The 230,686-nt window shown below is 61.6% G+C and carries 195 protein-coding genes, 2 tRNA genes, 2 pseudogenes and 1 riboswitch (2 of these 200 running past the window's edge); of the genes and pseudogenes, 87 read left to right on the forward strand and 112 right to left on the reverse strand.

Translation table 11 applies throughout. The features are described 5' to 3' along the window. A protein-coding gene (gene ureC / locus PspCFBP13509_RS03935) for an urease subunit alpha (RefSeq protein WP_137211598.1) crosses the window boundary here: on the forward strand, nt 1–149 show its 3' end. The gene continues 1,552 nt to the left of window position 1, outside the view; only the last 149 of its 1,701 coding nucleotides appear in the window; the start codon falls outside the window, past its left edge; it ends in the stop codon at nt 147–149. A gap of 46 nt (nt 150–195) precedes the next feature. Here ureC and PspCFBP13509_RS03940 read toward each other — a convergent pair whose 3' ends face one another. Next, complete coding sequence (locus tag PspCFBP13509_RS03940; protein ID WP_065925591.1) at nt 196–1,134, reverse strand: DnaJ C-terminal domain-containing protein; 939 nt, start codon at nt 1,132–1,134, stop codon at nt 196–198. A gap of 238 nt (nt 1,135–1,372) precedes the next feature. Here PspCFBP13509_RS03940 and PspCFBP13509_RS03945 point away from each other — a divergent pair, with 238 nt between their 5' ends. Beyond that, nucleotides 1,373–2,641 (forward strand): Hsp70 family protein, encoded by a 1,269-nt coding sequence (locus PspCFBP13509_RS03945; RefSeq protein ID WP_074848616.1) that lies wholly within the window; start codon nt 1,373–1,375, stop codon nt 2,639–2,641. A gap of 243 nt (nt 2,642–2,884) precedes the next feature. Here the strand turns inward: PspCFBP13509_RS03945 and PspCFBP13509_RS03950 are convergent, their stop codons facing one another. The 3 genes from PspCFBP13509_RS03950 to PspCFBP13509_RS03960 all read right to left on the reverse strand — a co-directional run bounded on the left by PspCFBP13509_RS03950 (nt 2,885) and on the right by PspCFBP13509_RS03960 (nt 5,248). Beyond that, nucleotides 2,885–3,898, reverse strand: a complete 1,014-nt coding sequence (locus PspCFBP13509_RS03950; protein ID WP_065925593.1) for an AI-2E family transporter — start codon at nt 3,896–3,898, stop codon at nt 2,885–2,887. Between the two features lie 190 nt (nt 3,899–4,088). Further along, nucleotides 4,089–4,388, reverse strand: a complete 300-nt coding sequence (locus PspCFBP13509_RS03955) for a PsiF family protein (protein ID WP_065925594.1) — start codon at nt 4,386–4,388, stop codon at nt 4,089–4,091. Between the two features lie 71 nt (nt 4,389–4,459). Further along, nucleotides 4,460–5,248, reverse strand: coding sequence for an AraC family transcriptional regulator (locus PspCFBP13509_RS03960; protein ID WP_065925595.1), 789 nt, complete (start codon nt 5,246–5,248; stop codon nt 4,460–4,462). 97 nt (nt 5,249–5,345) lie between these two features. Between PspCFBP13509_RS03960 and PspCFBP13509_RS03965 the strand changes: the two genes are divergently transcribed. After that, complete coding sequence (locus PspCFBP13509_RS03965) at nt 5,346–6,224, forward strand: DMT family transporter (protein WP_065947143.1); 879 nt, start codon at nt 5,346–5,348, stop codon at nt 6,222–6,224. Here PspCFBP13509_RS03965 and PspCFBP13509_RS03970 read toward each other — a convergent pair. Next, nucleotides 6,221–7,111, reverse strand: a complete 891-nt coding sequence (locus tag PspCFBP13509_RS03970; protein WP_065925597.1) for an esterase/lipase family protein — start codon at nt 7,109–7,111, stop codon at nt 6,221–6,223. The genes PspCFBP13509_RS03965 and PspCFBP13509_RS03970 overlap by 4 nt on opposite strands. A gap of 176 nt (nt 7,112–7,287) precedes the next feature. On the opposite strand from PspCFBP13509_RS03970, the gene PspCFBP13509_RS03975 reads away from it, so the two are divergent. Next, nucleotides 7,288–7,818 (forward strand): ferritin-like domain-containing protein, encoded by a 531-nt coding sequence (locus tag PspCFBP13509_RS03975; RefSeq protein WP_027607715.1) that lies wholly within the window; start codon nt 7,288–7,290, stop codon nt 7,816–7,818. A 65-nt stretch (nt 7,819–7,883) separates the two neighbouring features. Here the strand turns inward: PspCFBP13509_RS03975 and PspCFBP13509_RS31580 are convergent, their stop codons facing one another. The 3 genes from PspCFBP13509_RS31580 to PspCFBP13509_RS03990 all read right to left on the reverse strand — a co-directional run bounded on the left by PspCFBP13509_RS31580 (nt 7,884) and on the right by PspCFBP13509_RS03990 (nt 11,629). Further along, a complete protein-coding gene (locus tag PspCFBP13509_RS31580) occupies nt 7,884–8,237 on the reverse strand; it encodes a hypothetical protein (RefSeq protein ID WP_242001051.1) in 354 nt (117 codons plus the stop codon). Continuing rightward, on the reverse strand, nt 8,237–9,214 hold the full coding sequence (locus PspCFBP13509_RS03985; RefSeq protein ID WP_137211599.1) for a hypothetical protein: 978 nt from the start codon (nt 9,212–9,214) through the stop codon (nt 8,237–8,239). The genes PspCFBP13509_RS31580 and PspCFBP13509_RS03985 overlap by 1 nt, the downstream gene beginning before the upstream one ends. Before the next feature lie 345 nt (nt 9,215–9,559). Then, the gene (locus PspCFBP13509_RS03990; RefSeq protein WP_137211600.1) at nt 9,560–11,629 is read right to left on the reverse strand and encodes an AsmA family protein; all 2,070 of its coding nucleotides are present in this window, start codon (nt 11,627–11,629) and stop codon (nt 9,560–9,562) included. 358 nt (nt 11,630–11,987) lie between these two features. On the opposite strand from PspCFBP13509_RS03990, the gene PspCFBP13509_RS03995 reads away from it, so the two are divergent. Both PspCFBP13509_RS03995 and PspCFBP13509_RS04000 read left to right on the forward strand, forming a co-directional pair. Further along, complete coding sequence (locus PspCFBP13509_RS03995) at nt 11,988–12,359, forward strand: hypothetical protein (protein ID WP_065925601.1); 372 nt, start codon at nt 11,988–11,990, stop codon at nt 12,357–12,359. A gap of 163 nt (nt 12,360–12,522) precedes the next feature. Then, the gene (locus tag PspCFBP13509_RS04000; protein ID WP_017526383.1) at nt 12,523–13,155 is read left to right on the forward strand and encodes a TetR family transcriptional regulator; all 633 of its coding nucleotides are present in this window, start codon (nt 12,523–12,525) and stop codon (nt 13,153–13,155) included. Between the two features lie 5 nt (nt 13,156–13,160). On the opposite strand, the gene PspCFBP13509_RS04005 is transcribed toward PspCFBP13509_RS04000, so the two are convergent. Beyond that, entirely contained in the window at nt 13,161–13,682 is a 522-nt protein-coding gene (locus tag PspCFBP13509_RS04005) for a C40 family peptidase (RefSeq protein ID WP_065925603.1), read from the reverse strand. A gap of 340 nt (nt 13,683–14,022) precedes the next feature. On the opposite strand from PspCFBP13509_RS04005, the gene ureE reads away from it, so the two are divergent. The 5 genes from ureE to PspCFBP13509_RS04030 all read left to right on the forward strand — a co-directional run bounded on the left by ureE (nt 14,023) and on the right by PspCFBP13509_RS04030 (nt 17,665). Continuing rightward, the gene (gene ureE / locus PspCFBP13509_RS04010; protein ID WP_065947138.1) at nt 14,023–14,523 is read left to right on the forward strand and encodes an urease accessory protein UreE; all 501 of its coding nucleotides are present in this window, start codon (nt 14,023–14,025) and stop codon (nt 14,521–14,523) included. Then, nucleotides 14,520–15,194, forward strand: a complete 675-nt coding sequence (locus PspCFBP13509_RS04015) for an urease accessory protein UreF (protein WP_074848607.1) — start codon at nt 14,520–14,522, stop codon at nt 15,192–15,194. The genes ureE and PspCFBP13509_RS04015 overlap by 4 nt, the downstream gene beginning before the upstream one ends. A gap of 21 nt (nt 15,195–15,215) precedes the next feature. Then, nucleotides 15,216–15,830: an urease accessory protein UreG gene (gene ureG / locus PspCFBP13509_RS04020; RefSeq protein WP_012721947.1), complete on the forward strand. Its 615-nt coding sequence runs from the start codon at nt 15,216–15,218 to the stop codon at nt 15,828–15,830. A 22-nt stretch (nt 15,831–15,852) separates the two neighbouring features. Next, a complete protein-coding gene (locus tag PspCFBP13509_RS04025) occupies nt 15,853–16,425 on the forward strand; it encodes a HupE/UreJ family protein (RefSeq protein WP_065947136.1) in 573 nt (190 codons plus the stop codon). 118 nt (nt 16,426–16,543) lie between these two features. Further along, nucleotides 16,544–17,665, forward strand: coding sequence for an AGE family epimerase/isomerase (locus PspCFBP13509_RS04030; RefSeq protein WP_065925607.1), 1,122 nt, complete (start codon nt 16,544–16,546; stop codon nt 17,663–17,665). A gap of 38 nt (nt 17,666–17,703) precedes the next feature. On the opposite strand, the gene PspCFBP13509_RS04035 is transcribed toward PspCFBP13509_RS04030, so the two are convergent. The 8 genes from PspCFBP13509_RS04035 to amaB all read right to left on the reverse strand — a co-directional run bounded on the left by PspCFBP13509_RS04035 (nt 17,704) and on the right by amaB (nt 27,657). Then, the gene (locus tag PspCFBP13509_RS04035; protein WP_053134501.1) at nt 17,704–18,468 is read right to left on the reverse strand and encodes an SDR family oxidoreductase; all 765 of its coding nucleotides are present in this window, start codon (nt 18,466–18,468) and stop codon (nt 17,704–17,706) included. 786 nt (nt 18,469–19,254) lie between these two features. Next, nucleotides 19,255–19,971: an ABC transporter ATP-binding protein gene (locus PspCFBP13509_RS04045; protein WP_024073112.1), complete on the reverse strand. Its 717-nt coding sequence runs from the start codon at nt 19,969–19,971 to the stop codon at nt 19,255–19,257. After that, a complete protein-coding gene (locus PspCFBP13509_RS04050) occupies nt 19,968–20,843 on the reverse strand; it encodes an ABC transporter ATP-binding protein (RefSeq protein ID WP_137211601.1) in 876 nt (291 codons plus the stop codon). Before PspCFBP13509_RS04050 ends, PspCFBP13509_RS04045 begins: the two co-directional genes overlap by 4 nt. Next, complete coding sequence (gene livM / locus PspCFBP13509_RS04055) at nt 20,840–22,117, reverse strand: high-affinity branched-chain amino acid ABC transporter permease LivM (RefSeq protein WP_027607702.1); 1,278 nt, start codon at nt 22,115–22,117, stop codon at nt 20,840–20,842. Before livM ends, PspCFBP13509_RS04050 begins: the two co-directional genes overlap by 4 nt. Before the next feature lie 2 nt (nt 22,118–22,119). Continuing rightward, nucleotides 22,120–23,034, reverse strand: coding sequence for an ABC transporter permease subunit (locus PspCFBP13509_RS04060; protein WP_003236186.1), 915 nt, complete (start codon nt 23,032–23,034; stop codon nt 22,120–22,122). A gap of 182 nt (nt 23,035–23,216) precedes the next feature. Then, a complete protein-coding gene (locus PspCFBP13509_RS04065) occupies nt 23,217–24,353 on the reverse strand; it encodes a branched-chain amino acid ABC transporter substrate-binding protein (protein WP_027607701.1) in 1,137 nt (378 codons plus the stop codon). Nucleotides 24,354–24,727: 374 nt separating this feature from the next. Next, complete coding sequence (gene amaA, locus PspCFBP13509_RS04070; RefSeq protein ID WP_065925609.1) at nt 24,728–26,011, reverse strand: L-pipecolate oxidase; 1,284 nt, start codon at nt 26,009–26,011, stop codon at nt 24,728–24,730. A gap of 155 nt (nt 26,012–26,166) precedes the next feature. After that, nucleotides 26,167–27,657 (reverse strand): L-piperidine-6-carboxylate dehydrogenase, encoded by a 1,491-nt coding sequence (gene amaB, locus PspCFBP13509_RS04075; RefSeq protein ID WP_137211602.1) that lies wholly within the window; start codon nt 27,655–27,657, stop codon nt 26,167–26,169. 153 nt (nt 27,658–27,810) lie between these two features. On the opposite strand from amaB, the gene PspCFBP13509_RS04080 reads away from it, so the two are divergent. From PspCFBP13509_RS04080 to nadE, 3 genes are all read left to right on the forward strand, one after another. Next, the gene (locus PspCFBP13509_RS04080) at nt 27,811–28,701 is read left to right on the forward strand and encodes a LysR family transcriptional regulator (protein WP_065925611.1); all 891 of its coding nucleotides are present in this window, start codon (nt 27,811–27,813) and stop codon (nt 28,699–28,701) included. Nucleotides 28,702–28,847: 146 nt separating this feature from the next. Continuing rightward, complete coding sequence (gene pncB / locus PspCFBP13509_RS04085) at nt 28,848–30,062, forward strand: nicotinate phosphoribosyltransferase (RefSeq protein ID WP_065947132.1); 1,215 nt, start codon at nt 28,848–28,850, stop codon at nt 30,060–30,062. Nucleotides 30,063–30,065: 3 nt separating this feature from the next. After that, complete coding sequence (gene nadE / locus PspCFBP13509_RS04090) at nt 30,066–30,893, forward strand: ammonia-dependent NAD(+) synthetase (protein WP_027607697.1); 828 nt, start codon at nt 30,066–30,068, stop codon at nt 30,891–30,893. A gap of 74 nt (nt 30,894–30,967) precedes the next feature. On the opposite strand, the gene azu is transcribed toward nadE, so the two are convergent. Next, the gene (gene azu / locus PspCFBP13509_RS04095) at nt 30,968–31,414 is read right to left on the reverse strand and encodes an azurin (RefSeq protein WP_027607696.1); all 447 of its coding nucleotides are present in this window, start codon (nt 31,412–31,414) and stop codon (nt 30,968–30,970) included. A gap of 332 nt (nt 31,415–31,746) precedes the next feature. On the opposite strand from azu, the gene PspCFBP13509_RS04100 reads away from it, so the two are divergent. Continuing rightward, nucleotides 31,747–31,929: a hypothetical protein gene (locus tag PspCFBP13509_RS04100; RefSeq protein ID WP_032890516.1), complete on the forward strand. Its 183-nt coding sequence runs from the start codon at nt 31,747–31,749 to the stop codon at nt 31,927–31,929. Between the two features lie 103 nt (nt 31,930–32,032). Here the strand turns inward: PspCFBP13509_RS04100 and PspCFBP13509_RS04110 are convergent, their stop codons facing one another. The 5 genes from PspCFBP13509_RS04110 to PspCFBP13509_RS04130 form a co-directional block, all read right to left on the reverse strand. Beyond that, nucleotides 32,033–32,923, reverse strand: coding sequence for a transglutaminase family protein (locus PspCFBP13509_RS04110; RefSeq protein ID WP_065925613.1), 891 nt, complete (start codon nt 32,921–32,923; stop codon nt 32,033–32,035). Beyond that, nucleotides 32,923–35,409, reverse strand: a complete 2,487-nt coding sequence (locus PspCFBP13509_RS04115; RefSeq protein ID WP_065925614.1) for a circularly permuted type 2 ATP-grasp protein — start codon at nt 35,407–35,409, stop codon at nt 32,923–32,925. The genes PspCFBP13509_RS04110 and PspCFBP13509_RS04115 overlap by 1 nt, the downstream gene beginning before the upstream one ends. 96 nt (nt 35,410–35,505) lie before the next feature. Next, a complete protein-coding gene (locus PspCFBP13509_RS04120) occupies nt 35,506–38,796 on the reverse strand; it encodes a transglutaminase family protein (RefSeq protein WP_065925615.1) in 3,291 nt (1,096 codons plus the stop codon). Nucleotides 38,797–38,998: 202 nt separating this feature from the next. Further along, the gene (locus PspCFBP13509_RS04125) at nt 38,999–39,388 is read right to left on the reverse strand and encodes a hypothetical protein (protein ID WP_242001052.1); all 390 of its coding nucleotides are present in this window, start codon (nt 39,386–39,388) and stop codon (nt 38,999–39,001) included. Between the two features lie 114 nt (nt 39,389–39,502). After that, the gene (locus PspCFBP13509_RS04130; RefSeq protein ID WP_074848593.1) at nt 39,503–40,417 is read right to left on the reverse strand and encodes an NAD synthetase; all 915 of its coding nucleotides are present in this window, start codon (nt 40,415–40,417) and stop codon (nt 39,503–39,505) included. 187 nt (nt 40,418–40,604) lie between these two features. Here PspCFBP13509_RS04130 and PspCFBP13509_RS04135 point away from each other — a divergent pair, with 187 nt between their 5' ends. Beyond that, on the forward strand, nt 40,605–41,093 hold the full coding sequence (locus PspCFBP13509_RS04135; protein ID WP_053134453.1) for an Hcp family type VI secretion system effector: 489 nt from the start codon (nt 40,605–40,607) through the stop codon (nt 41,091–41,093). Nucleotides 41,094–41,177: 84 nt separating this feature from the next. On the opposite strand, the gene PspCFBP13509_RS04140 is transcribed toward PspCFBP13509_RS04135, so the two are convergent. From PspCFBP13509_RS04140 to rnr, 11 genes are all read right to left on the reverse strand, one after another. Continuing rightward, nucleotides 41,178–41,573, reverse strand: a complete 396-nt coding sequence (locus PspCFBP13509_RS04140; RefSeq protein WP_074848781.1) for a hypothetical protein — start codon at nt 41,571–41,573, stop codon at nt 41,178–41,180. A gap of 50 nt (nt 41,574–41,623) precedes the next feature. Further along, the gene (locus tag PspCFBP13509_RS04145) at nt 41,624–42,082 is read right to left on the reverse strand and encodes a hypothetical protein (RefSeq protein ID WP_024073094.1); all 459 of its coding nucleotides are present in this window, start codon (nt 42,080–42,082) and stop codon (nt 41,624–41,626) included. Further along, nucleotides 42,079–42,999, reverse strand: coding sequence for an NAD synthetase (locus PspCFBP13509_RS04150; protein ID WP_065925617.1), 921 nt, complete (start codon nt 42,997–42,999; stop codon nt 42,079–42,081). Before PspCFBP13509_RS04150 ends, PspCFBP13509_RS04145 begins: the two co-directional genes overlap by 4 nt. Nucleotides 43,000–43,156: 157 nt before the next feature. After that, a complete protein-coding gene (locus PspCFBP13509_RS04155) occupies nt 43,157–45,460 on the reverse strand; it encodes a YgiQ family radical SAM protein (RefSeq protein ID WP_065925618.1) in 2,304 nt (767 codons plus the stop codon). Between the two features lie 96 nt (nt 45,461–45,556). Further along, nucleotides 45,557–46,954 carry a replicative DNA helicase gene (gene dnaB / locus PspCFBP13509_RS04160; protein WP_017526410.1) on the reverse strand — a complete coding sequence of 466 codons (1,398 nt, stop codon included), beginning with the start codon at nt 46,952–46,954 and terminating at the stop codon, nt 45,557–45,559. Between the two features lie 110 nt (nt 46,955–47,064). After that, nucleotides 47,065–47,511, reverse strand: a complete 447-nt coding sequence (rplI, locus tag PspCFBP13509_RS04165; RefSeq protein WP_003171376.1) for a 50S ribosomal protein L9 — start codon at nt 47,509–47,511, stop codon at nt 47,065–47,067. A gap of 18 nt (nt 47,512–47,529) precedes the next feature. Beyond that, a complete protein-coding gene (locus tag PspCFBP13509_RS04170) occupies nt 47,530–48,420 on the reverse strand; it encodes a hypothetical protein (protein WP_065925619.1) in 891 nt (296 codons plus the stop codon). Between the two features lie 36 nt (nt 48,421–48,456). Beyond that, entirely contained in the window at nt 48,457–48,687 is a 231-nt protein-coding gene (gene rpsR, locus PspCFBP13509_RS04175; protein ID WP_003171373.1) for a 30S ribosomal protein S18, read from the reverse strand. 29 nt (nt 48,688–48,716) lie between these two features. Next, the gene (gene rpsF / locus PspCFBP13509_RS04180) at nt 48,717–49,139 is read right to left on the reverse strand and encodes a 30S ribosomal protein S6 (RefSeq protein ID WP_003171371.1); all 423 of its coding nucleotides are present in this window, start codon (nt 49,137–49,139) and stop codon (nt 48,717–48,719) included. Between the two features lie 248 nt (nt 49,140–49,387). Continuing rightward, the gene (gene rlmB / locus PspCFBP13509_RS04185) at nt 49,388–50,149 is read right to left on the reverse strand and encodes a 23S rRNA (guanosine(2251)-2'-O)-methyltransferase RlmB (protein ID WP_137211603.1); all 762 of its coding nucleotides are present in this window, start codon (nt 50,147–50,149) and stop codon (nt 49,388–49,390) included. Beyond that, nucleotides 50,146–52,779, reverse strand: coding sequence for a ribonuclease R (rnr, locus tag PspCFBP13509_RS04190; RefSeq protein WP_137211604.1), 2,634 nt, complete (start codon nt 52,777–52,779; stop codon nt 50,146–50,148). The genes rlmB and rnr overlap by 4 nt, the downstream gene beginning before the upstream one ends. A 224-nt stretch (nt 52,780–53,003) precedes the next feature. Here rnr and PspCFBP13509_RS04195 point away from each other — a divergent pair. The 4 genes from PspCFBP13509_RS04195 (at nt 53,004) to PspCFBP13509_RS04210 (ending at nt 56,068) form a co-directional block, all read left to right on the forward strand. Then, a tRNA-Leu gene (locus PspCFBP13509_RS04195) sits at nt 53,004–53,090 on the forward strand. A gap of 154 nt (nt 53,091–53,244) precedes the next feature. Beyond that, nucleotides 53,245–53,331 (forward strand) — tRNA-Leu (locus PspCFBP13509_RS04200). A 146-nt stretch (nt 53,332–53,477) separates the two neighbouring features. Beyond that, nucleotides 53,478–54,503: an iron ABC transporter substrate-binding protein gene (locus PspCFBP13509_RS04205; RefSeq protein WP_065925621.1), complete on the forward strand. Its 1,026-nt coding sequence runs from the start codon at nt 53,478–53,480 to the stop codon at nt 54,501–54,503. Then, nucleotides 54,503–56,068 carry an ABC transporter permease gene (locus PspCFBP13509_RS04210; protein WP_137211605.1) on the forward strand — a complete coding sequence of 522 codons (1,566 nt, stop codon included), beginning with the start codon at nt 54,503–54,505 and terminating at the stop codon, nt 56,066–56,068. Before PspCFBP13509_RS04205 ends, PspCFBP13509_RS04210 begins: the two co-directional genes overlap by 1 nt. Before the next feature lie 46 nt (nt 56,069–56,114). Here PspCFBP13509_RS04210 and PspCFBP13509_RS04215 read toward each other — a convergent pair whose 3' ends face one another. The 12 genes from PspCFBP13509_RS04215 to PspCFBP13509_RS04270 form a co-directional block, all read right to left on the reverse strand. After that, nucleotides 56,115–58,049, reverse strand: coding sequence for a methyl-accepting chemotaxis protein (locus PspCFBP13509_RS04215; protein ID WP_065925623.1), 1,935 nt, complete (start codon nt 58,047–58,049; stop codon nt 56,115–56,117). Nucleotides 58,050–58,188: 139 nt separating this feature from the next. After that, a complete protein-coding gene (locus PspCFBP13509_RS04220) occupies nt 58,189–59,478 on the reverse strand; it encodes an adenylosuccinate synthase (RefSeq protein WP_027604896.1) in 1,290 nt (429 codons plus the stop codon). A 54-nt stretch (nt 59,479–59,532) separates the two neighbouring features. Next, nucleotides 59,533–60,720 carry an ATP phosphoribosyltransferase regulatory subunit gene (locus PspCFBP13509_RS04225; RefSeq protein WP_065940876.1) on the reverse strand — a complete coding sequence of 396 codons (1,188 nt, stop codon included), beginning with the start codon at nt 60,718–60,720 and terminating at the stop codon, nt 59,533–59,535. A gap of 293 nt (nt 60,721–61,013) precedes the next feature. Next, nucleotides 61,014–61,880, reverse strand: coding sequence for a protease modulator HflC (hflC, locus tag PspCFBP13509_RS04230; RefSeq protein WP_010213607.1), 867 nt, complete (start codon nt 61,878–61,880; stop codon nt 61,014–61,016). Continuing rightward, nucleotides 61,880–63,055, reverse strand: a complete 1,176-nt coding sequence (hflK, locus tag PspCFBP13509_RS04235; protein WP_065925625.1) for an FtsH protease activity modulator HflK — start codon at nt 63,053–63,055, stop codon at nt 61,880–61,882. The genes hflC and hflK overlap by 1 nt, the downstream gene beginning before the upstream one ends. A 96-nt stretch (nt 63,056–63,151) precedes the next feature. Beyond that, nucleotides 63,152–64,453 (reverse strand): ribosome rescue GTPase HflX, encoded by a 1,302-nt coding sequence (gene hflX, locus PspCFBP13509_RS04240; RefSeq protein ID WP_027604899.1) that lies wholly within the window; start codon nt 64,451–64,453, stop codon nt 63,152–63,154. A gap of 12 nt (nt 64,454–64,465) precedes the next feature. Then, the gene (gene hfq, locus PspCFBP13509_RS04245) at nt 64,466–64,726 is read right to left on the reverse strand and encodes an RNA chaperone Hfq (RefSeq protein ID WP_003171355.1); all 261 of its coding nucleotides are present in this window, start codon (nt 64,724–64,726) and stop codon (nt 64,466–64,468) included. Between the two features lie 94 nt (nt 64,727–64,820). Next, nucleotides 64,821–65,792: a tRNA (adenosine(37)-N6)-dimethylallyltransferase MiaA gene (gene miaA / locus PspCFBP13509_RS04250; RefSeq protein WP_074848585.1), complete on the reverse strand. Its 972-nt coding sequence runs from the start codon at nt 65,790–65,792 to the stop codon at nt 64,821–64,823. Then, nucleotides 65,792–67,705, reverse strand: a complete 1,914-nt coding sequence (mutL, locus tag PspCFBP13509_RS04255) for a DNA mismatch repair endonuclease MutL (protein ID WP_065925627.1) — start codon at nt 67,703–67,705, stop codon at nt 65,792–65,794. The genes miaA and mutL overlap by 1 nt, the downstream gene beginning before the upstream one ends. After that, complete coding sequence (locus PspCFBP13509_RS04260) at nt 67,705–69,126, reverse strand: N-acetylmuramoyl-L-alanine amidase (protein WP_027604902.1); 1,422 nt, start codon at nt 69,124–69,126, stop codon at nt 67,705–67,707. The genes mutL and PspCFBP13509_RS04260 overlap by 1 nt, the downstream gene beginning before the upstream one ends. Nucleotides 69,127–69,141: 15 nt before the next feature. After that, complete coding sequence (tsaE, locus tag PspCFBP13509_RS04265) at nt 69,142–69,612, reverse strand: tRNA (adenosine(37)-N6)-threonylcarbamoyltransferase complex ATPase subunit type 1 TsaE (RefSeq protein WP_065925628.1); 471 nt, start codon at nt 69,610–69,612, stop codon at nt 69,142–69,144. Continuing rightward, the gene (locus PspCFBP13509_RS04270; protein ID WP_065925629.1) at nt 69,600–70,460 is read right to left on the reverse strand and encodes an NAD(P)H-hydrate dehydratase; all 861 of its coding nucleotides are present in this window, start codon (nt 70,458–70,460) and stop codon (nt 69,600–69,602) included. The genes tsaE and PspCFBP13509_RS04270 overlap by 13 nt, the downstream gene beginning before the upstream one ends. A 63-nt stretch (nt 70,461–70,523) precedes the next feature. Here PspCFBP13509_RS04270 and queG point away from each other — a divergent pair, with 63 nt between their 5' ends. Continuing rightward, nucleotides 70,524–71,588, forward strand: a complete 1,065-nt coding sequence (gene queG, locus PspCFBP13509_RS04275; protein WP_137211606.1) for a tRNA epoxyqueuosine(34) reductase QueG — start codon at nt 70,524–70,526, stop codon at nt 71,586–71,588. Here the strand turns inward: queG and PspCFBP13509_RS04280 are convergent. Continuing rightward, entirely contained in the window at nt 71,585–72,202 is a 618-nt protein-coding gene (locus PspCFBP13509_RS04280) for a trimeric intracellular cation channel family protein (protein ID WP_175403002.1), read from the reverse strand. The two genes, queG and PspCFBP13509_RS04280, sit on opposite strands and share 4 nt — an antisense overlap. 172 nt (nt 72,203–72,374) lie before the next feature. Beyond that, nucleotides 72,375–72,917, reverse strand: coding sequence for an oligoribonuclease (orn, locus tag PspCFBP13509_RS04285; protein WP_010213620.1), 543 nt, complete (start codon nt 72,915–72,917; stop codon nt 72,375–72,377). Between the two features lie 108 nt (nt 72,918–73,025). Between orn and rsgA the strand changes: the two genes are divergently transcribed. Together rsgA and PspCFBP13509_RS04295 are read left to right on the forward strand one after the other, a co-directional pair. Beyond that, nucleotides 73,026–74,057 carry a small ribosomal subunit biogenesis GTPase RsgA gene (rsgA, locus tag PspCFBP13509_RS04290; RefSeq protein WP_065925631.1) on the forward strand — a complete coding sequence of 344 codons (1,032 nt, stop codon included), beginning with the start codon at nt 73,026–73,028 and terminating at the stop codon, nt 74,055–74,057. 286 nt (nt 74,058–74,343) lie between these two features. Then, a complete protein-coding gene (locus tag PspCFBP13509_RS04295; RefSeq protein WP_065925632.1) occupies nt 74,344–74,739 on the forward strand; it encodes a type II toxin-antitoxin system PemK/MazF family toxin in 396 nt (131 codons plus the stop codon). Between the two features lie 62 nt (nt 74,740–74,801). Here the strand turns inward: PspCFBP13509_RS04295 and motB are convergent, their stop codons facing one another. Both motB and motA read right to left on the reverse strand, forming a co-directional pair. Further along, complete coding sequence (motB, locus tag PspCFBP13509_RS04300) at nt 74,802–75,818, reverse strand: flagellar motor protein MotB (RefSeq protein WP_065925633.1); 1,017 nt, start codon at nt 75,816–75,818, stop codon at nt 74,802–74,804. A gap of 3 nt (nt 75,819–75,821) precedes the next feature. After that, nucleotides 75,822–76,673, reverse strand: coding sequence for a flagellar motor stator protein MotA (gene motA, locus PspCFBP13509_RS04305; protein WP_053139364.1), 852 nt, complete (start codon nt 76,671–76,673; stop codon nt 75,822–75,824). A 167-nt stretch (nt 76,674–76,840) separates the two neighbouring features. Here motA and PspCFBP13509_RS04310 point away from each other — a divergent pair, with 167 nt between their 5' ends. Genes PspCFBP13509_RS04310 through asd form a run of 3 tightly spaced genes read left to right on the forward strand, consistent with a single transcriptional unit; the run spans nt 76,841 to nt 80,127 of the window. Continuing rightward, on the forward strand, nt 76,841–78,376 hold the full coding sequence (locus tag PspCFBP13509_RS04310) for an HDOD domain-containing protein (RefSeq protein ID WP_137211607.1): 1,536 nt from the start codon (nt 76,841–76,843) through the stop codon (nt 78,374–78,376). A gap of 58 nt (nt 78,377–78,434) precedes the next feature. Further along, a complete protein-coding gene (locus PspCFBP13509_RS04315) occupies nt 78,435–79,250 on the forward strand; it encodes a rhodanese-like domain-containing protein (RefSeq protein ID WP_065946609.1) in 816 nt (271 codons plus the stop codon). Between the two features lie 16 nt (nt 79,251–79,266). Next, nucleotides 79,267–80,127 (forward strand): archaetidylserine decarboxylase, encoded by an 861-nt coding sequence (gene asd / locus PspCFBP13509_RS04320; protein ID WP_137211608.1) that lies wholly within the window; start codon nt 79,267–79,269, stop codon nt 80,125–80,127. 48 nt (nt 80,128–80,175) lie between these two features. On the opposite strand, the gene serB is transcribed toward asd, so the two are convergent. Beyond that, entirely contained in the window at nt 80,176–81,390 is a 1,215-nt protein-coding gene (gene serB / locus PspCFBP13509_RS04325; RefSeq protein WP_065925636.1) for a phosphoserine phosphatase SerB, read from the reverse strand. A 133-nt stretch (nt 81,391–81,523) separates the two neighbouring features. On the opposite strand from serB, the gene PspCFBP13509_RS04330 reads away from it, so the two are divergent. Further along, a complete protein-coding gene (locus tag PspCFBP13509_RS04330) occupies nt 81,524–83,056 on the forward strand; it encodes an AhpA/YtjB family protein (protein ID WP_027604913.1) in 1,533 nt (510 codons plus the stop codon). A 241-nt stretch (nt 83,057–83,297) separates the two neighbouring features. On the opposite strand, the gene PspCFBP13509_RS04335 is transcribed toward PspCFBP13509_RS04330, so the two are convergent. The 5 genes from PspCFBP13509_RS04335 to PspCFBP13509_RS04355 form a co-directional block, all read right to left on the reverse strand. Further along, nucleotides 83,298–84,008, reverse strand: coding sequence for a PqiC family protein (locus tag PspCFBP13509_RS04335; protein ID WP_027604914.1), 711 nt, complete (start codon nt 84,006–84,008; stop codon nt 83,298–83,300). A gap of 173 nt (nt 84,009–84,181) precedes the next feature. After that, nucleotides 84,182–86,446: a DNA topoisomerase IV subunit A gene (gene parC, locus PspCFBP13509_RS04340; RefSeq protein ID WP_065925637.1), complete on the reverse strand. Its 2,265-nt coding sequence runs from the start codon at nt 86,444–86,446 to the stop codon at nt 84,182–84,184. Nucleotides 86,447–86,519: 73 nt separating this feature from the next. Further along, nucleotides 86,520–87,515: an esterase-like activity of phytase family protein gene (locus PspCFBP13509_RS04345; protein WP_065925638.1), complete on the reverse strand. Its 996-nt coding sequence runs from the start codon at nt 87,513–87,515 to the stop codon at nt 86,520–86,522. Next, nucleotides 87,515–89,419, reverse strand: a complete 1,905-nt coding sequence (gene parE, locus PspCFBP13509_RS04350; protein ID WP_027604917.1) for a DNA topoisomerase IV subunit B — start codon at nt 89,417–89,419, stop codon at nt 87,515–87,517. Before parE ends, PspCFBP13509_RS04345 begins: the two co-directional genes overlap by 1 nt. 54 nt (nt 89,420–89,473) lie before the next feature. Next, nucleotides 89,474–90,082 carry a YqiA/YcfP family alpha/beta fold hydrolase gene (locus tag PspCFBP13509_RS04355; protein WP_137211609.1) on the reverse strand — a complete coding sequence of 203 codons (609 nt, stop codon included), beginning with the start codon at nt 90,080–90,082 and terminating at the stop codon, nt 89,474–89,476. Between the two features lie 154 nt (nt 90,083–90,236). Between PspCFBP13509_RS04355 and PspCFBP13509_RS04360 the strand changes: the two genes are divergently transcribed. From PspCFBP13509_RS04360 to PspCFBP13509_RS04370, 3 genes are all read left to right on the forward strand, one after another. After that, nucleotides 90,237–91,145, forward strand: coding sequence for a LysR family transcriptional regulator (locus tag PspCFBP13509_RS04360; protein WP_065925844.1), 909 nt, complete (start codon nt 90,237–90,239; stop codon nt 91,143–91,145). 218 nt (nt 91,146–91,363) lie between these two features. Further along, complete coding sequence (locus tag PspCFBP13509_RS04365; protein WP_065946613.1) at nt 91,364–92,680, forward strand: MFS transporter; 1,317 nt, start codon at nt 91,364–91,366, stop codon at nt 92,678–92,680. 75 nt (nt 92,681–92,755) lie between these two features. After that, the gene (locus PspCFBP13509_RS04370; protein ID WP_137211610.1) at nt 92,756–93,739 is read left to right on the forward strand and encodes a M14 family metallopeptidase; all 984 of its coding nucleotides are present in this window, start codon (nt 92,756–92,758) and stop codon (nt 93,737–93,739) included. Between the two features lie 11 nt (nt 93,740–93,750). Here PspCFBP13509_RS04370 and cpdA read toward each other — a convergent pair whose 3' ends face one another. The 3 genes from cpdA to PspCFBP13509_RS04385 form a co-directional block, all read right to left on the reverse strand. Beyond that, the gene (gene cpdA / locus PspCFBP13509_RS04375; RefSeq protein WP_065925642.1) at nt 93,751–94,563 is read right to left on the reverse strand and encodes a 3',5'-cyclic-AMP phosphodiesterase; all 813 of its coding nucleotides are present in this window, start codon (nt 94,561–94,563) and stop codon (nt 93,751–93,753) included. A 97-nt stretch (nt 94,564–94,660) separates the two neighbouring features. Next, on the reverse strand, nt 94,661–95,110 hold the full coding sequence (locus PspCFBP13509_RS04380) for a DUF1249 domain-containing protein (RefSeq protein WP_017526444.1): 450 nt from the start codon (nt 95,108–95,110) through the stop codon (nt 94,661–94,663). Next, nucleotides 95,101–95,718 carry an NUDIX domain-containing protein gene (locus PspCFBP13509_RS04385; RefSeq protein ID WP_027604920.1) on the reverse strand — a complete coding sequence of 206 codons (618 nt, stop codon included), beginning with the start codon at nt 95,716–95,718 and terminating at the stop codon, nt 95,101–95,103. The genes PspCFBP13509_RS04380 and PspCFBP13509_RS04385 overlap by 10 nt, the downstream gene beginning before the upstream one ends. 193 nt (nt 95,719–95,911) lie before the next feature. On the opposite strand from PspCFBP13509_RS04385, the gene PspCFBP13509_RS04390 reads away from it, so the two are divergent. Then, entirely contained in the window at nt 95,912–96,658 is a 747-nt protein-coding gene (locus tag PspCFBP13509_RS04390; RefSeq protein WP_027604921.1) for an RsiV family protein, read from the forward strand. Here the strand turns inward: PspCFBP13509_RS04390 and cytX are convergent. Both cytX and thiC read right to left on the reverse strand, forming a co-directional pair. After that, nucleotides 96,627–97,904, reverse strand: a complete 1,278-nt coding sequence (gene cytX / locus PspCFBP13509_RS04395) for a putative hydroxymethylpyrimidine transporter CytX (RefSeq protein WP_137211611.1) — start codon at nt 97,902–97,904, stop codon at nt 96,627–96,629. The genes PspCFBP13509_RS04390 and cytX overlap by 32 nt on opposite strands. 89 nt (nt 97,905–97,993) lie before the next feature. Further along, complete coding sequence (gene thiC / locus PspCFBP13509_RS04400) at nt 97,994–99,898, reverse strand: phosphomethylpyrimidine synthase ThiC (protein WP_065925644.1); 1,905 nt, start codon at nt 99,896–99,898, stop codon at nt 97,994–97,996. A gap of 149 nt (nt 99,899–100,047) precedes the next feature. Continuing rightward, nucleotides 100,048–100,153, reverse strand: a riboswitch (TPP riboswitch). Between the two features lie 196 nt (nt 100,154–100,349). Here thiC and PspCFBP13509_RS04405 point away from each other — a divergent pair. Beyond that, entirely contained in the window at nt 100,350–101,789 is a 1,440-nt protein-coding gene (locus PspCFBP13509_RS04405) for a TolC family outer membrane protein (protein WP_027604924.1), read from the forward strand. A gap of 61 nt (nt 101,790–101,850) precedes the next feature. Here the strand turns inward: PspCFBP13509_RS04405 and waaA are convergent, their stop codons facing one another. Both waaA and PspCFBP13509_RS04415 read right to left on the reverse strand, forming a co-directional pair. Then, the gene (waaA, locus tag PspCFBP13509_RS04410; protein ID WP_137211612.1) at nt 101,851–103,128 is read right to left on the reverse strand and encodes a lipid IV(A) 3-deoxy-D-manno-octulosonic acid transferase; all 1,278 of its coding nucleotides are present in this window, start codon (nt 103,126–103,128) and stop codon (nt 101,851–101,853) included. A 23-nt stretch (nt 103,129–103,151) separates the two neighbouring features. After that, nucleotides 103,152–104,042 (reverse strand): LysR family transcriptional regulator, encoded by an 891-nt coding sequence (locus tag PspCFBP13509_RS04415; protein ID WP_065925646.1) that lies wholly within the window; start codon nt 104,040–104,042, stop codon nt 103,152–103,154. Between the two features lie 102 nt (nt 104,043–104,144). On the opposite strand from PspCFBP13509_RS04415, the gene PspCFBP13509_RS04420 reads away from it, so the two are divergent. From PspCFBP13509_RS04420 to PspCFBP13509_RS04435, 4 genes are all read left to right on the forward strand, one after another. Continuing rightward, entirely contained in the window at nt 104,145–104,480 is a 336-nt protein-coding gene (locus PspCFBP13509_RS04420; RefSeq protein WP_027604927.1) for a DMT family transporter, read from the forward strand. Between the two features lie 135 nt (nt 104,481–104,615). Then, the gene (locus tag PspCFBP13509_RS04425; RefSeq protein ID WP_065925647.1) at nt 104,616–105,785 is read left to right on the forward strand and encodes an NAD(P)/FAD-dependent oxidoreductase; all 1,170 of its coding nucleotides are present in this window, start codon (nt 104,616–104,618) and stop codon (nt 105,783–105,785) included. Then, nucleotides 105,782–106,594 (forward strand): aldo/keto reductase, encoded by an 813-nt coding sequence (locus PspCFBP13509_RS04430; RefSeq protein ID WP_137211613.1) that lies wholly within the window; start codon nt 105,782–105,784, stop codon nt 106,592–106,594. The genes PspCFBP13509_RS04425 and PspCFBP13509_RS04430 overlap by 4 nt, the downstream gene beginning before the upstream one ends. Nucleotides 106,595–106,635: 41 nt before the next feature. Next, a complete protein-coding gene (locus tag PspCFBP13509_RS04435) occupies nt 106,636–107,604 on the forward strand; it encodes a metal ABC transporter ATPase (RefSeq protein ID WP_065925649.1) in 969 nt (322 codons plus the stop codon). Between the two features lie 126 nt (nt 107,605–107,730). Here the strand turns inward: PspCFBP13509_RS04435 and PspCFBP13509_RS04445 are convergent, their stop codons facing one another. The 6 genes from PspCFBP13509_RS04445 to PspCFBP13509_RS04470 all read right to left on the reverse strand — a co-directional run bounded on the left by PspCFBP13509_RS04445 (nt 107,731) and on the right by PspCFBP13509_RS04470 (nt 114,642). Beyond that, a complete protein-coding gene (locus tag PspCFBP13509_RS04445; protein WP_065946618.1) occupies nt 107,731–108,666 on the reverse strand; it encodes an NAD-dependent epimerase/dehydratase family protein in 936 nt (311 codons plus the stop codon). Further along, nucleotides 108,659–110,083 (reverse strand): bifunctional D-glycero-beta-D-manno-heptose-7-phosphate kinase/D-glycero-beta-D-manno-heptose 1-phosphate adenylyltransferase HldE, encoded by a 1,425-nt coding sequence (gene hldE, locus PspCFBP13509_RS04450; protein WP_065925651.1) that lies wholly within the window; start codon nt 110,081–110,083, stop codon nt 108,659–108,661. The genes PspCFBP13509_RS04445 and hldE overlap by 8 nt, the downstream gene beginning before the upstream one ends. Before the next feature lie 103 nt (nt 110,084–110,186). Next, nucleotides 110,187–110,795, reverse strand: coding sequence for an adenylyl-sulfate kinase (gene cysC / locus PspCFBP13509_RS04455; protein ID WP_137211614.1), 609 nt, complete (start codon nt 110,793–110,795; stop codon nt 110,187–110,189). Further along, nucleotides 110,788–111,492, reverse strand: a complete 705-nt coding sequence (locus tag PspCFBP13509_RS04460; protein ID WP_065925653.1) for a sulfotransferase family 2 domain-containing protein — start codon at nt 111,490–111,492, stop codon at nt 110,788–110,790. Before PspCFBP13509_RS04460 ends, cysC begins: the two co-directional genes overlap by 8 nt. 153 nt (nt 111,493–111,645) lie before the next feature. Further along, nucleotides 111,646–113,454, reverse strand: coding sequence for a lipid A export permease/ATP-binding protein MsbA (gene msbA, locus PspCFBP13509_RS04465; protein WP_065925654.1), 1,809 nt, complete (start codon nt 113,452–113,454; stop codon nt 111,646–111,648). 9 nt (nt 113,455–113,463) lie between these two features. Further along, nucleotides 113,464–114,642 carry an O-antigen ligase family protein gene (locus tag PspCFBP13509_RS04470; RefSeq protein WP_137211615.1) on the reverse strand — a complete coding sequence of 393 codons (1,179 nt, stop codon included), beginning with the start codon at nt 114,640–114,642 and terminating at the stop codon, nt 113,464–113,466. A 148-nt stretch (nt 114,643–114,790) separates the two neighbouring features. On the opposite strand from PspCFBP13509_RS04470, the gene PspCFBP13509_RS04475 reads away from it, so the two are divergent. Further along, on the forward strand, nt 114,791–115,357 hold the full coding sequence (locus tag PspCFBP13509_RS04475; RefSeq protein ID WP_178084537.1) for a toluene tolerance protein: 567 nt from the start codon (nt 114,791–114,793) through the stop codon (nt 115,355–115,357). Here PspCFBP13509_RS04475 and PspCFBP13509_RS04480 read toward each other — a convergent pair. Genes PspCFBP13509_RS04480 through PspCFBP13509_RS04510 form a run of 7 tightly spaced genes read right to left on the reverse strand, consistent with a single transcriptional unit; the run spans nt 115,346 to nt 123,440 of the window. Further along, nucleotides 115,346–116,443, reverse strand: a complete 1,098-nt coding sequence (locus PspCFBP13509_RS04480; RefSeq protein WP_065925655.1) for a glycosyltransferase — start codon at nt 116,441–116,443, stop codon at nt 115,346–115,348. The genes PspCFBP13509_RS04475 and PspCFBP13509_RS04480 overlap by 12 nt on opposite strands. A 39-nt stretch (nt 116,444–116,482) precedes the next feature. Further along, nucleotides 116,483–117,247 (reverse strand): hypothetical protein, encoded by a 765-nt coding sequence (locus PspCFBP13509_RS04485; RefSeq protein WP_027604939.1) that lies wholly within the window; start codon nt 117,245–117,247, stop codon nt 116,483–116,485. Between the two features lie 51 nt (nt 117,248–117,298). Beyond that, the gene (locus PspCFBP13509_RS04490) at nt 117,299–118,255 is read right to left on the reverse strand and encodes a glycosyltransferase family protein (protein WP_065925656.1); all 957 of its coding nucleotides are present in this window, start codon (nt 118,253–118,255) and stop codon (nt 117,299–117,301) included. A gap of 23 nt (nt 118,256–118,278) precedes the next feature. Next, nucleotides 118,279–119,676 carry a PIG-L deacetylase family protein gene (locus PspCFBP13509_RS04495; protein ID WP_137211617.1) on the reverse strand — a complete coding sequence of 466 codons (1,398 nt, stop codon included), beginning with the start codon at nt 119,674–119,676 and terminating at the stop codon, nt 118,279–118,281. Further along, on the reverse strand, nt 119,673–120,569 hold the full coding sequence (locus PspCFBP13509_RS04500; RefSeq protein WP_137211618.1) for an antimicrobial resistance protein Mig-14: 897 nt from the start codon (nt 120,567–120,569) through the stop codon (nt 119,673–119,675). Before PspCFBP13509_RS04500 ends, PspCFBP13509_RS04495 begins: the two co-directional genes overlap by 4 nt. Then, entirely contained in the window at nt 120,569–121,699 is a 1,131-nt protein-coding gene (locus tag PspCFBP13509_RS04505) for a glycosyltransferase (protein WP_137211619.1), read from the reverse strand. The genes PspCFBP13509_RS04500 and PspCFBP13509_RS04505 overlap by 1 nt, the downstream gene beginning before the upstream one ends. Continuing rightward, entirely contained in the window at nt 121,683–123,440 is a 1,758-nt protein-coding gene (locus tag PspCFBP13509_RS04510; protein WP_057702547.1) for a carbamoyltransferase family protein, read from the reverse strand. Before PspCFBP13509_RS04510 ends, PspCFBP13509_RS04505 begins: the two co-directional genes overlap by 17 nt. A gap of 277 nt (nt 123,441–123,717) precedes the next feature. On the opposite strand from PspCFBP13509_RS04510, the gene PspCFBP13509_RS04515 reads away from it, so the two are divergent. Then, nucleotides 123,718–125,817: a TonB-dependent receptor family protein gene (locus tag PspCFBP13509_RS04515; RefSeq protein WP_074848548.1), complete on the forward strand. Its 2,100-nt coding sequence runs from the start codon at nt 123,718–123,720 to the stop codon at nt 125,815–125,817. Between the two features lie 283 nt (nt 125,818–126,100). On the opposite strand, the gene PspCFBP13509_RS04520 is transcribed toward PspCFBP13509_RS04515, so the two are convergent. The 12 genes from PspCFBP13509_RS04520 to glnE all read right to left on the reverse strand — a co-directional run bounded on the left by PspCFBP13509_RS04520 (nt 126,101) and on the right by glnE (nt 140,646). Then, nucleotides 126,101–127,027 carry an ABC transporter permease gene (locus PspCFBP13509_RS04520; protein ID WP_137211620.1) on the reverse strand — a complete coding sequence of 309 codons (927 nt, stop codon included), beginning with the start codon at nt 127,025–127,027 and terminating at the stop codon, nt 126,101–126,103. Continuing rightward, nucleotides 127,024–128,010, reverse strand: a complete 987-nt coding sequence (locus PspCFBP13509_RS04525) for an ABC transporter permease (protein ID WP_137211621.1) — start codon at nt 128,008–128,010, stop codon at nt 127,024–127,026. Before PspCFBP13509_RS04525 ends, PspCFBP13509_RS04520 begins: the two co-directional genes overlap by 4 nt. Continuing rightward, nucleotides 128,003–129,526: a sugar ABC transporter ATP-binding protein gene (locus PspCFBP13509_RS04530; RefSeq protein WP_074848542.1), complete on the reverse strand. Its 1,524-nt coding sequence runs from the start codon at nt 129,524–129,526 to the stop codon at nt 128,003–128,005. Before PspCFBP13509_RS04530 ends, PspCFBP13509_RS04525 begins: the two co-directional genes overlap by 8 nt. Beyond that, on the reverse strand, nt 129,526–130,512 hold the full coding sequence (locus tag PspCFBP13509_RS04535) for a sugar ABC transporter substrate-binding protein (RefSeq protein ID WP_137211622.1): 987 nt from the start codon (nt 130,510–130,512) through the stop codon (nt 129,526–129,528). Before PspCFBP13509_RS04535 ends, PspCFBP13509_RS04530 begins: the two co-directional genes overlap by 1 nt. A 190-nt stretch (nt 130,513–130,702) precedes the next feature. Then, nucleotides 130,703–132,145, reverse strand: coding sequence for a lipopolysaccharide kinase InaA family protein (locus tag PspCFBP13509_RS04540; protein WP_137211623.1), 1,443 nt, complete (start codon nt 132,143–132,145; stop codon nt 130,703–130,705). Further along, nucleotides 132,145–132,897 carry a lipopolysaccharide kinase InaA family protein gene (locus PspCFBP13509_RS04545; RefSeq protein WP_065925666.1) on the reverse strand — a complete coding sequence of 251 codons (753 nt, stop codon included), beginning with the start codon at nt 132,895–132,897 and terminating at the stop codon, nt 132,145–132,147. The genes PspCFBP13509_RS04540 and PspCFBP13509_RS04545 overlap by 1 nt, the downstream gene beginning before the upstream one ends. Further along, on the reverse strand, nt 132,894–133,628 hold the full coding sequence (locus PspCFBP13509_RS04550) for a lipopolysaccharide kinase InaA family protein (RefSeq protein ID WP_065925667.1): 735 nt from the start codon (nt 133,626–133,628) through the stop codon (nt 132,894–132,896). Before PspCFBP13509_RS04550 ends, PspCFBP13509_RS04545 begins: the two co-directional genes overlap by 4 nt. Then, entirely contained in the window at nt 133,628–134,434 is an 807-nt protein-coding gene (gene rfaP / locus PspCFBP13509_RS04555; RefSeq protein WP_137211624.1) for a lipopolysaccharide core heptose(I) kinase RfaP, read from the reverse strand. The genes PspCFBP13509_RS04550 and rfaP overlap by 1 nt, the downstream gene beginning before the upstream one ends. Then, nucleotides 134,431–135,555, reverse strand: coding sequence for a glycosyltransferase family 4 protein (locus tag PspCFBP13509_RS04560; RefSeq protein ID WP_137211625.1), 1,125 nt, complete (start codon nt 135,553–135,555; stop codon nt 134,431–134,433). The genes rfaP and PspCFBP13509_RS04560 overlap by 4 nt, the downstream gene beginning before the upstream one ends. Further along, nucleotides 135,555–136,616 (reverse strand): lipopolysaccharide heptosyltransferase I, encoded by a 1,062-nt coding sequence (gene waaC, locus PspCFBP13509_RS04565; protein WP_027604955.1) that lies wholly within the window; start codon nt 136,614–136,616, stop codon nt 135,555–135,557. Before waaC ends, PspCFBP13509_RS04560 begins: the two co-directional genes overlap by 1 nt. Nucleotide 136,617: 1 nt before the next feature. Then, nucleotides 136,618–137,652, reverse strand: coding sequence for a lipopolysaccharide heptosyltransferase II (waaF, locus tag PspCFBP13509_RS04570; protein WP_137211626.1), 1,035 nt, complete (start codon nt 137,650–137,652; stop codon nt 136,618–136,620). 54 nt (nt 137,653–137,706) lie between these two features. Continuing rightward, nucleotides 137,707–140,646 (reverse strand): bifunctional [glutamate--ammonia ligase]-adenylyl-L-tyrosine phosphorylase/[glutamate--ammonia-ligase] adenylyltransferase, encoded by a 2,940-nt coding sequence (glnE, locus tag PspCFBP13509_RS04575; RefSeq protein WP_065925671.1) that lies wholly within the window; start codon nt 140,644–140,646, stop codon nt 137,707–137,709. A 383-nt stretch (nt 140,647–141,029) separates the two neighbouring features. Between glnE and aceE the strand changes: the two genes are divergently transcribed. From aceE to msrA, 4 genes are all read left to right on the forward strand, one after another. Next, on the forward strand, nt 141,030–143,675 hold the full coding sequence (gene aceE / locus PspCFBP13509_RS04580; protein WP_065925672.1) for a pyruvate dehydrogenase (acetyl-transferring), homodimeric type: 2,646 nt from the start codon (nt 141,030–141,032) through the stop codon (nt 143,673–143,675). Nucleotides 143,676–143,686: 11 nt separating this feature from the next. Then, a complete protein-coding gene (gene aceF, locus PspCFBP13509_RS04585) occupies nt 143,687–145,336 on the forward strand; it encodes a dihydrolipoyllysine-residue acetyltransferase (protein WP_074848532.1) in 1,650 nt (549 codons plus the stop codon). Nucleotides 145,337–145,639: 303 nt separating this feature from the next. Continuing rightward, nucleotides 145,640–148,333, forward strand: a complete 2,694-nt coding sequence (locus tag PspCFBP13509_RS04590) for a putative bifunctional diguanylate cyclase/phosphodiesterase (protein WP_065925674.1) — start codon at nt 145,640–145,642, stop codon at nt 148,331–148,333. 72 nt (nt 148,334–148,405) lie between these two features. Further along, nucleotides 148,406–149,053: a peptide-methionine (S)-S-oxide reductase MsrA gene (gene msrA, locus PspCFBP13509_RS04595; protein WP_065925675.1), complete on the forward strand. Its 648-nt coding sequence runs from the start codon at nt 148,406–148,408 to the stop codon at nt 149,051–149,053. Between the two features lie 104 nt (nt 149,054–149,157). Here the strand turns inward: msrA and PspCFBP13509_RS04600 are convergent, their stop codons facing one another. Continuing rightward, on the reverse strand, nt 149,158–149,994 hold the full coding sequence (locus PspCFBP13509_RS04600; RefSeq protein WP_065925676.1) for a 23S rRNA (adenine(2030)-N(6))-methyltransferase RlmJ: 837 nt from the start codon (nt 149,992–149,994) through the stop codon (nt 149,158–149,160). 175 nt (nt 149,995–150,169) lie between these two features. Here PspCFBP13509_RS04600 and PspCFBP13509_RS04605 point away from each other — a divergent pair, with 175 nt between their 5' ends. Continuing rightward, nucleotides 150,170–151,447: an O-acetylhomoserine aminocarboxypropyltransferase/cysteine synthase family protein gene (locus PspCFBP13509_RS04605; protein ID WP_137211627.1), complete on the forward strand. Its 1,278-nt coding sequence runs from the start codon at nt 150,170–150,172 to the stop codon at nt 151,445–151,447. On the opposite strand, the gene PspCFBP13509_RS04610 is transcribed toward PspCFBP13509_RS04605, so the two are convergent. Continuing rightward, nucleotides 151,433–152,158, reverse strand: a complete 726-nt coding sequence (locus PspCFBP13509_RS04610; RefSeq protein WP_137211628.1) for a DUF4123 domain-containing protein — start codon at nt 152,156–152,158, stop codon at nt 151,433–151,435. The two genes, PspCFBP13509_RS04605 and PspCFBP13509_RS04610, sit on opposite strands and share 15 nt — an antisense overlap. Continuing rightward, on the reverse strand, nt 152,158–154,188 hold the full coding sequence (locus PspCFBP13509_RS04615; RefSeq protein WP_137211629.1) for a type VI secretion system Vgr family protein: 2,031 nt from the start codon (nt 154,186–154,188) through the stop codon (nt 152,158–152,160). The genes PspCFBP13509_RS04610 and PspCFBP13509_RS04615 overlap by 1 nt, the downstream gene beginning before the upstream one ends. A gap of 368 nt (nt 154,189–154,556) precedes the next feature. On the opposite strand from PspCFBP13509_RS04615, the gene PspCFBP13509_RS04620 reads away from it, so the two are divergent. Together PspCFBP13509_RS04620 and PspCFBP13509_RS04625 are read left to right on the forward strand one after the other, a co-directional pair. After that, a complete protein-coding gene (locus tag PspCFBP13509_RS04620) occupies nt 154,557–155,504 on the forward strand; it encodes a hypothetical protein (RefSeq protein ID WP_074848525.1) in 948 nt (315 codons plus the stop codon). Next, entirely contained in the window at nt 155,494–155,883 is a 390-nt protein-coding gene (locus tag PspCFBP13509_RS04625) for a hypothetical protein (protein ID WP_074848523.1), read from the forward strand. The genes PspCFBP13509_RS04620 and PspCFBP13509_RS04625 overlap by 11 nt, the downstream gene beginning before the upstream one ends. 96 nt (nt 155,884–155,979) lie before the next feature. Here the strand turns inward: PspCFBP13509_RS04625 and putP are convergent, their stop codons facing one another. Beyond that, nucleotides 155,980–157,464 carry a sodium/proline symporter PutP gene (putP, locus tag PspCFBP13509_RS04630; protein WP_074848521.1) on the reverse strand — a complete coding sequence of 495 codons (1,485 nt, stop codon included), beginning with the start codon at nt 157,462–157,464 and terminating at the stop codon, nt 155,980–155,982. A gap of 460 nt (nt 157,465–157,924) precedes the next feature. Here putP and putA point away from each other — a divergent pair, with 460 nt between their 5' ends. Then, the gene (gene putA, locus PspCFBP13509_RS04640; RefSeq protein ID WP_065925681.1) at nt 157,925–161,878 is read left to right on the forward strand and encodes a trifunctional transcriptional regulator/proline dehydrogenase/L-glutamate gamma-semialdehyde dehydrogenase; all 3,954 of its coding nucleotides are present in this window, start codon (nt 157,925–157,927) and stop codon (nt 161,876–161,878) included. A gap of 152 nt (nt 161,879–162,030) precedes the next feature. Next, complete coding sequence (locus tag PspCFBP13509_RS04645; RefSeq protein WP_065925682.1) at nt 162,031–163,833, forward strand: acyl-CoA dehydrogenase; 1,803 nt, start codon at nt 162,031–162,033, stop codon at nt 163,831–163,833. On the opposite strand, the gene PspCFBP13509_RS04650 is transcribed toward PspCFBP13509_RS04645, so the two are convergent. Both PspCFBP13509_RS04650 and PspCFBP13509_RS04655 read right to left on the reverse strand, forming a co-directional pair. Further along, nucleotides 163,830–164,120, reverse strand: coding sequence for a cell division protein ZapA (locus PspCFBP13509_RS04650; protein ID WP_017526490.1), 291 nt, complete (start codon nt 164,118–164,120; stop codon nt 163,830–163,832). The two genes, PspCFBP13509_RS04645 and PspCFBP13509_RS04650, sit on opposite strands and share 4 nt — an antisense overlap. Next, nucleotides 164,117–164,347: a hypothetical protein gene (locus tag PspCFBP13509_RS04655; RefSeq protein ID WP_003187970.1), complete on the reverse strand. Its 231-nt coding sequence runs from the start codon at nt 164,345–164,347 to the stop codon at nt 164,117–164,119. Before PspCFBP13509_RS04655 ends, PspCFBP13509_RS04650 begins: the two co-directional genes overlap by 4 nt. A gap of 291 nt (nt 164,348–164,638) precedes the next feature. On the opposite strand from PspCFBP13509_RS04655, the pseudogene PspCFBP13509_RS32070 reads away from it, so the two are divergent. From PspCFBP13509_RS32070 to selO, 5 genes and pseudogenes are all read left to right on the forward strand, one after another. Further along, nucleotides 164,639–165,394 (forward strand): annotated as a pseudogene (locus PspCFBP13509_RS32070) (MCP four helix bundle domain-containing protein); the annotation flags it as partial. Then, nucleotides 165,386–166,249 carry a methyl-accepting chemotaxis protein gene (locus PspCFBP13509_RS32075; RefSeq protein ID WP_370671258.1) on the forward strand — a complete coding sequence of 288 codons (864 nt, stop codon included), beginning with the start codon at nt 165,386–165,388 and terminating at the stop codon, nt 166,247–166,249. The pseudogene PspCFBP13509_RS32070 and the gene PspCFBP13509_RS32075, both read left to right, overlap by 9 nt. 335 nt (nt 166,250–166,584) lie before the next feature. Next, nucleotides 166,585–168,327 (forward strand): potassium/proton antiporter, encoded by a 1,743-nt coding sequence (locus PspCFBP13509_RS04665; RefSeq protein WP_027604969.1) that lies wholly within the window; start codon nt 166,585–166,587, stop codon nt 168,325–168,327. Between the two features lie 52 nt (nt 168,328–168,379). Continuing rightward, a complete protein-coding gene (mscK, locus tag PspCFBP13509_RS04670) occupies nt 168,380–171,763 on the forward strand; it encodes a mechanosensitive channel MscK (RefSeq protein WP_065925684.1) in 3,384 nt (1,127 codons plus the stop codon). Between the two features lie 48 nt (nt 171,764–171,811). Beyond that, complete coding sequence (selO, locus tag PspCFBP13509_RS04675) at nt 171,812–173,275, forward strand: protein adenylyltransferase SelO (protein WP_074848513.1); 1,464 nt, start codon at nt 171,812–171,814, stop codon at nt 173,273–173,275. A gap of 18 nt (nt 173,276–173,293) precedes the next feature. Here selO and PspCFBP13509_RS04680 read toward each other — a convergent pair whose 3' ends face one another. Together PspCFBP13509_RS04680 and PspCFBP13509_RS04685 are read right to left on the reverse strand one after the other, a co-directional pair. Then, on the reverse strand, nt 173,294–173,695 hold the full coding sequence (locus tag PspCFBP13509_RS04680) for a helix-turn-helix domain-containing protein (RefSeq protein WP_074848511.1): 402 nt from the start codon (nt 173,693–173,695) through the stop codon (nt 173,294–173,296). Between the two features lie 6 nt (nt 173,696–173,701). Continuing rightward, on the reverse strand, nt 173,702–173,989 hold the full coding sequence (locus PspCFBP13509_RS04685; protein ID WP_065946640.1) for a type II toxin-antitoxin system HigB family toxin: 288 nt from the start codon (nt 173,987–173,989) through the stop codon (nt 173,702–173,704). A 235-nt stretch (nt 173,990–174,224) separates the two neighbouring features. Between PspCFBP13509_RS04685 and trxC the strand changes: the two genes are divergently transcribed. Then, complete coding sequence (gene trxC, locus PspCFBP13509_RS04690) at nt 174,225–174,659, forward strand: thioredoxin TrxC (RefSeq protein WP_065925687.1); 435 nt, start codon at nt 174,225–174,227, stop codon at nt 174,657–174,659. A 78-nt stretch (nt 174,660–174,737) separates the two neighbouring features. On the opposite strand, the gene PspCFBP13509_RS04695 is transcribed toward trxC, so the two are convergent. Further along, on the reverse strand, nt 174,738–175,508 hold the full coding sequence (locus tag PspCFBP13509_RS04695; RefSeq protein ID WP_053139210.1) for a ParA family protein: 771 nt from the start codon (nt 175,506–175,508) through the stop codon (nt 174,738–174,740). A gap of 337 nt (nt 175,509–175,845) precedes the next feature. On the opposite strand from PspCFBP13509_RS04695, the gene PspCFBP13509_RS04700 reads away from it, so the two are divergent. The 20 genes from PspCFBP13509_RS04700 (at nt 175,846) to PspCFBP13509_RS04795 (ending at nt 193,467) form a co-directional block, all read left to right on the forward strand. Beyond that, nucleotides 175,846–176,565 (forward strand): beta-ketoacyl synthase chain length factor, encoded by a 720-nt coding sequence (locus PspCFBP13509_RS04700; RefSeq protein WP_065925688.1) that lies wholly within the window; start codon nt 175,846–175,848, stop codon nt 176,563–176,565. Then, the gene (locus tag PspCFBP13509_RS04705; RefSeq protein ID WP_027604977.1) at nt 176,541–177,353 is read left to right on the forward strand and encodes a lysophospholipid acyltransferase family protein; all 813 of its coding nucleotides are present in this window, start codon (nt 176,541–176,543) and stop codon (nt 177,351–177,353) included. The genes PspCFBP13509_RS04700 and PspCFBP13509_RS04705 overlap by 25 nt, the downstream gene beginning before the upstream one ends. Beyond that, nucleotides 177,331–177,600, forward strand: a complete 270-nt coding sequence (locus PspCFBP13509_RS04710) for a phosphopantetheine-binding protein (protein WP_027604978.1) — start codon at nt 177,331–177,333, stop codon at nt 177,598–177,600. The genes PspCFBP13509_RS04705 and PspCFBP13509_RS04710 overlap by 23 nt, the downstream gene beginning before the upstream one ends. A gap of 9 nt (nt 177,601–177,609) precedes the next feature. Beyond that, nucleotides 177,610–177,864: an acyl carrier protein gene (locus PspCFBP13509_RS04715; protein ID WP_003187949.1), complete on the forward strand. Its 255-nt coding sequence runs from the start codon at nt 177,610–177,612 to the stop codon at nt 177,862–177,864. Beyond that, on the forward strand, nt 177,861–178,406 hold the full coding sequence (locus PspCFBP13509_RS04720; RefSeq protein WP_065925689.1) for a COG4648 family protein: 546 nt from the start codon (nt 177,861–177,863) through the stop codon (nt 178,404–178,406). The genes PspCFBP13509_RS04715 and PspCFBP13509_RS04720 overlap by 4 nt, the downstream gene beginning before the upstream one ends. Next, complete coding sequence (locus PspCFBP13509_RS04725; RefSeq protein WP_065925690.1) at nt 178,403–180,073, forward strand: acyl-CoA synthetase family protein; 1,671 nt, start codon at nt 178,403–178,405, stop codon at nt 180,071–180,073. Before PspCFBP13509_RS04720 ends, PspCFBP13509_RS04725 begins: the two co-directional genes overlap by 4 nt. Nucleotides 180,074–180,330: 257 nt before the next feature. Further along, nucleotides 180,331–181,065 carry a glycosyltransferase family 2 protein gene (locus PspCFBP13509_RS04730; RefSeq protein WP_137211630.1) on the forward strand — a complete coding sequence of 245 codons (735 nt, stop codon included), beginning with the start codon at nt 180,331–180,333 and terminating at the stop codon, nt 181,063–181,065. Next, the gene (locus tag PspCFBP13509_RS04735; RefSeq protein ID WP_137211631.1) at nt 181,062–181,997 is read left to right on the forward strand and encodes an LpxL/LpxP family acyltransferase; all 936 of its coding nucleotides are present in this window, start codon (nt 181,062–181,064) and stop codon (nt 181,995–181,997) included. The genes PspCFBP13509_RS04730 and PspCFBP13509_RS04735 overlap by 4 nt, the downstream gene beginning before the upstream one ends. Then, complete coding sequence (locus tag PspCFBP13509_RS04740) at nt 181,981–183,522, forward strand: HAL/PAL/TAL family ammonia-lyase (RefSeq protein WP_065946644.1); 1,542 nt, start codon at nt 181,981–181,983, stop codon at nt 183,520–183,522. Before PspCFBP13509_RS04735 ends, PspCFBP13509_RS04740 begins: the two co-directional genes overlap by 17 nt. Further along, nucleotides 183,515–183,943 carry an acyl-CoA thioesterase gene (locus tag PspCFBP13509_RS04745; protein WP_065925694.1) on the forward strand — a complete coding sequence of 143 codons (429 nt, stop codon included), beginning with the start codon at nt 183,515–183,517 and terminating at the stop codon, nt 183,941–183,943. Before PspCFBP13509_RS04740 ends, PspCFBP13509_RS04745 begins: the two co-directional genes overlap by 8 nt. Next, nucleotides 183,937–184,629 carry an outer membrane lipoprotein carrier protein LolA gene (locus PspCFBP13509_RS04750; protein WP_137211632.1) on the forward strand — a complete coding sequence of 231 codons (693 nt, stop codon included), beginning with the start codon at nt 183,937–183,939 and terminating at the stop codon, nt 184,627–184,629. Before PspCFBP13509_RS04745 ends, PspCFBP13509_RS04750 begins: the two co-directional genes overlap by 7 nt. Then, nucleotides 184,619–186,931: an MMPL family transporter gene (locus PspCFBP13509_RS04755; RefSeq protein ID WP_137211633.1), complete on the forward strand. Its 2,313-nt coding sequence runs from the start codon at nt 184,619–184,621 to the stop codon at nt 186,929–186,931. The genes PspCFBP13509_RS04750 and PspCFBP13509_RS04755 overlap by 11 nt, the downstream gene beginning before the upstream one ends. Before the next feature lie 33 nt (nt 186,932–186,964). Beyond that, on the forward strand, nt 186,965–188,212 hold the full coding sequence (locus tag PspCFBP13509_RS04760; protein ID WP_065925697.1) for an NAD(P)/FAD-dependent oxidoreductase: 1,248 nt from the start codon (nt 186,965–186,967) through the stop codon (nt 188,210–188,212). Further along, complete coding sequence (locus PspCFBP13509_RS04765; protein ID WP_065925698.1) at nt 188,209–188,943, forward strand: class I SAM-dependent methyltransferase; 735 nt, start codon at nt 188,209–188,211, stop codon at nt 188,941–188,943. Before PspCFBP13509_RS04760 ends, PspCFBP13509_RS04765 begins: the two co-directional genes overlap by 4 nt. After that, entirely contained in the window at nt 188,940–189,422 is a 483-nt protein-coding gene (locus PspCFBP13509_RS04770) for a hypothetical protein (protein ID WP_065946647.1), read from the forward strand. Before PspCFBP13509_RS04765 ends, PspCFBP13509_RS04770 begins: the two co-directional genes overlap by 4 nt. After that, nucleotides 189,419–190,585: a beta-ketoacyl-[acyl-carrier-protein] synthase family protein gene (locus PspCFBP13509_RS04775; RefSeq protein ID WP_137211634.1), complete on the forward strand. Its 1,167-nt coding sequence runs from the start codon at nt 189,419–189,421 to the stop codon at nt 190,583–190,585. Before PspCFBP13509_RS04770 ends, PspCFBP13509_RS04775 begins: the two co-directional genes overlap by 4 nt. After that, complete coding sequence (locus PspCFBP13509_RS04780; protein WP_065940800.1) at nt 190,582–191,043, forward strand: ApeP family dehydratase; 462 nt, start codon at nt 190,582–190,584, stop codon at nt 191,041–191,043. The genes PspCFBP13509_RS04775 and PspCFBP13509_RS04780 overlap by 4 nt, the downstream gene beginning before the upstream one ends. Beyond that, a complete protein-coding gene (gene fabG, locus PspCFBP13509_RS04785) occupies nt 191,040–191,768 on the forward strand; it encodes a 3-oxoacyl-ACP reductase FabG (RefSeq protein WP_065925701.1) in 729 nt (242 codons plus the stop codon). Before PspCFBP13509_RS04780 ends, fabG begins: the two co-directional genes overlap by 4 nt. Further along, a complete protein-coding gene (locus PspCFBP13509_RS04790; protein WP_027604993.1) occupies nt 191,768–192,994 on the forward strand; it encodes a beta-ketoacyl-ACP synthase in 1,227 nt (408 codons plus the stop codon). Before fabG ends, PspCFBP13509_RS04790 begins: the two co-directional genes overlap by 1 nt. A 26-nt stretch (nt 192,995–193,020) precedes the next feature. After that, nucleotides 193,021–193,467 (forward strand): hypothetical protein, encoded by a 447-nt coding sequence (locus tag PspCFBP13509_RS04795; RefSeq protein WP_065946649.1) that lies wholly within the window; start codon nt 193,021–193,023, stop codon nt 193,465–193,467. Between the two features lie 110 nt (nt 193,468–193,577). Here PspCFBP13509_RS04795 and PspCFBP13509_RS04800 read toward each other — a convergent pair whose 3' ends face one another. Then, nucleotides 193,578–194,486: a LysR family transcriptional regulator gene (locus PspCFBP13509_RS04800; protein ID WP_065925704.1), complete on the reverse strand. Its 909-nt coding sequence runs from the start codon at nt 194,484–194,486 to the stop codon at nt 193,578–193,580. Between the two features lie 172 nt (nt 194,487–194,658). Between PspCFBP13509_RS04800 and PspCFBP13509_RS04805 the strand changes: the two genes are divergently transcribed. The 3 genes from PspCFBP13509_RS04805 (at nt 194,659) to PspCFBP13509_RS04815 (ending at nt 197,871) form a co-directional block, all read left to right on the forward strand. Then, the gene (locus PspCFBP13509_RS04805; protein ID WP_409999752.1) at nt 194,659–195,888 is read left to right on the forward strand and encodes an MFS transporter; all 1,230 of its coding nucleotides are present in this window, start codon (nt 194,659–194,661) and stop codon (nt 195,886–195,888) included. Between the two features lie 76 nt (nt 195,889–195,964). Beyond that, complete coding sequence (locus PspCFBP13509_RS04810) at nt 195,965–197,230, forward strand: AAA family ATPase (RefSeq protein WP_065946651.1); 1,266 nt, start codon at nt 195,965–195,967, stop codon at nt 197,228–197,230. After that, nucleotides 197,227–197,871: a retron system putative HNH endonuclease gene (locus tag PspCFBP13509_RS04815; protein ID WP_083221129.1), complete on the forward strand. Its 645-nt coding sequence runs from the start codon at nt 197,227–197,229 to the stop codon at nt 197,869–197,871. The genes PspCFBP13509_RS04810 and PspCFBP13509_RS04815 overlap by 4 nt, the downstream gene beginning before the upstream one ends. On the opposite strand, the gene PspCFBP13509_RS04820 is transcribed toward PspCFBP13509_RS04815, so the two are convergent. From PspCFBP13509_RS04820 to pilM, 11 genes and pseudogenes are all read right to left on the reverse strand, one after another. Beyond that, on the reverse strand, nt 197,829–198,407 hold the full coding sequence (locus PspCFBP13509_RS04820; protein ID WP_065946652.1) for a cytochrome b/b6 domain-containing protein: 579 nt from the start codon (nt 198,405–198,407) through the stop codon (nt 197,829–197,831). The two genes, PspCFBP13509_RS04815 and PspCFBP13509_RS04820, sit on opposite strands and share 43 nt — an antisense overlap. A 195-nt stretch (nt 198,408–198,602) precedes the next feature. Further along, nucleotides 198,603–199,670 (reverse strand): uroporphyrinogen decarboxylase, encoded by a 1,068-nt coding sequence (gene hemE, locus PspCFBP13509_RS04825; protein WP_137211636.1) that lies wholly within the window; start codon nt 199,668–199,670, stop codon nt 198,603–198,605. A gap of 243 nt (nt 199,671–199,913) precedes the next feature. Continuing rightward, nucleotides 199,914–201,332, reverse strand: coding sequence for an FAD-dependent oxidoreductase (locus PspCFBP13509_RS04830; protein ID WP_053140574.1), 1,419 nt, complete (start codon nt 201,330–201,332; stop codon nt 199,914–199,916). A 32-nt stretch (nt 201,333–201,364) separates the two neighbouring features. Beyond that, complete coding sequence (gene gltB / locus PspCFBP13509_RS04835) at nt 201,365–205,810, reverse strand: glutamate synthase large subunit (RefSeq protein ID WP_065946654.1); 4,446 nt, start codon at nt 205,808–205,810, stop codon at nt 201,365–201,367. A 351-nt stretch (nt 205,811–206,161) separates the two neighbouring features. Then, nucleotides 206,162–207,706 carry an SPOR domain-containing protein gene (locus PspCFBP13509_RS04845; protein WP_137211637.1) on the reverse strand — a complete coding sequence of 515 codons (1,545 nt, stop codon included), beginning with the start codon at nt 207,704–207,706 and terminating at the stop codon, nt 206,162–206,164. 10 nt (nt 207,707–207,716) lie between these two features. Further along, complete coding sequence (aroB, locus tag PspCFBP13509_RS04850; RefSeq protein WP_027605004.1) at nt 207,717–208,817, reverse strand: 3-dehydroquinate synthase; 1,101 nt, start codon at nt 208,815–208,817, stop codon at nt 207,717–207,719. A gap of 125 nt (nt 208,818–208,942) precedes the next feature. Then, entirely contained in the window at nt 208,943–209,461 is a 519-nt protein-coding gene (gene aroK, locus PspCFBP13509_RS04855; RefSeq protein WP_003171222.1) for a shikimate kinase AroK, read from the reverse strand. Between the two features lie 4 nt (nt 209,462–209,465). Beyond that, nucleotides 209,466–210,722: pseudogene (locus PspCFBP13509_RS04860) on the reverse strand (type IV pilus secretin PilQ); the annotation flags it as partial. Between the two features lie 138 nt (nt 210,723–210,860). Beyond that, a complete protein-coding gene (locus tag PspCFBP13509_RS04865; protein ID WP_137211638.1) occupies nt 210,861–211,832 on the reverse strand; it encodes a pilus assembly protein PilP in 972 nt (323 codons plus the stop codon). Then, the gene (locus PspCFBP13509_RS04870; protein WP_137211639.1) at nt 211,829–212,380 is read right to left on the reverse strand and encodes a PilN domain-containing protein; all 552 of its coding nucleotides are present in this window, start codon (nt 212,378–212,380) and stop codon (nt 211,829–211,831) included. The genes PspCFBP13509_RS04865 and PspCFBP13509_RS04870 overlap by 4 nt, the downstream gene beginning before the upstream one ends. Next, nucleotides 212,377–213,033 (reverse strand): type IV pilus biogenesis protein PilM, encoded by a 657-nt coding sequence (pilM, locus tag PspCFBP13509_RS04875; RefSeq protein ID WP_137211640.1) that lies wholly within the window; start codon nt 213,031–213,033, stop codon nt 212,377–212,379. The genes PspCFBP13509_RS04870 and pilM overlap by 4 nt, the downstream gene beginning before the upstream one ends. A 221-nt stretch (nt 213,034–213,254) precedes the next feature. Between pilM and PspCFBP13509_RS04880 the strand changes: the two genes are divergently transcribed. Next, a complete protein-coding gene (locus tag PspCFBP13509_RS04880) occupies nt 213,255–215,714 on the forward strand; it encodes a penicillin-binding protein 1A (RefSeq protein ID WP_370737632.1) in 2,460 nt (819 codons plus the stop codon). Between the two features lie 136 nt (nt 215,715–215,850). Here PspCFBP13509_RS04880 and PspCFBP13509_RS04885 read toward each other — a convergent pair whose 3' ends face one another. The 3 genes from PspCFBP13509_RS04885 to rpmE form a co-directional block, all read right to left on the reverse strand. Further along, complete coding sequence (locus PspCFBP13509_RS04885) at nt 215,851–217,119, reverse strand: malic enzyme-like NAD(P)-binding protein (protein ID WP_027605010.1); 1,269 nt, start codon at nt 217,117–217,119, stop codon at nt 215,851–215,853. A 181-nt stretch (nt 217,120–217,300) separates the two neighbouring features. Beyond that, complete coding sequence (locus PspCFBP13509_RS04890) at nt 217,301–218,107, reverse strand: thermonuclease family protein (protein WP_137211641.1); 807 nt, start codon at nt 218,105–218,107, stop codon at nt 217,301–217,303. Between the two features lie 14 nt (nt 218,108–218,121). Continuing rightward, nucleotides 218,122–218,355, reverse strand: coding sequence for a 50S ribosomal protein L31 (rpmE, locus tag PspCFBP13509_RS04895; protein ID WP_005784030.1), 234 nt, complete (start codon nt 218,353–218,355; stop codon nt 218,122–218,124). A gap of 230 nt (nt 218,356–218,585) precedes the next feature. On the opposite strand from rpmE, the gene PspCFBP13509_RS04900 reads away from it, so the two are divergent. The 10 genes from PspCFBP13509_RS04900 to PspCFBP13509_RS04945 all read left to right on the forward strand — a co-directional run. Beyond that, nucleotides 218,586–220,805: a primosomal protein N' gene (locus tag PspCFBP13509_RS04900; RefSeq protein WP_074848484.1), complete on the forward strand. Its 2,220-nt coding sequence runs from the start codon at nt 218,586–218,588 to the stop codon at nt 220,803–220,805. A gap of 110 nt (nt 220,806–220,915) precedes the next feature. After that, complete coding sequence (gene argS / locus PspCFBP13509_RS04905; RefSeq protein WP_027605013.1) at nt 220,916–222,652, forward strand: arginine--tRNA ligase; 1,737 nt, start codon at nt 220,916–220,918, stop codon at nt 222,650–222,652. Nucleotide 222,653: 1 nt separating this feature from the next. After that, entirely contained in the window at nt 222,654–223,355 is a 702-nt protein-coding gene (locus tag PspCFBP13509_RS04910; RefSeq protein ID WP_027605014.1) for an SPOR domain-containing protein, read from the forward strand. A 258-nt stretch (nt 223,356–223,613) separates the two neighbouring features. Then, on the forward strand, nt 223,614–224,144 hold the full coding sequence (gene hslV, locus PspCFBP13509_RS04915; protein ID WP_010563201.1) for an ATP-dependent protease subunit HslV: 531 nt from the start codon (nt 223,614–223,616) through the stop codon (nt 224,142–224,144). A 37-nt stretch (nt 224,145–224,181) separates the two neighbouring features. Continuing rightward, nucleotides 224,182–225,519 carry an ATP-dependent protease ATPase subunit HslU gene (gene hslU / locus PspCFBP13509_RS04920; protein ID WP_027605015.1) on the forward strand — a complete coding sequence of 446 codons (1,338 nt, stop codon included), beginning with the start codon at nt 224,182–224,184 and terminating at the stop codon, nt 225,517–225,519. Nucleotides 225,520–225,598: 79 nt separating this feature from the next. Continuing rightward, nucleotides 225,599–225,976 carry a gamma-butyrobetaine hydroxylase-like domain-containing protein gene (locus PspCFBP13509_RS04925; RefSeq protein ID WP_065925716.1) on the forward strand — a complete coding sequence of 126 codons (378 nt, stop codon included), beginning with the start codon at nt 225,599–225,601 and terminating at the stop codon, nt 225,974–225,976. Between the two features lie 249 nt (nt 225,977–226,225). Continuing rightward, nucleotides 226,226–227,905, forward strand: a complete 1,680-nt coding sequence (phaC, locus tag PspCFBP13509_RS04930; RefSeq protein WP_065925717.1) for a class II poly(R)-hydroxyalkanoic acid synthase — start codon at nt 226,226–226,228, stop codon at nt 227,903–227,905. Nucleotides 227,906–228,040: 135 nt separating this feature from the next. Next, nucleotides 228,041–228,886, forward strand: coding sequence for a poly(3-hydroxyalkanoate) depolymerase (gene phaZ, locus PspCFBP13509_RS04935; protein ID WP_027605018.1), 846 nt, complete (start codon nt 228,041–228,043; stop codon nt 228,884–228,886). 88 nt (nt 228,887–228,974) lie between these two features. After that, nucleotides 228,975–230,657, forward strand: coding sequence for a class II poly(R)-hydroxyalkanoic acid synthase (phaC, locus tag PspCFBP13509_RS04940; RefSeq protein ID WP_065925718.1), 1,683 nt, complete (start codon nt 228,975–228,977; stop codon nt 230,655–230,657). A 27-nt stretch (nt 230,658–230,684) separates the two neighbouring features. Further along, nucleotides 230,685–230,686: a 2-nt sliver of a TetR/AcrR family transcriptional regulator gene (locus PspCFBP13509_RS04945; protein WP_065925719.1), read on the forward strand. Its footprint extends 619 nt past the window's final position; only 2 of the gene's 621 nt are visible here; the start codon is cut by the window's right edge — 2 of its three bases fall inside, at nt 230,685–230,686; the stop codon falls past the right edge of the window.

Raw genomic sequence — 230,686 nt, forward strand, 5'->3', positions numbered from 1 at the left:
ACGTGCAGAAAACCGACCTGATCCACAACGATTACCTGCCGGACATCGAGGTGGACCCACAGACCTATCAGGTCAAGGCCGACGGGGTGCTGCTGTGGTGTGAACCGGCGGATGTGTTGCCGATGGCGCAGCGGTATTTCCTGTTCTGACTTGAAACCTGTGGTGAGGGAGCTTGTGCCCTCACCACAAACCCCCTTAGAACTGCTCGCGCGGATTGAACGCGGCTTTTTTGGCCAGCTCCTGCCACAACGCTTTCACGCCGTCATCGCCTGCCGGTGGCATCACCGCCTTGAGCTGCACGTACAGGAAGCCGCGCTGCCCGGCCTTGTTCAGCAAACCATGGCCCTTGGCGCGCATGCGCTGGCCGTTCTGGCTGCCGGCCGGCACCTTGAGGTTGATCTTGCCGGTCAGGGTCGGCACGGCCACTTCCGCGCCCAACGCCAACTCCCACGGCGCCAGCGGCAGGTTGATGATCAGGTTTTCGCCATCCACTTCGAACTTGGGGTGCGGCGCAAACTTGACGATCAGGTACAGGTCACCGTTGGCCCCGCCGCCAACACCCGGTGCGCCCTGGCCTTTGAGGCGAATACGCTCACCGTCGGCGACACCGGCGGGGATCTTCACGTTCAGGCTCTTGGTGGTGTTGCTGACATGCCGGCCCGAGGCGTCGTATTGCGGCACCTGGAAGCTGATCTGCTTGGACTCGGTGGACAGTGTCTCTTCGAGGAACACCGACAGCTGCATCTCCACGTCCTGGCCTTTACGCCCGGTTGGACGACGCTGGCCGCCACCGAACGCGTCGCCACGCCCGCCAAAGATCGAGCTGAAGAAGTCGGAAAAATCCTCGGTGCCCTGGCCACCGCCAAACCCGCCACGGCTCTGCCAACCCGGCGGGCCCTGGAACGGTTGGCCGTGCTGGCCGTATTTGCGCAACTCGTCATATTCGGCGCGCTTGTCGGCGCTTTTAAGCGCTTCATAGGCTTCGGACGCGTCCTTGAACTTGGCTTCGGCGTCTTTTTCCTTGCTGACGTCCGGGTGGTATTTGCGCGCGAGCTTGCGATAGGCAGCCTTGATTTCCTTGTCATCGGCGCTCGGCTCGACACCCAGAATCTTGTAGTAGTCTTTGAAATCCATCGGCGGTTCACCATCCTTAATCGAGATCGCACAGCCCGGGGCACAACGTGCGCTGGTTTGCACCTGTTGAGTCTTATGGCCTGGGGGTGCGTCAAAGTGTTATCGGCGCTTGCCGTATGCACCAGATGTGGGGGCGAATGCCGAACTTTCAAGCACGATTTAACGGATGGTCGGCCTACGCATCCGCCCTCGACTGGCATACACTGCGCGGCCGTTTTTCAACCGGAACCCGATAGACATGAAAAACCCATCCCCAGCCCGTGCCTGCGGTATCGACTTCGGCACGTCCAACTCCACCGTCGGCTGGATCCGCCCCGGCATGGAAACGCTTATCGCGCTGGAGGACGACAAGATCACCCTGCCGTCGGTGGTGTTCTTCAACTTCGAGGAGCGCCGCCCGGTCTACGGTCGCCTGGCCCTGCACGAATACCTGGAGAACTACGAAGGCCGGCTGATGCGCTCGCTCAAGAGCCTGCTGGGTTCCAAGTTGATCAAGCACGACACCAGCGTATTGGGCACGGCGATGCCGTTCACCGACCTGCTGGCGCTGTTTATCGGCCAGCTCAAGAGCCGCGCCGAAGCCACCGCCGGCCGCGAGTTCGAAGAAGTGGTGCTGGGGCGCCCGGTGTTTTTCGTCGATGACGACCCGATGGCCGACCAGGAAGCCGAAAACACTCTGGTCGACGTGGCGCGCAAGATCGGTTTCAAGGACATTTCGTTCCAGTACGAACCGATTGCCGCCGCGTTCGACTACGAGTCCACCATCGAGAAGGAAGAGCTGGTACTGATCGTCGACATCGGCGGTGGTACGTCCGACTTTTCGCTGGTGCGCCTGTCCCCGGACCGCCGCCACAACGACAACCGCCAGGACGACATCCTCGCCACCGGCGGCGTGCACATCGGCGGGACCGACTTCGACAAGCAACTGTCCCTGGCCGGCATCATGCCGCTGTTCGGCTACGGCAGCCGCATGAAAAGCGGCGCCTACATGCCCACCAGCCACCACATGAACCTGGCGACCTGGCACACCATCAACTCGGTGTACTCGCAGAAATCCCAGCTGGCCCTGGGCAGCATGCGCTATGACATCGAAGACACCGGCGGCATCGACCGCCTGTTCAAGCTGATCGAACAGCGCGCCGGGCACTGGCTGGCCATGGAAGTGGAAGAGACCAAGATCCAGCTCACCCACGAAGACAACCGCCACGTGCTGCTGGACCGCGTTGAGCCGGGGTTGAGCGTGGACCTGAGCCGCGCACTGTTCGAGTCGGCCATCGATGGCTTGCTGGAGCGCGTGCGCAACAGCGTGACGCAGTTGCTCACCGATGCTTCGGTGGCGGTGGCCCAGGTGGACACGGTGTTCTTTACCGGCGGTTCCAGCGGCATCCCGGCGCTGCGCCACAGCATCTCGGCCATGCTGCCGAATGCGCGGCATGTGGAGGGGAATATCTTCGGCAGTATCGGCAGTGGTTTGGCAATTGAGGCGAGTAAGCGCTACGGCTGCTGAGTTTCACCTGAAATACCGTGGTGACTTCATCGGGGGCAAGCCCCCGATAGGCATAAGTATCTACACATCTTGAGCCGAGCCCCCCTGCGTAGCAGCTGTCGAGCCTAGGCGAAGCTGCGTCGGCGGTGTGTCAGACGCGCCGCAAACGCAGCCTCGCCTAGGCTCGACAGCTACTACGCGTTATCCTACTGAAGTTGTGTAGATACTTATGCCCCGATAGGGCCCGCCCAGGCAAAACACGCCTTAAACCATCCCGCCGAGCTTCAGCTCACTCTTCAGATACGCATAGTAAATCGGCCCCGCCACCACCCCCGGCAAACCAAACGCCGCTTCAAACACCAGCATCGCCAGGAGCAATTCCCACGATTTTGCACTGATCTGCCCGCCGACGATGCGCGCGTTGAGGAAGTACTCGACCTTGTGGATCACGATCAGATACCCCAGCGCCGCCACCGCCACCCAGATCGACAGCGACAGCGCGACGATGGTGATCAGGGTGTTGGACATCAGGTTGCCGATCACCGGCAACAGGCCGAGCAGGAAGGTCAGCACGATCAGGGTCTTGGTCAGCGGCAGGTGAATGCCGCACAACGGCAGCACCACAGCCAGGAAGATTGCGGTAAAGACGGTGTTGAGCGCGGCGATCTTGATTTGCGCGAAGACGATGTTGCGAAAGGCCTGGACCAGCAGGTGCAGGCGGTCGAACAGTGCGGCGGCCAGGGGCTTGCGTTTGGTCAGGTCAGGCACCCGCTGCAGGGCGATGATCGCGCCGAGCACCATGCCGATCAGCAGGGTGACGAACATGTGGGCGGCGTCTTTGCCGACCAGTTGCAGTTCGCTCAGGTGCTTGCTCAGCCAGTCGCCGATAGCCACGCGAAACTCGGCCGCGCTGGCGGGCAGGTAGGCATCAAGGAACGGCGGCAGTTGACCACGCGCGCGGTCGACCACGCCCATGAATTTATCCAGGGAGGCGCCGGGGTTTTCCGCTTCGTGAAGCAGGAAGCTGATGGCGCCAGCGAAGATCAGGGCGAGCACGCTGACGATCAGGGTGCCGAGCAAGGCCACCGCCAACCAGCGCGCGCGGCGCCCTTCGATCAACCGTTGCAGTTGGGGGGTGAGCATGTTGACCAGTTCATAGACCAACAGGCCGGCCAGCAGGCTGGGCAGCAACTTCAGCGGCAATACCAGCAGCAACCCGCCGAAAATGATGATGTAGCTGGCCAGCAATAACACGTGACGCTGAGAAAACGTTGGCATACAGCCTCAAAACGAACGGCGTTAAAGGATGTGTAGGAGCGAGGGGGACGCCTAGTTCTTGCTCGCGAAGGTCGCCAACGATAACGCGTTTATTCTGAATAAACGCGGGGTAATTGCGTTCTTCGCGAGCAAGCTCGCTCCTACAGGGGGGCTGTGTACGAGTGTCGCAGCCTTCTATGGCCCGGGGCTATTATTTCTTCAGACAAGTGCTCATAAAGGTCTTGCGCGCATCGCCGGTCAACGCCTTGGTTTTCGCCGACGCATTGCAATCCTTCATCTTCTGCTGTTGCGGGGTGAGCGTCTTCGCATCATTGGCCGCCGGGGCCGACAGGCAGGTTTTCATGAAAGCCTTGCGCTCGTCGCCTTTGAGCGTCTTGGTGGTGGCTTCGGCATTGCAGGTGGTCATCTTGTTTTGCTGGGCGGTGGCGGCGAAGCCCTGGGAACACAGCAGCAGGCCCATCATCAACAACGGAATACGCAGCATCTTCATGGAGTTTTCTCCCTGTTACCGTGCCGGGAGGCACGGCCTACCCAGCAGTGTAGCCAAACCTTGTTACATCTTCATCGGCTGCGAATATTCGTCCGCCGGTACTGCTCCGGGGTGCAGCCGGCCTGGCGCTGGAACATCGCGATAAACGCCGAGGCGCTGCTGTAGCCGAGGTCAAACGCCACATTTTGCACACTGCGCTCGCTGTCGAGGGCTTCGATGGCGGCAAGGTAGCGCAAGCGTTGGCGCCATTCGCCGAAGCTCATGCCCAGCTCGCGCACAAATTGTCGCGCCAGGGTGCGCTCGCTGACATGCACCTGCTCGGCCCAGTGCGCCAGGGGGCGGTTGTCAGCGGGGTCGGCCTGCATGCCTTCCAACACGCCGAGCAGCCCGGGGTGGCGGGCGTAGGGCAAAAAACCCTCGTGGATCGGCGCCTGCCTGAGCTGATCGACCAGCACCTGGGCCAGGCGAATATCGGCGTCGGAGTGCGGGATGTTGACGTCACGCTGGGCGAAGTCGCTGAGGATGGCCTTGAGGATGTCGCTGATCGCCAGGGTGCAGGGCTGCTGGGGCAATTGCTCGCAGAGCGGCGGCGAAAGGCCCACCGAACGGTAGACAATCGCCTCGGCGTTGTAGGAACTGTGTTCGGTATTGGGTGGGATCCACACCGCGTATTGCGGTGGCGACATAAAGCGGTTGCCGGCCACTTCCATGCGCATTACGCCACTGGCGGAGTAGTCCAGCGAACCCCAGACATGCTGGTGCGGGGTGCACTCAGTGTCGGGGGCAAAGTCGGAGTAACGGAAGTACACGGGGCTTGGCAGGCTGCCAAAATCCGCAAGGCGTACGGTGTGTCGGGCCATATTGTCTGGATACAGAGGTCGTTTGTCTGGATCGCAGTATAGGCTTCGATCCAGACAAGGGATAATCCTGGCTCATCAACACATCTGGTTTCTTTCGATGCAATACGCGTATCCCCTGCTGGCCATTTTTATCTGGGCCGGCAATACCGTGGTCAACAAACTGGCCGTGGGTTCGATCTTCCCCGCTGAAATCGGCTTTTACCGCTGGTTACTGGCTGCATTGCTGTTTACACCGTTCATGCTCAAGCCGGTCATCACCCACTGGCCGCTGATTCGCCCGAACCTGGGCAAGATCGGCATCCTCGGCGTGCTGGGCATGGCGGTGTATCAGAGCCTGGCGTACTACGCCGCCTCGCTGACCAGCGCCACCAATATGGGCATCATCCTGTCGTTGATGCCGTTGATGGCCTTGACGGCGGCCATCATCAGCCTGGGCCAGCGCCTGACCTTTGGCGCGCTGACGGGTGCGGTGCTGTCGTTCGCCGGGGTGGTGGTGGTGGTGTCGGCCGGCAGCCTTGGCGCGTTGCTGCAGCACGGCGTGAACCTGGGCGATGCGATGATGCTGGTCGCGACCCTGGCGTACGCGGTCTACAGCACCCTGTTGAAAAAATGGCAACTGCGCCTGCCGCCGCTGGTGCTCCTGTATTTGCAGGTGCTGGTGGCGGTGGTGGTGCTGTTTCCGCTGTTTCTGTTCTCGGCAAAAGCCGGCCTGGGCTGGACGAATATTCCGCTGGTGCTCTATGCGTGCTTGCTGGCTTCGATGCTCGCGCCACTGGCGTGGATGCATTCGGTGAAGACCCTGGGACCCAGCCGCACCACGTTGTTTTTCAACCTGCTGCCGTTGATTACCGCATTGATTGCGGCCGTGGTGCTCAGGGAAGAATTGGCGTTGTATCACCTGGTGGGCGGTTTGCTGACGCTGGGCGGGGTGATTTTGTCGGAGCGCTGGACCACACCGGTCCGCCGCCAGGCTTAAACCCCGGCCGCCTTCAGGCGCTGGGCATGCTCGACGAACAGGCGGATAGGCTCGGCGCCCTTGCCGACCAGGCCCATGGATTGGTTGACGATATCGAAGTGGTCCAGGGCGTAGTCATCGCCGATCACCCGCCCCAGGTGCGAGCTGCAGCGCCCGACCATACCGTCGCACTGGCCCTTCTCGCGCACGAAGCTGCGGGCAAACAATCGGCAACTGCGATTCGTCCCGTCCAGCAGGTTGCGTCCGCGATCGGTCTTGCCCGGTTGCAAGGTGCCGGACCATGAGTAGTAGCGCACGCCATTGACCACCTCCGCCCCGTGCCCGCCCCAGGTGTGCGGCAACCCTTGGGGATACTTGCGGTTGAACAGCGCCACACCTGCGCTGGTCAGGGAATGGTGGGACGCCTGCAAGTCCGCCTTGAAGCGCGGGCCGCGATAACCGGTTTCCAGCAGGCTCATCAGCGTTGCAACCAGATGAAACAGTGCGCTCATCAGCCGCCCCTTCACGCTGTCGGCCGGATAATGGGCGTGGATATGGTCCGCCAGTTCCGAACCGTGGTTGGGCCCGGCCACCGACGTCACCGACGCCACCCACTCCGGGCGCGTGGCCGCCGCATAACGGGCGGTCAGCGCGCCCTGGCTATGGCCGATCAGGTTGACCTTGTCGGCGCCGGTCTCAAGGCGAATCCGCTCGATCTGCGCCAGCAGCTGCTCGCCACGCACCTCGCTGGAGTCCAGCGGCGCCACCTGGATGGGAAACACCTGCGCCCCACCCGCCCGCAATGCCGGGACAATGCCGTACCAGTAAGGGAAAAACCCCAGGCGCACGAACCCGAGCATGCCGGGCACCAGCACCAAGGGATAACGCGTGGCTAACGACTGCGACATGAACCAAACGTCCTTGATCAAGAAAGGATGATGGCAGGCTAGCCCAATTCCGGCGACGCGCTGATGACACGCCAGGCAAATCCAATAAAACTTTTTGCCGCGCCCGTGACTCACAACTGGGAGCGATCACGCCGACAGAGCGTGGCGTAAAACCGGATTAGCCCCAGGAGATTGAGATGACTGAAGCAAACTTGACTGACGTTGCGACCCTGCGCAGCCGCGCCCGCCAGAACGTCGAAAACGGTGCCGTGACCGAGGGCTATGACGCCGACCGCGAAGAGATCATCCGCCTGCTCAACGGCTCCCTGGCCACTGAACTGGTGTGTGTGCTGCGCTACAAGCGCCACTACTTCATGGCCAGCGGCGTCAAAGCTGCCGTCGCAGCGCAGGAATTCCTCGAACACGCCACCCAGGAAGCCGAGCACGCCGACAAACTCGCCGAACGCATCGTACAACTGGGCGGCGAGCCGGAGTTCAATCCGGACCTGCTGTCGAAGAACTCCCATGCCCAATACGTGGCCGGTAACAGCTTGAAGGAAATGGTCTACGAAGACCTGGTGGCCGAGCGGATCGCGGTGGACAGCTACCGCGAAATCATCCAGTACATCGGTGATAAGGATCCAACCACGCGCCGTCTGTTTGAAGAGATCCTGGCTCAGGAAGAAGAGCATGCGGACGATATGGCCGACATCCTCGAAAGCCTGTAAATAGCGGCGCAAAAAGGTGGGGAGAGTTGGTTAACCGGCTCTCCCCACTTTTTCTGCCATGACCGTTATCCAGTCAGAAACCAAGACAGGGCCATTCCAGCGAAGGAAGACATAGTTAGCAGGTAGGGAACTACAATCCAAAGCTTGAGACTTCTTGGAATACGTTTCACATCCTCAACGAGTACGAGGTATCTCCATTGAAAAAGCCTCGGCATAAGGATGACAGGGGCAATAGCGAAGAGACGTTTCAACTTCCCACCAAACGGTCCGAATCCAAACTTGTATTTGAACGTCACTATGAATGAACTGAACTTGAGATAGTCTTCAGCCTCTTCAAGCCTTGTATAGATGACATATAAATTTAAGGGAACGCTCAGCAACATCAACACACCCGACCACATACCGATGGACTCTGGCATCATTCCCCCCCTGAAACTTCATAAAGGCGGGTTCCTATTTGCTCACCCGTGTGGCTTCCTAAAGCACCCACGGCGAGGCCACCAATGGCCCCGCCCACTATGGCGCAGCCTAGCGCACTCGCTCCGGCGGTAGGTATGGCAAAAACTGCTGCACATACGGCAACCCCAAGTCCCACTCCTGCGTACCCCCCGTAAGCGGCGCCACCAACTCCTAACACCAGCTTCCCTCCCTCCACAAACTTCGCCCGAGTACATTCCTGCTCGCGCCCGGTGGAACATGCCTCCGTTATTTCCAAGGCCGTCGCTCCAACATCCAGTGCGATACCGATATAAGTACCCTTTTTCAACATCTGTGATGCTTTGGCGATGCGCTTGACTGTCTCTTCGTACTTACGAATTTCACCGTGATGCCAATAGCTTTTAGTAGAAATACCCAACATCTTTTTTATCGACCCTTCATTTTTCAGGCCCGTACCAAAACGAGCCATACCCGAGAGCTGCTCCTCCAGCTTTGCAAACAACATCCTGCGTTTAGCCAGAAACTCATCCCTCGCGGCCGTTGTACCCTTGCTCAAGTACTGCTTATGCAAAGCGTCGATTTCGTGGAGTGTCCTCTCGACTGCCGCAAGATGCTTACTCCAGGCACTGCTGGCACTCCCGACACCGATCGAAGCATTGGTCATGATGATCTGTAGTAGATCGTAGTTTTTGATCAAAAACTGATCGGTTGCGGAATGCGCCAGCAACGCATGTTTTATGTTCTGCGCAGCGCGCATCAGTTGCGCTTCTTCAGCGGTGCAAGACGCCGTACGCGCATCAGGAATGATCACCAACTGCCCCGGCAAGGCCACCACATTGCGGATGTGTTGGTTGACGATGTCGAACTTTGTTTGCGTATAAGGGCTAAGAGAAAGACTGAGCTTGAGCAGTGGATACGGCTGTGGTCGCTCATTGATAAATGCGTAGGCTCCCTGCATGGATTACACCTCCAAGTGACTGTGGCGGTCGACTATAGGAAGGCAACCCAGGAGGTGTAAGGGGAAACAGGGGCGGTTTTAGCGCTTCAGAAATGAGCTACACAAGACAAGGATCATACTTACGGCGCCCCGATAAAAAAGGCGACCAAAGGGTCTAATGCCAGTCAGTTAAGGCTTTTTGTAGGAGCGAGCTTGCTCGCGAAAAACTCACAGGCGCCGCGTTCATTCAGGAAGCGCGCGTTATCGTTGACGTTTTTCGCGAGCAAGCTCGCTCCTACAGGAGGCGATGTACGCTTAACTGACTGGCATTAACCAAAGGGTCGCCCTTTCTGACAATTTCAACGATCAGCCTTTCACCGTCTTCGGCGCCTTTCCTTCCTTCATCTGCTGCAACAACGGCGCACACTGGTTCGGCGCATCGGCGCTCGGTGCCACCAGCGCCAACAGACCCGCTGCCGGGCCGGCGATCACACCCAGTGCCACCATGCCCGCGCCCCGCAGGGCCAGGGGAATGGCTTTTACACCCGCATTGGGCTTGATGAACGGGCCATTGACGTACAACGGCGAACGCAGGGAAAACAGGCGGAAGCCCTTCGATTCCGGTGTGACGGTCAAGTCCAACTGCTCGGTGGCCATGTTGGCGGTGCCATCGATATAGATGATCGCGTTCTCGGTATCGAACACAAACAAGCGCGTGGTTGCCAGGCCGGTCTTGATCCCGAAATCCGCCGCCGCGCAGTTGATCTTCACTTCCTTGTCGCCGAACAGGCGCCCCACCACATAGTTGCCGACGTTGAGCCCGGCAATTTCCATCAGGCCACGGCTGATGGCGCCGTCGTTGATCAGCATCTTCAGGTCACCGTTGGAGCTGCCCAGCAGCGCCGCAACGGAGTTACCGCGCCCGGAAAGATCGGCATCGCCGTTGAGTTCACCGAAGCTGGTTTTCATCGGTTCGAAGGTCGGGAACAACTGCTTGAGCTTGAAGTTGCGTGCAGTCAGTTTGGCGCGGCCTTCCATCGGTGTGGTGCGGCCATTCAAGCGGATCTGCGCATCCAGCTTGCCGCCGGCGACGCCGAATCGCAGCGGTTCCAGGCTCAGTTCGCCGTCGTTGAGCACCAGGTGGGTGTACAGGTCGTTGAAGGGCAATTCGGCACTGTGCACGATGCGTTTGCCGGTGAATTCCACATCGGCATCCATGTCGCGCCAGCGCTCGGTGCGGAACTCTTCCACCGGCAGCACTTTGGTCGCCGGCTGTTTGCTCTCACCGCCACGCGCTTTTTGCTTGGCGTTGGAGTCGGCACCGATCAGGGGGGCGAGGTCGCTCATCAGCAATTGGTTGGACACCAACGCACCGCTGAGCTTGGGACGTGGCTGGCTGGCGACATAGGCGAGGTTGCCGTGAATATCGCTGTTGCCGATCTTGCCGTTGAAGTTTTCGTAGCTGAATGACGCGCCGCTGGCCTCGTGCAACTTGGCGATCAAGTGGCCGTCAGTGGAGTAGGCCGGCGAATCCGGCAAGGTGACGCCGGTCAGCGGGTAGAGGTTACCCAGGCTGCTGCCGGACAGTTTCAGGCGAAGGTCCAGGGCGCCGAGGTTCAACGGGTCGGTCAAGGTGCCCGCCAATGCGATGCTGGTATCGGCAATCTTGACCTGGGCTTGCAGCGGAAACGGCTTGGCCGCGTCCTGCAAGGCCAGCAGGCCGCCGATCTTGCCGCTGCCGTCGAGCCTCTGGCCGTGGTACTGGCCCCTGACCTTGAGGGCGAACGCATAGTCCTGGGGCGCGGAGCCTTTTTCCAGGGCCTTCCTGGCATCGGCGTCGCCGACGATTTCGCCGAACGGGATCGGCTTGCCCAGGGGGTCGATGATCACGTCCAACTGAGTCTTGAGGGTCTGGTCGTCGAGGGTCACGTGGCCCTTGTCGAACCCAATGGCGCCGATGTCCACCACCCAGTTGGAAGGTTCGGCGTCGGGGTCCTTGGGGTCGAACGTGAACGTCCAGTTGGCGCGGCCATCGGCCAGGCGCTGCAACTCGGCACTCGGTTCGGTGAGGTCGATACGGGGGATCACCACGCGCTGCACCAGCAACGCCAGCGGCGAAATACGCAGCTCGATCTTTTTCAGCGTGACCATCTGCGGTTTTTTTGACCAGTCGGGATTGCCCAGGGTCAGGTCCTCGGCAATCACATGGGGCCACGGCACCCAGGCGCGCCAGCCGCCTTCGTCCGGCTCACGTGCCCACACCACCACCAGGTTGCCGTTGATGGCAAACGGGCGATGCAGTTCTTCGGAGACTTTGGCATTGAGGGGCGGTTTGATGCGGTTCCAGTCAAAGAACACCAGGACCAGTACCACCACAGCGATTAACACAACGAAGCTGGCGCAGCTCCACATGACGATTTTACGAGTGCGCGTCATTGCACAGGACTCCTGAATACGACCGGCTGAACCAACACCTGTAGGACAGCTTATAAAACTACGACTGGCAAACCGCTCGTGGGTTTAACCCAATCTCCGATTTACCCTTGAAAACCTGCTTTCCTGACCGTTTCGACAGATTCGATCATCCACGGCGCACCATTGTTACCCGCGTTCGTGTCGAAAATACCCACCTCGGTGCAAAACCGCGTGCTTGAGAGGCCCGATCTAGAGCCTCCCTGACGAACAATCAATTCTGTTGATTATTACCATTGTGTTTATGAACTTTTATATCGACTTATCGAGAGTAGCATTAGCCCTGTACCCACTTTATCGCCCTCCCAAGGAGCAACCCATCATGAAACGCCAAGTACTCGCTACCGTCCTGTTATCCATCCTGGCTTCCAGCGCCTTTGCCCTGCCAGCCGCCGAACAGGTTACCCCACAAGCCAAGGCTGACGCCGTTCACTTCAACCAGACCCTGGCCCGCAGCGGTTCGCAAGAAGACGAGAACCGTGACTACGCCAAAGGTGCTGTCGCTGAAAACGGTTCGGAACACGCCAACAAGCGTGCCTACACTGAAGGTGTTGCCGAAGGTGGCCGTGATCGCCTGGAACAGAAAGGCCTGGTTGAAGGTGGTGCGGAACAAGCCAACGAACGTGCCTACACCGAAGGTGTTGCCGAAGGTGGTGCTGATCGCCTGCAAGAACTGCATCAAGCTCAGAGCTGACCCTGTGGTGGCCCAGAAAAAAGCCCGATCTGCCGACCGGGCTTTTGACTTTTTGTAGCGCCTGTCACGCAACACTCCCCACCTATTCCCCGCCAAGTTCGACGTCAATGAAGCTGTTTTGCTAGAGTGCGTCGCTGTACTTGCCGACAAAGCCCGCCCGCCCATGCTGCCCCGTGCCGAACAGAAGCAACAGACCCGCCTCGCCCTGATGGACGCTGCCCGCCATCTGATGGAGTGTGGCCGTGGGTTTGGCAGCCTGAGCCTGCGTGAAGTGGCCAAGACCGCAGGCATTGTCCCCACCGGCTTCTATCGCCACTTTGCCGATATGGACCAGCTTGGACTTGTATTGGTGAGTGAGGTGGGCCAGACCTTTCGCGCCACCATTCGCCTGGTGCGCCACAACGAATTCGTGATGGGCGGCATTATCGATGCCTCAGTGCGGATTTTTCTCGATGTGGTCTCGGCCAACCGCTCGCAATTCCTGTTCCTGGCCCGCGAGCAATACGGCGGTTGCCTGGCGGTGCGCCAAGCCATCGGTGCCCTGCGTGAAGACATCACCCGCGACCTGGCGGCCGACCTGACCCTGATGCCCAAGTTGCAGCACCTGGACGCCGATGGCCTGCATGTAATGGCCGACCTGATCGTCAAGAGCGTGTTCGCCACCCTTCCCGACATCATTGACCCACCGGCCCAGGCCTTGCCTGCCCACCTCACGCCCCAGGCGAAAATCACCCAGCAACTGCGCTTTATCTTTATCGGCCTCAAGCATTGGCAAGGCCTGGGCAGTACGGAGTAAGCCGGCTAGCCCGCCGAGTGAAAGCGCTTGGCGGTACTGTAGTTCTTGTTCCAGTAGCGATTGTTCAGCGAGTCGATTCGCACCGTCTTGCCGGCGCGCGGCGAATGAATGAATTTGCCCTCGCCTATATAAAGGCCGACATGGCTGACCTGACTGCGCCCATTACCTTTGAAGAACACCGCATCCCCAGGTTTGAGCGCGTTACGCTTGATCGTCATGGCATTTGAACGGTGCATCGCCGCCGTGGTGCGGGGTATACGGATATTGGCTTCGGTCCTGAACAGGTAGACCAGCAAGCTGCTGCAGTCGAAGCCCTGCTCCACCGTGTTCCCGCCCCATTTATACGAGGTACCCAGCAATTGATGGGCGCGGTCGATCACATTGTCGATGGCTGGGCGTTTTTGCAGCGACTGCAGGGGCGTCGCGATCTCGAGAGGGGCTACCCCGCGCGGCTTGATATTGGCCGAGGACGAGGGAGTGACCAGGTAAAGACTGAAAATGAATAAACACACAATTGATTTGAACATACTGGAACTCGCCGTGGATGTTTAGCACGGCGCAAATCCTAACGGTCTGGCGCGTAAGCAGATGAACGCCGAATCCTTACATCCAGTAGGACAAATCCGAAAATTCCACATACGAAAAAAACGGAAGGAACTTGATGTGATAAACACCACTCGCCCACAAAAAACGCCCCATTTAAGTGCTCAATATCCGACAGAGCACCAACATTAAGCACTCGCAGTACTCAGCCCCGCCCTATTCAGTGGCATCTCCTCGCGCACCGACAGAGAATTCCTACATCAATACCTGATTGGCAAGCCCCTTGCTCTAGCACTTCCATCGCTCATAGCTGGAAGCTTCCTGATGCTGGTGATCCACCGCCGAATCGCCCCCCAAGCCCTCTGGGCCGCTGAGCTGCTGCTGAATTTCGAAGCACGCAGCAAGAGCCGCCTGCGCTGTTTCAGTGCCGACGGTGAAGACGTCGGCCTGTTTCTGGAGCGCGGCCAGCCGCCGTTGCACGATGGCGAATTCCTGCAAGCCGAAGACGGACGTGTCGTACGCGTGTGCGCCCGCCCTGAACACCTGTTGCATGTCACCTGCAGCAACGCCTTTGAACTGACCCGCGCCGCCTACCACCTCGGCAACCGCCATGTGGCCTTGCAAGTGGGGGATGGCTGGTTGCGCCTGCTCGACGACTACGTGCTCAAGGCCATGCTTGAGCAACTGGGCGCCCACACCGAAACCATCGAGGCGCCGTTCCAACCGGAACACGGCGCCTATGGCGGCGGCCACCACCACTCCCGGCATGGCGATGAAGATTTCAACTACCCGCCCAAGCTGCATCAGTTCGGCGTACGTCTATGAACCCAGCCTGGGCGCTGCTGCGTCTGGCCAGTCCGCAATTGCCGATTGGCGGCTACAGCTATTCCCAAGGCCTGGAAATGGCCGTGGAGAACGGCCACGTCAACGATGCCGCCAGCGCTCGGCGCTGGATCAGCGACCAATTGCTGCTCAACCTCGCGCGCTTCGAAGCCCCGCTGTTGCTCGCCCATTGCCGCGCCGCTGCAGAGCAGGACTGGCCAGCGTTGGCGCAGCTGTGCGAAGCGCATCAAGCCAGCCGCGAAACCCGGGAGCTGTATCAGGAAAGTCGGCAGATGGGTTATTCCCTGCAGCAGTTGCTCAATGGCCTGCCGGAACTGGACAGCGACGCCCGCAGCTTCCTGGAGCAACGCCGCGAACCGCACTTGGCCCTGGGCTGGGCACTGGCCGCGCGCGCCTGGGCGATCAGCGCCGACGACGCCCTCGCCGCCTGGCTCTGGAGCTGGCTGGAAAACCAATTGGCCGTGCTGATGAAAACCCTGCCCCTGGGCCAGCAAGCCGCGCAGCGCCTGACCAGCGAGCTGCTGCCCCTACTGCAACAGGCCCAGCACGACGCCGCCCGCATCGACCCCCACCATTTCGGCAGCGCCGCCTTCGGCCTGTCGCTGGCGAGCATGGCCCACGAGCGCCAGTACAGCCGCCTGTTCCGTTCCTAAGGTTTTTTTGGAGAATCAGACATGAACACACAACCCCTGCGTGTCGGTATCGGTGGCCCGGTCGGCTCCGGCAAGACCGCCCTGACCCTGGCCCTGTGCCTCGCGCTGCGCGATCGCTACAACCTGGCGGTGGTCACCAACGACATCTACACCCGCGAAGACGCCGACTTCCTGGTGCGCAACCAGGCCCTGGCGCCGGAGCGCATCATCGGCGTGGAAACCGGCGGCTGCCCGCACACGGCGATTCGCGAGGACGCCTCGATCAATCTGGAAGCGGTGGACCAACTCAACCGCCGCTTTCCCGGCCTGGACCTGATCCTGGTGGAGTCCGGCGGCGATAATCTGTCGGCCACCTTCAGCCCGGAGCTGTCGGACCTGACCATCTATGTGATCGATGTGTCCGCCGGCGACAAGCTGCCGCGCAAGGGCGGGCCTGGTATTTGCAAATCCGACCTGCTGGTGATCAACAAGATCGACCTGGCGCCGCTGGTGGGCGCGTCGCTGGAGCTGATGAACAGCGACACCCAGCGCATGCGCAACGGCAAACCCTTTGTGTTCAGCAACCAGAAAACCGGGGTAGGCCTGGAAGAAATCGTCGCCTTCATCGAACGCCAAGGCCTGCTGACCGCCGCCTGATCAACCCATAAGGAACCTGTTTATGAACCTCAATAAATTCCTCGCAGCCGCCGCCCTGCTGCTCGCGCCCGCCCTGGCCTTCGCTCACCCTGGCCACGGCGACAACGGCCTGGTGGCCGGTATCAGCCACCCGCTGGGCGGCCTCGACCACCTGCTGGCCATGGTCGCGGTCGGCCTGTGGGCCGCGCAACAAAAGGGTGCCGCGCGCTGGGCCCTGCCGTGCACCTTTGTCGGCACCATGCTGATGGGCGGCGTGCTGGGTTTCGAAGGGCTGCAATTGCCCGCACTGGAAAGCGGGATCGCCGCCTCGGTGCTGGCCCTGGGCCTGGCGGTGGCACTGGCGGTGCGTCCGCCGTTGTTCATGGCCATGGGTGCGACGGCGTTGTTTGCGTTGTTCCATGGTGTGGCCCATGGCTTGGAGCTGCCGGACATGTCGAGCCCTTGGGCGTATGCCGCCGGCTTTGTCGGCGCGACCGCTGCACTGCACGCGGCCGGGTATGCGCTGGTGCGCTGGTTGCCGGCCGCAGCGGCACCGTTGGTGCGGATTGCCGGAGCGGCTTCGGCGGCGACTGGGGTGTGGCTGCTCGCCAGCTAAACGTCGCAAGCTGCAAGTAAAAGCCGAACCGCTCTTACTTGCAGCTTGCAGCTCACAACTTAAAGCTGCCCCTCTGCTACCATGCGCGCCTACACCCCTGCCGTGACGACGCCAGCCGATGCCCATCGCTCCAAGCTCCGCCCCCCAGCCTTCTTTGAATGCCGTGCTCACGCACTTCCACACCCTGATCGTGCCGCTCTGGCAGGGCCCGGGCTGGAATGCCGAATTGGCGCTGCCCTATGAGGCGCTGGACGCCGATCACCGCCCACTGCCCCCGCAACGCTACCGCGCCATGGCCTGCGCGCGGCAGTTGTACCTGTTCGCCAGCCTGATCGGCGAGCCAGGGGCGGCCTTCGCTGAAGAGCGCGCGGCGGTGCTGTTCCGCTCCCTGCAACGGCATTTCCACGATGCCGAACACGGCGGCTGGTTCTACAGCGTCGACCCCGCCGGCCAGCCGCTGGACAAGCGAAAAGACCTCTACACCCACGCCTTCATCATCTTTGCCTGCGCCCATTACTGGGCCAAGGTGCGTGAACCGCTGGTGGAATCGGTGCTGAACGCCGCCCTCGAAGTCGTGGCCCAGCGCTTCGCCACCGAAGACGGCCTGTACGAGGCGGTGCTGGAACGCAACTGGTCGTCCCTCCAGTCCGGCCCGCTGCAAAACCCGTTGATGCACCTGGCCGAAGGTTTCCTCGCCACACTTGCGGTGCGCGAGGATGCCCCTGTGCAAGCGGCCCTGCTGGCCTTGGCGACGGCCATGCAGCAGCGTTTCATCGACCGCCGGCACGGCGTGATGATGGAAAAGCCGCTGGGCGCTGTGGATAACTGGTTTGAGCCGGGGCACCAGTTCGAGTGGTTCTTTTTGCTCGAATCGTCGCCCGTGCTGCGCGGCACCCCGCTGCATGCGTCACTGACGCGGGCGTTTGCCTACGCTGAGCACAAGGGTGTGGACGGCGCGACCGGAGCGGTTAGCGGCATGTTGGCGCTCGACGGCAGCGTGCGCGACGGCACCCAGCGTATCTGGGCCCAGGCCGAGTACCTGCGGGCACTGACCTTGCGTCCTGGCAGTGAGGCGGTGCTGCAGCGCCAACTGCTGGCGCTGCAACAGCATTTCCTGCATGAGAAAGGCTGGCATGAATGCCTGGATGCCAACGGCGCGGTGAGCCGACGGGATATGCCATCGACCACACCGTATCATTTGGCAACCTGCTACCAGGGGCTGATCCAGCATCTCGGGTGACCTGCTGGGCCTCATCGGGAGCAACGCGGTCTAGAGCCTTACTTGGCCCCCCGCTCAATCGCAAATCCAGCCCAGGTCTGGCTCACCGGCATCAGTTCCAGGCGGTTGATGTTGACGTGCGCCGGCGTGTTCAGCACCCAGAAGATGGTGTCGGCAATGTCCTGCGGCTGGATCGGCTCGGCACCGGCGTAGGTGGCGTCGTAGCGCGCCTGGTCACCGCCGAAGCGCACCAGGGAGAACTCGCTTTCGCACAGGCCCGGCTCGATGTTGGTCACACGCACGCCGGTGCCCTGCAGGTCACAGCGCAGGTTCAAGGAGAACTGCTTCACGAACGCCTTGGAACCGCCATACACATGGCTGCCCGGGTACGGGTAGCTGCCGGCGATGGAGCCCAGGTTGATGATCCCGGCGCCACGACCATGGGCGATCAGGCGCGGCAGCAGCAGGCTGGTGGTGGTCAGCAGGCCTTTGATGTTGGTATCGACCATGGTTTCCCAGTCGTCGAGGTCGCACTTGGGCGCCGGGTCAGTGCCCACGGCCAGGCCGGCGTTGTTGATCAGCCCGCGCAGGGTGGCGAACGATGGCGGCAGGTTGGCGATCGCGTCTTCCATGCCTTTGCGATCCCGTACATCCACCACCAGGCCGTGCACTTCGGTCTGCTTGGAAAGCTCCTCGACCAGCGCATTCAAACGCTCGGCACGACGACCGGTAAGCACCAGTTTCCAGCCGGCCTCGGCAAACCGACGGGCGCAGGCTTCGCCAAAACCTGAGGTGGCGCCAGTAATAAACAGCGTGTTGGACATGGTGTTCTCCTTGCGGGCATCGGGAAAAAAATCAGCCAGCAGAATGCCCTTACGCCGCAGTTGCGGCAACCGCCATGCACAGAACTTCATGCACGACTGGTCATTTTTTAATCATTCAGACCAAAGCCTTATGAACCGTGGCTTGCAGCCATATGCGCGCAGGTTATCCACAGCTGCGCCCACAGTCTCTGGGGGCAAGTGCAAAACGCTTCAGGCCGCTGTGTACAAGGCTTCCAGGCGATTTTAGAAAGTTTTTTGCTTGACCTGGACGAAGGCGTATGTAGGCCCAGGGGCAGCGGGACAAATCGAGCGATGGCTCCAGGCCAGTCATTCCGGCCTCTGCGGCCGTCTTTCCAGAGTTTAGTCACAGACTTATCCACAGGCGGGCGGGACATATTTCAGTCATATACCTGTGTCTTTAAACAGGTTGACAAACCCCTCGATCGGCCGCGAAAAAGCCACTGATCAAAAAACAACCACACAGCTGAAAGCCACGGTTTTAAAGGGGTTCAGCCAGCTACTCCCACGTTACCCACAGCCGGTTCCACAGTGAATGGGGACAAGTCAAAAGTGTGACAAAACAGGGATTTGCGGCGGCTATATGTCGCGCTTTGGAGGGGGGCTGGATTTGTTTTCCACAATTTGGGATCGGTCTTGCAGGCGACACAAAACAAATGTGAGAGGGGGCTTGCCCCCGATGGCGGTGTGTCAGTTTCAGGTGTGCTGACTGATACAACGCCATCGGGGCAAGCCCCCTCCCACAGGGGTACTGCGTCGTTATTTAGATCAGTGGCCACCGAGGTAAGCGTTGCGCACTTCCTCGTTCACCAGCAGCTCCTTGCCGGTGCCTGTGAGGCGAATCTCACCGTTGACCATCACGTACGCCCGATCCGACAAACGCAGTGCATGGTTGGCGTTCTGCTCCACCAGGAAGATGGTCATCCCGGTGGAGGCCAGCTCGCGCAGGGTGGAAAAGATCTGCTTCACCACAATCGGCGCCAGGCCCAGGCTCGGTTCGTCCAGCAGCAACAGCTTGGGTCGGCTCATCAGCGCGCGGGCGATGGCGAGCATTTGCTGCTCGCCACCGGACATGGTCATGGCGCGCTGGTTACGTCGCTCCTTGAGCCGTGGGAACAGCTCGAACATGCGTTGCATATCTTCCTGGGCGAACTTGTCGCCAATGGGGATGGTGCCCATCAGCAGGTTTTCCTCGACGGTCATGTCGGGGAACACCCGCCGCCCTTCCGGCGACTGTGCAATGCCGTTGGAGGCAATGTAGTGGGACGACTTGTGGGTAATGTCGACGCCGTTGTAGAGGATCTGCCCCGACTCGGCCCGTGGCTGGCCGAAGATCGACATCAGCAGCGTGGATTTACCCGCGCCGTTGGAGCCGATCAAGCTGACGGTTTCGCCTTCGTTGATGTGCAGCGAGACTTTTTTCAGGGCCTGGATCGGGCCGTAGAACACGTCCAGGTCCTTCATTTCGAGGATAGGTGCACTCATACCAGCTCCTCTTCGTCGGCGCCCAGGTAGGCGGCAATCACTTTCGGGTCGTTGCGGATCGCTTCCGGCCCGCCTTCGGCAATCACGTTGCCGTGGTCCAGCACCACAATGTGGTCGGAAATACTCATCACCATGCCCATGTCGTGTTCGATCAGCACCACCGTCAGGTCGTGTTCGTCGCGCAACAGGCGAATCATCGCGCTGAGGGCTTCGGTTTCCTGGGGGTTGAGGCCCGCTGCCGGTTCGTCCAGGCAGATGATCTGCGGCCGGGTGCACATGGCGCGGGCGATTTCCAGGCGGCGCTGTTGGCCGTAGGAAAGCTCACCGGCCAGGCGGTTGGCGCAGTCCACCAGGTCCACCACTTCGAGCCAGTAGAACGCATGGTCGAGGGCATCGCTTTCGGCCTTGCGGTAGCCCTTGGTGTTGAGGATGCCCGCCAGCATGTTGCGGTTGACCCACATGTGCTGGGCCACCAGCAGGTTTTCCAGCACCGACATTTCCTTGAACAGGCGAATGTTCTGGAAGGTCCGGGCCAGGCCGGCGCGGTTGACCAGGTGGGTGCCGCCGAACATCTTGTAGTACACCCGGTTCAAGAAGCTTTTCGGCGACACGAAGTCGACCGCCTTGAAACGTTCGCCGAGCAGCTGGATCACATTGGTCTGCTTGCCGCGGATGTTCAGTTCGATCTTGCCGCCGCTGGCTTTGTAGAAGCCGGTGAGGCAGTTGAACACGGTGGTCTTGCCGGCTCCATTGGGGCCGATCAGGGCGAAGATCGAGTTGCGTTCGACCTTGAGGCTCACATCGCTCAAGGCCTTGATGCCACCGAAGTGCATCATCAGGTGTTCCACGGAGAGGACGACTTCCTTGCTCATGGCGCTACCCCCTTGCGCGGTGTCACACCGGTGCGGCTGATCCGGATCAGGCCGCGCGGTCGCCAGATCATCATCACCACCATCAGCACGCCAAACAGCAGCACGCGGTATTCGCTGAAGCTGCGCAGCAGTTCAGGCGCGACGGTCAACACGAACGCGGCAATCACCACGCCGACCGTCGAGCCCATGCCGCCCAGTACCACGATGGCCAGGATCAGCGCCGACTCGAAGAAGGTGAACGACGACGGGTTGACGAAGCCTTGGTAGCTGGCGAAGAACACCCCGGCCAAACCGGCAGTGGACGCGCCAATGGTGAAGGCCGAGAGCTTGACCAGCACGTGGTTCAGGCCCATGGAGCGGCAGGCGATCTCATCTTCGCGCAAGGCTTCCCAGGCGCGGCCGACCGGCATGCGGGTCAGGCGGTGCTTGATGTACAGCACGGCCAGCACCACCAGGAACAGCACGATGTAGATGAACATGAACTTGATATTGGGGTTGTAGTCGATGCCGAAGAACTCGTGGAACGGAACCCCGCCCTCCTTGGCCTTGCGCCCGAACTCCAGGCCCAGGAAGGTCGGCGAAGGCACCGGCATACCGTTGGGGCCGCCGGTGAACGAGAGCCAGTTGTTGAGCACCAGGCGAATGATTTCACCGAAGCCCAGGGTCACGATGGCCAGGTAGTCACCGTGCATTCGCAGCACCGGAAAGCCGAGTATGCATCCCGCCAGCGCCGCTGCGATGGCTGCCAGCGGCAACACGCTCCAGAAGCCCAGGCCGAGGTATTGATAACCCAGCGCCAGGCCGTAGGCGCCGATGGCGTAGAACGCCACGTAACCCAGGTCGAGCAGCCCGGCCAGGCCGACCACGATGTTCAGGCCCAGGCCCAGCAACACGTAGATCAGCCCGAGGATCACCACGGTCAGCAGGTACTTGTTGGCGAAGATCGGGAACACGATGGCGATCACGATCAGCGCCGGGATGATCCAGCGCAGCCGCGACTTGTAGTCCGGTGGCAGTACATGCACGCCGGAGCCGCTGCTTTCGAAGCCCTGCAGAATCTTCAGGCCCTTGGGGGTTTGCAGGAACAGGCTGAGGGCAAAGCGCCCGGCCATCACGATGGCGACCAGGGTAGCCACACGGGCCGGTTCCAGGTTGAAGCTGTAGCCGTCGAGGACCACGCCGACGATCGGACCGAACACGATCAACGAAATCAGCCCGGCAAGGACCGTATCGACCACACTTTTCTTGATATCGATGGGTTTGGCAGCAGACATGTTTACACCTTAGCCACGAGTGGGCGACCAAGCAGGCCCTGGGGACGGAAAATCAGAATCACCACCAGCAGGGAGAAACTGAACACGTCTTTGTAGTCGGAGTTGATCAACCCCGAGAACAACGACTCGGAAATACCCAGGATGATCCCGCCCAGCATCGCCCCAGGCAGGGAACCGATGCCGCCGAGTACCGCTGCGGTAAACGCCTTGATGCCGATGATGAAGCCGGCGTAGAAGTCGAACGTGCCGTAGTTGAGGGTGATCAGCACGCCGGCCAGGGCCGCCATGGCGGCACCGATGACAAACACGTAGGAGATCACGCGGTCGGTGTTGATCCCCAGGATCGAGGCCATCTTGCGGTCTTGCTGGGTGGCGCGGCACATGCGGCCGAGCTTGGTGTACTTGATGATGTAGGTGAGCAACGCCATGCCGGCAAACGCCGCCACGAGGATGAAGACCTTGGTGTACGTGAGTTGGACGAACCCACTGCCGATGTCGACGCGCCAGGCGCCGGCCAGCAGGGTTGGAATGCCTTGTTGTTTCGCACCCTGGGCGATCTGCGCGTAGTTCTGCAGGATCAGGGAGATGCCGATGGCGCTGATCAGCGGAGCCAGGCGGGTGGAGTTGCGCAGCGGTTTGTAGGCGACCCGTTCGATGACCCAACCGTACACGCCGGTGACGACCACGGTGAAGATCAGGGTGCCGAGAATGAGCAGCGGGAAGGATTCGATGCCGAAGTAAGCCAGCAGTGCCAGACTGATCGCCGCGAGGTAAGCGGAAATCATATAAACCTCGCCGTGGGCGAAGTTGATCATGCCAATGATGCCATAGACCATTGTGTAGCCGATGGCGATCAGGCCATAGACCGACCCGAGGGTCAGGCCGTTGACCAGTTGCTGCAGGAAAATACCATCCATAACGCAATCTCACGCGGTGAGCACCTGCACACCAGTCGGTGTGCGGCGCTTCTGGAGGAAAAGACAGATCTCAATAACAACGCTGTCCCAATGTGGGAGGGGGCTTGCCCCCGATGCGGTGGGTCAGCTGAACAACTGTTGACTGACCCACCGCTTCGGGGACAAGCCCCCTCCCACATGGATTACTTCTGCTTTTCCAGCTGGTGGTATTTGCCGTCTTTATCCCACTGGTAAACCACGTAGTCGGAGACTTTCAGGTCGCCCTTCGCGTCCCAGGTCTTCTCGCCCATCACGGTTTTGACCGGGTGCGCTTTCAGCCATTTGGCCGCGTCTTCGCCCTTGTTGGACTTGGCGCCGTTGAAGCCGGCGGCCAGGGCCTGCAGCGAGGCGTAGGCGTACAGGGTGTAGCCCTCAGGCTCGTAGCCGGCCTTGCGGAACTCTTCCACCACGGCCTTGCTGTCCGGCAGCAGGCGCGGGTCGGCGCCAAAGGTCATGTACACGCCATCGACGTATTGCGCGCCGCCAGCGGTGGCCACCAGTTCATCGGTCACTACGCCGTCATCGGACATGAACTTGACGTCCTTCAGGCCCGCTTCACGAATCTGGCGAACCAATGGACCGGCTTCCGGGTGCAGGCCACCGAAGTACACGACGTCGGCGCCCAGGGAGCGGATTTTGGTGACCAGCGCACTGAAGTCCTTCTCGCCACGGGTCAGGCCTTCTTCCAGCACCGGCTTGACGCCGCGCTTGGTCAACTGGGCAGCGGTGGCGTCGGCCAGGCCTTTGCCGTAGGTGTCCTTGTCGTTGATGACGGCGACTTTCTTGCCCTTGAGCACGTCGACGATGTAGTCGCCGGCGACGATGCCTTGCTGGTCGTCACGCCCGCACATACGGAACATGGCGCCCAGGCCGCGCTCGGTCACTTGTGGGTTGGTAGAGCCTGGGGTGATCGCGATGATGCCCGCTTCGTCGTAGACCTCGGAGGCCGGAATGGTGTTCGACGAGCAGAAGTGCCCGACTACGCCAATCACTTTGTCCTGGTCAGCCAGGCGGTTGGCCACGGCAACGGCCTGTTTCGGCTCACAGGCATCGTCGCCTGCCACCAGCACGACTTTCTCGCCATTGATGCCACCGGCCTTGTTGATCACCTCGGCTGCCGCCTGGGCACCCTTCATGTACTGCTCACCGAACGAGGCGTTGGCGCCGGTCATCGGCCCCGCAACGCCAATCTTCACATCAGCTTGAACAAACGTAGAAACACCCAGCGCCGCTGCAACGGCGAGGGCCAGAAAACCTTTCTTGTAAAACGTCTGGGACATGAGTGGTGCTCCGATATTTTTGATTTTTGGCACGACAACTTGCGTTCAAACTTTTCACTGAAAGCCCAGAGCAAGCCTCGTGCCATTACGTTTTTATTCTTCAAAAAGACACGGTGTCATTGTTATTGCAGGCGTTTCGGCTCCGCTCGCCAGGACGTGCAACCCTCTAGCATCGATAGGTGCAACCCATGGGCCGAAAAAGTACAACCCTGACGGGTCGCACCTGCAACCAAAGCAATAAACGACAGTTCCTACAGCTGTAACAGCCTGCGTAACGGAACTGCACATTTACAGTGCGCAACTGCTACGACCTGCACCAATACAGATTAGTAGCCGGCTAAGAAAATGCAGGCTTCTGAGCGGTATTTCGCTGATCAGATCACGATCCTCAGGCATTGCCCGGCGTGATACAGCGAGAATCCGGCTTCATACAGGCAACTGCGCAGCCCAACCCCGGCCAGCGGTTGCATGGGTGCAAACGGAATCGGCAAGGCTTGGGGATTCTGGTGACATAGATAGTCGGCGAACGCCTTGCCGACCACGCTGCCGGTGGTCACGCCGCGCCCGTTATAGCCGGTTACCGCCACCAGGCCGGGAGCTGGCTCGAACAGGCGCATCAGGTGATCGGGGGTGAAGGCGATGCAGCCGGTCCAGGTGAATTCCCATTGCACCGATTTGAGGTACGGGAAGTAATGTTGCTGCACCCGATCAGCCCACGCCTTGAGGAACCAGGCCGGTTTCTGGTTACCGTTGCCCAGGCTGCCGAGCAACAGGCGGCCATCGGCATCGCGGCGGATGCTGCTCAGTACCTGGCGCGTGTCCCATGAGCCTTGGCCGCCGGGCAGAATCTGCTCGGCGGCGGCGTCGGTCAGCGGCGCGGAGGCGACCTGGTAGTAGTAGCCGGGGAAAAAATTGCGTCGCAGCTCGGTCCACTCACCTTCGGTGTAGGCGTTGGAGGCGATGACCACTTGTGCAGCCTGCACCGAACCGCTGGCGGTCTGAACGGACCAACTCGCACCTTGGCGCTCCAACCGGGCGACCGGAGAATGGTCGAACAACTGCCCGCCAAGCCCCACGGCGGCATTCGCCAGGCCACTGGTGTAGGCCATCGGGTTCAAGGTGCCAGCACGCCGATCCAGCAAGGCGGCGGCGATTTTTTTCGTGCCGGTGGCGTGCTCGCAGGCCTGGCCGGTGAGCAATTCCACCGGCGCGCCACGGCGCTTCCATTGCTCCTCACGACTGCGCAAATCCGCCTCGCCACGGGCGTTATGCGCCATGTGCAAGGTGCCCTCGCGGCGCAATTGGCAATCGATGTTGTATTTGTCGATCAGGCTGAACACCAGCGACGGTGCCGCGCCGAGCATGCGGTTGAGCTGGCTGCCCACCGCTTCGCCGAAACCGGCTTCGATCTCGTCCGGAGGGATCCACAGGCCGGCATTCACCAACCCGACGTTGCGCCCCGAACCACCGTGGCCGGTGCGATGAGCCTCCAGCACGGCGACGCTTTTACCCTGCTCCAGCAAGTGAATGGCGGCCGACAAACCGGTGATGCCGGCGCCGATCACGCACACATCCACCTTGACCTCGCCCTTGAGCGCGGCACGATCCGGCCGGCCAGGGGTGAGGTGTTCCCACAAACATGCTTCGCGTAGTGCCATTGCCAGACTCCGGTGAGACCCAACAAGCGTTTTTCTTGTTCAGCACCATCACTGTAGGAGCGAGCTTGCTCGCGAAAAACGCGAGAGCGGCGCGGGCATTCAGGATGCCCGCGTGATCGTTGACGATCTTCGCGAGCAAGCTCGCTCCTACAGAATCAGTCGAAGGTGATGCCCTGGGCCAGCGGCAACTCCAGCGAATAGTTCACGGTGTTGGTCTGGCGGCGCATGTACCCGCGCCATGCATCCGAACCTGACTCGCGACCGCCACCGGTCTCTTTCTCACCGCCAAACGCGCCGCCAATCTCCGCGCCGCTCGGGCCGATGTTGACGTTGGCGATCCCGCAGTCGCTGCCCACTGCCGACATGAATTGCTCGGCCTCGCGCACGTCAGTGGTGAAGATGCACGACGACAGGCCTTGGGGCACGGCGTTGTTGAGGCGCAGGGCTTCGGCGAAGTCCTTGTAGCCGACGACATACAAAATCGGCGCGAAGGTTTCGGTGCACACCACATCGCTCTGCTCAGGCATTTCGACAATGGCCGGCGACACGTAGTAGGCGTTGGGGAACTTGTCTTCCAACTGGCGCTTGCCGCCGAACACCTTGCCGCCTTCACTCAAGGCCTGCTCCAGGGCGTCCTGCATAGCGTCGAAGCCATGCTTGTCGATCAGCGGGCCAATCAGGTTGCCCTCCAGCGGGTGGCCGATGCGCACTTTCGAATAGGCGGCCTTGAGGCGGGTGACGATTTCTTCCTTGACCGACTCGTGGGCGATCAGGCGGCGCAGGGTGGTGCAGCGCTGGCCGGCGGTGCCGACGGCGCTGAACAGGATGGCGCGCACGGCCATGTTCAGGTCGGCGCTCGGGCCGAGGATCATGGCGTTGTTGCCGCCCAGCTCGAGGATGCTGCGGGCAAACCGCGCGGCAACTTTCGGCGCCACTTCGCGGCCCATGCGGGTGCTGCCGGTGGCGCTGATCAGGGCCACGCGTGGGTCATCCACCAGCGCAGCGCCGGCATCGCGGCCGCCGATGATGACCTGGCTCAGGTATTGCGGCGCGTCCTTGAAATTCTTCAGCACACGCTCGAACAGCGCCTGGCACGCCAGGGCGGTGAGCGGGGTCTTTTCCGACGGTTTCCAGATCACTGCGTTACCGCACACCAGCGCCAGTGTGGTGTTCCACGCCCACACGGCTACCGGGAAGTTGAAGGCGCTGATCACCCCGACCACGCCCAGCGGGTGCCAGGTTTCACGCATATGGTGGCCTGGGCGCTCGGAGGCGATGGTCAAGCCGTACAACTGGCGGGACAGGCCCACGGCGAAGTCGCAGATGTCGATCATTTCCTGCACTTCACCCAGGCCTTCCTGGGTGATCTTGCCGGCCTCCCAGGACACCAGCTCGCCCAGATCGGCCTTGTATTCGCGCAGTACATCGCCGAACTGGCGCACCAACTCGCCGCGGCGGGGTGCCGGCACGTTGCGCCAGGCCTCGAATGCATGCTCGGCGCGACTGACCTGTTGCTCCACCTCGGCGGCACCTTCCCAGTGCACACTGCCGATACGGCTGCCATCAATGGGCGAATGCACGGGTTGTTTACCCGCCTGGTACAGCGCCGGGTTTACCCCGAGACGATCAAGCAATGCGGCAACCATGGGTCACTCCTTTAATCTTCGAACAAAAAATCGCACCGCGGCACGCACGGCGATCCAGGCCTTATTTGTAGCTGGCCCAAGACTTGCCAACAAACGACGATTAGGCGAGATATCATTCCGTTTATTCATGCAAAGAATAAAAAGAGGCATGCCGTGCTGAACAAAAGACATTTGCCCTCGATCACCGCCCTGCAGTGTTTCGAGGCCGCCACCCGCCACCTGAGCTTCACCCGCGCCGCCGAGGAGCTGAACCTCACGCAAAGCGCAGTGAGCAAACAGGTCGCGCAGTTGGAAGAATTGCTCCAGCACCTGCTGTTTCGCCGCGTGCGTCGCCGCTTGCAGATGACTCCGGCAGGCGACCTGTACCTGGTGGAAGTGCGCAAGATCCTCACGCAGGTGGAGATGTCCACCCACTACCTGCGCTCCTATGGCGGCGAGACCGAAGTGTTGCGCGTGTCCACCCCCTACACCTTCGGCGCGCGCTGGCTGGTGCCGCGCCTCAAGGGCTGGCGCCTGCGCCACCCGCAGATCCACTTGGACCTGTGCAACGAACAGGAGCCGGACGAACTGCTGCAAGGCAAGGCCGACATGGCCTTCTACTTCGGCCAGGGCTCGCGCCCCGGCACCGAGAGCCTGAAACTGTTCAGCGAAGAGCTGGTACCGGTGTGCGCCCCGGAAAGCCTGCCGGCGCAGCCCTTCACCGATCCCACGCAACTGAGCGACCTGGTGCTGCTGCAAAACGCCTCGCGCCCCCAGGGCTGGCATGACTGGTTTGCCGATCAGGGGTATCACACCGAGCACAGCTACCACGGGCCGCGTTTCGACACCTTTTATATGTGCATTCGTGCGGCGCAGGTCGGTTGCGGCGTGGCGTTGTTGCCGCGCTTTCTGGTGGAAGAAGAACTGGCCGACGGCAAGCTGGTGATCCCCTGGCAGCATGCAATGCCCAGCCAGGACGCTTATTACCTGGCCTTCCCGGAACACGCGGCGGAGGTGCCCAAGGTGCGGGAGTTTGTGAAGTGGATGATGGAGCAGGTTGTTTAATGCCTGGAATATCGCCATCGGCGGCAAGTGGCCTTGGCAAAAAAAATCACTGGCAAACCTACCCGCGTCTATGCGCCACTAGCCCCCTTCCTTAATTGTGCGTAAAGGTCGGCGCCCATCGCCCGACCTGTCTGGAGATTCCCGTTATGAGCGAGAGTGTGTTTGCCGATCGCATCGTGCAGAACTTGCTCGACACCGACTTCTACAAGCTGACCATGATGCAGGCGGTGCTGCACAACTACCCCAACGTGGAAGTTGAATGGGAGTTTCGTTGCCGCAACAGCGAAGACCTGCGCCCGTACCTGGCGGAGATCCGCTACCAGATCGAGCGCCTCGCCGAGCTGAGCTTGAGCCCCGACCAATTGGGGTTCCTGGAACGCATCAGCTTTATGAAGCCGGATTTTTTGCGTTTTCTCGGGCTGTTTCGCTTCAACCTGCGCTATGTGCAGACCGGCATCGAGAACGGCGAGTTGTTTATCCGCCTGCGCGGGCCGTGGCTGCATGTGATTCTGTTTGAAGTGCCGATGCTGGCGATCGTCAGCGAAGTGCGTAACCGCTACCGCTACCAGACGGTGATCCTCGAACAGGCCCGCGAGCAGCTGTACCGCAAGTTCGACTGGCTGACGGCCAACGCCAGCAGCGACGAGCTGGCCGAATTGCAAGTGGCCGACTTCGGCACGCGCCGACGCTTCTCATACCGCGTGCAGGAAGAGGTGGTCAGCGTGCTCAAGCATGACTTCCCCGGGCGTTTTGTCGGCACCAGCAACGTACACCTGGCCCGCGAGTTCGATATGAAGCCGTTGGGCACCATGGCCCATGAATGGATCATGGCCCACCAGCAACTCGGCCCGCGCCTGATCGACAGCCAGATCGCCGCCCTCGACTGTTGGGTCCGCGAATACCGTGGCCTGCTGGGTATCGCCCTGACCGATTGCATCACCACCGACGCCTTCCTTGGCGACTTCGACTTGTACTTCGCCAAGCTGTTCGATGGCCTGCGCCATGACTCCGGCGACCCGGTGCAGTGGGCCGAAAAAGCCATCGCCCACTACCACAAGCTGGGCATCGAGCCGATGAGCAAGACCCTGGTGTTCTCCGACAGCCTGTCGTTGCCCAAGGCCCTGGAGATATTCCGCGCGTTGCGTGGTCGCATTAATGTGAGCTTCGGCATCGGCACCAACCTGACCTGCGATATTCCAGGGGTGGAACCGATGAGCATCGTGCTTAAAATGACCGCCTGCAATGGCCAGCCCGTCGCGAAGATCTCCGATGAAGCGGGCAAGACCCACTGCACCGACCCGAATTTTGTCGCCTATTTGCGTCATGTTTTCAAAGTACCTGCCATCTCTAGCAAGGAGTGAATCATGCAAGCCGTACAGCGTGAGATTGCTGAACAGCTCAAGGTCCAAGCGCCGTTCAAGGACCAGGCCGCCCTCGAGGCCGAAGTTGCCCGGCGCGTAGCGTTTATCCAGGACTGCCTGCGCAATTCCGGGCTCAAGACACTGGTGCTGGGCATCAGCGGCGGCGTCGACTCCCTGACTGCCGGCCTCTTGGCCCAACGCGCGATGCAGGAACTGCGCTCCCGCACCGGTGACGAGGCCTACCGCTTTATCGCCGTGCGCCTGCCCTACGAAACCCAGTTCGATGAAATCGATGCCCAGGCCTCGGTGGACTTTATCGACCCGGACGAGCGCCACACCGTGAACATCGGCCCGGCGGTGAAAGCCCTGGCCAATGAAGTGGCGGCGTTTGAAGGCAAGGCGGCGGTGTCCCGCGACTTCGTGCTCGGCAACACCAAGGCGCGCATGCGCATGGTGGCGCAGTACACCATCGCCGGCGCGGCCAGCGGCCTGGTGATCGGTACCGATCATGCGGCGGAAGCGGTGATGGGCTTTTTCACCAAGTTCGGCGATGGCGCCTGCGACCTGGCGCCGTTGAGCGGCCTGGTGAAAAACCAGGTACGCGCGATTGCACGGTTCTTTGGTGCGCCGGAGTCGTTGGTGGAGAAGGTGCCGACGGCCGACCTTGAAGACCTGTCGCCAGGTAAGCCGGATGAAGCGTCACATGGCGTGACCTATGCCGAGATCGATGCGTTCCTGCACGGTGAGCCGGTGCGTGAAGAAGCGTTCCGGATTATTTGCGAGACGTACCGCAAGACCGAGCACAAGCGGGTGATGCCGTTTGCGCCTTGAGGTGAGCCAGATAGTGGTGTGTTGATTGGCAGGCAGTCATCGGGGGCAAGCCCCCGATGAACGATAACGCGGTCTTACTTCAGGACCACAGTGCCTTTCATCATCGAGATGTGGCCCGGGAACGAGCAGAAGAACGCGTAATCCGTACCGGCCGCCAGTTTCGAGACATCGAAGGTCACCGAATCCTTCTCGCCGGCACCAATGATCTTGGTGTGGGCGATGATGCGATCGTCACCCTCTTTCAGGTAGTTCTTGTCGATGCCAGCAGCCATGCCATCAGTGGCAACCGGCTGCATGTTGGCGGCACTGGTCAGCACCCAGTTATGACCCATGACGTTTTTCGGCAGGCTGCCGGAGTGAGTCAGCTCGACAGTGAACGTCTTGCAGCTCTTGTCGATCGTGATTTCCTTGGTGTTGAAGGACATCTGGTCAGTGGAGTCGACGGTGACCTTGCACTCTGCAGCAAGCAACTGGCCGCTGGCCAGAGTCAGCAGGGAAACAGCAACGAGTTTGGCAAACATGTGAATCTCCAAGGCAGGGTTTAAACAACGCGTAATGCGACAAGGGTGCCTGAGGCAGGCAAAAATTCTTATGACCTGAATCAACAGATTGTATACAACTTTAGGCTATCAGACTTATCGACACAATCAACCAGCCAAAGTGCCGCAGGCTGTCTATGATCGGCCCATCACCCACTGGAGCCCGAGCCATGCACCTCAACCAACTGTTCAATGGCCTCCTGGCCGCGTACGCCTGCGGTAAGTGAAGGCCAAGCGCCCCTTGAAGCTGCTACCATGTCGTCCCAAGGCAGCTGCGCGCCGCCACCCTCACCTTCGACCCTAGAGGATCGCCCATGGCCAAACCTAATTACTCCTTCGCCAAACGTCAGAGAGACTTGGCCAAGGAACAGAAGAAAGAGGAAAAACTGCAACGCAAGAAAGCCGCTGTCGATGAAGAAGCGGGCGCACTGAACCCGGATGCCGAAGGTGAAGTGGCAGCAGACGAGACTGAAACCCCGAAAGACCCGGCTGAATAATTATTTACTGTAGGAGCGAGCTTGCTCGCGAAGAACGTCAACGATAACGCGGGAAGCCAAGATCAACGCGGCGCCCTCAGGTTCTTCGCGAGCAAGCTCGCTCCTACATCAGCGGCATCACCGTCACCCGCACCTCCGGGTCATGGGTCCCTCCCCCCAGAATCACCCCACGCAACGGCGACACATCGGAGAAATCCCGGCCCCAGGCCAGGGTGATGTGCTCCAGCGCCGGCTGCACATTGTTCGTCGGATCGAAATCCACCCAGCCCGATACCGGGCAATACACCGAGACCCACGCGTGGGAGGCATCGGCGCCGATCAGCCGTGGCTGGCCGGGCGGTGGCTGGGTGAGCAGGTAGCCGCTGATATAACGCGCCGCCAGGCCGCGCGAGCGCAGGCAGGCGAGCATCAGGTGGGCGAAGTCCTGGCACACGCCGCGTCGGCGCTCCAGCACCTCCACCAGCGGCGTGGCGACCTGGGTAGCTTCGGCATCGAAGGTGAATTCGCTGAAGATCTTTTCCATCAAGGCCTGCACCCCCAATAGCAAGGGCGCACCAGGAGGGAAGCAGCTCTCGGAGAACTCGACGAAGGTCTTCTTCAGGTGTACGTAGGGCGATTCGAAGCGATAACGGCAGGCTTCGATCAACTCGGGCGACAGTGGCTGGCTGCTGTAGGTCAGGCTGTCGCGGGTCTGGTCCCAGGCGGGCGAGTGCTGGAAATCCAGCACCGGCCGCGCCAGCACTTCCACAGTCAGCCCAGCGTTCACCAGTAATTCATCATGGGGCCGCTCGAACGCCAGGCGGGTGATCGGGTTGCCGAACACGTCCAGCTCATCCCGGCGTGACGACGGCTGCGGGCTGATATCCAGTTGCTGGTCGCTGCAACGCTGCCAGGCGCACGGCCTCGGCCATAAATGCGCGAGCTGCTGGGCCAGGGACACCGGGCTGTCGTAGTGGTAATGGGTATCGTGGAAAATCTGGTAGCGCGCACTCATCACACCGACACCGTTTGCTGACTGACATCATCCACATGGGCAAAGTGGCGCAAAGCCAGACGATCCGACACTTGCCCACTCTCATCGGCGACCGCCTGCAGCAGGTCGGCCAGGCCTTCCAGTGCGGCACGCACGCTGGATTCGCCAAACAACGGGTTCTCCAGGCACGCCAGGTCGAAACGCGCCAGGCGCTCCACCAACGGCGCCAACCCGGTCTCCCGTGGCACACCGAAATCATCATTAAGACGGCGCAGGGTACGGCTCACCAGTTTCAGCTGGAACAGCACCGCGTGGGGGTTCTGTTCATCCAGCAACAACAAATCCAGGACCGGAATCAGCTGCGGCACCGCCAGGTAGCGCGAGCGGTAGGTGATGCTGCTGTTGCCGAGCTCCAGCAACCACTCCAGGCCCGCTTGATCGAACACCGCCACGCCGCGCAGGAATGCCGCCAGGCTGCTGCTGAGAAATTGCAGGCGCTCGATGCGCCGGCCCATCATCAGGAAGCGCCAGCCTTCGTCGCGGGTCATGTCGTCGAGGGCAAACCCGGACAGCGCCGCCAGGGACATTACCAGGCGGTTGAGAAAGTCCAGCAACTCACCAAAATCCGGGCTTTCGCTCTCCAGCTCCAGGGCTTCGCGCTGCAACTCCACCAGGGCCTGCCAGTTCTCACGGGACAACTTGCCGCGCACCTGGGACGCCGCCCACTGCAAGCGTTGCAGGTTGGCGCGCAGGCTCGACGGCCAATCATCGCCGAGCAAGGCCGCCTGCAAACGCTCGGGCAGCTCGCCCTCCTCCGGCAGCAGGCGCAGGTTTTCACCCAACTCGACCGCCGCCTGCAAGGCCAAGGGGTCGTCGCCGTCGACATAGCGCGCCAGCACGATGCGCAGCCAGCGTGCGCTGTCGTCGCAGCGCTCGCAGTAACGGCCGAACCAGAACAGGTTTTCCACCACGCGGGACGGCAGATAAGGGTCGCGGCGCACCAGGTCGTGTGCACCAATCGCGCGCTGGGCGCGCCAATGCTCGCCACTGCTGGCGCGTTCGCCCAGCACCCAGGTGTCCTTGCTGGCGCCGCCGCGTTGCATCGACACCACTTCGGCATCGGCGTCCGCCGCCACACGGGTCAGGCCGCCGGGCAGTACGCGGTAGCCCTCCGCGCTGGCCACGGCATACACGCGCATGCCGATGGCGCGGTGTTGCAGGTGATCCTCCACGGTGTGCCACACCGGTGCCTGGGACAGTTGTGCCAGCTCCTGGGCGACGTAGGCGTAAGGCCGCGCGCGCATGCGTTCGGCCAAGGCCTGGCGTTGCTCGTCATTCAAGTCGCGACCGAATACCGGGGCAAAACTTTGCGACGGAAACGCCGGTTTGATCAGCAGTTCCGGCAGTTTCTCCAAGGCCTCGGCGAGCACCGGCGCCTCACCGCACCACCAGGTGGCGATGGAGGGCAAGAGCAATTCTTCGCCGAACAGGAACTGGTTGATCCTGGGCAGAAAGCCGAGCAAACCGGGGGACTCCAGCACGCCGCTGCCCAGGGCATTGGCCACCAGTACATTGCCCTGGCGCGCGGCGTCGAGCAGGCCGGGTACGCCGAGGGCGGAGTCGGTGCGCAGCTCCAGCGGGTCACAGAAGTCATCGTCGAGGCGACGCATGATCGCGTGCACCCGGCGCAGGCCACTGAGGGTTTTCAGGAACACCGTGCTGTCGCGCACCGTGAGGTCGCCGCCTTCCACCAGCGGGTAGCCGAGCTGACGCGCGAGGTACAGGTGTTCAAAATAGCTTTCGTTGAAACGCCCAGGGGTGAGCAACACGATCAGCGGTGGCTGGTCATCGCTCGGCGCCTGGCGGGCCAGGGTTTCCTGGAGCGTGCGGAAGAAACCGGTGAGGTGCTGCACCTGCAGATCACGGTACAGGTCCGGAAAGGCGCGGGACACGATGGTGCGGTTTTCCAACGCATAACCGGCGCCCGAAGGCGCTTGCGTACGGTCGGCGGTGACCCACCAGCGGCCATCCGGGGTACGCGCCAGGTCCACGGCATACAGGTGCAGAAACGCACCGTCAGGCGGTTGGATGCCCTGGCACGGCCAGAGGAAATTGTTATGCCCGAACACCAGTTCGGCCGGCAGCAGGCCTTCCTTGATCAAGCGTTGCGGCCCGTAGAGGTCCGCCAGTACGGCGTTGAGCAGACGCGCACGCTGGGCGATACCGGCTGACAGCTGCTGCCATTCATCGGCCGCCAGCACATGGGGCAGCAGGTCCAGTTCCCAAGGGCGATCGGCGCCCTTGGGGTCGGCGTAGACGTTATAGGTGACGCCGTTTTCCTGGATCTGCCTTGTCAGCAGCGCCTGGCGCTGGGCCAGTTGCGCGGGTGTGCTGCGTTGAAGGTGATCGAGCAAGCGCTGCCAATGGGCGCGTACTGCGCCACTGTCGTCCAGCAGTTCGTGATAAGTACCCGCGGTCAGCGGGTATTGGTCGAGCAAGTCGGGCATGGAACGCTCGGCAGAGGCAAAGGGGCTCAGTTTAATTCAAATTCACTGCAATCTAATGTGGGAGGGCGCTTGCTCCCTCCCACATTGTGATCGCTTTTAGTCATTTTTATTGGGGTGACGCCGCAGATCCAGGGTCATCGGCAATTCGTCATTGATCACAACACTCGGCACGGTGAGCTTTCCTGGTGTATGGCCGAGACGGAAAAACCGCGCCATGCGCCGGCTCTCCGCCTCATTGGCGTTTACCGGCAGGCTGTCGTAGTTACGCCCGCCCGGATGCGCAACATGGTACTGGCAGCCGCCCAGGGAGCGCTGCATCCAGGTGTCCAGCAGGTCGAACACCAGCGGCGCATGCACCGGGATGGTCGGTTGCAGGCAATTGGCCGGTTGCCAGGCGCGGTAACGCACGCCGGCGACGAACTCGCCAATGCGCCCGGTCGGTTGCAGCGGCACCGGGATGCCATTGCAGGTCAGCAGGTAGCGTTGCGGCGGCAGCCCACTCACCTTCACCTGCAAGCGCTCCAGGGACGAATCCACATAGCGCACCGTGCCGCCCACCGCGCCCTCTTCGCCCAGTACATGCCAAGGCTCCAGGGCCTGGCGCAGTTCCAGTTCGATCCCGCTGACGGCGTAATCGCCCACCTTGGGGAAGCGGAACTCCAGGTGCGCGGCGAACCATTCGGCGCGTAACGGGTAACCGGCGGCGTTCAACTCGACGATCACGTCGGCAAAATCCTGCTCGATAAAGTGCGGCAACAGGAAGCGGTCATGCAATTCGGTGCCCCAACGCGCCAGTTTCGGCGGCGCATAGGGTTCACGCCAGAAGCGCGCCACCAAGGCCCGCAGCAGCAATTGCTGGGTCAGGCTCATGCGTGCGTGGGGCGGCATTTCAAAGGCCCGCAACTCGAGAAGGCCCAGGCGGCCAGTGGCACCGTCGGGCGAGTAGAGTTTGTCGATACAGAATTCGGCGCGGTGGGTATTGCCCGTTACGTCGATCAACAGGTTGCGCAGCAGGCGATCCACCAACCAGGGCGGGCATTCTTCACCCGGCTGCGGCATTTGCGCAAAGGCGATTTCCAGCTCATACAGCGCGTCGTTGCGGGCTTCGTCGACCCGCGGTGCCTGGGAGGTCGGGCCGATAAACAGGCCGGAAAACAGGTACGACAGCGAGGGGTGGTTATGCCAATAGCTGATCAGGCTGCGCAGCAGGTCGGGCCGGCGCAGGAACGGCGAGTCCTTGGGCGTCGCGCCCCCCAGCACAAAGTGGTTACCGCCGCCGGTGCCGGTATGGCGGCCGTCGATCATGAACTTCTCGGTGGTCAGCCGGGTCTGCCGCGCCTCCTCGTAGAGGAATTCGGTGCGTTCCACCAACTCGTCCCAGGTCGCGGACGGCTGCACGTTGACCTCGATCACACCCGGATCCGGCGTGACGCGGAAGTTGCTCAGGCGCATATCGAACGGTGGTTCGTAGCCTTCCAGCAGCACCGGGCAGTGCAATTCCTCGGCGGTGGCTTCGATGGCGGCCACCAGTTCCAGGTAATCCTCGACGCGTTCCAGGGGCGGCATAAACAAGTACAGGCGCCCTTCCCGCGCTTCGGCACACAGGGCGGTGCGGGTCAGCCAGTCGGCGGACTCGTCGACCTCGGGCACTCGCTCGTCGCTCGGCGCGGGGTCGCCATGGCTTTGCAGTTGTGTGCTGGTCGGCAGTTCCGGCTGATCCTGGTTAGGGTCGGTGGGGTGCACGAACGGATACTCCGCTGCCGTCACCCACGGCTGCGAGGCCAACGGCAGGCGATAGCCCAGCGGCGAATCCCCCGGCACCAGACGGCAATGGTTATCGCGCAGGTACCAGCGCCCGCTCTGCCAGCGGTCATTGGCCGCCGTACGAGCCAGCGGCAGTACCTGGCCGATGACTTTATCCAGGCCCTGGCTGAACACCTTGCGCAAGCGTTCGCGCTCCAGTTCGTCGCTCAAGCGCGGGTCCTGGGCCGTGACGTTTTGCGGCAACGCACCTTCGCGCCACAGGTAGTAGAAGTTGTCTTCGAAGGCCGGGAATACAAAGCGCGCCGGCAACTTCAGGCGCTCGGCGACGCTGGCCAGGAAGCGCCCGGCCATTACGCCATCGGCGCCGTAGTCCTGTTGTTCATCGGCGATCAGCGCGCTGTTGTGCCAGATGGGCACACCGTCACGGCGCCAGTAGCAGTTAAGCGACCAGCGCGGCAATTGCTCGCCGGGGTACCATTTGCCCTGGCCGAAGTGCACCAGGCCCTTGGGCGCGTAATGCTTGCGCATGCGCTGGAACAGTTCGGCGGACAAGCGCCGCTTATCCGGCCCGAGGGCTGCGGTGTTCCACTCGGCGCCGTCGGGGTCGTCGATGGAGACGAAGGTCGGCTCGCCGCCCATGGTCAGGCGTACATCATCCTTGAGCAGGTCGCCATCGATCTGCCGGCCCAGGGCCTGGATCGCCAGCCATTGCTCTTCGGTGTAGGGCTTGGTGACCCGTGGCGCTTCCCAGATGCGCTCCACCGACATCTCGTGGGTAAATTCGCACTCGCAGGGTTCCACCAGCCCACTGATCGGCGCGGCGGACGATGGATCGGGACTACAGGCCAACGGGATGTGCCCTTCACCGGCGAACAACCCGGAGGTGGCATCCAGGCCGATCCAGCCGGCACCGGGCAAATACACTTCGCACCAGGCGTGCAGGTCGGTGAAGTCGACTTCGGTGCCGGAGGGGCCGTCGAGGGCTTTGACGTCGGCGGTCAGCTGGATCAGATAACCGGACACAAACCGCGCCGCCAACCCGAGGTTGCGCAGCAATTGCACCAGCAGCCAGGCCGAATCGCGGCAGGAGCCGGAAGCGTTTTCCAGGGTGAATTCCGGGGTTTGCACCCCCGGTTCCATGCGGATCAGGTAGCCGATGTCGGCGGCCAGGCGCTGGTTGAGGCCCACCAGGAAGTCCACGGCCGGCAACGGCGTGCGGTCGATACCCGCCAGGTAGGCGGCAAACCTCGGCGTCAGCGGCAGGGTTTCCAAGTACGGCGCCAGCTCGCGCTGTTCATCGGCGGCGTAGCTGAAGGGGATTTTTTCGGCGTAGGGCTCAAGGAAAAAATCGAACGGGTTGAACACCGCCATCTCGGCGACCAGGTCAACCTCAATGCGCAGTTCATCGGTCTTTTCCGGGAACACCAGACGCGCCAGGTAATTGCCCTGGGGGTCCTGCTGCCAATTGATGAAGTGCTGCTCGGGCAGCACTTTGAGTGCATAGGACAAAATCCGCGTACGGCTATGGGCCGCCGGGCGCAGACGCACGATCTGTGGGCCAAGTTCGACCGCGCGGTCGTAGCGGTAATGCGTAACATGGTGCAACGCGACATGAATCGACACGGCGGCCTCCTGCGAGCCAGGGCATGGACACAAAGCGCGCAAGACTTATGCCAGAGCGGCGGTCATTGCGCTTTATCGTAAGACCCGGTGCAGTACAGCACCAAAACGGCGCTGTGGCTGCGGTAATGGTGCAAGGGTTGCACATATTTGTGGCGGATGTGGGTGGGGCGGTATCGAATGGGTGGGCGCCGGGGGTGGGGAATCACCTCGGTTTCTTTATTCTGATGATTGCGCGCTCGTGTTTGCGGCGCTTTTCAATGGCCACCATTATCTTGCCCCGCATGTCGCGAAGTTCTACGTAGATGTCACGCATTTCGCGGTGGCGTTTACTACTAAGCAATACGAGGCCGAGCAGCGGCCACACGATGCTTTCTGCGTAAATGAATGGGTGCGGTGAAAACTGAAAAGCTGGTAAAGCGAATAACAAGCAGGCCATGAAAAGACCATACATGCCCCAGACCCATTTCGGCCGCCCGCAGACAATCATGACATTGCAGAGGGTGATAAAGAGGGCCAATATCCCACAGGCATTTACAGCAGCAGACGTCGATAATGCCCAGGGGGCTGCTCGCGGATAGTAGTGTTCCAGCAAGTGCCACAACCGCAGTCCCACCCAAAAGTCCCATAAAGATCGCACTGATAAAAACGGGAAAGTAACGCAAAAGAAAAGGGCGTCTCGGTATGAGATATCTCGTTTTGAGTAATCTCATTCTGAAATTTCCTCATACAGCCCAACCGCGATGATCCGTATGTTCCCGGACCGCACGCTGCCAGCAACGCCCGACACCGCGCCAACGGCATCGAGCATCTGCATGATGGTCCCACGCCTCACTTCTGCCGAGGTGTGGCGCCTGGGCATCTCTCCAGCCATTTGTTTGAGTTTGACCATTTTCCGGGTCATATCAGGATGGTTGATACTCAGTAATTCCTTGGTGAGCTTTACCCGTTCCTGCCGATTCAAGCCTTTGAGTACCTGATGCGTATTTTTTCCTGTTGCCTTTTTCAGCATATTGACGAACCGGATCGTAGACATTGCCGTGTTGCCGATACTTAACAATGAAGCCGCATCCAGCCCAATAGTTACGGCTTGGTACCATTCATTGCTGTCCAACTCGTCGTTGCGCGCAGGGTCTACATATTCATATCGCGTTCGCTGAAAACCCATAATGCACTGAACACTGCTGGCTGAGGCGCCTACGACGCTAATCGCAGCCGCTACGCCAGAGCCCCCAAAAGTAAATGGACTCAACCCGAACCCACCCGCTATCACCACCCAACTAATCACCGCCGACGTACACGCCAACGCCGCATTCACCGCCTCAAACGCCACCTGCGACTCGCGCGGCTCATTCGCCAGCCGCCGAGCAAACTCCACCCGTCCGACATAGCTTGGCGCCTCACGCAAAATCACCGTCTTCGGCGCCACGCTGCAAATCGGCTGGAACTCACGCAACACAACCGCACGCAACTGAGCATCGAGATACACCACCCCCGCACCGACGATGGCGGGATCAGCATCAATCGCCGCAAACAACTTTTGCAGATCAATACTGCTTTCTATCCACTGCCGCGTCGTGAGATGCGCACTGGGAAACCCGTCTTTCAACACGTTGGAAGTCATCCCTTTACTCCGATTTTTCACAAGAGCGCAGAGGTTAAAGACTGACTATCCGCAAAAAATGTCAGAAGCTTCGCTTTATCAAGACAGGCACTTCCTGATCACGATGTAGCGTCTTGTAGGCCATATCCCGAATAGGAAAAAGTACGCCGCGCGCCACTACCGGCGAGCAACCAAACAGGGAGCGACCATGGCAACCGATATGTTTTTGAAGCTGGGGGACATCAAGGGTGAGTCCAAGGATCAGGTGCATCGCGATGAAATCGAGATCAGCAAATGGGGCTGGGGCATGTCCCAGACAGGCTCCATGCATACCGGCAGCGGCGGCGGTGCCGGCAAGGTCAATATTGAAAACCTGTCCATCTCCAAGGTCATGGACAAATCTTCACCCAACCTCATGATGGCCTGCTCTACTGGCAAGCATTACCCCGAGGCCAGGCTGGTGGTGCGCAAGGCTGGCGGCAGCAGTGCCGTGGAGTATCTGGTGATCACGATGAAGGAGGTCATGGTCATCTCGTACCAGACCGATGCGGTAACGACAGACGACACATTGACTGAAGTCATCGGCCTGAACTTCGCCACGGTCGAAGTCAGTTACCAGCCGCAGAAAGCCGATGGTGGCAAGGACGGCGGCGCCGTCAAGTACGGCTGGAACATTCGCCAGAACATCAAAACCTGAAAATACGCGCCGGGACCACACTCCAGCCCCGGCGTACTCACTTTTGTCCCAAGGTGCGAAGACACAGGTGACGAATCTACTCAGTCAACGGGCTTTTCGCTGTGCGATGACGGCTTGGCGCAGGCGGCGGACTTCCTGCAGCCGTTGGCGCATTTCGCGGTGGCGCCTGCTGTTGAGCAACAGCAAGCCCAGCAACGGAAACAGCACCGCCGAGCCATAGACCAGGGTGTTGATACCGTATTGAATCATCGGCAACACGAACAACAGGCAGCACACCAGGTAGCCCGCCACGAGCCGGGTGGCCCAGCGATACCCGCGAGCGATCATCACGCTGCCAAACACCAGCACCGCCACCAGCACCAGGATCGCAGCCCCCGAATAGCTGGACTTGAGCGCTGGATCAACCCCGCGCAGGTACGTCACACCGGCCATGGATACCGCCGCCGAGCCGGAGAAGATCGCCATGAAAATCGTCCCCATGAAGACCGGGAAATAGCGCGCGAGAAAACCGTTTATCGAAGGCGGCTCCTTCACATGCGACTACTCGATCTGACGGTTGATTTGACCGCCTGCCGAATACGACGGATTCCCACGAGTTTCGTGCGCATCTCTCGTTGAACCTTGCTGTTAAGTGTCAATAATCCGAGCAATGGGAATAACAGCGCCAACCCATAAAGGACTTTGTGGGGCTGGAATTGAACCATCGGAACTACAAACAGTAGACAGGCGACATAGATACCGACCATTACCCACACCCAGGAGGGTCGGCCCCGCAAAATCATAAAGTTGCTATGGACCGTCAACAGAATGAGCAGCGCCCCGGCAGACATGATCTTGAGCCCCACTTGAGCCATCGGCGCATCACGAAAATAGGTGATGAACGCCAGCGCCACAGCCAACGCCAAAGAAAAACACGCAGCAAATACGCCGCCCATAAACGTCAGAAAGTATTGTCTGAAAAAGTCGCGTAGCGTCATCAATTCGCTCATTCGCTTACCTCCTCGTACAGTCCAATCGCGATGGTGTTGACGTTTCCGGAGTAGGCACTCCCGCCAAACCCAACGCTTGCGCCCAGGACGTCTTTGATCTGGGTAGTGGTGCTGTGCTTGAGCTGCGTAGGGGTGAAACGCTTGGTGAGTTCGCCCGACGCCTGCCTCAATTTGATCATCTTCGCGGTCAAGCTGGGATGGTTGATGCTCAGCAGCTCTTTCGTCAGCTTGGCTCTTTCCTGGCGATTCAAACCGCGAAGCACATCACGCAGGCTCTTGCCCGTCGATGCTTTGGCGGCCCTGACCAGCTTGACCGTCGTCAGGGCCGAAGCGCCCACGCCTACCAGTGATACGGCGTCCAGCACGATGGACGCATTCTGGTACCAGCCTTCACTGTCGAGCGAATCCTTGACCTCAGGTTTGGCGACTTCCAGCGCTGTTCGGGCAATGCCGTTGAAACACTGAAGCGTACTTGCGCCGGCAGCCGCATACCCCACTACAACGATGACGGAACTGGCGCCAGCGCTGAAAGGCACCAGAATTGTTCCACTGGCGATCGCAGCCCAACTGATGACCGCCCCCAAGCAGGAGATTCCGGTATTCACGGCTTCGCCAATCAGTCGCGATTCTCGAGGATTGCTCACGACATGTTGAGCAAACTGTGTTGGCGCAATGTACTTCTGCGCTTCACGCAAAATGATGCGCTTGGGCTTGATGCTGCAGATGGGCTTGAATTCGCGCAGGGTAATGACATTGAAGTCAGCGTCGATATACACCACCCCCGCGCCGACGATGCTGGGGTCGGCGTCGATGGCCGCGAACAGCCGTGGCAGGTTGATCTGGCTTTCGATGCGCTGGCGCGCCATGAACTGGGAGCGGTTGGAGTCCATGCCGATGCCGGCCAGGGGGTTGCCCATGGGGTGTTCTTCCTTGAAGGGGTGGAGACTGGACTGACGCTATCGGGGGCAAGCCCCCGATGGCAATTTAATGGGCGCCACCTTAACAAACAGACTCTCCACCGCCTAGAAAGCAAAACGCCAGCACAAGGCTGGCGTTTGCATTTTCAAGCGACGATCAACGCGGCACGACCGGCTTGCGGGCCGGCTTGCCGCCCTTGCCCTTGGCCGCATCGCTGCGTTCCTTGGCCGCCTGCTTGTTACGCGCCTGGGCCGCCGCCTTGGCTTGCTCACGCTTGTCCCACGGGTTGCTGCCGTCGCTGCCACGGGGCGGCAGGCCGGTGTGCTGGGTAAGGATCTTGGTGGTAGTTTCCTTGGCGACCTTGTGGCTACCGGCCGGCGTCGAGTTCTTGCGACGGGCGCTCTGGTAGCTGTCGGTGCTCGGCTGGTGCAGCGGGATCAGTTGGTCCTTGCCCGGCCCGATCAGGTCGGCACGGCCCATGCGGGTCAACGCTTCACGCAGCATCGGCCAGCCCTTCGGGTCGTGATAGCGCAGGAACGCCTTGTGCAGGCGGCGCTGCTCCTCGCTCTTGACGATGGTCACCGCGTCGCTCTTGTAGGTGACCTTGCGCAGCGGGTTCTTGCCCGAGTGGTACATCGCGGTGGCGGTGGCCATCGGCGACGGGTAGAACGCCTGCACCTGGTCGGCGCGGAAGCCGTTGCCCTTGAGCCACAGGGCCAGGTTCATCATGTCTTCATCGGTGGTGCCCGGGTGAGCCGCGATGAAGTAAGGGATCAGGTACTGCTCCTTGCCCGCTTCCTTGGTGTACTTCTCGAACATGCGCTTGAACTTGTCATAGCTGCCAATGCCCGGCTTCATCATCTGGTTGAGCGGACCTTCCTCGGTGTGTTCCGGGGCGATCTTGAGGTAGCCACCGACGTGGTGGGTGACCAGCTCCTTGACGTATTCCGGCGACTCGACCGCGAGGTCGTAGCGCAGGCCGGAAGCGATCAGGATCTTCTTCACACCCGGCAATGCACGGGCGCTTCGATACAGCTGGATCAACGACGAGTGGTCGGTGTTCAGGTTCGGGCAGATACCGGGGAACACGCACGACGGCTTGCGGCACGCGGATTCGATTTCCGGGCTCTTGCAGGCAATGCGGTACATGTTCGCAGTCGGGCCGCCGAGGTCGGAGATCACACCGGTGAAGCCCGGCACCTTGTCGCGGATCTCTTCGATTTCGCGAATGATCGACTCTTCGGAACGGTTCTGGATGATCCGCCCTTCGTGCTCGGTGATCGAGCAGAAGGTGCAGCCGCCGAAGCAGCCACGCATGATGTTCACCGAGAAACGGATCATGTCGTAGGCCGGGATCTTCTCCTTGCCGTACGCCGGGTGCGGAACACGGGCGTAAGGCATGCCGAACACGTAGTCCATTTCTTCGGTGGTCATCGGAATGGGCGGCGGGTTGAACCACACGTCCACTTCGCCGTGCTTCTGCACCAGGGCGCGGGCGTTGCCTGGGTTGGTTTCCAGGTGCAGCACGCGGTTGGCGTGGGCATAGAGCACGGCGTCGCCACGGACTTTTTCCACCGAGGGCAGGCGGATCACGGTCTTGTCGCGGGTCATGCGCGGGCTGGCCAGGATCTGCACGACCTTGGCTTCTTCCGGATCATCGACCGGCCCCTTTTCCTGCTCGATGGCGCAGGCCTGGGTGTCCTGGGTGTTGACGTACGGGTTGATGATCTTGTCGACCTTGCCCGGGCGATCGATACGCGTGGAATCCACTTCGTACCAGCCGGCTGGGGTATCGCGACGGATGAACGCGGTGCCGCGCACATCGGTAATGTCTTCGATCTTGTGGCCCCACGACAGGCGCTGGGCGACTTCGACGATAGCCCGCTCGGCGTTGCCGTACAGCAGGATATCGGCGGTGGCGTCGATCAGGATCGAGTTGCGCACGCGGTCCTGCCAGTAGTCGTAGTGGGCGATGCGGCGCAGGGATGCTTCGATGCCGCCGAGTACGATCGGCACGTTCTTGTAGGCTTCCTTGCAACGCTGGCTGTACACCAGGCTGGCGCGGTCCGGGCGTTTGCCGGCCATGCCGCCTGGGGTGTAGGCGTCGTCGGAACGGATTTTCTTGTCGGCGGTGTAGCGGTTGATCATCGAGTCCATGTTGCCGGCCGCGACGCCGAAGAACAGGTTCGGCTCGCCCAGTTTCATGAAGTCGTCTTTGGACTGCCAGTTCGGCTGCGCAATGATCCCGACGCGGAAGCCCTGGGACTCCAGCAGCCGGCCGATGATGGCCATGCCGAATGACGGGTGGTCCACGTAGGCATCACCGGTGACGATGATGATGTCGCACGAATCCCAGCCAAGCTGATCCATCTCCTCCCTGCTCATCGGCAGGAATGGCGCAGGGCCGAAACATTCGGCCCAGTACTTGGGATAGTCAAATAACGGCTTGGCTGTTTGCATGACGGTGACCGGTGTTGAGATGAAAAATCGCGGGCGCGGAATATAGCACAAATTTTGACCAATTCCGACGGTAATGGTCGGAATTGAGCAGACGGGTTATTCGTCGTCGTCGAAGTTGTAGCTGCCCGGCGCCAGGTTCTCGAAGCGCGTGTATTTACCGATGAACGCCAGGCGGATAAAGCCGATCGGGCCGTTACGCTGCTTGCCGATAATGATCTCGGCAATGCCTTTGTGCTCGGTCTCGGGGTGATACACCTCGTCGCGGTATACGAACATGATCACGTCGGCATCCTGCTCGATCGCTCCGGATTCCCGCAAGTCGGAGTTCACCGGGCGCTTGTTGGGGCGTTGTTCCAGGGAACGGTTGAGCTGGGACAGTGCCACCACCGGGCAGTTGAATTCCTTGGCCAGGGCCTTGAGTGACCGGGAGATTTCGGAAATTTCGTTAGTCCGGTTATCGCCGCTGGAACCCGGGATCTGCATCAACTGCAGGTAGTCGATCATGATCAGGGCGATGTCGCCGTGCTCACGTACCAGGCGGCGGGTACGTGCACGCATCTCGGACGGGCTGATACCGGCGGTGTCATCGATAAACAGCTTGCGGTCGTTGAGCAGGTTGACCGCCGAGGTCAGGCGCGGCCAGTCGTCGTCTTCCAGGCGACCGGCACGCACCTTGGTCTGGTCGATACGGCCGAGGGACGACAGCATACGCATGATCAGCGATTCGCCTGGCATCTCGAGGGAGTACACCAGTACGGTCTTGTCGCTGCGCAACACGGCGTTTTCCACCAGGTTCATCGCAAAGGTGGTCTTACCCATGGATGGACGACCGGCGACGATGATCAGGTCGGACGGCTGCAGGCCGCTGGTCTTCTCGTCGAGGTCGGTGTAGCCGGTGGAAATACCGGTGATGGCGTTGTCGGTGTTGAACAAGGTGTCGATGCGGTCGATGGCCTTGGTCAACAGGTCATTGACGCTGACCGGGCCGCCGGTTTTCGGGCGCGCTTCGGCGATCTGGAAGATCTGGCGCTCGGCTTCGTCAAGGATTTCGGCGGCGGTGCGACCTTCGGGGTTGAAGGCGCTGTCGGCGATTTCGGTGCTGATGCCGATCAACTGGCGCAGGGTGGCGCGCTCGCGAACGATCTGGGCATAGGCCTTGATGTTGGCGACGGACGGCGTGTTTTTTGCCAGTTCACCCAGGTAGCCCAGGCCACCGACCTGGGAGGTCTGGCCTTCCTTGTCCAACTGCTCGGCCAGGGTCACCACGTCGATTGGGGAGTTCTGGTCGGCCAGCTTGGCGATGGCACGGAAGATCAGGCGGTGGTCATGACGATAGAAATCGCCGTCCGAGACTTGATCCAGCACGCGTTCCCAGGCGTTGTTGTCCAGCATCAGGCCACCGAGCACGGCCTGTTCGGCCTCGATGGAATGCGGCGGCACCTTCAGGGCAGCGGTTTGCAGATCGTATTGCTCAGGAGCTGAAATATCGTTCATGGCCACTTGGAATTAGGGGATTGTAGAAAAACAAAAGGCACGACCTGTAAACAGGATCGTGCCCGATGTTAACTGCCCGGCACACGAGGTGCCAGTCAGTTAGGTGCGACTTAAGCTGCTACCACGACAACGCGTACGGTGGCTTCAACTTCGGCGTGCAGGTGCACGGCTACGTCGAATTCGCCTACGTTGCGGATGGTGCCGTTCGGCAGACGAACTTCGCTCTTCTGCACTTCAACGCCGGAGGCGGTCAGTGCATCAGCGATGTCGTGGGTGCCGATCGAACCGAACAGCTTGCCTTCGTCACCGGCGGTGGCAGTGATAGTCACTTCCAGCTCAGCCAGTTGGGCAGCGCGAGTTTCAGCCGAAGCTTTCTTGTCTGCTGCTGCTTTTTCCAGCTCGGCGCGACGCTCTTCAAACGCAGCCAGATTGGCAGCGGTTGCAGCGGTGGCTTTGCCGTATGGCAGCAGGTAGTTACGACCGTAGCCGGCCTTAACGTTCACTTTGTCGCCCAGGTTGCCCAGGTTGGCGACTTTTTCCAGAAGGATCAGTTGCATGTGAAAATCCTCTAACTTTTAACCTTCACCGTTCGCGTTATCGGCGTCTTTCGGCGCAGAACGTCCGCGAAAATCAATCAGGCTGTCGACAATGGCCAAGACCACGAGTAACGGACCGATCAAGTGCATGAGCGGCAGGACGGTGACGTAGATCCCCACCAGCCAGAAACTGGCCAGTCTTTTCTGCGCGACAAGCCCGTGAATCAGGGACAAGCCAGCGAAGAACAGCGGCACACCGCACAACGGCAACAGGATCAAGGTGTGCCACCCGATAAACGGGGCAACGCACATGACGGCCAGCAGTGACAGCGCAACGCGCTTGGGGATCCGGATTGCGCGAAACTCGCTTCCGAAACCGCCGGGGTTATACAACAACGCCTGCCAATAGCGCCCAAGAATCAGGCACAACACACTAAAGACCTGCACCGAAACCGCTGTCGAAATGATCAACATCGGAACTGCCAGTGAAGCGAGTGCTGCTTTCTGGTCTGCCGAGAACTTCTCGTAAGACTCACCCATCACCAGCGGCAAGACGTGTTGAAACGTCTGCGCCAACGACTCGATGAAGGAACCGAAAACGGTCCCCAGGCTCACCGCACACAACAACCCAACGGCCGTGCTGACCAGCAGCACGCGATTCCAGGAATGCCCGGCGCGCAAAACCAACGCCAGGCTGCAACTCCCCAACAGCACCAGAAGCGCTGTCGGGTCTTGCAGGAAATGCCAGCTCACCAACACTGACAACAACCCCAGACCCAGGACGCTCAAGGCGTCCGAACCGCGCCGCAGGAGCACAAGGCAACCCGCGGCGGCACCCAACCAGAACAACAACGGCAACACTGCACATCCAGCCACTACCAGAGTGGCCTGCACACGACCGCGCATGATGAACTCAGCTAAGGCGCGCATGCATTCAATCCCTTACTACTTGTCGACTGCCCGGTCTCAGCGGCCGTGGCTGTCGGTGTAGGCCAGCAGGGCCAGGAAGCGGGCGCGCTTGATAGCGGTAGCCAGCTGACGCTGATAACGTGCTTTGGTACCGGTGATACGGCTTGGAACGATTTTGCCGGTCTCGGATACGTAGGCTTTCAGAGTGTTGAGATCTTTGTAGTCGATCTCCTTCACTTCTTCAGCGGTGAAGCGGCAAAACTTACGACGACGGAAGAAACGTGCCATTTGATAGGCTCCTTAATAAGGTCCGTGGATTACTCGTCAGCGTTATCGCTGCTGTCGCTGTCATCACTATCAGCGCTATCAGCGCCTTCGTGCTCAGGACGGTCGCGACGCTCACGGCGCTCACTGCGGTTTTCTTCAGCCTTGAGCATCTCGGATTGGCCGGTAACGGCTTCTTCGCGACGGATGACCAGGTTACGGATCACTGCATCGTTGTAGCGGAAGTTGTCTTCCAGCTCGGCCAGGGCCTTGCCGGTGCACTCAACGTTCAGCATCACGTAGTGAGCCTTGTGAACATTGTTGATTGCGTAGGCCAGTTGACGACGACCCCAATCTTCCAGACGGTGGATTTTGCCGCCGTCTTCTTCGATCAGCTTGGTGTAACGCTCAACCATGCCGCCGACTTGCTCGCTTTGATCCGGGTGGACCAAAAAGATGATTTCGTAATGACGCATGAATGCTCCTTACGGGTTGTAGCCTGCCGCTCAAAAACGGTCAGACAAGGAGTGAATGACACTTATGGATCTTGCCGCAGGGAGGCACATCGGTGCCTGCCAGGAAGGCAAGGGGCGCAATTGTAGAGAAGGGGAAGAACGGGCGCAAGGTGATTGGTGATTATTTGAACAATCTCCCAGACACCACAAAAGCACATGTGGGAGGGGCAAGCCCCCTCCCACATGTTGGTTCTACGCCAGGCTTGGAATTACTTCTTCGCCTTGGCCTTGGCCTTGGCACCACGCTGACGCTGGGCCTCAAACAGGCACACGCCGGTCGCAACCGACACGTTCAGGCTGCTGACGCTACCGGCCATCGGCAGGTGCACCAGGTAATCGCAATGTTCACGGGTCAGGCGACGCATGCCCTTGCCTTCGGCTCCCATGATCAGGATGGTCGGGCCGGTGAGGTCCTGGTCATAAATGCTGACCTCGGCCTCTCCCGCCGTGCCCACGACCCACAGGCCGCGCTGCTGGAGTTTCTCCAGGGTGCGCGCCAGGTTGGTCACGGCCACCAGCGGAATCACTTCCGCCGCGCCACAGGCGACTTTACGCACCACCGGCGTCAAGGTAGCCGACTTGTCCTTAGGCACAATCACCGCCAGCGCACCCGCAGCATCGGCCGAGCGCAGGCACGCGCCGAGGTTGTGCGGGTCGGTCACGCCGTCCAGCACCAGCAGCAGCGGTGCACCTTCGGTACGGTCGAGCAGCTCATCGAGCATCGCTTCGCCCCAGACCTGGCTCGGACTGACGTCCGCCACCACACCCTGGTGGACGCCTTCGACCCACACGTCCATTTCACGCCGTTCGGCCTGGCCGATGGCGACTTTGTTTTGGGTGGCCAACTCGACCAACGCCTGTACGCGCGGCTCGCTGCGACCTTCGGCCAGCCAGACTTGCTTGACGCGCTTAGGGTGGTGACGCAGCAGTGCTTCTACGGCGTGGACGCCGTAGATTTTTTCCAGACTCATGACTTGGCCTTAGGTTTGCGCGACCCGCCGCTTTTCGCGGGGGCCGAACCCGCTTTTGGCGGGCCTTTACGGTGTTTACTTGGCTTGCTCGACGGCTTTTCCGCCCCCTGGGACTTTCCCCCAGACGCCGCTTTACCACCGCTTTTGGCTTCGTTGAGCAACTGCTGCTTCAACTCACGGCTCTTGCGCAGTTCGGCGTTTTTCGCCGCCGCGTCGCTTGGGCGGTAGGCCTCGGGCGCTTTGTCCTTGGCTGCTGGACGGCGCCCGGCCTTGGCCGGAGCAGGCTCTGCAACTGCCGCTTTGGCGGGAGCGCCTTTGCCTTTGCTTGCAGGCGCGGTCGTCTCGCTGCCACGCTTTTTACGGCCCGGCGCTTCGGCGGGCTTGTCAGGCATGCCAAAGTCGATCTTGCGCTCGTCGAGATCGACGCGCATGACCTGCACTTCCACGGTATCGCCCAAACGGAAACTGCGACCGGTACGCTCACCCGCCAGGCGGTGGTGCACAGGGTCGAAGTGGTAGTAGTCACCCGGCAAGGCGGTGACGTGCACCAGGCCTTCGACGTAGATGTCGGTCAGCTCGACGAACAGGCCAAAGCCGGTCACGGCGGTGATCACACCTGGGAACGACTCGCCCACGCGGTCCTTCATGAACTCGCACTTGAGCCAGTTCACCACATCGCGGGTGGCTTCGTCGGCGCGGCGCTCGCTCATGGAGCACTGCTCGCCCAACTGTTCCAGGGCCGCTTCGTCGTACGGATAGATCCGCGCCTTCGGAATGGTCATGGCACCGGCGCGCTTGACGTGCGGGGTGTTCTGCCTGGAATGGATCACGCTGCGGATTGCGCGGTGCGTGAGCAAGTCCGGATAACGGCGAATCGGCGAGGTGAAGTGGGTATACGCCTCGTAATTCAGGCCGAAGTGGCCCTGGTTATCGGCGCTGTACACCGCCTGGCTCAGGGAACGCAGCATCACGGTCTGGATCACGTGGTAATCCGGACGGTCCTTGATGCTGGCCAGCAGTGCCTGGTAGTCCTTCGGCGTCGGGCCGTCCTTGCCTTTGTGCAGGGACAGGCCCAGCTCGCCGAGGAACGCGCGCAGTTTTTCCAGGCGCTCCGGTGGCGGGCCATCGTGTACACGGTAGAGCGCAGGGATTTCGTGCTTTTTCAGGAATTCAGCGGTGGCCACGTTGGCCGCCAGCATGCATTCCTCGATCAGCTTGTGCGCATCGTTACGGGTGGTCGGGGTGATCGCGGCGATCTTGCGCTCGGAACCGAAGACAATCCGGGTTTCCTGGGTTTCAAAATCGATCGCGCCACGCACATGACGGGCACCCAGCAACACCTTGTACAACGCATACAGCTGCTTGAGGTGCGGCACCACATGCCCGAACTCACCACGCAACGCCTTGGCTTCGCTGGTTTTCGGCTGTTCCAGGATGGTGCTGACCTTGTTGTAGGTCAGGCGCGCCTGGGAGTGGATCACCGCTTCATAGAACTGGTAATCGGTCATTTCGCCGGTTTTCGAGATAGTCATCTCGCAAACCATGGCCAAACGGTCGACTTTCGGGTTCAGGGAGCACAGGCCGTTGGACAGTTGCTCAGGCAGCATCGGGATCACGCGCTCAGGGAAATACACGGAGTTGCCGCGTACCTGGGCCTCGTTATCCAGGGCCGAACCGATCTTCACATAGCTGGAAACGTCGGCAATCGCGACGAACAACTTCCAGCCGCCGGAGAACAGGCGCAGCTTGCCGGGCTTGGCTTCGCAGTAGACCGCATCGTCGAAGTCGCGGGCATCTTCACCGTCAATGGTGACGAACGGCAGATGGCGCAGGTCGATGCGTTTTTCCTTGTCCTTTTCTTCGACTTCCGGCTTGAGCTTGGCGGCTTCCTTGAGCACAGCCTCAGGCCAGACGTGAGGAATATCGTAGGTACGCAGCGCCACGTCGATTTCCATGCCCGGCGCCATGTAGTTGCCGACCACTTCTACAATATCGCCCTGGGGCTGGAAGCGCGCAGTCGGCCAGTGGGTGATTTTCACCTCGACGAACTGGCCGACCTTGGCAGCGCCATTGCGGCCCGGGGTGATCAGCACTTCCTGCTGGACCTTCGGGTTATCCGGCACAACAAAGCCGATACCGCCTTCTTCGAAGTAGCGGCCGACGATGGACTCGTGGGCACGGGACACCACTTCGACGATCACGCCTTCACGGCGACCACGACGGTCCAGTCCGGAAACCCGCGCCAGGGCACGGTCGCCATCGAACACCAGGCGCATTTGCGCCGGGCTCATGAACAGGTCATCACTGCCGTCATCCGGGATCAGGAAGCCGAAACCGTCACGGTGGCCGGCAATGCGGCCGAGGATCAGGTCGAGCTTATCCACGGGTGCATAGGTGCCACGGCGGGTGTAGATCAGTTGAGCATCGCGCTCCATGGCACGCAGGCGGCGGCGCAGGGCTTCGAGCTGGTCTTCGGTGGTCAGACCGAACTCTTCGACCAACTGCTCACGGCTAGCAGGCGAACCCCGATCGGCGAGGTGCGCCAGGATCAGTTCGCGGCTAGGAATAGGGTTTTCATATTTTTCCGCTTCACGAGCGGCCTCGGGATCGAGGGACTGCCAATCGGCCATTAGAGATTTTTCACCTTGTCTATATGCGGGTTAGTTTGGCATACGCGTATTGAAACGGGAAATTTCAGGCATCAACAAGCGTTTAAAAGCCTTTTACAGCCCTCGCCGCGCACCTTGCACGACCATTGGCGAAATTTTCCAGGTTTTTTTCATAGCAGGGGTTTACAGCTAAAAAACCGCTCCGTATAGTGCGCGCCATCGACGACGGCAACGTGGTTGATGTTGCCCAGGTGGTGAAATTGGTAGACACGCCAGCTTCAGGTGCTGGTGATCGCAAGGTCGTGGAAGTTCGAGTCTTCTCCTGGGCACCAAATTCAGATCAAACCCGCGAAAGCGGGTTTTTTCGTTTCAGGCTTCTGATTTTTAACGAGAAAATCGATTTATATTTTTCGAATCAGGGGTTTACAGATTAAAAAGCCCGCCGTATAGTTCGCCCCATCAACAGCGGCAACGTTGCTTGATAATGCCCAGGTGGTGAAATTGGTAGACACGCCAGCTTCAGGTGCTGGTGATCGCAAGGTCGTGGAAGTTCGAGTCTTCTCCTGGGCACCAAATTCAGATCAAACCCGCGAAAGCGGGTTTTTTCGTTTCCGGGGTTTGAAAACCTCCACCAGCAATTTCCCCCCTTCGGCGCACTTGAGAAGTTTTATCGTTTATCCTTGCAATGATTTGTTGCACTCAAGTGAGGAAAACCCCGGATGATGATCCGCGATACCCGTCTCAAGACATCCCTTCTGCGTGGCCTGACCATCACTCTGCTCGGCCTGACCCTACTCTCCCCCGCCGCCTATTCCGCCGACAAGGTCTCCCTGACCCTGTACAACGGCCAACACAAAGAAGTCGGCGATGAACTCGCCAAGGCCTTCGAAGCCAGGACCGGTATTCACGTCAACGTACGCAAGGGCAGCAGCAACCAACTGGCCAGCCAAGTCGTGGAGGAAGGCGACCGCTCCCCTGCCGACGTGATCTACACCGAGGAATCGCCGCCACTGAACAAACTTGGCGAGCAAGGCCTGCTGGCCAAGATCGATGCAGGCACGCTCGACGTCCTGCCCAAGGATTACGTGGGCCGTAACGGCGACTGGATGGGCGTGACCGCACGCACCCGCGTCGTAGCCTTCAACCCCAAACTGATTGCCGAGAAAGACCTGCCCAAGTCGGTATTGGATTTCGCCGGCCCCGAGTGGCAAGGCAAGGTCGGTTTCGTACCTACCAGCGGCGCCTTCCAGGAACAGGCCGTGGCGATCATCAAGCTGCACGGCCGTGAAGCCGCCGAAGAATGGCTGACCGGCCTGCGTGCCTTCGGCAAGGTGTACAGCAACAACATGGTCGCCCTGAAGGCCGTGGAAAACGGCGAAGTAGCCACCGTTCTGGTGAACAACTACTACTGGTTTGCCCTGAAGAAAGAAAAAACCAACCTCGACTCCCAACTGCACTACTTCACCGATGGCGATGCCGGCGGCCTGATCACCGTGTCTTCGGCGGCCGCGCTGAAGTCCAGCAAGCATCCCAAAGAAGCCCAGCAACTGCTGGCGTTCATGGCCAGCGAAGAAGGCCAGCGCGTGATTACCACTACCTCGGCCGAGTACCCGCTGCGCAAAGGCATGGAATCCAACCGCGGCCTCAAGCCTTTCAGCGAACTGCAGCCGCCGAAAGTCACGCCTGCCGACCTCGGCAACGCAGAAGAGGCCTTGGACCTGGAACGTGAGGTTGGCTTGAACTGATGAACCCATCGCTACCCACCCCCGCCCTGCGCGGGGGGTTCAGCCCACGCCGCAAGCGCCCTTCGATCTGGCTACTGCTCCCCGTCCTGCTACTGGTTGGCCTGAGCCTGCTGCCGCTGGTGTACGTCGGGCTAAAGGCTTGGCAGGCGGGCTGGGCGCAGGCGGTGCATCTGCTCTGGCGGCCGTATGTGTTCGGGCTGCTGCGCAACACCCTGGCGCTGATGGTCGGCGTGACGGTGGCGTGCGGCGTGATCGGCCTGTCCCTGGCCTGGCTGCTGGAACGCAGCAATCTGCCGGGACGCCGCCTCTGGGGCGTAGTCCTGTGCCTGCCGTTCGCGGTGCCGGCGTTTGTCAGCAGCTTCACCTGGGTATCCCTGAGCGCCCACTTCGAAGGGCTCGGCGGCGCGATCCTGGTGATGACCCTGTCCAAATACCCGCTGGTGTTTTTGCCAGTGGCCGCAACCTTGCGCAACCTGGACCCTTCCCTTGAAGAATCGGCCCGCACCCTGGGGCAGAATCGCTGGGGCGTATTCCTGCGCATCACCCTGCCCTTGCTGTGGCCGTCGCTGCTGGCTGGGGCACTGCTGATTGCCCTGCATATGCTGGTCGAGTTCGGCGCGCTGTCGATCATCGGCCTGCAAACCTTCACCACCGCGATCTACCAGCAATTCGAACTGGAGTTCAGCAATGCCAATGCCGCGATGCTTTCGGCGGTATTGCTGGTGATGTGCCTGACCCTGCTGTGGCTGGAACTGCGCGTGCGCGGCAAGGGCCGGCACGTGCGCATCGGCCAGGGCGCGGCGCGGCATGGGGAGCAGGTGCGACTGGGCAAGTGGGCGCCACTGGGCCAGGTGTATTGCCTGACGCTGGCGATCATCGGCAGCGGCATCCCCTTGGGCATGCTCGGCTATTGGCTGGCGGTAGGTTCATCGGCGGCATTTCCAATGGCCGAGATTGGTGAGGCATTGCTGTCCTCCCTGATGCTATCGCTGGGTGGCGCGGCGCTGTGCCTGGCGCTGGCGGTACCGCTGGGGCTGCTGGTGGTGCGCTACAAGGGCCGACTGGCAATCTGGGCCGAGCGCCTGCCGTACCTGTTGCACGCCCTGCCCGGCCTGGTGATTGCGTTGACACTGGTGTATTTCGCCCTGCATTACGTGCCGGCGCTGTACCAGACCTCTGCGTTGCTGCTGATCGCCTATGCCTTGTTGTTTCTTCCATTGGCCCAGGCGCCGATCCGCACGGCCTTGAACAAAGCCGCACCGCAGCTGGAAGAGGCTGCACGCACGCTGGGGGCATCGTCGTTCAGTGCGTTTTGCCGAGTGACGCTGCCGATTATTTTTCCGGCATTGGGTGCGGCATTTGCGCTGGTGTTCCTGGACGCCATGAAGGAATTGACGGCGACGTTGCTGCTCAGCCCCACCGGGCTGAATACCTTGGCGACTGCCGTGTGGGCGCACACCTCGAATGTGGAGTTTGCGGCGGCGGCGCCTTATGCAGCGTTGTTGATAGTGGTGTCGGGGTTGCCGGTCTATCTGCTGACAACTCGGATGTACTTGAGCCGCTGAGATCGCTATCGGGGGCAAGCCCCCGATGAGGCCAGAACGGACGACGCTAAGCCCGGAACTGCCCCAGACTCGCCTTCAACTGCGCCGCCAACCCATCCAGCACCTTGCCACTGGCGGTAGTCTCCACCACCGCCTGCGCCGCACGCTCGGCCTGGGCATGGATCACCTCGACACGGCCTCGTACCGCATGGGCGCCCTGGGCCTGGTGCTCGGCGGCGCGGGTAGCCAGGCCAATCGCTGCATGCACCTGCTCCACCGAGGCCTGCACCGTCTGCTGCAAGCGCACGCTGTCGCGCAGCACCAGCAAACCTTCGTTGGCCTGGCGCCCGGCCTTGCCGATGGTTTCCACCGCCTCCCGCGCGCCCTGCTGCAACGCGACGATATGGGCCTGGATATCGCCGGTAGAGCTTTGGGTCTTGCTGGCCAACGCACGCACTTCGTCCGCCACCACCGCAAAGCCCCGCCCGGTCTCGCCCGCACGCGCGGCTTCAATGGCCGCGTTGAGCGCCAACAGGTTGGTCTGCTCGGCGATACCATGGATGACCGTCAGCACCACTTCGATCTGCTCGCTTTGCTGGGCCAGGCGCTCGATAACCTGGGACCCGGCCTGGACCTGCCCCGCCAACGCCTCGATCAAACTGCCAACTTCGGCCGACGTGCGCGAGTTCTCGTCCGTCGCCTGACGAATATCCACCACCTGCTGCAACGCCGCCTGCATGGCGTGGCTTTCGGCCTGGGCCTCGTCGGCCATTTGCGACAGTGCGCGCAAACTCTCCGCCACCTCATCACGCTGCAAGCCAGCGGCCGCATCGGCGCCGGCATTGCGCAAGGTCATGGCGCCGATTTCCACGCCGGTACGCTGGGCCACATCGCCCGCCTCGCGCACGATGGGTTGCAACTTATCCACAAAGCGATTGACCGCCGAGGCCATGTCGCCGATTTCGTCCTTGCTGTTGATCTGCACGCGCTTGGTGAGGTCGCCCTCGCCTGCTGCCAGGTCATCCATGGCCGCGATAAGCAGTTTCAGGCGATTGACCACACGGCGGCCGAGAACCACGGCGATCAGCAGCAATACGCCGAAACCGACCACCGCCAGCCCCATGCCGATGCGCCAACGCAAGGTGCCGGCAGCCTCCTGCACGGCGTCGGTGGTGTTGACGGTCATCTGGGTCGCAGTGGCTTGTGCCGACTGCAGACGAGCGCCCATGGCCGCCGCGCTATCCGCCGCAGCACCTTTGAGGCTGTCGCCGACCAACTGATCACCGCTGGCTATCAGTGCGGCAAAACGCTTGTCCAGCGCTTGCAGATCGGCCTCGACCGACGCGGTCGACACCCCCATGAGCACCTTGCCAATCTCCACGCCGTTAGGGCTGATGGACGCCTCGACATAGAACACCGAAGGATCGTTCTTCGCGGCGTTCAGGACTTTGTCCAGGGCGCGATCGCCCTGGCCTTTTTCCAGCAACGCTTTGTTGATCGGATTTTCGCGATTCAGATAACGAGTCAGGTGCTCACCCGCCGCGTCGTCATAAACCACGAACAGCACGTTGGGATTGCGCTGGGCGCGTCGGGCAAACTCGGACAGCGTTGGCACATCGCTGTCCCACATGGCGCGGGGCGCCACCGAGGCCAGCAGTTGCGCCATATCGTTGGCGGAGTCTTGCAGGTCTTTTTCCAGGGTCGCACGCAACTGTTTCTGCTCTGCCTGCAGGCGCTCGGAAAGCCCGGCGGTCAGGCGCTGACGGGTACTGGTGGACAAGCTGTCCAGGCTCGACGTGACTTCCTTGCCGGCCTGGGCCAGTTCACCGGACAGCTTCTGGCTGTCGACGCCCAGGCGACTGCCCAAATCGGCCTCCAGCGCCGTGACCGTGCTCCGGGTGAGAGCGACCGCCACCAGCACTTGCACCAAAAGAGCGATACCTAGGGTAACGAACACCGGCCGCAACAGACGGCTTTGTAACAATGAGAGAACGGCAGACATCGGGAATCCCTCCACCACGGGTGCCACTAATTTGATAGCACCGCGAAAGAGAGAAACACAGCAAGGGTCGTGCCGCTTGGCATGCAGATACGACAAAGGGCTCCCGAAGGAGCCCTTTGCTTTTTACATCAATAGCTTATTAAGCGAACGGGTGACGCAGAACGATGGTCTCGTTGCGATCCGGGCCCGTCGAAATAATGTCAATCGGCGCACCGATCAGCTCTTCAACGCGCTTGATGTAGGCACGGGCATTGGCTGGCAACTCTTCCAGGGTCTTGGCACCCACGGTCGATTCGCTCCAGCCCGGCACTTCTTCGTACACAGGCTGCAGGCCCACGTAGCTGTCGGCGTCAACCGGGGCAACGTCCTTGCCTTCGGCATCTTTGTAGCCGACGCAGATGTTGATGGTTTCCAGACCGTCGAGTACATCCAGCTTGGTGAAGCAGATGCCCGAGATGCTGTTCACATCGATCGCGCGACGCAGGATAACGGCGTCGAACCAGCCACAGCGACGAGCACGGCCGGTGGTCGCGCCGAATTCGTGACCTTGCTTGGCCAGGTGCGCACCGACTTCGTCGAACAGTTCAGTCGGGAACGGGCCCGAACCTACACGGGTGGTGTAGGCCTTGGTGATGCCGAGGATGTAGTCCAGGAACATAGGACCAACGCCCGAACCGGTAGCGACGCCGCCAGCAGTGGTGTTGGAGCTGGTCACGTACGGGTAGGTACCGTGGTCGATGTCCAGCAACGAACCCTGGGCGCCTTCGAACATGATGTCCTTGCCGGCGCGACGCAGGTCGTGCAGCTCGGCGGTCACATCCAGCATCAGCGGCTTGAGCAGCTCAGCGTATTCCTTGCACTCGGCCAGGGTCTTGTCGAATTCGATGGCGGGCTCTTTGTAGTAACCCACCAGCATGAAGTTGTGGTAATCCACCAGTTCACGCAGCTTGTCTTCAAAGCGCGGCATGTTGAGCAGGTCGCCCACACGCAGGCCACGACGCGCGACCTTGTCTTCGTAGGCCGGGCCGATGCCGCGACCGGTGGTGCCGATCTTCAGCTCGCCACGGGCCTTTTCACGGGCCTGGTCCAGCGCAACGTGGAAGGACAGGATCAGCGGGCAGGACGGGCTGATACGCAGGCGCTCGCGCACCGGTACGCCTTTCTCTTCCAGCTTGGTGATCTCGCGCAGCAGGGCATCCGGTGCAACCACGACGCCGTTACCGATCAGGCACTGCACGCCTTCGCGCAGGACACCCGACGGGATCAGGTGCAAGACGGTTTTTTCGCCGTCGATGACCAGGGTGTGGCCAGCGTTGTGACCGCCTTGGTAGCGCACTACGGCGGCAGCATGTTCGGTCAGCAGATCAACGATCTTGCCTTTGCCCTCATCACCCCATTGGGTGCCCAGGACTACGACATTCTTACCCATAACACTTGTCCTCATTCGCGCAAACTTGGTGCCGGCGATGGCCGGCAGGAAAACTCAAGAAGCCAGTGGCGATACTTGCCAAAGCCCGTTCTGCAGAATCAATTGCCGGTCGCAGTCCGCTTCACGGGCGGCGGCCAATGGCTGCCCAGGCAATGCCTGGACAACACGCTGACCCTCACTGCGCAACTGGCAAACCTGCTGCCAGAGTGCTGCGTCCGTACTGTCGGGCATCCAGATGCCACCAGACGGCAGCTCGACCTCAGCACGCCCCAGGGTCACCAGGGTTTTCAAATCGGTGGAAAAGCCGGTGGCCGGACGCGCACGACCGAAGTCGGCGCCGATGTCGTCGTAACGTCCACCTTGGGCGATGGCCTGGCCAACACCCGGTACAAACACCGCGAACACCACACCGGTGTGGTAGTGGTAACCGCGCAACTCGCCCAGATCAAAATACAGCGGCAACTGCGGGAACCGCGCCGACAACCGCTCAGCAATCGCCAGCACGTCATCCAGTGCAGCCAATACCGGCGCCGGCGCCTTGGCCAGGCGCTCACGTGCAGCCACCAGTACTTCACGGCCACCACACAGGTTGACCAGTGCACGCAGCATCTCGGCCAGATCCGCAGGCACGCCAGCGGTCAAGGCGATGACTTCATCGATCGCCTTGCGCTGCAGGGCATCGAACAGCTGTTGCTCGGCCTCACCGGACAAACCGGCCGCACGGGCCAGGCCACGGTAGATACCCACGTGACCGAGGTCCATGTGGACATCTGGTACATCAGCCAGTTGCAGCATGGCCAGCATCAGGCTGATCACTTCAACGTCGCTGCTCGGGCTGGCATCACCGTACAACTCCGCGCCCAACTGGATCGGGCTGCGGGAAGACGACAAGGCACGCGGTTGAGCATGCAGCACGCTGCCGGCGTAGCACAGGCGGCTCGGGCCTTCGCGGCGCAGGGTGTGCGCATCGATGCGCGCCACTTGCGGCGTGATGTCGGCACGGAACCCCATTTGCCGGCCCGATTGCGGGTCGATGACCTTGAAGGTGCGCAGATCCAGGTCCTGGCCCGCGCCGGTCAGCAGGGATTCCAGGTACTCGATATGGGGGGTCACGACAAACTCGTAACCCCAGCTCTGGAACAGATCCAACACCTGGCGACGCGCTACTTCAATGCGCGCAGCTTCTGGTGGCAGTACTTCTTCGATGCCATCTGGCAGCAGCCAGCGGTCTACCGTTGCCATTACGCCATTCCCCTATGATCCGGGCGGCCAGCCCTCGGCCGAGCCTTGAGTGAAGCAGAAAATACCCGCCCCCTGCATAAACCACGCGCAAGAGCGACGTGACGAACGACCTGTTAACGGCCTCGTCGGGCACTTTCCTCGAAAAACCTGTCACGCCTGCCGAATCAAACATGCAGACGCAAAAAAGCCGGGAATTTCCCGGCTGCCGCATCATACACCCGTTTTCTGAAAGGATCACCCCGCCAGGCGTTTTAGCCGCCCGACGGAGTGCGCCCTACAAAATCACGGGCTGGTTACTTGGACTTTTCCAGGTAGCGGAAGAAGTCGCTGCTTGGGTCCAGCACCATGACGTCGGTTTTGTTCGCGAAGCTTTCACGGTAGGCACGCAGGCTACGGTAGAACGCGTAGAACTCCTGGTCCTGGCCGTAAGCCTTGGCGTAGATCGCCGCGGCTTGAGCATCACCATCACCACGGGCCTCTTCAGACTCGCGATAGGCTTCTGCCAGCAGTACACGGCGCTGACGGTCGGCATCCGCACGGATACCTTCAGCCAGCTCGTTACCCTTGGCACGGTGCTCACGAGCCTCACGCTCACGCTCGGTGCTCATGCGCTCGAACACGCTGCGGTTCACTTCCTTCGGCAAATCGATGGCCTTGACCCGAACATCGACAACTTCGATGCCCAGCTCTTTTTCCGCCATCGTGTTCAACGAACGGGTGATATCCGCCATCAGCGCATCACGTTCACCGGACACCACCTCGTGCAGGGTGCGCTTACCAAACTGGTCACGCAGGCCCGACTCCAGACGGCGCGACAAACGCTCGTCGGCAATCTGCTTGAGGCCGGAGGTCGCAGTGTAGAAGCGCTCGGCATCCTTGACGCGCCACTTGGCGTAGGCGTCAACCATCACGGCTTTCTTTTCCAGGGTCAGGAAGCGCTGTGTCGGTGCATCCAGGGTCATCAGGCGGGCGTCGAACTTGCGCACCTGGTTGACGTAAGGGACTTTCACATGCAGGCCCGGCTGGACATCCGCCTGGACCACGCGACCGAATTGCAGCAGCACCGCTCGCTCGGTCTGAGCCACGATGTAGAAGCAGTTCCAGGCAGCGATGACCACGACGACGCCCACAATCAGGGCGGTCAGCGATTTATTGCTCATCAACGACTCTCCCTGGTACGTGTTTGCTGTTGCAGCAAGTCAGCGGCCGCACGGGCGCTCGCTTCATTGGCAGCGGCATTGGAACCGGTGGACGGTGCACTGGAGCTGCTGCGACCACCTTCGATCATCTTGTCCAGCGGCAGGTACAGCAGGTTGTTCTGCCCACCCTTGCTGCCGGTCACGAGGACCTTGCTGGTATTGCTGAAGACTTCCTGCATGGTGTCCAGGTACAGACGCTCACGCGTCACTTCAGGCGCCTTGCGATACTCGGCGACCAGCTTGGTAAAGCGATCCGCTTCACCCTTGGCACGGGAGACCACTTCGTCACGGTAACCATTGGCATCCTCAAGGATACGCTGGGCCTGGCCACGGGCTTCCGGCACGACGCCGTTGGCGTAGGTTTCAGCCTGGTTGCGCGAACGCTGTTCGTCTTCACGGGCGCGGATCACGTCGTCGAACGCTTCCTGCACTTCACGCGGTGCCGCTGCGCTCTGTACGTTCACCTGGGTGACGGTGATACCGGTGCGATAGGTATCGAGGAACCGTTGCAGGCGCTCCTTGATTTCGCTGGCCATCAGTTCACGGCCTTCGGTCAGCACCTGGTCCATGGCGGTGGAACCCACCACGTGGCGCAGGGCGCTTTCGGTTGCGTGTTGCAGGCTGATTTCCGGCTGATCGACATTCAGCACGAAGTCCTGCAGGTTGCTGATCTTGTACTGCACGGTCAGCGGCACTTCGACGATATTCTCGTCTTCGGTCAGCATCTGGCCCTGCTTGGTGTAGGCACGCTCACGCGTGACGTTCTCCATGTACTTCTTGTCGATCGGCGGGAAATAGATATTCAGGCCAGGACCGACAGTCTCGTAGTACTTGCCGAAGCGCAGCACCACGGCTTGCTCCTGCTCGTCCACGACGTATACGGCGCTGTACAGCCATACGGCCGCCAGCACGACAAGACCCAGGCCCAGCAGGCCGTAGCCGCCGCCCTTGCTGGTGCGACCACCTTCATCACCACCCCGTTTTTTTCCACCACCGAACAACCCATTCAGGCTTTCCTGCAGCTTTCGGAAGGCCTCGTCGAGATCTGGTGGCCCCTTGCGGTCGCCATTATTGCGGCGCTTACCACCCCAAGGATCCTGATTATTCGAGTTGCCACCCGGCTCATTCCAAGCCATAGCGCTCTCCATCTGATAAAGCAAAGACGCACCCACGGCGCGCCGACCAATGCTACAGAATGCCTGCTACTGCGGCACAACCGCTTTCTGAGGCTTTTATTGCAAAGTGTGTTGTTCGATGAACTCTGTCGGTACTACGCCTTCACGGCTGACCAGCCGATTGAGCTCCGAGCGCGGCAATCGAACGGCAAGCAAGCTGACACCTTCTTCGTCGTGTTCTTCTTTCTGTACCGCGCCCAGCTCGAAAAACTGTGCACGCAGTCGAGCAAAACGCTGAGGCAAGCGCAAGGTGCCGACGAACAAATCGCTGCCGAGCAATTCGGCAATGGCTTGTTCAAGCAGCTCCAAACCACTGCCATCGCGCGCCGACAGCCAGACCCGCTGGGGCTTGCCGTTCTCGTCGCGCTGGATTTGTGGCTCAACGCCTTCAAGCAAATCGAGTTTGTTATAGACCTCGAGGATCGGCAAGTCCTGGGCACCAATCTCACCCAGCACGACCATCACCTGTTCAATCTGCAACATGCGATCCGGTTCGGCCGCATCGATCACGTGCAACAACAGGTCGGAATTGCTCGACTCTTCGAGCGTAGACCGAAATGCCTCGACCAGCTTGTGGGGCAGGTGCCGAATGAAACCCACGGTGTCGGCCAGGACAATCGGCCCCAGGTCGTCAATATCCAGACGGCGCAAGGTCGGGTCGAGGGTAGCGAACAGTTGGTCAGCCGCGTACACGTCCGATTTGGTCACGTTGTTGAACAGCGTGGACTTGCCGGCGTTGGTGTAGCCCACCAGCGATACGGTAGGAATATCGGCACGTGAACGGCCACGTCGCGATTGCTCGCGCTGGCTGCGCACCTTCTCCAGTCGGCCCTTGATCTGACGCAGGCGAACCCGCAGCAGGCGTCGGTCGGTTTCCAGCTGGGTTTCACCCGGGCCCCGCATGCCGATACCGCCACCCTGACGCTCAAGGTGAGTCCAACCGCGAACCAGCCGGGTGCTCATGTGGTCAAGCTGGGCCAGTTCTACCTGGAGCTTGCCCTCATGGGTACGGGCGCGCTGGGCGAAAATATCGAGAATCAGGCCGGTGCGGTCGATCACGCGACACTCGAATACACGTTCGAGGTTACGTTCCTGACTGGGCGTGAGGGTGTGATTGAAGATCACCAGATCGGCTTCTTCGGCATGGACCAGGTCGCGCAATTCCTCGACCTTGCCGCTGCCAATCAGGAATTTGGCGGTTGGCCGATGACGCGGCACGTTAAAAAACGCAACGGTCTCGGCGCCGGCCGAATTTGCCAACTCCTGAAACTCCTGCGGATCTTCGCGCGCCTCAGGGTCCTGTCCATCCAAGTGAACGAGGATGACTCGCTCACCACCACCGTGGCGCTCAAAGAACAAAGGAGACTCCTATCAGGCGTTACCTGGCTCAGCGTCAGCTGCATCATCACCGGCGGCGCTAGGCAGACGGATTGGACGAACTGGAACCACTGTCGAGATAGCGTGCTTGTAGACCATCTGGCTGACGGTGTTTTTCAGCAGGATCACGAACTGGTCGAACGACTCGATCGTGCCTTGCAGCTTGATACCGTTGACCAGATAGATGGAAACCCCCACTTTCTCTTTACGTAAAGTATTCAAGTAAGGGTCTTGTAGCGAATGCCCTTTTGACATGTGCCGCACTCCTTTAAGGATCAATAATAAAAAATCGGAAAATAGATAGCTTATGGCCGTCACACCCCCAAGGATAGACGGCAATTGCAAGGACTCAGCTCAATATGGAGACCGTTCCCAAGTATTTCAAGGCGCGTGACAGATTGTCGCTGTCCAGGCTGTCCAACCAGTGCAAATCGCTCCAGCTGCGCAGCCAGGTGAACTGGCGCTTCGCTAATTGGCGCGTGGCAATGATGCCGCGCTCCTGCATTTCGGCTGACGTCAGCTTGCCATCCAGATGATCCCAGACTTGGCGGTAGCCTACAGCACGTATCGAAGGTAACCCTGGATGCAGGTCACCTCTTGACCGCAGTGCTACGACCTCGTCCACAAACCCCTGTTCCAACATAATTGTGAATCTTTGTGCAATTCGTTCATGCAGCACCTGGCGATTTGCCGGAGCGATGGCCAGATTCGCCACAGTATAGGGCAATTGTGACTGTCCAGATGCGCCTGCATCAGCACTTTGCGCAGTTTGTTTCAGCCGCAGTTCAGTCATGGTCTGCCCGCTGACCCGCCAGACTTCCAGAGCGCGGCTGAGGCGCTGGGGATCATTGGGGTGAATACGCGCGGCAGATACCGGATCAACCACTGCCAACTGGTCGTGCAGGGCTTGCCAGCCAAGGCGTGCAGCCTCTTCTTCGAGTTCAGCGCGCACCTGGGCATCGGCGGGCGGCATGTCGGCCAGCCCTTCCTGCAAAGCCTTGTAGTAGAGCATCGTGCCACCCACCAGCAAGGGGATGTTGCCCCGCGCGGTGATTTGCGCCATGGCGGCCAGGGCGTCAGTGCGGAAATCCGCTGCGGAATAGCTCTCGGCCGGGTCGATGATGTCGATCAACCGGTGCGGATGCTGCGCCAGCAGCGCTTTGGAAGGCTTGGCGGTGCCGATGTCCATGTCCCGGTAAACCAGGGCTGAGTCGACACTGATGAGCTCGCACGGCAGCACCTTGGTGAGCTCGATGGCCAGGTCGGTCTTGCCGGCGGCCGTGGGGCCCATCAGAAAGATTGCGGGGGGCAAGGCACTCATCAACGGCCGCGCAAGAACAGTTTGTCCAGATCGTCCAGGCCCATCTGGGTCCAGGTCGGACGGCCATGGTTGCACTGGCCGCTGCGTTCGGTGTTTTCCATGTCGCGCAGCAGGCCGTTCATTTCCGGCAAGGCCAGGCGGCGATTGGCGCGGATGGCGCCGTGGCAGGCCATGGTGCCGAGCAGTTCGTTGATGTGTGCCTGGATACGGTCACTGGTGCCGTACTCCATCAGGTCAGCCAATACATCGGCCACCAGCCGGTTGGCTTCGGCCTGCTTGAGCAGCGCGGGAATCTGGCGAATCGCCAGGGTCTCAGGGCCCAGGCGCTGCAACTCGAAGCCCAGTTTCTGGAACACACCATGATGTTCTTCAGCGCAATCGGCCTCACGCTGGCTGACGGCCAGGGATTCCGGCACCAGCAACGGCTGGCCACTCAGGCCTTCGCTGGCCATGGCGATCTTCAGGCGCTCGTACATGATCCGCTCGTGAGCGGCATGCATGTCCACCAGCACCAGGCCATGGGCATTTTCCGCGAGGATGTAGATGCCCTTGAGCTGCGCCAACGCGTAGCCCAGGGGTGGGATATCACCGCCACCTTCCGGCAAGGCCACGGCGCCCGGCTCGGCACCTGGCAGCGGCGCAAAGAACTCACGATAGGCAGCCTGCGCTTCGGCGACCGGCACGGCCGATTGCGGACGCGGTGTGTATTGGTACTGATAACCCGCTCCCGAGCCAGAGCCCGGCGCCGTATAGCTCGGCTGGGGTTGCGGCGATTGCAGCAGGTTTGCCGCCAGGCTCATTTCGCCCTGAGGGCCAAACTCGCCCGCTTCGGGGCCGCTCGGCCGCACCACCGCCGTCACGATGGGCGCAGACAACTGGTCATCCGGGCGCACATCGCCCAGGGCACGGTGCAAGGTGCCATAGAGGAAGTCATGCACCATGCGCCCGTCACGGAAGCGCACTTCGTGCTTGGTCGGGTGCACATTGACGTCGACCACCGAAGGGTCGACCTCGAAAAACAGCACAAAGGTCGGATGCCGGCCGTTGAACAGCACATCGCGATAAGCCTGGCGCACCGCGTGGGCCACCAGTTTGTCGCGTACCGCCCGGCCATTCACAAAGAAATACTGCAAGTCCGCCTGGCTACGGGAAAACGTCGGCAAACCGACCCAACCCCACAGCCGCAGGCCATTGCGTTCGACTTCAATCGGCAGCGCCTGCTCCAGGAACCCCGCACCGCACACTGCCGCGACACGGCGAGCACGCGCGGCGTCGTCGTTGGCTTCGTGCAGGCTGAGGATGGTCTTGCCGTTGTGGCGCAGGTGAAACGCCACATCGAAACGCGCCAGGGCCAGGCGCTTGATGACTTCTTGCAGGTGATCGAATTCGGTTTTTTCGGCCTTGAGGAATTTGCGCCGCGCCGGGGTGTTGAAGAACAAGTCGCGCACTTCCACAGAGGTGCCCACCGGGTGGGCAGCCGGCTGGACCCGAGGCGCCATGTCGCGGCCTTCGGTCTCCACCTGCCAGGCTTGCTCGGCATCACGGGTGCGCGACGTCAGGGTCAGACGGGCCACGGAACTGATGGAAGCCAATGCCTCACCGCGAAAGCCCAGGCTCATCACCCGCTCCAGGTCTTCCAGGTCGCGGATCTTGCTGGTGGCGTGACGGGCCAGGGCCAGCGGCAGGTCATCGGAGGAGATCCCGCTGCCATCGTCGCGGACACGCAGCAGCTTGACGCCGCCCTGCTCCACATCGACATCGATGCGTCGGGCGCCGGAGTCGATGCTGTTCTCCAGCAATTCCTTGATCACCGATGCCGGCCGCTCAACGACCTCGCCCGCCGCAATCTGGTTGGCGAGGCGCGGGCTGAGCAATTCAATGCGCGACCCGCTGTTCAAGACTGATTCGCTCATTACTGTGCCGCCAATTCAGTGCCGGGGATGGTCAATACCTGGCCGATTTTCAACTCATCGCTCTTCAGGTTGTTGGCGCTGCGCAGGGACGCGGCCGAGACCTGGAAACGCACGGCCAGCATGGCCACGGTGTCGCCGGGCTGCACGCGATGGTCGCGCGGGCCCTGGGCGATTTTGCCGGAGTCGCGCAGCCAGGCAATGTAGGTGCCTGGCGGCGGGTTCTGCTGGAAGAACTGGCGCACGCCAGCACTGATGGAGCGCGCCAAGGCCTGCTGGTGGCTGGCACTGGCCAGCTTCGAGGCTTCGTTGGCGTTGGAGATAAACCCGGTTTCCACCAGGATCGATGGGATGTCCGGCGATTTCAACACCATGAACCCGGCCTGCTCCACGCGCTGCTTATGCAACGAGGTCACCCGGCCGATGTTGCTCAACACCTTCTGGCCGACGTTCAAGCTGGAGGTCAGCGAGGCCGTCATCGACAGGTCAAGCAGTACCCCGGCGAGCATCTTGTCCTTGTCATCGAGGGACACGTTGCCGGCCCCGCCGATCAAGTCGGAACGGTTTTCGCTGTCGGCCAGCCAGCGCGCGGTCTCGGACGTGGCGCCGCGATCCGACAGGGCAAACACCGAAGCACCGAAGGCCGCCGTCGAAGGCGCGGCGTCCGCATGGATCGAGACGAACAGGTCGGCGCCCTTCTTACGGGCGATTTCGGTACGGCCGCGCAACGGAATGAAGTAGTCGCCGGTACGGGTCAGTTCGGCGCGGTAGCCTTTCATGCCGTTGACCTGGCGCTGCAGCTCACGGGCGATGGCCAGCACCACGTCTTTCTCATGCTGGCCGCGCGAACCGGAGGCGCCCGGGTCTTCACCGCCGTGGCCGGCATCGATCACCACGATAATGTCGCGCTTGCCGGCCGGCGCTGGCGGCGGCGGTGGCAGCTTGACCTGAGGCTGGGACGGGTTGACCGGTACGGCCGGCACTGTCGCCACGGCCGGGGTTGGCGCCGGCGGCGGCGCGGCATCGGCGGCGTTGTCGAACAGATCGACCACCAGCCGGTTGCCGTATTGGGCGTTTGGCGCCAGGGAGAAGCTTTTCGGGGTCACGACCTTTTTCAGGTCGATTACCACCCGCAGGTCGGTCGGCGTGCGCTGCGCCGAGCGCATGGCGGTAATCGGCGTGTTGGCGGTGGACACGTTCAACGGCGCGGCCAGGGTCGCACCATTGATGTCGATCACCAGGCGATCGGGCGCCGTGAGGGTAAAGACACTGTGCTGGACCGGGCCAGACAGGTCGAACACCAGTCGCGTGTTATCCGGCGCTCGCCACAGGCGAACACTCTTCACCTGTGAAGCAGCCAGAGCATTGACAGTCATTGCCGCAAGCAACACCCCTACGACAGCAACCAACGCGCGAAAGCGCATACCTAACCCCACCAATTATTTGAATTCCAAAGCCAGAGCGGCGCACCACGACTCACCGCGCGCGCCCTGGGGCAACAACTTCAGCTGACGTCCGTGATCATGCGGCGTAATGGTAATGGTCAGGTCCGGCTTTGGCAAAAAGCCTGTGCCTTTATCTGGCCACTCAATCAGGCACAGCGCGGCTTCATCGAAGTAATCACGGATGCCCATGAATTCGAGTTCTTCGGGATCCACCAGGCGGTAGAGGTCGAAATGGAAAGCCCGCACTGCGCCGATCTCGTAGGGTTCAACCAGGGTGAACGTGGGACTCTTGACCGCCCCGGTGTGGCCCAGACCGCGAATGATCCCCCGGGACAGCGTGGTCTTGCCCGCCCCCAGGTCGCCTTCAAGAAAGATCAGGCCTGAGCCGGCCGTGACCTGGGCAATACGCTGACCTAACGCCACCATGGCCTCTTCATCGGCCAGGAAAAGAATTACTTCAGACACGGCGACTGTTCCTCCAGCAATTGACGAATGGCGGGTATCAGGTCGCTGGCGGCCAGCCCGCGACCAAAGCTGCCCTGGCGATCCCCTGCCGTGGCGTGCAACCAGACGGCCAGGCAGCTGGCTTCATAAGCCGGCATGCCCTGGGCCAGCAGCGCACCTACCAGGCCGGCCAAAACGTCACCGAGGCCCGCCGTCGCCATCGCCGGATGGCCTTGGTCACAGCGTGAAACGCGCCCGTCCGGGCTGGCAATCAAACTGCCAGCACCCTTGAGGATAGCCACTGCATTGAATTTCTGGCTCAACGCGCGCGCCACCTTAAGACGATCGGCCTGAACCTCGGCTGTCGAAATACCCAACAAGCGCGCCGCCTCCCCAGGATGCGGAGTGATCACGCAATGGGCCGGCAGGCTCACACTGCCAGTCGCCAGTTGATTGAGTGCATCGGCATCCCAGACCTGCGGCTGCCGTGCATTGGCTGCAACAGACAACAGGCTTTTACCCCAGGCGGCTTCGCCCAGGCCGGGGCCAATGACGATTACCGAGATTTTTTCCAGCAAGCCCATCAACTGGTTGGCCGAACTCACGCCGACGCTCATGACTTCCGGCAAACGGGCCAGCGCGGCCGGCACATGCTCAAGTCGAGTGGCCAGGGACACCATGCCCGCGCCACTGCGCAGGGCACTTTCGGCACTCAACAGCGCGGCACCGCCAAAGCCCCGGTCGCCGCCAATCATCAACAGGTGGCCGAACTGGCCTTTATGGGCGTCCGGGGAACGCGCAGCCAGTTGCGGCAAATGGCCGTGCAACAAAGGCTGAACGTCGGTTATTTCGTGTTTTGTCTGCGGCATGCGTCTTCAAGCTCCGATGTCTGGCAGAATTATACGCATCTAACCTGTGGTTTCCCGTGTCTCATGCCCGCTATTACCTCCGATCTGCCCGCCCTCGCCCAATCGATCAAGGACTGGGGCCGCGAGCTGGGCTTTCAACAAGTCGGCATCAGCGGCCTGGACCTGGCCGAGCATGAACAACATCTGCAACGCTGGCTCGACGCGGGCTACCACGGCGAGATGGACTACATGGGCGCCCATGGCAGCAAACGCTCGCACCCGGACGAACTGGTGCCGGGTACCCTGCGCGTGGTGTCGCTGCGCATGGATTACCTGCCCGGCGACACGCAGATGGCGCAACTGCTGGCAAAACCGGAAAAAGCCTACATCTCCCGTTATGCCCTGGGCCGCGACTACCACAAGCTGATCCGCAAGCGCGTGCAGCAGTTGGCCGACCGCATCCAGGCGCAGATCGGCCCTTTCGGCTTTCGCGCCTTTGTCGACAGCGCGCCCGTGCTGGAAAAGGCCATTGCCGAACAAGCGGGCCTTGGCTGGATCGGTAAAAACACCCTGGTGCTCAATCGCAAGGCCGGCAGTTATTTCTTCCTCAGCGAACTGTTTGTCGATTTGCCGCTGCCCGTGGATCCACCCCACGCCACGGAGCACTGCGGCCGCTGCACCGCCTGCCTGGATATCTGCCCCACCAACGCGTTTGTCGGCCCCTATGTGCTGGACGCCCGGCGCTGCATTTCCTACCTGACCATCGAACTCAAGAGCGCCATCCCTGAAGACCTGCGCCCGCTGATCGGCAATCGGGTATTCGGCTGCGATGACTGTCAGATCGTTTGTCCGTGGAATCGTTTCGCGCGACCCACTGCCGAGAGCGATTTCACGCCACGGCACAACCTGGATAACGCAGGACTGGCGGAGCTGTTCATGTGGGATGAGGATAAATTCCTCAGCAGTACCGAAGGCTCACCGTTGCGCCGTGCCGGTTACGAGCGCTGGCTGCGCAACCTGGCGGTGGGCCTGGGCAATGCGCCGTCGAGCATTCCGGTGCTGGAAGCCTTGAAGGCACGCCGGGATTACCCGTCGGAGCTGGTGCGCGAGCATGTGGAATGGGCGCTGAACCAGCACGCATCGCGCTAGTGCACGTCGTCGTTGTAGACGAACTTGGGCATTTCCCAGTGAAACCGGATCGCCAGCAGGCGCAATAGAAAGCCGCTGAACAGGGTCAGTAGAATCGCCTGCTCGCTGGGCAGTTCCAGGTAGAGGCACAGCAGGTAAAACCAGGCGGCGAGGAATGACACGCTGGCGTACAGTTCACGGCGGAAGATCAGCGGAATGTCGTTGCAGAAGATATCCCGCAGAATGCCGCCGAAGACGCCGGTGATCACCCCGCTGACCGAGGCCACCAGCATGCCGTGGCCCATTTCCAGGGCGGTCATGCAGCCGATCAAGGTGAAAGCAACCAGGCCCACGGCATCCAGCGCGAGGAACAGCGAGCGCAGGCGACGCATCAAGGGTGCGATAAAGATCGTCACCAGCGCCGCGATGGAGGTCAGCACCAGGTATTCCGGATGCTTGACCCACGTCAGCGGGTAGTGGCCGAGCAATACATCACGTACCGAGCCGCCGCCCAACGCCGTCACGCAGGCGATCAGCACCACACCAAACCAGTCCATGCCGCGCCGGCCGGCGGACAACGCGCCGGTCATGGCTTCGGCGGTGATGGCGATGAGGTAGAGCATCAGCAGCATGATGGCGATCCTTGTAGTGAGCGGGCTTGCCCCGCGCTGGGCTGCGCAGCAGCCCCAAATACTTGGCGATGATATCTATAGGGAGAAATGCGGCAACGGCAGTGGGGCCGCTACGCAGCCCAGCGCGGGGCAAGCCCGCTCACCACAGGAAGCCCGGACACGGTAAGAAACCGTTTCAAGCCTTGATGAAATGCTTGCGGTAATGCTGCAGCTCGGCGATCGACTCGCGAATATCATCCAGCGCCAAGTGCGTGCTGCCTTTATGGAAGCTGTCCTTGACCTCCGGCGCCCAGCGCGCAGCCAGTTCCTTTAGCGTGGACACATCCAGGTTGCGGTAGTGGAAGTAGCTTTCCAGCGCTTTCATATGGGTATAAAGGAAGCGACGGTCCTGACAGATGCTGTTGCCGCAGATCGGCGACTTGCCCTTGGGCACCCACTTCTCCAGGAAGGCAATGGTTTCGGCTTCGGCTTCGGCCATGCTGATGCGGCTGTCACGCACACGCTGGGTCAGGCCGGAGTTGCCGTGGGTGCGGGTGTTCCACTCGTCCATGGTGGCAAGCACGGCGTCGCTGTGGTGGATGGCGATCACCGGACCTTCGGCCAAGGTGTTGAGGTTGCTGTCGGTGACAATGGTCGCCATCTCGATGATGACGTCGGTGTCAGGGTTCAGACCGGTCATTTCCAGATCGATCCAAATCAGGTTCTGTGGGTTTTGCATGGCTTGATTCTCTTGGCACCTTGGCGTAGCTGCGCAGTTTAGCAGGCGGGGCCGTGCTAGACTCGCGACCGTTTTACCCAACCTTTGCATTATCGACACGGAACACCAATGGCCAAACGCCAGCTCAATCGTCGCCAAAACTGGCGCATCGAAAAGATTCAAGGTGAACGCGCCGCCCGCGCCGCCAAACGTGAATCCTCCGCCGTGGAGGCGCTCGAGGGCGGCGACCTGGGCCCCGAACAGACGGGCCTGGTAATTGCGCACTTCGGTGTGCAGGTCGAAGTCGAGGCGCTGGAAGGCGAACTCGCGGGCCTGGTGTTCCGCTGCCACTTGCGCGCCAACCTGCCTGCGCTGGTCACCGGCGACAAGGTGGTATGGCGCGCCGGCAACCAGGGCATCGGCGTGATCGTCGCCCAATTGCCGCGCAGCACCGAACTGCGCCGCCCCGACAGCCGTGGCCAGCTCAAGCCGGTAGCGGCCAACGTCGACATGATCGTGATCGTGTTTGCACCACTGCCCGAGCCCCATGCCAACCTGATCGACCGCTACCTGGTGGCAGCCGAGCATGCCGGCATTCGCCCGTTGTTGCTGCTGAACAAATTCGACCTGATCGACGAGCAGAATGCCCCCGCGCTCAACGCGCTGCTGGCGGTCTACCGCACCCTGGGCTACCCGGTGCTGGAAGTCTCGGCCCATCACGGCAATGGCATGGAACAGCTGCAACAGCAGTTGGACGGACGTATCAGCGTCTTTGTCGGCCAGTCGGGCGTGGGCAAATCCTCGCTGGTCAATAGCCTGCTGCCGGAAGTCGATACCCGCGTGGGCCCGCTGTCGGAGCTGTCCGGCCAGGGCACCCACACCACTACCACGGCGCGGCTGTTCCACTTCCCGGGCGGCGGTGAGTTGATCGACTCCCCGGGCATCCGTGAATTCGGCCTCGGCCACGTCAGCCGCAGCGACGTGGAAGCTGGCTTTATCGAATTCAACGACCTGATCGGCACCTGCCGCTTCCGCGATTGCAAACACGATCGCGAGCCGGGCTGCGCCCTGCTCAAGGCCCTGGAAGACGGCCGCGTGCAGCAGCAGCGGATGAACAGCTATCGGTCGATTATTGCGAGCTTGCCGGAAAGCAGTTATTGAGCAGGCATTTCCTGATACATATAAATGGAGACGTAAAGCACCCTGCTCCATTGATTTAGCGGGAGCTGGCATCAAGAATTCGGCACAACTGGGTGGCTCACCGACGCAAGCCAGCTTGAATTCGACATTCCTGATGCCCATAATCGCTCCGTCACCAGCGCAGGCTGGCAGGAGTCTGGATCCTTTTCGGGGTTGATCCAGCGGCGCAGAAGGGGCGATGCAAGCTCCACTGCGTGTCGAATGAAGCCGCCTTCGGGCGGCTTTGCTTTTTGTGGGGAATTGACGATTGACTCTCTACTATCATCCCAAACAAGGCGATGTGCTGCTTTGTGACTTCACCCGCGGCTTTGTGGCCCCGGAGATGCTCAAGATCCGCAAGGTGGTGGTGATATCCCCTACAGCCACCCACAAGCGCAAACTCTGTACCGTTGTACCGATCTCCTCTACCGCGCCGGAGATCCAGTACGACTGGCATCACCTGCTTCGTACAAATCCACTTCAATCCGATGGCTACAAAGAGCTGTGGGTGAAGTGCGACATGATTTATACCGTCAGCTTCGAGCGCCTCGACAAGCTGCATAGAAAGACCCGATCCAAAGGACGAGAATACTTCGTGCCACGCTTGGGCACCGACGACATGCAAGGCGTGATCAGCGGGGTCAAGGCCTATCTACCACTCTGAGTAGAAATGAAAACGCCCCGATCAGTCGGGGCGTTTTCATTGGTAGACACGCTGTATATGGCTTAGGACCCCGTCGCCGGCGCCGTAGGGTCTTTCACGCCGCCATCATCAAACAGGTTCAGCTTCTGCCGCAGCTCATGGGCCGGCAATGGCTCCTGGCCGGGCGGGATGGCATGTGGGTCGGCCGGCACTTCACCCGGCGCACCTGCTCCCGGGGTCGGTTGTGGTGGCGGCTGATCGCCTTCAATCGCACGCTGGGCCTTTTTGGTCAGCACCACGATATCGATGCGGCGGTTGATCGGGTTGAACGGATCCTTCGCATCAAACAGTTGCGAGGACGCAAACCCCACCACCCGCGCCACTTGCGGGTCGGGATAGCTGCCGGCCACCAGCGCACGACGCGCGGCGTTGGCACGGTTGGCGGAAAGCTCCCAGTTGCCGAAGTCACCCTGGCCCGCGTAAGGCTTGGCATCGGTGTGGCCGCTGATGCTGATCTTGTTCGGCACCGCCTTGATAGTGTCGGCCATGGCCAGCAGGATGTCTTCAAAGTACGGTTTCAAGCGTGCGCTGCCAGAGTCGAACATCGGCCGGTTGGCGGCGTCGGTGATCTGGATACGCAAGCCATCCGGGGTGATCTCGAACGAAATCTGATCCTTGAATTTCAGCAGTTGCGGGTTTTCCTCCACCTTGTTCTGCAACTCTTGCAGCAACAGCTCAAGACGTTCCTGCTCGACCTGCTCGGCCATGGCTTCGACGGTATCGCGCTCGATCGGGATTTTTTCCTGCGGTGCTTCGGTCTTGACTTCCGGGTTGATGGTGCGCTCAGGCGCCAACTGCGGCGAACCGCCCAGGTCGATCACAAAGGGCGTGCCGCTTTCCGAGAAGCCAATCGGGTCTTTGAAGTAGCCGGCAATGGCGATCTTCTGTTCGGGCGTGGCGGTGGACATCAGCCACAGCACCAGGAAGAACGCCATCATCGCCGTGGCAAAGTCGGCGAAAGCGATTTTCCAGGCGCCGCCATGGTGCCCCGCAGCGAAGCGCTTGACGCGCTTGATGATTATCGGCTGGTTGTTTTCCATGGCTTAGCGACCGCGAACCGCTTGTTCCAGCTCGGCGAAGCTTGGGCGATGCTTCGGGTACAGCACCTTGCGACCGAACTCCACCGCCAACGAAGGCGGCATGCCGGAAGCGGACGCCACCAGGCTGGCCTTGATCGATTCGTACAGGTTGATTTCTTCCTTGGCATCGTGGGCCAGGGAGGTCGCCAGCGGGCCGAAGAAGCCGTAGGCTGCGAGAATACCGAAGAAGGTACCCACCAGCGCCGCACCTACGTGCATGCCGATAGCCGCCTGGTCACCTTCCCCCAGGGAAGCCATGGTTACCACGATACCCAGCACCGCCGCGACGATACCGAAGCCGGGCATGCCGTCGGCTACACCGGTCACGGCATGGGAAGGATGCTCCAACTCTTCCTTGAGGCTGAACAATTCCATGTCGAACAGGCCCTCAAGCTCATGGGGAGCCATGTTGCCGGAGGACATGATGCGCAGGTAGTCACAGATGTAGGCGGTCATGCGCTCATCTTTGAGCACGGCCGGGTACTTGGCGAAAATCGGGCTGGCCGCGGCGTCCTCGATGTCGGCCTCGATGGCCATCATGCCTTCGCGGCGGCTCTTGTTGAGGATCTCGTAAACCAGGCCCAACACTTCCAGATAGAACGTGTGGGTGAAACGCGAACCGAACATGCCCAGCGACTTCTTGATCACGTGCATGGTCATGTAGCCGGGGTTCGCCTGCAGGAAGGCACCCAGTGCCGCACCACCGATAATCATCACCTCGAAAGGCTGGATCAGTGCCGCAATTTTACCGTGGGACAGGACGTAGCCGCCGAGCACGCTCGCGAAGACGACGATAATGCCGATAATTTTAGCCATAGGAGATGAGTACTTGCGCCGTCGGGTTCATGGACATATTTGGGGGAACTGGAAAACTCTTGTTCTACTTATCGGCAAAACTGCGCCAGACTATAGCCCGTTAAGGCGAAAAGCCAGTTCGGCCCGCTCCGGGTGTGTTGACCGCAAGTGATGATCGCGCCCCAATCATGGCTAATGAAACGACAGTCCCAACTGCAAAACCTGCTTCTCTAGCCGCTTGGATCAAGCGCCTGGACGAAGTGCTGCTGCCTGTTCCACAGGCCAGCCATGACCGCGTGTGCAAAGCCATCCGCGATAGCCGCAGTTCGTTGCGAGATATTGCCGAGCTGATGCAAAACAGCCCGGCCCTCGTACTCAGCGTCATGCGCGAGGCCAACAGCCACACCCATGGCAGCCTGACGGCGCCGGCGGAAAACCTCGAAGTGGCGCTTAACCGCCTGGGCCTCAAACGCGCCGAGGAACTGCTGGCACGCCTGCCGTCAGTGCCGGCCCATGAAATTCCCGTAGCGCTGCGCCAGTTGCTGCTGGTCAGCCAGCACGCCTCGCAACAAGCCAATGGATTGTTCGGCAGTCGCCTGGCGCGGCTGTGGCAGGACATTCATTGGGGCAGCCTGCTGTTTCTTTCACCGCTGTGGCCGATGGCCGTTGCCTACCCCAAGCTCCTGGAAGAATGGGAACTGCGGGTCATCCACAAGGGCGAGTCGGCACGCAAGGTCGAACAGGCATTGTTCGGCGTGCGCCTGCTGGACCTGTGCCTCGGCCTGACCGAGACCTGGCACCTGCCGATCTGGGTGTCCCAGGGGTATACCTTGCTGCGGACCGAGCAGCGCTTGCTGGTCAAGGCCCTGCACATCGCCCGCGAAGACGACCCTCTTCGTCACCAGCAATTGCTCGACGCCGATCCCAACCTGCGCCGCTGGTTGAATCAGCCGGCCAATACGGTACTGCTGGCCAACGGCCTGGCGATGTCGGCCCAGGAGTCCTGGACCTGCCCGCACACCCAGCGCTGGCAATACCTCACCGCGTTGTACCTGCAACAGCCCCTGGGCGAAGTGCAGCAACAGGTCCACCAGCAAGCCGTCACCAGTGCCCGCGACACCTTGATGCCCGATCTCTGGCACCCGGCGCTGTCGCTGATCTGGCCGTGGCATGTACACAAGATTCATCGCGGCCTGTTACCGGCACCACCGCCCACCGCCGAAGCCCTGGCCGTCTGGCGCAAGCGTTGTACCGAACTGCTGGTGGAGCCGAGCCGTTTTGCCAACGCCATGCATTTGACCACGTGCGCCAAGGAAGCCCTGGTGGCCAGCGGCATGCAGCGCGTCCTGTTATTTATGGCCGATCGAGCCCTGAGCACCTTGCGTGTGCATCAGGCCGACGGCCTGCCGAAGGACGCCGCCAACCTGAGCCTGGATGTGGTCAACAGCACGCTGCTGCAGCGCCTGCTGGAAAAGTCCGCCCAGGTGCGCCTCACACCGGAAAACCACGCCCAGTTCTCGGCACTGCTGCCGCCGATCCTGCGCCGCCTGTTCACCGGCGAGCACCTGTTGTTGCGGTCCATGAGCTGCAACGGGCGCGTGGTGATGGTGATGATCGCCGACCAGGGCGGCGGGCCGTTCTCGGAAACCACCGTGCAGGCCTTCGGTAAAACTGCCCAATGCATCGAGAAAGCCCTGCACGGCTTTACCAACCGCAGCGCTTGATGCTTGCGCTACAATCGCCGTCCTTTAATCGCCAACATTTGTGCCCAGGAGACCTCACATGCCTGACTTCTCTGGCTTGCCGCTGGTGATCGAGTCCAGTGACCTGCTCGCTCAACTGGATGCCGAACACCTGATTCTGGTGGACCTCACCAGTGCCGCCCGCTACGCCGAAGGGCACATCCCCGGCGCGCATTTCGTTGACCCCAAGCGCACCCAGCTGGGCCAGGCGCCGGCACCCGGCCTGCTGCCCGGCAAGGCCGAGCTTGAGAAACTGTTCGGCGAACTGGGCCACACGCCCGACGCCACCTACGTGGTCTATGACGACGAAGGCGGTGGCTGGGCCGGGCGTTTCATCTGGATGCTCGATGTGATCGGCCACCAGAAATACCACTACCTGGATGGCGGCCTGCTGGCGTGGCTGGAGGGCAAGCACCCGCTCTCCACCGACGTGCCCGTCCCGGCCGGCGGCCCGGTCAGTCTTACGCTGCACGATGGCCCCACCGCCACCCGCGAATACCTGCAAAGCCGTCTTGGGGCTGCCGACCTGGGCATCTGGGATGCGCGTGGCCCGCTGGAATACTCCGGCGAGAAAGTCCTCGCGGCCAAAGGCGGCCACATCCCCGGCGCGGTGAATTTCGAGTGGACTGCCGGCATGGACAAGGCGCGCAACCTGCGCATTCGCCGCGACATGCCGCAGATCCTCGAAGACCTCGGGCTGACCAAAGACAAAGAAATCATCACCCACTGCCAGACTCATCATCGCTCTGGCTTCACCTACCTGGTGGCCAAGGCGCTCGGTTATCCGCGAGTCAAAGGTTATGCCGGTTCCTGGGGCGAATGGGGCAACCACCCCGACACCCCCGTCGAGATTTAAGGTTTAAGGACAGTCAATGAAAAAGCAGTTGTTTATCCTCAGCCAGTACCTGCTGCCGCACCACCTGCTGTCGCGGTTGGCCGGCTGCATCGCCGAGTGCCGCGTGCGCTGGTTCAAGAATGCCTTCACCACGTGGTTCGCCAAGCGCTATCAAGTGGACATGTCCCAGGCCCTGGTAGAAGACGTGACCGCTTACGAGCACTTCAACGCCTTCTTCACCCGCGCCCTGAAAGACGGTGCCCGCCCACTGGACCAGAGCCCTGGCGCAGTGCTGAGCCCAGCCGATGGCGCAGTCAGCCAGCTTGGCCCCATCGAGCACGGTCGTGTGTTCCAGGCCAAAGGCCACAGCTTCAGCGTGCTGGAACTGCTGGGCGGCGATGCAGCGGTCGCTGCGCCGTTCATGGGCGGCGATTTCGCCACCATCTACCTGTCGCCGAAGGACTACCACCGGGTGCATATGCCACTGGCCGGTACCCTGCGTGAAATGGTCTACGTGCCTGGGCGGATTTTCTCGGTGAACCAGACCACCGCCGAAAACGTGCCGGAGTTGTTCGCGCGTAACGAGCGCGTTGTCTGCCTGTTCGACACCGAACGCGGCCCGATGGCCGTGGTATTGGTCGGTGCGATGATTGTGGCGTCGATTGAAACCGTATGGGCCGGCCTGGTGACTCCGCCGAAGCGCGAGCTGAAAACCTTCCGCTATGACGAAGCTGCCCGCGCACCGATTCACCTGGAGAAGGGTGCGGAATTGGGTCGCTTCAAGTTGGGCTCCACTGCGATCGTGCTGTTCGGGCCGGATCAGGTGAAGTGGGCCGAAGAACTGGTGGCGGGTTCGCCGGTGCAGATGGGCCAAGGCATCGCCTTACCTAAAGCCTGACGCCGAACCCAATGTGGGAGGGGTTTGCCCCCTCCCACATTTAGTCAGTTACAACTGACCGTCGCGGTCGCGAAAACCCAGCAGATACAGCACGCCATCCAACCCCAGGGTAGAAATCGCCTGCTTGGCCGATTGCTTGACCAATGGCTTGGCGCGGAATGCCACACCCAAACCGGCAATTGCCAGCATCGGCAGGTCGTTGGCGCCGTCACCGACCGCAATGGTCTGCTCCAGACGCAAACCTTCCTTGTGGGCCAATTCCTTCAGCAGGTCCGCCTTGCGCTGCGCATCGACAATCGGCTCGACCGCGACGCCGGTCACTTTGCCATCCACCACTTCCAATTCGTTGGCGAACACATAGTCGATGCCCAGCTTGGCCTGCAATTGCTTGGCGAAGTAGGTGAAGCCACCCGACAGGATTGCCGTCTTGTAGCCCAGGCGCTTGAGTTCGGCAAACAGGGTTTCGGCGCCTTCGGTCAGGCGCAGCGACGCGCCGATGGAGTCCAGCACGTTCACGTCCAGGCCCTTGAGCAAAGCCAGGCGCTCCTTGAAGCTGGCGCGGAAATCCAATTCCCCGGCCATGGCGCGCTCGGTGATTTCGGAAACCTGCTCACCCACGCCGGCCGCCTTGGCCAACTCGTCGATAACTTCGGCTTCGATCAGCGTGGAGTCCATGTCGAACACCGCCAGGCGGCGATTGCGACGGAAGAGAGAGTCTTCCTGGAAGGCGATATCGACATTCAGCTCCTGGGCCACGCTGAGGAATTCGGCGCGCAGGGCTTGCGGGTCGGCAGGCTCACCGCGCACGGAGAACTCGATGCAGCCCTTGCCCTTGTCGGCCGGGGTGTCCAATGGCATGCGCCCCGACAGACGGTCGATATGGTCGATGTTCAAACCATACTGCGCGGTAATAGAGCTGACGCGCTGCAGCTGTTCGGCGGTGACCTTGCGGGTCAGCAGCGTCACGATATGGCGCTTCTTGCCCTGGCCGGCCACCCACTGCTGGTAATCCGCTTCGGACACCGGGGTGAAACGCACCTGCTGATCGAGCTTATACGCCGTAAACAGGATGTCCTTGAGCACCGATGAGGCCTGCTCGGTGCTGGGGATTTCCACCAGGATGCCGAACGACAGCGTGTCGTGGATCACCGCCTGGCCGATGTCGAGAATGTTCACACCACCCTGGGCCAGAACGCCGGTAATGGCTGCGGTAAGACCTGGGCGGTCTTCACCAGTGATGTTAATCAGGACAATTTCGCGCAAGGCGCACCCCCAGGCTGGAAAAAAACCGCATTCTACCCACTTTCAGTGACCATCGGGCACAGCCAGCGCTTTGCCGGTCTTGGGCCTGTCGCTATACTGCGCGTCAACTTCACGGACCAAGAGCCGAGCTCAAGTGAACCGGCCCACGCCAGTAAAAACCGACAACTTCTTCCTGCTGATCTTCCGGGCACTGCGCCACCGCCGTGTACCGATCGCATTACGCATCGCCAGCCATAACGTGATCCTGGTCGCATTGGCCCTGGTGATCTACGCCTGCGTGATGGGTTTGCAATTCAAGCAGGCCATGCACGAGCAGGCCGACGCCCTGGGCGAGAGCCTGACCACGCAGACCGCCACTTCGGCGACTGAGCTGCTGGTGTCCAACGACATCCTCAGCCTCAACGTGCTGCTCAACAACCTGACCAAGAACCCGCTGGTGGCCCATGCTGCCATCTACAGCGTGGACAACCGCATCATGGCCGAAGCCGGGCAGCGCCCGAAAAACGGCCTGTTGGGCGAAGCCGAAGGCCTGTACCAGAGCAATATCACGTTTCAGGATGTGAAGGCCGGCCAACTGCGTATCAGCCTCGACATGCAGCAGTTCCAGCAGCCGATGACCATCAGCCTGCAAAGCATGGGCATCCTCAGCGCCATCCTGCTGGCATTGGCCCTGGCCCTGAGCCTGCGCCTGGGACGGCATATCTCCACGCCGCTCATGCAACTGCGCATCTGGCTGCGGGACATCGACGAGCACACCCCGGCAACCGACCGCCAGGATGAAATCGGCGACCTTGCCCGCCAGCTGCACGCCAGCTTCGCCCCGGAACCGGTGGTGCCCGAGGTCGAGCCAGAGCCTGAATACGACGACACCGATTACGACGAAGAGCCCGAGTTCGAAGTGCGCAACCTGCGTGACCCGGGCTTCGACGAGCGTCCGCCGGTGGCGGGCCTCAAGCCGGCACCGCGCCATGCCTTCAAGGCCGAAGAAGACGAGCTGGACGATGAAGACCCCTTCGCCGACCTGCGCGATACGTCAGCCGACAGCCCCGCAATCGCCCCCAAGGCGGCGCCGGTACGCAGCAGCGAGCCGCAGTACAGCGCTGTGCTCGCCGTGCAATTGGGTGCCCAGGACCAATTGCGTCGCCTGCCCCGCGCACGCCTGACCGAACTGCTGGAGCGCTACCGCGACTGCCTCGACCAGGCCGCCTCGCTGTACCAGAGCGAACTGCACACCCTGAACGACGGCAGCACGCTGATGCTGTTCCACAGCGAAGACAGCGGCGAAGATTACCTGACCAATGCGATTTGCTGCGGTGAGTTGCTGCGCGCCCTGGGCCATGAATTGCAGATCGAAGTCGCCGACAGCGGGATCACCCTGCAACTGCAACTGGGCCTCACCGTGGGCGACGACCTGTTCGGCATGAGCCAGATCGACCTGCTGCTGACTGAAAACGCCCAGGACGCACTGGCCTTGTCCCAACACAGCCGCAACCTGCTGCTGGTGGAGCGCAAGATCAGTGAAGACACGCTGATCCGCCAGCGCGCGCGTATCCGCCCGATTGCCAGCCCTGAGGGGGCAAGCTGCGTGGAGCGGTTGATGGAGCCGTATCCATCGATGCTGGAGCGGCAGTTGGCACGGATGCATGAGACCCGCTCCAAGCCCTGAAGCACACCGCCGGACTAATGTCTCCTGTAGGAGCGAGCTTGCTCGCGAAAAACGTCAACGATAACGCGTTGTTCCTGAATGAACGCGGCGCCTGTGAGTTTTTCGCGAGCAAGCTCGCTCCTACAAAAAACATTAGGGCTTGCCCCCTCCCACATTTGGATCTCAACAAGCCTCAAGTCAATCGCAGATAAGCAAAAAGGCCCGCTGATTCAGAGGGCCTTTTGTTTGTGTGGCATTCAGATCAGAACCTGAACACTTCCATATCCGTACGGATCGGCGTAGCCATCGGCATCTTCGGCTTTTGCGGCTCTGCCGGCTTGGCCTGTACCGGGGCCGACTTACGGGGCGCCTCGGCGATGGGGGGCTGGTTGGCCAGGGGCTTGAGGGCCACCGACAACTGCTGCGCCAATTGCTGCAGCAGCACGCCCTGGGCCTGAACCTGGGACGCGGTGGTGCCGGCATGTTCTTCCTGCAGGTGCACGATGCGGTTATCACGCACCTGGCCGCGACGGTCGATCAAGCGCCATTGCGCATCGAGGATCGCCGGTTGCGATTTACCGGAGTCGAGCCGGGTAATGGTCAGCAAGACCTGCACATCCGGGCTGAAGCCGGTTGGTGCGGGCGCCAGGACCACACGCTGGCTGTCCAACTGACCGGCCACCTGACGCAACATCAACTGGTTGATGTCAGACGATAAACTGCCTGCCCAACGACCATCGGTGGAACCTTGCAGGCTTCCATCGTTCTGACGTTGCAGCAGGGTTTCGCGTTGCAGGTAGTCGGCGACGACCACCGGCCCGAGCAAAACGGCCATGCCAGCGGTCTGGGCTGGCTGAGCTGGACTTCCGCTGTCCAGCTGGTACAGCGACACAGGCTGGTGTGTGCTGCAACCCGCCAACCCCAAAAGGCCAGCGAGCATCAAAAATAGAGGAACGCGTGGAGCAGTCATCATCCCATCCAGGTGGCTGCCACAAGGCGAACCACAATGTAATACTAAAAATAACCTAAACACGCTCGGCCACGCCGGCGCTGGAAAGGCCATATCATCCGTGAATATGCGCCATGACTCCAGCGCCAAAGCGTCGATCTACGCTTTAAATCGTAGATCGAGGGCTCTAATACGCCTTAAACCGGCGTTTCCACCAGCAAAGCATCCACACGCTGGAAGCCGCGAGGCAGTTTATTACCGCGACGACCACGCTCGCCCTTGTAGTGTTCGAGGTCGTCGGGGCGCAATGACAACGTGCGCTTGCCGGCCTGGAGCACCAGGGTGGCACCTTCCGGGATCACCGCGATGTCGGTCACGTACTCTTCGCGACTGGCCACCCGCTCGCCGGGAATACCAATAATCTTGTTGCCCTTGCCTTTGCCCAACTGCGGCAGATCGCTGATCTTGAACACCAGCAAGCGCCCTTCGGTGGTCACCGACGCCAGCCAGTTGCCTTCGCGGTCTTCCACCGGACGCGGCAGGATGACCTTGGCGTTGTTCGGCAGGCTCAACAACGCCTTGCCCGCCTTGTTCTTGGCCTGCAGGTCTTCACCTTTGACCACGAACCCGTAACCCGCGTCGGAAGCGATCACATACAGAGAATCGTCATCCGGCAGCAGCACACATTCAAAATTCGCCCCAGGTGGCGGCGTCAGGCGACCGGTCAACGGCTCGCCCTGCCCCCGCGCCGATGGCAAGGTATGTGCCGGCACCGAATAACTGCGCCCGGTGGAGTCAATAAACACCGCAAACTGGTTGGAGCGCCCGGCGGCGGCAGTCTTGAAGCCATCACCGGCCTTGTACGACAAGCCAGTGGCGTCAATATCATGCCCTTTGGCTGAGCGAACCCAACCCTTTTCCGACAGAACGACGGTAATTTTCTCGTTCGGCAGCAGTTCGGTCTCTGTCAGCGCCTTGGCTTCGGCACGTTGCACGATTGGCGAACGGCGGTCGTCGCCATAGGTTTCGGCGTCCTTGATCAACTCGCTGCGCACCAGCTTCTTCAGCTTGGCTTCGCTGCCCAGCAGGGCTTGCAGCTTGGCTTGCTCCTTGAGCAGCGCGTCCTGTTCGTCGCGCAGCTTCATCTCTTCCAGGCGTGCCAACTGACGCAAGCGGGTGTCGAGGATGTAGTCGGCCTGGATCTCGCTCAGCTCGAAGCGCGCGATCAGCTCAGCTTTCGGGTGCTCCGCGGTACGGATGATGTGGATCACTTCATCCAGGTTGAGGTAGGCAATCAGCAAGCCGTCCAACAGGTGCAGGCGCCGTTCGACCTTGTCGAGGCGGAACTGCAGGCGGCGGCGTACGGTTTGTATCCGGAACTCCAGCCACTCGACCAGCAGGTTGCGCAGGTTCTTCAACTGCGGCTTGCCGTCCAGGCCGATGATATTGACGTTGACCCGGTAGCTGGACTCCAGCTCAGTGCTGGCAAACAGATGCTGCATCAGCACTTCGTGGTCGACCCGGCTGTTGGTCGGGATGATCACAATACGGCATGGGTTTTCGTGGTCGGACTCGTCACGCAAGTCAGCGACCTGGGGCAATTTCGACGGCTTGGCCTGCATCAGCGCGGCAATCTGTTCCAGCACCTTGGCACCGGACACCTGGTGCGGCAGGGCGGTGACGATAATGTCGCCGTCTTCGATGTGATACACGGCGCGCATGCGCACCGAGCCCTTGCCGGTTTCGTACATCTTCAGCAGGTCGGCGCGCGGCGTGATGATTTCCGCTTCGGTCGGGTAATCCGGGCCCTGGATATGCTCGCACAGCTGCTCGACCGTGGCCTTGGGCTCATCCAGCAAGCGTACGCAGGCGGTGGCGACTTCGCGCAGGTTATGCGGCGGTACGTCGGTGGCCATGCCGACCGCGATACCGGTGGTGCCATTGAGCAGGATATTCGGCAAACGTGCGGGCAACACCAGGGGTTCGTCGAGAGTACCGTCAAAGTTCGGTCCCCAGTTCGCGGTACCCTGGCCCAGTTCGCTGAGCAACACTTCCGAATAGCGCGACAGGCGCGCCTCGGTGTAACGCATGGCCGCGAAGGACTTGGGATCATCCGGCGCACCCCAGTTACCCTGGCCGTCGACGAGGGTGTAGCGGTAGCTGAACGGCTGGGCCATCAGCACCATGGCTTCGTAGCACGCCGAATCGCCGTGGGGGTGGAACTTACCGAGCACGTCACCGACGGTACGCGCCGACTTCTTGTGCTTGGAATCGGCGTCCAGGCCCAACTCACTCATGGCGTAGATGATGCGCCGCTGTACGGGCTTGAGGCCGTCGCCGATATGCGGCAATGCACGGTCCATGATCACGTACATGGAGTAGTTGAGGTAGGCATTTTCGGTGAAGTCAGCCAGCGACCGGCGTTCTACGCCATCTAAGCTGTCTGCGAGGATGTCACTCATGCGGGCCTCATCATTGTTTGGTAAGGCGCAGCGGAAATGCCGCCGCGCCGGATCGATTCAAAAAAGTAGCGGCTCATGGCTGGGCGCTCCAGCCGCCAGCGGGGGCGGCAAAACGATAGACCATGGGGCGTTTTTCACCATCGGCGCGGGGGCCGAAATTATTGTCGATGCCCAGCCAGGCACCGTCTGCGTCCAGCACCAGGGCTTCGGCCAGGCCATAGGGCTGGGCGTAACGCCGCTCGGGCGTCAGGGTTTCGTCGGCGAACGACCAGCACAGCTCGACCTTGGCCGTGACCGTATCGCGCCGGCAGATCTGGAACGCATTGCGCTCCAGGGTAAACAGCTTGCCGTTGAACAGTGACAGATCGGCGAAATCCTTGGACACCGCCTTGGCACCGACGAACTTGGCCGGCTGCATCTCCTGGCCGGCCTCGCTCAGCAACACGCAAGGGCCGTCGCAATCCCACAGGCTTTGCGGGCGCTTGATGGAGATGAGGCCGCGCCGCTCACGCTCCGCAGCCAGCCAGATCTGATTGCCCTCGGGGTTGATTGCCAGGCCTTCGAACAACGCATTGAAGTGCAGCAACATGCCACTGGCCCGGGCTTCACGCACCATGCCCGGGGCGATCTTCAACCATTCAGGCGCACCGCTCACCGGTACTTGCAGCACCGCCGCATGGGCTTCGCTGACAATGTAGCGATTGCCGGCGGCATCGCAGGTGATGCCTTCGAAATCCAGGTCGCCGCCGCGAATGAACGACGCAGCCTTGGTGCGCGAACGCAGCCCCCAGGGCAGCCCGGATTCCGGCACCGGCGGCACATCGATGCTTACCGCTTCGGCTTGCCAGGTCGGCGCACGGGTATCGAGACGGTAGATCTGGTCGTCATCACGATCGGAAACCGTCCACAGCTCCTTGCCACACAGCGCCAGGCCCGACAGGTTCCCGCCGCGCATGCCGTCCACCGGGTGTTCGGACACCAGCTTGAGCTCAGCCACGGGCGCGGCAACTACCGAAGTGGCCACCAGCCCGCTCAACATCAGGATCGCCAGGGCGACACCTGTGCGCATCAGCCCAGGACCTCAGCCAGGTTGCCCTTGGATTCCAGCCAGGACTTGCGGTCCGGCGCGCGTTTCTTCGCCAGCAGCATGTCCATCATTTCCGAGGTGGCGGCGAAGTCTTCCAGGGTCAACTGCACCAGGCGCCGGGTGTTGGGGTCCATGGTGGTCTCACGCAGTTGCGGCGGGTTCATTTCACCCAGGCCCTTGAATCGGGTGACCTGCGGCTTGCCACGCTTCTTCTCGGCCACCAGGCGGTCGAGAATGCCATCGCGCTCGGCTTCGTCCAGGGCGTAGAAAATCTCCTTTCCCAGGTCGATCCGGTACAGCGGCGGCATGGCGACGTAGACGTGACCGGCATCCACCAACGGACGGAAGTGCTGCACGAACAACGCGCACAGCAGGGTCGCGATGTGCAGGCCGTCGGAGTCGGCGTCGGCGAGGATGCAGATCTTGCCGTAGCGCAGCTGGCTCATGTCGGCTGCGCCTGGGTCGACGCCGATGGCCACGGCAATGTTGTGCACTTCCTGGCTGGCAAGGACTTCGCTGCCATCGACTTCCCAGGTATTGAGGATCTTGCCGCGCAACGGCAGGATCGCCTGGAATTCCTTGTCCCGCGCTTGCTTGGCGGAACCACCGGCGGAGTCACCTTCGACCAGGAACAGCTCGGAGCGCATCGGGTCCTGCCCGGCGCAATCGGCCAACTTACCCGGCAATGCCGGGCCCTGGGTAATGCGCTTGCGCTCGACCTTCTTGCTGGCCTTGAGGCGACGGCCGGCGTTGTTGATCGCCAGTTCCGCCAGGGCCAGGCCCAGTTCCGGGTGCTCGTTGAGCCACAGGCTGAAAGCATCCTTGACCACACCGGAGACAAACGCCGCCGCTTCGCGGGACGACAGGCGTTCCTTGGTCTGGCCGGAGAACTGCGGCTCTTGCATTTTCATCGACAGCACGAACGCAATGCGCTCCCACACGTCTTCCGGCGCCAGCTTCACGCCACGCGGCAGCAGGCTGCGGTATTCGCAGAATTCGCGCATGGCATCCAGCAGGCCCTGGCGCAGGCCGTTGACGTGGGTGCCGCCCTGGGCGGTGGGGATCAGGTTGACATAGCTTTCCTGCACGCTGTCGCCGCCTTCGGGCAGCCACAGCAGCGCCCAGTCGACGGCTTCCTTGTTGCCGGCCAGGCTGCCGCAGAACGGCTCGTTGGGCAGGCGTTCGAAATCACTGACGGAGTCTTCCAGGTAGGAACGCAGGCCGTCTTCGTAGTGCCACTCGACTTTCTCGCCAGTGCCTTTGTCTTCAAAGGTCACCAGCAGGCCCGGGCACAATACGGCCTTGGCCTTGAGCACGTGCTTGAGGCGGCTGATGGAGAATTTCGGCGAATCGAAGTACTTAGGGTCCGGCGCGAAGTACACACTGGTGCCGGTATTGCGCTTGCCGACGGTACCGATGACCTGCAGGTCGGTGGCTTTGTAGCCATCGGCGAAGGTCATCTCGTACTCGTTGCCGTCGCGCTTGACCTTGACCCGCACCAACGTGGACAGGGCGTTGACCACGGAAATACCCACACCGTGCAAGCCACCGGAGAACTGGTAGTTCTTGTTGGAGAACTTGCCGCCGGCGTGCAGCTTGGTGAGGATCAGCTCGACGCCCGACACACCCTCTTCCGGGTGAATGTCCACCGGCATGCCGCGACCATCGTCGGACACTTCCAGGGAGTGGTCGGCGTGAAGAATGACGTGCACCGACTTGGCGTGCCCGGCCAAGGCTTCGTCGACGCTGTTGTCGATGACTTCCTGGGCAAGGTGGTTCGGCCGGCTGGTGTCGGTGTACATGCCGGGGCGTTTGCGCACCGGGTCGAGGCCCGAGAGGACTTCGATGGCGTCGGCGTTATAAGAGCTAGCGCTGGGAGTGGCCATGGGGTCTCGTCGTGAGTCGTTCGATTAAAAAGTAACCTGCAATTTCCAAGGCAATTACAGTGCCGAGAAATCGAAGGATTGATACTGATCTGCGCCAATGCCGGCAAAACTCAACAATGCCGGTAATTGCTGGGCAAACCCCTGGTAACCATGGTCGCCACCGGCCTGGATGCGCAAGGCACAGGCCCGGTAATACTGCTGGGCGAGGCGATAATCCAGTGTTTCATCGCCGGTCTGCAACCACACCTGGTAACGCGCGGCGTCCTGGGGCGCCGGTACTTCCAGCTCGGCCAGCGCCGTGACATGGTCGTGGGTCAGTTCCCAGGTTTCATCGGTGTAGAGGTTCTTCTGGGTGCCCAGGTAACCGTCGAACATCCGATGGGGGCTGACCGCCGGGTTGACCAGGAGAGCCTTGAGGCCATGGCGCTCGGCAAGATGGGTTGCATAGTAGCCGCCGAGCGAGCTGCCGACCAGCAGCGGCCGCCCCAGCTGGGCAATGGCTTCCTCCAATTGAGGAATTGCCTGACGGGGATGGTGATGCAGGGCCGGCACGCGCAATTGATCAGCCAGGCCCAGGGTGTCCATCACGGTAACCAGCTGGCAGGCCTTGTTGGACGCGGGCGCACTGTTGAAACCGTGGATATACAGGATCGAAGCGGACATGCCGGGGCCTCGCTGGGGCTGCCAAAGAGGCGCAGTTTACAGGGAACAGGGGGCTTGTGGGTGCAGCCGATCGCCGCTGACGGTACTATCTGCGGCTCGGGAACCCGGATATATGGCCGGAGGCCAGTGGCCCGACTTCAAGCGGGGAAACACCATGCAACTTGAATGGCTTGAGGATTTTGTCGAACTGGCGCGCACTCGCAGCCTGTCGCGTGCCGCCGAAAATCGCTGTGTCACGCATCCAGCGTTCGGTCGACGTATCCGGGCGCTGGAAGAATGGGTCGGCACGCCATTGATCGAGCGCAAGCAACCCCTGTCACTGACACCCTGCGGCCTGCTGTTCCTTGATGCCGCCACTCAATCGCTGGAATTGCTGGGCACTGTCAGAGCGCAGTTCAAAAATGACACCCTCAGCCGCGACGAACCGGTGCGCATCGCCACCGGCCGGACCCTGGCCTGTGACTTTTTCCCCGATTGGTACGAGTCATTGCACCCGAAACTGGGCAGCTTTGCGGTGTCATTGCTCACCAGCGGTGCGCAAGAAGCGATCAGCCGGTTGTCCGCCGGCGAGGTTGATCTGCTGCTGAGTTTTTCCAGCCCGCTGACCCAGACGCTGTTGGACCCGGAGCATTTCGACTCCCGAGTACTGGCCAAGGAGGAACTGCTACCGGTCAGCGCCCCGAGCGCCCCTGGACAGCCGCAACTGCAGATACTCGCCGACAGCAACGCCCTGCCCATCCCTTGGCTGGCCTTCTCACCCACTCTGACACTGCGCAGCGTACTGGCCCGGCATTTGGATCGACTGCCGCAGCGCCTGGCGCTGCGAATGGTTTACCAAGCGGACTCCTATGACGCCATTCTGGAAATGGCCAAGCGTGGCCGGGGGCTGGCGTGGTTGCCGCGCATGGTCGTCAACGACGCGCTGGCATCGGGCGAGCTGCTGATGGCGGGGGGCGCCGAATTTTGCGTCAGTTTCGACGTTTCGCTGCATCGCCTGCGCGCCAACCGGAGCGAGATGGTGATGAGGATATGGACAGCCTTGACCCCCTCCACCACCCAGTAGCCGGATTTACGCGCTCTATCACCGCTGCCGGCAACAACCTGCCGGGTCGTGCCGAAACAGCTCAAATCTGTGCCGAAAGAGCAATTGCCGTTCTGCCGCCTTTGGTTCACTTTCATCCGGGCTTTCACCCATAACAATTAACGCCTTCGATGTCGCCAGGCCGCGCTGCGGTTCGGAGAGTCCGTAGGCCAACAGTGAAACAAACCCGGTGCACACTCATGACAACTCAATCATCCGCCTTATCATCGGCCCAAGCTCCCACCCGGCGCGGCCCATGGAAAGAGATCATCGCTGCCAGCGTCGGCAACGCGCTGGAGTTCTATGACTTACTGATCTATGGCTATTTTGCAGTCGTCATCGGCAAACAGTTTTTTCCGTCCGATAACGAAACCACCTCATTGCTGCTGGCCGTAGGCTCGTTCGGCATTTCCTTTTTGATGCGCCCGCTGGGCGCCATTGTGCTCGGTTCATACACCGACAGAGCCGGACGAAAGGCGTCATTGACGCTGTCGATCATGATCATGCTGGTCGGCACCGCAATGATTACGTTCGCCCCGACCTACGAGCAGATCGGCCTGGCGGCGCCGCTGCTGATCATCGTTGCCCGCATGCTCCAGGGGTTTTCCACGGGCGGCGAATTTGGCGCGGCGACCGCGTTCATGGTCGAACACGCCGACGCCGGGCGACGGGGTTTCTTTGCCAGCTGGCAATTGTCTACCCAGGGGCTGGCAACTGTGCTGGCGGCGGGTGTCAGTGCGATCCTCAGCTATGCGCTGTCGGATGTGCAGTTGAACGATTGGGGCTGGCGTGTAGCCTTCGGCTTCGGCCTGCTGATCGGGCCGGTAGGCTTTTACATTCGCAGACAAATCGATGAAACGCCGGACTTCAAGAAAAACGTAGCCAACGTAGCGGTCAAGACCCCACTGCGGGATGTCCTGATCAAAGGGCACGTCAGCCTGTTGCTGGCTATCGGCGTGGTGGCGGGCGCGACCGCATTCAATTACGTGCATAAGCTGTACATGCCGATCTACGCCTTTAAACAACTGAGCATCACTGCCACGTCGTCCTACCTGGGGGCCCTGATGACCGGCATTACGTTGATGCTCATGGCCCCGATTTTCGGTGGGCTTTCCGATCGCCACGGGCGATTCCGAGTGTTGACCATCGCCTTGTCGATTACCGGACTGTCGTCTTATCCGATGTTCCTGCTGCTCAATATCTTCCCCAGTTTCTCCACGCTGCTGGTCGTGCAAGCGCTTGTCGGCGTATTGATTGCGGCCTGCCTGGGGCCAATCCCGGCAATGCTTGCCGACATCTTCCCAACCAGCATTCGCGGTACTGGGCTGGCGCTGAGCTACAACTTTTCCGTGACCCTGTTTGGTGGTTTCGCCCCGTTGATCGTGACCTGGATGATCGAGGCAAGCGGCAGCAAACTGGCGCCGAGCTTTTATGTGATGGCAACCATTTTGATCAGCGTACTGGCGATCGCCTGCCTGGGCCGGCGCATGCGCAGCGCCCATCCCTGCGCCAGTTAAGGGCCGCGAGTCCCCCCTGCTTGTCGCGGCTCGCCCCCGCGACAAGGTACCCACCTTGAGCCCTCGGAGGCAGACATGAAAACCCTTGAGCAGGTTCGTGCATCACTGACACCGTACCCTGTGGAAGTCGAGTTCCCCGATCTCAGCCAATGGAAAGCTGGCAACTGCGGGGTCGACTATGTCCACAGTTTTGACAGCGGCACGCCTGGGCCACATGTGCTGGTCATGGCACTGACCCATGGCAATGAAGTCAGCGGAGCAATCGCAGTAGACGCCTTGCTGCGCAGCGGCGTGCGCCCTCGCAAAGGCCGTTTGTCACTGGCGTTCGGCAATATCGAGGCCTATCACCGCTTCGACCCACACGACATTGACGCCACCCGTTTTGTCGACGAGGACATGAACCGTGTCTGGCTACCATCAACACTGGACGGCGACCGAGACTCCGTGGAACTGCGTCGCGCACGTGAGCTGCGACCGCTGATCGACAGTGTCGACTTGCTGCTCGATATCCATTCGATGCACGAAGAATCCCCACCACTGATGATGTGTGGGGCCTGCGCCAAAGGCCTGAAATTCGCAAAATCGTTAGGCGTACCGGCAACCGTGGTGGTCGACGCCGGCCACGCCAATGGCCGGCGTATGCGTGACTATGGTGGGTTTGGCGATCCCGCCAGCCAAAAAAACGCACTGCTGATCGAGACCGGCCAACATTTTTCTAAAAAAAGCCAACACGTCGCCCTCGATATTGCCGCACGCTTCCTGATGGCGACTGATGCAGTCGCCGAGGCCGACGTCTTGAAGCTCCTGAGCCAGGAAAAGCCGGGGCCCCAGCAATGCCTGCAAGTCACTGAACCGGTGATCGCCCACAGCATGGACTTCCGTTTTACCGATGACTTCCGCGGCCTTGAGCGCATAGCCCAGGCTGGAACAGTGATCGCTCGGGACGACCGGCGCGAGATCGTCACACCCCATGACGACTGCGTGTTGATCCAGCCCTCGCTGCGGCAGTTGGGTCCAGGGGTTACGGTAGTGAGGCTGGCGAAGGTTCTGGATATTTAGCCGCCGAGACGTCAATAGCCGTCACTGCCGTAGTCCACCTGGAAGGCGAAGCCTTCGACCCGCTCCACCCCGGTCTCCAACCGTCCGTCGGCATAAAGGCGCAACCAACGATAACCCGGCGCTTGCTCGCTGACCTTGAAATCCTCGCTGCCCGGCGCGAACTGGATGCAGGTGGACGGCGAAGCCAGCAGGCGCACGCCGTTGCGCTCGCGGTCGATCTCCTGGTGCACGTGGCCCCAGAGCACTGCCCTCACCTGCGGAAAACGGTCCAGCACGGCAAACAACGCATCGGGGTTGCGCAAGCCGATAGGTTCCATCCACGCACAGCCGATGGGCACCGGGTGATGGTGGAAACACACCAGATGATGGCGGTTCGGGGCTTCGCTCAAGGCTTGAGCCAGCAATTGCAGCTGCGAATCCTGCAGGTAGCCCGGCACCGAGCCCGGCACGGCGGAGTCGAGCAGGGTGATACGCCAGTTGCCGACGTCCACTACGGGCTCCAGCAGGTCACTGTGCGCGGCGGCGTGCACCATAATCTGCGGTTCGTCGTGATTACCGGGAATCCAGCGCGCCGGGGCCTTGATCTGCTGAGTCAGGTCACGAAATGCCTGGTAAGACGCCAGCGTACCGTCCTGGGACAAGTCCCCCGTGGCCACTACCAGGTCGATGTGCGGCTGTTGCTGGCGCACCAATCCAATCACCCGCTGCAGGCTCTCACGGGTGTTCATGCCCAACAGCAGGCTGTCGGCCTCGGCAAACAGGTGGCTGTCGGACAGCTGCACCAGCAGCGCAGCATCGGGGTTCAAGGTGGATACGCTCGGCAAGGCGCTCTCCCAAGGCAATCACAGGAATATAGAGTTGGAGCGATTATGCTGGGGCAGGGCGCAAAGAGGAAACCCAGGAAGCAGACGCAGTTCACATCTACCGCACGACTTCGAACTCGTGGCCCAGGGCCAGGCAGTGGCTCAACCATTCACCGAGGAACACATTGAGCTGTGCTTTCTCATCGGGCTGGTGCATGAACACATTCGGGTAAGGATAAATGCTGCGAAAGCGCCGCGCATGTTCGGCGCTGATCACTTCGGCCATCCGCGCATCGTGGTACACCTGCACTTCCAGCTGCGGCACCGGCAGCCACGGCAGGCTGTGTTCCTGGCGCACCCGCAGGGTGGTGGTGTACGGGCAATTGACGATGACTTCCAGGGCCAGCACGCCCAGCATCTGGTCGCCATGAGTCACGCCGATGCGGCGCGCCTCCGGGGTGTGGCGCATGTCGGGCAACAGGCGCATCAGCCGCGCATAGTTGGCCTCGCAGGCGGCTTGCAGCCCGATCAGGTCGACTCGATAACGTTCCCGTGCCTTTACTGCCATAACCCCCTCACTTCCGCGCGATTAAGCGCAAGCCATTGCAGGGCGATAATGCTGGCTGCGTTGGAAATCCTGCCGTCGCGCACGGCTTGCAGGGCGTCTTCAAAAGCCCAGACCGTGACGCGGATGTCTTCTGCCTCTTCTTCCAGTCCATGGACACCACCGGCCCCCGAGCTGTCGCAGCGACCCAGGTACAAGTGGACAAATTCGGTACTGCCACCGGGCGACGGGAAATACTTGGTGATCGGCCACAGTGCGGAGAACGTCAGCCCAGCTTCCTCCTCGGCCTCGCGGTGTGCAACCTCCTCCGGCTGCTCATCCCTGTCGATCAGGCCGGCGACCATCTCGATCAACCATGGATTGTCGGTACGGCCCATGGCACCCACGCGAAACTGCTCGTTGAGCACCACTTCATCACGCTGCGGATCGTAGGGCAGAACACACACGGCGTCGTGACGGACGAAGACTTCGCGATTGATCACTCGGCTCATGCCGCCAGCGAATTTTTCGTGGCGCAATTGCACGCGATCGAGCTGGTAGAAGCCCTTGTAGGCATTGTCGCGCTGAACAATCTCGATCGTGCTCGGCGTCGATTTCGCAATGTCTGTCATACCCTTCCTCATCATGTCCGGTGCAATTCGCGCCATCCTAACGCGCTCGTGCCCCTTGGTGCAGCCCCTTTGCGGTTGCCGGGCCAGACGGAGGAGGTCAAACTCACGCTCAATCAGCTTAGTGGCGAACTGACTGCCTTGCTGGTAGTCGAAGCTGCACAATTTCGCTCTTATCGATAGACGAAGGACATCCATGTCGCTTTTAAAAATCGCCTCCGTGGCCTGCATCGCCCTGACCCTCGGCGCCTGCCAAAGCCTGTTCCAACCCAGCTATCGCACACCGCTGGAAGCCACCCGCGACGCCAGCGAGCAGAGCAAGCCGGGCTGCGCCGCCAGCGATTGCCCGCTGGTGAATATCGACACCGTGCACTTTGCCAAGGAACCCAAGCTGGATGCCTTGATCGAACAACGCCTGCTGGAAATGACCCGTACCAACGCGGGCGACCCGCTGCCGTCGAGCCTGGAGTCCTATCGCGAGCAATTCCTCGGCACCGCCGCCCCACGCAACAGCATGTACTTGCAGGCCAAGGTACGGGAGCAGCATGACGGTTTGGTAATCATCGAGCTGTCCAGCTACCTGGACCAGGGCGCCACCCACGGCGAGCCTGGCCGCGCGTTCATCAACTATTCGCGTCAGCAGCAAAAGGCCCTGTGGCTGAGCGATATGCTGCTGCCAGGCAAGGAAGACGCGTTCTGGAAAGCCGCCCAGGTGGCCCACAACAGCTGGCTGATCAGCACCCGCCTGAGCCTGGAACCGGAGTTCGTGAAAACCTACCCGTTCCAGAAAACCCCGAACGTGGCGCTGACCTACGGGGGCGTGATCCTCAAGTACCCCACCAGCACCATCGCGCCGTACGCCCTGGGCCATGTCGAGTTGCAGATCCCCTACTCGCGCCTGGAAGGCATCCTCAAGCCTGAGCTGGTGCCCGCGCGCCGCTGAAGGCCCGTCCCAGGATGAACTGCAACAACCCTGCCAGCACCAGCGCCGGCAGGGTTGCGCCAATGTCCGGGTACAGGTTGGCCAACAGGTGATACGTGCCGATGCCACCCAGCCAGGCCAACAGTGCCGGCCAACGCAGGCCGGCGAGCGTGCCATGAGCACGACGGCGCAGGATGAAATGATCCACCAGCACCACGCCGAACAACGGCGCAAACACTGAGCCGATCAGCAACAGGAAGTTCTGGTATTGCGCCAACGGGGCAAAACAGGCGATCAGGGTGCAGATCACACCAATGGCCAGGGCCAGGTGCTCGACCTTCACGCGCAACAGCATCCCACTGGACACCGCCGCCGAGTGAATATCGGCAAAGGCGTTTTCCGACTCGTCCAACAGGATCAGCAACAGCGGAATCCCCAGGCCAGCCCCGGCCAGCGCCAGCAACAGCGCATTCACTTCACCACTGGGCGCAAACGCCAGGGTGTAGGCCACGCCCAGGCTCATCAGCCAGAAATTGCCGATAAAGAAGCCCAGCGCCGTGCCGCCAAACACACTCTTGGCGCGCTTGCCGAAGCGTGAGTAATCGGCAATCAGCGGCAACCACGACAGCGGCATGGCGATGGCGATATCAAAGCCGACTGCAAAGGGCATCGAACCGTCACCGGCCCGAGCCCGGAGTGCGCCGAGGTCAGCCTTGGCGAACAGGTTCCAGGTCAGCCACAGGCAGGCCGCCAGCAGCAGCCAGATCCCCCATTTGCGCAGGATCTGGCGTACGAACGTCAATGGCCCGCTGACCGCCAGCAAGGTCGCCAAACCACCGAAGAACAGTGTCCACAGCAAAGGGCTGGCCAACAGGCTGCCGTCGCTGAACGCGCGCACGCCCAACAGGCTGGCGGCATCGCGCATCACAATGATCTCGAACGAGCCCCAGCCAATCAGTTGCAACAGGTTCAGCAACGCCGGCAGGCTCGCGCCCTTGGTACCGAGGCTGAGCTTGAGGGCGGCCATGGCGGACAGGCCGGTGTCGCTGCCGATCACACCGACGGCGGCCAGCAACAGCACGCCGACCAGGGTGCCGAGGAAAATCGCCAGCAAGGAACCGGACAAGCCCAGGCCCGGCGCGAGCAAGGCGCCGGTTTGCAGGACCATCAGGCCGATGCCGAGGGAGAACCACAGGGAGAACAGGTCGCGGGCGCCGAAGACGCGCTTGTCTGAGGTGACCGCGACGTCAGGGGAATAAGTGTTCAAATCAGAAGTCTCAAGAGAACATGGTTACGAGCCGCAAGCCGCAAGAAAAAGCAGATTCAGCTTTTAACTTGTAGCTTGCCGCTTGCCGCTTAAACTTTCTTGTACAACTGACTGCCTTCCTGCTTGAACCGCTCCGCCTGCTCCGCCAAGCCCTTGGCCACGTCCACATCCACCGCGTCAATGCGCTGGTTGGCCGCGTACTCGCGCACTTCCTGGGTGATTTTCATCGAGCAGAACTTCGGCCCGCACATGGAGCAGAAGTGCGCGACCTTGGCCGAGTCCTTCGGCAGGGTTTCGTCGTGGTACGAACGCGCGGTGTCCGGGTCCAGGCCGAGGTTGAACTGGTCTTCCCAGCGGAACTCGAAGCGTGCCTTGCTCAAGGCGTTATCGCGGATCTGCGCGCCCGGATGCCCCTTGGCCAAGTCCGCCGCATGGGCGGCGATCTTGTAGGTGATGATCCCGGTCTTCACGTCATCCTTGTTCGGCAGGCCCAGGTGTTCCTTGGGCGTGACGTAGCAGAGCATGGCGCAACCGAACCAGCCGATCATCGCCGCACCGATGCCGGAGGTTATGTGGTCATAGCCCGGCGCGATGTCGGTGGTCAGTGGGCCGAGGGTGTAGAACGGCGCTTCGTCGCAGCATTCGAGCTGCTTGTCCATGTTCTCCTTGATCAATTGCATCGGCACGTGGCCGGGGCCTTCGATCATGGTTTGCACGTCGTGCTTCCAGGCGATCTTGGTCAGCTCGCCAAGGGTTTCCAGTTCGCCGAACTGCGCGGCGTCGTTGGCGTCGGCAATCGAGCCCGGGCGCAGGCCGTCGCCGAGGGAGAAGCTGACGTCATAGGCCTTCATGATTTCGCAGATTTCGTCGAAATGCGTGTAGGTGAAGTTCTCTTTGTGGTGCGCCAGGCACCACTTGGCCATGATCGAACCGCCACGGGACACGATGCCGGTGACGCGCTTGGCGGTCAGCGGCACGTAGCGCAGCAGCACGCCCGCATGGATGGTGAAGTAATCGACGCCCTGCTCGGCCTGTTCGATCAGGGTGTCGCGGAACAGCTCCCAGGTCAGGTCTTCGGCCGCGCCGCCGACTTTTTCCAGGGCCTGGTAGATCGGCACGGTACCGATCGGCACCGGCGAGTTGCGGATGATCCACTCACGGGTTTCGTGGATGTGCTTGCCGGTGGACAGGTCCATCACGGTGTCCGAGCCCCAGCGAATGCCCCAGGTGAGTTTCGCCACTTCTTCTTCGATGGACGAACCCAGGGCGCTGTTGCCGATGTTGCCGTTGATCTTCACCAGGAAGTTACGGCCGATGATCATCGGTTCCAGTTCGGTGTGGTTGATGTTGGCCGGGATGATTGCGCGGCCACGGGCGATTTCTTCACGCACGAATTCAGGGGTGATGATTTTCGGCACGCTGGCGCCGAAGCTGTGGCCGGCGTGTTGCTGGTCGAGCAGGCCACTGGCACGGGCCTCTTCCAGCTTCATGTTTTCGCGGATGGCGACGTATTCCATCTCCGCAGTAATGATGCCTTTGCGCGCGTAGTGCATCTGCGTGACGTTGGCCCCGGCCTTGGCGCGGCGCGGGTTTTTCACATGGGCGAAACGCAGCGCAGTCAGCTCCGCGTCGCTCAGGCGCTGTTGGCCAAAGTGCGAACTCAAGCCCGACAGGCGCTCGGTGTCGCCACGCGCTTCGATCCACGGCGAGCGCACATCGCCCAGGCCTTTGCGCACATCGATGATCACATTCGGGTCGGTGTACGGGCCGGAGGTGTCGTAGACCACCACGGGCGCATTGATTTCGCCGCCGAAGTCGGTGGGGGTCACGTCCAGGCTGACTTCGCGCATGGGTACGCGAATGTCCGGGCGAGTGCCCTGCACGTAGATTTTTTGCGAGCGGGTAAACGGCTGCACGGAGCCGGAGTCGACCTTGGCCGATTCACTCAAATGCACGGTGTTTTTCAGTTTTGTACTTTTTATTTCTGTGCTCATCACGGGCTCTCCAACTATCCAGGCGGTGGATTTTTTGTCGGAGCGAACCTGTGACGGACGGATGCACTGAAACCAGTGCTGTGCTTGGTGCACGAGGGTTGTTCGAAGGTCGAACAACATCCCGGACGAAGCACAAGAGGACTCGCCGGGGGACGAGAAATCTTGTTCCCTACGCAGGCGTTAACCTGATCAGGTTCAACGGGATCCGGTATTTACCGATCTCAGCCTTCCAACAAGGCACCCCGACAAGAACTCGGCCAGTCTAGACCATGCCGTGGGCAAATTGCCAATAGCGGTGCATTCAGCGTGATGAATGGCGTGATTGCGGGATTGTTGCGCCGAGTCAGCGCCACTACACTCGATTGCCGCCACAATGCTTGACGCCAGGAATGGCCCGTCTTAGCCTTGGGCGTTAAATTATCGCCGTAATATTCACACTAGGGATCGCCTCATGCTGCGCAAACTCTCACTGGCTCTCGCCGTGTCTTGTGCGACCAACGGAATGGTCTGGGCAGCTGAAGCGCCCTTGTCCGCCAAAACTGACCTGGTCAGCGTCTATCAGGAAGCGGTGGATAACAACGCCGACCTCGCTGCCGCCCGCGCCCAATACGGCGCGCAGAAAGAAGTCGTGCCCCAGGCCCGCGCGGGGTTGCTGCCGAACCTGTCGGGCGGTGCCGACATCAATAACGTGCGCACCCAGATCGACACACCCGCCGCCACGGCCAACCGCGACGCCCACTCCTGGCGCGCGACCCTGAGCCAGCCGCTGTTCCGCGCCGATCGCTGGTTCCAACTGCAAGCCGCCGAAGCCACCAACGAACAGGCGGCGCTGCAACTCTCGGCCACCGAACAGAACCTGATCCTGCAAAGCGCCGAGAGCTACTTCGCCGTGCTGCGCGCCCAGGACAACCTGGCCTCGACCAAAGCCGAGGAAAATGCCTTCAAGCGCCAGCTGGATCAATCCAACGAGCGCTTCGACGTGGGCCTGTCGGACAAGACCGATGTGCTGCAATCCCAGGCCAGCTATGACACTGCACGGGCCAACCGGATCCTGGCCCAGCGCCAGGTGGACGATGCCTTTGAAGCGCTGATTACCCTGACCAACCGCCAGTACAACTCGATCCAGGGCATTGTCCACACGCTGCCGGTGTTGCCACCGCTGCCCAACGACGCCAAGGCCTGGGTCGAGACCGCCGGTCGCCAGAACCTGAACCTGCTGGCCAGCAACTACGCCGTCACGGCCGCCGAAGAAACCCTCAAGCAGCGCAAGGCCGGCCACGCGCCGACCCTGGACGCCGTCGCACAGTATGAAAAAGGTGACAACGACGCCCTTGGCTTCAGCAACCCGAATGCCTTCGGCACGCCGTACCGTGGCGATGTGGAGCAGCGCACCATCGGCCTGCGCCTGAACATCCCGATCTACAGCGGCGGCCTGACCAGCTCGCAGGTGCGGGAGTCGTATTCGCGCCTGGGCCAGACCGAGCAGCAACGCGAAGGCCTGCGTCGCCAGGTGGTGGAAAACACGCGCAACCTGCACCGCGCAGTAAACACCGATGTGGAACAGGTCCAGGCGCGCCGCCAGTCGATCATCTCCAACCAGAGCGCAGTGGAAGCCACGGAAATCGGTTACCAGGTGGGTACGCGCAATATCGTCGACGTGCTGGACTCACAGCGCCAGCTCTACGCGTCGGTGCGCAACTACAACAACAGCCGCTACGACTACATCCTCGACAACCTGCGCTTGAAACAGGCGGCGGGCACCTTGAACCCAGGGGACCTGCAGGACCTGACGCGCTACCTCAAGGCCGACTACAACCCGGATCGCGACTTCCTGCCGCCGGACCTGGCCAAGGCCGCCGCCGAGCAGCTCAAGGCCCGCCCGGGCTACTGAGCACACCACAAAACCAATGTGGGAGGGTTCTACACCCTCCCACATTGGTAACGGTGTTAAGTCAGTGAGCTATCAGTCTATCCAAACCATCCAGCAAGCGCTTAAGCGCCCCCTGATTAGCCTGCATCACCTTGAGCCCCGCCTGCGCCATGCGGCGTGCATCCTGCGGCAGTTCGAACAGCTGGCGTACGGCCTCGGCCAGCCCTTCTGCGTCCTCCACCTCTCGCAACGCCCCCGCTTCGCGCATCATCGCGGTGATGTCGAGGAAGTTGAACACGTGGGGCCCCATCATCACAGGCTTAGCCAGCGCGGCCGGTTCCAACGGGTTATGCCCGCCGGTCGCGACCAGGCTGCCGCCGACAAAGGCGCTGTCGGCCAGGGCATAGAGAAACAACAGCTCGCCCATGGTATCGCCGAGCAGTACCGAGGTTTGCGCGGTCACCGGCTCGCCGCTGGAGCGACGCACCGTGGCAAACCCTTGTTGCGCGCACAACTCGAACATCGGGCCGAAGCGCTCCTGATGACGCGGCACCAGGATCAGCAGCGCGTTGGGATAGCTCTCGAGCAGTTGCCGGTGGGCCGCCAGCACCACGTCATCTTCGCCTTCGTGGGTACTGGCAGCGATCCACACCGGGCGCTCAGCGGCGCCCCATTGCTCGCGCAGGACGGCGGCACGCAGCGGCAGCTCGGGGTCGATGGTCAGGTCGAACTTGATCGAGCCGGTGACTTCGACGGTTTCCGGGCGTGCGCCCAGGCTCAGGAAACGCTGGGCCTCAGTCTCGGTCTGTACCGCGAACAGGCTCATTTCCGATAGCATCGGCGCCGTCAGCCTGGCAAAACGCGCATAGCCCTTGGCCGAACGCGCCGACAGCCGCGCATTGGCCAAGGCCACCGGAATACCGCGCCGGGCGCAGGCGTGGATATGGTTGGGCCACAACTCGGTCTCCATGATCACCGCCAGCCGGGGCTGTACACGATCGAGAAAACGCTTGGCTGCACAGGGCAAATCGTAAGGCAGGTAGCAATGCTGGATGCGCGGCTCGTTGGCGAACAACGCCTGGATGCGCTCGGAACCGGTGGGTGTCATGCAGGTGACGGTGACCGGCAGCTGTGGATAACGCGCCAACAAGCCGCGGATCATCGGCGCCGCGGCAATGCTTTCGCCCACCGACACCGCATGCACCCAGATCCCGCCCGGCTGCATCGCCGGCAAGCCATAGGAAAACCGCTCGCCGACGCGCCGGGCATAGGCCGGCGCCTTGCGTGCACGCAACCAGAGACGTAAGGCCACCAACGGCAGCGCCAGGTAAAACAGACAGCTGTAGAGAGTTCTATTCATGGCGGCGGAGTTTATCGGCTTTTTCAGTCGATCGCCTGCAAGCACTCGGCAAAACGTTTGGCGAGAAAGCGCGCGGCGGGGCCCAGGTGCTCGTCGCGCCGCCAGACCAGCTCCACCACCAGGGCCGGTGGCGTCCATTCGCTGTCCAATTCCACCATCTGCTGCTGATAGGTCGGGTATTGCACGATATGCCGTGGCAGCCACGCCCAGCCCAGGCCGCTCATCAGCCATTCGGCCAGTACGTAGAAACTGTCGGCACGCCACACCAGCGGGCTGGCCGCTTCGCTGCCGGGGTAGACACTGGTCTGGGTCGACATCAACAACTGGCGAAACTGGGCCAGGTGCTGGCACGTCACGTAGGGCTCCTTGGCCAACGGGTGGTTCACGCCGCACACCGTGACCATCTCCACGCTGCCTACCACCCGCCGCTCCAAGGCTTCGGGGATCTGGTCGTGATAGAACAGCAGGCCCAGGTCGGCCTGGCGCTCCACCAACTTGCGCGCCACATCGCCCTGGGCGGCGCTGGACAGTTGTACTTCCAGCAACGGGTATCGCCCCGCCAATGCCTCAAGGCTGTCGAGTACCGGCTGGAACAACATCGCTTCATCCTGGGCCAGGCGCAGGCAGGCTTCTTCACCGCGGGTCAGTGACAGTGCCCGGCCATTGAGGCGCTCACATTGGCGCAGCACTTCGCGGGCCTCCTCCAGCAACACACTGCCGGCTTCGGTGAGGCTGGGCTGGCGGCCGCTGCTACGCTCGAACAGGCTCACGCCAAGGTCGGTCTCCAGCATCGCAATCGCGTTGCTGACTGCCGATTGCGCCTTGCGCTGCCCGCGCGCCACCGCTGAAAACGAACGCTGCTCGGCGACGCTGACAAACAAACGCATCTGTTCCAGGTTCCATTGCATGCTCATCCCACAACCCATCTGAATTTCGGATAGGTAATGACTTTACCCCATCTGATAAAACTCTAGAATGCCGGCCTTATCAGATTGCTTTACACCGAGGACTCACCCATGAACGCCGCCTACTGCTACCTGGCTATTGCCATCTGCTCGGAAGTGATCGCTACCGTTTCCATGAAAGCCATCAAGGGCTGGAGTACTCCCATCCCGCTGTTGCTGGTGATCGTCGGCTACGGCGTGGCGTTCTGGATGCTGACCCTGGTGGTGCGTACCGTGCCGGTCGGCGTCGCCTACGCGGTATGGGCCGGGATGGGCATCGTGATGGTGAGCATTGCCGCGCTGTTTATCTATGGGCAGAAGCTCGATGTGCCGGCGATGCTGGGGATGGGCCTGATTGTGCTGGGCGTGGTGGTCATCCAGCTGTTCTCGAAAACTGCAGGGCATTAAAAGCAGCAGTAAGTTGCGAGCGACAAGCGGCAAGAAAGAGCGCCGCGAATCGCTTCTAACTTGCCGCTTGCAGCCGATAACTTGTCGCTGCGCGCTATACTGCACGCCCTTTTCTATCCACGAGGTCTCGCGCGCATGCCTATTTCCACCGACGTCCTGATTGTCGGCGCCGGAGTTGCCGGCCTCTGGCTGAATGCGCGCCTACGCCGCCAGGGGTTTTCCACGGTGCTGGTGGAAAACGCCACATTAGGTGGCGGGCAAAGCGTGAAATCCCAGGGGATTATCCACGGCGGTGCCAAATACGCCCTGCACGGCGCCCTCACCGGCGCCTCCGAAGCGATTGCCGATATGCCGCGTCGCTGGCGTGAAGCCCTGGCCGGTGACGGCGAGCTGGACCTGTCCGGCGTGCGCGTGCTCTCGCAAGCCCATTACCTGTGGTCCCCAGGCACGATCGCCGGCAACCTCACCAGCTTTTTTGCCAGCAAGGCCGTGCGCGGCCGTGTCGATCAGGTCAAGGGCGACGACCTGCCGCCAGCCCTGCAAGACCGTGGCTTCAAGGGCAAGGTCTATCGCCTGGCCGAACTGGTGGTGGACGTACCCAGCGTGATCGAACGCCTGGCGCAACTGGCCGGTGACGGCTTGCTCGCCGGGCAGCATATCGCCCCCCTTTACGAAGGCGACACCTTGGTGGGCTTGAACGTCGATGGCCGCGAAATCCGCGCCCAGCGCATCGTCCTGAGCGCCGGTGGCGGTACCGCCGAACTGCTCGCCGCCCTGGGCCTGAGCCAGCCGGCCATGCAGAAACGCCCGTTGCATATGATCATCGCCAAGGGCCCAGGCCTGAAGCCGCTGTACGCCCACTGCCTGGGCGGCGGTACCAAGCCGCGCATCACTGTCACCACGCACCCGGCTGCCGATGGCAATTGGGTGTGGTACATGGGCGGCGACATTGCCGAGGCCGACGGCGTGGCACGCACACCCGAAGAACAGATCGCCACCGCCCGGAAAGAGTTGGCGCACCTGCTGCCCTGGATCGATATGAGCCAGACCCACTGGGCCACGCTACGGGTCGATCGCGCAGAACCCCTGCAATCGGGCCTGAGCCGGCCTGACAACGCCTTCGTCGCCGAAGAGGGCCGCCTGCTGGTGGGCTGGCCGACCAAGCTGGCGCTGGCGCCGGATTTCGCCGATCGCGTGATCAACAGCCTCGAACGCGACGGCATCCGCCCAAGCGCATCGGAGCCTTTGCCCGACCTGCCAAAACCCGCCATCGGCGTACCAGCCTGGGAGCAACTGTTGCCATGAGCCTGCCGACCCTGCACGACCTGCACCGCCCCTTGGGCAGCACCGGCCTGCTGGTGTCGCCGCTCGGCCTCGGCACCGTCAAGCTGGGCCGCGACCAGGGTGTGAAGTACCCCAGCGGCTTCACCATTCCCGATGACGACGAAGCACGGATGTTGCTGCGCCAGGCCCGCCAGCTGGGCATCAACCTGATCGATACCGCACCCGCCTACGGGCGTAGCGAAGAACGCCTGGGGCCACTGCTGCGCGGCCAGCGCCAGGACTGGGTGATTGTCAGCAAGGTCGGCGAAGAGTTCGAAGAAGGCCTGTCCCGCCATGATTTCAGCGCTGCCCATACACGGATGTCGATCGAACGCAGCTTGAAACGACTTGAAACGGATTTTATCGATCTGATGCTGGTGCACTCCGATGGCAACGACCTGCACATCCTCAACGACTGTGAGGTGTACCAGACCCTCGCGCAGCTGAAACAAGAGGGCAAGATTCGCGGTTTCGGTTTCTCCGGCAAAACCGTCGAAGGTGGCGTGAAGGCTCTGGAACAAGGTGATTGCGCGATGGTCACCTACAATCTGAACGAACAGGCGGAAAAAGCCGTCATTGAGTATGCGGCGGCCCATGGCAAGGGCATCCTGGTCAAAAAGGCGCTGGCCAGCGGCCACGTCTGCCTGGAACCGGGAATGGATCCAATACACGCCAGTTTCATGCTGTTGTTTGCGCAAACGGGCGTCGCCAGTGCTATTGTCGGGACCATCAATCCGCTGCACCTGGCCCATAACGTGGCGACCGCTGCCAAGGTCATTCGTCAACTCTGATGCCGCCGACGCGGCCGACCCCGTCGCAAGAAGGAGCCGACATGCCGCGAACGCTCATAAGAAAAAACCCCAGCAACTTCAAGACACTGCCCCTGCACGTCGAAGCCACCCCCGAAGGCCTGATCTACCAGGGCGTGGGTATGCCGCTCAACTTCGCCCAGACCCTGCAACGGCGCAAGCCGGTAGAGGTGCCGGATGCCGAACGCTTCGCCCTGGAACTGGCCAACCTCGGCGTATCGGTGCGCCTGACCCTGCACTGGCAAAACAAGGATTACTGGGTGTTGGTGCGCCAGCGTCGCCAGGACCGTGGCGATGTGGTGCTCAAGCTGATCTCCGGCTACGTGCCCGCCCATGAACTGAACCTGCCGCTGCACACCGCCATCCAGGAGATTGCCGAGGAATGCCTGTTGGAGACCCCGGAAGGCTGGCTCGGCGGGCGCTTCAACGACACCTGGTTGCCTGCCCCCTACTCCGCCGCGCTGCATTACCGTGAAGCCTTGCCGTTTCGCTTGAGCCCTTTGTCAGGGGCCGCACGCCCGGTACGTTGCGCAACCACCCAACTGATCGAGCGCCCGCGGGCCTATGTGCATGTGCCGACCGCGTCGCTGCAACTGATTTATGACTTGCGCCTGGAAGTGCCGAAGGAAGCCAAATCCCTGAGCCTGTTCCATGTAGATGAGCGGCTTGAAGGCGACCAACTGGTGGCACGCCTGGACCGCCAGCGCCCGGACCTGTACCTGATGCCACTGAAAGACGGCCAACCGCTCGCCGAGCTCTACACCGTCAAGAAAGACCAGCTCTACCCCGCCAGCACCCGCGGTCTGTACCTGGCGGAAAGCTTCGCCCAGCAGGAAGGTTGGCTGGTGCGCGACGAGCGCATTCGCTGGAAGGATTGGCTTCGCCAGCAAGGCCTGGCAGAGCCTGAGAAAGAATCGAAATTGAAGCGCCTGACCGGCAAGGCACGCCAGATGCTGCGCAAGATCGTGCCAAATAAAAAAACCAGCCGCTGAGGGCTGGCTTCGATAACTGTAGGAGCGAGCTTGCTCGCGAAAAACTCAAGGGCGCCGCTTTTAATCAGGATACCCGCGTTATCGTTGACGAGCTTCGCGAGCAAGCTCGCTCCTACAGGTGAACAGTCAGCCTCTGAGCAACCGCGCCAGGCCAACCGTCAGCGGGGTCGGCTCAGGTAGCTTGAAGCTGGCCAGCAAACGCTGGTTATTCGCCCGCGAATGCCGAATATCTCCCGAGCGTGCCGGGCCGTAAGTCACGGCAGGCAACGTACCAATGGCCTCTTCCAGTGCCTGCAGCACCTGCTTGAGGGTAGTCGTGCGGTTCCAGCCGACGTTGATCGCCCCCAACGGCGCGTCCGGGGCTTCGATGGCCTGCACCAGCACGTCCACCAGGTCTTCCACGTACATGAAGTCGCGGGTCTGCTCGCCATCGCCGAACACGGCAATCGGCAGGCCTTGCTGAGCCCGTTCGCTGAAGATGCTGATCACGCCGGAGTACGGCGATGACGGATCCTGGCGCGGGCCGAAGATATTGAAGAAGCGGAAAATCACCGGCTCCAGGCCATGCTGGCGCCGGTAGAAGTCGAAGTAATGCTCGCCGGCCAACTTGTCCGAGGCATAGGGCGTCAACGGCGCCTTGGTGGTCTCTTCGTCAATGGAAGCGCCTTCGCCGTTGTTGCCATACACCGCCGCGCTGGAAGCGAATACCACCCGCTTCACACCGGCTTTGCGCATGGCTTCGCAGACATTCAGGGTACCGACGAAATTGCTCTGGTGCGTGCTGACCGGGTCATCCACCGAAGCCTGCACCGAAGCGACCGCCGCCAGGTGCACCACCGCCGTCGCGCCGACAGCGGCACGCGCCACCAGCCCGGCATCGGCGACATCCCCCTCGAGCAGCTCGACGCGCGGGTTGTCCAGCGGCAGGTTGCTGCGTTTGCCCGTGGACAGGTTATCCAGCACTCGCACTGCGTAGCCCTTGGCAAGCAGCGCGTCGACCAGGTGCGAGCCAATGAAGCCCGCGCCACCGGTGATCAGGACCAACGGATCAGCCTTACTCATTGTTGCGGATCTTCTCGACAATGGCGGTGGTCGAGCTGTTCTCAACCAGGCCCAGCACTTTGACCTTGCCGCCGTAGGCACTGACGATGTCGGCACCGACCACCTGGTCGACGGAGTAGTCGCCGCCCTTGACCAGCACGTCCGGCTTGACCTGGGCCAGCAGGTTTTCCGGGGTGGCTTCAGGGAAGCTGATCACCCAATCCACCGCGCCCAACCCGGCCAATACCGCCATGCGTCGGTCGACGCTGTTGATCGGACGGCCAGGGCCTTTCAGGCGGCTGACCGACGCGTCATCGTTGACCGCGACGATCAGCCGATCACCTTGGGCGCGAGCCTGCTCCAGGTAGGTCACATGGCCGGCGTGCAGGATGTCGAAACAGCCATTGGTGAACACAATGCTTTCGTTGTGGGCACGGGCATCGTCAATCGCCAGCAGCAATTGCTCGATGCTCAGCACACCACGTTCCGAACCTTCGGAGCGCTGGATCGCACGGCGCAGTTCAGGCGCGCTGATCGCGGCCGTCCCCAGCTTGCCGACTACAATGCCCGCCGCCAGGTTGGCCAGGGCCACGGCGTGGGGCAACTCTTCGCCGGCCGCAATGGAGGCCGCCAGGGTGGAAATCACGGTGTCACCGGCACCGGTGACGTCAAACACTTCACGGGCACGCGCCGGCAGGTGCATCGCCGGGTGACCGGGACGCAGCAGGGTCATGCCGTGCTCGCCACGGGTCACCAGCAAGGCGCCGAGGTCAAGGTCGGCCATGAGTGCCGCGCCTTTGCTCACCAGGTCGTGCTCATCGGCGCAACCGCCGACGATGGCTTCGAACTCGCTGAGGTTCGGTGTGATCAGGCTGGCACCTCGATAAATCGAGAAGTCCTTGCCCTTGGGATCGGCCAGTACCGGAATGTTCCGCGCCTTGGCGGCCTGGATCAGTTCCTGGTGGTTCTTCAGGGCGCCTTTGCCGTAGTCGGACAACACCAGCACCTTGATACCTTCGAGCAACGCGTCGACCTGGCCACTGAGAGCCAGGGCGTCGGTGGCGAAGGGTTCTTCGAAATCGATACGCAGCAATTGCTGGTGACGGCTCATCACCCTCAGCTTGACGATGGTCGGCTGATGGGCAATGCGCTGGAACAGCGCGCGCACGCCGGCGCCGCGCAGGCTGTTGGCCAGGCTGTCGGCGGCTTCGTCGTCGCCGGTCACACCGACCAGGGAGGCCGGGGCGCCGAGGGCGGCAATATTGAGGGCAACGTTGGCAGCGCCACCTGGACGGTCTTCGATTTGCTCGACCTTGACTACCGGTACCGGCGCCTCAGGGGAAATCCGTGAGGTACCGCCATGCCAGTAACGGTCGAGCATGACATCGCCGACCACCAAGACAGGGGCTTGATCGAATCGCGGCATGGACAACTTCATGGAGCAACCCACATACAAAATGAACAGGGGCGCGATATTAGCACAGGGTGAGCGCCGCCTAGTTCGAGAGCTTTATCCGCGATGCATCAGGCACTGAAACTGATCACTTTTTAAACAGTGCCGCCAGGATCTGCTCCACGGCTTCGGCCAACTCAACCTCATCGGTATTGATTTCGCAGTCGGCCGCAAGCGGTGCCTCATAGGGGCTGTCCAACCCGGTGAAGGCCTTGATGCGCCCCTCCAGTGCGGCGCGGTACAAGCCCTTGGGATCGCGCCGGGCACATACGTCAAAGGGCGTGCTGACATAAATCTCAAAGAACTGCTCCGGCCCGAACAGCACCCTGGCCCGCGCCCGATCGACGCTGAACGGCGAGATCGCCGACACAATGACAATCAAGCCGGCGTCCACCATCAGGCGCGCCACTTCGCCGATACGCCGGATATTTTCCTTGCGCGCCGCGTCGCTCATGCCCAGGTCATTGCACAGCCCCGCGCGCAAGTTATCGCCATCAAGCACGAAGGTGTGCCGCCCCTGCTCGTTGAGTTGCACCTCCAGGGCATTGGCCAGGGTCGACTTGCCGGACCCGGACAGCCCCGTCAGCCATACGCAGCAGGGCTGCTGATGCTTGAGTGCCGCCCGTGCGGCCACGGACAGCGATAGGGAAAAGGGACGGATGGCAGCGCCACCGCCGGTCAGCAACTGGCTATTCATAACCCAACACCTCGTAGTCACGTTGATAGGCACGCCTGACCAATCGGCGCGTGCGCGAGGAGCAAAAGTCCCTGACCGCCTCGTGGCGACGCCCCAGGGAAACATTCAGATGTGGCAGGGATGAGTCCACGCCGAGGCGTTCGCACAGGTGCAGGAAGTCTTGCTGCAAAGACTCCTGGCGCCCGAGGAAGTCCATGGCCATCTGGCCCATGTGATCGACCAGGAAGTCGGTCTGGGGAGCAAAGTGCAATTGACGTCGCAGGTTATCCGGGTGCAGCCAGCCGGCAATGAAATGGTCGAAGTCGCGGTAGCTGGAAACGAGCGACTGGGCTTGCAGGTCGCGAGCGCCCATAGGGTTGCCGCGCAAGTAGGTATAGGCCGAGTAAGCGCGCTCCAGCGGGTCGCGTACGAAAGCGAATTTGAAGCTGCGCTCGCAGTGTTGGGGAAATTGCTGCTCATACCAGTAATACGGCAGATGCCCCGGCCAGCGCCCCTCGAGAAGTGCCGAGCACACGCTGCTGCCGGCGCATTTGGGCACATGGATAAACACGCACTGGTGTCGTTCGAAAGCCGGGTTAAGCGTTGCTACCCCAGACAGGGATTTGTTCACCGCCTGGCGATCCACCACCGACAAACGCCCCAGCAGAAACACCCTCTGGTGTTTGGGAAGCAGCTTCCACAGTAGACGTTGCAACATTCCAATACCCACGCAAGAAGGTTAGCCCTCTCGTTCGTCATTCGAATCGAGAAGGCCAACATAACAAACGACAAGCGCTGGATTATTTGGCTTTGGTCAAGCCCTGTAACGGGCCTGATACAAACACCGGGGCGCATTGCGCGCCCCGGCTGGTCAGGTGATGTTTGCCGTGGCCGGCTCGTCCAGCCCCATGGCGTGCAGGCGCGAGTAATAGCCGCCCATGGCCAGCAGTTCGAGATGTGTCCCGCGCTCGACAATTTCGCCGTGGTCCATCACCAGAATCAGGTCGGCTTTCTCAATGGTGGACAAACGGTGCGCAATCACCAGGGTGGTGCGACCTTTCATGACCTTGTCCAGTGCAGCCTGGATATGCCGCTCGGACTCGGTATCCAGGGCCGAAGTGGCCTCATCGAGGATCAGCAGCGGGGCATTTTTCAGCAGGGCCCGGGCGATCGCCAGGCGCTGACGTTGACCACCGGAAAGCAGCACGCCATTTTCACCGACTTCGGTGTCCAGGCCTTTTGGCAGCTCGGAGATGAAGTCCATGGCGTAGGCGTCGGCGGCGGCTTTCTCGATGTCGGCACGGGGTGCATCGGCCAGGTCGCCGTAGGCGATGTTGTTGGCCACGGTGTCGTTGAACAAGGTCACATGCTGGGTCACCTGGGCCACGTGACGACGCAGGTTACGCAGGCGGTAGTCTTCGATCTCGACCTCGTCCAGCAGGATTTCCCCGGTTTCATGATGGTAGAAACGCGGGATCAGGCTAGCCAGGGTCGACTTGCCGCTGCCCGAGCGGCCGACCAGGGCGATCATCTGCCCAGGGGCTGCGCTGAAGCTGATGTTCTTGAGCACCTCACGCTCCGTACCCGGGTAGGTGAAACTCAGGTTGCGCACGTCCAGGCGACCGCTGACGCGATCACGCTCCACAGTGCCGCTGTCGACTTCGGGTTCTTCATCCAGTTGTTCGAAGATGCTCTCGGCACCGGCCACGCCTTTCTGGATCGTCGAGCTGACTTCCGACAGCTGGCGAATCGGCTTGGGCAGCAGGCCCGCCGCAGTAATGTAGGCCACCAGGTCACCCGCCGTGGCTTCACCGCGCAACAGCAGCACCAGGAACATCAACGCGGCCATGGCCGTGTAGATCACCAGTTGCAGCATCGGCGTATAGACCGCACCGGTCTTGTTCATGCGCAGCTGCTTGTCGGTATTGCCCTGGCTGGCGGCGGCAAAGCGACGCTCCTCGTAGCTTTCGCCACCGAAGCTGCGCACCACGCGGTAACCCTGGATGGTTTCCGAAGCGACGTGCGTAACATCGCCCATTGCCACCTGGATCTTCTTGCTCTGCTTGCGGAATTTCTTGCTGGTGCTGCCGACCATGATCGCGATCAGCGGCAGGATCGCCAGCATCACGAGGGTCAGCTTCCAGTTCATCCACAGCAGGTAGCCGAACAGGAACACCACCGTCAGGCCTTCGCGGATCACCACCTTGATTGCATCGGTGGCCGCACCGGTGACCATGGTCACGTTGAAGGTGATACGGGAAATCAGGTGCCCGGAGTTGTGGGTATCGAAATAGCGGTTAGGCAACACCAGCAGCTTGTTGAACAACTGGACCCGCAGGTCATGCACCAGCCCCAGGGAAACCTTGGCCAGGTAGTAGTTGCCCAGGAACGACCCCAGCCCCTGCCACGCGGCGATCAGGATGATCAGCAGCGGCACGGCCATCAGCAACTTCAGGTCCTTGAACAACGGGATATTGGGCAGGAACACCACATCGGGGTTGCTCAAGCCATCGACGAAGTACTTGAGAATCCCGGCGAGCATTGGCTGGGTCGAAGCGAAGATCACGAAGCCCACGATACTCAGCAGGAACATGCCGAGGTACGGTTTCACATAGCCCAGCAGCCGGAAATAGATTTTCAGGCTGGATTCCTGGTCCGCTTTGGGCGGTGCGTCACTCATGTGTCGAGCTCACTGATTGGGTAGGACGCGAACTTTATCACACGCGTCGGGTTTGGCCCGAGCCCAGACCAAAACACTGGCCAGGGCAATCGGCAGCCAGGAGATAAACCACTCGGCCCGCGGCGTGCCGGTCAGGCTGGCGGCATCGAATTGCATGGCCAGGAACGAAAACACCCACATGCCGATGATGCCCTTGCCATAGAGCGTGTCGCGGGCCTTCCAGGCCTGCCACAGCACCCCGAACCACAGGCCGCACCACAGCAGCAGGCCGGGCAGGCCCAACTCGATGCTCACGTGGGTGAACAGGTTGTGGGAGTGATCGAAAAAGAGGTTATCGGCAAATACCTTGTAGTCCCCGCCCAGCCCCAGGCCGGTCCACGGGCGCTCGCTGATCATCTGCACGGCGGCCATGAAGATCTGCGGTCGGTAAGACACACCCCGGGCCAGCACCAGGGACTGCATGGCGAAGAACACCGCCAGCGCCGCGATGACCGCACCAATGGCAATCACCGTGCTACGGCGGTCACGGCACCAGGCCGGCATTGCCACGACAGTCAGCAACAACGCCAGTGCGGCGCCGCGGCTTTGACTCAACACCACGAACAACCCAAGCAACGCGATGGACACTGCCCATGCCACCTGCATCCAGCGACCGCGCGGCAGCCAGTGCAGCAACCACACGGCGGCCAGGCCGATCACATAGGCACCCAGGATCGGATGGCTCAACTGGCCCAGGCCTTCGAGGCGCGCATACCAGTCGTTATGCTCAAAGCCATAGAATTTGATGATCGCCAGGAGCGACGACAGGGCCAGGCCGAAACCACCCCATTGCATCACGCGGATCACCTGCTCGGTCCGGCCACCGGCGAGTACCGGGAAAAACAGCAGGAACACGCCGATGTACAGCAGACGCTTGGCTTCGCGCGAAGGGTCCTCGGCATTGGTCCACGTCAGGCTGATCGCCCCCCAAGCTGCCAGCAACCCGACCATCACGCAGAGCCAGCGCTGTTCGCGCCAGACCTCCATGAGACGCTCACGGGCCGACCAGGCAAACACCATCGCCGGCAACCACAGGAACAGCGTCAACCCCTGTTGATAAATCTTATTGGTCGGGGCAAAAGCAATCGCCAGCAAAAACCAAAGTAACCCGAAAATCATCCATACCTGCGCCCAACGACTTGCTTGCATCACCCGCTCCTGAATACGTTCAACCCGCCAACCCGGCATGGTTAAAACCCAAAACTTTCGGCATTATTACCGATCACTGTGCCCGCGACTCCCACAAGGCTTTCCGACGATGCAATGTTCAAGGCTTTCCCAAGCCGATTTAACCGCGATGATTGAAGGTGCCAGAATCCTGGAACAGGACAGCTACGGGCCCAAAGTCTACCTGCTGACCAACGGGAACATCCTCAAGCTGTTTCGCCGCAAGCGCCTGCTGTCGTCCGCGCTGTTCCGCCCGTACTCCAAGCGTTTCATCGACAACGTGGCGCAGTTGCAACAACGGGGCATCCCGACCCTGACCGTGCTCGCGTTCTTTCAACTGACGGCGCCCGGCATGACCGCCGTACTCTACCGCCCCTTGCCGGGCGAAACGCTACGCCAGATTTCCAACCGTGAAGGCTTTGACTGGCACACCAACCTCGACCCGCTGGTGGCCCTTATTCGCCGCCTGCATGGCGCGGGCATCTACTTCCGTTCGTTGCACCTGGGCAATATTGTCGTGACACCGGACAATGAAATGGGCCTGATCGACGTGGCCGACATGCGTTTCCTGCGCGCGCCCCTGAACCCGGAACTGGCAAGGCGCAACCTGCAACACTTCGCCCGCTATATTGCGCGCGAGAAGCTGAACGAACACTTTCCAATGCAAGCACTGGAGCAAGCGCTGCTAGCGGCATGAGAACAGCCGCCGGGTGGTTTCAGTGAAATCGTTCCAGGCCTGCTCCGGCGCCAACGCCCGCGATTGAGCCTCGACAACCTGCACGCCGGAACTCACGAACGCGCGTGCCAGGAGTTGCCCCCAGGACGTGGCGCTGTCTACGGGCGCGTACCAGCCGGCATCACCCAGTTGTTCGCGGAACACTGCCAGCTCGCTGGTCAGTACAGGCACGCCGGCCATCACCGCCTCTTGCAGGATCAACCCCAGGCCCTCTTCCGTCGACGGAATGGCGACCCAGTCAAACGCCCGATAAAGGGTCGCCGCCTCAGGAAGATGCCCCGGCAGGTACACCTTGTCGCGCAAGCCAAGCGCCTCGATACGCGCCTCAAGCCTGGGCCTCGCCGGCCCCTCGCCGATGATCACCAGACGCGCATCCGGCCGATCGGCCGTCGCACTGGCAAAGGCCTCCAGCAAACAGCCAAACCCCTTGCCGTCGACCAGTCGACCTACCGCCCCCACTGCCGGCGAGCCATCCAACGGCAGCCCCAGGCGGGATCGAGCCGGCTCACGGGCAAGCGCGGCGGCACGAAACACCGCAGGATCGAAGGCACTGCGCAGCACCGCCACGGGCCGTTGCAGGTAACGCTCAAGGGAGCCGGCGAGGGTTTGCGACACGGCCGCCAGCGTCAGTTGCGACGCCGGGAGTTGCTCGAAGAGCTTGCGATCAGCTTTGCGCAAGCGCGTGACGCCATGAAAAATCACCACGGCCCGCACCTGCGGCAGGTGCTTGAGCACCGGTAAAAGCACTCGCGCGACACCGATGCCATCTAGCAGTACAACCTGCACATCCTCAGGCAGGGCCTTCTGGAAGCGCGCACGCATCCAGGGCATCAGCCACTTCCACAGGTGCCGCCCCTTGAGCCTGGCGGATGAGAGGTTCCACTCGACGGCCTGTTCGACCAGGCCATCGCTGCCAGCGGCGCTGCCCTGAAGCAACCAGGTGTGCACCGGTACATCGCTGTCGGCCTGGGCCAGTATTTGCTGATGAACCTTCTGCACCGAAGCGAATGCAGAGCCACCAGCCCACATGATGTTGAGAATACTCATCGAAAAAACCTTATGCGGCGTTGGTGTGGCTCGTCGTATTTACTGGCGGATCAACCAACCGATGCCGACCCCCAGGATCAGCATGAGCACCAGCTTGACCCGCTCTCGCCGCTTGCGCCGCGCCTTGGTCAAGCGCTCTTCCGCCGTCGCCACATGCAAACCGAAACCGGTGTGCAAGACCGCATCGCCCTCCAGGGTGACGGCGCCCAGGTTCAGCTGCGCGTAACGCCTGGAAAGCCCTTTCTCACCCTCGAACCCGGCATAGGGTGCACATAACCGGTATTCCTTGATACGTCGCAGCCCCGGGTTCAGCGAGAACCCTTGCCACTCAGGCTTGTCGGACAGCAAGGAATAACAAGGTACCCCGCCAATCACCTCGCGCGGCCCCAGATGAATATAGGGGCTGTGCACCTGCAAGTCGTAAACGTAATTGCGCAACCAGACTTGGAGAATATCGGGACGCTGCTCCAGCACTGTCTTCGAATCCTCGACAAAACCGGGTCGATAAAACGCCCAGTCATCTTCGCAATGGAATATGTACGGGGTCTTGACCGACCCGTAGGCCAAGTCGATGGATGCCAATTGCCCCAGCTTCGGGCGGTTGATCAGGAACGTGCAATGGCCGAGCCAATGCTCGGGAATCGCCAGGCGTACCGCGTCATCGCCAGAGTCTTCGGTAATGAAGACTTCGCGGATGGCCGCTGTATTGAACAGATCGAAGCTCGCGAGCGTGCGCTTCAGCAAATCGAAGCGACCACAACTGGTCACGACGAGCGTTATATCGCTTTGAGCGGAGAATTGCATTCAAGCCTCGATAATATCATAAGGCCACCAAGCGCGGCCACCTGGCAGATATCAAACGCCTAGTTTCAAGCGCAGCGTTTCCAGCAAACTCAACGGTGCCCGGGGCCGCAGCGGCGGCTTCAGCGCCTCGACAATGCGCTGGCCGATGCGCGCAAAGCTGAACTGGCTGACCGCGAGGTCCTGCCCGTTGCGCGCAATCTCGGCCGCCAGTTGAGGATTGGATCGCAATGCAGCGAGTTTTTCCTGCAACTGGGGAATGTCTTTATAGAACACCACATTGACCATGTCCTTGAAGCCAAGGGCCTGGTTTTCCCCGGCACCCTGGTCAAACGCCAGCAGCACACAACCACAGGCCATGGCTTCGAAGTTCTTGATCATATACTCGCCCATGCCCACGTCGGCACTGACGAAAAAACGAATCCGGTTGAGGGTTGCGCAGTATTCCTCACCGGATTTGGTGCGCGTAACCACCAAAGGTTCAACGCGGGCCAACTCATCGAGCAATGCCTTGCGACCACTGTAGGCCACGCTGTTGGTGCTGCCGACAAATGCCAGCTCAATGTCGCGCTCCAATCCCTGGGCCTGCAACAGCGCCTGATCGTAGCCCTTGGGCACGAACACCGCATCGAAGCCTTCGGCGCGCAGGCGCTCGGTCACCATATGCCCCGAACTGATGACCCGCACCCACGGCAAGCGACGGTAATGGGCACTGAACTTGCCCGTGTACTTGCAGGGAATGTAGTTCTGGTAGGCATCGTGTTCGAGGATCACCAGGTTCGGGATCGTACGGATAAAGCCGGCCTGGCGAATCTCCTGCTTGAACCGCAGGAAGAACACGATGCGGTCATAACGGCTCACGTCGACTTCACGCTTGAAGTAACCGCGCAGGTTGCGCTGCTCAGCACTGCTCAGCCAGCGGGTATCACACTCGCAGTGCTCGGCAATGCCTTCGTACAGGCGATCGAGAATCGCGCGCTGTTCTTTCTGTACCAGAAACAAAACTTTCATGACCTTCCCTTTCACAACTGCCGTCACAAACGCCAGAACAACTCATGCCGTCGTACGGCCTTGCGGAAAAACTCGTTCTCACCATAAGGCGACCGCGCCCGTCCCGCCAAGACCCGTTGCAGCCAGCGCCGCACACGACGCTTGAACGGCGGGGCGGGTTGCAGGTCATGCATCATGCCCAGCGCCATGGCCTTGTCGCGCTGCCGGGCCAGCGACAGCGACAGGCTGCACGGCCACAGTTCCAGCGCGTCATCGAACAGCGGCGGCAAGGCAATACCGGTGCCCGCGTCGCCCATGGGCCAGCGGTCGTTGTCATGCAGGTGGTTGGCGTAGCCGAGCACGGTGGTCGGCTGCCACTCCAAACCTTGCAAGGCTTCGATCACCGCTTGCTGCGCACAGATGTGGTCCGGATGAGGATCCAGGACCGGATGGGGCAAGACGATCACTTCAGGGCGTGCGGTCAGCAGCAACTGACGCAGATCGGCGAGCAGGTTTTGCCAGGTCGGCAGGCCATCGGCATCCGCCGGCAACGGGAAAGGGTTGAATTGGCGGAACAGGCGGGTATCCGACAGGTCGGCCTCGCGCGAAGCGATCGGCTGATCAGGCGCAGCGCGCATCGCCGACAGTTGCAGGCAGAAGTAACCCAGCTGCACACAGTGTGCCTGTGGTACGCCGGCCCAAAGCGGCACGGCAATGCTGTCCCAGGCACGCAGGCGCCCTTTGGTCCGCGCGGCCTCGACCGGATCCAGGCCCATGCGTTGATAGTGCTCGGCTTCGATTTCACCGGCGGTAAGGGTCACGATCCACGGCTTGTCGGCCTGGCTGTAAAGACCGAAGGCAGCCAATTCGGCATCGTCGGCATGAGGCGCGATAACCATGACCCGCTGCGCCGAATAATCCGGCGTACCCCAGGCCCACAGCCGAGGAGCGCCCTGCAGGCTGCAAAAGCGCCCGCGTAAACGCAACTCACCGGACATCAGGGCCGGCGCCCAGCCACTGAGGTTCAGGTAGCGAACGCCATTCACCCCGCGCTCGAAGGCCTGTCGGTCAGTGCTCCCGCCGCCCAGAATCTCAATGGCCGGATCCAGGAAACGTCCCAACCAACCACTCTTGACCTTGATAGCCAATACCAGGGTCGCCTCGGCTTGCAGCGGCGAATCCACCCGCAGCCGGTCACCGTCGAAGCGAACCCCGGCCACCTCGGCATCCGTCGAAAACCGGTATTGGTAGTCTTCGTGGGGCGCATAAAACAGATGGTCGGCAAACCATGCCTCGTGGGCGATCCAGGCCAGCACACCGAGCGCCAACGGCAGCCACCACGCCACCCAGATACCAATCACCACCAGCAGCAGCAAGCCGATCAGCAAGCCGACCCGTTTGTTGCGCCGATGGCGCTTGAGCAATTGCTGTTTGCGGCTCATACGGTCAGCACCGGCACAGCGTTGCACCAACGGTCCTTGTACTCGCGGTCGGCACGCCCGAAGGAGAAACGCAGCGGCTTGCCGACTTCACGTGCCTGTTCCCAGGCGCCCTGGGTATTGAGGAAGCTCAGGACACTGCCCGGGCTGAACGCCCGGGTTTCAGGGTCGACGCCACCGTTGACGTACTCCACGCTGATCCACTCCGGCGACTCGACCCGGTACACCAACTGGACCGCGATGGGCGCATCATTGAGGAAGATCACCGAACCGATCAGCCATTCGCGCAGCAGCTCGATCACCTCGGCCATGCGTTCGGCGCCGGTGGCGACAAAGCCCCAGCGGCGCAGGAACAGGTCGCAGTAGATCGCCGCCAGCTCCTCGCTGGAAAACTCGCTCACCGGTCGCACCACCCCACCGGCCTCTTCGAGCAAGCGCAGTTCGCGACGCTGGTTGTAGCGGAACTTCTTCGACAGTTCTTCCGGGGTGCGGGCCATGGCCAATTGTTCGGCCTGGGGCTTGAGGCCGCTGAAACGGCCTTCATTCAGGGCCGACAAGTAGCGTGCGCGGTGCCGCAAGGGCGCTTGGGCTTGAGGCGCGGCGGGCAGGATCAACTCGGCGTTACCCAGGTCGAACAGACCTTTTTTGCCGCGTTGCTTGAGCACATCCTTGGACAAGGCCAGGTCTCGCCCCCAGGTCGCGATGCAGGCTTGAAGCTCGCCGCCCTGCTCCCAGGCCAGGTAACGCACCGGGATGTCGGCCAGCCCGGCGAGACGTTCGATCACTTGTGGGTGGGTCGCGACACTGCCGCCAAAACGCTGCCAGGCATCGCTGTAGACCGGCGCATCGACGACGGACCAGCCACGCTCGCGCCAGCCTTGGAATCGATTGAGCATCAAGCCCCCGCGGTCAGTTCAATAACGTGTGGCAATTGCCAGAAGGTGTCGCGTACCGCCTGATCCGAGAAACGCTCGCGCAGGCGCTCCAGCATCATTTCGGCGCACTGCCGTTGCTGGTGTTGATCCATTGCTGCCAGATGCCGCAGCCCCTGGGCAAGGTGTTCGGCATCGCCGAAGGGAAACAGGATACCCACGCCCTCGACCACCTCCTTCGCACCGCCACAGGCCGTCGCCAGCAACGGGACGCCGGCCGCCATGGCTTCCAGCAGCACCATGCCAAAGGGTTCGTGGTCGGAGCTCAGGGCAAACACATCGAATGCCCGGAAGTACCGACGCGCATCCGGCACCTGGCCGAGGAACAGCACCTTGTCGGCAATGCCCAGCTCCCGTGCGAGGGCCTTGAGGTCCTGCTCCAGGCGCCCGCTGCCGAGGATCGCCAGGCGGCTTTCGGCCGGCAAGTGCGCCAGCGCCTGGGCAAAGCCCTTGAGCAGTGTGGCCTGGTCCTTGTCCGGGTGCAGGCGGCCGACATTGCCGACCACCCATTCGTCCGGCGACAACCCCAACGCGTCGCGCGCCTCATGTGCAGGCACCTGTGTGGCCTGCAAGGCGTCGACGTCGATGCGGTTGTACAACGTCTGGATGCGTGCCGCCGGCCAGGTCGGCAGGCAACGGCGCATATCGTCACGCACCGCGTCGGAAACCCCCAGCAGGCTCAGGCGCTTGCGCAAGATCCCGGCAAACAGCCTGCGACTGCGACGCTGATAGTCACCAAAGGCGTGATGCACGCCAATCACCGGCAGCCGTGTGCCGAGCAAGGCGATGTAGATCGGCTTGAAACGGTGCGCGATACAAAAACTGAAGTTGCGCGACGCGGCGATCTTGCGCAGTTCACGAATGGCACCCAGCTTCAGGCCACGAATGGCCTTGGAGCTGAATTCCATGAACAACACTTCATCGGACGCACAACCGGCGGCCACGTGCGGGTCGGCGACCCCCGTGAGAAACACCGTGGTCACCTTGTAGCCGGAGCCTGCGAACAAACTGGCGTACTGCCGCGCGCAGTCCAGGAATGGCCCGTCATAGCCATGGCAGAACTGCAGGACGTGGCGTTCAGCCGAGCGCGTCATAAGGGTCCACGCCGTCCTTGACGACCAGGATGTCTTCCATGATCAGGTACTGCAGGTCAGAGCCGAAGAACATGTTCAGCGCGTCGGTCGGCGAGCAGATCATCGCTTCGCCACGACGGTTGAGCGAGGTGTTCAGGGACACGCCGTTGCCGGTCAGTACTTCCAGCTCTTTCATCATGTCGTAGTAGCGCGGGTTGTATTCGCGCTTGAGCACCTGGGCGCGGGATGTGCCGTCTTCATGCACCACTTCCGGCACGCGGGTCTTCCACTCTTCCGACACTTCAAAGGTGAAGGTCATGAACGGCGCCGGGTGATCGACCTTGATCATCTGCGGGGCCACGGTGTCGAGCATCGACGGGCAGAAAGGCCTCCAGCGCTCGCGGAACTTGATCTGGTGGTTGATACGGTCGGCCACGCCGGTCGCACTTGGGCAACCGATGATCGAACGACCGCCCAAGGCACGCGGGCCAAACTCCATGCGGCCCTGGAACCAGGCCACCGGGTTGCCGTCGACCATGATCTTGGCAATGCGCTTGGGCATGTTCTCGATCTTGCGCCAGTTCGGCTTGCTCTCGTGCTTGGCGCAGGCGGCGATCACGTCTTCGTTGCTGTAGGACGGGCCGAGGTAGACGTGTTCCATCTTCTCCACCGGTACACCACGGGCGTGGGACACGTAGGCGGCGGCACCGACGGCGGTGCCGGCATCGCCGGACGCCGGCTGCACGAACAGCTCTTTCACGTCGTCACGGGCAATGATCTTCTGGTTCAGCTTGACGTTCAGCGCGCAGCCGCCGGCGAAGGCCAGCTTGCCGGTGTCCTTGAGGATATCGCCCAGGTAATGGTCGATCATCTGCAAGGCCAGCTTTTCAAACAGCGCCTGCATGCTGGCGGCGTAGTGAATGTACGGCTCGTCGGCGATGTCGCCTTCGCGCTTGGGGCCCAGCCACTCGATCAGTTTCGGCGAGAAGTAGAAGCCCTTGCCCTTCTCTTTATAACGGCGCAGGCCAATGACGTTGGCGTAGTCGGTGTTGATCACCAGCTCGCCGTTTTCAAACGAGGCCAGGCGCGAGAAGTCGTACTTGCTGGCATCGCCGTACGGCGCCATGCCCATGACTTTGAACTCGCCGTCGAGCATCTCGAAACCGAGGAACTCGGTGATCGCGCCGTACAGGCCGCCGAGGGAGTCCGGATCGTAGAATTCCTTGATCTTGTGGATCTTGCCGTTTTCGCCGTAGCCGAAGAACGTGGTGGCGTACTCACCCTTGCCGTCGATGCCGAGGATCGCGGTCTTCTCCTGGAAGCCGGAGCAGTGGTAGGCGCTGGACGCGTGGGCCAGGTGGTGTTCAACCGGTTCGATCTTGATTTTCTTCGGGTCGAAGCCCAGTTGCTCCAGGCACCAGACGATCTTGTTGCGATAGCGCTTGTAGCGACGGTTGCCCATCAGGATCGCGTCAAGTGCGCGGTCCGGGGCGTACCAGTAACGCTTGGCGTAGTGCCAGCGCGCCTCGCCGAACAGGCTGATCGGGGCGAACGGGATCGCCACCACATCAACGTCGGAAGGCTTGATGCCGGCCTGTTCCAGGCAGAACTTCGCCGACTCGTAGGGCATGCGGTTCTTTGCATGTTTGTCGCGTACGAAGCGCTCTTCTTCGGCGGCCGCGATCAGCTTGCCGTCGATATACAAGGCTGCGGAAGGATCATGGCTAAGGGCGCCGGACAGGCCAAGAATCGTCAATGCCACAGGGGTCTAGCCTCTTTTAGTCTGCATGCAGGCGGGTTGCGCCTGAAAAAAGTGTGCTTCCCGCCTGGGCAGGAAACAGCTAAAGGGCGGGATTATAGCTCAAAAGCAGTGGGAAGCTGTTAGCGGCAAGAGTCGCCTGCACCATCGCCATGTGTGCAGTGCGAGCGCGCTGATGGGTCGCGTAGCCGAATTCCTGAATGATAAAAATCTTCCCAGTCACTAAACTCGCGCCCTTTTGCGCGTTTACACCCTAAGCGCCACGGATTCCGGCTGACTCATGACCCCTCTCGCTCGCTTCAACCTGTTGCTGCCCGGCCTGCTCGCCCTGTGCGGCGTCGCCCAGGCTGATGACCCCGCGCTGATCCTCGACCCCAGCGTCGTCACCGGCTCGCGCAGCGCCAGCCCGACCTTCGACCTGCCCTACTCGGTGGGCGGCATCAGTCGCGAGCAGATCAGCGACGGCCAATTGGGCATCAACGCCTCCGAAGCCCTGGCCCGCGTGCCCGGCCTGGTGGTGCAGAACCGCCAGAACTATGCCCAGGACCTGCAGATTTCCTCCCGTGGCTTCGGCGCCCGCTCGGCCTTCGGTGTGCGCGGCATCAAGCTGATCGCCGACGGCATCCCCGCCAGCACCCCGGACGGCCAGGGCCAGGCCGCCACGTTCAACCTCGACACCGCCGAGCGTATCGAAGTGCTGCGCGGCCCGGCCGCCACCCTGTATGGCAGCAATGCCGGCGGCGTGATCCAGATGTTTTCCCGCGATGGCGAAGGCCCGCCACGCATCGGCGCCGAAACCCTGGTGGGCAGCGACGGCCTGAACAAGAACCACCTGAGCGCCGAAGGCGCGGCGAACGGCGCAGGCTTTGTACTCGACGCCTCGCGCATGGATACCAACGGCTACCGCGACCACAGCAGCGCCCGTCGCGACCAGACCTTCGCCAAGCTCAATGTCCAACCGGATGACGACAGCAAGCTGGCGCTGATCTACAGCAGCCTGGAACAGAATGGTACCCAGGATCCACTGGGGCAAACCTGGGACGCCTACAAGGCCGACCCGCGTTCGGTGAGCAGCAATGCGCTGACGTACAACACGCGCAAAAGTATCGATCATCAGCAATTGGGCATGAATTATGAACGGTACTTCGGCGATGCGACGCTGCAGGTGAACGGGTATACCGGGCGGCGTAGTGTGGTTCAGTATCTGTCGATCCCGGACAGGTTCGGCAGTGGCGCCGCCAATCCGGCTAACGCTCGCGGCGGTGTGGTAGCTTTCGACCGCAAGTTCTATGGCGGCTCCCTCCATTGGTTGCAACCTATCACCAGCGCACCCGGCGAGCTGACCCTGATCACCGGCCTCGACTACGACCGCAGCCAGGATGATCGCCAAGGTTATTCCAACACCGTCAATGGGGTGCATGGTGTCAAAGGGGCCTTGGGCCGCGATGAAATCGATACCGCCACCAGCCTCGACCCGTTCGTGCAAGCCAACTGGCTGCTGGGTGACTGGACCCTGCAAGCCGGCCTGCGCCACAGCACCATGGAAATGGACGTAGACGATCACTTCCTCAGCGACGGCAACGACAGCGGCAGCAAGACCTACCAGAAGAACACGCCGTCGATCAGCGTCATGTACGCCTTCACACCTGACTTGCACGGTTATGTAAGCGCGGGCAAAGGTTTCGAAACCCCAACCCAGGCCGAGTCCGCGTATTCCAGCACGGCGAACGGCTTCAACTTTGCGCTCAAGCCATCGGTCAGCCAACAGTATGAAGTTGGCCTGAAAGCTCGCATTGGCCAGGACACCCGCGTGAATGCGGCCCTCTTTCAGATCACCACCGAGGACGAACTGGTAGTGCAGCAATCCAGCGGAGGGCGCACCACTTACCAAAACGCCGGCCGCACCCTGCGTCGCGGCTTCGAACTGGGCATCGAAAGCCAACTCGCCGAACACTGGAGCACCAACCTCGCCTACACGCGCCTGCAAGCCACCTATGACAGCGACTTCACCAGCGGCACAACTGCCGTCGACAAAGGCAACTACCTCCCCGGAGTGCCGCAAACCACGCTGTTCGCCGAGCTGAACTGGAAACCCCGGGACTGGGTCAGTACCGCTGTCGAAGGCCTGTACCGCAGCAAGGTCTACGTCGAAGACACCAACAGCCAACACGCCGCGCCGGGCTACAGCGTGTTCAACTGGCGCGCACGGTTCGAGCAGAAGGTCGAACACTGGACCTTCCATCAGACCCTGCGCCTGGATAACCTGCTGGACCGCCAGTACGTCGGTTCGGTGATCGTCGGCGACGGCAATGGCCGCTACTACGAAGCTGCGCCTGGGCGCTCCTGGTATGCCGGGGCGGGTGCCGAGTATCAATTCTGAACGCACCACACCTTCAATGTGGGAGGCCCCGCGCTGTCGCGCAGCAAACCGGAACCCCTGAGGCGAGCGGGCTTGTCCCGCGTCGGGCTGCGCAGCAGCCCCAAAACCGGGCGCAGAGGAGTACCTGATACCCCGCATTCGTCTTCATCAGGGGGCGCTTCGCACCCGACGCGGGACAAGCCCGCTCACCACCGGAATGCGGTCGCCTGAAATTGTTTATGCCCTAAGGGGAGTTTGCTCATGCCCCCAAGCGTCGGATGGAGTCCAGCTTTGGGGTGCAACACTAGACGCGCTCCAGCATCCGCCGACTGGCGAAACTGAAGCTCAGCACGATAAAGATCAGCACCCCGGTCGCCACCTGCTGCCAGTAGAAATTCCAGCCGATCAGCAGCAGCCCGTTGGCGATCACGTTGATAAACAACACGCCCAGCAGGGTCCCCGGAACATTCGCCCGTCCCTGTCGACTCAAGGTGGTGCCGATAAACACCGCGCCAATCGCATTGAGCAAAAACGCGTTACCGGACAGCGGCACATAGGCGCTGACTGTCGAGCTGAGCAACACGCCGGCCACCCCACAGGCCAGGGCAGTTGCCAGGGCCACGATGGTGACGATGCGCCGCACCGATAACCCCGAGTAATACGCCAGCAGCGGCTGGGTGCCCTGGGCCAGCAACTCACGGCCCAGGCGTCCGCGCGCCAGGGCCAGGCCGTAGAACAGCGCCAGCCCCGCTACCACCAGCAGCGGTGTCAGCCCCATGAGTTCAGGCTTCAAGCCTTGGCTGATATAGATCGGCTGGCCGCCGTCCGAGAGCAGTTGCTGGGCGCTGGTGCCGATAAACAACGTGCCAAGGGTGGCCAGGAACGGACTGATGCGCAGCCCGGCAATCAGGCCGGCATTGACCAGCCCCACCAGCAGCGCCGCCGCCAGCGCGCCCGTGGCCGCCACCGCCCAGCCATGGCCGCCATTGAGCAGCACCACAAAGCTGAAACTGGCAAAGTCCAGCGCCGTGCCCACCGACAGGTCGATGCCACCGGCCGCCACCGCGTAGGTCATGCCGATGGCGACAATCGCCAGCAGCACGAAGTTGTTCAGCACCAGGCTTTGCAGGTTGCCAGCACTGAGGAAGCCCGGCGCTTGCAGCGCAAACACCACGACAATCAGGGTGAACACCAGTGGCAATGTCAGCGGCAATACTGCGCGTGCGTTCATGCCGTCGCCCCTTGGTTCAATGCACTGGACGCCGCGACGACCAGCAGGATCAACATGCCCTGCACACCATTGACCCAGAAGCTGGAGAGGTTAAGCAGTTGAAAGCCATTGATCAGAAAACCAATCAACAGCGCCGCCAGCAACGTCCCCGGAATGCTCGCCACCAACCGGCGGGAAAACACCACGCCGAGAAAGGCGATCGCCACCACCGACAGCAGCATGTCGCCGGAGCCGGTGGTGCTGCCGCTGAAGAATGCCGCCGAACACAGCGCAGCCACGGCGGCGCACAGACCGGACAGCAGATAGCTCGACAACACGTAGACGGGCACACCAATGCCCGCCGCTTCGGCCGCCTGGGGGTATTCGCCCACCGCATGCAGGCGCAGCCCATAGGCCGAGTGCTGAATCAGCAGCGTCAGCACGCCCGCCGTCACCAGCAGTACCCAGGCCAGGGCCGGTACGCCCAACCAGGCGCCGCCACTGAGCAGGTCCAACAGCGGCGAGTCCGTGGAGACCACCGTGTTCTCCGTCAGCACCAACTCCAGCCCGGCCAGTACATTCATGCTCGCCAGGGTCGCCAGCAACGGCGGCAAACGCAGCACCACCACGGCCAGCCCATTCAGCAAGCCGACCACCAAACCGCAGCCCAGGGTCAGCAGCAACGTCAACCCGAGATCCAGGCCGGCATTATTGAGGCGGCTGAATACCGCCGCGCACAACCCCAGGTTGGCCGCCAGCGACAGGTCCAGTCCTCCAGCCACCACGTTCGAACCGCCGCCGATAATCACGCAGGTGAGCCCGAAGGCCAGCACGCCGAGGATCGCCGACTGGCTGAACACATTGGCCAGATTACCCACCGACAGAAAATTCGGCGCAGCCACGGCAAACCCCAGCAGGATCGCCACAAAAACCCCCACCGACCCACGGCGCAGCACCAGCACCCACAATCGCTGCGATAACCCAGGCGTCGCCGCTTCAAGCATGTTCCACCTCTCGAGCGCTTAAAGCCGCAGCAGCCACGGCTCCCGTCGCACAGGCCAGCAACTGATCGCTGTCCGCCTCCCCGGCACGGAATTCACCGGCGATCTCACCCCGATGCAGCACCAGGATTCGGTCACTGATCCCCAACAACTCCGGCAAATCCGACGACAACACCAGCACCGCCGCGCCCTCTTCCACCAAGCGTCCGATCAAGCGATATATCTCCACCTTGGCACCTACATCCACACCCACACAGGGCTCATCCAACAGGTACACCGCCGAGCGGCGGCTCAGCCATTTCCCCAGGGCGACCTTCTGCTGGTTGCCACCACTGAGCTGGCTGACCGCCACTTGGGGCCCAGGCGCCTTGATCGCCAATTCGTCGATCAGCCGCAGGCTTTCCGCCTGCTCCTTGCGGCGGCTCAACAAGCCCCAGCGGCTGAACCGCCCGAGCCCCGCCAGCGTCAGGTTTTCCAGCACCGAAAGCACTGGCGAAATCCCCTGGCTGCGCCGCTCTTCCGGCACCAGCGCAATGCCCTCGGCAATCGCCTGGGCCGGCGAACGCAGGCGCAGCAAACGCCCGTCCAGATGCACACTGCCGCTGTCGGCGCGCTCGACACCGAAGAGTGTCTTGAACAACTCCTTGGCTCCCGAGCCGACCAGCCCGGTCAGGCCGACGATTTCTCCGCGCCGCACGTCCAGATCGATCTGCCGATAGCGCCGCGCCAGGCTCAACCCGCGTACCTGCAACAGCGGCGCTCCCAGTGCAACCTTGGCCTTGGGGTACATCTCCTGCACCTCGCGATTGACCATCAGCCGCGCAATCTCGGCGCTGGACGTATGCCGGGGCTGCACCACCGCCACGTCCCGACCATTGCGCAGCACCGTGACTTCATCGCACAGACTGTCGATTTCCTGCAGGTAATGGGAGATGTACAGGATGGATAAACCCTGGTCGCGCAGGCGCTTGACGATGCGCAGCAACTGGTCGACCTCGCGCTTGACCAACGCCACGCTGGGCTCGTCGAACACCAGGATCTTCGGCTGGCGAATCAACGCCCGGGTGATTTGCAGCACCTGGCGTTCGGCGCTGTTCAGCTCGCTCACCAGCGCACCGGCGGGCAATTGCAGATCAAAATATTCCGCCAGCAAGCGCTCGGCTTCACGTTGCTGCCGACGTCGATCCACAAAGGGCCCGCGCCGCAATTCATGCCCGAAAAACAGCGCCTCGCCCACGGTAAAACTGGCGGGCAACAGACGCTCCTGATGGATGAACTGCACGCCCAGCGCATCCACCTGACGCGGTGACAAGGCGGCGTACGACTGGCCATCGATACTCACCTGTCCCGCGTCCGCCTTGTGGATGCCGGCCAGGATCTTGATCAAGGTCGACTTGCCCGCACCGTTCTCCCCCACCAGGCCGTGGATGCTGCCGCGTTCGACTTTAAGGCTTGCGTCATCCAGCGCCAGGGTGGCGCCAAAGCGTTTATGCAAGTGTTGCAGGTGCAATGCCGGCATCAGTCACCCCGCAGTTGCTGAACCTGGTCCAGGTTGGCCGCGGTGGTCAGCAGCGTGGCCACATGGGTTTCCTTGGGCAGGTCTCGTTGCCCGGCAAGGTAGCGCGCCACGTTCTGCACAGCGGTCTTGCCGATCAACGCCGGTTGCTGCGCCACCACCGCCCCCACCGGCGAATTTGCCTGGCCGAGCAGCGCCAGCACTTCCGGCGTACCGTCGACGCCGTAAGTCTTGATCTCGGTGCGCCTGGCATCGATCAGCGCCTTGCTCGCGCCCAACTGCGGAATGTCCCACGCCGACCAGATCGCCGAGACGCTGCCCGCCGGGTACTTGTTGAGCAGCGCCGAGACTTGGGAATAAGCATCCTGCACGGTGTTGGGGATCACGTCGCGAAGCTCCGGCTGGATGATTTCCAGCTGGGGGTATTCCTTGAGCGCCAGCTTCAACTGGTCATAACGGATCGCACACACCGGCACGCCGTAGAAACCGTTGAACACCAGGATCTTGCCTTTGCCGCCGGCGTCCTTGATCAATTGATCGGCCAACGCCTTGCCGGTGGCGACGTTGTCGGAGGTGGTGTTGTTGAGGCTGTACTGGGACGGTGCATCGATGGTGAAGAGCGGGATGCCAGCCTTGCTGATGCGCTTGAGCCAGGGATCGATCACGCTGAGGGTGCCCAGGGTCTGGATCACGGCGTCGGGTTTCTGGGTGACCACGGTTTGCAGCTGGGTCACCAGGTTCTTGTCATTACGCCCGGCATCGAGGGTGATCGGCGTGCCGCCCAGGCGCTTGATCTCATCGACCTGGGCCTGGAACGCCTTGATATCGAAATAGTGACTGGTGCCGGTCATGCTCACGGCAATGCGCTTGCCGGCCAGGGACGGCACAGCCTCATCGCCCTCGGCGGCCTGGACACTGACGACATGGCCCAGCAACAGCACGGCGCCAAGGCAGATCAAACGGGAAAGCGAGGAAAGGCTGGAAGGCATACAGGGCTCCGCTGCGACGGGTGAAAGGGTTCACCAAGAGGCATTGCAGAGCCCGTGCCAGGTTTTTTATTACATCAAATCAAGGGGATAACGTTTGCGGGTTAAGGCGGGCTGTCGTTCTGGGCCAACAACTGTCTGATAACTGTTGCTCAGGCAACAGCTCTTGATCGGTCACCCTGCGCGGGAACGGTCAGGTCGGTTGCTTCGGCAAACGCTGATCAATCAGCTGATACAACGCACTACTCTCAGGCCAGTTCCGCATAAACCGCGCACGGTCCCTGGCATACGCCGGGGCGAAGCTGGCGGCAGAGCTGTGCTGGCACATCGCGTCGAGGTCGATCAGCGACCAGCGATCCTTATCCCAGAACAGGTTATGGCCCTTGAAGTCGCCATGGCTGATGCGCTCGCGAATCAGCTCGGCGAACAACTGGTCCAGCGCCAACAGTTCGTTTTCCGGCGCGTCACCGTGTTCGATATAGGGCGCGAAACGCTCGATGATGTCCGGGCCCGGCAGGTATTCGGTGACCAGGTAAGCGCGGCTGCGCAGCCAGAAAAAACGCTTTTCCAGGACGGCCAGCGGCTTGGGCGTGGCGATGCCGAGGAAGGCCAGGCGATTGCCTTCGCGCCAGGAATGCCAGGCGCGGCTCGGGCGCCAGAAGCGCTTGAGCCAATGGGCAACGCCCTTGATGTTGTAGCGCTTGATCACCAAGGGCCGGCCGGCTACGTCGACCTTGGCCACGCTGGCCGCACCACCGGTCTTGTACAGGTGGCCCTGGTCGAGCAACGCATCCGCCTGCTCCAGCACCGGCAGCATCGCCGGTTCTTCCTCGCGACGGATCGCACGCAAGGCAAAGGCGCCACGCACCACACTGAACAGCGTGCAGTCGCGGCCCACCTTGTTCAACAAGTCCTTCAGGCGCCAGGCGCTGACCTTGCGCACCTGTTTTTCCAGGGCTTGCAGGGGCAAGGCGTGCTCGCCGTTGCCCAGCAGGTAGTACACCAGCAGTTCTTCGGTAAACGGCTCGAGGTTTTTCGGCAACTGGGCGAAAAACACCCCGAGGTTTTCCAGCACGCGGTTGCGCGACAGTGGCTTGCCCGCCTCCTCCACACGAATGCCGGCGCCATCGATCAAGTACAGCTTGCCGTCCTGGCGCAGCAGGTTGTCCAGGTGCAGGTCTTCCTGCCACAGGCCCTTGGCATGCATCTGGCCGATCGCACCCAGGGCCTCGGCCAGCACGGCGGTTTGCTCGTCGGCCAGTGGCGGTAGCGCTTCAACGGCGTGCCAGGCATCGGCCAGGCTCTCGGCACCTTCGATAAACTCGAACAGCAGCCAGCCGCCCTCGCCGTCCTGCAAGCCATCGGCGAGCAACAGCGGGGTGGTCAGGCCTTGCTCGGCCAGCAGGCGTACGCCGCTGAGTTCACGCTGGAAATGCCGTGCGGCCTTGCTGCCCACTAATAATTTGGCCAGCACCGGACGCCCGCGCCATACCGCCGCGCCCACGTAACGCTCACCCGGCAATACCCGCAACAGGCTCAGCAGTTGCAGTTGGCCCGGGCCGGCGGCATCCGCCAGGTCGATGGTGAGGGGCAGGCTCGGCCTGCGACCGGCGCTTTTCAACTCGGACAGGCGCATCAGCGGTTCTCCTTGTGGCTACGCCGCTTCGTCAGGCGTTGCAGCCAGGTGGTGACGAGCGCGCTGCCCTCGGGCTGATCGAGGTAAGCCGCCAGCAATTGACGCACCTGTGCGTCCGACCACTGCGGTGCCCGGCGCAACAACGGCTCTAGGTCCTTGACCCGGTCACGCCAGCCGAACAGCAGCGGGCGGGTTTTCTCCAGGTCGATCAACTGCGCGGCGTAGCCGTCACCGGTGGCCTGCAGGAAAATATGCTTGGGGTAGAAACAGCCATGCACCTGGCCGACGCTGTGCAGGCGGCGCGCCAGTTGACCGCAGGCCAGCAGGATCGCGCAGTGCTGGGCATCGCTGAGTTGCGCCCATTGCTCCAGCAATGAATCCAGGTCATTCCAGCCGTCCAGGGCACGGGTCAGCAGCATCGCGCGGTGTTCACCGGCGACTTTGCGCTCGCCGTAGAACGCCGCCTGCAGCGCCGGGATCCCGAGCTTGCGGTAACGGCTGATATTGCGGAACTCGCGGGAGAAACTGGGCTCGCCCAAAGGCCGGTGCAAGCTGCGCGTGAGGTAGTTGCTCTGGCGCTTGAGGTAATAGCCGTGGCCGTCGAGTTCCAGGCGAAATACGCTGCTCCAGCCGCCACGGCTGGTGTTCGGCTCGTCCACCGCGTCCAGTTGCCGGGCCCACAGGGCGTCGAATGTCGCGAGGCCGTGGCGCTCCAGCAGGGCGCGATCTTCAGCCGCCAGGAAATCACTCATTCACGTCCCTCGAAAAACTTCACTACGTGGCGAATCCGCCGTTTGTCCGACTCACTCAGGTGCCGACACCCACGGTACTGCATGTAGAAGCGCAGGCGCTGAGTGGCCGACAAGTGATACTTGGCCACCTTGTCCAGGCAGGCCAGGTCCTTGGTGATGCGGTACTTGAGCCAGAAACCGCGCCAGAAATCACCGTTGGGGCAATCGATCAGGTACAGGGTGGCCTGGTCGTCGATCAGCAGGTTGCGCCACTTCAAGTCGTTATGGGTAAAGCGATGATCGTGCATGGTGCGCGTGTATTCGGCGAGCTGGCGACTGACCGCGCTGACCCACTTGGGGTCGCGCAGGCGCGCATCCTTACGTTCGGCCAGGACCGAGAGGTCTTCGGTCCTCGGCAACTCGCGGGTGATCATTGCGCCACGATCATAGGCCAGGCCGCTGCGCTCAAGGCCCCAGGCGACCACATCGGCGGTGGGAATGCCCCACTTGGCGAAGCGCTTGAGGTTCTGCCATTCGGACTTGACCCGCGGCTTGCCCAGGTAGCGCCGCAGGCCCTTGCCGGCACCGGTATAGCGCTTGACGTAGTAATTGACCCCGCCACGCTCCACCCGGATCACTTCCGACAGCGGGTCGCGGGTCAGCCGCTCGCCTTGCAGGGCAAATACCGCTTCGAGGCTTCCAAAATCATCCGCCAGGGCGGCGTAGGCAGGCTCCAGGTTCCAACCCGCCATCAGATCGCATCCCCATAACGCTGCTTGCGCGCGTAGAGCTTGTCGGCCTTGCGCTGCATCAGGCCCAGGGACGCCGACTGCTCGGCCAGGACCTGGCGCAACGGCTGGCGGAAGTAGCCCTTGAGGAAGCGCAGTTTATCGCGCCGGGTCAGGCCGATGTCCAACGCCGAGTAATACAGCGCGGAGAGGTCCTTGTCGCGCCAGCGCAGCGGCAGATGGGCGCGCATTTGCGCCCGGTGCAGGTCGATCACCGAGAGCTTGATGTTGCGTGGGTCGATCGGCCTGGACGTGTCCAGCAGGAAGTGGCACAGGTAGCAGTCGCGGTGATTCACGCCGCCCCGGTGCATGTCGCCGACCATGCGCGCCAGTTCGGCCGTGAGCGCATGGCGCAGTGCAGGTGTGGGCGGTTCGGCGACCCAGTTGACGGTCAGGTCTTCAAGGCTGATGGTCGGCGCCAGCTCTTCGGTGATGATGAACGAGTGCTGGTCCGCCGGGTTGCTGCCCTTTTCGCCGAAGGCCACGCCGGTCATGGTCGGTACGCCGATCGCCTGCAAGCGGTGAATGGCATCCCATTCCAGGCCTGCGCCGAGCACCGGCAGCTTGGCGGTGATCAGGTTCTTGAAGATTTCCGCCCAGCCGATGCCGCGGTGGATTTTGACGAAATACGGGCGGCCATCCACCTCGGTGCGCAGCGTGCGACGCGCCGCCAGTTCACGGAATACCTGGCCTTGCAGTTTCTCGACTTCGGCGAAGGCATCACGCCCGGCCCATAACGTCTTGAACGGTTCGGCAAGAATCAACTTCATCGTTTTGGCTCCGCCAGAATCACATCCGCAGCGTGCTGCGGCATGCTGTAGAGGTCGGCCGTCTCGGCGAAGGCCAACCCATTGCGGCCCCAGGCCGCGCGCTGTGCAGAATCGGTCAACATCTGCGCCAGGTACTGGTTCAACTGAGCCTGTTCAAACGGCTCGTCCAGCACCAGGCCGCTGTCGGCTTCGGCGATGTAATGGGCATAACCACACACGGCCGAGACCAGCACCGGCAACCCGGCCACCAGGGCTTCGAGCAACACGGTGCCGGTGTTTTCGTTGTACGCCGGGTGGATCAACAGGTCCGCGCCCAGCAGGAAGCGCGGAATATCGCTGCGCCCCTTGAGGAACTGCACGTTATCGCCCAGCCCGAGGGTGGCGCTTTGCAGTTGGAATACCTTGGGGTCGTCCTGGCCGATTACAAACAGGCTCGTGCGTTTTTTCAGCTCAGCCGGCAATGCGGCCAGCGCTTTCAGGCTGCGATCGACGCCCTTGGTCTTGAAGCCGGAACCGATTTGCACCAGCAGCAGGTCGTCATCGCCCAGGCTGAACTCCTTGCGGAACCCCTCACGAATCTCGGCCGCATTCGGCGGCGCGCGGCGGTCCTGGGCAATGCCCGGTGGCAGCAGGTGGAAGCGCTCCAGCGGCGTGTCGTAATGCTTGATGAACAGCGGCTGCTGCACTTCGGAAATCATCAAGACTTCGGTCTTGGCGTCCTTGGCAAACACCGCGCGCTCGTACTCGGCAAAGTGGCGATAGCGGCCAAAACTGCGGTACAGCGAATGACGCAGGTTTTGTGCCTTGTCTTCGAAGCAGCCGTCGGCGGCGTAGTACACGTCCAGGCCGGGCATCTTGTTGAAGCCGATCAGGCGGTCCACCGGGCGCTTGGCCAGGTCGGCCTCCATCCAGGCGCTGAGCTTCTCGTTGCGCCGATGGTTGAAGAACGCCTTGACCGGCGCCACCAGCACTTCGAAGCCGGGCGGAATGTCGCCCTCCCAGATCAGCGTGTAGACACGAATCTGATGGCCGCGCCGCTGGCACTCCAGGGCGATGCGCATGAAGTCGCGCTGCAGGCCGCCGAAGGGGAAATATTTGTACAGAACAAAAGCCAGTTGCATCAGTGCAGCTCCTCAGCCAGTAACAACGTGCTCAGCCGGGTTGCCACACGCTCAGGGTTCAAGCGCGTGAAACACAGGGGCGACTCGCGCTTGATGTCGAACCGACGCAGGTCGTCGGCCGTCGGTTGATAGGTACATTGTTTTTGCAGGCACGGCGCACAGGCAAAGTCGCTGGCCAGGTGAATCTGGCCCTTGCCGTAGGCGCCGGTCAGGCCGGGGTTGGTGGGGCCGAACAGGGAAATGGTCGGCACATCCAGCGCCGCCGCCAAATGCCCCAGCCCGGTGTCCACCGCCACACAGGCGCGGGCGCCGGCCAATACCCGGGCCACGCCGGCCAGGTTCAGCTTGGGCAGCACTTCGGCGTTGTTCAGGCCTTGGGCCAGGCGCTCCGCACGGGCCTTTTCGGCGGCGTTGCCCCAGGGCAACTTCACGTCCACGCCCAGGCGGCCCATACGTTCAGCCAACTCGCGCCAGTAGGCCTCGGGCCAATGCTTGGTGTCCCAGGTAGTACCGTGCAGCAGCAGGACGAAGGGCTTTTTCGGCGGCAGGCCGAGCAGTTTTTCGGTACTGAGGCCGTAGTCGCCCAGGCCTTTGGGCAAGTCATAGCCGAGGGCCACGGCGAACAGTTGGCGCAAACGCTCCACCGCATGCTGCCCACGGGCCACGGCCAGGCGCCGCGAGTAGAAGCGCGCCGCAATCGGCTCACGGGCCGAGTGTTTGTCGAATCCGGCCACCGGAGCCCGCACGTAGCGGGTCAGCCAGGCGCTTTTGAACAGGCCCTGGGCATCGATCACCAGATCGTACTTGGTCGACTGGACTTGCTGCTTGAAGCGCCGCCACTCGCCGCTCTTGAAGGTTTGCCAGAGGTTCTTGCGCCAGCGGCGGATCGCCACCGGGATGACCTTGTCCACCGCCGGGTGCCAGGTGGGGATTTCAGCAAAGCCTTCTTCCACCACCCAATCGAAGCGAATGCCGGGGATCGCCCGTGCCGCGTCAGTCAGTGCCGGCAAGGCATGGATCACGTCGCCCAGGGATGAGGTCTTGATTACCAGTACCCGCAACTCAGTGAACCTCGACCACGTCGCCCTGCAATCGCTGCAAGGCATCGGTTACCGGCTGCGGCAGCAATTGGCGCAGGCAGTTGTAATGGCCGAAGCGGCAGGTGCGATCAAAGCACGGGCTGCACTCCAGCCCCAGACGCACCACTTCGACCTGGTCGGCCAGCGGCGGGGTAAAGCCCGGCGAGGTGGAGCCGTACACCGCCACCAACGGGCGGTTCAGCGCAGCGGCCACATGCATCAGGCCGGAGTCGTTGGACACCACGGCGTCCGCACAGGAGAGCAAGTCGATGGCCTCGGCCAGGGACGTGTCGCCACTGAGGTTGACGGCCTCTTCGCGCAGGCCCGGGATCAGGCGCTGGCGAATGTCTTCACCCACCGAGTGATCGTTTTTCGAACCGAACAACCACACCTGCCAGCCTTCGCGAATCTTCATCTCGGCGACTTTGGCGTAGTGGTCCGACGGCCAGCGCTTGGACTCGCCAAACTCCGCACCGGGGCACAGGGCCAACACCGGACGATCCAGGACCAGGCCGAACTTGGCGAGTGCCGCATCGCGGGTCACCGGGTCGATCTGCAGGCTGGGCCGCGGGTACGGCTTGGGCAGCTCGGCGCCCGGCGCATAGGCCAGGGCCATGAAGCGTTCGATCATCAGCGGGTAACGCGCCTTGTCCAGCGTGCGTACATCATTAAGCAGCACATAACGAAACTCGCCGCGCCAGCCGGTGCGCTTGGGGATACCGGCAAAATACGGCACCAGCGCCGACTTCAGCGAGTTGGGCAGCAGGATCGCCTGGTCGTACTGGCCCGCCAGGGATTTGCCGATGCGGCGGCGGGTCGCCAGTTCCAGGGCACCGTGGCCGAGCGGAAAGCTCAAGGCCTTGCGCACTTCGGGCATGCGCTCAAGGATCGGCCGGCTCCACTCGGGGGCAAGCACGTCGATCTGGCAGTCCGGGTAGCGCATACGCAGGCTCTGGAACAGAGTCTGCGCCATCACCATGTCACCGACCCAACTGGGCCCAACGATCAGAATATTCATGTAGTTTCCACAAACGATGCGGGGAGGCTTATGCCTCCCCGCCCTAATAGTGTTTCAACCCAACCCCAGCGCCTGCCAGATTCGCATCACCTGGCGCCGTTCGTCAGCGAACTGATCACCGGGTACCGTACCGGCCTCGTTCTGCAAGGCCTGGCGATGCGCGGCGGAACGGTAGGCCTTATACACCTCGCGCAGCAGATGGGCATCGGCGGCGGGCATCAAACCCACCTGCTCCAGGCCTTCCAGAATGCGGATATTGTCGGTATAGCGCAGCAACGATGGATGTTGCGCAGACCACGCCAAAGCCGCGTATTGCACCATAAATTCAATATCGACGATACCTCCGGCGTCCTGCTTGAGGTCGAACAGCACCGTGGCGTCGAAGGCATTGGCGCCGGTGCCGGCCGCCGTGGCCTTGGTACCCAGGTTGTCACGCATCTTGGCGCGCATCTCGCTGACCTCCTGGCGCAACTTCGCCAAGTCGCGCTCACGCCCCAGCACCTTAGCCCGTACCCGCTCGAATGCCTGGCCCACATCCTGGCTGCCCACCAGCACCCGCGCGCGGATCAGGGCCTGATGTTCCCAGGTCCATGCTTCATTTTGTTGATAGCGGTCAAACGCCCCGAGGGAACTGACCAGCAACCCGGATGCGCCGGATGGGCGCAGGCGCATGTCCACTTCATACAACTGGCCGGAGTTGGTCTGGGTGGTCAGTAGATGAATGATCCGCTGGCCCAGGCGCGTGAAGAACTGCGCGCCGTCGATCGGCTTGGCGCCGTCGGTCTCGGCCTGCGGGTCGCCATCGTGGATAAACACCAGGTCCAGGTCCGAACCATGCCCCAGTTCGATGCCGCCGACTTTCCCATAACCGACAATGATGAACCCAGGATCGCACAAGGTGCCGTCCAAACGCTGCGGCGAGCCGTGGCGGGCCACCGTCTGGCGCCAGGCCAGGGCCAGCACTTGTTCGAGGATGGCTTCGGCGAGCCAGGTCAGGTAGTCGCTGACTTTCATCAACGGCAGGCTGCCGGCGATTTCCGAAGCGGCCACGCGCAGGCGGTGGGCCAGCTTGAAGTGCCGCAGGGCTTCCATCTGCTGCTCCAGGTCATCCTCGGGGATGCGCGTAAGGCGCTCGCGCAACTCGGCGGCAAGTTCCGGCGCCAGCGGTGGCTTGAACAGACGGCCTTCGTTGAGCAACTCATCCAGCAGCAGCGGGAAGCGCGTGATCTGCTCGGCGATCCACGGGCTGGCGGCGCACAGGGTCAGCAGGCGGCGCAGGGCGTCGGGATTTTCCGTCAGCAGCACCAGATAGGCGGAACGCCGGGCGACGGCCTCCACCAGCGGCAGTACACGCTCCAGCACCAGGTCCGGGTTGGCGTGCTCGACGGCCTGGGCCAGCAAGCGCGGGATAAAGGCATCCAGGCGTTCACGCCCCAGGCGCTGCATGGCCCGCAGTTGCGGGCTGTTGCGCAGGCTGGCCAAGGCTTTAAGGGCCTTGGTGGCGTCGGTGAAGCCGCCTTCAGCCAATTGACGGCAGGCGGCCTCTTCATCCTGGGACTCTTCCCACAGCGGCAGCCATTCTCCGCCCACGACCAACTCGCTTTCCGCCCCTTCTTCTTCATCAGGATCCGCAATCACCTGGCGGAAGTGCCAGTCCACACGGCCACGCCAATGCATCAGGCGCTCATGAAAGGCCGCCCAGTCGGCAAACCCGAGCATAAAGGCAATGCGCGCCTGGTCTTCAGGGCTGTCCGGAAGCATTTGGGTCTGGCGGTCGGCAATCGCCTGGATCGCATGTTCGGTGTAACGCAGGAATTCATAGCCATTACGCAACTCGGCGATCACCGCCGGCGGCAGGTAGCCCTGGCCTTCCAGGGTGCCGAGCACCTTGAGCAGCGGCCGCTGCTGCAGGCTGAGGTCGCGGCCGCCATGGATCAGCTGGAACGCCTGGGCGATAAATTCCACTTCGCGGATGCCGCCCGAGCCCAGCTTGATATTGTCGGCCATGCCTTTGCGTCGGACTTCCTGCTGGATCAGCTGCTTCATGGTGCGCAGCGCCTCGATGGCGGAAAAGTCCAGGTAACGGCGGTACACGAACGGCCGCAGCATATCGAGCAGCTGCGCACCGGCCATTTGGTCACCGGCGACCACGCGCGCCTTGATCATGGCATAGCGTTCCCAGTCGCGACCCTGGTCCTGGTAGTACTGCTCCAGCGCGTTGAAGCTGAGCACCAGGGCGCCGGCCGAACCGTAGGGACGCAGGCGCATGTCGACACGGAACACAAAGCCGTCGACGGTCATCGGGTCGAGGGCCTTGATCAATTTTTGACCAAGACGAATAAAGAACTCCTGGTTATCCAGGGAGCGCTTCACGCCCACGGTTTCGCCGCCCTCGGGGTAGGCGAAGATCAGGTCTATATCCGACGACAGGTTCAGCTCCACCGCACCGAGCTTGCCCATGCCGAGGATGACCATATGCTGCGGCTCGCCGCTGCGCCGCCCGGTCGGTGTGCCGAACTGCACGCAGTGGCGCTGGTACAGCCATTGGTAGGCCTGGTCGATGCTGGCGTCGGCCATGTCGGAGAGGTCACGACAGGTTTGCACCAGGTCGGCCTGACGGGTCAGGTCGCGCCAGATGATGCGCACTTGCTGGCGCGTACGCTGACGACGCAGTACGCGGCCCAGCTCATCTTCTGTTTCGGCCTGTTGCACGGCACCGGCAATCTGCCCGCACAGCTCGCCCGGCGCAAAGCCGCGGTCCAGCTCGCCCCAGGCCGCCAGCTCGAGCAACATCAAAGGGTCACGAACACTCTGTTCAATGACGAAATCACTGGCGGCGCACACCCGGGCGAAGTCGGCCCACCGTTGCGGCGTCCACGAAGAAAGGCCATGATCGTCGTCCAGCGCGGCCACGGCGTCACGAAATGACTGCTCGGCCCGCTGGGCCTTTGGCAACAGAATGGCCGGCAGTTCGGCCAGCGTTGGAAGGCTCATGGTCTATCCTTGGTCGGCGTGTAAATGGCTTGCTGCTGTGAAGGCAAGCACCGCGCTCGATGAAGGACTGTCGAACAAAGGTGATAAATAGCTGAAAATATGTAATTTTTGGCAGGCAACATTAAACTTCTACCTTTTCTTGTTCGCAAAAGATCAACAATAACGATTATGCTCACCAGCCAGACCGAGCAATCCGCTCGGTCTTGTGTAGTTTTACTACTCGTATATACATTCGAAAGGCTGAAATGGCCGACGATTTGTAGTAAAACTACAGGACGCCGAAGCAACCTTCGGCCATCCAAGAATTTATGTCGTCTGCCCACAAGGCCAGTCGCAAACTTCAGGCAACCGATTCTGGTAGCCTTTCCGCCCTGGAGCAAGCCATGCAAGACCTCGATCCCGTCGAAACCCAGGAATGGCTGGACGCCCTGGAATCGGTTCTCGACAAAGAAGGCGAAGACCGTGCTCACTACCTGATGACCCGTATGGGCGAACTCGCGACCCGCAGCGGCTCGCAACTGCCCTACGCCATCACCACGCCATACCGCAACACCATCCCCGTCACCCACGAAGCACGCATGCCTGGCGACCTGTTCATGGAACGCCGCATTCGCTCGCTGGTACGTTGGAACGCCATGGCGATGGTAATGCGCACGAACTTGAAAGATTCTGACCTGGGCGGTCACATCTCCAGCTTCGCTTCCAGCGCAACCCTGTATGACATCGGCTTCAACTACTTCTTCCAGGCCCCGACCGAAGAACACGGCGGCGACCTGATCTACTTCCAGGGCCACACCTCGCCAGGCGTCTACGCCCGTGCGTTTATGGAAGGTCGCATCAGCGAAGAGCAAATGAACAACTTCCGCCAGGAAGTCGACGGCCAGGGCCTGTCGTCCTACCCGCACCCTTGGCTGATGCCTGATTTCTGGCAGTTCCCGACGGTATCCATGGGCCTGGGCCCGATCCAGGCGATCTACCAGGCACGCTTCATGAAGTACCTGGAAGCCCGTGGCTTCATCCCGGAAGGCAAGCAGAAAGTCTGGTGTTTCCTGGGCGACGGCGAGTGCGACGAGCCGGAATCCCTGGGTGCCATCTCCCTGGCCGGCCGCGAGAAGCTGGACAACCTGATCTTCGTCATCAACTGCAACCTGCAGCGCCTCGACGGCCCGGTTCGCGGCAACGGCAAGATCATCCAGGAACTCGAAGGCGTGTTCCGCGGTGCCCAGTGGAACGTGACCAAGGTCATCTGGGGCCGTTTCTGGGACCCACTGCTGGCCAAGGACGTCGACGGTATCCTGCAACGTCGCATGGACGAAGTCATCGACGGCGAGTACCAGAACTACAAGGCCAAAGACGGCGCGTTCGTACGTGAACATTTCTTCAACACGCCTGAACTCAAGGCGATGGTTGCCGACCTGTCCGACGACGAGATCTGGAAACTCAACCGTGGCGGCCACGACCCGTACAAGGTCTATGCGGCGTACCACGAAGCGGTCAACCACAAAGAACAACCGACCGTCATCCTGGCCAAGACCATCAAGGGTTATGGCACCGGTGCCGGCGAAGCGAAAAACACTGCGCACAACACCAAGAAGGTTGATGTTGAAAGCCTGAAGCTGTTCCGCGACCGCTTCGACATCCCGGTCAAGGACGAAGAGCTGGAGAACCTGCCGTTCTTCAAGCCGGAGCCGAACAGCGCCGAAGCCCGCTACCTGAGCGAGCGTCGTACCGCACTGGGCGGTTTCGTGCCACAGCGCCGCGCCAAGAGCTTCAACATCCCTACACCTCCGCTGGATACCCTCAAGGCAATCCTGGACGGCTCGGGCGACCGTGAAATCTCCACCACCATGGCCTTCGTGCGGATCCTCGCGCAGCTGGTCAAGGACAAGGAAATCGGCTCGCGTATCGTCCCGATCATCCCGGACGAAGCCCGTACCTTCGGTATGGAAGGCATGTTCCGCCAGTTGGGCATCTACTCCTCCGTCGGCCAGCTCTACGAGCCAGTCGATAAAGACCAGGTGATGTTCTACAAGGAAGACAAGAAGGGCCAGATCCTCGAAGAAGGCATCAACGAAGCGGGCGCCATGAGCTCCTTCATCGCTGCCGGTACTTCGTACTCCAGCCACAACCAGCCGATGCTGCCGTTCTACATCTTCTACTCGATGTTCGGCTTCCAGCGTATCGGCGACCTGGCTTGGGCAGCGGGCGACAGCCGTACCCGTGGTTTCCTGATCGGCGGTACCGCCGGCCGTACCACACTGAACGGCGAAGGCCTGCAACACGAAGACGGTCACAGCCACATCCTGGCTGCCACCATCCCGAACTGCCGCACCTTTGATCCAACCTACGGCTATGAGCTGGCGGTGATCATCCAGGACGGCATGAAGAAGATGACCGAAGAGCAGCAGGACGTTTTCTACTACATCACCGTGATGAACGAGTCCTACCAGCAGCCAGCCATGCCGGCCGGCGTGGAAGAAGGCATCATCAAGGGCATGTACCTGCTCGAAGAAGACACCAAGGAAGCGGCGCACCACGTGCAGCTGATGGGCTCCGGCACCATCCTGCGTGAAGTCCGTGAAGCGGCGAAGATCCTGCGTGAAGAGTTCAACGTCGGCGCCGACGTCTGGAGCGTTACCAGCTTCAACGAACTGCGTCGCGACGGCCTGGCCGTAGAGCGCAACAACCGCCTGCACCCGGGCCAGAAGCCTGCGCAGAGCTATGTCGAAGAGTGCCTGGCCGGCCGTAAAGGTCCAGTCATTGCCTCTACCGACTACATGAAACTGTTTGCTGAACAAATTCGCCAGTGGGTCCCGTCCAAGGAATTCAAAGTCCTGGGCACCGACGGTTTCGGTCGCAGTGACAGCCGCAAGAAGCTGCGTCACTTCTTCGAAGTCGACCGTCACTTCGTGGTGTTGGCAGCCCTGGAAGCCTTGGCTGACCGCGGTGAGATCGAACCCAAGGTGGTAGCTGACGCTATCGTCAAGTTCGGGATCAACCCGGAAAAACGCAACCCACTGGACTGCTGAGGAGATTTTTTGTGAGCGAACTCATTCGCGTACCTGACATCGGCAGCGGTGAAGGTGAAGTAATCGAGCTGTTTGTGAAGGTCGGCGACACCGTCGAAGCCGACCAGAGCATCCTGACCCTGGAATCGGACAAGGCGAGCATGGAAATCCCTGCTCCCAAGGCCGGCGTGGTCAAGAGCCTGAAAGTGAAGCTGGGCGACCGCCTGAAAGAAGGCGACGAACTGCTGGAACTGGAAATCGAAGGTGCCGCTGATGCGGCCCCTGCGGCGGCACCTGCTGCCGCTGCTGCACCGGCGCCTGCCGCGGAAAAACCTGCCGCTGCTGCCGAGGCTCCTGCAGCCCCGGCGGCTGCTCCAGCCGCAGCGACTGTCCAGGACATTCATGTTCCGGACATCGGTTCGTCGGGCAAGGCCAAGATCATCGAGCTGCTGGTCAAGGTCGGCGACACCGTCGAAGCCGACCAGTCGCTGATCACCCTGGAGTCCGACAAGGCCTCCATGGAAATCCCATCGCCGGCTGCCGGCATTGTGGAAAGCATCGCGGTCAAGCTGGAAGACGAAGTCGGCACTGGCGACTTCATCCTCAAGCTGAAAGTACAAGGCGCTGCACCGGCTGCCGCTCCAGCCCCTGCGGCCGCTCCGGCTGCGGCAAAGGCTGAAGCTGCACCGGCCGCTGCCGCACCTGCGCCTGCTGCAAAAGCCGAGGCCGCTCCGGCCCCTGCTGCTGCACCTGCGCCAAGCGGTGCCAAGGTTCACGCTGGCCCGGCGGTACGTCAACTGGCCCGTGAGTTCGGCGTCGAGCTGAACGCTGTGTCGGCCACTGGCCCACACGGTCGCGTGCTGAAGGAAGACGTGCAGGTCTACGTCAAAGCCATGATGCACAAAGCCAAGGAAGCTCCGGCTGCCGGCACTGCTACTGGCGGCGCGGGCATTCCACCGATCCCGGTGGTGGACTTCAGCCGCTTCGGCGAGACCGAAGAAGTGCCGATGACCCGCCTGATGCAAATCGGCGCGTCGAGCCTGCATCGCAGCTGGCTGAACATTCCGCACGTGACCCAGTTCGACCAGGCCGACATCACCGACCTGGAAGCTTTCCGCGTTGCGCAGAAAGCCGTGGCCGAGAAGGCCGGCGTGAAACTGACCGTGCTGCCGCTGCTGCTCAAGGCCTGTGCGCACCTGCTCAAGGAGCTGCCGGACTTCAACAGTTCGCTGGCGCCAAGCGGCAAGGCGATCATTCGCAAGAAGTACGTGCACATTGGTTTTGCCGTCGACACGCCGGATGGCCTGCTGGTACCGGTCATCAAGAACGTCGACCAGAAGAGCCTGCTGCAACTCGCGGCCGAAGCGGCTGCACTGGCTGCCAAGGCCCGTGACAAGAAGCTCACCGCAGACGACATGCAAGGCGCGTGCTTCACCATCTCCAGCCTCGGTCACATTGGCGGTACGGGCTTCACGCCAATCGTCAACGCGCCGGAAGTGGCGATCCTGGGTGTTTCCAAGGCCACCATCCAGCCAGTCTGGGACGGTAAAGCATTCCAGCCCAAGCTGATGCTGCCACTGTCGTTGTCCTACGATCACCGTGTGATCAACGGCGCGGCTGCTGCACGCTTCACCCAGCGCCTGAGCCAGTTGCTGAACGACATCCGCACCATCCTGCTGTAAGCCACAGCGGCCTCCCTTTCATCGGGGAGGCCTGGTTGCAACGATTTCCGAGCGCCACGCTCGTACCTCAACCCCGTCAATTTGGCGGGGCTTTTTTTGCTTTTCTCTACAGACAGAACAGGGTTGTACACCTTCTGTCATCCTGACTGAAGAATTCCTCCGCCTGGCCGATAACCCCCTTATAGCACTTAGCCTTCATCCTCTCTTGTCAGCCCGCGCCGCATGATGCAACCTTGCCGCAGGCAACAGTAAAGAGGGCGTGAGCCCGGCGCCGTGCGCGTTATTTGAAGTGAGTTCCCCCCCATGAAAAGCCAACCCGATGTCGCCCGTATGGCGGCCGAGGTAGTGACGCAGTTACCGGTGCCTTCGCGCCTCGGTATGCTGCGTTTCGAGCGGCTTAATGAGGCAAGCTGGGCCCTTCTGTACCTCGACCCTAACTGCGAGCGCCAATTCGGCCTGTCGGCGGTCGAGCTGTGTGCGCTGCTCGGCACCCCCTTCGCCAGCCTGATGGAGCCTCAGGCGCGCTATCAACTGCACGACACCATCCAACAGCAACTGAGCGACAGCCCTCACTATCTGGTGCGCTACACCCTGCACACCAACGATGGCCCCCTGAGCCTGCTGGAAATGGGCGAAGCCTACAAACAACACAATCGCCATCTGCTGCGCGGCTACCTGATGGTGGTCGACGGCCTGTTCAACGAAGTCTCCCTGCCCGCCCCGACGGAGGACCTGGAAAGCCAGAACAGCCGCCTGCAGATCGCCCTGGAGCTCAACCAGCGCGCCCAGCAGGAACAACTGCAGCACCTGGAGCGGGTGCGCGCCCAGCAGGAGCTGATCCTGTTGCTGGCCCGCCAGCGCTACACCGCCAACAATTCGCTGCAGGAAGCCGCAGAGCTGATCACCCGCAGCGCCTGTGACATCTACCAGATCGACTGCGCAAGCATCTGGAACCTCGAAGGCCAGCGCCTGGTACCGATCTCGGCCTACCACCGCGATGACCAGCAGCACCACCTGCCTGAGCCCATCGACGCCAGTTGCTTTCCGGATTACCTGGAAGCCCTGCACACCAGCCGGGCAATCGACGCAACCAACGCGATGCGCGACCCGCGCACCCGGGAAATGGTCGAAAACCTGCGCGCCAGGGACGTCCACGCCATGCTCGATGCGAGTATCCGCGTCGACGGACAGGTGGTGGGCGTATTGTGCCTGGAACAGGGAGGCAGCCCGCGTGCCTGGCAGGCCGATGAGATTGCCTTTGCCGGCGAACTGGCCGACCAGTTCGCGCAAGTGATCAACAACCACAACCGCCGTACCGCCACCAGCGCCCTGCACCTGTTCCAGCGTGCCGTGGAGCAAAGTGCCAATGCCTTTTTGCTGGTCAACTGCGACGGCGTGGTGGAGTACGTCAACCCAAGCTTTACCGCGATTACCCAATACAGCGCCGAAGAAGTCCACGGCCACCGCCTGGCCCAGCTGCCGGCCCTGGAAAACCTCAGCGAACTGCTGTTCGACGCACCGTCGAGCCTGGCCAAGAGCAACAGCTGGCAGGGCGAGTTCAAGAGCCGACGTAAAAACCTCGAGCCCTACTGGGGCCAGCTGTCGATTTCCAAGGTATATGGCGACAACCGTGAGCTGACCCACTACATCGGCATCTACGAAGACATCACCCAGAACAAGCTGGCCCAGCAGCGCATCGAACGCCTGGCCTACACCGATAACCTGACCAACCTGGGCAACCGTCCGGCATTTATCCGCAACCTTGATGAGCGCTTTGCCCGCGACAGCGACAGCCCGATCAGCCTGTTGCTGGTGGACATCGACAACTTCAAGCGCATCAACGACAGCCTCGGCCACCAGACCGGCGACAAGCTGCTGATCAGCCTGGCCCGCCGCCTGCGCAACAGCCTGAGTGCCGGAGGCAGCCTGGCGCGTTTTGCCAGTAACGAATTCGCGGTGCTGCTGGACGACACTGACCTGGAAAGCGGCCAACAGGTGGCCAGCCAACTGCTGGCGACCCTCGACAAACCGATGTTCGTCGACAACCAACTGATCAGCGTCACCGGCTCCGTGGGCCTGGCCTGTGCACCGCTGCATGGCCGTGACCCGCAGACCCTGATGCGCAACGCTGGCTTGGCCCTGCACAAGGCCAAGGCCAACGGCAAACACCAAGTACAGGTGTTCACCGAAGCCTTGAACGCCGAGGCCAGCTACAAGCTGTTCGTGGAGAACAACCTGCGTCGTGCCCTGACCCAGAACGAACTGGACGTGTTCTACCAGCCCAAGCTGTGCCTGCGCAGCGGCCGCTTGCTGGGCATGGAAGCGCTGCTGCGCTGGAACCATCCGGAAAAGGGCATGATCCGCCCCGATCAGTTCATCAGCGTCGCCGAAGAGACCGGTTTGATCATCCCGATCGGCAAATGGATCGCGCGCCAGGCCTGCCGCATGAGCAGGCAACTGAGCGCCGCTGGCATGGGCAATTTGCAGGTAGCAATCAACCTGTCGCCCAAACAGTTTTCCGACCCGGACCTGGTCGCCTCGATCGCCACGATCCTCAAGGAAGAACAGCTGCCGGCCAACCTGCTGGAACTGGAGCTGACCGAAGGCCTGCTGCTGGAAGCGACCGAAGACACGCGCCTGCAACTGGACCAGCTCAAGAGCTTCGGCCTGACCCTGGCCATGGACGACTTTGGCACCGGTTACTCGTCGCTGAGCTACCTGAAAAAATTTCCCATCGACATCATCAAGATCGACCGCAGCTTTATCCACGAAATCCCGGACAACCAGGACGACATGGAAATCACCTCGGCCGTGATCGCCATGGCCCACAACCTCAAGCTCAAGGTGGTGGCCGAAGGCATCGAGACCCCCGAGCAACTGGCGTTCCTGCGTCGGCACCGTTGCGACGTTGGCCAGGGCTACCTGTTCGACCGGCCGATCCCCGGTGCAGAGCTGCTCGAGAAGCTTAGACGCTATCCGCGCGGGCCAATCGCCTGACAGCGCTGTAACACTCGGGCACACTGGCTGTCTGAAATTTACCGCTAACTCAACCTGACGAGAGGACTGCTCATGGTCTTGCGCTCGGAAATTCTGGTGAACAAAAACGTGCTGCCTACTCAAGAACAAGCGTTGCCTGGTCGTGAAACCCCGATGAACCTGCCGCAGACGCACTTCGTCAACGGCAACCCGCTGCTGGGCCCATTCGTCGACGACGTCGGCTTCGCGATCTTCGGCCTGGGTTGTTTCTGGGGCGCCGAGCGCAAGTTCTGGCAGCGCGATGGCGTGGTCAGCACCGTGGTCGGCTATGCCGGTGGTTTCACGCCGAACCCGACGTATGAAGAAGTCTGCTCGGGCCTGACCGGCCACAGCGAAGTGGTGCTGGTGGTGTATGACCAAGCCAAGGTGAACTACGAAGACCTGCTGAAGATGTTCTGGGAACTGCACAACCCGACCCAGGGCATGCGCCAGGGCAACGACATCGGCACCCAGTACCGCTCGGTGATCTATGCGACCACGCCTGAGCAACTGGCGGCGGCAAAGGCCAGTGCCGATGCCTATCAAGCAGAATTGACCAAGGCCGGCCTGGGCACCATCACCACCGAAATCGAAGAGGCGCCGACGGTGTACTTCGCCGAGGCGTATCACCAGCAGTACCTGGCGAAGAACCCGCAGGGCTACTGTGGGATCGGCGGTACCGGCGTGACTTGCCCGATCTGAAGATCGGAGCTGCAAGTTTCAAGCTGCAAGTGGTGTTTTCTGCTCTCACTTGCAGCTTGAAGCTTGAAGCTTGAAGCTTGAAGCTTGAAGCTTGCAACTTACAACTACTCAGCTATGAGCCAATCCATCTGCCACCCACCCTGGGTCTGGCCAAGCTTCCTGGACAGCCACGGCAGCAGCTCACGCAACTCCTCTTCCAGGCCCCACGGCGGGTTGGCAATCGCCAGGCCCGAGCCGGTCAGGGTGTTGGGCGTGTCCAGCGGATGCACCAGCAATTCCACGCGCAGCAACTTCGGCGCACCGGTGCCGGCCAGGTCCTGGTAGAAGCGACGCAGCATGCGCTGGTCCTTCACCGGGTACCAGATCGCCGCGACGGTCTGGCGCATACGGCTGACGGCTTCCTTGAGGGCGGCGGCGCAGCGCTGCATTTCGTCGAGCTGTTCAAACGGCGGATCAATCAGCATCAACGCACGTTTTTCCGGCACCGGTAACAGGGCGCGCGGCACATGCCAGCCTTCGCCCAAATGAACCTTGACCCGACGATCGCCCTTCATGTTGTCCTTGAGCAACACGCCGTCTTCCGGGTGTTTTTCATTGAGCAGCACGCGGTCCTGGGGGCGCGTAAGGCGGCGCGCCAGCTCCGGCGAGCCCGGGTAGTAGCGCAACTGGCCATCGGGGTTCATCTCGTGCAGCACGCGCATGTAGTCGGCGGTCAACGGCGGTAGATCGTCGGCGCCCCACAAGCGCGCGATACCTTCCAGGTACTCACCCGTGCGATTGGCCTGATCACCTTGCAGGTCGTACAGACCAATCCCGGCATGGGTGTCGAGGTAGGCGAACGGCTGCTCCTTGCGCGACATCAGGGCGATGAGGCGGGTCAAGGTCAGGTGTTTGAAGACATCGGCGTGGTTGCCGGCGTGAAAGGCGTGACGATAATTCATGGTTGCTCCTGCGCAGGGGGCGAAGTTTACCTTCTAAGGGCGCAAAGGTGCAGGGCCGCATGCCGGGCGGTGCTTATGCCGCAAAGGCAGGCAGCCCGTTGAAAAAAATCTAAATGCCGACGGCAAGGCGGATTTATTGTGGCCTTCCACCACTCCAGGGAGGTCAATAACAATCATGAAAGACGCCACCATCGCGCTGCACCACGGTTTCAAGTCGGACCCGACCACCAAGGCCGTCGCCGTGCCGATCTACCAGAACGTCGCCTTCGAATTCGATAACGCCCAACACGGCGCCGACCTGTTCAACCTGGACGTACCCGGCAATATCTACACGCGCATCATGAACCCCACCAACGATGTGCTGGAGCAGCGCATCGCCGCCCTTGAAGGCGGTATCGCAGCGCTGGCAGTCTCGGCCGGCAGCGCGGCGATCCACTACGCAATCCAGACCTTGACCCGTGCGGGTGACAATATCGTCACCACTCCGCAACTCTACGGCGGCACCTATACGCTGTTCGCCCACCTGCTGCCGAGCTTTGGCGTGGAGGTGCGTTTCGCCCGGGACGATTGCGCTGCAGCCATCGCCGAACTGATCGATGACAACACCAAGCTGGTGTACTGCGAAAGTATCGGCAACCCCGCGGGCAATATCATCGACATCGAAGCCCTGGCCGACGCTGCCCATGCCCGTGGCGTGCCGCTGGTGGTGGACAACACCGTGGCCACGCCGATCCTGTGCAAGCCGATCCAGTTCGGCGCCGACATCGTGGTGCACTCGGTGACCAAATACGTCGGCGGCCATGGCAACTCCCTGGGCGGTGTAATTGTCGACAGTGGCACGTTCCCGTGGACGAAATACGCGGATAAATTCCCCGGCCTCAACCAGCCCGAGCCGGCCTATCACGGCGTGGTCTATACCGAAAAATTCGGCCCCGCCGCCTTCATCGCCCGTGCTCGTACCGTGCCACTGCGCAACACCGGTGCAGCGTTGGCGCCGATGAATGCCTTCCTGTTGCTTCAAGGTCTGGAAACACTGGCATTGCGCATGGAGCGCCACACCGAAAACGCCCTGAAAATCGCGCAATTCCTGCAAGGCCATGCCGAGGTTGAATGGGTGAGCTACGCCGGCCTGCCGGACCACCCGCACCACGCATTGGCGCAGAAATACATGCAGGGCAAACCGTCGGCGATCCTGTCCTTCGGCTTGAAGGGCGGCTTTGATGCCGGTGTGCGCTTCTACGACGCCCTGCAAATCTTCAAGCGCCTGGTCAACATCGGCGACGCCAAGTCCCTGGCCTGCCACCCGGCTTCCACCACTCACCGACAGATGAACGAGCAGGAACAGGCCAAGGCCGGCGTAAAACCGGAAATGATTCGCCTGTCGGTGGGTATCGAAGCGGTCGAAGACCTGATCGACGACCTGCAACAGGCGCTGGCCTCAACTCAACTCTGAGTCCAGGTAGCCCGCCAGCGCTTCAGCGCTGATGTCCGTACTGCGCGCGAAGTAGGCGACCTTGTGCCGCAAGGTCGCCGGCGTAAAAGCGGCATACAGGTCGGGGCGCTGCTCTTCAAGCCACTGCAGCAGGTTGTCGATCAGGGTCTGTGGCGACTGCGCGGCCAGGTGTTCCAATAACGATTCAGGCACTCGCCACCAGGGACTGGCTTTGGCCGCCGTTACCGACGCCGTCGCAACGCCCAGCGACTGGCCATTGATCAGGTACCGCTGGAACACCGGCAACACCGCGCCGATTTCATCGCCCAGCTTCTGCACAATCGGCAGAAACTGGGCGCCATCCCAGAAGCGCAGGAACACGCTCCGCTCATCGGGAAGCAGTATCTTGGTCAGGCTTTGCAGGTGGGCGACTACGGCTTCCAACGGACTGGACGAAACCGCCAGCCAACCCCAATCCGTCGCTTCAGTGGTTGCAATCCAATCGAGGAAGGCACTGTCGGATTCGACAATCCCTACGCAGGGCATCACCTCACCCCACTCGGCATAGGCCGTGCCTGCCCAGATCGCTTGAGGCGGCATCCCGGCTGCCGAGACTTTCCAGGCAGCCAGCGGTTTCGCATCACTGGCACTGCTCAGCACCACATAGAGCCGCTCGCCGGGGAGTAGAGGGCATTGCCCTAGCCAGTCATCGGGGGTCAGGGATTGAGGCATCAGGGAAAATTCCTTTTAAGGTTGAATGGGGTGGGGGCACCGCACTGACCGTCACTGCAGCGTTGGCACTCTTCGCAAAACGGAGCACTACGTTTGAGGCTGGCCACTTGCATCCGGCTCAGCGGTGCGGGAATAACCGCCAGCAACGCCGCCTTCACCCCAGGCATCAATGGCGAAGCCGCCGGAGCAGGCGCGCCTCCCAGCTGAATCGGCGCGCTGCTGAAGATCCCGTCTGCCGACAGCGTAATCGACTGCCCACCGGCCTGAATTGTCACGCTTGCGCCCGCCTCTATAACGACGCTCTGCCCGGCGCCAATCTGGATGGCCCGCCCGGCCCGCATCTGCTGCGAACCACCGACCACCAGATGATCGTCCTGCTTGAGTTCGGTCAAACGATTGCCATGGGTGATGCGCTGCTCTTCGCCATGCAGTTCATGGTGCGACTCACCGCCCACCCTGATGCGGCATTGATTGTCGATCTGCACCTGCTGGTCGTGCAGCACATGTTGGGTCCAGTCCCGCTGGGCGCGCAGGTAGATCTCCTCGGCGCCCTTGCGGTCTTCGATGCGCAGTTCGTTGTAGCCACCGCCACCGGGGCTGCTTTGGCTACGGAAGATGCTGCGGGTCTTGTCTGCCGGCAGGTCGAGAGGGACCGGCGTCGCCGCGTTGGGCAGGCAGCCCATCACCAGCGGCATGTCCATATCTCCATCGACGAACCCCACCAGCACTTCCATGCCCACGCGCGGGATAAGCACCGAACCATAGCGGTCATGGGCCCAACCGCTGGCCACCCGCAGCCAGCAACTGGAATGATCGTTATGCTCGCCAACGCGATCCCAGGCCAGTTGCACCTTGACCCGGCCGTATTCGTCGCAATGGATTTCACTGTCGACGGGGCCGGTGACCACGGCGTTCTGGTAACCCGACAAAGTCGGCCTCGAGTGCTCAGGTGAGGGCGGGCGGAAGATCACGTCCCACGGAGTCGCCACACATTCATTGCGATACCCCTGAAGAAAATCTCCACCGCCAACCTCGGTGACAGCCTCCTCCAGAACCTGGGGCTGCCTGCCTTCGTGGGTAACTTGCGTCACCAGCCACACGTCATTCCATTCGTCCCGCGGATGCCCAGTCAACTTGAGGAACCGGCCGCTGCTCAATGCAGGGTCATCGCCGCTGGCACGAGCTATTCGATAGTCGCTACGGTGCCGCTCCAGGCCACGTTGCGCGAGGTATTTGCCGTGGGGGCGATCGGAAAAATGACCGGGGTAGGCCTGCGCCTCAAACCGTGGAAGCTGTTCGCCGACCACGCCACTCTCCAGCACCAGGCTCGGCTTGAGAAAGTCGTAGTCACGCAGGTTGACCGCGGTGGTGCGGATTTCCAACCGCAGCGCAAAGCGCTTGATGGCCGGCGTATCCGCCACCATCCCGGAGCCCGGCATGTAGGGCGTAGGCTGATCGGGCGGGGCGAAAACGGTCTGGTCATCGCCAAACACCAGCAGGTGTCCTTCGGGCGAATGCTGGAAGTGATAGTGAATCCCCTGTTCGGCACACAGGCGCTGAATGAAGGCCAGGTCGCTCTCGCCAAACTGCACGCAATACTCGCGCTCGGGATAGGCGCCACTGAGGTGAAATTCGAATTGGTCGGCATGGAGCTGCTGCTCCGCCAGCACCTGCGCAATGATCTGCGGCACCGTCTTGTGCTGGAAGATCCGCTGGTGACTGCTGTGCGCGAGATAGGCCAACTGCGGCACAAGGCTGATCTGGTAACGCGTCAGCCGCCGCCCGGAATCGCCCTGCGCCACCCGATAAACCAGGCCGTGGACGCCATGACCGTGAGCGTCGAAGCCCAGGTATGCCGGACGATGCAGCAGGCTTTCCAGGTCCAGGTCGGGCTGTTCGCTGATCAGTTCAAGATCAAAACGATACGGCTGGCTGATGGCTTCATTGCCATGGAACTCGAACACCTTGAGTTCACTCGGCACACCGTCGAGGGTCAGGGTAAAGGCACTTTGATTGGCAGGAGCGAACATCCGGTGTTTCTCTGCGAGGGGTAGGCGGGAGATTCTGTACCAGTCACTTATCGAACCGACCGCAGCGCGAACAAATCAGTAAATCCTTACGCGCCGGGTTTCCAATTCCTAGCTTCACTCTTTCATGGCTTTTCGGCAGGTAATTGCACACCGAGCCTCAGTAAAAACACACGCGTCTGACAGAACTCAGACGCAGCTCAGTAGCCCTTTTCCCAAAAACAAAAAACCACCCGAAATTCATCCGCCATAACCAAGACACCCTCCAGGTGGCTATTTAAATTGCGCAGCCATGTTCATTCAAAAAGGAATGCTTTCATGGCAGGCAATCACCTCGCTTCGAGCCAATCTGCATCGCGGGGGAGTGTGTAATGCCTCCCCCCTATGCATTCATCAATGAGCATCGACAAACCTCAGTGGAGCTCAAGGCAAAACTACGATTGAGCAAACACGCCGAAGCGAAGTTTGATGCCCTCAATACTCATATTCGCAATGTTGTTGTACTGCCAGGGCAGTTAGTCATCATCGGGGACGAAACCACAGCGAGCTGTACCTTGGAAGAGTCACGCTTGATGCGCGCCGCCTGGGACATTCGTCATAGCGTAATGGCCGAAGGCGCAGATACCTTCGCCCTGCACAACTACGACCTGCTACAAAAACTGCTGGGTTACGCATCACTAGGGATAGGTACTGCAGGCGACGCTTGGAGCCGACACTTACAAGAAATAGTGAACACGCTCGATGAAATTGATGCACTGCACAAACAATCATTGCGTCTTGGAGGAGGTGCTGCAAGAGATGACTTCCTGGCTCGACGCCAAGTTCTATTTGCCAAGCTGGAAGCACAGATGCGCAGCTTTGCGCGTTATGGAACAGGCCTGAGGAATGAAGGCTCGATCAAGAAAATGCTGGGAATTTCAACCAAGAGCTACTTGCATAGTGGGGAGATAAATCAGTACAGCAAAACTATTGCGCGGGTCTCCAAAACAGCAAAATTTCTTAAAAACGGTACACCATTGGGAATAGCACTGAGTACGACAGCGACGGCGCTGGAGATCAAGGAGGCGTGCTCCACTGGGAGAGATCAGCAATGCAGAAAAGCGAAGTATGTGGAGGCAGGTAAATTAACGTTCGGGGTGGCAGGGGGAATCATCGGAGGCCAGATGGGAATGGGTTTGTGTATAGCCGTAATGGCCCCGACAGCCGGGCCGTTTGCCTTGGGCTGCCTTCTGATAGCTGGGGGAGCAATGGGCTTTGCTCTAGGTAACTTGGGAAGCGAGGTCGGCGCAGCCGCCGGAGAAGTCCTGTATGAGTATTGAGTACGTCCTCAGCCTCCCCGCAAAAGATCAAGTAGCGCTGGTCTCGGCGGGCTCAATGCTTACAGCGGTCATTCTCGATTTTTTCCTGGCCTATCGAAAATTGAAAAAGATGGAAGATTTGTTGGACCAGTGCAGCCTGATAAACAACTACAGGCGTATTTTTAGTGACAACCTACCAGGAAGATTAGGCAGACTATGTGCCGTCTATATAGCAATCGCGCTGCCGAAGTGGAACGCAAAACGTGGCGTTATTAACGCAAAACAGGTCAAGGAGTTTCCGCGCAATCTGAAACTCGCACTTCACGGAACGGCCCTCACAGGTCTAGTCGGAGCTGTCGGTGCGATAATCTTTCATTTCAGCAATCAGCTGAGCCTGTGATCCGCGTTGTTTGACCTCAAAACCTTAAAAAAACGGCCCCCATCCAAAGGACGCAGGCCGTTTTTTCATCTCGACAGGCGCTCAGCGCCCGGCGAATCACTTATTGAGGTTGTAGTCTTTTTCCGCCGCATCAAAGCGCTCGACCATACCGGCTGTCGGTGCGCCCAGCTTGCTTACGAAATAGATGGCCAGACTGGCGAAGATGAAGCCAGGGATGATTTCGTAAAGGCCCAGCAGTTCGAAGTGCTTCCACACGATCACGGTGGTCGCGCCGACCAGGATGCCGGCCAGTGCGCCGTTGCGGGTCATGTTTTTCCAGATCACCGAGATCAGCACCACAGGGCCGAACGCAGCGCCGAAACCGGCCCAGGCGTAGCTCACCAGCCCCAGGACGCGGTTGTTCGGGTTGGCGGCCATGGCGATGGCGATCAGGGCAACCACCAGCACCATCACGCGACCGATCCACACCAGCTCAAGCTGGGAGGCGTTCTTGCGCAGGAACGCTTTGTAGAAATCTTCGGTCAGGGCGCTGGAGCACACCAGTAGTTGGCAGCTCAAGGTGCTCATCACGGCGGCGAGGATGGCCGACAGCAGGACACCGGCAACCCATGGGTTGAACAGGATTTTTGCCAGTTCGATGAACACACGCTCAGGGTTTTCGGTGACGGGACCGGCGACCTCAGGGTGCGCCGAGAAGTAAGCGATACCGAAGAAGCCCACCGCCACGGTACCGGCCAGGCACAGGATCATCCAGGTCATGGAGATGCGACGCGCCTTGGCGATCGACTTCACCGAATCCGCCGCCATGAAGCGCGCGAGGATGTGCGGTTGACCGAAGTAACCCAGGCCCCAGCCCATCAACGAGATAACACCGATGAAAGTGGTGTTTTTCAGCATGTCGAAACTGGTCGGGTCCTTGGCTTCAATCGCCAGGAACGTAGTGTCCACACCGCCGGTGGCCAGCAGCACAATGATCGGCGTCAGGATCAGCGCGAAGATCATCAGCGTGGCTTGCACGGTATCGGTCCAGCTCACGGCCAGGAAACCACCGATAAAGGTGTAGGCAATAGTCGCTGCAGCACCGGCCCACAGCGCGGTCTCGTAGGACATGCCGAAGGTGCTTTCGAACAGACGGGCACCGGCCACGATGCCGGAAGCGCAGTAGATGGTGAAGAACACCAGGATCACCACCGCAGAGATGATCCGCAGCAGGCCGCTTTTATCTTCGAAACGGCTGGAGAAGTAATCCGGCAGCGTCAGGGCGTCACCGTTGTGCTCGGTCTGTACCCGCAGGCGACCGGCCACGAACAGCCAGTTGAGGTAGGCACCGACGATCAGGCCGATGGCGATCCAGCTTTCCGACAGGCCGGACATGTAGATCGCGCCCGGCAAACCCATCAACAACCAGCCGCTCATGTCGGAAGCACCGGCGGACAAGGCTGTCACCACGCTACCGAGGCTGCGACCGCCCAGGATGTAATCGGAAAGGTTGTTGGTGGAGCGATAGGCCATCAGGCCGATCAGCACCATTGCTGCGATGTAGATCACGAATGTGATCAGGGTTGGATTACTTACGCTCATATGAGTGACGCCCTGGCTTTGTTTTTATGTAGCGGCGGTCTGTCAGACGGCCACCCACTGGTCAGTGAGTAAACGTACCTGCGTGCCGCGCATTTATGACTGACGTTTCCCCAGGAAAGCCGCCAGCCGATGAACCAAACCCTAAAGTCGGTTGCACCTTGGGCGCGAATGCTATTCAACAAAGTAAATAAGGTGCAACCAGTTTCTTGGGAATAAGTTGCACCCAGGTGTAAAACACAAAAAACACTGGTTTTTTGCTCCTTTTCGGAGCAAGAACAGCCGATCTCAGAAGCAAATGCACCAAGCCGAAGCAGATTCCGTCGACGGCCGATTTTTTCCGATCATGCGTCGAAAAATTCATCAACAAAATGGGTTGCACCCGGTTGCACCTCTCCCTGAGCAAAGCTAATCTTGCCGCCAGCTGATGCCACTCGGTAGTGGCACCCATGAGGATAAGAAAATGGCTACGACCACCCTTGGGGTCAAACTCGACGACCCGACCCGCGAACGCCTCAAGGCGGCCGCGACCTCCATTGATCGCACGCCGCACTGGCTGATCAAGCAGGCGATTTTCAATTACCTGGAGAAACTCGAGGGTGGTGCAACCCTGACCGAGCTCAACGGCTTGAGCAGCAAGGACGCTGACGACGCAGGCGAAGTCCAGAGCGACCACGCCCACCAGTGCTTCCTTGAGTTCGCCGAGAGCATCCTGCCGCAATCCGTACTGCGCGCTTCGATCACTGCCGCTTACCGTCGCCCCGAGCCGGAAGTGGTGCCGATGTTGATCGAACAGGCCCGCCTGCCGGTGCAAATGGCCGAAGCCACCAACAAGCTCGCCGCTTCGATTGCGGAAAAACTGCGCAATCAGAAGAGTGCCGGCGGCCGTGCCGGGATTGTTCAGGGCCTGCTGCAGGAATTCTCGCTGTCGTCCCAAGAAGGCGTAGCCCTGATGTGCCTGGCCGAAGCACTGCTGCGGATCCCGGACAAAGGCACCCGCGACGCGCTGATCCGCGACAAGATCAGCACCGGCAACTGGCATCCGCACCTGGGCAACAGCCCGTCGCTGTTCGTCAACGCCGCCACCTGGGGCCTGCTGCTGACCGGCAAGCTGGTCGCCACCCATAACGAAGCCGGCCTCACCTCATCCCTGAGCCGCATCATCGGCAAGAGCGGCGAGCCGATGATCCGCAAGGGCGTCGACATGGCCATGCGCCTGATGGGCGAGCAGTTCGTGACCGGCGAAACCATCGCCGAAGCCCTGGCCAACGCGAGCAAATTCGAAGCCAAGGGTTTCCGCTATTCCTACGACATGCTTGGTGAAGCCGCCCTCACCGAACACGACGCGCAGAAATACCTGGCCTCGTACGAACAAGCCATTCACTCCATCGGCAAAGCCTCCCACGGCCGTGGGATTTATGAAGGCCCGGGTATCTCCATCAAGCTGTCGGCCCTGCACCCGCGTTACAGCCGTGCGCAGTACGAGCGCGTGATGGATGAGCTGTACCCGCGCCTGCTGTCCCTGACCCTGCTGGCCAAGCAATACGACATCGGCCTGAACATCGACGCCGAAGAAGCCGACCGCCTGGAGCTGTCGCTGGATCTGCTCGAGCGCCTGTGCTTCGAACCGCAGCTGACCGGCTGGAACGGCATTGGCTTCGTGATCCAGGCCTACCAGAAGCGTTGCCCGTATGTGATCGACTACGTCATCGACCTGGCACGCCGCAGCCGCCATCGCCTGATGATCCGCCTGGTAAAAGGCGCGTACTGGGACAGCGAGATCAAACGCGCCCAGGTCGAAGGCCTGGAAGGCTATCCGGTGTATACCCGCAAGGTGTACACCGATGTTTCCTACATTGCCTGTGCACGCAAGCTGCTGTCGGTACCGGAAGTCATCTACCCGCAGTTCGCTACGCACAACGCCCATACCTTGTCGGCGATTTACCATATCGCCGGTCAGAACTATTACCCCGGCCAGTACGAGTTCCAATGCCTGCACGGCATGGGTGAACCGTTGTACGAGCAGGTAGTAGGCAAGGTTTCCGAAGGCAAGCTGAACCGTCCGTGCCGCGTGTACGCACCGGTCGGCACTCACGAAACACTGCTGGCCTACCTGGTGCGTCGGCTGCTGGAAAACGGCGCCAACACCTCGTTCGTCAACCGCATCGCCGACCAGTCCATCTCGATCCAGGAGCTGGTGGCCGATCCAGTGGCCAGCATCGAGCAGATGGCGACGCTGGAAGGCGGCTTCGGCCTGCCGCACCCGCGTATCCCGCTGCCCCGTGACCTGTACGGCAGCGACCGTGCCAACTCGGCCGGTATCGACCTGGCCAACGAACACCGCCTGGCATCGCTGTCCTGCGCCCTGCTGGCCACTGCCCACAACAACTGGAAGGCCGCGCCGATGCTCGGTTGCGCCGCCAGCGATCAAGCGGCGGCACCGGTATTGAATCCGTCCGACCTGCGTGACGTGGTCGGTCACGTGCAAGAAGCCACCGTCGAAGACGTCGACAACGCGATCCAGTGCGCCATCAGCGCCGGCCCGATCTGGCAGGCCACCCCGCCCGCCGAACGCGCCGCGATCCTGGAACGTGCCGCCGACCTGATGGAAGGCGAGATCCAGCCGCTGATGGGCCTGCTGGCCCGCGAAGCCGGCAAGACCTTCGCCAACGCCATCGCCGAAGTGCGTGAGGCCGTGGACTTCCTGCGCTACTACGCGGTACAGGCTCGCAACGACTTCACCAATGACGCCCACCGCCCATTGGGCCCAGTGGTGTGCATCAGCCCGTGGAACTTCCCGCTGGCGATTTTCAGTGGGCAAGTGGCTGCCGCACTGGCCGCCGGTAACCCGGTCTTGGCCAAGCCAGCCGAACAAACCCCGCTGGTGGCTGCACAAGCCGTGCGCATCCTGCTCGAAGCCGGTATTCCCCAAGGCGTACTGCAATTGCTGCCGGGCCAGGGTGAAAGCGTCGGTGCGCGCCTGGTGGGTGATGATCGCGTCAAGGGCGTGATGTTCACCGGTTCCACCGAAGTCGCGCGCCTGCTGCAACGCAATGTCGCCGGGCGCCTGGATGCCCAGGGCCGTCCGATCCCGCTGATCGCCGAGACCGGCGGCCAGAACGCGATGATCGTCGATTCCTCGGCGCTCACCGAGCAGGTGGTCATCGACGTGGTGTCCTCGGCCTTCGACAGCGCCGGTCAACGTTGCTCGGCCCTGCGCGTGTTGTGCCTGCAGGAAGATTCGGCAGACCGCGTGATCGAAATGCTCAAGGGCGCCATGGCTGAATGCCGCCTGGGCAACCCGGAACGCCTGTCGGTGGACATCGGCCCGGTGATCGACGCCGAAGCCAAGGCCGGCATCGAGAAACACATCCAGGCCATGCGCGACAAAGGCCGCAATGTGTACCAGGTGGCGATTGCCGACGGTGAAGAAATCAAGCGCGGCACCTTCGTGATGCCCACCCTGATCGAGCTGGAAAGCTTCGACGAACTGCAACGGGAGATCTTCGGCCCGGTGCTGCACGTGGTGCGCTACAAGCGCAAGGAGATCGACCAGCTTATCGGCCAGATCAACGCGTCCGGCTATGGCCTGACCCTGGGCGTACACACCCGTATCGACGAGACCATCGCCAAGGTGATCGACAACGTCAATGCCGGTAACGTCTATGTAAACCGCAACATCGTCGGTGCCGTGGTCGGCGTGCAGCCGTTCGGCGGCGAAGGCCTGTCGGGCACAGGCCCGAAAGCCGGTGGTCCGCTGTACCTGTACCGCTTGCTGTCGACCCGTCCTACCGATGCGATCGAGCAATCCTTCGTACGTGGCGACAAGCTGGCGGCACCGGATGTACGCCTGCGCGACGCCTTGAGCCAACCGCTGACCGCCCTGAAAACCTGGGCCGACAGCAATAAGTTCAGCGAGCTGAGTGCGCTGTGCAGCCAGTTCGCCGCGCAGTCCCAAAGCGGTATCACCCGTCAATTGGCCGGCCCGACCGGCGAGCGCAACAGCTACGCCATCCTGCCTCGCGAGCACGTACTGTGCCTGGCGGACGTGGAAGGCGACCTGTTGACTCAACTGGCGGCGGTATTGGCGGTCGGCGGTTCGGCGGTATGGCCGGAAACCGACTTGACCAAGGCCGTGTTCCCACGGTTGCCGAAGGAGATTCAGGCGAAAATCAAGCGCGTGGCCGACTGGAGCAAGGACGAGGTGGTGTTTGACGCCGTCCTGCACCACGGCGATTCCGACCAACTGCGTGGGGTGTGCCAGCAAGTGGCGCAGCGTGGCGGGGCGATTGTCGGGGTACATGGTTTGTCTCAGGGCGAGACCACGATTGCCTTGGAGCGCCTGGTGATCGAACGTGCGTTGAGCGTTAACACCGCTGCTGCCGGCGGTAATGCCAGCCTGATGACCATCGGCTAACTGAATGTGGGAGGGGGCTTGCCCTCTCCCACATTTGATCGCATTTCAATTCCCCTCCCCGCGTTCTGCCTCTTCATCACCCAGATCAATCTTGCTATCCAGTCTTTATTCGCGCACTTAGACTCAGGCCAATTCCCCAAAGGTAATCCGCCATGTCCGAGACGCTGCTCAGTTCCCGCAATCTGGCTTTCGAGCTGTACGAAGTCCTCGATGCCGAGGGCCTGACCCAGCGCGAGCGGTTTGCCGAGCACAACCGCGAAACCTTCGATGCGGCCATCAGCACGGCCCGCAACATTGCCGAGAAGTACTTCGCGCCACACAACCGCAAGAACGACGAGAACGAACCGCGTTTTGAGGACGGCAAGGCGATTCTGATTCCGGAAGTGAAACCGGCGGTGGATGCGTTCCTTGAAGCCGGCTTCCTCAATGCGGCCCGCAGCTTCGAAGCCGGTGGCATGCAGTTGCCGACCCTGCTGTCCCAGGCCTGCTTCGCTCACTTCCAATCCGCCAACGCGGCCTCGACGTCCTACCCGTTCCTGACCATGGGCGCCGCCAACCTGATCGAAAGCTTCGGCACCGAGGAGCAAAAACAGCGCTTCCTGCAACCAATGATCGAAGGCCGTTTCTTCGGCACCATGGCCCTGACCGAGCCCCACGCCGGCTCATCGCTGTCGGATATTCGTACCCGCGCCGAGCCCGCGGCTGACGGCAGCTATCGCCTCAAAGGCAACAAGATCTTCATCTCCGGCGGCGACCACCCGCTGTCGGAAAACATCGTGCACATGGTGCTGGCCAAGCTGCCGGACGCGCCCGCCGGGGTGAAGGGCATTTCGCTGTTTATCGTGCCCAAATTCCTGGTCAACGACGACGGCAGCCTCGGCGCGCGCAACGACGTGCTGCTGGCCGGGCTGTTTCATAAGATGGGCTGGCGTGGCACCACGTCCACGGCACTGAATTTCGGCGATAACGGCAACTGCGTCGGCTATCTGGTGGGTAAACCGCACCAAGGCCTGAGCTGCATGTTCCAGATGATGAACGAGGCGCGCATCGGTGTCGGCATGGGCGCGGTGATGCTCGGTTACGCCGGTTATCTCTATTCGCTGGAATACGCCCGCGAACGCCCGCAAGGCCGCTTGCCCGACAGCAAGGACCCAGGCACCGCGCCGGTCTCGATCATCCAGCACGCCGATATCAAGCGCATGCTGCTGACGCAAAAAGCCTACGTCGAAGGTGCCTTTGACCTGGGCCTGTACGCCGCGCGGCTGTTCGATGACACCACCACACTGGAGACCGAGGCCGAACGCAAACAGGCCCATGAACTGCTGGACCTGCTCACCCCCATCGTCAAATCCTGGCCCTCGGAGTTCTGCCTCAAGGCCAACGAACTGGCGATCCAGATCCTCGGCGGCCATGGTTATACCCGCGAATACCCGGTGGAGCAGTATTACCGCGACAACCGCCTGAACCCGATCCACGAGGGCACCCATGGCATCCAGTCCCTGGACCTGCTGGGGCGCAAGCTGGCGCAGAACGGCGGCGCGGGCCTGAAGCAACTGATCCGGCTGATCGCCGACACGGGCGCGCGGGCACAGGAATATCCAGGCCTGACGGCATTGAGAGAGCCGTTGGAGCACCTGGTCAGCCGCCTGCAAAGCGTGACCATCGGCCTGCTGACGGATCTCGCCCAGGGCAAGGTCAACAGCAGCCTGGCGAACTCGGCGCTGTACCTGAAGGTATTCGGGCATACGGTGATTGGCTGGCGCTGGCTGGAACAGGCGATTCGCGCCGAAGAAGGGCTGGCCAAGGGCAATGTGGCCGATGTCGCCTTCTATCAAGGCAAGCTCCAGGCCGCCCGGTACTTCCTGACTTGGGAGATTCCGGGCTGCCATCATGAACTGGTGATTCTGGAGGCACGGGATGATACGTGCCTGGGGATGCAGGATGAGTGGTTCTAGGGCTGGATCGCCTTGGAAATCACCTCGACCGTGGCGCTGACTTGCTCTTGGTAACGGTCGAGTTCCTGCTGGTGAGCCTGCTGCATTTCGATCTGCTCGGCGCACAGGTTCAGCGCCGCCAGCACCAGTAGCTTGTCACCGATCAGGGTCGGGTACTTTTTCTTGGTGGTGGCCAGGGAGGCCTTGAGCATGGTCACGGCGTGCATCAGGGTTTTATCTTCCCCCGCCGGGGCCTTGATCGAGTAATCCTCTCCGAGAATCGAAACGACCTTTATCCCTTCATTCATGCGCTGACAGGGCCTGCGCTCACGCGCTCAACCAGCGCCTGGATACGTGCTGCGGTGGCGCCGTGCTTTTCTTCCTGCTCCATCAGGTTCAGTTGCAGGCTGTCGTTCTCATCCTTGGCGCGAGCCAGTTCGGCCTTGAGGGATTCGTTGCTGCCCAGTAGCTCCTGATTCTGCTGTACCAGGTCGCTGACCAGTTGTTCCAGTTGGCTGAGGGATGCTTCTAACATTTTGATTTCTCGGGCTTTTTCAAAGGGCGGTGACGATAAAGAAAATTCACCTCGGATGCCAGGGTTATCCCTGGCGCGCAGCCCGTTTTTTAAGGGCCGGGCCACGCTTTCGAGCCTTAGTGACTGCATTTCCCCCATCTGGTTCCTGAATCCGCGCAACCCCTCGTCAGATGCGACAAAAACGCACAGCCCCCTTTAGACTTTAGTCGTATGCCCGATAGAGAGGCACACCCCGTCTCATGACCGCACGGATTGCGCCTCTCCCAGGATTTCCGCATGTCGCTTCGTAATATGAATATCGCTCCGAGGGCCTTCCTCGGCTTCGCGTTTATTGGCGCGTTGATGTTGTTTCTAGGCGTGTTCGCCCTGAACCAGATGAGCAAGATCCGTGGCGCCACTGAAGACATTACCTTGTCCAGCGTGCCAAGCATCCGCGCCCTGGACGAGTTCACCCAACTGACCCTGCGCCTGCGCGTGCTGTCTTACCGCTTGCTGACCAACCGCGAGCCGGATGTGCAGCAAAAGACCCTGGAAGCCTTCGAACTGCGCAACCAGCAGATCCGCACCGCCCAGGGCGTCTACGAGAAACTGATTGAAAGCAGCGAAGAACGTAGCACCTACAACGAATATGTAAGCCTGCTGGGCCAGTACCATCAGATTGAAGAGCGCATGAAGAGCCTGTCACGGGCCAACCAGATGGATGAGCTGCGCAGCCTGCTTAACACCGAATTGCTGAGCAACTCCGAGCAGGTCAACGCCGTGCTGACGCGCCTGCTGGACCTCAATAACAAGATGGCCCTGGCCACCAATCAGGAGGCCGAAGACCAATACAACACGGCCTTCAACCTGGTCGTGGGCCTGCTGGTGATCGCCACGCTGCTGACCCTGCTGTTTGCCTGGCTGCTGACCCGCAGCATCACCCTGCCGATTTCACAGGCACTGGAAGCGGCGGAAGAAGTCGCCGAAGGCAACCTGACACGGCCGATCAAAGTCGACGGCAACGATGAGGCCGGGCGCCTGCTCGCCGCCATGGCCAAGATGCAGGACAAACTGCGCGACACCCTGCAACGCATCGCCGGCTCCGCCACCCAACTGGCTTCCGCCGCCGAGGAACTGAACGCCGTCACCGACGAAAGTGCCCGTGGCCTGACCCGGCAAAACAACGAAATCGAGCAAGCCGCCACCGCCGTCAACGAGATGACCAGCGCCGTTGAAGAAGTCGCACGCAATGCGGTGAGCACCTCGGAAGCCTCGCGCAACGCCACCACGTCTGCTGGCGACGGCCGCGACCTGGTGCAGGAAACCGTCAGCGCCATCGAGCGCATGAGCGGCGATGTGCAAGCAACCGCCACCCTGATCGGCGAACTGGCCAATGAGTCGCGCGATATCGGCAAAGTGCTGGACGTGATTCGCGGCCTGGCCGACCAGACCAATTTGCTGGCCCTGAACGCGGCGATTGAAGCCGCGCGCGCCGGTGAAGCCGGTCGCGGGTTCGCGGTGGTCGCCGATGAAGTGCGGGCCCTGGCCCATCGTACCCAGCAGTCCACCAGCGAGATCGAGCGGATGATCGGCAGTATCCAGGCCGGTACCGAGCACGCGGTGGACTCGATGCGCAACAGCACCGAGCGGGCGGAGTCGACGCTGAACATCGCCAAAGGCGCAGGGATGTCGCTGGACACCATCAACACGGCGATTGTCGAGATCAACGAGCGCAACCTGGTGATCGCCAGCGCTGCGGAAGAACAGGCGCAGGTGGCGCGGGAAGTGGACCGCAACCTGGTGAACATTCGTGATCTGTCGGTGCAATCCGCTACGGGCGCCAGCCAGACCAGCGCCGCGAGCAGCGAATTGTCACGCCTGGCGGTAGACCTGAACGGGATGGTAGGCCGCTTCCGCCTCTAACGCCCTGCACTGGCTGAAATGTGGGAGGGGGCTTGCCCTAATGCCGGTCAGTTAAGGCTTTTTGTAGGAGCGAGCTTGCTCGCGAAAAACGCCCAGGCAACGCGTTCATTCTCGATAAGCGCGGTGGCCCTGAGTTCTTCGCGAGCAAGCTCGCTCCTACAGTGAATCACTTTCGCTTAACTGAACGGCATTAGGGCTTGCCCCTCCCAAATTTAGTTATGCGTGAATCAGAAAAAGCTTTTTGACAGCACCGCAATTCAACAGGTTAGAATCCCTGGCACGCAGACTGCATGGTCAGTTTGCGTCCCGTCTTATTTGCCCATGGAGTACTGCCTTTGAATGCGACGACCATCAACAGCCTGTTCTTGATCGGCGCGTTGCTGGTGAGTGCGAGCATTCTGGTGAGTTCTCTTTCCTCGCGCCTGGGTATCCCGATCCTGGTGATCATCCTGGCCGTGGGCATGGTGGCCGGCGTCGATGGCGGCGGCATCATTTTCGACAATTACCCGACTGCCTACCTGGTGGGCAACCTCGCGCTGGCAGTGATCCTGCTCGACGGCGGCTTGCGTACACGGGTGGCGAGTTTCCGCGTGGCACTCTGGCCGGCATTGTCCCTGGCCACGGTGGGGGTGTTGATTACCACCGGCCTCACCGGCATGGCGGCGGCCTGGCTGTTTGACCTGAATATTATCCAGGGCCTGCTGATCGGTGCGATTGTCGGCTCGACCGACGCCGCAGCGGTGTTCTCGCTGCTGGGCGGCAAGGGCCTGAACGAACGGGTGACCGCCAGCCTCGAGATCGAATCCGGCAGTAACGACCCGATGGCGGTGTTCCTCACCGTCACCCTGATCGACATGCTCGCCAGCGGCCAGACCGGCCTGCACTGGAGCCTGCTGACCCACCTGGTGCGCGAGTTCGGCATCGGTGGCATCGTCGGCCTCGGCGGCGGCTGGCTGATGCTGCAAATGGTCAACCGCATCAACCTGGCCACCGGCCTGTACCCGATCCTGGTGATCGCCGGCGGCCTGTTCGTGTTCGCCCTGACCAACGCCTTCCATGGCAGCGGCTTCCTCGCCGTGTACCTGTGCGGCCTGGTGATCGGCAATCGCCCGGTGCGTAGCCGCCATGGCATTTTGCATATGCTCGACGGCATGGCCTGGCTCGCGCAGATCGGTATGTTCCTGGTGCTGGGCCTGCTGGTCACGCCCCATGATTTGCTGCCGATTGCCCTGCCGGCCCTGGGCCTGGCGCTGTGGATGATCCTGTTTGCGCGGCCGCTGTCGGTGATGGTCGGCCTGCTGCCGTTCAAAGCCTTCCATGGCCGTGAGAAGGCTTTTATCGCCTGGGTCGGCCTGCGCGGCGCGGTGCCGATCATCCTGGCGGTGTTCCCGTTGATGGCCGGCCTGCCCCATGCGCAGCTGTACTTCAACCTGGCGTTCTTTATCGTGCTGGTGTCGCTGCTGGTACAGGGCACCAGCCTGCCGTGGGTGGCCAAGCTGCTCAAAGTGACCGTTCCGCCGGACCCGGCGCCGATCTCCCGCGCCGCCCTGGAAGTGCACGTCACCAGCGAGTGGGAGCTGTTCGTCTACCGCCTGGGCGCAGAAAAATGGTGCATCGGCGCGGCCCTGCGCGAGCTGAAAATGCCCGAAGGCACGCGCATCGCGGCCCTGTTCCGTGGCCAGCAACTGCTCCATCCGTCGGGTAGTACGGTGCTGGAAGTCGGCGATCTGCTCTGTGTGATCGGCCATGAACACAACCTGCCGGCCCTGGGCAAACTGTTCAGCCAGGCACCGCAACGCGGCCTCGATTTGCGCTTCTTCGGCGACTTCGTCCTCGAAGGCGACGCCCAGCTGGGCGCGGTTTCAGCGCTGTATGGCCTCAAGCTCGAAGGGATCGACCCGGACATGCCGCTGAGCCGCTTCATCACCCAGAAAGTCGGCGGCGCGCCGGTAGTGGGCGACCAGGTGGAGTGGAACAACACCATCTGGACCGTCGCGGTCATGGACGGGAACAAGATTGGCAAAGTCGGCGTCAGATTCCCCGAAGGAAGTCGCCCGGGCCCCGGACTCTTCCTCTAAACTGCGGGGCGACAGCACGCCCCCGATTCTTCACCTTGCTCGATCGGTCTCTATGCCAACCCTGCGCACTTTTCTCGCCACTGCCCTGCTGGGCCTGACCCTTTGTGTCGGCAGCGTCTACGCCGCCGACCCGCCCAGCGCCGACGCCATCCAGCAAACCCTGGACAAGCTGCCTGATCGCAAACTGCCCGACGCCGACATGAAGGCGCTGCAGTCGATCCTGCAACAGACCCTGACCTACCTGGACAACAAGCAGGATTACGAGCAGCGCCTGGTCGACCTCAAGCGCCAGCTGGAAGACGCGCCGCGCCAGACCAGCGAGAACCAGCGCGAACTGACCCGGCTCAAGGCCACCAAGGTCATTCCGGTAGCCCAACGCTACGCCACCCTGCCGGTGCCGCAGCTTGAGCAATTGCTGGTGCAGCGCAGCACCCAGCAAGGCGACCTGCAAAAGGAACTGGCCGACGCCAACAGCCTGACCATCGCCGCCCAGACCCGTCCCGAGCGCGCCCAGACCGAAATCAGCAGCAGCCAGACGCGCATCCAGCAGATCAATGCCACCCTCAAGGCCGGCAAGGACAATGGCAAAGCCCTCAGCAGCGACCAGCGCAACCAACTGAATGCCGAACTGGCCTCCCTGAATGCCCTGATCCCCCTGCGTCGCCAGGAACTGGCCGGCAATAGCCAGCTGCAGGACCTGGGCAACAGCCAGCACGACTTGATCCAGGAAAAAACCGCGCGCCTGGAACAAGAGATCCAGGACCTGCAAACCCTGATCAACCAGAAACGCCTGGCCCAGTCCCAGCAGACCGTCACCCAACAGTCCATCGAAGCGCAAAAGGCCGGCGGCAGCAGCCTGCTGGCCACGGAAAGCGCGGCCAACCTGAAGCTGTCCGACTACCTGCTCAAGAGTACCGACCGCCTCAACGACCTGACCCAGAAGAACCTGCAGACCAAGCAACAGCTGGACACCGTGACCCAGAGCGATTCGGCCCTGGACGAGCAGATCAATGTGCTCAAGGGCAGCCTGCTCCTCTCGAAGATTCTGTATAAGCAGAAACAAGCGTTGCCCCGCCTGACGGTGGACCGCGACCTGGCGGACGATATCGCCAACATTCGCCTGTACCAGTTCGAGGTCAACCAACAGCGCGAGCTGATCAGCTCCCCCAGCACCTATGTGGATAACCTGCTGGCCAACCAGCCGCCGGCCGACGTCACCCCGCAACTGCGGCGCACCCTGCTGGAACTGGCGATCACCCGCAGCGACTTGCTGGAGCGCCTGAGCCGCGAGCTGAGCGCGCTGCTCAACGAATCCATCACCCTGCAACTGAACCAGAAACAACTGCTCAGCACCGCCACCACCCTGCGCGCGACGCTCGATGAACAGATGTTCTGGATCCCCAGCAACAAGCCGCTGGACACCGAGTGGCTGGAAACCGTGCCGGCGCACCTGAGCAAGCAGGTCACCACCCTGCCATGGGCCTCCAGCGTCAGCGAGCTGTACGACGGCCTGACCCAGCGTCCGCTGCTGTTTTTGCCGTTGCTGCTGTTGATCGGTGCCCTGTTGTGGCGCCGCAACGCGTTGTACGCGCGCCTGAAAAGAGTCCACCTGGACATCGGCCACTTCAAACGCGACAGCCAATGGCACACGCCCCAGGCGATCCTGGTAAATATCCTGTTGGCGATGCCGGTAGCACTGGGCCTGGCGCTGTGCGGCTACGCGCTGCAGATCGACGCACGTGGGCAGAACGCCAACCTGGGTGCAGCGCTGTTGCAGATCGCCCAGGCATGGCTGGTGTTCTACACCGCCTACCGCATCCTGGCGCCGGGCGGCGTGGCCGAGTTGCACTTCCGCTGGGAAAAGCCCCAGGTCGAATTCCTCCAGGGCTGGGTACGCAAGCTCGGGCTGGTGGTGCTGGCCCTGGTGGCCGTGGTGGCGATTGCCGAGCATCAACCGGCGGCGCTGGCCGACGACGTGCTGGGCATTGGTGTGGTCCTGACCTGCTACGCCCTGATGGCCTGGCTGCTGGGACGCCTGCTGCTGCACAGCCCGACCCACGAAAAAGCCTCGCTGTTCCGCAAAGCCGTGGGCCTGCTGTTTACCGCCCTGCCTGTCGCGCTGTTCATTGCCGTGTGCTTTGGCTACTACTACACCGCACTCAAGCTCAGCGACCGGCTGATCAACACCCTGTACCTGCTGATGTTCTGGCTGGTCATCGAAGCCACCTTCGTCCGCGGCCTGGGCGTTGCCGCCCGACGCCTGGCCTATTCCCGCGCCCTGGCCAAACGCCAGGCCGCCAAGGAAGCCGGCGAAGGCGAAGCGGTGATCGAAGAGCCGACCCTGGATATCGAACAGGTCAACGAACAATCGATGCGCCTGATCCGCCTGGCGCTGCTCGGCGGCTTTATCGCGGCGCTGTACTGGGTATGGTCGGACCTGATCTCGGTATTTTCCTACCTGGACAACGTCACCCTGTACGAATACACCAGCGGCACCGGTGCCAATATCAGCATGGTGCCGATCAGCATCGGCGACCTGCTCGGCGCGCTGATCATCATCGGCATCACCTTCGCCCTGGCGCGCAACCTGCCCGGCCTGCTGGAAGTGCTGGTGCTGTCCAAGCTGGACCTGGCCCAGGGCAGTGCCTACGCCACGACCACCTTGCTGTCCTACATCATTGCCGGCGTGGGCTTTGTCTCGACCCTGTCCACCCTCGGCGTGAGCTGGGACAAGTTGCAATGGCTGGTGGCCGCGCTGTCGGTGGGGTTGGGCTTCGGCATGCAGGAGATCTTCGCCAACTTTATCTCCGGCATCATGATCCTGTTCGAGCGCCCGGTGCGCATCGGCGACACCATCACCATCGGCAACCTGTCGGGCACGGTGAGCAAGATCCGCATCCGCGCCACCACCATCACCGACTTCGACCGCAAGGACATCATTGTCCCGAACAAGACGTTCATTACCGGGCAACTGATCAACTGGTCGCTGACCGACACCATCACCCGTGTGACCCTCAAGCTGGGCGTTGACTACGGCTCCGACCTGGACCTGGTGAAGGAATTGTTGCTCAAGGCTGCGCGAGAAAACCCAAGGGTGTTGAAGGAACCGGAACCCCATGTGTACTTCCTCAACTTCGGCGAAAGCACCCTCGACCACGAACTGCGCATGCACGTGCGCGACCTCGGCGACCGCAACCCGGTGATCGACGAAGTGAACCGCTTTATCAACCGCGAGTTCAAGAACCACCACATCAACATCTCGTTCCGGCAGATGGAGGTGTACCTGAAAAACCTCCACGGCCAGGAGTACAAGCTGGTGCCGGTGGAAGACGAGAAGAGAACCATCGTCGGACCGGCCGACGCGCAAGATGTGCCGGAGCCGCCGGACGGCAAAGTGGCGGATGCACCCGAGCCACCGCCCAGCAAACTCGACTAAACGCCCTATCCCCAGCAGAATGCTCGGACATTCTGCTGGAGATGGCCGGTGAAAGCCCTCGACGAACTGACCTTCGACAACCGCTTCGCACGCCTGGGCGACGCGTTCTCGACCCACGTATTGCCCGAGCCCCTCGACGAACCGCGCCTGGTGGTGGCAAGCAATGCCGCCATGGCCCTGCTCGACCTCGACCCGACAGTGGCCGAAACACCGGTGTTTGCCGAGCTGTTCAGCGGCCACAAGTTGTGGGCCGAGGCCGAGCCGCGGGCGATGGTCTACTCCGGGCACCAGTTTGGCGGCTACACCCCACAACTGGGCGATGGTCGCGGGTTGCTGCTCGGCGAGGTGTACAACGAGGCCGGCGAACATTGGGACCTGCACCTCAAGGGTGCCGGGATGACGCCCTACTCGCGCATGGGCGATGGCCGCGCGGTGCTGCGCTCGTCGATTAGGGAGTTCCTGGCCTCCGAAGCGCTGCATGCACTGGGCATCCCCAGCAGCCGCGCGTTATGCGTGATCGGCTCCAGCACCCCGGTCTGGCGTGAGAAGCAGGAACGTGGGGCGATGGTGCTGCGCCTGGCGCCGAGCCATATCCGCTTCGGGCATTTCGAATATTTCTACTACACCAAGAAACCAGAGCAGCAGGCGGAACTGGCCGAGCACGTGCTTTCACTGCACTACCCCGAGTGCAAGGAACAGCCTGAACCTTACCTCGCTATGTTCCGCGAAATCGTCGAACGCAATGCCGAGATGATCGCCAAATGGCAGGCCTATGGTTTCTGCCACGGGGTGATGAACACCGACAACATGTCGATCCTCGGCATTACCTTCGACTTCGGGCCGTTTGCGTTTCTGGATGACTTTGATGCGCACTTCATCTGCAACCATTCGGACCATGAAGGACGTTACTCCTTCAGCAACCAGGTGCCCATCGGCCAGTGGAATCTCAGCGCGCTGGCCCAGGCGCTCACGCCGTTTATCAGCGTCGATGCCTTGAAAGAAGCCCTTGGCCTGTACCTGCCGCTGTACCAGGCTCACTACCTGGACCTGATGCGCCGTCGACTGGGGCTGACCACCGCCGAAGACGACGACCAGAAGCTGGTGGAGCGGTTGCTGAAGCTGATGCAGAACAGCGGCGTGGATTACACCTTGTTCTTCCGGCGACTTGGGGATGAATCGGCAGCGATGGCGGTGGCGAAGCTGCGCGATGATTTTGTCGACCTCGCCGGGTTTGATGCCTGGGCAGAACTGTACAAGGCTCGTGTTGAGCGGGACGGGAATTACAACGAGAAACAACGCCGTGAGCGGATGCACGCAGTGAACCCGCTGTACATCCTGCGCAACTACCTCGCACAGAACGCTATCGCTGCCGCCGAATCAGGCGACTACAGCGAAGTGCAGCGACTGCACGAGGTGCTTTCCAAGCCGTTCGAGGAGCAGGCGGGGATGGAACAGTACGCGCAACGACCGCCGGATTGGGGCAAGCATTTGGAGATCAGTTGTTCGTCGTGATACACGCCATGCTCGCGATTAGATGAACAGGTCGACCGGCACCTTGAAAAAATCCGCCAGCCAACGAATCTGTCGCACGTTCAGCTGGCGTTTTCCACTGAGGATTTCCGAGACCACCGATTGAGCACCCACACCCGGCAAATCACTCTGAGTCAGGCCATGCTCCTGCATCATTGATCTCAATACGTCGACACCGCTCGCTTCAGGCATTGGCCAATGCTCCAGGTCATAAGCCTCGACCCAGTCACCGATGATATCGACCACGCCCATCAACGGATGGGCTTCGTCCTCCCCTACGATATCCAGCAATTCGTCGAGCGCCTCCACCAGCACATCGTAGTCAGCCTCGGTTTTGGGCTTGCGCAGCAGCGGTGATACGAATTGCCAATGCTCGGCCACCTGCTCAATCAGCACACTCATTTTCAGTCACTCCTTCCATTTACCCTTGTCGTATTCCCGATGGTCCAGCACATGTCGAATATAGAGCCGCTGCATTCGGTAGCGCACAATCGCAATGAGTCGTAGCTTGTTACCACCGATGTTGAAGACGTGTAACGCTCCCACTTTATCCACGGTAGGAAAAATCGATTTCAACGCCGCGAAGTCCTCAGGATTGAGAACTTTGACTTTCCGATACCACTCATCCAAAGCGCTGGCTGAATGAGGCCACTTCAACTTGGCATTTCGGATTTGTTTCGCACTGATTACACGCATGCAACATCCCTATCGCATATTGCTATGAAGGTTAAACCCGAACGCCGGCTATCGCAATTTGCTATGGCGTCGAACGGACCGATGGTGCTATTTCGAACAAGTACTTCCAGCCTAGATAGGCATGCGCCAATCGACATTTGCGAATCTGTTAGCCCATGCGTCGTCGCCCCCGAGCTTGATAAAGCTGATACCTGACTCCAGATAGGGTGCATTGGCCACATCCACGGAGCCCACCATGTCCGACCCTCTCGTTATCCCCTGCCCCCATTGCAACGGCCTCAACCGCATCCCCGGCGAACGCTTGGGTGATACGCCCAAGTGCGGGCGCTGCAAACAACCGGTTCTACTGAGCAAGCCTTTCGAGCTGAAACAAGGCGACTACGCCAGCCAGATCAAGGGCGATTTGCCGTTATTGGTCGACGTGTGGGCCGATTGGTGTGGGCCGTGCAAGTCGTTTGCGCCGGTGTTTGAACAGGCGGCCGGCCAGTTGGAGGGCAAGTGCAGGCTGGCCAAGCTGGACAGCGAGGCCAATCAGCAGCTGTCGGCGCAACTGGGGATTCGTTCGATCCCCAGTTTGATTCTGTTCAAGAACGGCCGCGAAGTGGCGCGCCAGAGTGGGGCGTTTCCGTTGCCGCAACTGATGAGCTGGTTGCGTAGCCAGGGGGTGTAACCGGACCTGGAGAACAATGCTGGACAGTGTGGGAGGGGGTTTGTCCCCTCCCACAGAGGTTTTGTGTCGCCAGCAAAATCAGGCATTTTCCAGCAGGTTATGCAGCTCCACAAATTGCAGAGTGAGCTTGTGCCGTGGGTCCAGGTGGATCAGCGGCTTGTTCTCCTGGTGCGATTCGCGCATGCGCACCGAGCTGGCCAGGTACACCGGCAGCACCGGTAAGCCCTCGGCAATCAACTCATCGAGCATCTGCTGCGGCAGGCTCGCCCGCGCTTGGAACTGGTTGACCACGATGCCTTCCACTTCCAGGCCTTCGTTGTGGTCTTCCTTCAATTCTTCGATTTCAGCCAGTAGCCCGTACAGAGCCTGGCGCGAGAAGCTGTCGCAATCGAAGGGGATCAGCACACGATCAGCGGCAATCAGCGCCGAAACCGCATAAAAGTTCAGGGCTGGCGGGGTATCCAGGTAGATACGGTCGTAATCTTCGCTCAGTTCATCGAGCAGCTTTCGCAGCTTGTTGATCTTGTGCTTGGCCTCAAGCTTGGGCTGCAGGTCCGCGAGTTCGGCGGTGGCGGTGATGACGTGCAGATTATCGAAGGGGGTTTCGTAGATATCGACCTTGTTCTTCTTCGAAAACGGCCCGGAAGACAGGGTTTGCTTGAAAAAGTCCGCTATCCCCATGGGGATGTCGTCGCCAGTCAGCCCGGTCAGGTATTGGGTTGAATTGGCCTGTGCATCGAGGTCCACCAACAGGGTTCGATAGCCTTCGCTGGCGCTGACCGCCGCCAGGTTGCAGGCGATGCTCGACTTGCCAACACCGCCTTTTTGATTGAACACCACGCGCCGCATGGAAAAACCTCCGTGTATCAATGAATGTCCGAGTGTAGAGGGCAAAAGCGCCTGTTAGCTACCTCGTTCATCGATGCATTGCTGCATTGCATCGGGTCTGTCATAGGTCACGTACAAATGAAAAGGAAGTGTCCGACGATCCAAGTTACCCCTCGTTGAAGGACAATCTGTAAACCTTCCCGTCTTATTTGTAATCGGCCTTGCACAATTCTTTACCAAAGTTTGCTAGAACCCCGCAGCACCGGGATAATGCGCGCCACTCGGCGATTGCTCCTTGTCCCGGTATTCGGGGCCAAAAGCCGCACATGGAAGCCCGCAGGGGCGGGATAACTTCTCAGTGATCAACTTCAACATCGCCCAATGGCGCGCCTGGGCCCCCGGCTTGGAAAGCGCGGACGACTGGCACGCCTGGTGCCAGGCCCCGGTGTTGCTGCCTGCCAGCGCTGCCTCGCCCGACGTGTCGTTCCTGCCGGCCATGCAGCGCCGCCGCCTGAGCCGCCTGGCGCGCATGGCGTTCAGCGTAGGCTGGCCGCTGGCCGACGGCCTGCAAGACTTGCCGCTGGTGTTTATTTCCCGGCATGGCGAAACCCCGCGCACCCTCGACATCCTCAGCGACCTGGCCAACGACCAGCCGCTGTCGCCGACCCAATTCAGCCTGTCGGTGCACAACGCGGTGATTGGCCTGTGGTCGATCCTGCGCAATGAAACCAGCGAAATGACAGCCCTCGCCGCCGCCGGCGATGGCCTGGAGCACGGCATGCTCGAAGCCGCGGCCCTGCTCAACGAAGGCGCTCCGGCGGTATTGCTGGTCATCACCGAAGAACAGCCGCCCGAGGCCTACGCCAGTTGGATCGTTGACGTGCCGTTTCCCTACGCCCTCGGCCTGCTGCTGACACCAGGCGACGAGTGGCAACTGGAACTCAGCGCCGGCACTGTCCAACCCACTCAAACCCAGTGGCCCCACGCCCTGAACCTGCTGCGCACCCTGCTTACCGAACAGGGCGCCTGCCAACATGCCTGGAAGAACCGTGTATGGAACTGGCAACGCAAGTCGTGAACGATAAGCCACGGGATGCCTACTACTGGCGCCTGTTCGCCACTGCCGCGAGCTTCTTCGTGTTCGGCGTCGGCGGGTTGTGCCTGCGCTTGCTGGTCTTTCCCCTGCTCAGCTGCCTGCCGGGCAACGTAGAAAGGCACCAGCGCCGCGCCCGCCATACCATCAGCAAGCTGTTCTGGTTCTTTATCCGCCTGATGCAGCGCGCCGGCGTGCTGACCTACAGCGTCGAAGGCGCCGAACGGCTCGGCCAGCCAGGCCAGATGATCATCGCCAACCATCCGTCGTTGATCGACGTGGTGTTCCTGATCGGCCTGATGCGCCAGACCAATTGCGTGATCAAGCAGAGCCTGTTTCAAAACCCGTTCACCCGTGGCCCGGTGCGCGACGCGGGTTACATAAGCAACGACGGCAGCGCAGACATGCTCGACGCCGCCGCTGACGCCCTGCGCAACGGCCAGACGCTGATCATCTTTCCCGAAGGCACCCGCACCACACCCGGCGTGGCGCCCGCCTTTCATCGCGGGGCCGCCGCCATTGCCCTGCGCGGTGCGACAATCATCACCCCGGTAGTGATCAAGGTCAGCCCCACCACCCTGACCAAGGCCGAACCCTGGTATCGCATCCCTAAATGCCGTTTTCACTTCAGTTTGCGCGTGGGGGCCGATATAGAACCACAGGCGTTCGCAACACTGGGGCCCGCGCCCCAGGCCTCACGCAAGCTCAACGATTACCTGCACCACTATTTCATTAAGGAGCTCGCCGAAGATGAGCGACCAACACCGCCTTGAGCACGACATAAAGCTGTTGATCATCGAGGCCCTGGGCCTGGAAGACATCAGCGCCGACGACATCGGCAGCGACCAAACCCTGTTCGGCGAAGGCCTGGGCCTGGATTCGGTAGACGCCCTGGAATTGGGCCTGGCGATCCAGAAAACGTACGGCATCAAGATCGATGCCGACGCCAAGGACACCCGCAATCACTTCACCAACGTGGCCAGCCTTGCGGCGTTCGTCACGGCCAGACAGGCAGCTTGAGACCGGACCATGCAAACTCGTGACGATATTTTCAACACCCTGCGCGATGCCTTGGTGGAACTGTTTGAACTGCCCCCGGAGCGCGTCACCCTCGACGCCAACCTGTATCAGGACCTGGAGATCGACAGCATCGATGCCGTGGACCTGATCGACCATATCAAGCGCCAGACCGGCAAGAAGATCGCCGCCGAAGAGTTCAAGGCCGTGCGCACCGTCAACGACGTGGTTGAGGCGGTGTACCGTCTGGTCCAGCCTGCCGCATGAGCCGGCTGATCGGCCTTGGCCTGTTATTGGCGGGGCTGCTGTACCCGTTTGCGGTGTATTACGGCACCGAGCACTTTGCGCCCTGGCAATTCGGCCTGCTGCTGGGCAGCCTGTGGCTGCTGCGCGCGGTCACGGGTGCGGCGCGCCCCGGCAGCCGCTGGATGGCGTTGGCGGTGATCGTGTTTTGCCTGGCCCTGGCCTGGTTCGACAACCCGCACCTGTTGCGCTGGTACCCGAGCCTGGTCAGTGCGTTCATGTTGGCGCTGTTCGGCCTGAGCCTGAAATACGGCCCGCCGATGGTGGAGCGTCTGGCGCGCATGACCGACCCGGTGCTGCCGCCTCACGCGATTGTGTATACGCGCCAGGTCACCGTGGTGTGGTGCGTATTTTTTCTGTGTAATGGCCTGCTCGCCGCCGCCCTCACCCTATGGGCGCCGTTGAGCTGGTGGACGTTGTACAACGGCTTGATCGCCTACGGGCTGATGGGGCTGTTGTTTGCCGTGGAATGGCTGGTACGACAAAGGGTTCGAGGCCGCGTATGAATGGGTTGAATCTTGAGCATCTGTTGCTCGAGCCGCTGGAACAGCGTTTGGTGACTACCGAACCTGCGATGAATCACGCCCAGCTGTGGGAACACTCCCTGAGCCTGGCCGCCGGGTTGCAAGCCCGTGGCATACAGCGCCTGGCCCTGCACCTGGAAGACGCCGGCCTGCTGGCGATTGCACTGCTGGGCGCCTGGCGCGCCGGGGCCAGCGTGCTGCTGCCCGCCGATCTGCAACCCCAGACCCGCCAACGCTGGGACGCGGTTGTCGACGCCTGGCTGACTGAAGCGGCAGACCTGGACGCGCTGTATCAAGCACCGTTGAGCCCGGCCGCCCTCGACCTGGACACCTGCCAACTGAGCCTGTGCACCTCCGGCTCCAGCGGCGAACCCAAGCGTATCGACAAGACCCTGCGCCAGCTCGCCAATGAAGTCCAGGCCCTGGAAGCCCTGTGGGGCGCCGACCTGAAAGACGCCTGCATCATCGGCAGTGTCGCCACCCAGCACATCTACGGTTTGCTGTTCCGTGTGCTGTGGCCACTGTGCGCCGGTCGCAGCTTTGTGCGCCGCCAGCTGGCGTTTCCGGAAGACATGCAACGCGCCAGCCGCGAACACCCGCAATTCGCCTGGGTCGCCAGCCCGGCGCTGCTCAAGCGCATGGGCGACAACCTCGATTGGCCAGCGCTGAGCCAGGTATCGCGGGTATTTTCGTCGGGTGGCGCCCTGCCCATCGAGGCGGCCGGCAGTCTTTACGAGCGCTTGCAGCAATGGCCGACCGAGATCCTCGGCAGCTCGGAAACCGGCGGCATCGCCTGGCGCCAGGGTGCGCAACCCTGGCAGCCGTTCGCCGATGTACACCTGAGCCAGGACGCCGACGGTGCCCTGCGCATCGCCTCGCCGTACTTGCCCGTCGGGCACATAGAACAAACCGCTGACGCGGCGCGCATCCATGCCGATGGTCGCTTCGAGCTGCTCGGGCGCCTGGACCGTATCGTCAAGCTGGAAGAAAAACGCATCTCCCTGCCCATGCTCGAGCAGGCGCTGATGGCCCACCCGTGGGTCGCCGAAACGCGCCTGGGGGTGGTGCAGGAAAACCGCGCATCACTCGGCGCGCTGGTGGTGCTCAGTGCCGACGGCCTGCACGCCTTGCGCAACCAGGGCCGACGGACTGTCACCCAGACCCTGCGCCACCATTTGAGCCAGCATTGCGAAGCCCTGGCGCTGCCACGTCGCTGGCGGCTGCTGCGCCAGCTGCCGCTGAATGCCCAGGGCAAACTGCCCCAGGCCGATGTGGCCGCGCTGCTGCTGGCGCCCCGGCCCAAGGCGCCGGAAGTGCTGGAGCAAGTCGAAGTCGATGGCGAATGGACCTTGCAACTGAGCGTGCCGCCGGACCTGGCCTATTTCAGCGGCCACTTCCCGGTCACTCCGGTATTGCCCGGGGTGGTCCAGGTGGAGTGGGCGTTCAACCTCGGCCAACAACTGCTCGATCTGCCGTCGACCTTTGCCGGCATGGAAGTGCTCAAGTTCCAGCAACTGGTGCGCCCCGGCGACCGTATCGAACTGCACCTGCGCTTCGACCAGGAACGCGGCAAGTTGTATTTCGCCTACCGCAACGGCGTCGCGGCCTGTTCCAGCGGCCGCATCCAATTGGAAGCCGCCCATGCATAAGCTTCTGTGGCGAGCGGGCTTGGTATGGTTAACGGGCATCCTGTGGCGAGCGGGTTTGCCCCGCGTTGGGCCGCGTAGCGGCCCCAAAACCTGCGCCGGAGGTCTGTCTGACACGCCTCGGTTACCTTACTGGGGCCGCTCCGCGGCCCAACGCGGGGCAAGCCCGCTCACCACAACAAGCCCGCTCACCACGACAAGCCGGCTCACTACAACAAACCCGCTCGCCACAGGTTATTTACCAGACGGTGAGGGACACCATGCATAACCCCTGCGCCCTGATCCCGGTCTACAACCACGAAGCCGCCGTGCCCGCCGTGGTCCACAGCCTGTTGAACAGTGGCCTGCCGTGCCTGTTGGTGGACGATGGCAGCAGCCCGGCCTGCGCAGCGGTGTTGGCGCAACTGGGGCGGCTGGACAATGTCACCCTGCTCACCCTGCCGACCAATAAGGGCAAGGGCGGCGCAGTGATGGCGGGCTTTCGCGAAGCGGCGCGCCTGGGCTTCAGCCACGCCTTGCAGGTCGACGCCGACGGCCAGCACGACCTGCGCGAAGTCGAGACGTTTATCGACGCGTCCCGCAGGCAGCCCAACGCAATCATCTGCGGCTATCCCGAATACGACGAAAGCGTGCCCAAGGGCCGTTTGTATGCGCGTTACCTGACCCACGTGTGGGTGTGGATCAACACCCTGTCGCTGCAGATCCGCGACTCGATGTGCGGCTTTCGCGTGTACCCGCTGGCACCGGTGCTGGCGCTGATGGACTCGGCCTATATCGGCACGCACATGGACTTCGACTCCGACATCCTGGTGCGCCTGGCCTGGCGCAACCAGCCGATGCGCTGGCTGCCGACCCAGGTGCATTACCCCGCCGACGGCCTGTCGCACTTCCGCCTGTTCCGCGACAACGTGCGCATCAGCGCCATGCACACCCGCCTGTTCTTCGGCATGTTGGTGCGTGCACCGCTGATCCTGTGGCGACGGTGGCAGGCATGAGCGACAACACCAAGCATTGGGCTGACCGCGAAGAGCGCGGCAGCTACTGGCTGATGAAATTCACCGCCATCGCCGCCAAGGTCCTCGGCCGCCGCCTGCTGAGCCCGGTGCTGTACGGCATCGTGTTGTACTTCTTCCTGTTCGGCCGCACCGCGCGCCAGAGCGCCTGGCAATACCAGCAGCGCCTGGCCGACTGGAGCGGGCGCGATGAACTGCGCCCCAGCCAGCGCAGAGTCTTCGCCCAGTTCATGGCCTTTGCCGATGCCCTGCTCGACAAACTCGACGTGTGGAACGGCAAGCTGCGCCTGGAACAGATCGAGATCAACGACCCGGCGAAACTGCGCGGGCAACTGCGTGGTGGGCGCGGGCAGATGCTGGTGGGCGCCCACCTGGGCAACCTCGAAGTGTGCCGCGCGCTGGCGGAAATCGGCGAACAGGTCACCATGAACGTGCTGGTGCACACCAAGCACGCCGAACGTTTCAACCGTCTGCTGGGCGAAGCCGGTGCCACCCACTTGCGCCTGATCCAGGTCAGCGAGCTGGACCCGGCCACCATGCTGCTGCTCAGCCAGCGCCTGGACGACGGCGAGTGGCTGGCGATTGCCGGCGACCGCGTGCCCTTGCATGGCGGGCGCACGGTGCGCGTGGACTTCCTCGGCCATGACGCTGCCTTCCCCCAAGGCCCATGGTTATTGGCCGGGCTGCTGAAATGCCCGGTCAACCTGCTGATGTGCCTGAAACACCAGGGCCGCTATCGCCTGAGCATCGAGCCCTTCGCGCAATTGATCGAATGGAAACGCAGCACCCGCGAGCAGGTCATCGCCCTGTGGACCGCGCGCTACGCCGCACGCCTGGGCCAGTTCTGCCTGGAAGCGCCCCAACAATGGTTCAACTTTTACCCTTTCTGGAAGACCGATGACGACGCATCTTGAGCCGGTAACCTTTGGCGAATGCCCCCTGCGCATCGAAGACGTGCTGGCCCTGGCCAACCGTCAGGTGCCGACCCAGCTGCAAGGCGATGCCGCCTATCGCCAACGCATTGCCAAGGGCGCGCAGTTCCTCGACTCGCTGCTGGACAAGGAAGGCGTGATCTACGGCGTAACCACCGGCTACGGTGACTCCTGCGTGGTCGCGGTGCCGTTGCAACACGTCGAGGCCCTGCCCCGTCACCTGTACACCTTCCACGGTTGCGGCCTGGGCAAGTTGCTCGACGCCCAAGCCACCCGTGCGGTGCTGGCGGCGCGCTTGCAGTCGCTGTGCCACGGTGTCTCCGGGGTGCGCGTGGAACTGCTGGAGCGCCTGCATGGGTTCCTCGAACACGACGTGCTGCCACTGATCCCGGAAGAAGGCTCGGTGGGCGCCAGCGGTGACCTGACGCCGCTGTCCTACGTGGCCGCGACCCTGTCCGGCGAGCGCGAAGTGCTGTTCCGTGGCGAGCGTCGCCAGGCAGCCGACGTGCACCGCGAACTCGGCTGGGAGCCGCTGGTCCTGCGCCCCAAAGAGGCCCTGGCGCTGATGAACGGCACCGCGGTGATGACCGGCATCGCTTGCCTGGCCTTCGCCCGTGCCGACTACCTGCTGCAACTGGCCACGCGCATCACGGCGCTGAACGTGGTGGCGCTGCAAGGCAACCCGGAACACTTCGACGAGCGTCTGTTCGCCGCCAAGCCACATCCGGGGCAGATGCAAGTCGCCGCCTGGCTGCGCGAGGACCTGGCGATCGACGCGCCGACCGCGCCACTGCATCGCCTGCAGGATCGCTACTCGCTGCGCTGCGCGCCCCATGTCCTCGGCGTGCTCGCGGACAGCCTGAACTGGCTGCGTTCGTTTATCGAGATCGAGCTGAACAGCGCCAACGACAACCCGATCATCGACGCCGAAGAAGAACGCGTGCTGCACGGCGGACATTTCTACGGTGGGCATATCGCCTTTGCCATGGACAGCCTCAAGACCCTGGTGGCCAACGTCGCCGACCTGCTCGACCGCCAGCTCGCCCTGCTGGTGGACGTGCGCTACAACCACGGCCTGCCGAGCAACCTGTCCGGTGCACCGGCGGACCGCGCGATGATCAACCACGGCTTCAAGGCGGTGCAGATCGGCACCAGCGCCTGGACCGCCGAAGCACTGAAAAACACCATGCCGGCCAGCGTGTTCTCGCGCTCCACCGAGTGCCACAACCAGGACAAGGTGAGCATGGGCACCATCGCCGCCCGCGATGCGATCCGCGTGCTGGAGCTGACCGAACAGGTCGCCGCCGCCACCCTGCTCGCCGCCAACCAGGGCGTGTGGCTGCGCGCCCAGGCCGACGACGCACGCCCGTTGCCCCCGGCGCTGGCGGCCATGCATGCAGAGCTGGCCCAGGACTTCCCGCCGGTCATCGAAGACCGAGCCCTCGAAGGCGAACTGCGCCTGTGCCTGCAACGCATCGCCGAGCAACACTGGAGGCTGCATGCGTAGCCCTGGCGTACTGCACAGCGACACCGAAATCCTGGTGCCGTTTTTTGACGTCGACACGATGAACGTCGTCTGGCACGGGCATTACGTGAAGTACCTGGAAATCGCACGCTGCGCGCTGCTGGACAAAATCGGCCACAACTACACGGCCATGCTCGAAGCCGGCTACGCCTGGCCGGTGATCGACATGCAACTGCGCTATGTGCGCGGTGCGGTGTTCGGCCAGACGATCAACGTGCGCGCCAGCCTGGTGGAATGGGAGAACCGCTTGAAGGTCAATTACCTGATCACCGACCTGGCCAGCGGCGAGCGCCTGACCCGCGCCAGCACCGTGCAGGTGGCGGTGGAAATCGCCAGCCGCGAGATGCAGCTGGCCTCGCCCAAAGTATTCACCGACGCCGTCGAAAGGGCCCTGAAATGCTGACCCCGTTCTCTGTAGGAGCGAGCTTGCTCGCGAAGATCGTCAACGATAACGCGGGTTTCCTGATACCCCGCGGCGCTCTCGGGTTTTTCGCGAGCAAGCTCGCTCCTACAGTGTTGGTGTTGTTTGGTTTTTCTGGGGCGGCACACGCCTTCGACCTGCAACAACTCAGCGACCAGTTGGCCAAACCCTCAGTGATCCACGGCAGCTTCACCCAGGAAAAACACCTGCGTGCGCTGCCGCAGCCATTGGTCAGCAAGGGCACCTTCGTCCTGGCCAAGGACCACGGCCTGCTGTGGCTGCTGAAAACCCCGCTGCAACAGGACTACCGCATCAGCGCCCAGGGTATCGCCCGGCGTGACGCCAACGGCTGGCAACTGCTGCCGAACAAGAGCGCCGGTGCCGAACAGAACCGTCTGTTCCTCGCCGTGCTCCAGGGCGACAGCAGCGGCTTGCAGCGCGACTTCGAGCTGCAACTGCAAGGCGAAGCCCGGCAATGGAAGCTCACGCTGCTCCCGCGTTCACTGCTGCTCAAGCAGGTATTCACCCAGATCAATATCGATGGTGGTGAGTTGGTGCAGAAGATCGAACTGCTGGAAACCCAGGGCGACAGCACCGTGCTGCGCATGCAGGACAGCAGCGCCGGCCAGCCATTGAGCGACGCGGAGCAACACGACTTTGTCCAGTGAGCGCCTGCTGCCCCGCCTGTTCCTGATCCTGCTGGTGGCCGTGCTGGCCCTGGCCGGCTGGCAGTGGCGCGATGGTGCACCGCTGTCGGCCAACCTGATGGAGCTGGTGCCGGGCAGTACGCCGGACGCCCTGGAACTGCAAGCCGAACAGCGCATGCAGGAGCCGCTCAACCGCGAAATGCTGGTGTTGGTGGGACACGCCGATCGCCAGCAAGCGGTGGCCGTGGCCCAGCAATTGGGCGAGCGCTGGCAGGCCAGCGGCTTGTTCGAGAAGGTGCAATGGAACCTGCAAGCCGACCTGCCGGCACTGCGTGAACAGTTGCTGCGCGGACGCCTGGCGATGCTCTCGGCCAAGGACCGCGAACAGCTGATCGACCACCCCGACGCGTTCATCCAGCAACGGGTGCAGTCGCTGTTCGACCCCTTCACCGGCTTCAGCCTGGTGCCGAGCCAGGACGACTGGCTGGGCCTGACCGGGCGCATCCAGAACAGCCAGCCGCAACGCGGCTCGGTGCAACTGGACATCGGCAGCGGCACCTTGATCGCCGATGCCGACGACAAGAGCTGGGTGCTGCTGCGCGCACGCACCACCGGCAATGCCTTCGACATGAAACTGCCGCTGCAGGTGGCGGATCTGCTCCAGGCCAGCCGCACGCAGGCCGGCGAACACGGCGCGCAATTGCTCGCCGCCAGCGGTTTGCTTTACGCCGCCAATGGCCAGCAGCAGGCCACGCGGGAAATCACCTGGGTCGGCGGCGGCGCCACCGTCGGCATTCTGCTGTTGCTGTTGCTGGCGTTCCGCCGCGGGCGAGTGCTGCTGGCGTTTGTACCGGTGCTGGTGGGCATGCTGTTTGGTGCCGTCGCTTGTGTGGCGCTGTTCGGCCATATGCATGTGATGACCCTGGTGCTCGGCTCCAGCCTGATCGGCGTCGCGGTGGATTACCCGCTGCACTACCTGTCGAAAAGCTGGAGCATGAACCCCTGGCGCAGTTGGCCGGCATTGCGCCTGACGCTGCCAGGGCTGAGCCTGAGCCTGGCCACCAGTTGCATCGGCTACCTGGCGCTGGCCTGGACGCCCTTCCCGGCCTTGACGCAAATCGCGGTGTTCTCCGCCGCGGGCCTGGTCGGCGCCTACCTGTCAGCGGTGTGCCTGCTGCCGGCACTGCTCAAGGGTGTCGAACTGCGCCCGGCACAATGGCCGCTGCGCGTCGCCGAATGCCTGTGGCAGGTGCGGGCCGCCTTGCTCAAGCGTGTGCCCAGTCCGGTGCTGCTGGTGTGGGTGCTGCTGTTCTGCGCCGGCGGCCTTTGGCAGCTGGACAGCAAAAACGATATCCGCCAGTGGATCGGCGCGCCGCCGCAGTTGCTGCAAGAGGCACAGGCCGTGGCGCGCATTACCGGTTTCCAGCCCACCAGCCAGTTTTTCCTGATACGGGCCGACAACCAGCCGCAGTTGCTGGAGCGCCAAGCCGCCCTGGGCCAACGCCTGGACCAGTTGGTGAATATGGACAAGCTCCAGGGTTACCTGGCGCTCAACCAACTGGTCAGCCTGCCCGCCGAACAGCAGCAACTGCGCGATGCCCTGAGCACACTCCCACAACACTGGCAGCCTCTGTTGGACCTCGGCGTGCCCGCCAGCGCCCTGCACGCCGAAATCGCGCAACTGCAAGCGCTGCCCACCGAAGACATCGACGCTGCGCTGGTGGGCCCCTTGGCCGAACCCTGGCGCACGCTGTGGCTGGGCCCGGTGGACGGCGGCGTGGCGGCCATGGTCAGCCTGCAGGGCTTGAACAACCCGGCGCTGCTGCGGGTGCAGGCCGTGGACCTGCCCGGCGTACAGTTGGTGGATCGCCTCGGGGATTTGAACCGTGTATTCGCCGACACGCAGATCAGCGCCGCCGAATTGAAGTTGATGTCGTGCGTACTGATCGTGCTGTTACTGATCCTGCCGTTCGGCTTCGGCGGGGCCTTGCGCATCGTCGCCCTGCCGTTGCTGGCGGCGCTGTGCAGCCTGGCCAGCCTGGGTTGGCTGGGCCAGCCGTTGACCCTGTTCAGCCTGTTCGGGTTGCTGCTGGTCACGGCCATCAGTGTCGACTATGCGATTTTGATGCGCGAACAGATCGGCGGCCCCGCGGTCAGCCTTTTAGGGACGCTGCTGGCAGCGCTGACGACCTGGTTGTCGTTCGGCCTGCTGGCGGTGTCCAGTACCCCGGCAGTGAGTAATTTCGGCCTGTCGGTCAGCCTGGGCCTGGCATTCAGCTTTATGCTGGCCCCCTGGGCCGGCCAACGGAAACACGCCTCATGAATGTAGTTATCGCCAAAGCGGCAAGGAGCCCTCGTGCCCATAGTTGAAATGGAACGTCGCCAGGTCGTGGTGATTGGTGCCGGGCCATCCGGCGCGATTGCCGCCGCACTGCTCAAACGCAAAGGGCATGATGTATTGATCATCGAGCGCCAGCATTTCCCGCGCTTCTCGATTGGCGAAAGCCTGCTGTCGCACTGCATCGATTTTATCGAGGAAGCCGGCATGCTCGACGCCGTGCAGGCGGCGGGATTCCAGGTAAAAACCGGTGCCGCGTTTGCCTGGGGCGAGCGTTACAGCGCGTTCGATTTCGGTGACACCTTCAGCAACGGCAAGCCCACCACCTTCCAGGTGCAGCGCGGCGAGTTCGACAAGTTGCTGGCCGATCAGGCCGCCCAGCAAGGCGTCGACATCCGCTACGGCGAAACCATCGTCGGCGTGGATTTCTCCGGTGAGTGCCGCTACCTGCATGTGCGCCGTGAGAACGGCAGCGAGTACCACATCAAGGCCAAGTTCGTGCTTGATGCCAGCGGCTACGGCCGCGTACTGCCGCGCCTGCTCGACCTGGAGGCGCCGTCGCATTTCCCGCTGCGCCAGGCGGTGTTCACCCACGTTGAAGACCGCATAGAACACCCAGGCTTCGACCGCACCAAGATCCTGGTCACCACGCACCCTACGAAGCGCGACATCTGGTTCTGGACCATCCCGTTCAGCAACGGTCGCTGCTCGGTGGGTGTGGTCGCGGCCAAGGAGCATTTCGACGGCCGCGACAGCGATCTCGACGCTTGCCTGCGGGGTTTTATCGATGAAACCCCAAGCCTGTCCGGTGTACTGCGTCACGCTGTGTGGGATACCCCCGCGCGCACCATCGGCGGCTACTCGGCCAACGTCAAAACCCTGCACGGCCCCGGCTTTGCGCTGCTGGGCAATGCGGCGGAATTCCTCGACCCGGTGTTCTCCTCCGGCGTGACCATCGCCATGCGCTCGGCGAGCATGGCCGCCGGCGTGCTGCATCGTCAGCTCAAAGGCGAAACGGTGGACTGGCAAACCGAGTTTGCCGAGCCGCTCAAGCGCGGTGTCGACACCTTCCGCTGCTACGTCGAGGGCTGGTATGCAGGCACCTTCCAGGATGTGATTTTCCACCCCGGCAGCTCACCGGACATTCGCCGGATGATCAGTTCGATCCTCGCAGGTTACGCGTGGGACGAACGCAACCCGTTTGTCAGCGAGCCCAAGCGGCGCTTGCGGATGTTGTCGGAAATTTGTGCGAGTGAACCGGTATGACGTCTCAATACCTGAGTAAAAACTACGTCGAAGAAACCCGCTTCGGCTTCTGGTTCCTGCGCAGCCATACCTGGCAGCACCATGTATTGCGCGTGGCAATCAACGACCTGCGCAGCCTGTTCACCGACCCGTTGCCCGAGGCGCCGGTGCTGCTGGACGCCGGTTGCGGCCAGGGCAAGTCATTCCAATACCTGCAGCAGGTGTTTGCCCCCGCGCGCCTGATCGGCCTGGATGCCGACCCCCACAGCCTGGAACTGAGCAAGGCCGAAGCCGCGCGCCAGGGCTTGGCCATCGAATTGATCGGCAGTGACTGCGCCACCCTCGATGTGCCGGACGCCAGCGTCGACATCCTGTTCTGCCACCAGACCTTCCATCACTTGGTTGAACAGCATCGCGCACTCAAGGAGTTCTACCGGGTGCTCAAGCCGGGCGGTTACTTGCTGTTTGCCGAATCCACCGAAGCCTATATCGACACCTGGGTCATTCGCTGGCTGTTCCGCCATCCCATGCATGTGCAGAAAAGCGCCGAAGAGTACCTGCAGATGCTCCGCGAGCAGGGCTTTGAGTTCGACCCGCAGAACGTTTCGTACCCCTACCTGTGGTGGAGCCGTTCCCGCGACTTCGGCCTGCTGGAGCGCTGGGGCCTGCGTAACCCGCCGCCGGTGGGCCAGCGTGAGGAAACCCTGGTCAACTGCGTGGCGCGCAAACCCCTGGCGAGCGCCGCACCATGATGCGCAGCCTATTGATCGGTTGCCTGTTGCTGCTGAGCGCCTGCGCCAGCCAGCCGCCGCTGCCTGAAAAAACCCCGGCCTTGGCCTTGCCGCTACAGCTGCATGTGCAGCGCCTGGCAGACGGCCAGAGCCAGGACTGGCTGCTGGTGATCCAACGCGAAGGGGGTGCAATCCGCTGGTCGATGATGGACCCCCTGGGCATTCCCCAGGCCCGGCAAAAACTGATCGATGGCCAGTGGCAGGCCGACGGTCTGCTGCCGCCCAATCCCCAGGCACGCGAGCTGTTTGCCGCACTGTTGTTTGCCTTGGCCTCGGCCGATGACGTGCGCGCTCTCTACCCTGGCGCCCAGGCGATGGACCTCACGCGCACCCTGCCGGGCCATTGGCAGATCGTCTACCAATCGTCAGAAGTCTTCAGTGTGAACATGAGCGGCCAGCCCTTGAGCTACCGCATCACGCCGCTCGGTGCCGCCCGATGAGCGCCTACCTCAATGCCCTCGGCGTGATTTGCGCCCTCGGCCGTGGCCAGGCCGCCGTCAGTCGCAGCCTGTTTGCCGGCGACTGCTCGGGGATGCGTGCCGAAAGCGGCTGGGTGCCGGAGCGCACGCTGCCGGTAGGCAGTGTGCACGGCGAGCTGGTGACCATCCCGGTGGAACTCGGCCAGCAAAGCAGCCGCAATAACCAACTGCTGCTGGAGGCGGCGCTGCAGATCGAGGGCGAGATCCGCCAGGCGATCCACCGCTATGGCGCCTCGCGGGTCGGGGTGGTGCTCGGCACCAGCACCTCGGGCATCGACGAAGCCAGCCGCGGTATCGCCCAGTACCTGCGCGATCAGCACTTCCCCAGCGACTACGACTACCAGCAACAGGAACTCAGCGCCCCGGCGAATTTTCTCGCCGACTGGCTGCAACTGAGCGGCCCGGCCTATGTGATTTCCACCGCCTGCACCTCCAGCGCCCGGGCCTTGATGAGCGCACAACGCCTGCTCGACCTGGGAGTGTGCGACGCGGTGCTCTGCGGCGGCGTCGACAGCCTGTGCAAGCTGACCCTCAATGGGTTCGGCGCGTTGGAGGCGGTGTCCAACGAACGCTGCAACCCGTTTTCGGTGAACCGCAACGGCATCAATATCGGCGAAGCGGCGGTGCTGTTCCTGATGACTAAAGCGCCTGCGGCGATCGCCCTGCTGGGCAGCGGTGCGAGTTGCGATGCGCACCATATCTCCGCGCCGGAACCCACCGGCAAAGGCGCGTTGCAGGCGATGCGCAAGGCACTGGCCAGCGCAAAAGTGCAGCCCGGGCAGATCGGCTACCTGAACCTGCACGGCACCGCCACCCAACACAACGACGCCATGGAGAGCCTCGCCGTCGCCAGCCTGTTCCCCGACGGCGTGGCCTGCTCGTCGACCAAACCCATGAGCGGCCACACCCTGGGCGCGGCCGGCGCGCTGGAAGCAGCGTTCTGCTGGCTGAGCCTGGCCCACGGCCGGGTGCCGCCGCACGTTTGGGATGGTCAGGCCGACCCCGCGCTGCCCGCCCTGCAATGGGCGCAGGCGGGGGACACCTTGGAAAAACCCCGACTGATGAGCAACTCGTTTGCCTTCGGCGGCAACAATGTCAGCCTGATAATCGGAGAGGCCCCATGACCGATTGGCCACTCGCCGAACTGCTGCCCCACGCGGGCGACATGATCCTGATCGACCAGGTACTGTCGTTCGATGAAGAGCAGATTCACACCCGCCTCACCGTCAAGCCCGGCGGCCTGTTCAACCGCCCTGACGGCAGCCTGCCGGCCTGGGTCGGCATCGAGTTGATGGCGCAGAGCGTCGCCGCCTACGCCGGCTGCCGCGCCCGTCAAAAGGGTGAAGCGGTGGAACTGGGCTTCCTGCTCGGCACACGCAAGTTCGAGTGCAACGTGGAACACTTCCCGGCCGGCGCCGAGTTGAACATCCACGGCCTGCGTTCCCTGGAAGACGACAACGGCATGGGTGTGTTCGAATGCCACCTCACCGGTAGCGGTATCCAGGCCAGCGCCCGCTTGAATGTATTTCGACCGCCCCAGGCGGCCAACTATTTAGATGAATCGAAGGACGAAACGCCATGACTGAACCCGTACTGGTCACCGGCTCCAGCCGTGGCATCGGCCGCGCCATTGCCCTGCGCCTGGCCCAGGCCGGGCATGACATCGTGCTGCATTGCCGCAGCGGTCGGGCCGAAGCCTGCGCGGTACAGGTCGAGATCGAGGCCCTGGGCCGCCAGGCGCGGGTGCTGCAATTCGATGTGGCGGACCGCGCCGCGTGCAAGCAGATCCTTGAAGCCGATGTTGAGCAACACGGTGCTTATTACGGCGTGGTGCTCAACGCCGGCCTGACCCGCGACGGCGCCTTCCCGGCCCTGTCCGAAGACGATTGGGACGTGGTGATGCGCACCAACCTGGATGGTTTCTACAACGTGCTGCACCCGGTGATGATGCCGATGATTCGTCGTCGCGCAGCCGGGCGTATCGTCTGCATCACCTCGGTCTCCGGGTTGATCGGCAACCGTGGCCAGGTCAACTACAGCGCCTCCAAGGCCGGCCTGATCGGTGCGGCCAAGGCCCTCGCCATCGAACTGGGCAAGCGCAGGATCACCGTCAACTGCGTCGCCCCCGGCCTGATCGACACCGCCATGCTGGATGAAAACGTACCGGTGGAAGAACTGATGAAGATGATCCCGGCGCAACGCATGGGCACCCCGGAAGAAGTCGCCGGTGCGGTGAATTTCCTCATGTCGGCCGAAGCCGGCTATATCACGCGCCAGGTCCTGGCCGTGAATGGAGGCCTGTGCTGATGAAACGCGTCGTCGTCACCGGCATGGCCGGCGTGACCTCCCTGGGCAGCGACTGGGACACCATCGCCGCCAACTTCCGCGCCAACCGCAGCGGCATCCGACGCATGGACGAGTGGGAGCGTTTTACCGAATTGAACACGCGCCTGGCCGGGCCGGTCGATGATTTCGTCGTGCCCGCCCATTGGACGCGCAAGCAGCTGCGCAGCATGGGCCGCGTCTCGCGCCTGGCGGTGTGGGCCGCGGAACAGGCGTTGCAGGACGCGGGCTTGCTCGGTGACGAGTCGATCAAGGACGGGCGCATGGGCGTGGCCTGTGGCTCGTCCACCGGCAGTACCGATGAGATCAAGGCCTTCGGCAATATGCTGCTGAACTCGGTGGCCGAGGGGCTCAATGCCAACTCCTACGTGCGCATGATGCCCCACACCACGGCGGCGAATATCAGCATCTTCTTTGGCCTCACCGGGCGGCTGATCCCCACGTCCAGCGCGTGTACCAGCGGCAGCCAGGGCATCGGCTATGCCTATGAAGCGATCAAGTTCGGCCGTCTGCCGTTGATGCTCGCCGGCGGCGCCGAGGAGCTGTGCCCCACCGAAGCCATGGTGTTCGACGCGCTGTATGCCACCAGCCTGAAGAACGATGCGCCGCAGACCAGTCCACGTCCCTACGACAGCGGCCGCGATGGCTTGGTGATCGGCGAAGGCGGCGGCATGCTGGTGCTCGAAGAGCTGGAACACGCACTGGCGCGGGGCGCGCATATCCATGCCGAGATCGTCGGTTTCGGCAGCAATGCCGACGGCCAGCACACCACGCGCCCGGAACAGAAAACCATGCGCCGCGCCATGGAGCTGGCCCTGGAAGATGCGGGCCTGGAGCCGGCCGCCATCGGCTACGTCAACGGCCACGGCACCGCCACCGACCAGGGCGATATCGCCGAGACCCAGGCTACCAGCAGCCTGTTCGGCAGCCGCATGCCCATCAGCTCGCAGAAAAGCTTCCTCGGCCACACCTTGGGCGCCTGCGGTGCGCTGGAATCGTGGTTCAGCATCGAGATGATGAACCGCGACCAATACGTGCACACCTTCAACCTGGACTCCGTCGACCCGCAATGCGGCGAGCTGGATTACCTGCAGGGTGAATTCCGCGAGATGCACCACGACTACGTGATGAACAACAACTTTGCCTTTGGCGGCGTCAATACTTCGTTGATCTTCCGCCGCTGGTCCTGACTTTTTAATCGATTGGAGAATACGGAATGTCTTCCTTGCTACGCGTCACCCTGATCACCCTGGCTCTGCTGGTCACCGCCGGCTGCACCAGCAAGCCGGTCCTCAACACCCAGCACGACCTGCCGGCCGACGCCCAGGTCAGCGAAGAAAAGATGAAAAAGGTGATCGTCAACGCCCTGCAAAAACGCGATTGGACAGTGCAACGCCTGAGCCCGCAACTGGTACAGGCCGAAATCATCGTGCGCAACCAGTACTACGCGGCCATCGACATCCGCTACACCCGCAACAGCTACGCCATCACCTACCGCGACAGCCGCCAACTGGGCTACAAGGACGGCAAGATCCATCGCAACTACAACCGTTGGGTGAACAACCTGGACAGCGACATCATGGCGGGACTGCGCAGCAATGGCGTGAGTGGTGAGGCAGGGTCGGCAGCGCAGTTGTTTGAGCAGACGGGAACGTCGAAGTAAAACCAAGGCCGGGCACAACCTCTGTGGCGAGCGGGCTTGTCGAATCGTCGCACCGCCAGCGTTGGGCTGCGTAGCAGCCCCATTAAGATCACCGCGTTTTTTCAGGCAGATCACAGCGTCAGATTTGGGGCTAGCCCGGTCACCACCAACAACTCCACAAACGCCTTCGCCATCGGCGTTTGTGCGCCTTTGCGCTGCACCAGCCATACCGCCGTCACCGCCTCCTGATCCAGCAAGGTGCGATAGACCACGCCATCGATGCGTATCCGTTGGTACGACGCCGGCAGCACCGACACGCCCAAGCCCGCCGCCACCAACCCGATGATGGTCATCGCCTCCCCCGCTTCCTGGGCGAAGTGCGGGCTGAAGCCGGCATCACGGGCCAGGTTGAGCAGTTGGGCGTACAGGCCACTGCCGTAGGTGCGAGGGAAAAATACAAACGGTTCCTCCGCCAGTTGCGCAAGGTGCAGGCCACGCTCACTGCCCTCCACTAAGGGGTGGTCAGCGTTTAATACGGCAACCAGCGGTTCGCGCATCAGCTCGATCACACTCAATGAGTCCGGCAGCGGCAGCGGACGCATCAGCCCAACCTGGATCGACTCATCCACCAGCGACTCGGCCACTTCGGTGCTGCTCATTTCCTGCAGGTTCAGGTGCACCGCCGGGAAGGCTTGGCGAAACGCGAAGATCGCCTGCGGAATCGTGGAGTTGAACGGCGCCGACGAGGTGAAGCCAATCTTCAATTCGCCCAGTTCCCCCAACTGCGCACGGCGGGCCACGTCCGCCGCCTTGTCGACCTGGGCCAGCACCAGCCGCGCCTCATGCAGGAACAAGCGCCCGGCCTCGCTCAGCTCGACCCGACGATTGGTACGCTCAAACAAGCGCGCGCCCACCTCCTGCTCCAGCGCCTGGATCTGCTGGCTCAATGGCGGTTGCGAGATGCCCAGCACCTGCGCCGCGCGACCAAAGTGCAGCTCCTCGGCGACAGCGATGAAGTACCGCAGGTGACGTAATTCCATGCCAGCCTCATTAGGTCGTAAAAGCTATCAAACGGGTCGAACAATATATTGGAAAGAATCATTAGCCAGCTATATTCTTTTTTGCATTGCCAGTCCTGGCAGGCTTTTCCTCCCCGAGGTCTCCGTGAAATCTGCTGTCGCTCCATTCGCCCAAGAAGTCCCGCCCACCGCCCTGGATGAGGTGGTGGCGCAGCTCAATGACGCGTACATCGAAAAAGGCACGCCGATGTTCATGCGCACGGTGCTGGCGCTGTTCTCCGGCGGCTTCGCCACGTTCGCCCTGCTGTATTGTGTGCAGCCGATGATGCCGGCGCTGTCCCACGAGTTCTCGATCAATGCGGCACAAAGCAGCCTGATCCTCTCAGTGGCGACGGCGATGCTGGCGCTGGGTTTGCTGATTACCGGGCCGATTTCCGACACCCTGGGCCGCAAGCCGGTGATGGTCGCCGCGTTGTTTTGCGCAGCGCTGGCGACCATCGCCAGCGGCTTGATGCCGTCCTGGGAAGGGATTTTGCTGATGCGTGCGCTGGTGGGCCTGTCCTTGAGCGGCCTGGCTGCCGTGGCGATGACGTACCTGAGCGAAGAGATCCACCCCCAGCACATCGGCCTGGCCATGGGCCTGTACATCGGCGGCAATGCCATCGGGGGCATGAGCGGACGCCTGATCATCGGTGTACTGATCGACTTCGTCAGCTGGCACACCGCAATGCTGATCATCGGCGCCCTGGCGTTGATTGCCGCCACGGTGTTCTGGAAGATTCTCCCCGAATCGCGCAACTTCCGCGCCAGCAGCCTCAAGCCACGCAGCCTGGTGGACGGCTTCGTCATGCATTTCAAGGATGCCGGCCTGCCGTGGCTGTTCCTTGAAGCCTTCCTGCTGATGGGCGCGTTCGTGACGATGTTCAACTACATCGGCTATCGCCTGCTGGCCGACCCGTATGACCTGAGCCAGGCCGTGGTGGGCCTGCTGTCGCTGGTGTACCTCTCGGGCATCTACAGCTCGGCGAAAATCGGCTCCCTGGCCGACCGCCTCGGCCGCCGCCGCGTGCTCTGGGCCACCATCGTGCTGATGCTCGCCGGCATGGCCCTGACCCTGTTCACCCCACTGTGGCTGGTGGTGCCGGGTATGCTGATCTTCACCTTCGGCTTCTTTGGCGCCCACTCGGTGGCCAGCAGCTGGATCGGGCGCCGCGCGGTGAAAGCCAAGGGGCAGGCGTCGTCGCTGTATCTGTTTTGCTATTACGTAGGCTCAAGCATCGCCGGGACAGCGGGCGGATTCTTCTGGCACTTCGGCGGATGGAACGGCATCGGCGCGTTTATCGTGGCGCTGTTGATGGGTGCGTTGCTGGTGGCGTTAAAGTTGGCAAAGTTGCCGCCGTTGGGGAGCGCAAAAAGCGCGTAACGCCTGCACCTCTGGCGGTTCCGGCGGGCCAAGGTACACTGTCGGCATTCGTCAGTCTTGGTAAAGGAAAGCCAGAATGCGCCTGGACCAGCTTCATATTCAGAATTTTCGTTGCTACGAAGATGCCACTTTTGACTTTCAGCCGGGTTTTAACCTGGTGGTGGGGGTTAATGGGAGTGGCAAGACTTCGTTGTTGCAGGCGGTGGCGGCAAGCCTGTATTCGTTTTCATCGTCATTGGGGGGAGCGGCTCTTCAGATCTCAAACCAAGATGCAAGGTTCGAAATCCAAGAGTTCGAGGGTCGCTATAGGTTTGAACGTATATATCCCGTGACACTGGATGCTGTCGGCTCCGCTTTCGGCCGCGCGGCTTGGAATGAATCGTTGGTACGTGAAGGTCAACTCAAGGTCTTTGATATCCCAGTACTCAACAGTTCAATTGATATCCTCAACCCATCATCAAAAAAAATTGTTGATCTCCCGCTCATGGCTTTTTATCGAGCTGACCGCCGATGGAATTCGTCTGATATATCTGTTGAATTCGCAGCACGCCAACAACCCTCAAGACTAGACGCCTACAAAGACTGGTTTGATGCCTCTGCAAATCTAGAAACATTTGAAAGCTGGCTTATTGGAAAAACCTTAGAACGCCTTCAGAAAATGTCTCGTTCCACAGCATCACCCAAGTTCAATGACGAGCTCCAACTGATAAATTCAGCGCTGACCCACGCTCTACCTGACGCAAAAGGGATTGAGTACGACCTTGGTATTCGCAGCTTACTGGTGCATTTTGAAAACAATAGAAGCTTAACTTTTAACAGTTTGAGCGATGGACAGCGCGGCATGCTGGCAATGGTTTCTGACATAGCCCGGCGAATGTGCCTACTCAATCCACACTTAAAAAATAAAGTTTTAGAAGAGACAACTGGAATTGTCATAATCGACGAACTGGACATCCACTTGCACCCTGGATGGCAGCGGACAATAGCTTCGACTTTGAAAAAACTATTCCCTAAAATCCAATTCATCGCAGCCAGTCACTCGCCTCAAATTATTGGTAGTCTCAGGCCAGGAGAAGTCATTCTCTTAACTAATGAATCCCCCTCTCATCCCCGCGTTACTTATGGATTAGACTCCAGCCGAATCCTTGAAGAAGTCATGGGTGTCTCCGAGCGCGAGCCAAAAGTAGAAGTACTTCTAAGCGAACTATTCAGCACCATCGAAGATAACGAACTGGAAAAGGCCAAAACCCAGCTCCAAGCACTTAAAAAACTAGCGCCAGACCTACCCGAATTTGCTGGTGCCCAAGCGCTGATTCGCCGCAAGGAGATACTCGGAAAATGAAACAAGTGTTCAAAGGAACTGAACCTGCTTCTTTTAGTCAGTGGAAAGCTTCAATCAACGACGAATGGGTACCCACATACTCTACGCTGCAGAATCCCGAAAAACGTGAACTGCATGTCAGCTTATTGCTGGAACAAGGTGGCTTTTGTTGTTACTGCGGCAGAGATATTGATGCTGCATCCAGCCACATCGAACACTTCCGTCCCCAGGAGCATTTCGAAGAGCTGGCGCTTGAATACCAAAACCTTCATGCCTCCTGCATCAGGGAAACCAAGCCCGGTTCGCCTTTGCATTGCGGGCACGTCAAAGGCAATTGGTTTGATGAAGCTGAACATATCTCGCCCACCGAGGACGGTTGTGAACTGCGCTTCCGCTATCTATTGACGGGGCAAATCCAAGCGACACATACCAATGACTCGCCAGCAACAAAAATGATCGAAGTCCTAGCCTTGGATATCGCCTATCTGAACAACCGCCGCCAAGATGCCTTAGAGCGCGTATTCGATCCGGCATTTGTTGCCCAGGCCACTGACGAGGACTTCAAAACCATTACGACTGCATTACGCGCGATAGAACTCGGTAATCAGCAAGCCTTCGATCATGTGGTTGCACGATTTGCAGAACAAATTCTGACACCCTGATCCCCGAGCACAGCACCGGATGTCTTCTCAAAAGACATCCGCGCCATCACCCGCTTGCCTCGGCGCTCATGCATGACCACGGCGCCGATATGCAGGACCAGCATCAGCAGCAACCCCACACACGAGAGCACATGCACACGGGTATACAGGGCGATGCGGGCCGGGTCGTTGTCGAGGGGGGCGATGGAGAGCAGGTTAAAGATATTGATCGGGCGATCCATCATCAGCACGCCGGTCGCCAACACCACGGCGAGCACCAGGTACATGGCCTTATGAACCAGCAACGCCAGGTATTCCTGCAGTGTTCGCTTGACGGAAAAGTCCAGGCCGTGGGCAAAGGAACAATAGACCCGCAAGACAAACACCGGAATATAGACAGTGGTCAGCGACACATTGAAGAACGCCACCCACGCCTTGACCGAGGCGGGCACGCTGAATACAGCCACGAAAAAACCCGACAATAACGCCCACACAATAATGACAGCCGAAACCCAATGCAGCAGTTTCTGGCTCGTTGAATACGCTGAAGTGTTCATCCTGATATCACCTGACAATAAACGCCATGCACTGGCGAGAGGAAGAGTCGGGTAGGATTTTTACCGAGGCAAGTTACCGGAGACTGTAGGAGAAATCCCAAAGCACCCACACTACCAAGGCAGGACTTAACGAACGCTGAAACGCAACGAATCCCCCTTCGTCAAGCAAAGGGGGATCCGATTCAGGCGGGAATATTACGGGTGGTATTGCGCTGACAGCTCGTGCACGGCCTGCAGGAACGCACCCGCATGGTCCGGGTTCACTTCCGGAGTGATGCCATGGCCGAGGTTGAACACGTGGCCGCTGCCTGTGCCGTAGCTGGCCAGGATGCGACCGACTTCGGTGCGGATTGCTTCCGGCTTGGCGTACAGCACGGTCGGGTCCATGTTGCCTTGCAGCGCGACCTTGTCACCGACACGACGACGGGCATCGCCGATATCGCAGGTCCAATCCAGGCCCAGTGCATCCGCGCCAGCGTCGGCGATGCTCTCAAGCCACAGGCCACCGCCCTTGGTGAACAGGATGACCGGCACTTTGCGGCCTTCGTGTTCACGGATCAGGCCGCTGACGATCTTGCGCATGTAGGCCAGGGAGAATTCCTGGTACGCCGCCGCGGACAGGTTGCCGCCCCAGGTATCGAAGATCTGCACGGCTTGCGCACCGGCCATGATCTGGCCGTTGAGGTAGGAGGTGACCGACTGGGCCAGCTTGTCCAGCAGCAGGTGCATGGCTTGCGGGTTGTCGTAGAGCATGGCCTTGGTCTTGCGGAAGTCTTTCGACGAGCCGCCTTCGACCATATAGGTGGCCAGGGTCCATGGGCTGCCGGAGAAGCCGATCAGCGGCACGCGGCCGTTCAGCTCGCGGCGGATGGTGCTGACGGCGTCCATCACGTAGCCAAGGTCTTTGTGCGGGTCGGGGATCGGCAGGGCTTCGATATCGGCCAGGGTGCTGATGGCTTTCTTGAAACGCGGGCCTTCGCCGGTCTCGAAGTACAGGCCTTGGCCCATGGCGTCAGGGATGGTGAGGATGTCGGAGAAGAGGATGGCCGCGTCCAGTTGCGGGTAGCGATCCAGTGGCTGCAGCGTGACTTCGCAGGCGAACTCCGGGTTCATGCACAGGCTCATGAAGTCGCCGGCGTGGGCGCGACTGGCGCGGTATTCCGGCAGGTAGCGACCGGCCTGGCGCATCATCCACACAGGGGTGACGTCCACGGGTTGCTTGAGCAGGGCACGAAGGAAACGGTCGTTCTTGAGGGCAGTCATGTCGGCATCCGCAAAAAAAGTGCGGGCATTTTCTCAGAGCGCGACGCAAAAGGCACGGCAAGAGCGGTGCCTTTTGTCTATCGGGTCAATTTGTCGCGGTAGCTAGCTGTGGTGAGGGGGCTTGCCCCCCGTCGGGTTCACCGCAGATCAAAGGGGCTGCTTCGCAGCCCGGCGCGGGACAAGCCCGCTCACCACAGCAAGCCCCCTCCCACATTTTGATTGCATTTCAACCTGGGATCAGGGTCAGACTTGCAGGTAGTCCAGGATCCCTTCGGCGGCATTGCGGCCTTCGAAGATCGCCGTCACTACCAGGTCAGAGCCGCGCACCATGTCGCCACCGGCGAAGATTTTCGGGTTGCTGGTCTGGTGCTTGTACTGGCCTTGTTCCGGGGCGACAACGCGGCCCTGGCTGTCGGTCTGGATCTCGAACTGCTCGAACCACGGCGCCGGGCTTGGGCGGAAACCGAAAGCGATGACCACGGCGTCGGCCGGGATGATCTCTTCGGAGCCCGGGATCGGCTCGGGGCTGCGGCGGCCACGGGCGTCCGGTTCGCCGAGACGGGTCTCGACCACCTTCACGCCTTCGACGCGGTCTTCACCGACGATGGCGATCGGCTGGCGGTTGTAGAGGAATTTCACGCCTTCTTCCTTGGCGTTCTTCACCTCTTTGCGCGAGCCGGGCATGTTGGCTTCGTCACGGCGATACGCACAGGTCACCGACTTGGCGCCCTGGCGGATCGAGGTACGGTTGCAGTCCATCGCGGTGTCGCCGCCGCCGAGGACCACGACCTTCTTGCCTTTCATGTCGACGAAATCTTCCGGCGACTTTTCAAAGCCCAGGTTGCGGTTGACGTTGGCGATCAGGAAGTCCAACGCGTCGTAAACGCCCGGCAGGTCCTCACCGGCAAAGCCGCCCTTCATGTAGGTGTAGGTGCCCATGCCCATGAACACGGCATCGTATTCTTCGAGCAGTTGCTCCATGGTCACGTCTTTGCCGATCTCCGTGTTCAGGCGGAACTCGATGCCCATGCCGGTGAAGACTTCGCGGCGATTGCTCAACACGGTCTTTTCCAGCTTGAACTCGGGGATGCCGAAGGTCAGCAGGCCGCCGATTTCCGGGTTCTTGTCGAACACCACCGGGGTCACGCCGCCGCGCACCAGCACGTCGGCACAGCCCAGGCCCGCCGGGCCCGCACCGATGATCGCGACACGCTTGCCGGTCGGCTTTACCTTGGACATGTCCGGACGCCAGCCCATGGCGAACGCGGTATCGGTGATGTACTTCTCCACCGAACCGATGGTCACCGCGCCGAAGCCGTCGTTCAGGGTGCAGGCACCCTCGCACAGGCGGTCCTGCGGGCACACCCGGCCGCAAACTTCCGGCAGGGTGTTGGTCTGGTGGGACAGCTCGGCGGCGGCGAGGATGTTGCCCTCGGCCACCAGCTTGAGCCAGTTGGGAATGAAGTTGTGCACCGGGCACTTCCATTCGCAATACGGGTTACCGCAACCCAGGCAGCGGTGGGCCTGATCGGCCGAATGCTGGGGTTTGAAGGGCTCGTAGATTTCCACGAACTCTTTCTTGCGTTGACGCAACAGTTTCTTCTTCGGATCTTTGCGCCCGACATCGATGAACTGGAAGTCGTTATTCAGACGTTCAGCCATGTTAAAACCTCATCAAACTCTTCAGGCGCATATCACTGCGGGTTGGCACGGATGCTGGAAAGCAACGATTTCAGGTTGGCAGCCTTGGGCTTGACCAGCCAGAAACGACGCAGGTAATCATCGAGGTTTTCGGCGAGGTTACGCCCCCATTCGCTGCCGGTCTCCTCGACGTACTCGTCCAGCACGTGCTGCAAGTGGTTCCGGTAGGATTCCATGGCTTCGCCGCTGATCCGCTGGATCTCGACCAACTCGTGGTTGACCTTGTCGACGAAGGTGTTGTCCTGGTCGAGCACGTAGGCGAAACCGCCGGTCATGCCCGAACCGAAGTTGTAACCGGTCTTGCCCAATACCGCGACAAAGCCCCCGGTCATGTACTCGCAGCAGTGATCGCCAGTGCCTTCGACCACGGTGTGGGCACCGGAGTTACGCACGGCGAAACGCTCACCGGCCGTACCGGCGGCGAACAGCTTGCCACCGGTGGCACCGTACAGGCAGGTGTTGCCGATGATGGCACTGTCCTGGGTCTTGTAGACGCTACCTTTGGGCGGAACGATGACCAGCTTGCCGCCGGTCATGCCCTTGCCTACGTAGTCGTTGGCGTCGCCTTCCAGGTACATGTGCAGGCCGCCGGCGTTCCAGACGCCGAAGCTCTGGCCCGCAGTGCCCTTGAAGCGGAAGGTGATTGGCGCTTTCGCCATGCCCTGGTTGCCATGCTTGCGTGCGATTTCGCCGGAGATGCGTGCGCCGATGGAACGGTCGCAGTTGCAGATATCCAGGGCGAATTCGCCACCACTGGCGTCGTTGATCGAGGAACCGGCCATTTCGACCATCTTCTCGGCCAGCAGGCCCTTGTCGAACGGCGGGTTGCGATCCACCTGGCAGAATTGTGGCTTGTCTGCCGGGATGTGATCGCTGCCCAACAACGGCGTCAGGTCCAGGTGCTGTTGCTTGGCGGTCTGGCCTTCGAGGATGTCCAGCAGATCGGTGCGCCCGATCAGCTCTTCCAGGGAACGTACGCCGAGCTTGGCCAGCCACTCACGGGTCTCTTCGGCGACGTAGGTGAAGAAGTTCACCACCATGTCGACGGTGCCGATGTAGTGATCCTTGCGCAGCTTTTCGTTCTGAGTGGCGACGCCGGTGGCGCAGTTGTTCAGGTGGCAGATGCGCAGGTATTTGCAACCCAGGGCGATCATCGGCGCGGTGCCGAAACCGAAGCTCTCGGCGCCGAGGATGGCGGCCTTGATCACGTCGAGGCCGGTCTTCAGGCCGCCGTCGGTCTGCACCCGCACTTTGCCGCGCAGGTCGTTGCCGCGCAGGGTCTGGTGGGTTTCCGCCAGGCCGAGTTCCCACGGCGCGCCGGCGTACTTGATCGAGGTCAGCGGCGATGCGCCGGTGCCGCCGTCGTAGCCGGAGATGGTGATCAGGTCGGCGTAGGCCTTGGCCACGCCGGCGGCGATGGTACCGACGCCCGCCTCTGCGACCAGTTTCACCGAGACCAGGGCCTGCGGGTTGACTTGCTTCAGGTCGAAAATCAGCTGCGACAAGTCTTCAATCGAGTAGATGTCGTGGTGCGGCGGCGGCGAGATCAGGGTCACGCCCGGTACCGCATAACGCAGCTTGGCGATCAGGCCATTGACCTTGCCGCCCGGCAGTTGGCCGCCCTCACCGGGCTTGGCGCCCTGGGCCACCTTGATCTGCAGCACTTCGGCGTTGACCAGGTATTCCGGGGTCACACCGAAACGGCCAGTGGCAACCTGCTTGATTTTCGAGCTCTTGATGGTGCCGTAGCGCGCCGGGTCTTCACCGCCTTCACCGGAGTTGGAACGCGCGCCCAGGCGGTTCATGGCTTCGGCCAGGGCTTCGTGGGCCTCAGGCGACAAGGCGCCCAGGGAAATACCGGCAGAGTCGAAGCGCTTGAGGATCGATTCCAGCGGTTCGATTTCGCTGATGGCCAGCGGCGTATCCAGGGTCTTCACCTTGAACAGGTCGCGGATCATCGACACCGGGCGGTTATCCACCAGCGCGGTGTATTCCTTGAACTTGGCGTAGTCGCCCTGCTGCACGGCGGCTTGCAGGGTACTCACCACGTCCGGGTTGTAGGCGTGGTATTCGCCACCGTGCACGAACTTGAGCAGGCCACCTTGCTGGATCGGCTTGCGCGCGCTCCAGGCTTCGGCGGCCAGGGCTTTCTGTTCGGCTTCGATGTCGACGAAACGCGCACCCTTGATGCGGCTCGGCACGCCACGGAAGCTCAGCTCGCAAACTTCTTCCGACAGGCCGATGGCTTCGAACAGCTGCGCGCCACGGTAGGAGGTGACGGTGGAGATGCCCATCTTCGACAGGATCTTCAGCAGGCCCTTGGTGATGCCCTTGCGGTAGTTCTTGAACACCTCGTAGAGGTCGCCCAGTACTTCACCGGTACGGATCAGGTCACCCAGCACTTCATAAGCGAGGAAAGGGTACACCGCCGAGGCGCCGAAGCCGATCAACACCGCAAAGTGGTGCGGGTCGCGGGCGGTGGCGGTTTCCACGAGGATGTTGGAGTCGCAGCGCAGGCCTTTTTCGGTCAGGCGGTGGTGCACCGCGCCGGTGGCCAGAGACGCGTGGATCGGCAATTTGCCTGGAGCGATATGACGGTCGGTCAGCACGATCTGGGTACGCCCGGCGCGCACGGCTTCTTCGGCCTGGTCGGCGACGTTGCGCACAGCGGCTTCAAGGCCGAGGCTCTCGTCGTAGTTCAGGTCGATGATCTGGCGGTCGAAACCCGGCCGCTCCAGGGTCATCAGCGAACGCCACTTGGCCGGGGAAACGACCGGCGAGCTGAGGATCACGCGGGAGGCGTGCTCAGGCGACTCCTGGAAGATGTTGCGCTCGGCACCGAGGCACACTTCCAGGGACATCACGATGGCTTCGCGCAGCGGGTCGATCGGTGGGTTGGTCACCTGGGCGAACTGCTGGCGGAAATAGTCATACGGCGTGCGCACGCGCTGGGACAGCACGGCCATCGGCGTGTCATCGCCCATGGAGCCGACCGCCTCGTAGCCCTGCTCGCCGAGCGGGCGCAGGACCTGGTCGCGCTCTTCGAACGTGACCTGGTACATCTTCATGTACTGCTTGAGCTGGTCGATGTCGTAGAACGCCGAACCGTGGTCGTTGTCTTCCATGGTCGCCTGGATGCGCAGGGCGTTCTTGCGCAGCCATTGCTTGTACGGGTGACGGGACTTCAAGCGGTTGTCGATGGCATCGGTGTCGAGGATCTGGCCGGTTTCGGTGTCCACGGCGAGGATCTGGCCAGGGCCTACACGGCCCTTGGCGATAACGTCTTGCGGCTTGTAGTTCCACACGCCGATTTCCGACGCCAGGGTGATGAAACCGTTGGTGGTCGTGACCCAGCGGGCCGGGCGCAGACCGTTACGGTCGAGCAGGCACACCGCGTAGCGACCGTCGGTCATGACCACGCCGGCCGGGCCGTCCCACGGCTCCATGTGCATCGAGTTGTACTCGTAGAATGCACGCAGATCCGGGTCCATGGTCTCGACGTTCTGCCACGCAGGCGGAATGATCATACGCACGCCACGGAACAGGTCGATGCCGCCGGTGACCATCAGCTCGAGCATGTTGTCCATGCTGGAGGAGTCGGAGCCCACGCGGTTGACCAGTGGGCCGAGCTCTTCCAGGTCCATCAAATCGTTGGCGAACTTGGTGCGACGGGCCACGGCCCAGTTGCGGTTGCCGGTGATGGTGTTGATCTCGCCGTTGTGGGCGAGGAAGCGGAATGGCTGGGCCAGCGGCCATTTCGGCAGGGTGTTGGTGGAGAAGCGCTGGTGGAACACGCAAATGGCGGTTTGCAGGCGCTCATCGCTCAGGTCTGGATAGAAGGCGGTCAAGTCCGCCGGCATCATCAGGCCTTTATAAATGATGGTCTTGTGGGAAAAGCTGCAGATGTAGTGGTCGACATCGGCGGCGTTGGCCACGGACGAGCGACGACGGGAGGTGAACAGCTTGATCGCCATATCCTGGTCGCTCAGGCCGTCGCCTGCGATGAACACTTGTTCGATCTGCGGCAGGCGCTCCAGGGCCAGGCGGCCGAGCACGCTGGTGTCGATCGGCACTTTACGCCAGCCCACCAGCTGCAGGCCGGCAGCGATGATCTCGCGGTTCATGTTCTCGCGAGCGGCTTCGGCTTTGACCGGGTCCTGGTTGAAAAATACCATGCCCACGGCGTACTGCTTGGGCAGGTCGACCGCGAAATGCTCCTTGGCGACCGCGCGCAGGAACTGGTCGGGCTTTTGAATCAGCAAGCCGCAACCGTCACCGGTCTTGCCGTCGGCGTTGATCCCACCGCGGTGGGTCATGCAGGTCAGGGCCTCGATGGCCGTTTGCAAAAGGGTATGACTGGGCTCGCCCTGCATATGGGCTATCAGGCCGAAACCGCAGTTATCCTTGAATTCATCGGGTTGGTACAGACCTGCTTTCATAGACACTTTCTCACCAGGCTGCCTCTTATATCGAGGCAAATTTCTTTTCAATTCAACCGGTTACCTTCCACGCCGAACGTACGCCGGCTTAGCGGGGGCAAAAGGGAGGTCATTGTACACACCGACACAGACGCTCACAAATTTAGCGACGAAATGTCGCAAATCTATGTCGCATTTATGAAAGGTTTAAAGCGATATGCTGTGCTAGTCAAAACTTTTTTAATTCTGACCGCTACGACTCAAAAGCTACTGTAACGCAGACACCACAAAGCGCGCGGCCTGGAGGGGCTGCACGCCTTGCGATCTTTTTTGAGGTGCCGGGAGGGCGGCCTGGGTAAGGCCGCCGGATCTTCAGCGAGTTGCTGCCAGTTCTTGTTGAACGCTGGCGACAGTGCGAGGCCAAGGTTTACCAGCCTGAACCTTCGCTGGCAAGGCTTTGATGGCGGAATCAGCTGCGGCACGGCTTGGGAAACTGCCGTAGGTGATCACGTAGAGAGGCTTGCCGTTGAGCACTTTCTTGAAATAACGGTATTCGCCGCCCTGCTCTTTCACGAACGCCTGGGCGTTCGCTTCGGAGCTGGTGCCGAGGATCTGCACGACGAAGTTGCCGGTGGGCTGGCTGCTGTACCAACTGCTGCCGGCCTTGGCGACGGTGGCTGCCGGCTTTTCAGCCGGTTTGGCGGCTGGCGCCGGAGCCGGCTTCGCCACTGGCGCCGCGGGCTTGGCAGTGGCAACGGTCGGTGCCGGGTTCGGCTTGGCGGCTGGCGCCACAGGGGTCGCTGGCGTACCTGCGGGAACGCCCGCAGGTGGCGCAGTAGTGGTCACGGTCGGCGGTGTGGCGCTGGAGCCTTCCACCGGCACACCGTCGTCGCCTTCGGAGATACCACCGGCTTCTTCCGCGAGCGGGCCACGCATCACCGGCTGGCCCACCATCGGCAGGTTGGTCGGCTGACCGGAATTGGCGAACTCGACATTCGGCGTGGGCTTGCCCAGTGGCAACTGCGCCTGTTCGGTTGGCGCACCGGCGGTGGTCGGCGCCTTGCTGCGACCCGGAATCAACCAGGCGGCGGCAACAGCAACCACGACAACGGCGGAAATTGCCAATACGTGCTTCTTAGGCATAGTGAACCCCATCTTTGGACGCTTGACCGCAGAGCGGCTGGCAATCATGGCTTCGATCATGGCATCGCGGGCGACCTGGTTGATGGTGCCAGGCCAGCCGTCGGAGCTTTCGTGAATATCAGAGATCTGCGCAGCGGAGAAAAGTTCGATGCCCTGCCCTGCGCCTTCGAGGCGTTGAGCCAGGTATTCCCGGGTTTCGTCCTCTTCGTACGGTTGCAGTTCGATAACGTGGAACAGCTCCTGATCACCGCTGATCTGCTCCAGATCGGCGATCAACGACGATTCACCGAACAGGAACACATGGGGGCGACCTTCCGGCGTGCCCGCCGCCAGCGCCAACAGCGCTTCCAGGGCGGACTCGTCGAGCTGCTCGGCGTCATCCACCAGCAGGTAGACTTCCTGGCCGGTCAGACCCAGTTGCACCACCTGCTTGAGGATCGCATTCGGCTCGGCAGTGGCCACATCCAGCGCCTGGGCTACCTGACGCAGCACGCCCGCCGCATCACCGGCGCCACGGGCAGATACCACCACGCTCTGTACGGACTGTTTGTTGGTACTGGCCACCAGGGCCTGGCGCAGCAAGGTCTTGCCGCTGCCCAACGGGCCCGTGACAACCAGCAGCAGCTGGCTGTAGCGCGCGAGATGGTGCAGTTGCCCCAGCACCGGCTTGCGCTGGGCCGGGAAAAATTTGAAACCAGGCACCCGTGGAGCAAAAGGGTCGTGGCTTAACTGGTAATGGCCGAGGAACGCCTCGTCGGCATGCAAACTAGTCATCGGGATCTTATTAACCTTTCAGCTGAGCCAGGGCGCGGTAATCCGCTCCCAGCGTGGCCTGTAAAATCTCTTTCGGATAATCGTCGGTCACTACCGCTTCGCCCATATGGCGCAACAGCACCAGTCGCAGGCGACCGTCGATCACTTTCTTGTCTATCGCCATATGTTCGAGGAAGTCCGCCTCAGTCATCTCTTCCGGCGGGATAACCGGCAAACCGGCACGCTGGAACAGGCGGATGCCGCGATCCCGCTCCTGGGCGCTGATCCAGCCCAGACGTTGCGACATTTCCAATGCCATCACTGTGCCAGCCGCTACGGCCTCCCCATGCAACCACACACCATAGCCCATGTGCGTTTCGATCGCATGGCCGAAGGTGTGGCCCAGGTTCAAGGTGGCCCGCACACCGGACTCCCGCTCGTCGGCATTCACCACCAGCGCCTTGGCGGCGCAGGAGCGGGAAATCGCCTCGGTGAGCGCAACCTGGTCGAGTGCGCGCAGGGCGTCCACATGTTCTTCCAGCCAGGCCAGGAAGGGTTCGTCGCAGATCAACCCGTACTTGATGACTTCCGCCAGGCCCGCCGACAGTTCCCGCGGTGGCAAGGTGTTGAGGGTCGCGGTGTCGATCAGCACGGCCTGGGGTTGGTAGAACGCGCCAACCATATTTTTGCCCAGGGGGTGGTTGATACCGGTCTTGCCGCCCACCGACGAATCGACCTGGGACAACAGGGTGGTCGGCACCTGGATAAAGTCCACGCCGCGCTGGTAGCAGGCCGCCGCAAAGCCGGCCATGTCGCCGATCACACCGCCGCCCAGGGCAATCACGGTGGTTCGGCGGTCATGGCGTGCGGTCAGCAGGCCATCAAAGATCAGTTGCAGGGTTTCCCAGTTCTTGTGGGCTTCGCCATCGGGCAGAATCACGGAGATCACTGAGTACGCCGCCAGGCTGCGGCTCAGACGCTCAAGATACAGCGGCGCGACCGTCTCGTTGGAGATGATTGCCACCTGCCGCCCGGCAATGTGCGGGGCCAGCAATTCGGGCTGGTCCAGCAGACCTTCGCCAATATGGATCGGGTAGCTGCGCTCGCCTAGATCGACCTTAAGTGTCTGCATGTGTCCCCGCGTTGAAGATGTATTGACGACCGGTAACGTCGAGATCTGACGTTGCCTGATGGCTCTACGCCACACCCCGCAGGGTGATAGCGCGCCGCCGAGAATAGCGCATTTCGGGCCTGGCTTTAACGGGGTGGCAGCCGTTGCAGGCGCTCGAGAATGTCGAGAACCACCATCCTAGGCGGCCGCTCATCGGTTTCCACCACCAGATCGGCGATTTCCCGATACAGCGGATCGCGCAGCGCGAGCAGGTCGCGCAAAGTTTTTTCCGGGTTCGCCGTGCGCAGCAAAGGACGATTGCGATCACGGGCGGTACGCCCCACCTGCTGCTCGACCGACGCATGCAGATAGACCACCCGACCACCGGCATGCAGCGCCCGCCGATTTTCATCGCGCATCACCGCGCCGCCGCCGGTGGCCAATACCACGCCATCGCAGCCGCACAGCTCGGCAATCATCGCCTGCTCGCGGTCGCGAAAGCCCAGCTCGCCTTCCTTATCGAAGATCCATGGGATATTGGCACCCGTGCGCAATTCAATTTCCTTGTCGGAATCTTTGAATGGCAGGCGCAGCTCTTTGGCCAGCAATCGGCCGATGGTGCTTTTTCCAGCCCCCATCGGTCCTACAAGAATCAAATTTCGCACAGAATCAACGACTCACAGCAATCGCCTGGTTATTCATAATACGCGGAGTCAGGAATACCAGCAGCTCGGATTTTTTCTCCGCCAGCACATCGCGCCGGAAAAGGCGGCCAAGATACGGCACATCGCCCAAAAATGGCACTTTATCTACCACTTTGCTTTGGGTATTGGAGAAAACCCCGCCGATGACGATGGTCTCGCCATCCTTGACCAGCACCTTGGCATTCACCTCGTTTTTCTTGATCGGCGGTACGTCGTTGAGTTTGTTGAGATAGTCGGGCTCATCCTTGGTGACCTTGACCACCATGATCACATGGTCATCGGGGGTGATCTGCGGCGTGACCTCCAACGACAGGGACGCCTCCTTGAACGACACCGAGGTAGCACCTTGAGAGGTGGATTCCTGATAGGGAATTTCGGTGCCCTTCAGAATGCGCGCGGTTTCCTTGTCGGAAGTGACCACCTTGGGCTGCGAGACGATTTCGCCATTGCCGGTTTTCTCCATGGCGGTCAGTTCCAGGTCCAGCAGGAGGTTATCGGTGATAAAGGCGATGCCCAGGCCCGATGTACCCGTCAGTGAACCCAGGTCGACAAATGGCGAGCCGGGCACGTTTTCCGGCGCCTGGGCACCGTCCGGCAAAGGCTTCTGGATCCCCCCGGCAGCCCAATTCCCGCGATTGAGCCGCCCACCCCAGCGCGCGCCCAGGCTTTTGTCGTAGTCGACATTGGCCTCGACAATCCGCGCTTCGATCATCACCTGGCGCACCGGCACATCCAGTTGCGCCACGATCCGCCGCAACTCTTCCAGGCGCTCGCCGGTCTGGAAGGCAATGATGTTATTCGTGCGGTCATCCACTGCCACTGAACCACGCTCATCGGTCGTGCCTTCAAAGCCGCTCACCGACTGAAACAGCTTGGCCAGGTCTGCCGCCTTGGCGTGGTTGACTTGCAGTAGCTCACGGCGCAGCGGCGCCAGGTCAGCTATCTGCTTGCGCGATTCCAGCGCCAGCAGTTCCCGTGCAGCCAACTCCTCGGCCGGCGCCACCAGCAGGACACCAGCCTTTATCCGTTTATCCAAGCCTTTGGTTTGCAGCACCAGGTCCAGCGCCTGATCCCAGGGCACGCCTTTGAGCCGCAGGGTGATAGAGCCCTGTACGTCATCGCCGACCACCAGATTGAGGCCCGCCACGTCGGCGATTTGCTGCAAGGCAGCACGTAGTCCGATGTCCTGGAAGTTGAGGTTCAGCTTTTCACCGCTATAGGCGCCCGAACCCGCGCTGCCGGGAGGCGGTAGCTGGATCAGGTCCACACGATTGGGCACAGCAGCAGCCATCGGTGCCGTGAACGCTATCCATAGCGCCACACCGAAGGACGAGAAAGTCCTTTTCATTGTTTGATTCCGTTATGAGTTGACGTTTAGCACGAGGGTTCGCGGACGCTCCAGCCATCCCCCCTGTTCATCGGGAAATAACTCGACCAGTTCGATATGGCCGTCATGAATCGCTGTAACTCGACCATGATCCGGACCCAGATAGTCGCCGACTGCCAGGCGGTGCACGGTTGAGGCCTGGCGCAGCAAGGCGAAGGTCTGCGCCCCACGGGACAACGTGCCGACCATCTCGAACTGATCCACTGGGTGGCCTTCCAAGGCTTCCCGCGGGCGAGCGAGGTCCGGCGCAGCGGCCGTCCGCCCTGGCGCGCGGTCGACTTGCAGGGCAATGGGCTGGAACGGATCGCGAATACCAGAAGCACCGTATACAAAGGGTTGCCTTTGCATGACAGCCGCGTCCCGCTTGATGCCTTGTCGCTCATGCCAATAAGTCTTGGCCAGCAGATCAAGGTGCAGCAGTTTGCCGTCACGTCGCATGGCAATATCGTGCGCCGTGGCGATTCGCGAAAGGCCGCCCAGGGCACTCACAAACGTCGCCAGGTCGTGATAGGTACCGGTGGCGCCGATGCGAACGGGCTGTTCGTGATAGAACGGCCTAGACAGCTTATCCAGCGGAGTGACGCTCTCAATCACCAAACCGTTGGCCAGCGCCATCCTGGCGATGTCCTCAAGAAAGCCGGGCATTTCGGACTCTTCGGGCATTTGCTGCAAAAGCCTGCTGACCTTCTCCTGCATAAGCTGGACCTGGCGAGCCCGCTCTTCAAGATCGGCAGCCAGGACGGCCTTTACCGCGAGTTGCTGCTGCAAGCCCACTTCCTGCACCTCGACCTCGCGCAAGCGCTCCCGCGACGGGCTGAGGTACACAAGGTCGCCCAACAGCATCACTACGCCGGCCAGCGCGCAGCCCAGCAAGATCCTGCCAGGTAAGGGCCATTTGGCAGCATTGTGAGTCAGCGCGGAAAATTCGAGCCAGGACCGGCTCATGGCTGGGCCTCGGAAGACTCTCCCTGGCGCACCATCAACTGGAATTCAGCGTTGCCGCGAGCGCCTTCGGTTCGTACATGCTGCAGGCGAGTGGCGTGAGCGCCTTCGGATACCTCCAGGCGACGCATCAGTTGGGCAATATCCTGGCTGGATTCAGCACTGCCGCTGATACTCACCGTATCGCCTTTCGCCACGACCTCATGCAAATGCACACCGTCGGGCACCGCACGAGCCAACTGATCCAGCAGCTGTGCACCGGCGGAGCGATTATCGTGCAGGTCCTGCACGACTTTCATCCGCTCCGCCAGTTGCTGGCTTTGCACCTGGAGGTCATCAATGGTCTCGATACGCGAGTCCAGGACGCCGACATCCTTGCGCACATGATCGTTTCGCGTCACCTGCCGGTCGATCGCCTGGTCGATCACCTGGTCCGCCAGCCACACCGTCGCGAGCGCCACACAGGCAAACGCCACCAGCAGTATCAGGAAATATTTACGCCGCCGCTCAACCAGCGCCTGGCGCCAAGGCAAAAGATTGATTCGTGTCATCCAGCGAAACTCCTCAGGGCCAACCCGCAAGCGACTCCCATCCCAGGGGCATCCACGATCCACTGGGCACCATCGACTCGATGACCCGGCGTGAAGCTGGCGAAATCCTGACGGCAAGCGCGCGCCAATGCAAACCCTTCGACATCCACCACCCTGGGCACCAGCCCCGCCAGGGCCAACACGGCTTCACGAACCTCGACGTGCTCCTTCAGACACGCCGCCAGCAACACCTCGACCTGCGCGGAATCCTGCGTCGACGGCCCCTGGACCTGAAAGTCCAGCGCCACCTCGTCCAGTGGGTAGGGAATGTATTGCTCTGCCTCCACCTGGATCCTCCGGGCCATTTCGTCGTCGCCAAGCCCCGCCTGCATTTCAATGACCCGTGTAATGACCGAAGGACCGGAAACGGCGACTGCCGCCTGCCTGGCTGACGTGCGCAGCCGCGAGAGCGCCATGTACAGCGCATGGCCTATGCCTTCCAGGTCCAGCCAGACGCCGTCGACCACCGCCTGGGCCGGCAGCGCCTGTATGGCATAGCCTTGCACGGTGTAACGGTTGGCTGAACAGCTCAGCTCTACCAACTTGATCCCTGCCTCATTGATGTCGACGCCAAGGACGGTGTCGACTTTGCGCCTGAAAAATCCCTTTCCCATAAAACTCCCCAAAGCTTTGCCTGTCTTAACGCCTGATTGCCGCCGGAAGCCCTGCATTCGGTCGACTTGTTGAGCCGGCGCGAATGACGCCCCAAGGCGAAAAATGCTTTAATGCCCAGCGTTTTTCCCCGCTTTTTATCTGCAGCTCGGGTCGATCCATCGTTTGCCATGCATGCCCCGACGCGTAACCCATTCTTTTCTCTGGAAATCCAAAAGCCTTGATCCGTCTGCTGAAGTTTTTCGGGTACTCCATTGTCGCGATCGTCTGCGGGCTGCTGCTCGTACTCAGCGGGGCCTACCTCTACCTTAGTCCGGGTTTACCCTCCGTAGAGGCCCTCAGAAGTATCCAGTTGCAGATTCCTTTGCGGGTCTACAGCAGCGATGAAAAGCTGATCGCGGAGTTCGGCGAAATGCGCCGCACACCGATCCGTTTTGCCGACATTCCACCTAATTTCATCAGCGCATTGCTGTCGGCCGAAGACGATAATTTTGCCAACCACTATGGCGTCGACCCCAGCAGCCTGGTGCGTGCGGCCACGCAACTGGTAAAAAGCGGACACATTCAATCCGGCGGCAGCACCATCACCATGCAGGTGGCGAAGAACTTCTTCCTCACCAGCGAGCGCAGTTTTTCGCGCAAAGCCACTGAAATCCTGCTGGCATTGCAGATCGAACGTCAGCTGACCAAGGACGAGATCCTCGAGCTGTACGTCAACAAGATCTACCTGGGCAACCGTGCCTACGGGATCGAGGCGGCCTCGCAGGTCTACTACGGCAAGTCGATTCGTGACGCCAGCCTGGCGCAGATGGCCATGATTGCCGGCCTGCCCAAGGCCCCTTCGCGCTTCAACCCCCTGGCCAACCCGGCGCGCAGCAAAGAGCGCCGCGACTGGATCCTGGGGCGCATGTACAAGCTGGGCAAGATCGACCAGGCCGCCTATGAAAGTGCGGTGGCCGAGCCGTTGAACGCCAGCTACCACGTGCCGACGCCGGAGGTGAATGCCCCGTATATCGCTGAAATGGCGCGTGCGGAGATGGTCGGTCGTTACGGCAGCGAGGCCTACACCGAAGGCTTCCGCGTGACCACGACGGTTCCGAGCGACTTGCAGGACATCGCCAATGACTCCGTGCATTCCGGCCTGATCACCTACGACCAGCGCCACGGCTACCGAGGCCCTGAGTCGCGCCTGCCAGGCAAGACCCTGAGCGCCTGGACGGCCGAGCTGGGCAAACAGCGTGCGATCAGCGGCCTGGAACCGGCCATCGTCACCCAGGTGAAGAAAGATGGCGTACAGGTACTGACCCGCACCGGCGAAGCCCACGTGGCCTGGGACAGCATGAAATGGGCACGCCCGTTCCTGAACACCAACAGCATGGGCCCGATGCCGAAGCAACCGTCGGATGTCGCGCAAGTGGGTGACCTGATCCGCGTGCAACGCCAGAAGGACGACAGCCTGAAATTCAGCCAGGTGCCGCTGGCCCAGGGCGCACTGGTATCGCTGGACCCGCAGAACGGTGCAATCCGCGCCCTGGTGGGTGGCTTCGCGTTCGAGCAGAGCAACTACAACCGGGCCACCCAGGCCAAGCGCCAGCCAGGCTCGAGCTTCAAGCCGTTCATCTACAGCGCCGCCCTGGATAACGGCTACACCGCCGCCAGCCTGGTCAACGATGCACCCATCGTGTTCGTCGACGAGTACCTGGATAAAGTCTGGCGCCCCAAGAACGACACCAACACCTTCCTCGGCCCGATCCGTATCCGCGAGGCGCTGTACAAGTCGCGCAACCTGGTGTCGATCCGCTTGCTTCAGGCGATGGGTGTAGGCAAGACCATCGACTACATCACGCGCTTTGGCTTCAACAAGTCGGACCTGCCGCCGAACCTGTCCCTGGCCTTGGGTACCGCGACCCTCACGCCGATGGAAATCGCCACTGGCTGGAGCACCTTTGCCAACGGCGGCTACAAGATCGCGCCGTACCTGATCGACAAGATCGAAAGCCGCAACGGCGACACCCTGTTCACCGCCAACCCACCACGTGTGCCGGGTGATGTGGTCAACGGCATCGCTGCGACGGATGGCCTGGCGGCGCCAGGCAATGGCGGCATCACCATCGAGCCGACCCCAGGCACCGCGCCAGCCACCAACCCCGCTGCAACCGAACCGCAGGCACCCGCCGTGGCCGAGCGCATTGTGGATGGCCGTACCACCTATATCCTCAACAGCATCCTCGAAGACGTAATCAAGAAGGGTACCGGCCGTCGCGCCCTGGCCTTGGGCCGCGCAGATATCGCGGGCAAGACTGGTACCACCAACGAATCCAAGGACGCCTGGTTCTCCGGCTATAACGCCGACTACGTGACCACCGTGTGGACCGGCTACGACCAGCCGGAAAGCCTTGGCCGCCGCGAGTTCGGCGGCACCGTCGCGCTGCCGATCTGGATGAGCTACATGGGCGCCGCCCTGAAAGACAAGCCGCTGCACACCCAACCGGAGCCGGAAGGCATCCTCAGCCTGCGGATCGACCCGATCAGTGGCCGTGCGGCCTCGCCGAGCACGCCGAATGCGTACTTCGAACTGTTCAAGAGCGAAGACACGCCGCCGTCGGTCAATGAGCTGGGCAACGGCGTCGTACCGGGCAGCCCGTTGCCGGCGGATGAGGCGGCGCCGATCGATCTCTTTTAGAGAGCGGCAAGCTGTCAGCTACAAGCGGCAAGTTAAGAACTGCGATGTGCCGCTCTTGAACTTGCCGCTTGCAGCTTGAAACTTCCCCATAAAAAAACCCGGCGTTCTGAGCCGGGTTTTTTTATGGGTCTACGGCTTAGCCGTTGAACACATCATCCACGCTTTGCAGCGGGTAGTTTTTCGGATACGGCAGGGTGGCCACACCGGTCTCGATCGCGGCCTTGGCCACGGCATCGGAGATCAGGGTGATCAGGCGCTTATCCATTGGTTTCGGGATGATGTACTCACGACCGAATTCCAGCTTGGCGCCACCGTAGGCGTCGCACACATCCTGAGGCACCGGCAGCTTGGCCAGTTCACGCAGGGCGTTGGCGGCAGCCACTTTCATCTCTTCGTTGATGCGCTTGGCGCGAACGTCCAGGGCACCACGGAAGATGAACGGGAAGCCCAATACGTTGTTGACCTGGTTCGGGTAGTCCGAACGACCGGTGGCCATGATCACGTCGTCGCGGGTGGCGTGGGCCAGTTCCGGGGCGATTTCCGGATCAGGGTTGGAGCAGGCGAACACGATCGGGTTGGCCGCCATGGACTTCAGGCCTTCAGCGCTCAGCAGGTTCGGGCCGGACAGGCCGACGAACACGTCGGCACCGTTCAGGGCGTCAGCCAGGGTACGCTTGGAGGACGGGTGGGCAAACATCGCCTTGTACTGGTTCAGGTCGGTACGCTCGGACTGGATCACGCCCTTGCTGTCGACCATATAGATGTTTTCCAGCTTGGCGCCCATGCTGACGATCAGCTTCATGCAGGAGATGGCCGCAGCGCCGGCGCCCAGGCAGACGATCTTGGCGTCAGCCAGGGTCTTGCCGGCGATTTCCAGGGCGTTGATCATGCCGGCCGCGGTGACGATCGCGGTGCCGTGCTGGTCATCGTGGAATACCGGAATGTCGCACTGCTCGATCAGGGCCTTTTCGATCTCGAAGCACTCAGGTGCCTTGATGTCTTCCAGGTTGATGCCACCGAAGGTGATGGAGATGCGCTTGACCGTGTCGATGAAAGCCTGCGGGCTCTCGGAATCGACTTCGATATCGAAAACGTCAATGCCGGCGAAGCGCTTGAACAGCACGCCCTTACCTTCCATGACTGGCTTGGAGGCCAGTGGGCCGAGGTTACCCAGGCCGAGAATCGCGGTGCCATCGGAAATCACTGCAACCAGGTTGCCTTTGCCGGTGTACTTGTACGCCAGTTCGGGGTCGCGGGCGATTTCACGTACGGGCTCGGCCACGCCAGGGCTGTAGGCCAGCGACAGGTCGCGGGCGGTGGCGGTGGCTTTGGTGAGCTCTACACTCAGCTTTCCTGGACGAGGATGGGCATGATATTCGAGAGCGGCAGTTTTCAAATCAGACATATCGGCATTCCGCTTTTACTGTTGGTCGACGGACCGCCGAGGATACTCGTGTCGTAAAGTCCCTACAAGACTGGGCAGTCACAGGTGTCAAGGGCCCTGCACTAAGACTTTCGGCCAAGAGCCACGGGATACAAGGGCTCAACTGTTCACAATCGACTTAAAAAATGTCTACAATTTTTTCTCAGTGCGTCGATTTGAGCATGCTTGGATCGGTCAACGGCAGAAGCCAGCGCGCCTGACCTTTTTTCAGCCCGCCACGTCGCGAGCGATCCTGTACCCAGCCCCGCGCCTCAACAGTGCGGCCTTGCAGACCATTGAGCCCGACAGCGTCGAATTGACTGACCAGAGCAGGCGAGACACGTAATACCAATGATCCCTGCATTTCAATCCAGATACCGCCGCGATTGCGCTTTACCTGGCTGACCCGGCCACTGACCACGGCAAACCCGGAGCGCTTGAGCTGCGCCACAGATTGTACCGGCGATTGGCGCCACAGGCCCAGGCGCGCGCTACGGGCGCTGTTTTCAGCCGCCTGCTGACAGGCGACGAGATCGACATTCGGCGCCACGCCAACCTGGAACCCCAGGCCCTCGGCCAACAGTTGCGCCTCCAGGTTCTCGCCGTCGGCACCATAGAGGTGGGCCAGGGTGCGACCGTAATGATCCTTGCGCTCACGCCCCGGCACCAGGCCGACACGACCACCGCTGGCACCCACCAATGCCTGCAGGCGTTGACGCGCGGCGACCGCGAAAGGCTCGTCGGCGCGCCCCTTCTTGCCTGTTTCCGGGGCATTGATACCGATCATCCGCACACTGCGGCCATCCTTGAGGCGCACCGTGTCGCCATCCACCACCCGCTGCACTTCCACGCGGGCCAGGGCCGTCGGCGCCGGGCAGAATACCTCGGCCTGCACGGCCGTCACCCAAATTACAGACACAAAAAAGGCGCCCGCAAGGGACGCCTTTTTCAACAGCTGGCAAAAGCCCATAAGGCTTTTGAGCCTTACTCTGCTGGAGTAGCAGCAGGCTTCTTGCCGAAAGCACCAAAGCGATCTGCGAAGCGCTGTACACGGCCGCCGGTGTCCAGAGTTTTCTGCTTACCGGTGTAGAACGGGTGGCACTCGTTGCATACGTCAGTACCCAGTGGCTTGCACAGGTTCGAGCGAGTTTCGAACTTGTTGCCGCAGCTGCAGGTCACTTCGATGGTTTCGTACGCTGGATGGATATCGGCTTTCATGGTGACTTCCTCGGGCTAGCGTGCCGCCACTCGACACTATTGTCGAATACCGCACGTAATTAGGCCGCGGATTCTACCAGACCTTTTTAAACGCGCAAGCGGCGACACCCATCGCGTGTCAACATAAAAGCACCTTTCATCAGAAAACTGGCGGCTACCCCAAGCCTCCCCCGGTCTGCTAGGCTCCCGCCCCTGCGCCACCGCCTGCCTTTATAGATGAGACCTCTCGCGTGCCCGACGCCATTTTGCGCCTAGCCCTGCCCTCGCCCCTGCGCCGCCTGTTCGACTACCGAGCCCCGGCCGGTGTGCTGCGTGCGCAGTTGCAGCCGGGCATGCGCGTGCGCGTGCCGTTTGGCCGTCGAGAGATGATCGGCATCCTGGTGGAAGTCGCCGACCACAGTGAAGTGCCGGCCGAGAAGCTCAAGCCGGCCATCGCCATGCTCGATGCCACGCCGCCGTTGCCGCCCGCGCTGTTCAAGCTGTGCCTGTGGACCGCCCAGTATTACCAGCACAGCCTCGGTGACACGTTGAGCTGGGCACTGCCGGTGCTGTTGCGCCAGGGTGAACTGGCCGAAACGCGCCAGGAACGCTTCTGGTCGACGGTGCCCGGCGCACGCCTCGACGACCCACGCATCGCCCGCGCCCCGCGCCAGCGTGAAGCCCTGGCAACCCTGGCCCAGCACCCCCATGGCGTCGCCCATCAGCTATTGAGCAAGCTGATGCTGAGCAAGGACAGCCTCGACCTGTTGCTGGCCAAGGGCTTGGTGCAGGTGGAAATCCGCAGGCACGCCCCCGACCCGCGCCACGAACACTGGCTGGCCCAGCCCGAACTGCCGCTGAACCCTGAACAACGCGCCGCCTATGAAGCGATTCGCGCAGGTTTCGACAGCTTCCATGCGTTCCTGCTGGCGGGCGTCACCGGCAGCGGCAAGACCGAAGTCTATTTGCAGCTGATCCGCGAAACCCTGCAGGCCGGCAAACAGGCACTGGTGCTGATCCCCGAGATCAACCTGGGCCCGCAGACCCTGGCGCGCTTCGAACAGCGTTTCAATGCGCGCATCGCCCTGGTGCACTCGGCGGTCAATGACCGTGAGCGCCTGGAGTCGTGGCTGGCGGCGCGGGATGGCGAAGCCGACATTATTATCGGCACCCGCTCGGCGCTGTTCACGCCGATGAAAAACCCCGGGCTGATCATCATCGACGAGGAACACGACGGCTCCTATAAGCAACAGGAAGGCCTGCGCTACCACGCCCGCGACCTGGCGCTGGTGCGCGCACGCCAGGAAGACATCCCGATTGTGCTGGGCTCGGCCACACCCTCCCTGGAAAGCCTGCACAATGCCTACACCGGTCGTTACGGGCTGCTGCGCCTGAACGAGCGCGCCGGCGGCGCCAAGCAACCCCGTTTCCTGCGCCTGGACGTAAAAAGCCGGCCGCTGGACAGCGGCATTTCCGGGCCGATGCAACAAGCCATCGGCCAGACCCTGGCGGCCGGCCAGCAGGTCTTGGTGTTTCTCAACCGCCGAGGCTTTGCACCGACGCTGCTGTGCCATGACTGCGGCTGGATGTCCGAGTGCGAGCGTTGCGATGCGCGCATGACCGTGCACCAGCGCCATGGCGAACTACGTTGCCACCATTGCGGCCATGTGGAACGTGTACCGCGCCATTGCCCGCAGTGCGGCAAGGTCGACCTGCGCCCGGTGGGTGCAGGCACCGAGCGCGCCGAGGAGCGCCTGGGGATTCTGTTCCCGGACTACCCGGTTTTGCGGGTCGACCGCGACAGCACCTCGCGCAAGGACGCGATGAACCAACTGTTCGCCACCATCCAGAAGGGCCAGCCGTGCATCCTCGTGGGTACACAGATGCTCGCCAAAGGGCACCACTTCCCACGGGTGACCCTGGTGTCGATCCTGGATGCCGACGGCGGCCTGTTCTCCGGCGACTTCCGCGCCAGCGAGCGCATGGCGCAGTTGATCGTGCAGGTCGCCGGCCGCGCCGGGCGTGCCGAAGAGCCGGGCAAGGTGATTATCCAGACCCACCTGGCCGACCATCCGCTGCTGATTCAACTGACCGAACAAGGCTACTTTGCCTTCGCCGAACAGGCGCTGAGCGAACGTCGCTCCGCCGGCCTGCCGCCCTTTGCGCACCTGGCGCTGTTGCGCGCCGAAGCCCATAAACCAGGGCAGGCCGAGGGTTTTCTGGATGAAGCCTGCAGCGCCGCCGAACGCTTGCTCGGCGAGCTGGGGCTGAGCGGCATCGAACTGCTCGGACCGGTACCCGCGCCCATGGAGCGTCGTGCCGGGCGTTATCGTGCCCAGCTACTCTTGCAGGCCACGTCCCGCGCACCGTTGCATCGGCTATTAAGTAGCTGGTTACTTGCGCTGGAGCAAATGCCCAGTGGCCGCCAGGTGCGATGGTCGTTGGATGTAGACCCGGTAGATTTGTATTAAGCCTGGCCATAGGTCCCGCGAAGGTTGGCAAGCCCGCCCTCGCCACGGATAATGCCCAGTTTTTCCACCTGCGCATCGCGCGCCGCCGCTTGCGGTCGAAAGAGAACACCATGAAAGACACCATTCGCCAGCTGATCCAACAAGCCCTCACCCAACTCGTCAACGAAGGTGTGTTGCCTGAAGGCCTGACGCCGGCGATCCAGGTGGAAAACACCCGCGACAAGACCCACGGCGACTTCGCCAGCAACATCGCGATGATGCTGTCCAAGCCGGCCGGCATGAAACCGCGCGACCTGGCGGAAAAAATCATCGCCGCGCTGCCTGCCGACGAGAGCGTTACCAAGGCCGAAATCGCCGGCCCGGGCTTTATCAACTTCTTCCAGAACACCCAGGCCCTGGCTTCACGCCTGGATGCGGCACTGGCCGACGCCAGGATCGGCGTGCGCAAGGCCGGCCCGGCTCAGCGCGTGGCCATCGACCTGTCGGCGCCCAACCTGGCCAAGGAGATGCATGTCGGTCACCTGCGCTCGACCATCATCGGCGACGGCGTGGCCCGGGTACTGGAGTTTCTCGGCGACACCGTGATCCGCCAGAACCACGTGGGCGACTGGGGCACCCAGTTCGGCATGCTGATGGCCTACCTGCAGGAAAACCCGATCACCAGCAACGAGCTGTCGGACCTGGAGAACTTCTACCGCGCCGCCAAGAAGCGTTTCGACGAATCCGAAGAGTTCGCCGACCGCGCGCGCGGCCTGGTGGTCAAGCTGCAAGCCGGCGACAAGGAATGCCTGGAACTGTGGGGCCGCTTCCGCGAGATCTCGCTGTCCCACTGCCAGGAAATCTACGAACTGCTCAACGTCAAGCTGACCATGGCCGATGTAATGGGCGAAAGCGCCTACAACGACGACCTGATCAACGTGGTCAACGACCTCAAGGCCAAGGGCCTGTTGGTGGAGAGCAACGGCGCGCAGTGCGTGTTCCTCGAAGAATTCAAGACCGCCGACGGCGAGCCGCTGCCGGTGATCATCGTCAAGGCCGATGGCGGCTACCTCTACGCCACCACCGACCTCGCGGCCGTGCGCTACCGTAGTGGCGTGCTCAAGGCCGACCGTGCGCTGTATTTCGTCGACCAGCGCCAGGCCTTGCACTTCCAGCAGGTGTTCGAAGTGGCACGTCGCGCCGGTTTCGTCACCCATCCGATGCACATGGAGCACATGGGCTTCGGCACCATGAACGGCGCCGATGGCCGCCCGTTCAAGACCCGCGACGGCGGCACCGTCAAGCTGATCGACCTGCTCAACGAAGCCCAGGACCGCGCCTACAACCTGGTGAAGGAAAAGAACCCGGAGTTGGCGGAGGCCGACCTGCGCAATATTGCCCGCGTGGTGGGTATTGGCGCGGTGAAATACGCCGACCTGTCCAAGCACCGCACCAGCGACTACAGCTTCAACTTCGAACTGATGCTCAACTTCGAGGGCAACACCGCGCCGTACCTGCTGTACGCCTACACCCGCGTGGCCGGTGTGTTCCGAAAGCTGGGCAAGGACTTCAGCGAAGTCGAAGGCCGGATCGTGCTGGACGCGCCCCATGAACAGGAGCTGGCCGCCAAGCTCGCGCAGTTCGGCGAAGTGCTGAACAGCGTCGGCGAGAAAGGCACGCCGCATATCCTGTGCACCTACCTGTACGAAGTCGCCGGGTTGTTCTCCAGCTTCTACGAGAACTGCCCGATCCTCACCGCCGACGACGAAGCCCAGAAGCAAAGTCGCCTGCGCCTCGCCGCACTGGCTGGACGGACCCTCAAGCAAGGCCTGGAACTGTTGGGCCTGGAAACTCTGGAGCGTATGTAAGTTGGCTGCCAAGAAAAAACCTGCACCCAAGCGCGGCGCCAGCCGCTACCAGGCCCCGGCGAAGAAGCCGATCCCGGGTTGGTTGTGGATGGCGATCGGCCTTACGGTCGGCGCGTTCATTGTGTTCCTGATGAAGCTGGACCCAGGCCAGGGCGATGACGTCAAACGGGTCAAGCAGGAACAGCAGAAGGCCACGAAAATGGCTGAAGCCAACAAGACTGCGCCGAGCCCGACGGCACCGGTAAAGCCGAAGTACGATTTCTATACGCTGCTGCCGGAATCGGAAGTGATCGTGCCGCCTGACGCCGTGCCGGAGAAAACCCTGCCGACGCCGCAAGTGCCGACCACCCCGGTAACCCCTGCGGAAGCGGCGAAAATCGACACGGCGCGGGCCCAGGCGGCGTTGGCCGGGATTACTCCGCCGCCAGCACCACCGGTTGCCGAAACCAAGGCCGCGCCGGTGACCAAGTTCTTCCTGCAGGCGGGCTCGTTCCCGAAGCAGGCGGATGCGGATCGTGTGCGTGCGCAGATCATTCTGCTGGGCCAGACGGTGACGGTGGAGTCCGGCACGGTGAAGGACGCAACCTGGTATCGCGTGCTGGTGGGGCCGTTCAGCAACCGCGAACAGCTGACCGTGGCGCAGAAGCAATTGGCCGGCGCCGGGTTTAGCAACCTGTTGTTACAACAGCGCCAGAGCCGCTGATTCAAACTCAACACCGATCAAAATGTGGGAGGGGGCTTGCCCCCGATAGCGGTGTATCAGTCACCGAAAATATTGACTGATCTACCGCCATCGGGAGCAAGCCCCCTCCCACATTTGGTTTTGCTGCGCCCTGAAATGTGTGTCAGACCGATAAACACCACTCGTCCGCCTTAAACCCCCACGGTTGAAATCCCCCCCGCCACCCCCATATGAGTTTCCATCAGGGCATTTTCGCCCCGCTGCGTGGAGACTCTCCCCTTGACCACCATCGTTTCAGTACGTCGCCACGGCAAAGTCGTCATGGGCGGCGACGGCCAGGTTTCCCTGGGCAATACCGTGATGAAAGGCAACGCCAAGAAAGTCCGTCGCCTGTACCACGGCCAGGTCCTCGCCGGGTTTGCCGGTGCCACCGCCGACGCCTTCACCCTCTTCGAGCGTTTCGAAGGCCAGCTGGAAAAACACCAGGGCCACCTCGTACGCGCCGCGGTCGAACTCGCCAAGGAATGGCGCACCGACCGCTCCCTCAGCCGCCTGGAAGCCATGCTGGCCGTCGCCAACAAAGATGCGTCCCTGATCATCACCGGTAACGGCGATGTGGTTGAGCCTGAACATGGCCTGATCGCCATGGGCTCCGGCGGTGGTTATGCACAAGCCGCAGCCAGCGCACTGTTGAAGAAAACCGACCTGTCGGCCCGCGAAATCGTCGAGACTGCCCTGGGCATCGCCGGCGACATCTGCGTGTTCACCAACCACAACTTCACCATTGAGGAGCAGGACCTCGCCGAGTAAGCCGTAGGCTTATTCCCGCTTGAGGCCGCCAAACACTATGTCCATGACTCCCCGCGAAATCGTCCATGAACTCAATCGCCATATCATCGGCCAGGACGATGCCAAGCGCGCGGTTGCCATCGCGCTGCGTAACCGCTGGCGCCGGATGCAACTGCCCGAAGAATTGCGCGTTGAAGTAACACCGAAGAACATCCTGATGATCGGCCCGACCGGCGTCGGTAAAACCGAGATCGCGCGACGCCTGGCCAAGCTGGCCAACGCGCCGTTCATCAAGGTCGAAGCGACCAAGTTCACCGAAGTCGGCTATGTGGGCCGCGATGTCGAGTCGATCATTCGTGATCTGGCCGACGCTGCCCTGAAGCTGCTGCGCGAGCAGGAAATGACCAAGGTCAGCCACCGCGCCGAAGACGCCGCCGAAGAACGCATCCTCGACGCCCTGCTGCCACCGGCGCGCATGGGCTTCAACGAAGACGCCGCACCGGCCTCGGATTCCAACACCCGCCAGCTGTTCCGCAAGCGCCTGCGTGAAGGCCAGCTGGATGACAAGGAAATCGAGATCGAAGTCGCTGAAGTCTCTGGCGTCGACATTTCCGCACCGCCTGGCATGGAAGAAATGACCAGCCAGTTGCAGAACCTGTTCGCCAACATGGGCAAGGGCAAGAAGAAAAGCCGCAAGCTCAAGGTCAAGGACGCGCTGAAGCTGGTGCGCGATGAAGAAGCCGGACGCCTGGTCAACGACGAAGAGCTCAAGGCCAAGGCCCTGGAAGCCGTTGAGCAGCATGGCATCGTGTTTATCGACGAGATCGACAAGGTCGCCAAGCGCGGCAACTCCGGCGGCGTCGATGTATCCCGCGAAGGTGTGCAGCGCGACCTGCTGCCGCTGATCGAAGGCTGCACCGTCAATACCAAGCTGGGCATGGTCAAGACCGACCACATCCTGTTTATCGCTTCGGGTGCGTTCCACCTGAGCAAGCCAAGCGACCTGGTGCCCGAGCTGCAAGGCCGCCTGCCGATTCGCGTAGAGCTCAAGGCGCTGACCCCCGGCGACTTCGAGCGCATCCTCAGCGAACCCCATGCGTCGCTCACCGAGCAGTACCGTGAGCTGCTGAAAACCGAAGGGCTGGGCATCGAGTTCCTGCCGGACGGCATCAAGCGCCTGGCGGAGATTGCCTGGCAGGTCAACGAGAAGACCGAGAACATCGGTGCGCGCCGCCTGCACACCTTGCTTGAGCGCCTGCTTGAGGAAGTGTCCTTCAGCGCCGGCGACATGGCCGGGGCGCAGAATGGCGTAGCGATCAAGATCGACGCCGACTACGTCAACAGCCACCTGGGTGAATTGGCGCAGAACGAGGACTTGTCACGGTACATTCTGTAAGCCGCAAGCTGTAAGCTACAAGCCGCAAGTTGAGCACATTCAACTCGCAGCTTGTAGCTTGCAGCCCAAGGTGTCCCCAATGCCGAAATTCCCCACCGCTGTTAATTTGCACAAAACCTCCAACACCCTCGGCCTCACCTATGGGCCCGACGAGGTCTACCAGTTGCCCGCCGAACTGCTGCGGGTGCATTCGCCTTCCGCCGAGGTCCAGGGGCACGGCAAACCCATCCTGCAATTCGGCAAGCTCAACGTGCGCCTGACCAAGATCGAACCGGCCGGCCAGTACGCACTGAAATTGACCTTCGACGATGGCCATGACAGCGGACTGTTCACCTGGGACTACCTCTACCAATTGGCCGTGCGTCAGGACGCGTTGTGGGCCGATTATCTTGCCGAGCTCAAGGCAGCCGGCAAAACCCGCGATCCGAGCGAGTCGGTCGTGCGGCTGATGCTCTAGTCCAGGCTTCTTGCTCTTTAGAGGGCATTTTCTAATTTCATCTGCTTGAATGCCCTGTCGCGTGGCCAACGATTGGCCCGCTTGCGAAAAAAATTAAACTCGGGTAACCAATGGAACTGGCAAGTTCCCTGCATTTGACGATGCGGTATCAACGGTCACCCGAGTCGCAGTACCTGGCTTGTGTTGTGTATCGAAACCTGGTGCGCAGCGGTACCCGGTACTCGTCTTTCGGACAATGGAGCGTCGTAGATGAGTAACAAGAACAACGATGACTTGAAACGCCAGGCCTCGGAAAACACCCTGGGGCTTAACCCGATCATCGCGTTACGTAAAAAGGATTTACTGGCCTCGGCCAAGATGGTGCTGACCCAAGCCATCAAGCAACCGTTGCACAGCGTCAAGCACGTCGCCCACTTTGGCGTTGAATTGAAGAACGTGATGTTCGGCAAATCGCAGCTGCAACCCGAAAGCGATGACCGTCGCTTTCACGACCCAGCCTGGAGCCAGAACCCGCTCTACAAACGCTACCTGCAAACCTACCTGGCGTGGCGCAAGGAACTGCACGACTGGATCGGCGACAGTAACCTGTCGGACCAGGACATCAGCCGCGGCCACTTCGTGATCAACCTGATGACCGAAGCCATGGCTCCTACCAACAGCGCGGCCAACCCGGCGGCGGTCAAACGCTTCTTTGAAACCGGCGGCAAGAGCCTGCTCGACGGCCTGTCGCACCTGGCCAAGGACATGGTGCACAACGGCGGCATGCCGAGCCAGGTCAACATGGGCGCGTTCGAAGTGGGCAAGACCCTGGGCATCACCGAAGGGGCGGTGGTATTTCGCAACGACGTGCTGGAGCTGATCCAGTACAAGCCGATCACCGAACAGGTGCACGAACGCCCGTTGTTGGTGGTACCGCCGCAGATCAACAAATTCTATGTATTCGACCTGAGCCCGGAAAAGAGCCTGGCGCGCTTCTGCCTGCGCAATGGGCAGCAGACCTTTATCGTCAGTTGGCGCAACCCGACCAAGGCCCAGCGCGAATGGGGCCTGTCGACCTATATCGAGGCGCTCAAGGAAGCGGTCGATGTAGTCACGGCAATCACCGGAAGCAAGGATATCAACATGCTCGGCGCCTGCTCCGGCGGAATCACCTGCACCGCCCTGCTGGGCCACTACGCGGCGCTGGGTGAGAAGAAGGTCAACGCCCTGACCCTGCTGGTGAGTGTGCTGGACACCACCCTGGACACCCAGGTGGCGCTGTTCGTGGATGAGCAGACCCTGGAAGCGGCCAAGCGCCACTCCTACCAGGCCGGCGTGCTGGAAGGCCGCGACATGGCCAAGGTGTTTGCCTGGATGCGTCCCAACGACCTGATCTGGAACTACTGGGTGAACAACTACCTGCTGGGCAATGAGCCGCCGGTGTTCGACATCCTGTTCTGGAACAACGACACCACGCGCTTACCGGCGGCGTTCCATGGCGACCTGATCGAACTGTTCAAAAACAACCCGCTCGTGCGCGCCAATGCCCTGGAAGTGTGCGGCACGCCGATCGACCTCAAGCAGGTCACGGCCGACATCTATTCACTGGCCGGCACCAACGACCACATCACCCCCTGGCAGTCGTGCTACAAGTCGGCACAGCTGTTTGGTGGCAAAGTGGAATTCGTGCTGTCGAGCAGCGGGCATATCCAGAGCATCCTCAACCCGCCCGGTAACCCCAAGGCGCGCTACCAGACCAGCGACAGCCTGGCGGGCAAGCCACTGGAGTGGCAGGAGAATGCGACCAAGCACACTGATTCGTGGTGGTTGCATTGGCAGGTGTGGCAAGCGGAACGTGCGGGCAAGCTGAAGAAGGCACCGACGGTATTAGGCAACAAGACGTACGCCGCAGCCGAAGCGGCGCCGGGTACCTATGTGCATGAACGCTAGTCCTGTAGGAGCGAGCTTGCTCGCGAAAGGCTCAAGATCAACACGGGACATCAGCTATCCCGCGTTATCGTTGACGACCTTCGCGAGCAAGCTCGCTCCTACAAGGGATTGAAGTACCTATCGAAGGGTTCCCCCATGCCGCAACCGTTCATCTTCCGTACCATCGACCTGGATGGCCAGACCATCCGCACGGCGGTACGCCCGGGCAAGCCCCACTTGACGCCGTTGCTGATCTTCAACGGCATCGGCGCCAACCTTGAGCTGGTGTTTCCGTTCGTCCAGGCCCTGGACCCGGACCTGGAAGTGATCGCCTTCGATGTGCCGGGCGTGGGTGGTTCCTCGACGCCCAACCGACCCTATCGATTTCCCGGCCTGGCCAAGCTCACCGCACGCATGCTGGACTACCTGGACTATGGCCAGGTGAATGCGGTGGGCGTGTCCTGGGGTGGCGCGTTGGCGCAGCAGTTTGCCTATGACTACCCGGAGCGCTGCAAGAAGCTGATCCTGGCGGCGACCGCTGCCGGGGCCTTTATGGTGCCGGGCAAGCCGAAGGTGCTGTGGCTGATGGCGAGCCCCCGGCGTTATATCCAGCCGTCCCACGTGGTGCGCATTGCACCGATGATTTATGGCGGTTCGTTCCGCCGCGATTCGAAACTGGCCGCCGAGCACGCGAGCAAAGTGCGCTCGGCCGGCAAGCTGGGCTACTACTGGCAACTGTTCGCGGGGTTGGGCTGGACCAGCATCCACTGGCTGCACAAGATCCGCCAGCCCACCCTGGTGCTGGCCGGGGACGACGACCCGCTGATCCCGCTGGTCAACATGCGCATGCTGGCCTGGCGCATTCCCAACGCACAGTTGCACATCATCGATGACGGCCACCTGTTCCTGATCACCCGGGCTGAAGCCGTGGCGCCGATCATCATGAAGTTTCTCGAGGAGGAGCGCATGCGGGCCGTGATTCACCCGCGACCAGCGGTGTAAGGAGCACACCGCCGCGCAACTTGCCGAGAACCGACTATGGTTCTGAATTGGCGTGCCTGTTGATGGCTTGACGAAGGAGTGTTGGCTCATGCGAGAAAGACCCGTGACGAACCCGGCGCCCACCCCTGCCGCGTTCATCAACGCACAAAACGCGATCACCGGCCTGCGCGGTCGGGATTTGCTGTCGACCTTGCGCAGCGTTGCCGCCCACGGCTGGCGCAACCCGGTGCATACCGCCCGTCATGCCCTGGCCCTGGGCAGTCAACTGGGTCGTGTGCTGCTGGGTGAGACCGTGCACGAGCCCAACCCACGGGACAGCCGCTTCAGCGACCCGACCTGGACGCTCAACCCGTTCTACCGACGCAGCCTGCAAGCCTATTTGAGCTGGCAGAAGCAGACCCGCCAGTGGATCGATGACAGCTCACTGAGCGCCGACGACCGCGCCCGCGCACACTTTGCCTTCGCCTTGATCAACGACGCCGTGTCGCCCTCCAACACCCTGCTCAACCCGCTGGCCGTCAAGGAGCTGCTCAACTCCGGCGGCAACAGTGTGGTGCGCGGCGTGAGCAACCTGTTCGACGACCTGCTGCACAACAACGGCCTGCCGCGCCAGGTGAGCAAACAGGCCTTTGAAGTCGGCAAGACCGTGGCCACCACCCCAGGCTCGGTGGTATTTCGCAATGAGCTGCTGGAGTTGATCCAATACAAGCCCATGAGCGAAAAACAGTACGCCAGGCCGCTGCTGATCGTGCCGCCGCAAATCAACAAGTACTACATCTTCGACCTGAGCCCGGCCAATAGCTTCGTGCAGTACGCCCTCAAGAACGGCCTGCAGACCTTCATGGTCAGCTGGCGCAACCCTGATGTACGCCACCGCGAATGGGGCCTGTCCACCTATGTGGCGGCGCTGGAGGAAGCGCTCAATGTCTGTCGGGCCATCACCGGCGCCCGCGAGGTCAACCTGATGGGCGCCTGCGCCGGTGGCCTGACCATCGCCGCCCTGCAAGGCCACTTGCAAGCCAAGCGCCAGCTGCGTCGTATCTCCAGCGCCAGCTACCTGGTGAGCCTGCTGGACAGCCAGATCGACAGCCCCGCCATGCTGTTCGCCGATGAGCAAACCCTCGAGGCGGCCAAGCGTCGTTCCTACCAGCAAGGAGTGCTGGACGGCCGCGACATGGCCAAGGTGTTCGCCTGGATGCGCCCCAACGACCTGATCTGGAACTACTGGATCAACAATTACCTGCTGGGCAAGAAACCGCCGGCCTTCGACATTTTGTACTGGAACAACGACAACACGCGCCTGCCCGCCGCACTGCATGGCGACCTGCTCGATTTCTTCAAGCACAACCCGCTGAGCCATCCCGGCGGCCTGGAAGTGTGCGGCACGCCCATCGACCTGCAGAAGGTCACGGTGGACAGCTTCAGCGTGGCCGGGATCAACGACCACATCACGCCGTGGGACGCGGTGTATCGCTCCACGCAATTGCTGGGTGGCGAGCGGCGCTTCGTGCTGTCCAACAGCGGGCATATCCAGAGCATCCTCAACCCGCCGGGCAACCCCAAGGCCAACTACGTCGAAAACCCCAAGCTGAGCAGCGACCCGCGTGCCTGGTACTACGACGCCAACCACGTCGAAGGCAGTTGGTGGCCGCAGTGGCTGGCGTGGATCCAGCAGCGCTCGGGCGTACAGCGCGAAACCCTCACCGCCCTGGGCAACCAGAACTATCCACCGATGGAAGCGGCGCCCGGCACCTACGTGCGAGTGCGCTGAGCTCAACGATCAGATTAAGAAGACTGGAT

Origin of the sequence: Pseudomonas sp. CFBP13509, assembly GCF_005233485.1 — a bacterium.
GTDB lineage: Bacteria > Pseudomonadota > Gammaproteobacteria > Pseudomonadales > Pseudomonadaceae > Aquipseudomonas > Aquipseudomonas marginalis.

Bases quoted from the DNA above. Each gene is read 5' to 3' on its own strand.
- PspCFBP13509_RS03940 (WP_065925591.1), bottom strand. From the start codon at position 1,134: ATGGATTTCAAAGACTACTACAAGATTCTGGGTGTCGAGCCGAGCGCC.
- PspCFBP13509_RS03945 (WP_074848616.1), top strand. From the start codon at position 1,373: ATGAAAAACCCATCCCCAGCCCGTGCCTGCGGTATCGACTTCGGCACG.
- PspCFBP13509_RS03950 (WP_065925593.1), bottom strand. From the start codon at position 3,898: ATGCCAACGTTTTCTCAGCGTCACGTGTTATTGCTGGCCAGCTACATC.
- PspCFBP13509_RS03955 (WP_065925594.1), bottom strand. From the start codon at position 4,388: ATGAAGATGCTGCGTATTCCGTTGTTGATGATGGGCCTGCTGCTGTGT.
- PspCFBP13509_RS03960 (WP_065925595.1), bottom strand. From the start codon at position 5,248: ATGGCCCGACACACCGTACGCCTTGCGGATTTTGGCAGCCTGCCAAGC.
- PspCFBP13509_RS03965 (WP_065947143.1), top strand. From the start codon at position 5,346: ATGCAATACGCGTATCCCCTGCTGGCCATTTTTATCTGGGCCGGCAAT.
- PspCFBP13509_RS03970 (WP_065925597.1), bottom strand. From the start codon at position 7,111: ATGTCGCAGTCGTTAGCCACGCGTTATCCCTTGGTGCTGGTGCCCGGC.
- PspCFBP13509_RS03975 (WP_027607715.1), top strand. From the start codon at position 7,288: ATGACTGAAGCAAACTTGACTGACGTTGCGACCCTGCGCAGCCGCGCC.
- PspCFBP13509_RS31580 (WP_242001051.1), bottom strand. From the start codon at position 8,237: ATGCCAGAGTCCATCGGTATGTGGTCGGGTGTGTTGATGTTGCTGAGC.
- PspCFBP13509_RS03985 (WP_137211599.1), bottom strand. From the start codon at position 9,214: ATGCAGGGAGCCTACGCATTTATCAATGAGCGACCACAGCCGTATCCA.
- PspCFBP13509_RS03990 (WP_137211600.1), bottom strand. From the start codon at position 11,629: ATGACGCGCACTCGTAAAATCGTCATGTGGAGCTGCGCCAGCTTCGTT.
- PspCFBP13509_RS03995 (WP_065925601.1), top strand. From the start codon at position 11,988: ATGAAACGCCAAGTACTCGCTACCGTCCTGTTATCCATCCTGGCTTCC.
- PspCFBP13509_RS04000 (WP_017526383.1), top strand. From the start codon at position 12,523: ATGCTGCCCCGTGCCGAACAGAAGCAACAGACCCGCCTCGCCCTGATG.
- PspCFBP13509_RS04005 (WP_065925603.1), bottom strand. From the start codon at position 13,682: ATGTTCAAATCAATTGTGTGTTTATTCATTTTCAGTCTTTACCTGGTC.
- ureE (WP_065947138.1), top strand. From the start codon at position 14,023: ATGCTGGTGATCCACCGCCGAATCGCCCCCCAAGCCCTCTGGGCCGCT.
- PspCFBP13509_RS04015 (WP_074848607.1), top strand. From the start codon at position 14,520: ATGAACCCAGCCTGGGCGCTGCTGCGTCTGGCCAGTCCGCAATTGCCG.
- ureG (WP_012721947.1), top strand. From the start codon at position 15,216: ATGAACACACAACCCCTGCGTGTCGGTATCGGTGGCCCGGTCGGCTCC.
- PspCFBP13509_RS04025 (WP_065947136.1), top strand. From the start codon at position 15,853: ATGAACCTCAATAAATTCCTCGCAGCCGCCGCCCTGCTGCTCGCGCCC.
- PspCFBP13509_RS04030 (WP_065925607.1), top strand. From the start codon at position 16,544: ATGCCCATCGCTCCAAGCTCCGCCCCCCAGCCTTCTTTGAATGCCGTG.
- PspCFBP13509_RS04035 (WP_053134501.1), bottom strand. From the start codon at position 18,468: ATGTCCAACACGCTGTTTATTACTGGCGCCACCTCAGGTTTTGGCGAA.
- PspCFBP13509_RS04045 (WP_024073112.1), bottom strand. From the start codon at position 19,971: ATGAGTGCACCTATCCTCGAAATGAAGGACCTGGACGTGTTCTACGGC.
- PspCFBP13509_RS04050 (WP_137211601.1), bottom strand. From the start codon at position 20,843: ATGAGCAAGGAAGTCGTCCTCTCCGTGGAACACCTGATGATGCACTTC.
- livM (WP_027607702.1), bottom strand. From the start codon at position 22,117: ATGTCTGCTGCCAAACCCATCGATATCAAGAAAAGTGTGGTCGATACG.
- PspCFBP13509_RS04060 (WP_003236186.1), bottom strand. From the start codon at position 23,034: ATGGATGGTATTTTCCTGCAGCAACTGGTCAACGGCCTGACCCTCGGG.
- PspCFBP13509_RS04065 (WP_027607701.1), bottom strand. From the start codon at position 24,353: ATGTCCCAGACGTTTTACAAGAAAGGTTTTCTGGCCCTCGCCGTTGCA.
- amaA (WP_065925609.1), bottom strand. From the start codon at position 26,011: ATGGCACTACGCGAAGCATGTTTGTGGGAACACCTCACCCCTGGCCGG.
- amaB (WP_137211602.1), bottom strand. From the start codon at position 27,657: ATGGTTGCCGCATTGCTTGATCGTCTCGGGGTAAACCCGGCGCTGTAC.
- pncB (WP_065947132.1), top strand. From the start codon at position 28,848: ATGAGCGAGAGTGTGTTTGCCGATCGCATCGTGCAGAACTTGCTCGAC.
- nadE (WP_027607697.1), top strand. From the start codon at position 30,066: ATGCAAGCCGTACAGCGTGAGATTGCTGAACAGCTCAAGGTCCAAGCG.
- azu (WP_027607696.1), bottom strand. From the start codon at position 31,414: ATGTTTGCCAAACTCGTTGCTGTTTCCCTGCTGACTCTGGCCAGCGGC.
- PspCFBP13509_RS04100 (WP_032890516.1), top strand. From the start codon at position 31,747: ATGGCCAAACCTAATTACTCCTTCGCCAAACGTCAGAGAGACTTGGCC.
- PspCFBP13509_RS04110 (WP_065925613.1), bottom strand. From the start codon at position 32,923: ATGAGTGCGCGCTACCAGATTTTCCACGATACCCATTACCACTACGAC.
- PspCFBP13509_RS04115 (WP_065925614.1), bottom strand. From the start codon at position 35,409: ATGCCCGACTTGCTCGACCAATACCCGCTGACCGCGGGTACTTATCAC.
- PspCFBP13509_RS04130 (WP_074848593.1), bottom strand. From the start codon at position 40,417: ATGACTTCCAACGTGTTGAAAGACGGGTTTCCCAGTGCGCATCTCACG.
- PspCFBP13509_RS04135 (WP_053134453.1), top strand. From the start codon at position 40,605: ATGGCAACCGATATGTTTTTGAAGCTGGGGGACATCAAGGGTGAGTCC.
- PspCFBP13509_RS04140 (WP_074848781.1), bottom strand. From the start codon at position 41,573: ATGGGGACGATTTTCATGGCGATCTTCTCCGGCTCGGCGGCGGTATCC.
- PspCFBP13509_RS04145 (WP_024073094.1), bottom strand. From the start codon at position 42,082: ATGAGCGAATTGATGACGCTACGCGACTTTTTCAGACAATACTTTCTG.
- PspCFBP13509_RS04150 (WP_065925617.1), bottom strand. From the start codon at position 42,999: ATGGGCAACCCCCTGGCCGGCATCGGCATGGACTCCAACCGCTCCCAG.
- PspCFBP13509_RS04155 (WP_065925618.1), bottom strand. From the start codon at position 45,460: ATGCAAACAGCCAAGCCGTTATTTGACTATCCCAAGTACTGGGCCGAA.
- dnaB (WP_017526410.1), bottom strand. From the start codon at position 46,954: ATGAACGATATTTCAGCTCCTGAGCAATACGATCTGCAAACCGCTGCC.
- rplI (WP_003171376.1), bottom strand. From the start codon at position 47,511: ATGCAACTGATCCTTCTGGAAAAAGTCGCCAACCTGGGCAACCTGGGC.
- PspCFBP13509_RS04170 (WP_065925619.1), bottom strand. From the start codon at position 48,420: ATGCGCGCCTTAGCTGAGTTCATCATGCGCGGTCGTGTGCAGGCCACT.
- rpsR (WP_003171373.1), bottom strand. From the start codon at position 48,687: ATGGCACGTTTCTTCCGTCGTCGTAAGTTTTGCCGCTTCACCGCTGAA.
- rpsF (WP_003171371.1), bottom strand. From the start codon at position 49,139: ATGCGTCATTACGAAATCATCTTTTTGGTCCACCCGGATCAAAGCGAG.
- rlmB (WP_137211603.1), bottom strand. From the start codon at position 50,149: ATGAGTCTGGAAAAAATCTACGGCGTCCACGCCGTAGAAGCACTGCTG.
- rnr (WP_137211604.1), bottom strand. From the start codon at position 52,779: ATGGCCGATTGGCAGTCCCTCGATCCCGAGGCCGCTCGTGAAGCGGAA.
- PspCFBP13509_RS04205 (WP_065925621.1), top strand. From the start codon at position 53,478: ATGATGATCCGCGATACCCGTCTCAAGACATCCCTTCTGCGTGGCCTG.
- PspCFBP13509_RS04210 (WP_137211605.1), top strand. From the start codon at position 54,503: ATGAACCCATCGCTACCCACCCCCGCCCTGCGCGGGGGGTTCAGCCCA.
- PspCFBP13509_RS04215 (WP_065925623.1), bottom strand. From the start codon at position 58,049: ATGTCTGCCGTTCTCTCATTGTTACAAAGCCGTCTGTTGCGGCCGGTG.
- PspCFBP13509_RS04220 (WP_027604896.1), bottom strand. From the start codon at position 59,478: ATGGGTAAGAATGTCGTAGTCCTGGGCACCCAATGGGGTGATGAGGGC.
- PspCFBP13509_RS04225 (WP_065940876.1), bottom strand. From the start codon at position 60,720: ATGGCAACGGTAGACCGCTGGCTGCTGCCAGATGGCATCGAAGAAGTA.
- hflC (WP_010213607.1), bottom strand. From the start codon at position 61,880: ATGAGCAATAAATCGCTGACCGCCCTGATTGTGGGCGTCGTCGTGGTC.
- hflK (WP_065925625.1), bottom strand. From the start codon at position 63,055: ATGGCTTGGAATGAGCCGGGTGGCAACTCGAATAATCAGGATCCTTGG.
- hfq (WP_003171355.1), bottom strand. From the start codon at position 64,726: ATGTCAAAAGGGCATTCGCTACAAGACCCTTACTTGAATACTTTACGT.
- miaA (WP_074848585.1), bottom strand. From the start codon at position 65,792: ATGAGTGCCTTGCCCCCCGCAATCTTTCTGATGGGCCCCACGGCCGCC.
- mutL (WP_065925627.1), bottom strand. From the start codon at position 67,705: ATGAGCGAATCAGTCTTGAACAGCGGGTCGCGCATTGAATTGCTCAGC.
- PspCFBP13509_RS04260 (WP_027604902.1), bottom strand. From the start codon at position 69,126: ATGCGCTTTCGCGCGTTGGTTGCTGTCGTAGGGGTGTTGCTTGCGGCA.
- PspCFBP13509_RS04270 (WP_065925629.1), bottom strand. From the start codon at position 70,460: ATGCCGCAGACAAAACACGAAATAACCGACGTTCAGCCTTTGTTGCAC.
- queG (WP_137211606.1), top strand. From the start codon at position 70,524: ATGCCCGCTATTACCTCCGATCTGCCCGCCCTCGCCCAATCGATCAAG.
- orn (WP_010213620.1), bottom strand. From the start codon at position 72,917: ATGCAAAACCCACAGAACCTGATTTGGATCGATCTGGAAATGACCGGT.
- rsgA (WP_065925631.1), top strand. From the start codon at position 73,026: ATGGCCAAACGCCAGCTCAATCGTCGCCAAAACTGGCGCATCGAAAAG.
- motB (WP_065925633.1), bottom strand. From the start codon at position 75,818: ATGGAAAACAACCAGCCGATAATCATCAAGCGCGTCAAGCGCTTCGCT.
- motA (WP_053139364.1), bottom strand. From the start codon at position 76,673: ATGGCTAAAATTATCGGCATTATCGTCGTCTTCGCGAGCGTGCTCGGC.
- PspCFBP13509_RS04310 (WP_137211607.1), top strand. From the start codon at position 76,841: ATGGCTAATGAAACGACAGTCCCAACTGCAAAACCTGCTTCTCTAGCC.
- PspCFBP13509_RS04315 (WP_065946609.1), top strand. From the start codon at position 78,435: ATGCCTGACTTCTCTGGCTTGCCGCTGGTGATCGAGTCCAGTGACCTG.
- asd (WP_137211608.1), top strand. From the start codon at position 79,267: ATGAAAAAGCAGTTGTTTATCCTCAGCCAGTACCTGCTGCCGCACCAC.
- PspCFBP13509_RS04335 (WP_027604914.1), bottom strand. From the start codon at position 84,008: ATGATGACTGCTCCACGCGTTCCTCTATTTTTGATGCTCGCTGGCCTT.
- parC (WP_065925637.1), bottom strand. From the start codon at position 86,446: ATGAGTGACATCCTCGCAGACAGCTTAGATGGCGTAGAACGCCGGTCG.
- PspCFBP13509_RS04345 (WP_065925638.1), bottom strand. From the start codon at position 87,515: ATGCGCACAGGTGTCGCCCTGGCGATCCTGATGTTGAGCGGGCTGGTG.
- parE (WP_027604917.1), bottom strand. From the start codon at position 89,419: ATGGCCACTCCCAGCGCTAGCTCTTATAACGCCGACGCCATCGAAGTC.
- PspCFBP13509_RS04355 (WP_137211609.1), bottom strand. From the start codon at position 90,082: ATGTCCGCTTCGATCCTGTATATCCACGGTTTCAACAGTGCGCCCGCG.
- PspCFBP13509_RS04360 (WP_065925844.1), top strand. From the start codon at position 90,237: ATGCAACTTGAATGGCTTGAGGATTTTGTCGAACTGGCGCGCACTCGC.
- PspCFBP13509_RS04365 (WP_065946613.1), top strand. From the start codon at position 91,364: ATGACAACTCAATCATCCGCCTTATCATCGGCCCAAGCTCCCACCCGG.
- PspCFBP13509_RS04370 (WP_137211610.1), top strand. From the start codon at position 92,756: ATGAAAACCCTTGAGCAGGTTCGTGCATCACTGACACCGTACCCTGTG.
- PspCFBP13509_RS04380 (WP_017526444.1), bottom strand. From the start codon at position 95,110: ATGGCAGTAAAGGCACGGGAACGTTATCGAGTCGACCTGATCGGGCTG.
- PspCFBP13509_RS04385 (WP_027604920.1), bottom strand. From the start codon at position 95,718: ATGACAGACATTGCGAAATCGACGCCGAGCACGATCGAGATTGTTCAG.
- PspCFBP13509_RS04390 (WP_027604921.1), top strand. From the start codon at position 95,912: ATGTCGCTTTTAAAAATCGCCTCCGTGGCCTGCATCGCCCTGACCCTC.
- thiC (WP_065925644.1), bottom strand. From the start codon at position 99,898: ATGAGCACAGAAATAAAAAGTACAAAACTGAAAAACACCGTGCATTTG.
- PspCFBP13509_RS04405 (WP_027604924.1), top strand. From the start codon at position 100,350: ATGCTGCGCAAACTCTCACTGGCTCTCGCCGTGTCTTGTGCGACCAAC.
- waaA (WP_137211612.1), bottom strand. From the start codon at position 103,128: ATGAATAGAACTCTCTACAGCTGTCTGTTTTACCTGGCGCTGCCGTTG.
- PspCFBP13509_RS04415 (WP_065925646.1), bottom strand. From the start codon at position 104,042: ATGAGCATGCAATGGAACCTGGAACAGATGCGTTTGTTTGTCAGCGTC.
- PspCFBP13509_RS04420 (WP_027604927.1), top strand. From the start codon at position 104,145: ATGAACGCCGCCTACTGCTACCTGGCTATTGCCATCTGCTCGGAAGTG.
- PspCFBP13509_RS04425 (WP_065925647.1), top strand. From the start codon at position 104,616: ATGCCTATTTCCACCGACGTCCTGATTGTCGGCGCCGGAGTTGCCGGC.
- PspCFBP13509_RS04430 (WP_137211613.1), top strand. From the start codon at position 105,782: ATGAGCCTGCCGACCCTGCACGACCTGCACCGCCCCTTGGGCAGCACC.
- PspCFBP13509_RS04435 (WP_065925649.1), top strand. From the start codon at position 106,636: ATGCCGCGAACGCTCATAAGAAAAAACCCCAGCAACTTCAAGACACTG.
- PspCFBP13509_RS04445 (WP_065946618.1), bottom strand. From the start codon at position 108,666: ATGAGTAAGGCTGATCCGTTGGTCCTGATCACCGGTGGCGCGGGCTTC.
- hldE (WP_065925651.1), bottom strand. From the start codon at position 110,083: ATGAAGTTGTCCATGCCGCGATTCGATCAAGCCCCTGTCTTGGTGGTC.
- cysC (WP_137211614.1), bottom strand. From the start codon at position 110,795: ATGAATAGCCAGTTGCTGACCGGCGGTGGCGCTGCCATCCGTCCCTTT.
- PspCFBP13509_RS04460 (WP_065925653.1), bottom strand. From the start codon at position 111,492: ATGTTGCAACGTCTACTGTGGAAGCTGCTTCCCAAACACCAGAGGGTG.
- msbA (WP_065925654.1), bottom strand. From the start codon at position 113,454: ATGAGTGACGCACCGCCCAAAGCGGACCAGGAATCCAGCCTGAAAATC.
- PspCFBP13509_RS04470 (WP_137211615.1), bottom strand. From the start codon at position 114,642: ATGCAAGCAAGTCGTTGGGCGCAGGTATGGATGATTTTCGGGTTACTT.
- PspCFBP13509_RS04475 (WP_178084537.1), top strand. From the start codon at position 114,791: ATGATTGAAGGTGCCAGAATCCTGGAACAGGACAGCTACGGGCCCAAA.
- PspCFBP13509_RS04480 (WP_065925655.1), bottom strand. From the start codon at position 116,443: ATGAGTATTCTCAACATCATGTGGGCTGGTGGCTCTGCATTCGCTTCG.
- PspCFBP13509_RS04485 (WP_027604939.1), bottom strand. From the start codon at position 117,247: ATGCAATTCTCCGCTCAAAGCGATATAACGCTCGTCGTGACCAGTTGT.
- PspCFBP13509_RS04490 (WP_065925656.1), bottom strand. From the start codon at position 118,255: ATGAAAGTTTTGTTTCTGGTACAGAAAGAACAGCGCGCGATTCTCGAT.
- PspCFBP13509_RS04495 (WP_137211617.1), bottom strand. From the start codon at position 119,676: ATGAGCCGCAAACAGCAATTGCTCAAGCGCCATCGGCGCAACAAACGG.
- PspCFBP13509_RS04500 (WP_137211618.1), bottom strand. From the start codon at position 120,569: ATGCTCAATCGATTCCAAGGCTGGCGCGAGCGTGGCTGGTCCGTCGTC.
- PspCFBP13509_RS04505 (WP_137211619.1), bottom strand. From the start codon at position 121,699: ATGACGCGCTCGGCTGAACGCCACGTCCTGCAGTTCTGCCATGGCTAT.
- PspCFBP13509_RS04515 (WP_074848548.1), top strand. From the start codon at position 123,718: ATGACCCCTCTCGCTCGCTTCAACCTGTTGCTGCCCGGCCTGCTCGCC.
- PspCFBP13509_RS04520 (WP_137211620.1), bottom strand. From the start codon at position 127,027: ATGAACGCACGCGCAGTATTGCCGCTGACATTGCCACTGGTGTTCACC.
- PspCFBP13509_RS04525 (WP_137211621.1), bottom strand. From the start codon at position 128,010: ATGCTTGAAGCGGCGACGCCTGGGTTATCGCAGCGATTGTGGGTGCTG.
- PspCFBP13509_RS04530 (WP_074848542.1), bottom strand. From the start codon at position 129,526: ATGCCGGCATTGCACCTGCAACACTTGCATAAACGCTTTGGCGCCACC.
- PspCFBP13509_RS04535 (WP_137211622.1), bottom strand. From the start codon at position 130,512: ATGCCTTCCAGCCTTTCCTCGCTTTCCCGTTTGATCTGCCTTGGCGCC.
- PspCFBP13509_RS04540 (WP_137211623.1), bottom strand. From the start codon at position 132,145: ATGCGCCTGTCCGAGTTGAAAAGCGCCGGTCGCAGGCCGAGCCTGCCC.
- PspCFBP13509_RS04545 (WP_065925666.1), bottom strand. From the start codon at position 132,897: ATGAGTGATTTCCTGGCGGCTGAAGATCGCGCCCTGCTGGAGCGCCAC.
- PspCFBP13509_RS04550 (WP_065925667.1), bottom strand. From the start codon at position 133,628: ATGGCGGGTTGGAACCTGGAGCCTGCCTACGCCGCCCTGGCGGATGAT.
- rfaP (WP_137211624.1), bottom strand. From the start codon at position 134,434: ATGAAGTTGATTCTTGCCGAACCGTTCAAGACGTTATGGGCCGGGCGT.
- PspCFBP13509_RS04560 (WP_137211625.1), bottom strand. From the start codon at position 135,555: ATGCAACTGGCTTTTGTTCTGTACAAATATTTCCCCTTCGGCGGCCTG.
- waaF (WP_137211626.1), bottom strand. From the start codon at position 137,652: ATGAATATTCTGATCGTTGGGCCCAGTTGGGTCGGTGACATGGTGATG.
- glnE (WP_065925671.1), bottom strand. From the start codon at position 140,646: ATGAGCCTTCCAACGCTGGCCGAACTGCCGGCCATTCTGTTGCCAAAG.
- aceE (WP_065925672.1), top strand. From the start codon at position 141,030: ATGCAAGACCTCGATCCCGTCGAAACCCAGGAATGGCTGGACGCCCTG.
- PspCFBP13509_RS04590 (WP_065925674.1), top strand. From the start codon at position 145,640: ATGAAAAGCCAACCCGATGTCGCCCGTATGGCGGCCGAGGTAGTGACG.
- msrA (WP_065925675.1), top strand. From the start codon at position 148,406: ATGGTCTTGCGCTCGGAAATTCTGGTGAACAAAAACGTGCTGCCTACT.
- PspCFBP13509_RS04600 (WP_065925676.1), bottom strand. From the start codon at position 149,994: ATGAATTATCGTCACGCCTTTCACGCCGGCAACCACGCCGATGTCTTC.
- PspCFBP13509_RS04605 (WP_137211627.1), top strand. From the start codon at position 150,170: ATGAAAGACGCCACCATCGCGCTGCACCACGGTTTCAAGTCGGACCCG.
- PspCFBP13509_RS04610 (WP_137211628.1), bottom strand. From the start codon at position 152,158: ATGCCTCAATCCCTGACCCCCGATGACTGGCTAGGGCAATGCCCTCTA.
- PspCFBP13509_RS04615 (WP_137211629.1), bottom strand. From the start codon at position 154,188: ATGTTCGCTCCTGCCAATCAAAGTGCCTTTACCCTGACCCTCGACGGT.
- PspCFBP13509_RS04620 (WP_074848525.1), top strand. From the start codon at position 154,557: ATGCCTCCCCCCTATGCATTCATCAATGAGCATCGACAAACCTCAGTG.
- PspCFBP13509_RS04625 (WP_074848523.1), top strand. From the start codon at position 155,494: ATGAGTATTGAGTACGTCCTCAGCCTCCCCGCAAAAGATCAAGTAGCG.
- putP (WP_074848521.1), bottom strand. From the start codon at position 157,464: ATGAGCGTAAGTAATCCAACCCTGATCACATTCGTGATCTACATCGCA.
- putA (WP_065925681.1), top strand. From the start codon at position 157,925: ATGGCTACGACCACCCTTGGGGTCAAACTCGACGACCCGACCCGCGAA.
- PspCFBP13509_RS04645 (WP_065925682.1), top strand. From the start codon at position 162,031: ATGTCCGAGACGCTGCTCAGTTCCCGCAATCTGGCTTTCGAGCTGTAC.
- PspCFBP13509_RS04650 (WP_017526490.1), bottom strand. From the start codon at position 164,120: ATGAATGAAGGGATAAAGGTCGTTTCGATTCTCGGAGAGGATTACTCG.
- PspCFBP13509_RS04655 (WP_003187970.1), bottom strand. From the start codon at position 164,347: ATGTTAGAAGCATCCCTCAGCCAACTGGAACAACTGGTCAGCGACCTG.
- PspCFBP13509_RS32075 (WP_370671258.1), top strand. From the start codon at position 165,386: ATGCAGGACAAACTGCGCGACACCCTGCAACGCATCGCCGGCTCCGCC.
- mscK (WP_065925684.1), top strand. From the start codon at position 168,380: ATGCCAACCCTGCGCACTTTTCTCGCCACTGCCCTGCTGGGCCTGACC.
- PspCFBP13509_RS04680 (WP_074848511.1), bottom strand. From the start codon at position 173,695: ATGAGTGTGCTGATTGAGCAGGTGGCCGAGCATTGGCAATTCGTATCA.
- PspCFBP13509_RS04685 (WP_065946640.1), bottom strand. From the start codon at position 173,989: ATGCGTGTAATCAGTGCGAAACAAATCCGAAATGCCAAGTTGAAGTGG.
- trxC (WP_065925687.1), top strand. From the start codon at position 174,225: ATGTCCGACCCTCTCGTTATCCCCTGCCCCCATTGCAACGGCCTCAAC.
- PspCFBP13509_RS04695 (WP_053139210.1), bottom strand. From the start codon at position 175,508: ATGCGGCGCGTGGTGTTCAATCAAAAAGGCGGTGTTGGCAAGTCGAGC.
- PspCFBP13509_RS04705 (WP_027604977.1), top strand. From the start codon at position 176,541: ATGGAACTGGCAACGCAAGTCGTGAACGATAAGCCACGGGATGCCTAC.
- PspCFBP13509_RS04710 (WP_027604978.1), top strand. From the start codon at position 177,331: ATGAGCGACCAACACCGCCTTGAGCACGACATAAAGCTGTTGATCATC.
- PspCFBP13509_RS04715 (WP_003187949.1), top strand. From the start codon at position 177,610: ATGCAAACTCGTGACGATATTTTCAACACCCTGCGCGATGCCTTGGTG.
- PspCFBP13509_RS04720 (WP_065925689.1), top strand. From the start codon at position 177,861: ATGAGCCGGCTGATCGGCCTTGGCCTGTTATTGGCGGGGCTGCTGTAC.
- PspCFBP13509_RS04725 (WP_065925690.1), top strand. From the start codon at position 178,403: ATGAATGGGTTGAATCTTGAGCATCTGTTGCTCGAGCCGCTGGAACAG.
- PspCFBP13509_RS04730 (WP_137211630.1), top strand. From the start codon at position 180,331: ATGCATAACCCCTGCGCCCTGATCCCGGTCTACAACCACGAAGCCGCC.
- PspCFBP13509_RS04735 (WP_137211631.1), top strand. From the start codon at position 181,062: ATGAGCGACAACACCAAGCATTGGGCTGACCGCGAAGAGCGCGGCAGC.
- PspCFBP13509_RS04740 (WP_065946644.1), top strand. From the start codon at position 181,981: ATGACGACGCATCTTGAGCCGGTAACCTTTGGCGAATGCCCCCTGCGC.
- PspCFBP13509_RS04745 (WP_065925694.1), top strand. From the start codon at position 183,515: ATGCGTAGCCCTGGCGTACTGCACAGCGACACCGAAATCCTGGTGCCG.
- PspCFBP13509_RS04750 (WP_137211632.1), top strand. From the start codon at position 183,937: ATGCTGACCCCGTTCTCTGTAGGAGCGAGCTTGCTCGCGAAGATCGTC.
- PspCFBP13509_RS04765 (WP_065925698.1), top strand. From the start codon at position 188,209: ATGACGTCTCAATACCTGAGTAAAAACTACGTCGAAGAAACCCGCTTC.
- PspCFBP13509_RS04770 (WP_065946647.1), top strand. From the start codon at position 188,940: ATGATGCGCAGCCTATTGATCGGTTGCCTGTTGCTGCTGAGCGCCTGC.
- PspCFBP13509_RS04775 (WP_137211634.1), top strand. From the start codon at position 189,419: ATGAGCGCCTACCTCAATGCCCTCGGCGTGATTTGCGCCCTCGGCCGT.
- PspCFBP13509_RS04780 (WP_065940800.1), top strand. From the start codon at position 190,582: ATGACCGATTGGCCACTCGCCGAACTGCTGCCCCACGCGGGCGACATG.
- fabG (WP_065925701.1), top strand. From the start codon at position 191,040: ATGACTGAACCCGTACTGGTCACCGGCTCCAGCCGTGGCATCGGCCGC.
- PspCFBP13509_RS04790 (WP_027604993.1), top strand. From the start codon at position 191,768: ATGAAACGCGTCGTCGTCACCGGCATGGCCGGCGTGACCTCCCTGGGC.
- PspCFBP13509_RS04795 (WP_065946649.1), top strand. From the start codon at position 193,021: ATGTCTTCCTTGCTACGCGTCACCCTGATCACCCTGGCTCTGCTGGTC.
- PspCFBP13509_RS04800 (WP_065925704.1), bottom strand. From the start codon at position 194,486: ATGGAATTACGTCACCTGCGGTACTTCATCGCTGTCGCCGAGGAGCTG.
- PspCFBP13509_RS04810 (WP_065946651.1), top strand. From the start codon at position 195,965: ATGCGCCTGGACCAGCTTCATATTCAGAATTTTCGTTGCTACGAAGAT.
- PspCFBP13509_RS04815 (WP_083221129.1), top strand. From the start codon at position 197,227: ATGAAACAAGTGTTCAAAGGAACTGAACCTGCTTCTTTTAGTCAGTGG.
- PspCFBP13509_RS04820 (WP_065946652.1), bottom strand. From the start codon at position 198,407: ATGAACACTTCAGCGTATTCAACGAGCCAGAAACTGCTGCATTGGGTT.
- hemE (WP_137211636.1), bottom strand. From the start codon at position 199,670: ATGACTGCCCTCAAGAACGACCGTTTCCTTCGTGCCCTGCTCAAGCAA.
- PspCFBP13509_RS04830 (WP_053140574.1), bottom strand. From the start codon at position 201,332: ATGGCTGAACGTCTGAATAACGACTTCCAGTTCATCGATGTCGGGCGC.
- gltB (WP_065946654.1), bottom strand. From the start codon at position 205,810: ATGAAAGCAGGTCTGTACCAACCCGATGAATTCAAGGATAACTGCGGT.
- PspCFBP13509_RS04845 (WP_137211637.1), bottom strand. From the start codon at position 207,706: ATGACTAGTTTGCATGCCGACGAGGCGTTCCTCGGCCATTACCAGTTA.
- aroB (WP_027605004.1), bottom strand. From the start codon at position 208,817: ATGCAGACACTTAAGGTCGATCTAGGCGAGCGCAGCTACCCGATCCAT.
- PspCFBP13509_RS04865 (WP_137211638.1), bottom strand. From the start codon at position 211,832: ATGAGCCGGTCCTGGCTCGAATTTTCCGCGCTGACTCACAATGCTGCC.
- PspCFBP13509_RS04870 (WP_137211639.1), bottom strand. From the start codon at position 212,380: ATGACACGAATCAATCTTTTGCCTTGGCGCCAGGCGCTGGTTGAGCGG.
- pilM (WP_137211640.1), bottom strand. From the start codon at position 213,033: ATGGGAAAGGGATTTTTCAGGCGCAAAGTCGACACCGTCCTTGGCGTC.
- PspCFBP13509_RS04885 (WP_027605010.1), bottom strand. From the start codon at position 217,119: ATGTCTGATTTGAAAACTGCCGCTCTCGAATATCATGCCCATCCTCGT.
- PspCFBP13509_RS04890 (WP_137211641.1), bottom strand. From the start codon at position 218,107: ATGGGCTTTTGCCAGCTGTTGAAAAAGGCGTCCCTTGCGGGCGCCTTT.
- rpmE (WP_005784030.1), bottom strand. From the start codon at position 218,355: ATGAAAGCCGATATCCATCCAGCGTACGAAACCATCGAAGTGACCTGC.
- argS (WP_027605013.1), top strand. From the start codon at position 220,916: ATGAAAGACACCATTCGCCAGCTGATCCAACAAGCCCTCACCCAACTC.
- hslU (WP_027605015.1), top strand. From the start codon at position 224,182: ATGTCCATGACTCCCCGCGAAATCGTCCATGAACTCAATCGCCATATC.
- PspCFBP13509_RS04925 (WP_065925716.1), top strand. From the start codon at position 225,599: ATGCCGAAATTCCCCACCGCTGTTAATTTGCACAAAACCTCCAACACC.
- phaC (WP_065925717.1), top strand. From the start codon at position 226,226: ATGAGTAACAAGAACAACGATGACTTGAAACGCCAGGCCTCGGAAAAC.
- phaZ (WP_027605018.1), top strand. From the start codon at position 228,041: ATGCCGCAACCGTTCATCTTCCGTACCATCGACCTGGATGGCCAGACC.
- phaC (WP_065925718.1), top strand. From the start codon at position 228,975: ATGCGAGAAAGACCCGTGACGAACCCGGCGCCCACCCCTGCCGCGTTC.